This is a genomic window from Acinetobacter sp. YQ_14 (assembly GCF_043102985.1).
GTDB classification, from domain to species: Bacteria; Pseudomonadota; Gammaproteobacteria; order Pseudomonadales; family Moraxellaceae; genus Acinetobacter; species Acinetobacter venetianus.
The window spans coordinates 57,672-219,303 of the sequence record NZ_JBICJJ010000009.1; the positions used below are offsets into that span (position 1 = coordinate 57,672).

155 protein-coding genes, 2 tRNA genes, 2 pseudogenes and 1 riboswitch are annotated in these 161,632 nt (G+C 40.3%); of the genes and pseudogenes, 82 read left to right on the plus strand and 77 right to left on the minus strand.

The genetic code is table 11. The features are described from left to right. The 5 genes from rimP to ACF8D3_RS04330 all read left to right on the plus strand — a co-directional run bounded on the left by rimP (position 1) and on the right by ACF8D3_RS04330 (position 5,841). On the plus strand, positions 1–525 hold the full coding sequence (rimP, locus tag ACF8D3_RS04310) for a ribosome maturation factor RimP (RefSeq protein ID WP_392470366.1): 525 nt from the start codon (positions 1–3) through the stop codon (positions 523–525). A 37-nt stretch (positions 526–562) separates the two neighbouring features. After that, entirely contained in the window at positions 563–2,047 is a 1,485-nt protein-coding gene (nusA, locus tag ACF8D3_RS04315; protein ID WP_004876494.1) for a transcription termination factor NusA, read from the plus strand. A gap of 10 nt (positions 2,048–2,057) precedes the next feature. Next, positions 2,058–4,763, plus strand: a complete 2,706-nt coding sequence (gene infB / locus ACF8D3_RS04320; protein WP_004876496.1) for a translation initiation factor IF-2 — start codon at positions 2,058–2,060, stop codon at positions 4,761–4,763. Continuing rightward, complete coding sequence (locus ACF8D3_RS04325; RefSeq protein ID WP_004876497.1) at positions 4,763–5,164, plus strand: ribosome-binding factor A; 402 nt, start codon at positions 4,763–4,765, stop codon at positions 5,162–5,164. The genes infB and ACF8D3_RS04325 overlap by 1 nt, the downstream gene beginning before the upstream one ends. Positions 5,165–5,334: 170 nt before the next feature. Beyond that, on the plus strand, positions 5,335–5,841 hold the full coding sequence (locus tag ACF8D3_RS04330) for a hypothetical protein (protein ID WP_023013137.1): 507 nt from the start codon (positions 5,335–5,337) through the stop codon (positions 5,839–5,841). A gap of 52 nt (positions 5,842–5,893) precedes the next feature. On the opposite strand, the gene ACF8D3_RS04335 is transcribed toward ACF8D3_RS04330, so the two are convergent. The 16 genes from ACF8D3_RS04335 to ACF8D3_RS04410 form a co-directional block, all read right to left on the minus strand. Next, positions 5,894–6,274: a Na+/H+ antiporter subunit G gene (locus tag ACF8D3_RS04335; RefSeq protein ID WP_007480108.1), complete on the minus strand. Its 381-nt coding sequence runs from the start codon at positions 6,272–6,274 to the stop codon at positions 5,894–5,896. A gap of 11 nt (positions 6,275–6,285) precedes the next feature. After that, positions 6,286–6,561: a monovalent cation/H+ antiporter subunit F gene (locus ACF8D3_RS04340; RefSeq protein ID WP_392470371.1), complete on the minus strand. Its 276-nt coding sequence runs from the start codon at positions 6,559–6,561 to the stop codon at positions 6,286–6,288. Continuing rightward, a complete protein-coding gene (locus tag ACF8D3_RS04345; RefSeq protein WP_061397948.1) occupies positions 6,558–7,085 on the minus strand; it encodes a Na+/H+ antiporter subunit E in 528 nt (175 codons plus the stop codon). The genes ACF8D3_RS04340 and ACF8D3_RS04345 overlap by 4 nt, the downstream gene beginning before the upstream one ends. A 1-nt stretch (position 7,086) precedes the next feature. Continuing rightward, positions 7,087–8,898 carry a monovalent cation/H+ antiporter subunit D gene (locus ACF8D3_RS04350; protein ID WP_392470375.1) on the minus strand — a complete coding sequence of 604 codons (1,812 nt, stop codon included), beginning with the start codon at positions 8,896–8,898 and terminating at the stop codon, positions 7,087–7,089. Then, positions 8,898–9,266 (minus strand): Na+/H+ antiporter subunit C, encoded by a 369-nt coding sequence (locus tag ACF8D3_RS04355; RefSeq protein ID WP_004876507.1) that lies wholly within the window; start codon positions 9,264–9,266, stop codon positions 8,898–8,900. The genes ACF8D3_RS04350 and ACF8D3_RS04355 overlap by 1 nt, the downstream gene beginning before the upstream one ends. Continuing rightward, positions 9,266–12,109 carry a monovalent cation/H+ antiporter subunit A gene (locus ACF8D3_RS04360; protein WP_392470377.1) on the minus strand — a complete coding sequence of 948 codons (2,844 nt, stop codon included), beginning with the start codon at positions 12,107–12,109 and terminating at the stop codon, positions 9,266–9,268. The genes ACF8D3_RS04355 and ACF8D3_RS04360 overlap by 1 nt, the downstream gene beginning before the upstream one ends. Positions 12,110–12,364: 255 nt before the next feature. After that, on the minus strand, positions 12,365–13,744 hold the full coding sequence (locus tag ACF8D3_RS04365; RefSeq protein ID WP_392470378.1) for an ATP-binding protein: 1,380 nt from the start codon (positions 13,742–13,744) through the stop codon (positions 12,365–12,367). A 25-nt stretch (positions 13,745–13,769) separates the two neighbouring features. Continuing rightward, the gene (locus ACF8D3_RS04370) at positions 13,770–15,272 is read right to left on the minus strand and encodes a UvrD-helicase domain-containing protein (RefSeq protein ID WP_136457460.1); all 1,503 of its coding nucleotides are present in this window, start codon (positions 15,270–15,272) and stop codon (positions 13,770–13,772) included. Between the two features lie 9 nt (positions 15,273–15,281). Then, positions 15,282–16,049, minus strand: coding sequence for a bifunctional phosphoribosyl-AMP cyclohydrolase/phosphoribosyl-ATP diphosphatase HisIE (gene hisIE / locus ACF8D3_RS04375; protein WP_392470380.1), 768 nt, complete (start codon positions 16,047–16,049; stop codon positions 15,282–15,284). Positions 16,050–16,130: 81 nt separating this feature from the next. Continuing rightward, positions 16,131–16,553 carry a hypothetical protein gene (locus ACF8D3_RS04380; protein WP_392470382.1) on the minus strand — a complete coding sequence of 141 codons (423 nt, stop codon included), beginning with the start codon at positions 16,551–16,553 and terminating at the stop codon, positions 16,131–16,133. 35 nt (positions 16,554–16,588) lie between these two features. Continuing rightward, on the minus strand, positions 16,589–16,975 hold the full coding sequence (locus ACF8D3_RS04385) for a VOC family protein (RefSeq protein WP_392470384.1): 387 nt from the start codon (positions 16,973–16,975) through the stop codon (positions 16,589–16,591). A gap of 26 nt (positions 16,976–17,001) precedes the next feature. After that, the gene (locus tag ACF8D3_RS04390; RefSeq protein ID WP_392470385.1) at positions 17,002–18,318 is read right to left on the minus strand and encodes an FAD-dependent oxidoreductase; all 1,317 of its coding nucleotides are present in this window, start codon (positions 18,316–18,318) and stop codon (positions 17,002–17,004) included. Positions 18,319–18,431: 113 nt separating this feature from the next. Next, positions 18,432–20,051 carry an ABC1 kinase family protein gene (locus tag ACF8D3_RS04395; RefSeq protein ID WP_392470386.1) on the minus strand — a complete coding sequence of 540 codons (1,620 nt, stop codon included), beginning with the start codon at positions 20,049–20,051 and terminating at the stop codon, positions 18,432–18,434. A 12-nt stretch (positions 20,052–20,063) separates the two neighbouring features. Further along, positions 20,064–20,744, minus strand: coding sequence for a hypothetical protein (locus ACF8D3_RS04400; RefSeq protein ID WP_392470388.1), 681 nt, complete (start codon positions 20,742–20,744; stop codon positions 20,064–20,066). Positions 20,745–20,768: 24 nt separating this feature from the next. Beyond that, complete coding sequence (gene ubiE, locus ACF8D3_RS04405; RefSeq protein WP_312100301.1) at positions 20,769–21,710, minus strand: bifunctional demethylmenaquinone methyltransferase/2-methoxy-6-polyprenyl-1,4-benzoquinol methylase UbiE; 942 nt, start codon at positions 21,708–21,710, stop codon at positions 20,769–20,771. Positions 21,711–21,909: 199 nt separating this feature from the next. Beyond that, positions 21,910–22,617: an FFLEELY motif protein gene (locus tag ACF8D3_RS04410; protein ID WP_392470390.1), complete on the minus strand. Its 708-nt coding sequence runs from the start codon at positions 22,615–22,617 to the stop codon at positions 21,910–21,912. 204 nt (positions 22,618–22,821) lie between these two features. On the opposite strand from ACF8D3_RS04410, the gene ACF8D3_RS04415 reads away from it, so the two are divergent. Next, positions 22,822–24,240 (plus strand): polyphosphate--AMP phosphotransferase, encoded by a 1,419-nt coding sequence (locus ACF8D3_RS04415; protein ID WP_023013149.1) that lies wholly within the window; start codon positions 22,822–22,824, stop codon positions 24,238–24,240. Positions 24,241–24,282: 42 nt separating this feature from the next. Here the strand turns inward: ACF8D3_RS04415 and ACF8D3_RS04420 are convergent, their stop codons facing one another. Then, a complete protein-coding gene (locus tag ACF8D3_RS04420; RefSeq protein ID WP_392470391.1) occupies positions 24,283–24,789 on the minus strand; it encodes a hypothetical protein in 507 nt (168 codons plus the stop codon). 183 nt (positions 24,790–24,972) lie between these two features. On the opposite strand from ACF8D3_RS04420, the pseudogene ACF8D3_RS04425 reads away from it, so the two are divergent. The 4 genes and pseudogenes from ACF8D3_RS04425 to recD form a co-directional block, all read left to right on the plus strand. After that, positions 24,973–27,447 (plus strand): annotated as a pseudogene (locus tag ACF8D3_RS04425) (exodeoxyribonuclease V subunit gamma); the annotation flags it as partial. Between the two features lie 81 nt (positions 27,448–27,528). After that, a pseudogene (locus ACF8D3_RS04430) lies at positions 27,529–28,623 on the plus strand (exonuclease V subunit gamma); the annotation flags it as partial. Between the two features lie 3 nt (positions 28,624–28,626). Beyond that, positions 28,627–32,337 carry a UvrD-helicase domain-containing protein gene (locus tag ACF8D3_RS04435; RefSeq protein ID WP_392470392.1) on the plus strand — a complete coding sequence of 1,237 codons (3,711 nt, stop codon included), beginning with the start codon at positions 28,627–28,629 and terminating at the stop codon, positions 32,335–32,337. Between the two features lie 132 nt (positions 32,338–32,469). Further along, positions 32,470–34,188 (plus strand): exodeoxyribonuclease V subunit alpha, encoded by a 1,719-nt coding sequence (gene recD, locus ACF8D3_RS04440; RefSeq protein WP_392470512.1) that lies wholly within the window; start codon positions 32,470–32,472, stop codon positions 34,186–34,188. A gap of 725 nt (positions 34,189–34,913) precedes the next feature. Here recD and ACF8D3_RS04445 read toward each other — a convergent pair. Next, positions 34,914–36,212 (minus strand): serine hydrolase domain-containing protein, encoded by a 1,299-nt coding sequence (locus ACF8D3_RS04445; RefSeq protein ID WP_392470394.1) that lies wholly within the window; start codon positions 36,210–36,212, stop codon positions 34,914–34,916. Positions 36,213–36,453: 241 nt separating this feature from the next. Here ACF8D3_RS04445 and rpsO point away from each other — a divergent pair, with 241 nt between their 5' ends. The 3 genes from rpsO (at position 36,454) to ACF8D3_RS04460 (ending at position 40,413) form a co-directional block, all read left to right on the plus strand. Continuing rightward, positions 36,454–36,723 (plus strand): 30S ribosomal protein S15, encoded by a 270-nt coding sequence (rpsO, locus tag ACF8D3_RS04450; RefSeq protein ID WP_004876536.1) that lies wholly within the window; start codon positions 36,454–36,456, stop codon positions 36,721–36,723. Between the two features lie 264 nt (positions 36,724–36,987). Beyond that, positions 36,988–39,075 (plus strand): polyribonucleotide nucleotidyltransferase, encoded by a 2,088-nt coding sequence (gene pnp, locus ACF8D3_RS04455; protein WP_171054773.1) that lies wholly within the window; start codon positions 36,988–36,990, stop codon positions 39,073–39,075. Between the two features lie 114 nt (positions 39,076–39,189). Next, on the plus strand, positions 39,190–40,413 hold the full coding sequence (locus tag ACF8D3_RS04460) for a magnesium transporter CorA family protein (protein WP_007480085.1): 1,224 nt from the start codon (positions 39,190–39,192) through the stop codon (positions 40,411–40,413). Positions 40,414–40,438: 25 nt separating this feature from the next. Here ACF8D3_RS04460 and ACF8D3_RS04465 read toward each other — a convergent pair whose 3' ends face one another. From ACF8D3_RS04465 to ACF8D3_RS04480, 4 genes are all read right to left on the minus strand, one after another. Continuing rightward, a complete protein-coding gene (locus ACF8D3_RS04465) occupies positions 40,439–40,765 on the minus strand; it encodes a chaperone modulator CbpM (RefSeq protein ID WP_004876542.1) in 327 nt (108 codons plus the stop codon). 11 nt (positions 40,766–40,776) lie between these two features. Next, the gene (locus ACF8D3_RS04470) at positions 40,777–41,739 is read right to left on the minus strand and encodes a DnaJ C-terminal domain-containing protein (protein ID WP_392470396.1); all 963 of its coding nucleotides are present in this window, start codon (positions 41,737–41,739) and stop codon (positions 40,777–40,779) included. A gap of 88 nt (positions 41,740–41,827) precedes the next feature. Beyond that, positions 41,828–42,685, minus strand: coding sequence for a DMT family transporter (locus ACF8D3_RS04475; RefSeq protein ID WP_392470397.1), 858 nt, complete (start codon positions 42,683–42,685; stop codon positions 41,828–41,830). Further along, positions 42,682–43,293 carry a nitroreductase family protein gene (locus tag ACF8D3_RS04480; protein WP_392470398.1) on the minus strand — a complete coding sequence of 204 codons (612 nt, stop codon included), beginning with the start codon at positions 43,291–43,293 and terminating at the stop codon, positions 42,682–42,684. Before ACF8D3_RS04480 ends, ACF8D3_RS04475 begins: the two co-directional genes overlap by 4 nt. A 105-nt stretch (positions 43,294–43,398) precedes the next feature. Here ACF8D3_RS04480 and ACF8D3_RS04485 point away from each other — a divergent pair, with 105 nt between their 5' ends. After that, the gene (locus ACF8D3_RS04485; RefSeq protein ID WP_392470399.1) at positions 43,399–44,295 is read left to right on the plus strand and encodes a LysR family transcriptional regulator; all 897 of its coding nucleotides are present in this window, start codon (positions 43,399–43,401) and stop codon (positions 44,293–44,295) included. Between the two features lie 86 nt (positions 44,296–44,381). On the opposite strand, the gene hslO is transcribed toward ACF8D3_RS04485, so the two are convergent. The 3 genes from hslO to ACF8D3_RS04500 all read right to left on the minus strand — a co-directional run bounded on the left by hslO (position 44,382) and on the right by ACF8D3_RS04500 (position 49,457). After that, the gene (gene hslO / locus ACF8D3_RS04490; RefSeq protein ID WP_004876552.1) at positions 44,382–45,257 is read right to left on the minus strand and encodes an Hsp33 family molecular chaperone HslO; all 876 of its coding nucleotides are present in this window, start codon (positions 45,255–45,257) and stop codon (positions 44,382–44,384) included. Between the two features lie 119 nt (positions 45,258–45,376). Beyond that, a complete protein-coding gene (locus tag ACF8D3_RS04495) occupies positions 45,377–47,194 on the minus strand; it encodes a cation:proton antiporter (protein ID WP_392470401.1) in 1,818 nt (605 codons plus the stop codon). Positions 47,195–47,231: 37 nt separating this feature from the next. After that, a complete protein-coding gene (locus ACF8D3_RS04500) occupies positions 47,232–49,457 on the minus strand; it encodes a primosomal protein N' (RefSeq protein WP_392470515.1) in 2,226 nt (741 codons plus the stop codon). A 161-nt stretch (positions 49,458–49,618) separates the two neighbouring features. On the opposite strand from ACF8D3_RS04500, the gene gspF reads away from it, so the two are divergent. The 3 genes from gspF to ACF8D3_RS04515 all read left to right on the plus strand — a co-directional run bounded on the left by gspF (position 49,619) and on the right by ACF8D3_RS04515 (position 52,051). Further along, positions 49,619–50,824: a type II secretion system inner membrane protein GspF gene (gene gspF, locus ACF8D3_RS04505; protein ID WP_019385791.1), complete on the plus strand. Its 1,206-nt coding sequence runs from the start codon at positions 49,619–49,621 to the stop codon at positions 50,822–50,824. Positions 50,825–50,832: 8 nt separating this feature from the next. Next, the gene (gene gspG, locus ACF8D3_RS04510) at positions 50,833–51,444 is read left to right on the plus strand and encodes a type II secretion system major pseudopilin GspG (protein ID WP_392470404.1); all 612 of its coding nucleotides are present in this window, start codon (positions 50,833–50,835) and stop codon (positions 51,442–51,444) included. A gap of 262 nt (positions 51,445–51,706) precedes the next feature. Next, the gene (locus tag ACF8D3_RS04515) at positions 51,707–52,051 is read left to right on the plus strand and encodes a hypothetical protein (protein ID WP_004876561.1); all 345 of its coding nucleotides are present in this window, start codon (positions 51,707–51,709) and stop codon (positions 52,049–52,051) included. Between the two features lie 65 nt (positions 52,052–52,116). Here ACF8D3_RS04515 and lnt read toward each other — a convergent pair whose 3' ends face one another. Both lnt and ACF8D3_RS04525 read right to left on the minus strand, forming a co-directional pair. Then, positions 52,117–53,676 (minus strand): apolipoprotein N-acyltransferase, encoded by a 1,560-nt coding sequence (lnt, locus tag ACF8D3_RS04520; protein WP_392470406.1) that lies wholly within the window; start codon positions 53,674–53,676, stop codon positions 52,117–52,119. Then, the gene (locus tag ACF8D3_RS04525; RefSeq protein WP_007480070.1) at positions 53,673–54,512 is read right to left on the minus strand and encodes an HlyC/CorC family transporter; all 840 of its coding nucleotides are present in this window, start codon (positions 54,510–54,512) and stop codon (positions 53,673–53,675) included. The genes lnt and ACF8D3_RS04525 overlap by 4 nt, the downstream gene beginning before the upstream one ends. Before the next feature lie 175 nt (positions 54,513–54,687). Between ACF8D3_RS04525 and tusA the strand changes: the two genes are divergently transcribed. Further along, entirely contained in the window at positions 54,688–54,945 is a 258-nt protein-coding gene (tusA, locus tag ACF8D3_RS04530; protein ID WP_004876567.1) for a sulfurtransferase TusA, read from the plus strand. A gap of 68 nt (positions 54,946–55,013) precedes the next feature. Here the strand turns inward: tusA and ACF8D3_RS04535 are convergent, their stop codons facing one another. Next, positions 55,014–55,634: a DoxX family protein gene (locus tag ACF8D3_RS04535; RefSeq protein WP_392470410.1), complete on the minus strand. Its 621-nt coding sequence runs from the start codon at positions 55,632–55,634 to the stop codon at positions 55,014–55,016. 163 nt (positions 55,635–55,797) lie between these two features. Between ACF8D3_RS04535 and ACF8D3_RS04540 the strand changes: the two genes are divergently transcribed. From ACF8D3_RS04540 to ACF8D3_RS04560, 5 genes are all read left to right on the plus strand, one after another. After that, the gene (locus ACF8D3_RS04540; RefSeq protein ID WP_392470411.1) at positions 55,798–56,136 is read left to right on the plus strand and encodes a hypothetical protein; all 339 of its coding nucleotides are present in this window, start codon (positions 55,798–55,800) and stop codon (positions 56,134–56,136) included. 66 nt (positions 56,137–56,202) lie between these two features. Further along, positions 56,203–57,069, plus strand: a complete 867-nt coding sequence (locus tag ACF8D3_RS04545; protein ID WP_392470413.1) for a DUF692 domain-containing protein — start codon at positions 56,203–56,205, stop codon at positions 57,067–57,069. Further along, positions 57,066–57,797 carry a DUF2063 domain-containing protein gene (locus ACF8D3_RS04550; RefSeq protein WP_392470414.1) on the plus strand — a complete coding sequence of 244 codons (732 nt, stop codon included), beginning with the start codon at positions 57,066–57,068 and terminating at the stop codon, positions 57,795–57,797. Before ACF8D3_RS04545 ends, ACF8D3_RS04550 begins: the two co-directional genes overlap by 4 nt. 17 nt (positions 57,798–57,814) lie before the next feature. Further along, positions 57,815–58,432, plus strand: coding sequence for an RNA polymerase factor sigma-70 (locus ACF8D3_RS04555; protein WP_392470416.1), 618 nt, complete (start codon positions 57,815–57,817; stop codon positions 58,430–58,432). Beyond that, the gene (locus ACF8D3_RS04560) at positions 58,426–58,617 is read left to right on the plus strand and encodes a zf-HC2 domain-containing protein (protein WP_004876580.1); all 192 of its coding nucleotides are present in this window, start codon (positions 58,426–58,428) and stop codon (positions 58,615–58,617) included. The genes ACF8D3_RS04555 and ACF8D3_RS04560 overlap by 7 nt, the downstream gene beginning before the upstream one ends. A gap of 149 nt (positions 58,618–58,766) precedes the next feature. Here ACF8D3_RS04560 and ACF8D3_RS04565 read toward each other — a convergent pair whose 3' ends face one another. Next, a complete protein-coding gene (locus ACF8D3_RS04565; RefSeq protein WP_392470418.1) occupies positions 58,767–60,479 on the minus strand; it encodes a 4Fe-4S dicluster domain-containing protein in 1,713 nt (570 codons plus the stop codon). Positions 60,480–60,667: 188 nt separating this feature from the next. On the opposite strand from ACF8D3_RS04565, the gene ACF8D3_RS04570 reads away from it, so the two are divergent. The 5 genes from ACF8D3_RS04570 to ACF8D3_RS04590 all read left to right on the plus strand — a co-directional run bounded on the left by ACF8D3_RS04570 (position 60,668) and on the right by ACF8D3_RS04590 (position 65,097). After that, positions 60,668–61,279 (plus strand): DUF1285 domain-containing protein, encoded by a 612-nt coding sequence (locus ACF8D3_RS04570; RefSeq protein ID WP_392470420.1) that lies wholly within the window; start codon positions 60,668–60,670, stop codon positions 61,277–61,279. A gap of 47 nt (positions 61,280–61,326) precedes the next feature. After that, on the plus strand, positions 61,327–62,199 hold the full coding sequence (murI, locus tag ACF8D3_RS04575) for a glutamate racemase (RefSeq protein WP_061517273.1): 873 nt from the start codon (positions 61,327–61,329) through the stop codon (positions 62,197–62,199). Positions 62,200–62,309: 110 nt separating this feature from the next. Further along, on the plus strand, positions 62,310–63,338 hold the full coding sequence (locus ACF8D3_RS04580; protein ID WP_061524205.1) for a DUF4062 domain-containing protein: 1,029 nt from the start codon (positions 62,310–62,312) through the stop codon (positions 63,336–63,338). A 69-nt stretch (positions 63,339–63,407) separates the two neighbouring features. Further along, positions 63,408–64,424: a ferrochelatase gene (gene hemH, locus ACF8D3_RS04585; RefSeq protein WP_392470422.1), complete on the plus strand. Its 1,017-nt coding sequence runs from the start codon at positions 63,408–63,410 to the stop codon at positions 64,422–64,424. A 28-nt stretch (positions 64,425–64,452) separates the two neighbouring features. Beyond that, positions 64,453–65,097, plus strand: coding sequence for an MBL fold metallo-hydrolase (locus ACF8D3_RS04590; protein WP_392470424.1), 645 nt, complete (start codon positions 64,453–64,455; stop codon positions 65,095–65,097). On the opposite strand, the gene ACF8D3_RS04595 is transcribed toward ACF8D3_RS04590, so the two are convergent. Further along, positions 65,094–65,285: a DNA gyrase inhibitor YacG gene (locus ACF8D3_RS04595; RefSeq protein WP_007479167.1), complete on the minus strand. Its 192-nt coding sequence runs from the start codon at positions 65,283–65,285 to the stop codon at positions 65,094–65,096. The genes ACF8D3_RS04590 and ACF8D3_RS04595 overlap by 4 nt on opposite strands. Before the next feature lie 85 nt (positions 65,286–65,370). Here ACF8D3_RS04595 and ACF8D3_RS04600 point away from each other — a divergent pair, with 85 nt between their 5' ends. From ACF8D3_RS04600 to ACF8D3_RS04620, 5 genes are all read left to right on the plus strand, one after another. Next, entirely contained in the window at positions 65,371–66,024 is a 654-nt protein-coding gene (locus ACF8D3_RS04600; protein WP_392470426.1) for an SAM-dependent methyltransferase, read from the plus strand. Then, positions 66,014–67,207: a TIGR03862 family flavoprotein gene (locus ACF8D3_RS04605; protein WP_392470428.1), complete on the plus strand. Its 1,194-nt coding sequence runs from the start codon at positions 66,014–66,016 to the stop codon at positions 67,205–67,207. The genes ACF8D3_RS04600 and ACF8D3_RS04605 overlap by 11 nt, the downstream gene beginning before the upstream one ends. A gap of 71 nt (positions 67,208–67,278) precedes the next feature. Beyond that, positions 67,279–67,938, plus strand: a complete 660-nt coding sequence (locus ACF8D3_RS04610) for a hypothetical protein (protein WP_061517267.1) — start codon at positions 67,279–67,281, stop codon at positions 67,936–67,938. A gap of 131 nt (positions 67,939–68,069) precedes the next feature. Next, positions 68,070–68,480 carry a GFA family protein gene (locus tag ACF8D3_RS04615; protein WP_061392215.1) on the plus strand — a complete coding sequence of 137 codons (411 nt, stop codon included), beginning with the start codon at positions 68,070–68,072 and terminating at the stop codon, positions 68,478–68,480. 67 nt (positions 68,481–68,547) lie between these two features. Further along, the gene (locus ACF8D3_RS04620; protein WP_004876600.1) at positions 68,548–69,150 is read left to right on the plus strand and encodes a flavin reductase family protein; all 603 of its coding nucleotides are present in this window, start codon (positions 68,548–68,550) and stop codon (positions 69,148–69,150) included. Positions 69,151–69,198: 48 nt separating this feature from the next. Here ACF8D3_RS04620 and ACF8D3_RS04625 read toward each other — a convergent pair whose 3' ends face one another. Then, on the minus strand, positions 69,199–70,446 hold the full coding sequence (locus ACF8D3_RS04625) for a winged helix-turn-helix domain-containing protein (protein ID WP_061392216.1): 1,248 nt from the start codon (positions 70,444–70,446) through the stop codon (positions 69,199–69,201). 127 nt (positions 70,447–70,573) lie between these two features. Beyond that, the gene (locus ACF8D3_RS04630; protein WP_061392217.1) at positions 70,574–70,906 is read right to left on the minus strand and encodes a HopJ type III effector protein; all 333 of its coding nucleotides are present in this window, start codon (positions 70,904–70,906) and stop codon (positions 70,574–70,576) included. A gap of 137 nt (positions 70,907–71,043) precedes the next feature. Between ACF8D3_RS04630 and ACF8D3_RS04635 the strand changes: the two genes are divergently transcribed. From ACF8D3_RS04635 to ACF8D3_RS04645, 3 genes are all read left to right on the plus strand, one after another. Next, complete coding sequence (locus ACF8D3_RS04635) at positions 71,044–71,961, plus strand: DUF2071 domain-containing protein (protein ID WP_392470518.1); 918 nt, start codon at positions 71,044–71,046, stop codon at positions 71,959–71,961. Next, positions 71,959–72,037, plus strand: a riboswitch (Fluoride riboswitch). It overlaps the preceding gene by 3 nt. A 126-nt stretch (positions 72,038–72,163) precedes the next feature. Beyond that, positions 72,164–72,544 carry a fluoride efflux transporter CrcB gene (crcB, locus tag ACF8D3_RS04640; protein WP_007479149.1) on the plus strand — a complete coding sequence of 127 codons (381 nt, stop codon included), beginning with the start codon at positions 72,164–72,166 and terminating at the stop codon, positions 72,542–72,544. Between the two features lie 16 nt (positions 72,545–72,560). Beyond that, positions 72,561–72,884, plus strand: a complete 324-nt coding sequence (locus ACF8D3_RS04645; RefSeq protein ID WP_061392218.1) for a DUF190 domain-containing protein — start codon at positions 72,561–72,563, stop codon at positions 72,882–72,884. Positions 72,885–72,979: 95 nt separating this feature from the next. Here the strand turns inward: ACF8D3_RS04645 and ACF8D3_RS04650 are convergent, their stop codons facing one another. From ACF8D3_RS04650 to ACF8D3_RS04665, 4 genes are all read right to left on the minus strand, one after another. After that, positions 72,980–73,234: a type B 50S ribosomal protein L31 gene (locus tag ACF8D3_RS04650; RefSeq protein ID WP_004876612.1), complete on the minus strand. Its 255-nt coding sequence runs from the start codon at positions 73,232–73,234 to the stop codon at positions 72,980–72,982. A gap of 139 nt (positions 73,235–73,373) precedes the next feature. Next, entirely contained in the window at positions 73,374–74,669 is a 1,296-nt protein-coding gene (locus tag ACF8D3_RS04655; RefSeq protein ID WP_004876614.1) for an AarF/ABC1/UbiB kinase family protein, read from the minus strand. 249 nt (positions 74,670–74,918) lie between these two features. Continuing rightward, complete coding sequence (locus ACF8D3_RS04660; RefSeq protein WP_004876616.1) at positions 74,919–76,268, minus strand: MATE family efflux transporter; 1,350 nt, start codon at positions 76,266–76,268, stop codon at positions 74,919–74,921. A gap of 45 nt (positions 76,269–76,313) precedes the next feature. Further along, entirely contained in the window at positions 76,314–76,775 is a 462-nt protein-coding gene (locus ACF8D3_RS04665; protein WP_026094232.1) for a DMT family transporter, read from the minus strand. Positions 76,776–76,891: 116 nt separating this feature from the next. Here ACF8D3_RS04665 and hemW point away from each other — a divergent pair, with 116 nt between their 5' ends. After that, positions 76,892–78,046, plus strand: a complete 1,155-nt coding sequence (gene hemW / locus ACF8D3_RS04670; protein ID WP_392470434.1) for a radical SAM family heme chaperone HemW — start codon at positions 76,892–76,894, stop codon at positions 78,044–78,046. A gap of 124 nt (positions 78,047–78,170) precedes the next feature. Here hemW and ACF8D3_RS04675 read toward each other — a convergent pair. The 5 genes from ACF8D3_RS04675 to ACF8D3_RS04695 all read right to left on the minus strand — a co-directional run bounded on the left by ACF8D3_RS04675 (position 78,171) and on the right by ACF8D3_RS04695 (position 84,331). Continuing rightward, a tRNA-Lys gene (locus ACF8D3_RS04675) sits at positions 78,171–78,246 on the minus strand. A gap of 121 nt (positions 78,247–78,367) precedes the next feature. Continuing rightward, positions 78,368–78,443: transfer RNA gene (locus ACF8D3_RS04680), tRNA-Lys, on the minus strand. A 120-nt stretch (positions 78,444–78,563) separates the two neighbouring features. Then, positions 78,564–80,405 (minus strand): long-chain-acyl-CoA synthetase, encoded by a 1,842-nt coding sequence (locus tag ACF8D3_RS04685; protein ID WP_392470436.1) that lies wholly within the window; start codon positions 80,403–80,405, stop codon positions 78,564–78,566. 192 nt (positions 80,406–80,597) lie between these two features. Next, complete coding sequence (locus ACF8D3_RS04690; protein ID WP_392470438.1) at positions 80,598–83,951, minus strand: Rne/Rng family ribonuclease; 3,354 nt, start codon at positions 83,949–83,951, stop codon at positions 80,598–80,600. A 161-nt stretch (positions 83,952–84,112) separates the two neighbouring features. Continuing rightward, on the minus strand, positions 84,113–84,331 hold the full coding sequence (locus ACF8D3_RS04695; RefSeq protein ID WP_227500146.1) for a hypothetical protein: 219 nt from the start codon (positions 84,329–84,331) through the stop codon (positions 84,113–84,115). A 409-nt stretch (positions 84,332–84,740) separates the two neighbouring features. Between ACF8D3_RS04695 and ACF8D3_RS04700 the strand changes: the two genes are divergently transcribed. The 4 genes from ACF8D3_RS04700 (at position 84,741) to ACF8D3_RS04715 (ending at position 87,826) form a co-directional block, all read left to right on the plus strand. Then, positions 84,741–85,673, plus strand: a complete 933-nt coding sequence (locus ACF8D3_RS04700) for an RluA family pseudouridine synthase (RefSeq protein WP_392470440.1) — start codon at positions 84,741–84,743, stop codon at positions 85,671–85,673. Further along, a complete protein-coding gene (locus tag ACF8D3_RS04705; RefSeq protein WP_392470442.1) occupies positions 85,670–86,344 on the plus strand; it encodes an HAD-IA family hydrolase in 675 nt (224 codons plus the stop codon). The genes ACF8D3_RS04700 and ACF8D3_RS04705 overlap by 4 nt, the downstream gene beginning before the upstream one ends. 123 nt (positions 86,345–86,467) lie before the next feature. Beyond that, a complete protein-coding gene (locus ACF8D3_RS04710; protein ID WP_061392224.1) occupies positions 86,468–87,166 on the plus strand; it encodes a YafY family protein in 699 nt (232 codons plus the stop codon). A gap of 51 nt (positions 87,167–87,217) precedes the next feature. Continuing rightward, on the plus strand, positions 87,218–87,826 hold the full coding sequence (locus tag ACF8D3_RS04715; protein WP_392470445.1) for a glutathione S-transferase family protein: 609 nt from the start codon (positions 87,218–87,220) through the stop codon (positions 87,824–87,826). A gap of 37 nt (positions 87,827–87,863) precedes the next feature. Here ACF8D3_RS04715 and hcaR read toward each other — a convergent pair whose 3' ends face one another. Continuing rightward, the gene (hcaR, locus tag ACF8D3_RS04720) at positions 87,864–88,772 is read right to left on the minus strand and encodes a DNA-binding transcriptional regulator HcaR (RefSeq protein ID WP_278396548.1); all 909 of its coding nucleotides are present in this window, start codon (positions 88,770–88,772) and stop codon (positions 87,864–87,866) included. A gap of 389 nt (positions 88,773–89,161) precedes the next feature. Between hcaR and ACF8D3_RS04725 the strand changes: the two genes are divergently transcribed. Then, positions 89,162–90,214 (plus strand): MBL fold metallo-hydrolase, encoded by a 1,053-nt coding sequence (locus tag ACF8D3_RS04725; protein ID WP_392470448.1) that lies wholly within the window; start codon positions 89,162–89,164, stop codon positions 90,212–90,214. Here the strand turns inward: ACF8D3_RS04725 and ACF8D3_RS04730 are convergent. The 3 genes from ACF8D3_RS04730 to katG all read right to left on the minus strand — a co-directional run bounded on the left by ACF8D3_RS04730 (position 90,201) and on the right by katG (position 93,337). Further along, positions 90,201–90,605, minus strand: a complete 405-nt coding sequence (locus ACF8D3_RS04730) for a DoxX-like family protein (protein ID WP_004876638.1) — start codon at positions 90,603–90,605, stop codon at positions 90,201–90,203. The two genes, ACF8D3_RS04725 and ACF8D3_RS04730, sit on opposite strands and share 14 nt — an antisense overlap. Further along, positions 90,602–91,042 carry a thiol-disulfide oxidoreductase DCC family protein gene (locus tag ACF8D3_RS04735; RefSeq protein WP_392470450.1) on the minus strand — a complete coding sequence of 147 codons (441 nt, stop codon included), beginning with the start codon at positions 91,040–91,042 and terminating at the stop codon, positions 90,602–90,604. Before ACF8D3_RS04735 ends, ACF8D3_RS04730 begins: the two co-directional genes overlap by 4 nt. Positions 91,043–91,132: 90 nt before the next feature. Continuing rightward, positions 91,133–93,337, minus strand: coding sequence for a catalase/peroxidase HPI (gene katG / locus ACF8D3_RS04740; protein WP_061392228.1), 2,205 nt, complete (start codon positions 93,335–93,337; stop codon positions 91,133–91,135). 605 nt (positions 93,338–93,942) lie between these two features. On the opposite strand from katG, the gene ACF8D3_RS04745 reads away from it, so the two are divergent. Next, the gene (locus ACF8D3_RS04745; protein WP_278595933.1) at positions 93,943–94,401 is read left to right on the plus strand and encodes a hypothetical protein; all 459 of its coding nucleotides are present in this window, start codon (positions 93,943–93,945) and stop codon (positions 94,399–94,401) included. A 73-nt stretch (positions 94,402–94,474) separates the two neighbouring features. On the opposite strand, the gene ptsP is transcribed toward ACF8D3_RS04745, so the two are convergent. Continuing rightward, positions 94,475–96,769 (minus strand): phosphoenolpyruvate--protein phosphotransferase, encoded by a 2,295-nt coding sequence (gene ptsP, locus ACF8D3_RS04750; protein ID WP_392470454.1) that lies wholly within the window; start codon positions 96,767–96,769, stop codon positions 94,475–94,477. Positions 96,770–96,862: 93 nt separating this feature from the next. After that, complete coding sequence (locus ACF8D3_RS04755; protein ID WP_004876647.1) at positions 96,863–97,339, minus strand: RNA pyrophosphohydrolase; 477 nt, start codon at positions 97,337–97,339, stop codon at positions 96,863–96,865. Positions 97,340–97,522: 183 nt separating this feature from the next. On the opposite strand from ACF8D3_RS04755, the gene ACF8D3_RS04760 reads away from it, so the two are divergent. Together ACF8D3_RS04760 and ACF8D3_RS04765 are read left to right on the plus strand one after the other, a co-directional pair. After that, positions 97,523–98,173 (plus strand): HAD family hydrolase, encoded by a 651-nt coding sequence (locus ACF8D3_RS04760; RefSeq protein ID WP_392470457.1) that lies wholly within the window; start codon positions 97,523–97,525, stop codon positions 98,171–98,173. Between the two features lie 98 nt (positions 98,174–98,271). Further along, a complete protein-coding gene (locus tag ACF8D3_RS04765; RefSeq protein WP_061392231.1) occupies positions 98,272–99,021 on the plus strand; it encodes a hypothetical protein in 750 nt (249 codons plus the stop codon). On the opposite strand, the gene ACF8D3_RS04770 is transcribed toward ACF8D3_RS04765, so the two are convergent. Together ACF8D3_RS04770 and ACF8D3_RS04775 are read right to left on the minus strand one after the other, a co-directional pair. After that, positions 99,018–99,881, minus strand: a complete 864-nt coding sequence (locus ACF8D3_RS04770; protein WP_023013191.1) for a LysR family transcriptional regulator — start codon at positions 99,879–99,881, stop codon at positions 99,018–99,020. The two genes, ACF8D3_RS04765 and ACF8D3_RS04770, sit on opposite strands and share 4 nt — an antisense overlap. A 117-nt stretch (positions 99,882–99,998) precedes the next feature. Next, a complete protein-coding gene (locus tag ACF8D3_RS04775; protein WP_019385749.1) occupies positions 99,999–100,217 on the minus strand; it encodes a DUF2061 domain-containing protein in 219 nt (72 codons plus the stop codon). A 160-nt stretch (positions 100,218–100,377) separates the two neighbouring features. Here ACF8D3_RS04775 and ACF8D3_RS04780 point away from each other — a divergent pair, with 160 nt between their 5' ends. From ACF8D3_RS04780 to leuB, 5 genes are all read left to right on the plus strand, one after another. Further along, positions 100,378–101,076, plus strand: coding sequence for a hypothetical protein (locus tag ACF8D3_RS04780; RefSeq protein ID WP_392470459.1), 699 nt, complete (start codon positions 100,378–100,380; stop codon positions 101,074–101,076). A gap of 213 nt (positions 101,077–101,289) precedes the next feature. Further along, positions 101,290–102,708 (plus strand): 3-isopropylmalate dehydratase large subunit, encoded by a 1,419-nt coding sequence (gene leuC / locus ACF8D3_RS04785; protein WP_007479101.1) that lies wholly within the window; start codon positions 101,290–101,292, stop codon positions 102,706–102,708. Between the two features lie 12 nt (positions 102,709–102,720). Then, positions 102,721–103,368 (plus strand): 3-isopropylmalate dehydratase small subunit, encoded by a 648-nt coding sequence (gene leuD / locus ACF8D3_RS04790; RefSeq protein WP_278395779.1) that lies wholly within the window; start codon positions 102,721–102,723, stop codon positions 103,366–103,368. A gap of 149 nt (positions 103,369–103,517) precedes the next feature. Continuing rightward, on the plus strand, positions 103,518–104,093 hold the full coding sequence (locus ACF8D3_RS04795; RefSeq protein WP_023013195.1) for a hypothetical protein: 576 nt from the start codon (positions 103,518–103,520) through the stop codon (positions 104,091–104,093). Positions 104,094–104,138: 45 nt separating this feature from the next. Further along, a complete protein-coding gene (gene leuB, locus ACF8D3_RS04800) occupies positions 104,139–105,218 on the plus strand; it encodes a 3-isopropylmalate dehydrogenase (protein WP_007479096.1) in 1,080 nt (359 codons plus the stop codon). 49 nt (positions 105,219–105,267) lie between these two features. Here the strand turns inward: leuB and ACF8D3_RS04805 are convergent, their stop codons facing one another. Further along, on the minus strand, positions 105,268–105,675 hold the full coding sequence (locus ACF8D3_RS04805) for a hypothetical protein (protein ID WP_019385744.1): 408 nt from the start codon (positions 105,673–105,675) through the stop codon (positions 105,268–105,270). 162 nt (positions 105,676–105,837) lie between these two features. Here ACF8D3_RS04805 and ACF8D3_RS04810 point away from each other — a divergent pair, with 162 nt between their 5' ends. After that, positions 105,838–106,209, plus strand: coding sequence for a lysozyme inhibitor LprI family protein (locus tag ACF8D3_RS04810; RefSeq protein ID WP_007479094.1), 372 nt, complete (start codon positions 105,838–105,840; stop codon positions 106,207–106,209). A 61-nt stretch (positions 106,210–106,270) separates the two neighbouring features. Here the strand turns inward: ACF8D3_RS04810 and infA are convergent, their stop codons facing one another. After that, complete coding sequence (infA, locus tag ACF8D3_RS04815) at positions 106,271–106,492, minus strand: translation initiation factor IF-1 (protein ID WP_001284370.1); 222 nt, start codon at positions 106,490–106,492, stop codon at positions 106,271–106,273. 230 nt (positions 106,493–106,722) lie between these two features. Here infA and ACF8D3_RS04820 point away from each other — a divergent pair, with 230 nt between their 5' ends. Further along, positions 106,723–107,730, plus strand: a complete 1,008-nt coding sequence (locus tag ACF8D3_RS04820) for an AraC family transcriptional regulator (RefSeq protein WP_023013197.1) — start codon at positions 106,723–106,725, stop codon at positions 107,728–107,730. 46 nt (positions 107,731–107,776) lie between these two features. Here the strand turns inward: ACF8D3_RS04820 and truA are convergent, their stop codons facing one another. From truA to asd, 5 genes are all read right to left on the minus strand, one after another. Next, positions 107,777–108,574 carry a tRNA pseudouridine(38-40) synthase TruA gene (gene truA, locus ACF8D3_RS04825; RefSeq protein ID WP_392470463.1) on the minus strand — a complete coding sequence of 266 codons (798 nt, stop codon included), beginning with the start codon at positions 108,572–108,574 and terminating at the stop codon, positions 107,777–107,779. Between the two features lie 9 nt (positions 108,575–108,583). Continuing rightward, entirely contained in the window at positions 108,584–109,555 is a 972-nt protein-coding gene (locus ACF8D3_RS04830; RefSeq protein ID WP_392470520.1) for an asparaginase domain-containing protein, read from the minus strand. 47 nt (positions 109,556–109,602) lie between these two features. Then, entirely contained in the window at positions 109,603–110,889 is a 1,287-nt protein-coding gene (locus ACF8D3_RS04835; protein ID WP_392470465.1) for a FimV domain-containing protein, read from the minus strand. A gap of 59 nt (positions 110,890–110,948) precedes the next feature. After that, positions 110,949–112,433, minus strand: coding sequence for a FimV family protein (locus ACF8D3_RS04840; protein WP_392470467.1), 1,485 nt, complete (start codon positions 112,431–112,433; stop codon positions 110,949–110,951). A 142-nt stretch (positions 112,434–112,575) separates the two neighbouring features. Then, entirely contained in the window at positions 112,576–113,694 is a 1,119-nt protein-coding gene (asd, locus tag ACF8D3_RS04845; protein WP_004876674.1) for an aspartate-semialdehyde dehydrogenase, read from the minus strand. Between the two features lie 189 nt (positions 113,695–113,883). Between asd and ACF8D3_RS04850 the strand changes: the two genes are divergently transcribed. Continuing rightward, on the plus strand, positions 113,884–114,993 hold the full coding sequence (locus ACF8D3_RS04850; RefSeq protein WP_392470469.1) for an endonuclease/exonuclease/phosphatase family protein: 1,110 nt from the start codon (positions 113,884–113,886) through the stop codon (positions 114,991–114,993). A 265-nt stretch (positions 114,994–115,258) separates the two neighbouring features. Here ACF8D3_RS04850 and ACF8D3_RS04855 read toward each other — a convergent pair whose 3' ends face one another. Beyond that, complete coding sequence (locus ACF8D3_RS04855; protein ID WP_392470471.1) at positions 115,259–116,194, minus strand: lauroyl acyltransferase; 936 nt, start codon at positions 116,192–116,194, stop codon at positions 115,259–115,261. A 210-nt stretch (positions 116,195–116,404) separates the two neighbouring features. On the opposite strand from ACF8D3_RS04855, the gene ACF8D3_RS04860 reads away from it, so the two are divergent. Next, on the plus strand, positions 116,405–116,947 hold the full coding sequence (locus tag ACF8D3_RS04860) for a DUF4334 domain-containing protein (protein ID WP_392470473.1): 543 nt from the start codon (positions 116,405–116,407) through the stop codon (positions 116,945–116,947). A gap of 136 nt (positions 116,948–117,083) precedes the next feature. Beyond that, a complete protein-coding gene (locus ACF8D3_RS04865; RefSeq protein ID WP_392470475.1) occupies positions 117,084–117,629 on the plus strand; it encodes an O-acetyl-ADP-ribose deacetylase in 546 nt (181 codons plus the stop codon). A gap of 40 nt (positions 117,630–117,669) precedes the next feature. Here ACF8D3_RS04865 and ACF8D3_RS04870 read toward each other — a convergent pair whose 3' ends face one another. Next, positions 117,670–119,571, minus strand: a complete 1,902-nt coding sequence (locus ACF8D3_RS04870; RefSeq protein WP_392470478.1) for an ATP-binding cassette domain-containing protein — start codon at positions 119,569–119,571, stop codon at positions 117,670–117,672. Positions 119,572–119,603: 32 nt separating this feature from the next. Between ACF8D3_RS04870 and ACF8D3_RS04875 the strand changes: the two genes are divergently transcribed. Then, positions 119,604–119,849 carry a SlyX family protein gene (locus ACF8D3_RS04875; protein WP_007478968.1) on the plus strand — a complete coding sequence of 82 codons (246 nt, stop codon included), beginning with the start codon at positions 119,604–119,606 and terminating at the stop codon, positions 119,847–119,849. 54 nt (positions 119,850–119,903) lie between these two features. Here the strand turns inward: ACF8D3_RS04875 and ACF8D3_RS04880 are convergent, their stop codons facing one another. Continuing rightward, the gene (locus tag ACF8D3_RS04880; protein ID WP_392470481.1) at positions 119,904–120,914 is read right to left on the minus strand and encodes a zinc-binding alcohol dehydrogenase family protein; all 1,011 of its coding nucleotides are present in this window, start codon (positions 120,912–120,914) and stop codon (positions 119,904–119,906) included. 99 nt (positions 120,915–121,013) lie between these two features. Between ACF8D3_RS04880 and ACF8D3_RS04885 the strand changes: the two genes are divergently transcribed. The 11 genes from ACF8D3_RS04885 to ACF8D3_RS04935 all read left to right on the plus strand — a co-directional run bounded on the left by ACF8D3_RS04885 (position 121,014) and on the right by ACF8D3_RS04935 (position 130,895). Further along, positions 121,014–121,376 (plus strand): helix-turn-helix domain-containing protein, encoded by a 363-nt coding sequence (locus tag ACF8D3_RS04885; protein WP_004876693.1) that lies wholly within the window; start codon positions 121,014–121,016, stop codon positions 121,374–121,376. Between the two features lie 154 nt (positions 121,377–121,530). Continuing rightward, the gene (locus tag ACF8D3_RS04890) at positions 121,531–121,980 is read left to right on the plus strand and encodes a hypothetical protein (protein ID WP_061397881.1); all 450 of its coding nucleotides are present in this window, start codon (positions 121,531–121,533) and stop codon (positions 121,978–121,980) included. A 33-nt stretch (positions 121,981–122,013) separates the two neighbouring features. Then, positions 122,014–124,653: a type I DNA topoisomerase gene (gene topA / locus ACF8D3_RS04895; protein ID WP_004876697.1), complete on the plus strand. Its 2,640-nt coding sequence runs from the start codon at positions 122,014–122,016 to the stop codon at positions 124,651–124,653. Beyond that, complete coding sequence (locus ACF8D3_RS04900; RefSeq protein ID WP_061397880.1) at positions 124,654–125,616, plus strand: NYN domain-containing protein; 963 nt, start codon at positions 124,654–124,656, stop codon at positions 125,614–125,616. Between the two features lie 27 nt (positions 125,617–125,643). Continuing rightward, a complete protein-coding gene (locus ACF8D3_RS04905; RefSeq protein WP_278395712.1) occupies positions 125,644–126,402 on the plus strand; it encodes a hypothetical protein in 759 nt (252 codons plus the stop codon). Between the two features lie 180 nt (positions 126,403–126,582). Beyond that, complete coding sequence (locus tag ACF8D3_RS04910) at positions 126,583–127,155, plus strand: HdeD family acid-resistance protein (RefSeq protein WP_019385731.1); 573 nt, start codon at positions 126,583–126,585, stop codon at positions 127,153–127,155. A 117-nt stretch (positions 127,156–127,272) separates the two neighbouring features. After that, positions 127,273–129,252 carry an ATP-dependent helicase gene (locus ACF8D3_RS04915; RefSeq protein ID WP_392470485.1) on the plus strand — a complete coding sequence of 660 codons (1,980 nt, stop codon included), beginning with the start codon at positions 127,273–127,275 and terminating at the stop codon, positions 129,250–129,252. A 63-nt stretch (positions 129,253–129,315) separates the two neighbouring features. Next, positions 129,316–129,561, plus strand: coding sequence for an RNA-binding protein (locus tag ACF8D3_RS04920; RefSeq protein WP_004876705.1), 246 nt, complete (start codon positions 129,316–129,318; stop codon positions 129,559–129,561). Positions 129,562–129,567: 6 nt separating this feature from the next. After that, on the plus strand, positions 129,568–129,927 hold the full coding sequence (locus tag ACF8D3_RS04925) for an ASCH domain-containing protein (protein WP_007478956.1): 360 nt from the start codon (positions 129,568–129,570) through the stop codon (positions 129,925–129,927). 73 nt (positions 129,928–130,000) lie between these two features. Beyond that, positions 130,001–130,504 (plus strand): DUF6586 family protein, encoded by a 504-nt coding sequence (locus tag ACF8D3_RS04930; protein WP_392470488.1) that lies wholly within the window; start codon positions 130,001–130,003, stop codon positions 130,502–130,504. Between the two features lie 112 nt (positions 130,505–130,616). After that, positions 130,617–130,895, plus strand: a complete 279-nt coding sequence (locus tag ACF8D3_RS04935) for a hypothetical protein (protein WP_004876712.1) — start codon at positions 130,617–130,619, stop codon at positions 130,893–130,895. 52 nt (positions 130,896–130,947) lie between these two features. Here ACF8D3_RS04935 and ACF8D3_RS04940 read toward each other — a convergent pair whose 3' ends face one another. The 4 genes from ACF8D3_RS04940 to ACF8D3_RS04955 form a co-directional block, all read right to left on the minus strand. After that, a complete protein-coding gene (locus ACF8D3_RS04940) occupies positions 130,948–132,663 on the minus strand; it encodes a cation:proton antiporter (protein WP_019385728.1) in 1,716 nt (571 codons plus the stop codon). A 216-nt stretch (positions 132,664–132,879) separates the two neighbouring features. Further along, positions 132,880–133,035, minus strand: a complete 156-nt coding sequence (gene rpmG, locus ACF8D3_RS04945) for a 50S ribosomal protein L33 (RefSeq protein WP_003654787.1) — start codon at positions 133,033–133,035, stop codon at positions 132,880–132,882. 12 nt (positions 133,036–133,047) lie between these two features. After that, complete coding sequence (gene rpmB, locus ACF8D3_RS04950; protein ID WP_004649871.1) at positions 133,048–133,284, minus strand: 50S ribosomal protein L28; 237 nt, start codon at positions 133,282–133,284, stop codon at positions 133,048–133,050. A gap of 168 nt (positions 133,285–133,452) precedes the next feature. Then, complete coding sequence (locus tag ACF8D3_RS04955; RefSeq protein WP_004876716.1) at positions 133,453–134,907, minus strand: coniferyl aldehyde dehydrogenase; 1,455 nt, start codon at positions 134,905–134,907, stop codon at positions 133,453–133,455. 120 nt (positions 134,908–135,027) lie between these two features. Here ACF8D3_RS04955 and ACF8D3_RS04960 point away from each other — a divergent pair, with 120 nt between their 5' ends. The 5 genes from ACF8D3_RS04960 to ACF8D3_RS04980 all read left to right on the plus strand — a co-directional run bounded on the left by ACF8D3_RS04960 (position 135,028) and on the right by ACF8D3_RS04980 (position 138,731). Further along, entirely contained in the window at positions 135,028–135,726 is a 699-nt protein-coding gene (locus ACF8D3_RS04960; protein ID WP_004876718.1) for a TetR/AcrR family transcriptional regulator, read from the plus strand. An 84-nt stretch (positions 135,727–135,810) separates the two neighbouring features. Next, the gene (purU, locus tag ACF8D3_RS04965; protein WP_004876720.1) at positions 135,811–136,674 is read left to right on the plus strand and encodes a formyltetrahydrofolate deformylase; all 864 of its coding nucleotides are present in this window, start codon (positions 135,811–135,813) and stop codon (positions 136,672–136,674) included. A gap of 247 nt (positions 136,675–136,921) precedes the next feature. Then, entirely contained in the window at positions 136,922–137,665 is a 744-nt protein-coding gene (locus ACF8D3_RS04970) for an energy transducer TonB (RefSeq protein WP_061518574.1), read from the plus strand. Positions 137,666–137,704: 39 nt separating this feature from the next. Then, a complete protein-coding gene (locus ACF8D3_RS04975) occupies positions 137,705–138,325 on the plus strand; it encodes a MotA/TolQ/ExbB proton channel family protein (RefSeq protein ID WP_004876724.1) in 621 nt (206 codons plus the stop codon). 1 nt (position 138,326) lies between these two features. Then, positions 138,327–138,731, plus strand: coding sequence for a biopolymer transporter ExbD (locus ACF8D3_RS04980; RefSeq protein WP_004876726.1), 405 nt, complete (start codon positions 138,327–138,329; stop codon positions 138,729–138,731). 52 nt (positions 138,732–138,783) lie between these two features. Here the strand turns inward: ACF8D3_RS04980 and msrA are convergent, their stop codons facing one another. The 5 genes from msrA to thyA all read right to left on the minus strand — a co-directional run bounded on the left by msrA (position 138,784) and on the right by thyA (position 142,461). Next, a complete protein-coding gene (msrA, locus tag ACF8D3_RS04985; protein WP_004876728.1) occupies positions 138,784–139,308 on the minus strand; it encodes a peptide-methionine (S)-S-oxide reductase MsrA in 525 nt (174 codons plus the stop codon). 102 nt (positions 139,309–139,410) lie between these two features. After that, the gene (locus ACF8D3_RS04990; RefSeq protein ID WP_392470493.1) at positions 139,411–139,887 is read right to left on the minus strand and encodes an META domain-containing protein; all 477 of its coding nucleotides are present in this window, start codon (positions 139,885–139,887) and stop codon (positions 139,411–139,413) included. Between the two features lie 126 nt (positions 139,888–140,013). Then, the gene (locus ACF8D3_RS04995; RefSeq protein WP_392470495.1) at positions 140,014–141,069 is read right to left on the minus strand and encodes a DUF4105 domain-containing protein; all 1,056 of its coding nucleotides are present in this window, start codon (positions 141,067–141,069) and stop codon (positions 140,014–140,016) included. Positions 141,070–141,088: 19 nt separating this feature from the next. Next, positions 141,089–141,598 carry a dihydrofolate reductase gene (locus ACF8D3_RS05000; RefSeq protein WP_392470497.1) on the minus strand — a complete coding sequence of 170 codons (510 nt, stop codon included), beginning with the start codon at positions 141,596–141,598 and terminating at the stop codon, positions 141,089–141,091. 20 nt (positions 141,599–141,618) lie between these two features. After that, positions 141,619–142,461 carry a thymidylate synthase gene (gene thyA, locus ACF8D3_RS05005; RefSeq protein ID WP_312100153.1) on the minus strand — a complete coding sequence of 281 codons (843 nt, stop codon included), beginning with the start codon at positions 142,459–142,461 and terminating at the stop codon, positions 141,619–141,621. A gap of 172 nt (positions 142,462–142,633) precedes the next feature. On the opposite strand from thyA, the gene ACF8D3_RS05010 reads away from it, so the two are divergent. Beyond that, on the plus strand, positions 142,634–143,458 hold the full coding sequence (locus ACF8D3_RS05010; RefSeq protein WP_392470499.1) for a YwqG family protein: 825 nt from the start codon (positions 142,634–142,636) through the stop codon (positions 143,456–143,458). Positions 143,459–143,516: 58 nt separating this feature from the next. On the opposite strand, the gene ACF8D3_RS05015 is transcribed toward ACF8D3_RS05010, so the two are convergent. The 3 genes from ACF8D3_RS05015 to ACF8D3_RS05025 form a co-directional block, all read right to left on the minus strand. Beyond that, positions 143,517–144,092, minus strand: a complete 576-nt coding sequence (locus ACF8D3_RS05015; protein WP_004876738.1) for a xanthine phosphoribosyltransferase — start codon at positions 144,090–144,092, stop codon at positions 143,517–143,519. A gap of 88 nt (positions 144,093–144,180) precedes the next feature. Next, complete coding sequence (locus ACF8D3_RS05020) at positions 144,181–144,897, minus strand: DUF3108 domain-containing protein (RefSeq protein WP_392470501.1); 717 nt, start codon at positions 144,895–144,897, stop codon at positions 144,181–144,183. Between the two features lie 195 nt (positions 144,898–145,092). Then, positions 145,093–145,770: a hypothetical protein gene (locus ACF8D3_RS05025; protein ID WP_004876741.1), complete on the minus strand. Its 678-nt coding sequence runs from the start codon at positions 145,768–145,770 to the stop codon at positions 145,093–145,095. Positions 145,771–146,013: 243 nt separating this feature from the next. Here ACF8D3_RS05025 and ACF8D3_RS05030 point away from each other — a divergent pair, with 243 nt between their 5' ends. Together ACF8D3_RS05030 and fhuE are read left to right on the plus strand one after the other, a co-directional pair. Continuing rightward, positions 146,014–146,898, plus strand: coding sequence for an energy transducer TonB (locus tag ACF8D3_RS05030; protein WP_023013224.1), 885 nt, complete (start codon positions 146,014–146,016; stop codon positions 146,896–146,898). A gap of 286 nt (positions 146,899–147,184) precedes the next feature. After that, positions 147,185–149,344, plus strand: a complete 2,160-nt coding sequence (fhuE, locus tag ACF8D3_RS05035) for a ferric-rhodotorulic acid/ferric-coprogen receptor FhuE (RefSeq protein WP_392470502.1) — start codon at positions 147,185–147,187, stop codon at positions 149,342–149,344. Between the two features lie 81 nt (positions 149,345–149,425). Here the strand turns inward: fhuE and ACF8D3_RS05040 are convergent, their stop codons facing one another. The 4 genes from ACF8D3_RS05040 to miaB all read right to left on the minus strand — a co-directional run bounded on the left by ACF8D3_RS05040 (position 149,426) and on the right by miaB (position 152,855). Continuing rightward, the gene (locus tag ACF8D3_RS05040) at positions 149,426–149,713 is read right to left on the minus strand and encodes an antibiotic biosynthesis monooxygenase (RefSeq protein ID WP_061519407.1); all 288 of its coding nucleotides are present in this window, start codon (positions 149,711–149,713) and stop codon (positions 149,426–149,428) included. 10 nt (positions 149,714–149,723) lie between these two features. Beyond that, entirely contained in the window at positions 149,724–150,209 is a 486-nt protein-coding gene (gene ybeY / locus ACF8D3_RS05045; protein ID WP_007478879.1) for an rRNA maturation RNase YbeY, read from the minus strand. A gap of 72 nt (positions 150,210–150,281) precedes the next feature. Continuing rightward, entirely contained in the window at positions 150,282–151,364 is a 1,083-nt protein-coding gene (locus tag ACF8D3_RS05050) for a PhoH family protein (protein WP_004876747.1), read from the minus strand. 39 nt (positions 151,365–151,403) lie between these two features. After that, entirely contained in the window at positions 151,404–152,855 is a 1,452-nt protein-coding gene (gene miaB / locus ACF8D3_RS05055; RefSeq protein WP_312100137.1) for a tRNA (N6-isopentenyl adenosine(37)-C2)-methylthiotransferase MiaB, read from the minus strand. Between the two features lie 291 nt (positions 152,856–153,146). On the opposite strand from miaB, the gene ACF8D3_RS05060 reads away from it, so the two are divergent. The 4 genes from ACF8D3_RS05060 (at position 153,147) to ACF8D3_RS05075 (ending at position 157,330) form a co-directional block, all read left to right on the plus strand. Then, the gene (locus ACF8D3_RS05060) at positions 153,147–155,063 is read left to right on the plus strand and encodes a transglycosylase SLT domain-containing protein (RefSeq protein ID WP_392470522.1); all 1,917 of its coding nucleotides are present in this window, start codon (positions 153,147–153,149) and stop codon (positions 155,061–155,063) included. Between the two features lie 26 nt (positions 155,064–155,089). Then, positions 155,090–155,776 carry a ribonuclease I gene (locus ACF8D3_RS05065; protein WP_171253977.1) on the plus strand — a complete coding sequence of 229 codons (687 nt, stop codon included), beginning with the start codon at positions 155,090–155,092 and terminating at the stop codon, positions 155,774–155,776. A 167-nt stretch (positions 155,777–155,943) separates the two neighbouring features. Then, a complete protein-coding gene (locus ACF8D3_RS05070; RefSeq protein WP_004876757.1) occupies positions 155,944–156,930 on the plus strand; it encodes a malate dehydrogenase in 987 nt (328 codons plus the stop codon). Between the two features lie 157 nt (positions 156,931–157,087). Further along, complete coding sequence (locus tag ACF8D3_RS05075; protein WP_392470505.1) at positions 157,088–157,330, plus strand: DUF2789 family protein; 243 nt, start codon at positions 157,088–157,090, stop codon at positions 157,328–157,330. Between the two features lie 25 nt (positions 157,331–157,355). Here the strand turns inward: ACF8D3_RS05075 and ACF8D3_RS05080 are convergent, their stop codons facing one another. Then, entirely contained in the window at positions 157,356–157,883 is a 528-nt protein-coding gene (locus tag ACF8D3_RS05080) for a hypothetical protein (protein ID WP_061392255.1), read from the minus strand. A gap of 64 nt (positions 157,884–157,947) precedes the next feature. Next, positions 157,948–158,571 carry a 2OG-Fe(II) oxygenase gene (locus ACF8D3_RS05085; protein WP_061392256.1) on the minus strand — a complete coding sequence of 208 codons (624 nt, stop codon included), beginning with the start codon at positions 158,569–158,571 and terminating at the stop codon, positions 157,948–157,950. 120 nt (positions 158,572–158,691) lie between these two features. Here ACF8D3_RS05085 and ACF8D3_RS05090 point away from each other — a divergent pair, with 120 nt between their 5' ends. From ACF8D3_RS05090 to ACF8D3_RS05100, 3 genes are read left to right on the plus strand one after another with little or no spacing between them, the layout of a single operon-like run. Continuing rightward, on the plus strand, positions 158,692–159,549 hold the full coding sequence (locus ACF8D3_RS05090) for a 23S rRNA (adenine(2030)-N(6))-methyltransferase RlmJ (protein WP_019385705.1): 858 nt from the start codon (positions 158,692–158,694) through the stop codon (positions 159,547–159,549). Between the two features lie 38 nt (positions 159,550–159,587). Further along, a complete protein-coding gene (pssA, locus tag ACF8D3_RS05095; RefSeq protein ID WP_004876769.1) occupies positions 159,588–160,421 on the plus strand; it encodes a CDP-diacylglycerol--serine O-phosphatidyltransferase in 834 nt (277 codons plus the stop codon). Between the two features lie 17 nt (positions 160,422–160,438). After that, positions 160,439–161,500 (plus strand): DUF6670 family protein, encoded by a 1,062-nt coding sequence (locus ACF8D3_RS05100; RefSeq protein ID WP_392470508.1) that lies wholly within the window; start codon positions 160,439–160,441, stop codon positions 161,498–161,500. Positions 161,501–161,632: the final 132 nt, after the last annotated feature.

The following is a 161,632-nucleotide window of genomic DNA, read 5'->3' on the forward strand; positions in this document are numbered from 1 at the left end:
ATGAAATTATCAAATAAATCTCAAGCATTGCATGATCTTATCGCACCCGCTGTTGCGGCTTGTGGTGTAGATCTGTGGGGGATTGAATTCCTGCCACAAGGTAAACGTTCTTTACTGCGCATTTATATTGATAAAGCCGTTGATGAGAGCGCTGAACTTATTATTAATGAAGATGGTGAAGTTGAACAAGGGCGTGGTATTGGCGTTCAAGATTGTGTTCTAGTAACGCAACAAGTCGGTGCAATGTTGGATGTTCATGATCCTATTTCTGGTGAATATGCATTAGAAGTATCATCACCAGGCTGGGATCGTCCATTTTTCCAATTAGATCAATTGCCTGCATACATTGGGCAACAAGTAGCTTTACGATTAATTGCTGCTGTCGAAAATCGTCGAAAATTCCAAGCAAAATTACTTTCCGTAGACTTAGAAAATGAAATGATCCAAGTTGAAGTGGAAGGTAAGCATGTGCTTGAAATTGATAGTAATAATATTGATAAAGCAAATTTAATCTATCAAGACTAATATTAACTTAATTTTATAAGAAATCGGTAGGTGACTTATGGGCCGCGAAATTCTTACCGTTGCAGAAACGGTTAGTAATGAAAAAGGTGTTAGTCGTGAAGCGATCTTCGAAGCGTTAGAACAAGCCCTTGTTGCCGCGACGAAGAAAAAGTTTTACGAAGGTACACACTCTGAAGAAGCTCAACTGCGTGTTGAGATTGATCGTAAAACAGGTGATTACCGTACTTTCCGTCAATGGACTGTCGTTGCTGACGAAGATCACGAAATGCCAGCATGCCAAGATGCGATCTCTGATGTAGATCCATCACAATGGTCAATCGGCGATGTACGTGAGTTAGAAGTTGAGTCGATTGAGTTTGGTCGTATCGCTGCTCAAATCGCAAAACAAGTGATCGTACAAAAGATTCGTGAAGCTGAGCGTGCATTGGTTGCCGATGCTTATGAGTCTAAAGTCGGTGAGCTAATTTACGGTGAAGTGAAGAAGCAAACTAAAGATGGTTTCATCATTGATCTTGGTGATAATGCTGAAGCTTATTTGGCGCGTGAAGAAACGATTCACAAAGAAATGTTACGTCCGAAACAGCGTATCAATGCAATTTTATATAACGTAAACCGTGAAGGTCGTGGTGCACAATTGTTATTGTCTCGTGCCCGTCCTGAAATGCTGATTGCTTTGATGAAGAAAGAAATTCCAGAAATTTCTGAAGAAATCATTGAAATTAAAGCGGCAGCTCGTCAACCAGGTGTTCGTGCTAAAATTGCAGTGAAAACTAATGATCATCGCATTGACCCTGTTGGCGCTTGTATTGGTATGCGTGGTACACGTATTCAAGCAGTGCAACAAGAGTTAAATGGCGAGCGCATTGATGTTGTGGTGTGGTCTGATGACCCAGCACAGTATATCGCAAGTGCATTAGAGCCAGCTGATGTATCTGGAATTGTACTTGATGAAGATGCACGTAGTGCGGATATCATCTTTGCAACAAATGATCAGTTAGCGCGTGCAATTGGTTCGCAAGGTCAAAATGTTCGTTTAGCATCAGAATTAACGGGTTATAAACTCGACATGATGTTAGAAGAAGAGTATCGTGCTCGTCAGCAAAACGAAGCACAGCAATATTTGGATATGTTTATTACACGTCTTGATATTGAAGAAGATTTAGCAATGGCTTTGGTTGAAATGGGCTTCACTTCATTGGAAGAGATTGCTTACGTACCAGCTGAAACATTTGACGAAATTGAGCTTGAAGCAGATTTGGTTGAATTGCTACAAAGCCGTGCAAAAGAAGCTGCTTTAACAGATGCGTTGAAACAGCAAGAAAATATTCAAGAGCCAAGTGCAGAACTTCTCGGTATGGAAGGTATGACAACTGAGATTGCGTATGCATTGGCGGCGCGTGGTGTAATTACTGTTGATGATTTGGCTGATCAAGCAACTGATGATATCTCTGATATCGAAGGCTTAGATAATGACAAAGCTGGACAATTAATTATGAAAGCACGTGAATCATGGTTTAACTAGGAGATAATAGATGACGGACAAGTCGATTCAAGAGTTAGCACTCAGTGTAGAACGTCCTGTAGAGAAACTCCTAGAGCAGGTTCGTGATGCAGGTCTACCACAGCGTAAAGCAGATGACATTATTACCACTGAACAGCAAGATACTTTGATCAATCACTTGAAAAAAGTTCATGGTCAAGAAAGTGGTAACACAGGAAAAATTGCGTTGAAACGTAAAACAACGAGTACTGCAAAAGTAACAAGTACATCGGGTAAAGCAAAAAATATCAACGTAGAAGTACGTAAGAAACAAGTTTTTGCGAAACCGAATCCAGAGTTACTTGCTGCAGAAGCAAAAGCGCGTGCAGAAGCGGATGTGAAAGCACGTGTTGAGCAAAAAGTACGTGAAGAAGCTGAGCAAAAAGCACGGAACAGTGCGGAACAAAAAGCCAATGCGACGTTAGAAGCAATGCGTGCAGCGCATACTTCTGATAGTTCTGGTCAAACGACTGCGAAAGCAGCTGTTGTGGTGAAAAAGCGTAATAGCGATAAAGTAATCAAAGCACCTGTTATTCGTCCAACAGAAACACCTGAACAAAAGAAAGCACGTGAAGCTGAAGCTGCGAAGTTAAAAGCAACCGAAGAAGCAGTACGTCGTAAAGCGGCTGAAGAAGCTCAACAACGTACACTTGAGCAGATGCGTAAAATGGCATCTAAATACTCAAGTGATGATGCGACGACAACAATTCGTGTGATTGATGATTCTCCATTGGCTGCGGGTCTTGTTGGCCAAGCATATGAAGACTCATTTAATCAAGAAGACCGTGAAATTAAACGTGGTGGTGCAACTAACCCACGTGGTCAGAAGAAAGGTGGTCGTCATAATCAAGAAGAGCAAAACTTCAGCCGTCAACATCACAAACGTGGTTTGAAGACGAGCCAATCAAATAAGCATGGTTTTGAAAAACCTGTTAAGAAACAGATTTATGATGTAGAAATTGGTTCAACCATTGTTGTTGCTGATCTAGCGCAAAAAATGGCTGTAAAAGTTCGTGAAGTTATCAAGATGCTTATGAAAATGGGCGAGCTTGTTACTCAGAACCAATCAATTGATCAAGATACAGCGGTATTAGTAGTTGAAGAATTAGGTCATAACCCAATTCTTGTTTCTGATACACAAGCAGAAGATAACTTACTTGAAGCGGCTGAAGAAGCGCGTGGTGAGCAAACAACTCGTCCACCAGTTGTAACAATCATGGGTCACGTTGACCATGGTAAAACATCATTATTAGACCGTATCCGTCGTGCTAAAGTAGCAGCAGGCGAAGCGGGTGGTATTACCCAGCATATTGGTGCTTATCATGTTGAAACTGAGAAAGGTATTATTACTTTCTTAGATACACCTGGACATGCTGCGTTTACGTCTATGCGTGCTCGTGGTGCTAAGGCGACTGATATCGTTGTTCTTGTTGTTGCTGCTGATGATGGCGTGATGCCACAAACAGCTGAAGCGATTGATCATGCGCGTGCTGCAGGTACGCCAATCATCGTTGCGATTAACAAGATGGATAAAGAGTCAGCTGATCCAGATCGTGTGTTAAATGAATTAACAACTAAAGAAATCGTTCCTGAAGAGTGGGGCGGTGATGTTCCTGTGGCTAAAGTATCAGCACATACAGGTGCGGGTATTGATGAGTTGCTTGATCTGATCTTGATCCAATCAGAAATGTTGGAGCTTAAAGCATCTGCTGAAGGTGCAGCACAAGGTGTTGTCATCGAAGCACGTGTTGATAAAGGTCGCGGTGCAGTAACTTCTATTCTTGTACAAAATGGTACGTTGAATATTGGTGACTTAGTATTGGCTGGTTCATCTTATGGTCGTGTTCGTGCGATGTCTGATGAAAATGGTCAACGTATCACTTCAGCTGGCCCATCAATTCCAGTGGAAATTCTTGGTTTACCAGAAGCGCCAATGGCGGGTGATGAAGTTCTTGTTGTCAATGACGAGAAAAAAGCACGTGAAGTTGCTGATGCTCGTGCAGATCGCGAGCGTCAAAAACGTCTTGAGCGTGCAAGCTCGATGCGTCTTGAAAACATCATGGCTTCAATGGGCAAGAAAGACATTCCAACAGTTAACGTTGTGCTTAAAACAGACGTACGTGGTACGCTTGAAGCATTGCATGTTGCGCTTGATGAGCTTTCAACTGATGAAGTTAAAGTACGCGTAATTGGTTCTGGTGTTGGTGCAATCACAGAATCTGATGTAACTTTAGCAGAGTCTTCTGAAGCTGTATTATTGGGCTTTAACGTACGTGCGGATAACACAGCGCGTCAGAAATCTGATCAAGATGGCATTGATATTCGTTACTACAGCGTGATCTATCAATTAATTGATGACGTAAAAGCAGCAATGAGCGGTAAGCTTGCACCAGAACACCGTGAAACGATCTTAGGTGTTGCTGAAGTGCGTGAAGTGTTCCATTCAAGTAAGTTTGGTGCTGCAGCGGGCTGTATGGTTCTTGAAGGTGTATTACACCGTAACAAGCCTATTCGCGTTCTACGTGATGACGTGGTTGTGTTCCAAGGCGAGCTTGAATCTCTTCGTCGCTATAAAGAAGTGGTTGAAGAAGTTCGTGCTGGTATGGAATGTGGTCTTGCAGTCAAAGGTTATAAAGACATCAAAGCACAAGATAAGATCGAAGTGTATGATGTTCAGTTAATTAAACGGAGTCTTTAATGGCGGGTAGCCAACGCTTAAAGCGCATGGCGGATTCTGTACAACGTGAGTTGTCTGAGCTAATCCGTCAAGAGCTTAAAGATCCTCGCTTAGGTGGTCTAGTGACCATCTCAGCAGTGAAAGTCAGTGCTGACATGGGATATGCTGAAGTTTATGTCACAGTAATGGGGCGTGAGCTTGGTGATGAGCAAAGTGAAGCAGCGAATAAAGAAACTTTAGATGTATTGAATAAAGCTTCTGGTTTCTTGCGTCATGAATTGAGTCGTCGTATCAAGACACGTATTACGCCGAGATTGCGTTTTCATTACGATAAAACCAATGCATATGGTAACTACATGTTTGGTCTGATTGCTGAAGCCGTAAAGGATCTGCCTGAACAAGGGCAAGATGAGAAAGAATAAAGAAAAAAGCCACCTAAGGGTGGTTTTTTTTATGTAATAAATAAAAAATATTACGACAGATTAAGTCGCTAATATATTGTAAAAAAACATGATTTTTTGTTATTGTGAATCCATGTTCTAAAATTTAAGAATATAAAAATTATTTAAAAATATTGCATAGGGGAACTTAGGTGGAACTACATAGCCGTCTTTACTATAAGCATTCAGATGATCAGGTCATGAAACAACTAGAGGCTTTATTTACCACACATCATGGTGATGAAGAAAAGTTTATTCAGTCAAGTTTAGTGATTAATCCAGAAGCAGGTGATACAACGCAAGAGTTGCTTGATCAGATTGATTCTGTTGAGTATGACCTTGCACCAGAAAGTTTGGTTTATGTTGCAGGTTTTGCTGTACTTGATTTTACTCACGGCTCAAATGGTGACGAAAATATTGAGAATATTTTATTATTTTTAAAAGAATTATTACCTGATATTCATGTGCAAGCACGTGGTCAGGGCGATGATGATCCTTGGGAATTTTGGTTTAAATTTGATGGTGATGAATTGGTTCGTGAAGATGATGAACCATTCAATGATCCAGAAGATGATGAGGAAATTAAAGCCTCAATTTATCAATGGTGGCATGAAGGAATGCCAGAACAAATCAAAGAAGGCTTTTTGAATGAAGACTAAGATGAGAGTCTTGGCGAAGTGTAAAGCACAGCCATAGAAAGAAGAAGACCAACTATTGTTGGTCTTCTTTATTTGCGACACGACGATAACGCTGCCACGGTAATGGACGATTTAAAGCTTCGGGAACTTCGCCACTATTTGAACGTAGTCGTAAATGAATCGCAGCTTGTGCCATTAAATTTGCTGATACTGGTGCAGTAATAAAGACAAATAAAGTAATTAATAATTCAGCAAAACCAAAACGACCCTGTGTTGCGCCAAAGATCATTGCTGCAATTAGAAAACTTCCTAACCCTAACGTACTCGACTTCGTTGGGGCATGCAGACGCATAAATAAGTCTGGTAGTCGAACCATGCCGATCGATCCGACCAGCATGAAGAAAGCACCGAATATAAGGAAGAAAGAAATAATGATTTCAATGATTAACTGCATAGCTCATCTCCTTAGTCAATGACATGACCCGTTGTGAAATAACGAGCAAGCGCAGCTGTCGAAACAAAGCCAAGCATTGCAACCAATAGTGCTCCTTCAAAGACATTGGTACTTAGCCAATACACACCTAAAACAACAATAAGACATGTCGCATTTAGAAATAGTGTGTCTAAAGCAAGTAGGCGATCGATGACAGATGGGCCGATAATCAATCGGATCAGGCATAGAAACATTGAGATAGTAATGGCAATTAAGCTAATGCCAAGTGCATAAGGTAAAATTGTCATTTGCTTGCTCCTTCTTCAATCTTTACATCAAAGATTTCGAGTAAAGGTGTTTCGTAGCGTTTTTTGATTTCTTGAATATCGAGTTCAGTGTCATCTGAGCTGAGTGCGTGGACGAGAATATCGCCACGCTCTTGATCAATCCCTGCTGAAACCGTACCTGGTGTCGTGGTGATGATCATCGCGAGAAGAGTATTTACCTCTTCATGCTCAGTTTCTAGTGGAACGCGATACCATCTCGGATGGAGTTGATCCATTGGACCCAAAACCATTTTTGCCACGCGGAAGTTTGAAACGATAATATCCCAAAGCACGACAAAAAATAGTTTTACCGCTGGTGTCCAGTGAATGTGTGGCGTTCTAGAAATAAATGGCCCAACTAAACGTGGAATAATAATCGCCAATAGGATGGCCACTAATATATCCGTTAAGTCCAGACTATGCGACAGCATTAACCAGCTCAGAAAAACCAAAAATGACACGAAAGGGTGGGGGAACCAACGGTCAAGCAAAGTTACTTTTTGCATGTTAGTGTTCCTCCATTGGTTTTAACTGAGTGGTATTTGGAATCGTTGGCGCTTCTAACGTTTGTTCTGCAATTTGGCGTTGCTTATATTCAGAGATGTGCTCACCTTGCAGCGTTGGTTTAGAAATCACATCAGGAATAAGTAAAGCATTATGATCTTCTACTTCACCACCATATTTTGTTTCTGGCAAATAGCTTGGATCATAAGGTTGAACGCTGATCGCACGGCCTTGGCTATCCGTCTTTAAAATGGCTTGCTGATAGAGAGCATGATTTTGGATTTGCTGTGCAGTCAAAACCATATAATTCTGAATTGGAGCAGCAAATACCACATAAGCCATTAAAGTACCCAATAGAATATAAATCGCTTTATCATTTCGTTTTGGAGCTACTTCTGGTAAAGCCCGATAAACAGCATAAGCTTCTTGATTTGGATTTTCCTCTGGTGGTGTAGCACGCCAGAACAGAATGAAACCAACGCGGGTAAGTGCGATGATACTGAGCAAGCTGACAATTAAAATAACGGCAATTATCCAACCTTGATAAGCTGTTTCAGCAGTTGCTTGTAGGATAAATACTTTACCAAGGAATCCACTAAAAGGTGGTAAACCCGCAAGCATTAAGGCAATGGTAAAGTAGGTAAATGCTGCAGCCTTTTCCTGTTTCATTTTAGGAGAGACTTTGAGGTGATCTTTAAATGCACCACGTTGTGATGTAATCCAGCCACAGAATAAATAGAATGCTGCTGCAATTAATGTGCTGTGAACTAGATAGTAAAGACCTGCTGCCCATGCTGCTGTATTGAACATCGAGATTGCGATTAGCAATGTTCCGATAGATGACAGTACCATGAAACCTACAAAGCGACGTAAACGATCTACACCGAGTGCGCCAATAACACCGTAAATAGAAGTGACTAGACCGATGACTAATAGACAGTTTTTAAGAATGTCTTGTGCCATTGCATCATCAAACACAGTGCCATTCACACGTAAAATGGCGTAGATGCCAACTTTGGTCATGATGGTAAAAATTGCAGCAACAGGCGTACTTGCAACAGCATAGGTTTTAGGCAACCAAAAGCCTACAGGCAGCATCGCCGCTTTAATGCCAAACACGACAAATAATAGTAAGCCACCTGCAATCGCAAGTTTATGCTGATCATTGTCTAATGTTGAAATAAGGCGACTCACATCAGCCATATTTAAGCTACCGACACTACCGTAAATCATGCCTAAGCCGATTAGAAAGAGTGCAGATGCAAGCAAATTGATGGTGACGTAATGCACACCCAGCTGAAAACGTGGGCGCCCTTGTCCATGCAATAAAAGCACATAAGATGCCATCAATAGAATTTCAAAGAAGACAAATAAGTTAAATAAATCGCCTGTTAGGAATGCACCAGATAATCCCATCAACAGGAAATGGAACATGGCATGGAAATAGCGACCACGCGTATCCCAGTTTTCACTGGCATACCACATAACAGGTACAGCGAGTGCATAGGTCAATAGCAGCATGAAGGCTGAAAGACGATCAAGCACTAGTACAATACCAAATGGAGCAGACCATTCACTGAGTTGATAAACTGTGATTTGTCCTGTACTCGCAATTGAGAAGTAACTTATTGCCAGCCCTAAACCGATTAATGCTGAAACGAAACTAATGCCGCGACGCCAAGGTTGACGCCAGTCTTGCTTTAAAGAACCTGAACCTGGGTTTCCAAGTATCAATAGGATAAAGCTGGTAAAAGCTGGAACTAAGATACTAAGAATAGGAGTATGAGTAAGCCAAAAATTGTAAAAATCGAACATTATGGCTCATCCTCACGTGGGTCATAAGTCAAGGTGGGTTCTTCTTTAGAGTCTACATGATCTGTACCAGATTCATATCGGCTACGCAGTGCAAGCTGTACGATAAATGCAGTCGTTGCAAAGCCAATCACAATTGCAGTTAACACAAGTGCTTGAGGGAGGGGATCTGTGACTTTTGTTGCTTCAGTCAAGATAGCTGGAGCATTCACTTGTAAACGTCCCATTGCGAACAGGAATAGGTTGACAGCGTAGCCAATCATGGCCAAACCCAGAACGACAGGAAAAGTTCTCGCACGAAGAATCAAATAAATTCCTGTCGCGGTCAGCAAGCCAATCCCAGATGCAAGTAAGAATTCAATACTAACCATTATTTATCTCCACTTGGGATTGGGCCAGACATGCTTGAATGGCGTGAGTCACCTAAGACTGAAATCAATAGCATGGTTGCACCTACAACGGTGATATAGACACCTAGGTCAAAAGCTGCTGCTGAAGCTAGATGCATTTTTCCGAGTAGGGGCGGCTCGACATAGATATGTGCACTGGTTAAGAAGGGGCGTGCCCAATACCATGCCGCAATACCTGTTAAACCAGCAATTGTTAAACCTGAACCAATCCAAATCTCATATAAACGACCTGATTTGGCTTTTAGCATTTGCTCAGTTTTATCTTGTCCTAGAACAATATACTGAATGATCAGCGCCATCGATGTAATCAAACCTGCAATAAATCCACCACCTGGGTAGTTATGACCACGTAAGAAGATATAAACACTTACTACTAGCGTTAGTGGCAAGATCCAAGAAGCTGTCATACGTAACATCAGTGGCGATGGATTAAAGCGATAGGTAAGACCTTGAGTCATCGTTGTGCCATGTGCACGCATACCATCCATCAAGCAAAGTGCACCAATACCTGCAATCCCTAATACTGCAATTTCACCAAAGGTATCGAATCCACGGAAATCGACGAGGATCACGTTCACTGCATTTGAGCCACCACCGAGCGGAATGGCTTGCTGCATGAAGAACCAAGAAATTGAATTGTGATCTCGAGTTAACAATAACCACGCAATCCAACCAATACCTAAGCCACCTGCGATTGCTAAGCTTGCATCTCTCCAACGACGTGAACGGCTTGATTCATAAGGCGTAAGTTGTGGTAATAACGACAAACTCATCAATAATAAGACGGTAGTTACAATATCAACGGTGATTTGCGTTAAGGCTAGATCGGGTGCAGATAAGGTCACAAAAGTCATAGTGACAACCAAACCAACTGCACCACTAATCAACACTGCCTTAATACGTTCGTGGTGAAACCACAACATCATCCAGCAGCCAGAGAATAGTGTTAGCCAAAGTACAATCGCAACCCACGGTGCATGTGTCAGTTCACGAGTGCCTGTAGTGAGACCTTGATTGAACAGCGGTAAGCCAACCATCAAGATACTGAACAAAACGATCCATAACAGATAGCTTTGTAGTGAACCATTTTCTGTTGCTTGTTTAATCTTTCGGCTATTTAACAGTAAATGTTTTAAGAACAGCTCAAATATGATCTTGCCTTGAAATTTGCCGAGATACGGATCAAGGTCAATTTTGCGGATACGCCCATCTTTTGCCAATGCAAAATAGAAGATAGCACCGCCAATCAAAGCAATCACACTCATGAGTAGTGGTGCATTGATTCCATGCCAAATCGCGAGGTGAACGCCTTCAAATTCAGGTTGTGCCAAGCTTGAGCGAGTCACGCTATTGACCATCGTGCCTGCAAGAAGAGCTGGAAGAATCCCGACTAAAATACACAAAGTTGCCAAAATGATTGCTGGTAGACGCATTCCTAATGCAGGCTCATGTGCATCTTTATTTGGGACTTGTTTACCAACTTCACCATCAAAGAACACGCCGTGAACCAAGCGAATTGAGTAGCTAACCGCAAAGATCCCTGCCAAAGTTGCAACAATTGCCGAAATGACCATCACTGGACCAGACAAGTTTGCAAGCAGTTCAGTAAAGAACATTTCTTTGGAAATAAAACCGTTGGTTAATGGAACACCCGCCATTGAGGCTGCAGTGATCATGGTTAATGTGCCTGTGAAAGGCAGTAATTGCCAAACGCCACTGAGTTTGCGTAAGTCACGCGTACCCGTTTCATGGTCAATGATTCCAGCAATCATGAACAATGCAGCTTTAAAGGTTGCATGGTTGATGATGTGAAAAATCGCAGCAGCGACAGCAAGGGGAGAACCGATCCCCAGTAAACATACAATAAGACCTAAATGGCTGATTGTTGAATATGCTAACAGACCTTTGAGATCTTCTTTGAAAATTGCAAAACCTGCCGCCATACACAGTGTGAATAGACCGACAAAGGTGACGATATTGTGATACAGCGCAGCGCCAATAAAAATAGGTGCTAAACGTGCGAGCAGGAAAATACCTGCTTTAACCATGGTTGCTGAATGCAGATAAGCGGAAACAGGCGTTGGCGCAGCCATCGCATTGGGTAACCAAAAGTGAAATGGGAACTGCGCACTTTTAGTGAATGCACCCAATAAAATTAATAATAAGGTTGGTACAAAAAGGTAATGCTGTTGAATGGTATCTTTCATCAGCACAAGCTGATCGATTTGATAGGTTCCTGTGATTTGTCCGAGTAAGACAAAGCCACCGAGCATCGCAAGACCGCCCATTCCTGTAATGGTAAGTGCCATACGAGCGCCACGTTGCGCAGCATCATATTGACTCCAATAACCCACTAAAAGGAATGATGAAATACTGGTTAATTCCCAAAATACCAATAAGATAATGAGGTTATTGGAAAGTGAGATACCAAGCATTGCCGCCATGAACAGCATTAATAATTGATAAAGTTTACTAAGAGAGTTTTTCGGACTCAGATAATAATAGGCGTAAATATAAATGAGTGTACCGATACCGCTAATCAGCAGACCAAACAATAAACCTAATGCATCTAGGCGAAAACTTAAATTGATTCCAAGTTGAGGAAGCCAATCCCAGCTTTGTTGCAGAGTATTTCCCTGAAGAACAGTTTCTGCCTGAGTAAGAAGTAAAATGAAACAACTAAGGCTGATGCCAATTGCCCCTAGTGCCGTCATGCCCCGCGAAATACGTTGCAATTGTGCGACAAGGGTGGTGCCGAGTATGAGCGGTAATAAGATAATAATCGGTAGCACACTGGTATCCATGTCGATGATTTAGGTCGGGAGCGACCTAAGGGTGAATTTTCTTTTCGAGACTCACAGGCATTCAAAGAGAGCGCCAAAGTTTCAAATCTCGAAACCCAATCAAGTTAACGGAGGCAGCAAGTTGTATTGCACAACTTGAAAATAAAATGAGCTTTATCTTACTATAAAATATGAACAAAAACCCGATGTTATTACATGAAAATAACAACATCAGGCTGAGTTTGGTCGGGAAAATTCAGTCGATAAAACAAATGATTAAAGCGGTGTTTCTTCGGGGGTATCATCAATTTTTAATAAGCTTAATAAATCATTTTTTTCTTGAGGGTTAAGCTCCTGTATTTGATGAAATAATTCATCCACTCGGCTAATCAGTGTTTCTGTTTCCAGTAAATTGTGCGTTTGAGCGATGTTATTTCCTTCAGTCCAGACTAGTTCGTTATACAGTTGAGAGAGTTGTTGTTGTGACTTCTCTACATTGATTTCGTAGATTTCTTTGGCGTCTAAACGTAAACATTGATAATCAACCGCGTGTTCAAGTAGTTCATCTCGATTGCCTGAAGCGATAATTTGTAGTCTTGGGAATGCTTGATGAAGTCGTTGCAAAATCTCAGCACAATTATTTTGATCAAGCTGATGGTCGATCTGATCAATTAATAAAATGCCTTCGCCTTCTAAACAAGGATCAAAACAATGCGGGTTGAGTAAGCACATGCGACGAGTAATATCACCGACAAGTGCAATCCATGTTTTGAGTGAGGCTGAGAGCTGTTGAAATGGAATTAACTGATCACGATAACGTACGATCAATTGTAACTTTGGAACATATTGAATGTAGAGATCCGTCAGGTCAGGAAAAATGGTATGTAAGCTTTTTTTCAATGCATACAGATTTGGGGCAGATAGTTGCTTTGGATGATTAGCCAATTCTTGCTGTAATTGATTTAATATTTCCAATTGATTTTGTTGACTAAAATCATTTCCCATTAAGCGTCGAACAATATGAGCTGAGTGGGCATTTTCTACATCACTAATTTCACGTAACCATTCAAAAAAACGCGCAAAAGTGGTGTAGGGAATCGCCGTAAGATCATAAGCAGAGATTTCTTGTAAAATTCCCGGAACATTTTTGCTTTGTAAATTGATTTCATGGACAAAGCGTTCAGCGGGATAATAAGCAATCAGTGGTAAGCCAAATAAAGGATCTTGTAAGCTGGTTTTTTGATAAAGCGTAACCATTTGATCAAGCTGCTGTGTCTCGACTTGACTGATACCGATACCTTGACTATTAAATGTCTTAAATAATTTCCAAACACAGCTTTGAGTGTCCGTTTCAGCGGCTGAACTGCTCTCCGCCAAACTACCAGTCAGTTCAGTACTCATACGAACTTGCATTTGAATTTTTGCTTGGAGTCGAGTCAGCATAATGTCTTGATCAGAAATGACCACGCCCGCTGTACGTATATCTTTATAACGTGCCGAGAACCACGTTAATGCTTGGTAAATATTTTTTAATATCGTGGTCTTGCCTGTAGCTTGATCACCTAAAATAAGTGTTACAGGACGCTCAGCCTGAAATTCGACAGTTAAGTCTCGAAACATTCCAACATGCTTGAAGAGAACGGATTCAAGTTGCATAGGCTCTCACCTCAATCTAAGCGCTTTAACCTGCTGACTGACGAAGACTTGAGGGAGCGCACCGTTTTAATTGTTGTATTAAGTCAAAAAGATGGTGAATATTTAAACTTACTTTAGCACGAGTACAGGCAACGTAAAGTAATCTTAATTCTTCATCTGTAATTTTATGTTCTAGTCCATTCACTTTGAATTGGTAATCATCTTCGATATGAACACGATTCCATTCCAGTCCTTTGGCTTTATGAGCCGTTGAGATCACATAATCAGCTTGTTCAATCGGTGTGATTTTGGCAAGGGCTTTTTTAAGTGGTTCTGTGCCGTGATCATCGACCAATTTAACCAATGGTTTAATATCGCTGCCGTCATTGGTCTCACAATATTCATGTACATCATGCCATGAGTTAAACCAAGCCAGCTCAGGGACATCGGTAATACGTTTACCTTGTTTCAATAAGCTTGCCGCATCAACGAAACGACTGAGTTTTTGATGATCTGCTTGTAAGCTGACTTTGTCGCCATGCACCAGACCTGAAAGCAGTAACTCCATCGCGCGGGCATTGGTACGGCACAGGATGGCATCACGCATTTTGGTGTGCGGTTTATTCACCACACTTGATTTTACATTTGGATTGCCGAGTAGAGGGACAGTTTCATTGAGTGCACCAAGCAAACTATTTGCCACATCTGCGATTGCATCACCGAAACGGAACGAGGTGGTCAAACGGCTTTCAGGTAGTGGCATTTGTTGCATCGCATTGATTGCACCACGCCAAGCATAGATTTGCTGATGTGCGTCACCGACATAAATCACTTGGGTACTTTTCTGCCGCAACAAAATTCCTAACATCAAGGGATCGGCATCTTGTGCTTCGTCAAATAGCACATAATCCGCAGGAATATTCGGTTCAGACAATGCCCATAATTTCAGATAAATGTCATGCCCAATGCCTGCTTGATGATTAGGATCAATCGATTCTAACCAGCGGCGTTCAACAGCTGGATAAAGATGCTGTTGTAAAGATTCGATATCGTCCTGATGCAACCAGTTGGGTGCTTGGATATGACGAGGTGCGGGGTATTGTGAACTGGTTGAACAGAAATAGCTCACCGCATTGGCAACTAGGCTCGCTAAACGGCTTGGCATCAAAACGTATTTTTCATAACGTCCACCCATGAGTCGACGCAATGTAATCGGTTCTAGGCGATATTCTTTGGCCATAAAACTTGGACTAAGACGTGGTAAACGTAATTTATCCGTTACCCCACGTGGCACACTGCGAAAAGCGAGTGAGTGGAATGTTCGACAATTTACATTGCCGTGAAATTTACTCTGCGCTTCTGTTGCGATGGCTTTGTTAAATGCCAAATACATACCACGCCGTTCAGGCATGGCATCACTGATCATTTGTAAGGTTGTCGTTTTACCTGTGCCAGCATAGGCAATCACTTTAAAGGATTGTCCTAAACGAGCATTGTCTATGGCAACAGCTTGCTCATAAGTCGCTTTGGGTTTCTCGATACTCGACACAGGCGATGCTTACGCTTCTTTGCTACGATTGGCTTTTTCGACTAAACCTGATAAGCCTTGGCGACGTGCAAGTTCATCCAACACGACTTGAGGGTCGAGATCAAAGTAGCCAAGCATCACAATGCTGTGGAACCAAAGGTCAGCAACTTCATAGATCAGGTCATGTTTATTTTCAAGTGAAGCATGCACCGCATAATCTTTTGCTGCGATGATGCTTTCGACACTTTCTTCGCCGACTTTTTCTAAGATTTTATTGATACCTTTTTTATATAGACTAGCAACATAAGAGCTATCAGCTTCAGCATTTTTACGTTCTTGCATTAAGCGACCTAAATAGCCCAAAACATCGATTTGTTCGCTGTGGCTATGGTCATGCGCTTCTGTTTTTGCTGATGCACCATAAATTGCAGTTGGATCTTTCAGTTGGGCATCAACGATTTCCCAGCCTTGAAGTGTAAGTTTTCGATAAAAACAAGACTCTCGACCTGTATGACAAGCAATACCGCCATGTTGTTCTATTTGAAGAATAATAACATCAGCATCGCAATCGAGACGAATTTCATGCACCGTTTGAAAGTGTCCTGATTCTTCGCCTTTGTGCCACAATTTTTGACGTGAACGTGAGTAATACACCGCCTGATTTTTTTCAGCTGTCAGTTGTAAAGCCTCACGATTCATCCACGCAACCATTAACACTCGACCAGTTTGATGATGTTGCGCAATGGCAGGAACAAGACCATTGGAATCAAATTTAACTTCATCTAACCAGTTTGACATGAGTGAAAATCCATTGAGTGGAAAGTCGTTAGTGTAGCGTTTGTGACATGGGTTGGCTATGCTTGTTGGGTAAAAAATGATTTAGGGGCTGGGTTGAATATACGTTCCGATCAAATTAGTATTTTCTATTTTTAAAAAGGGCAATGCCCAAGCAACGATGAGTAGTGTCCCACTAGAATAACTTGACCAATACCACGCATCAATCAGGAAATAGATAGCAGTGATAGAGACCCAAATATTTAAACTGCGAGCTAAATATTTTTGATGAATCAATAACAGCAATAAGAAAGGGAGGCTATCCCATAAGATCACCCATGGAAATTGAGGACTAATAATCAATCTTCCTATTGTTGATTTAGGATTGACTTGCCAATCAATAAAATGATGGTGAAAATTTAGAAAACAAAACAAATTAACTAGGCTAGGGAGTAAGAACCAGCATCCTTTTCGAATCGCCTTGCCTTTATTCTGTCGATACAAAGCCCATAGAAAACTAAATTTCATGTTTTAACCTTATTTTTATTGATGAATTTATATTTTTAAGTATCGAGATAGTTCGAAATTTCAATCAAGTTTTGATCGGGGTCCCGTAAATAGACCGATAAAATTTTACCCATTGCGCCTGTTCTTTCGATTGGACCTTCAACGATGTCAATGTTCTGCGCTTGAAGATGGGCAATAACCTGATCTAATGGGGTTTCGGCAATAAAACATAAATCTGCTGAACCCGCTGTTGGCTTTAGAGCTTTGGGTTCAAACTCTTTACCGGCTTGATGCAGGTTAATTTTTTGAGTGCCAAATTGCAGTGTTTTACGGTTTTCAGCAAAAGTAATCACTTCAAAATTTAGGGCCGATTGGTAAAACTGACAAGTTGTCTCAATATCGGCAACGGTCAGAACTAAATGATCTAAATGGCTAATTTTCATATTTAATTCAAATCCTATTTTTACACTTAGTCATATTCAGGTAATGGTTGATTATTTGCAATCAAGACATTTTGATTGTGTTGGTATGCCGCAATCTGTTGATAGCTCATTTGTTGGAACATACCTGTTTTTAAACCTGAAATGGTGATTGCCATTTCTTTACGGAAATACGGGATTTGATACAGCCAAGGGAAAACAAGGTCGCGTAATCCACCTGCCCACCAATGATCTGATTGATAAAGAGGGGTGAGGAGTCGACTGAGAAATTGGTAGAATTGGGTCGAAGAACGACGGTGTTGGTGATAGTGTTGCCATAATATCGTCCAGTCGATCTGCTGGTTTTTTTGAGCAGTTTGCAAGGACTGAGAAAATGCCCATGCATCTAAAAGTGCCATATTCGCACCTTGTCCCAATTGTGGACTCATGGCATGTGCCGCATCACCAATGACCCCGATTCGACCTTGTCCATATTGAGACATCACCACATCACGATATTGGGCAGAAAGCCATTGAGGTTGATGTTGTTCACTCAATAAAAGCTGCTCTAGCCAATCAGCAACATCTGGCCAACGATTAGAAACCTGTTTCAACCAATGTTGCTTTGCCTGTTCATTTTGCAAGAACGTACTTAACTGCGAAGTCGGCAAACTCCAAAACACACTGGATAGCCGTTGTTGTGGTGCGGATGGAATTGCACCTGTAGGCAAGACGCCCATCATAATTTTGGAACGATCATAAAATTGATGCAGAATCTTAGGGTCTAATACGGCGCACTCAGGCACAATACTCCATGCTGCTCCCCAGGGATAAGCTTGATCTACTTTGACCCATGCTTTAGGGCGTAATTGACTCCGTGCACCATTGGCAATCAGTACAGCATCAAAACAAGTATCGAAACTTTGCTGTTGGTATGAGCCAACTAGACGAACTTCGTTATGGCGTTCTTCGACCTGATCAATGCTATGGCCCATACACCATGTGATTTGATTTGCGTACTCAGCCAGTTTTTCAGTTAATACGTGACATAAGGTCGCACGATGAATCCCGATACCGTAGAAATTTGAGCCAGCTTGATGATAGTGGCTGTTCACTAGCAGTCTTTTATTAGGAAGTTGCCCCTCTAAGCCTGTGACTTTTGCGCCAAGTTTGAGGGTATGGTCGAGTACACCAAGATGTTCAAAAACCGCTAAGCCTGCTGGTTGTAACAGTAAACCAGCACCTACAGGACAAAGCTCATCAACTTGTTCAAAAATCGTAATTTGATGACCTTGTCTAGCAAGTAAAATCGCAGTCGCCAATCCAGCTGTACCTGCACCAATCATTGCAAAATGGACTGTTTTCATTATTTATTCTTTTAAGGGCATTATAAATTGGTTGAATCGTGATTTTAACTGATCGTAATTAATTTTTGAAAATTGATATAAAAAATCCTCTGCGAAAACAGAGGATTTTTGCTTTATTTCGCCATACGCCATAGCGCTAAAAGACTACTTAACACAATAAGAATAATTGATACAAACCAAGGTGTAATAATCGCAATGGTAAGTAAAATCAACATGATGCTGCCAAAAATCCAACTGCGGCGTTGTTGATGTTGCATTTGCAGGCGCATTTGTTGAATTTCACGCAATTGTTTGTCATGCCATGCAGACTGATTTTTTAATCCATTTAAGCTGTCGATGATCAGGCTTGGTAAGTCTTGAGCACCGAGTAATAAATCAGGAATCTGTTGTCCGATTTCTTTAACATTTTTAACGGGGTTCATGTTGGCTTTAACCCATTCTGTCAGAATCGGTTTTGCCAGTTTCCAAATATCAAGCTGAGGATAAAGGTCTGTGCCTAAACCCTCAACATGAACCAATGTCTTGAGGAGTAACATCAATTGCGGTGGAATTTCCAAGTGGAAACGACGCGCAATATCCATGACTTGAATCAAGATGCCTGCAAAATCCAGTTGATCCATCGGTTTTGAAACCATAGGGCCGACCGTACGACGCATTTCACGAGCCAGTGTATCTTGATCTGTACCCGGTGGAATCCAGCCTGCTTGATGCACGATTTGAATCAATTGCATGAAGTTGCTATTCATCACAGCCAGCAACATGCGTGCAACGGTCATTTGATCATGTTTAGACAATTCACCCATGATGGCACAGTCCAGCGCGATAAAGCGTGGATTACTAGGGTTAATCGTTTCAACGAAAACATTCCCTGGATGCATATCTGCATGGAAAAAGTTGTCACGGAATACTTGGGTAAAGAAAATCGTCAGACCTTTTTCAGCGAGATCTGCACGATCCATACCTAAACGATCAAATGTTGCCGTATCAGAGATAGGAACACCCGTGATCCGTTCCGATACCATCACATCTTTACTATCCATATAAACTTCAGGCACATACATCATGCTTGAACCTGTAAAGTAATGGCGCATACGGCGGGTATTGTCTGCTTCTAAGCTCAGATCAAGTTCATTTAAAATGATTTGACGATAATCTTGGATGATCTCTGATAAATGTAAGGCACGTGCAGCTTCTACACGATTTTCTAACCAATCACCCAGCCATGCCAAGATTTCAAAATCTTGCAGAATCTGCCCCCGAATATCAGGGCGTGTGACTTTAACAACCACTTCACGACCATCATGCAAAGCCGCAGTATGTACTTGTGCAATAGATGCGGCAGCTAATGGTTGCTCATCGAAGCGTGAAAATAAGGTGCTGACATCTGCCTTAAGTGATTCTTGGATGCGTTGTTTAGCAAGTTGTGTATCGTAAGGTTTGACACGATCTTGTAATAATACCAACTGAGATAAGACTTCAGGTGGGATCAAATCTCGGCGTGTTGATAATAATTGACCCAACTTAATTGCAAGTGGGCCCATTTCTTCCAAAGCTTCCTTGAGCTTAAGTGGATTTTTCTTTTCTCGACTCGACCAAGCAGCGGGGTGCATTTTAATAATATTTAATGCATGACGCGCTTTAACAGGCAATTCTTCCGCGGGGAACAAGGTGTCAAGGCGATAATGTGCAGCAATACGCCAGAGTTCGTGTAACCGTTTAACATGCGGAATCATATAAAATCTTACCTAGTTTTGAGTGGTTTGCTTTTGTTGGTTGAATTGAGTTTGTAACTGTTGCAATTGAGCTTCGAGTCGATCTAATGATTGATTGAGTTGACGCGTCTCTCGATTGAGATCATCCATTTGCCAACGTGGAGCAAATAAACCGCTATCTTCTTTTAAGGCGTCTTCAACAAAAAAAAGCTGACTTTGCAAAGAACGTTTCAGTTGCTGTGGTGCAAGCTGAATTTTACCTAACTCATGTGCGAGTTGAGGGCCAATCCAAGGAGAGAGATGTGCGGCGAGATCAGGTTCAGCTTGCTGCATAATTCGCTGAATATCTTGTAATAAGTGATAATCGCCTTGTAGCGGAATATTACCAATTTGATCCATATCACTGAGTAATAATTTGACCAGTTCCACTACATTTTCAACATGTAATGTTGCTGTTGCATCTGTGATTGTCTGTTGAGGATCAAATGGACGCTGTTCAAAAATAGAGGGGCTTTGGCTTTGTCCTGTGACGGTTGGTTCTAAACGAACTTTATTTTCATCAAAAAATACATCAACTGAAAGTTGTGGACTGTCGATAACCACACGTAACAGTTGACCTTGTAATTGATTGAGTTGAATGCGGGTAATCGCATCCAAGTCAATCACATGATGAATGAGTCGTTCAACCGCACCGAGTGCTAAAATCGACCACATTGCAAATTCCTTAACGTCAAAACTTTAAAGTTTGAATCCGCGGTGAACCGCAACGATACCACCTGTTAAGTTGTGATAGTCACAGCTTTGGAAGCCTGCATTTTCCATCATGCCTTTTAAAGTACGTTGATCTGGGTGCATACGAATCGATTCAGCAAGGTATTTATAACTTTCAGAGTCATTTGCAACGAGTTTACCCATGATCGGAAGTGCAGTGAATGAGTAAAGATCATACAATTTAGAAAATGGTTCAAACACTGGTTTTGAAAATTCAAGTACCAATAAACGGCCACCTGGCTTTAGCACACGATACATCGCTTGCAGTGCCGCATCTTTATCCGTCACGTTACGAAGACCAAAACTAATGGTCACTAAATCAAAACTATTGTCTGCAAATGGTTCTAATGTTTCTGCGTTGGCAAGGACGAAATCGACGTTGGTGCAGCCCGCATCAATCAGGCGATCACGACCAACATTTAACATTGATTCATTAATGTCAGAAAGAACGACGTGTCCTTGTGGACCAACTTCACGGCTAAATACTTTGGCAAGGTCACCCGTACCGCCTGCAATATCAAGGACATGTTGCCCACGACGAACGCCAGACATGTTGATCGCAAAACGTTTCCAAAGGCGATGAATACCAAATGACATCAAATCATTCATGATGTCGTACTTGCTTGCAACTGAGTGGAAAACTTCTGCAACTTTCTGTGCTTTATCATCACTGCTTACAGTTTGATAGCCGAAGTGTGTAGTTTCTCCAACATTACCTGTATTCGCACCGCGAGGTAGGTTGTATTTTGGAATCGCACCTGTTGGTGTAGACGCAATATTTTGTTGTAAAGATTGTTGCTGACCTTGAGGTGTGCCTTGAGGAAGCGGTGCGCTTAGGAATGGGCTAACTTTGTCTGAACTTTGAGTTTGCTCAACTTCTGGGGTAGGCTGTTGGTTTTCGTTAGACATTGTGTTCTCCTAAACTTTTTGCTCTAGCGGCACGAATCAGCATGCATGATGACAGATTTTGTAATTTTTTACAGGGCTTAGCATATCATTGTTGTGAATAATATACAGAAAGTCACGATCTCAAAAGTATTTTCATTTTGGTTTTTTGAGTTCTTAAATAAAAATCCCTCTTAAGCGAAGAGGGATTTGAGTAATTGCGTTATGCACGAAAAGGATCAGGGTGTCCTGCATGTACTCTGTCGATAATCTCACGCTCTTTTTCGGTAAATGTGTTGATAAATACCGCGGCTGATTTCATCGGTTTCATTGCGGCAAAACCTTCTTGAATGAATTCATACATTTGATCGAATTGATATTTATGTGCAATACCTTTACACATTTTAAATGCCGCAAACATCATGGTTGAACGCATGTATTTATCAAGTGTTTGGCCAAGTTCATCCAGTAAATGAAGCTGTTCATAACGTGCCTCACCTTGATCAAGTTTCACAAGGGTTTGACGCATGATGTCATCAGTCAATGCCGTTTCTAATGGATAATCTTCCAAAAGTTGCATTGCAACTTGCTCATCCAGTTGAGTTGCGAGGACTGCAAGGCTGACAGACTTAGTACCCGTTTTAATTGCATTTTCAGGGAGTAAGCTTTCTGCTTTATGAGCATACTTTAATAGGCGTTCGATTTGCTGTGCCATAGCATCAAAATCAGGGCCGCCGTATAAACGATTGAGAAAATATTGCGCCATAAGTTGATTTTCTGGACGGGCAAAAAATTCTTCATGTGTTTGAGCAATACGCTCTTTCATCCATGCTTGTACTTCGTGCAGACGTTGGGCAATCGCTGGGTTTTGGTGATAGTTCAAAGATTGGTATTGTAATAAAAGTTGATCAAATGCAGCGAGTTTTGACATGTTTGAACTCAAAGAAAATAAAACCATAAAATCATAGGCTGCATAATAACGAAGAACCATGACAGCATAAACCGAAAATGTTTAACAATTGGTCACTGTTGTTATTCACTGATTTAACTCTACAGAAACTGTACAAGGGTTCTCTAAACCTCCAAATCGATTTCATTATACTTATTCTTAATAATTAGCCATTTAGAATTAAAGATGAGCGCACAACAACCAAAATTTGAAATACGAGATGAAGATGAACTGTCTTTGGATCTGATCGAAGCACAATACGCTTTAAAAGATAGTCGAGATAAGAAGAATGCCAAAAGTGTTCTGATTTTGGTCAGTGGCATTGAAATGGCGGGCAAGGGCGAGTCAGTCAAGCAATTGCGAGAATGGCTCGATCCACGATATTTAAAAGTGAAGGCGGATGCTCCAACGCTGCTTTCATCGAACCAAGTATTTTGGCAGCCGTATACCCGATTTATTCCTGCCGAAGGGCAGATCGTGGTGATGTTTGGTAATTGGTACAGCGACCTACTTTCAACCGCCATGCATGTGTCAAAACCTTTAAATGAAGAATTGTTTGATGCCTATGTTGAGCAGATGAGAGCTTTTGAGCATGACTTACAACACAACAATGTGCATGTGATTAAAGTCTGGTTTGACTTGTCATGGAAATCATTACAGAAACGTTTAGATCAAATTGATGCTTCAGAACAGCACTGGCATAAATTACATGGTTTGGATTGGCGCAATAAAAAACAATACGATACCTTGGCGAGTCTAAGTCAAAAATTTACAGATGATTGGTTTGTGATTGATGGTGAGGATGAAAAAGTAAGAGATCAATGCTTTGCACAATATGTGTTGCAAACGTTGCGTGAGCTACCTGATCACCAAACCAAAATTACAGAAAAGTGGCAACAAGCTAAAGTTCCGAAAACCTTACTTGAACCTTCCAAAGACAGTTTAGATAAAGATGAATATAAGGAAGAGCTAAACAAACTAACCAAAAAAGTAGCTGATGCGTTGCGTTATGACGAACGTAAAGTGGTGGTGGCTTTTGAGGGAATGGATGCGGCTGGAAAGGGTGGTGCGATTAAGCGCATCGTAAAAAAACTCGATCCTCGTGAATATGAAATTCATAGTATTGCTGCACCAGAGCGTTATGAGTTACGTCGTCCTTATTTATGGCGCTTTTGGAGTAAGTTAAATGATAGTGGCAAGATCACAATTTTCGATCGTACATGGTATGGACGTGTTTTAGTTGAAAGAATCGAGGGCTTTGCTAGTGCTGTCGAATGGCAGCGTGCTTATGATGAAATTAATCGTTTTGAACAAAGTGTTGTCGATAGCCAAACCGTACTTGTGAAAATTTGGCTCGCCATTAGTAAAGATGAGCAAGCAGCGCGTTTTAAAGCGCGTGAACAAACGCCACATAAACGCTTTAAAATTACTGAAGAAGATTGGCGCAACCGTGAAAAATGGGATGATTATTTAAATGCGGCTGCGGATATGTTTGAACGAACGAATACTGATTACGCGCCGTGGTATGTGATTGCGACTGATGATAAAAATACTGCAAGGATCGAAGTGCTGAAGGCAATTTTAAAACAGTTGAAAGCGGATTAAGCTTTCAACTGAAAGATATAAAAGCATTACGTTTAAAAGTGATTAAGCCACAATGGTATTACGGCTTTTCTGCTGAATACGTTTTGCCAAGTTATAGCAGTCTTGAATATGTGCTTCGGTAATTTTACGCATCATGAAATAACCGAGGCTTGCTGCCACAAGTTGACCACCGAGAGGAATAAACTTGGTCACTTGTTTGGTCGCAATCTTGGTAAAAAAACCATTAAACGATTTTTTCATCGCGGTACGTGCTACTACAAAACCTGAAAACTCAAAGCCACGTTTACGTAATTCATCCCAATGTACTTTCTTGGTTTCTGGGTCATAGACACTGATATGTTCAGGCGCTAAGCCAAAGCGAGCATTCACATAAGGAATGATCTGACTCAGCATGCCTAAATCGACTACAACATCAAAAAATGGAATAGGAACAATCGCTGCACCTGCTGACCAATACGCACGCTTTTTTGTAAGCTCTAAACACTCTTCGCGGATTTGATCCAAGTTTAAGCTCGGATCAATTGAGTCAGGAATTTTTTCAATTTTCATAAAGTTATACCTAAAGTCTATCCCTCGATAGTACATTCAATCGTACTGAGTGGTGAATTTCAAAACAATTTTTTTATTTCCTTGTGTGTTTAACGTGACATAGTTCGATGAAGTTGTATAGTGATGATTGTGTACGGTTTCGTGCAACACAATGCTGATTTATTGACGAGGTTGTATTTACGCATGGGGATTCATGTTATTCAAAGTCAACGCCTTGATGTGTTATTGCAAGGTGTGATGGCATCAATTACTCAGCCGAGCAACTCGCCATTTCAAGTCTTTAAAACGCAGCATTTTATTGTACCGAGTCCCGCGCAGGAGCAATGGCTCACGCAGAAAATTGCTGAACAACAAGGCATGACTGCCAATTATCAATTTCATCAACGTATTCGCGGTTTTCAGTGGTACGCTTATCAACAAGTCTTAGAAAATAAAGAAAAAGTACGTAAAGCCAATATTCCTCGATTGATTTTAAAATGGCGCATTCATCAAGCCTTACAACCCTTTATTCAAGCAGATCAAATCAGTCTAGCTGAAGATCATCCTTTATATTCAATCGTACAGCGTATTTACGATAGTGCTGATCAACTACAACATGGCAAAGAGAAACAGCTAAAAAAACAAAGTATGTTGTATTGGGTGGCTGAGCAAGTTTCACAACTATTTAACAACTACATGATTTATCGTGGGACTTGCCAACGTGCATGTGAGGGCGAATGTACCTGTTCAGGTAATTGGTTATCGGCTTGGGGCAGAAACCAAGCCTTGAATATCGAACAACTCATCTCAATCACAGATCAACAAACCTCGGCATTTAGCTTAGATCAAACAGAAAAGCTCGAGGCATGGCAACGTTGGCTATGGCAGAACTATTTCCATGATGACTTTGTCGAGATGCAGAGTATTGATGCTGACTTTTGGCATATTCTTGATCAACCGCACAAACGTGATCAAGCGTTAGCGCAACTGCCCAATCAGGTGATTGTATTTACCATTTTGGATTTACCACCGAGCCAATTGCAGTTTTTACGCCGCTTAGGACAATATTTAGATGTGGTTATTTTGCACTATAACCCGTCTCAAGAGTATTGGGCGGATAGTGTCGATCCATTGTGGAAACAACGCTACGATTTAGGGGTGAAAGAGCGCTTTATTGCCAAAAATCCCAAAGCAACAGATGAGGAAATTACGGCGTTTTTTGAACAGTTTACGCTGTTCTTTAATGCGCAAGCACGCGAGTCACGTCATCCTTTGCTGACTCGCTTAGGGAAACAGGCGCGTGACCATTTCTCTTTATTGTCCCAGCTTGCAACAGGTGAGGAAGGCAAGTGGGTGGATGCTTTTGTTGAGCAATTTCCTGAAACTTTATTGGGAAAAATCCAGTCTGATATTTTCTATCTCGCTGAACCTCAAGCTGCGCAATATGAACTTGCCATTGATGATCAATCGATTCAATTGCATGTTTGCCATTCGAGTCTCAGACAACTTGAGGTACTTAAAGAGCAATTGGTCAATTGGCTGTCTCAGTCTGATGTCATGCCGCGTCGTCCAAGTGATGTGTTGGTTTTAACGCCAAATCTCGCTGAGCTAGAACCATTGATTCGTAGTGTATTTTCTGCGGTTGCCAATGATCAGGAAGTTTTTTTACCTGTCAAAATTGCAGGTGTCGTCCAGCTTGATGCTTTGAATGCTTGGCGTGCTGTGCTTGGGCGCTTGCAATTAACACAAGGTCGCTTTACTCAAGATGATTTCGCTGACTGGTTAAATTTATCTGCAACCCAGCAGCGCTATGGTTTGGATTATAGCCAAGCGCAACGGATGTTGGATTTACTCAATGATGCGGGTTTTAAGCGTGGTTTGGATGCAGAGCATCTGCAACAAAGTTTGAGTGAAACCGATCAAGACTATCGTTATAGTTTTAAATTCGCCTTAGATCGTTTGTCGCTAGGTATTGCAGTACCTGCGCATGTGATGGTGCAACAGACGCTTAGTTATGCAATGGTTCAGTCTAGTGATTTTGAGCTGATTGGAATTTTGATTCAGATTTATCAAGATTTATCTGCAAGACGACATTGGCTGATGGCACATGAACACGGTCAGCGTTTGCCTGTTGAGGCATGGTTAAAACGACTGAAAGATGATGTGCAGGAGTTTGAGCAAACGGAGATTGTCGCGTTAAAAGCTGTACGTGAAATCATCCAAAAACAAGAGCGTATGCTGACTTTGGCCAGTTATTATGAAGATGCTGAAACTGAGCTGCGCCAAATTTCATTGCCATTGCCTTATATCATTGAAGAAATCCAACGAACTTTAGAAAGTCAGTCGGCACAGGTTGAGCCGACAGGACAAATCACCTTTAGTCAGATCGGGAAAATCCGTCCGATTCCTTATCGTTTGATTGTGCTATTAAATTTAGATACAGGTAAGTTCCCAAATCGAGACAGCCATATTCCTTTTGACTTAATGGATGCATTGCGTCAGCAATTGGGTGATCGCTCTCGTTTAGAGGATGATCAGGGCGCATTTTTAGATGCAGTATTGTTAGCGCAAGAGCAATTGTGGCTGTTCTATAATGGTTTTGATATCAATGATGGTGAAGTGAGAGAGCCTTCAAGTGTGTTGCAAGGCTTTCGAGATCATTTGGCGTTGATTGTTCAATCCTACCCAATGCCTCTGTATGAAAGGGGGGAGAGTGAGGAAGTTCCTATGTTTATCAAAGAGGGGTTAGGGGAGATTTGCCCACCTCAACTTTATCCTCTCTATCATGTACACCGTTTGCAACCTTTTGATCCGCTCGGCTTTACGACGGATCGACCTGTACGTTTCCAAGATCAATGGTTTAAGGTTGCTTCACAGATTCAGAAAGCGAAAGGTGAACGACAGGCATGGGTGAATGCAGCCTATCCAGTTGAACAGAGTGAAATGACCATTTTGGAGAGTCAGCAATGGATTCAAGATGTGACCTTTCCAGCTCGGTTATATTTAAAAACGCTAGGGGTGGAAAATTTAAGTGCTACTGAATTGGTCGATCTAGCCGAGCCTTTGTTATTAGATGGCCTAGGCAAATATGCGATTCGACATTTTTTACAGCAGCACGATGAAAAAGTTTCACCCAGCATCTTGCAAGATCAGTTGCCTGTCGGCAAGGTACAGCACAGTGCATGGCAGCAAAGCCGTTTAGAACAACAACGTTTAATGGAACGTTTACAGCAATATGCAGCCGCGCCGACGGAAACTACGCAACGTATTTGGCGAGTTTCTAAGCATTTGCAAATGAGTTGTATCACCCCCAAGCAAGATGTGCAGGATTGGGTCAGCTTAGATGCTTCTAGTGCGCGTGCCAAACGTTTGGCTAAAGTGTGGTTGGAATATTTGCTCTGGCTGGTTGTCTCAAATCAGGGTGAAGCCACTGAGAAACGCCGTATCGTGGTGTTCAGTAATCAAACGGTGATTTGTGAAGGCGTAAGTTCAACCCAAGCAAAAGATTATTTACAAGCATGGTTACAGCTTTGGCAAAATGGGCAACAACAACCCGTGGTTTTGCCAGCAGCACTATTATTAAAACCTTTGGAAAAAGCCAAATCCTATGAATGGATTGAGCAAGATACTCGACAGATTTTGGATGAAAATAGTCAAAAACAAGTATTAAAAGATTGGAATGATACAGGTGATTTTTCAGGTTTTGACATGACACAAAATGAAGCTTGTAAATTACATCGAGATTGGCAGTTTATTTTACAAGAGCAAGATGCCACTGCTTTATTGAACTATGCTTGTGATCAGTATTCATTTGCCTTGTATCAACCGATTTTTGAATTTTTGCGTGTGGAGTAAGGCATGAGCTCTCTATATCCAGTGTCTTATCAACCGATTCGTGATATTCAGTTTCAAGGGTTGCATTTGATTGAGGCATCGGCAGGAACAGGTAAAACCTATACCTTGTCCAGTTTGATGGTACGCATTTTTTTAGAAAAATATTTACCGAATCAGGTGATTGCAACCACATTTACTCGTGCAGCTGCTGCCGAGTTAAAAACGAGAATCCGACTACGTCTCGTTGAAACTTTAGATTATTTAGAACCTTTCCGAGATGTACTCGAGCGAGATATTCTAGTTCAGGCAGCACAAGAATCTGATCCTTTGAAACAGCATGTGCTACAGCATTTTGCGCCACGGATTGCCTATGCCTGTGAACGGCTCAAGTTGGTGATTGATCAACTCGATGAGTTATTTGTTGGGACACTGGATAGTTTTAGTCAAAAGTTATTGCGAGAGTTTGCTTTTGAAAGTGGCAAAATTGAAAGAGCGCAAATCACAGAAGATGCGAAAACTTACACACGACAATTGATTCATGATGTACTGCGTGAATGGATTCAAACGCAACCGCAGCAAGTGATTGATGCACTTTATAGTGTCGGCAGTTTAAAAAGTGTTGATCATTTTGTGGGGATGGTGGAAAGCTCGCTGAACTTTAGTTCTGCGCAATTTAAATTACCTGATCTACCTGAAATTGAGCTAACTCAATTGCAAGCTTGGCAGCAGCAGGCGCAACACATTGATTTGAGTACCTTGTCTGATTATTTCTCATTGGATGGCGCATATTATTCACATATTAATGGGACCTCTTTCCGTAATCATGCCTTTCACAAACTCTTTGTAGAATCTCTACCATTACTATTAGATGCATTATCAAGTGCTGAAAATGTGCAGGTATTTGATGCGTATTTTGCCAACGCGCGAGATTCGGTATTTAAGTTTTTAGATAAGCTTGAACAGCAAAAAATCTTTAAAAAATGCCCAGCAGACATTAGCGATACTTTTTATCAACATGCAACGGTATTGCAGATTCAGTCGTTATTTGAATCTGTGCTGCAAACACAACAACAGTTTGAACAGTTGGATGTGTATTTAAAAGCTTATTTGTGTATTGAAGTGAAAACGCGCTTGCCGCAAGTGTTACAGCAAAAAGGCGAAACCACCTTTGCCCAACAAATCAAAACATTATCTGATGCTTTAAAAGGGGAGCAAGGGCAACGTTTTGCTGTCTTTGTGCAAGCGCGTTATCCCTTAATTTTGGTCGATGAGTTTCAAGATACCAACCAAGATCAGGATGATATGCTTGCCAGTATTTGGCGGCATCCACAGCGTTACCAAAAAGGCTGCATGATTATGGTCGGTGATCGTAAACAGGCGATTTATGGCTTCCGTGGTGGCGATATGCTGACCTTCCTGAATGCCTACCAAGATATTATGGCGAAGCAAGGGCATGAATATAAACTGATTCATAATCATCGTTCGGTCAAAGAGCTGGTGGAAGTGGTCGATGTGTTATTTCAGCGGCAGACGGATTTTGGTGAGCAGGTCATGTATGACCCGATTCAAGCAGGTTCACGACCTCATCCTGCTTTGATTGAACAGCAGCAATCCAATCCAAAGCCTTTACGATGGTTGCAGTTGCAAGAGGGTAATGAACAAGCCACTCAAGTCGCCTGGAAAATTCAGCATCTATTGAATCAAGCGCATTTAAAACAACTGTATTTACACAATGATCAGCCGATAGCAATCGCTGAAGATGATATTGCGGTGTTGTCGCGGAGTCATCGTCAACTGGATGAAGTGCAATATGTGTTGCAACGGATGGGTATTCGCGTCAATCGACCCGCCAAGCGTAGTGTATTTGATTCAGCAATTGCGCAGGATGTGGGCGCATTACTCACTGCGTTACTGCACCCTTATGATGAGGCGAAGTTGAAACGTGCTTTACTGAGTCGTCTGTTTGGCTTCGATCTCACACGATTGATGACACTCGAACAAAGTCCTGAAGGGTTAAGCTACTATATTCAGCAGTTCGATGAGATTCGTGAAATTTGGCTCAATCAGGGTTTTTTATCTGCATGGCAACGGTGTCTCAATCAGTTTGGTATTTGGCAGCAATTGGTTGCGACACAAAGCCGAGACAATGAACGAACCGTAGTGAATCTACGTCATCTCACTGATGTTTTGAGTCAACATAGTGAGCACGTACAAGGTATTCAAAACATTTATCATTGGTATTTAAAACAACTGCACTCACCGAGTGATCGTGATTGGGAACTTGAACATAAGCTTTCCAGTGATGCAGGTGTGCAACTGATGACGATACATCAGTCCAAAGGTTTAGAGTTTAAAATTGTGTTTTTATTAGGCGCAAATAAGCCTTATTCGGAACAACAAAAGACCCTAAATTTTTCCACCACAGATGTTCAAATGCCTGAAACAGGTCAAATCCGAACTCAACGAGTTGTTGCGGTTGCGGATAAAAAATTTCTACAGCAAACTGAGATTGATCAGCATCAACAACGTGCTTTAGCAGAACAAAATCGCTTATGGTATGTGGCTTTGACCCGTGCCAGTCATCGTGTTTATGCAGTATTTGAGCCTGAAAAAGGGGAGAAAAATAAGTTCTCAGGTCTCGCTTTTTGGAAAAACCAAGGTGAGCATTTTCAACATGCCTATAGTGCTGATGAAGCTTTAATTTTAGAGCGACCTCTCGCAGTTCGAACACAGCAAGCGCAACAGCAAATCATATTGAATGCTCAACCCTTACCAGAACAACGTTTTTATGCACGTGGCAAAACCAGTTTTAGTTATTTGGCACAGCATTTAAAACATAAGGTCAATCGGACTGATGTATTGGCAAATATGGATGCAACGGTTGAGCAGGCTGAAGATGAATTGGATATTTTCGCTGTAGAACAGATAACCCAAACGGAATCAATCGCATGGATTAAGCAGCACTTCCCGAAAGGGACTTTAGCTGGTAATTTCCTACATGAAATCTTTGAGCAGATTGATTTTCAACAACCTCAAACTTGGGGTGAGGAAATTCGTCGTCGTTTTAAAAATACCTATCAAAGTTTATGGACAGCTTTGTTGGAAACCTATCAGCAACATTTTCCAGATCAGCAAAATAGTGAACCACTCTATCAGTGGATTGCGGACTGGATCGCTGAAGTTGTACAAACGCCATTGAATCAAGATTTTCAGTTGCAGCAACTCAGTACAGGGCAATACCTATCCGAGTGCCCATTCTATTTGGCACTCTCCGATCGTGTCCTCGCGATGCAACGGGTGCAAAAGCTATTTGAGGAATATGGAATCGAAATGCCTGAGTTACTTGAGGCAAAGTCTGCGCGTTATCTCAATGGCTCTATCGACTTAGTTTATTTTGACGGGCAGCGTTATCAGATTGCCGATTATAAAAGTAATTATCTAGGTGCATCGCAACTTGATTATCAATCAACACAGATTGCAGAAAGCATGTCGCTTTCGAGTTATTGGTTGCAGGCCGCTTTATATTTAGTTGCGTTGCATCGTTATCTCAGCATTAAGTTGCAAGATTATAAGATTGAGCAACATTTGGGTGGCGCATCTTATCTCTATTTACGTGGTATGAATGGTCAAGCCCAGCAAGGCTATTTTTACTGGAAACCTGAGGATGAGTTTATCCTGCGTTTGGACGCAATTCTTGGGTATTTCTCTGAAGATAAATCAGGAAAAGTGGTGTAGATAAAGTGGATGTTTTTAAATTAAACAAAAGCTTATCTTGTGAATAAGTGTGTTTATAACCTTGTGGACAAGCGTGTGGGTAAGTTTGAGGATAACTCTGTGGACAATAAAAGTAATGCTCAAGCGGAGCAAATGACTTGGTTAAATATGTGGAGTCACTACCTCACACAAGCACCATTTACTCAGTCTGCTCAACCAGAAACCGCTGCACAGGTGTTGCAACAATTGGTTGAAGCGAGCCTGCAAGGTAATAGTTGTATTGATGTTGATTCAACACAGCTCGAAGCGCTAGGTGATTTGGCGATTTCTAGTGATATCGCAACAACCCAAGTTGCTCCATGCGTCTATGATCAGCAGGGCTTGGCATTATACCGATATTGGCAGCTAGAACAACGCCTCGCTCATCAGATTTGTCGATTAAAGCGACAAATGGTGCCTCATATTGATGTTTCTATTTTTCGAACCTTACTTAGTGATCAACATCAACAAGCCGCTTTAACTATGGTCATGCAGCAGTGGCTTAGTATTATTACGGGCGGGCCTGGGACTGGAAAGACCTATACACTGGCAAGGATTATTGCTGCGCTCAACCAAACGATTCCAGATATCCGAATTGCAATGGCAGCACCGACAGGTAAAGCTGCACAACGAATGCAAGAAGCGCTGCAAAACTCATTCAATGATCCAAAGCTTTTGGAATCAGGTCTGATCACGGATGAACTTCGTCATCAAAATACGCAGACTTTGCATCGTTTATTGGGAATTGGGAATCGACCCATACCTCGTTTTAATCAAAAACAACCGTTGCCTTATGATGTGATCGTGGTTGATGAGGCTTCAATGCTCGATTTGAATCTAGCGACATTACTATTTGAAGCGGTTCCAGAACATTGTCGAATTATTTTATTGGGGGATGCTAATCAGTTAGCCTCTGTAGATGTGGGGTCTGTATTGGCAGATTTACAACACGTTGAGGCTTTGGCTGAAAACCGTGTCCAATTGATGACCAGCCGTCGATTTTCAGGGGATGCCAAGATTGGACAATTTGCAAGATTCATCCAAGATCAGCAAGATTCGGCTGAGCATCATACCGTGTTGGAAAAACTCGAACGCGACATCGTCAAGCCAACTGTACTCCAAGCCATCACATTAACGCTGGGGATGCCTGATCAGATTCAATTGGAATATTTACCTGAGCAGCTAGAGGGTGATGCTGAACAATATCAACAAAAGTTGATGCATGGTTTTCAGGGCTATGTAGATGCCTTGCTGACGTATCTAAAAGCCGATGATACTGAACAAGACATGATGACGGTGATACGGGCATTTGATGATTATCGAATCCTCACTGCTGTTCGACATGGGCCGTTAGGGCTAGAGCAACTGAATCGTTATGCTGAACAATGGCTGAATCAGCAACTCAAACAAATCGCCGTTGGGGATTGGTATATTGGCCGTCCTGTGATGATGACGTATAACGACTATCAGTTAGGGATTTCAAATGGTGACATTGGGATTTGTTTTAAGCACAGAACGCAAGCTCAACAATTTGAAGTTTTCTTTCCTAGTCTAAATAAATGGATTGCAGCACATCGTTTGCCACGTAATATGCAAACAGCTTTTGCACTAACAATTCATAAATCACAAGGTTCTGAATTTACGCATACTGCGATTGTGTTAGATGCACATGCGGAGAAATTATTGAGCCAAGAATTAATTTACACTGCGATTACGCGTGCGAAAAAAGTGGTTACACTTTTGGCTGATCAAAAGTCGTTACAACAAGCGCTGACAATTCGTACAGTACGTCGCAGTGGTTTAGTGCAAAAGATCAATTTGAACAGATTGTGAACTTATTCTTTAAAATTCACTGTTTTGTAAGTAAAAGCTTACATGGATTCGAGATATTGTCGCTAGAGTGAGACAGGTGTTTTTGAGATTATGTACACACAAAGAGCCTAGCAAGGAAAGTTAGGTAAATCGCAAAAATATAATAATAAAGTCAGTAGACAGCGAACTTACAGTGAAGTAAGTGATAAAAGAGGAAACTTACAGCCGCTAAGCCTTGTAGTTTTGGGAGAGACTACAGGGCTTTTTTATTTGTTATAAATTTTAATCACAACATGCTGATATTCATCGTATTAATTTTAACCATTTCAATCTGATTTCATTTTAAAAAATTGATCCATATTTCGACAAAGATTTACTGATATTAATCTGCTATTCAGTGGAAATGTATCAGAATCTACAAAAGTTATAAGGCTATTGTCAGACAGTTTTTTTTCATTATTAAGTTAAATGTTATACAGACCTGTACGTTTTTGCTTACACAGAGATAAGAAAAATGCTATTTTTCTCCACAATTGATTCTGACAGAATAGCAACTATAGAGAGGGGAACAAGCTCTATAACAACAGAACGTAAAAAGATGATGATGTGTGAGAAGCATCCAGAGGGTTCGATTGTTATTAAATAAAAAGACAAAAAATAAAAATAAACTAAAATTATAACGATAAAAACTAAGCGCAAAGGCCCAAGCGAAAACTTGGGCTTTTTTGTGCGCGTTTGAAAGTAGATTAAACTAAATCGGCTTCGGTACGGTCTGTTGCAAACAATGACCGACGTTGATTTTTTGGGATTTTCGGACAATTGGTGGAGATTTGATACAGCGTTTTGGCTAAAGCTGGTAAATGCGTACCGACGACTGATTTCCCTGTCGTCAGCAGTGATACACTGATGTCACGCTCAGGGTCAGCCCAACATAAAATATTCGAGAAACCAATATGACCAAATGCTTGCCCAGTCATTGGCCCGAATAAACCAACAGGATTACTCCCTAACATTGGGCCTAATGCGTATCGCATAGGTGCAAGGAGTGTGCGATCTAAGCTAATCCCAGAGGTCGGCAACGTGGAACGGAACACAGTTTTAGCACTCATGATTTGCTTACCTTGATATTCACCACCACTGAGCAGCATTTCAAAGAAACGACCAACTTGATCAGCACTGGTATAAATATTCCCTGCTGGGCAGATAGTATCCATAAAACGGCTGTCATTGGTCACATCAACAGCTAGTTGTAAGCCACCACCAAGCACATGATTAAGGTATTGATCTGTACCTAAACTTGGATGTACACCAGTTGCATAATTCATTGCAACATCTGCACGATATTCAGGTTTTAAACCATAGTTGAAATAATCCAATCCCATTGGTTTTTCAATTTGTTCTGCTAAAAACTCACGAACGCTTTGCCCTGTAACACGATGAACGATTTCACCTAAAATATATCCTGCTGTAACAGCATGGTAGGCAAGATGAGTACCTGAAGGAGAAACGGGTTTAGCTGCACAAAGACGTTTTAAAATTTCATTTTGATCGAATAAAAGTTCAGGCGTGACTTCGCCTTCTATACGTGGAATTCCACCACGATGAGAGAGTAAATGGAAAATAGTGGCGCGACGTTTACCATTTACACCGTATTCAGGAATGTAATAGCTAATCGGATCAAGTAAATTCAGATCACCGCGCTCATCCAGCATATGAATCAACATCGCCGTAACCATTTTTGATGCTGAAAATAGGCATACAGGCGTGTCGGGCGTTGCAATTTTGGCATCAGATGCTAAGCCATCAGGAGAGTTTCCTTGTGCATAGCCAATACTACGATTTAAAACGACTTGCCCCTGACGACGTAAACATAGTGTGATGAGTGGATAGTTTCCTGTTTTATATAAACATTCCACACTATTCCAGATTTTTTGAACTTGTCTTTCAGTCATCCCACCTAATGCTGCCGCAACTTCATCTTTTGAGCGAATCACTTGATTGAGGTCATGTGGTACATAACAGGTATTTGTTGATAAAATTTTCACGATTCCCTCGCAATATTTTTCGTTTTCTTTCGTCTCTGTCATAAATTGAAAACAGACTCATGATAGTGTGCCTATTTTGTTCAATGCTGTCAGCTGCCGAATTGCCAGCAAACACAAAACATTTTTGCAATATAACGATAGATCACTTAAAATAGGCGACTTGCTGTAGTGATGCACGGCAGTCAGTTGGCTTCAACTGATTATTATCATTTTTATTTTTTAAGCATCTCGGAGAAATCGAATGGCTTTAACTAACGCAGATCGCGCAGAGATCATCGCTAAATTTGCTCGTGCTGAAAACGACACTGGTTCACCAGAAGTACAAGTTGCTTTATTGACTGCTCAAATCAATGATTTACAAGGTCACTTTAAAGCTCACAAACACGACCACCACAGCCGTCGTGGTTTGATTCGTATGGTTAACCAACGTCGTAAATTACTTGACTACTTAAACGGTAAAGATCACGGTCGTTATGTTGCTTTGATCGGCGCATTAGGTTTACGTCGTTAATTCGATTTTACTTTGTTTTCGGTATTTCGCATGTTGTTATGCTTTATTGCTGAAAAGAGAGTCTCATCTAATTTACTTTAGATGACTTTAGAAGGGGCGCTTGTTCGCTCCTTCTTTGCGTTTAATATTTTTAAAATATTTGGTCTAGTGTGATGGCTTCTAAGCTTTGTCATTTATCTATATTGTTGTAGTCTGAATGCCAAACCTTAGGGGTCTCACTAGAATAACGTTTTAAAAGAAACTAGGAAAATACAATACATGTCAATGTTTAATATCGTTCGTAAAGAATTCCAATTTGGTCAACATCAAGTTGTTTTAGAAACGGGTCGCGTTGCACGTCAAGCAAATACAGTTTTAATCACAATGGGTGGTGTAACTGTTCTTGTTGCTGTTGTTGCACAACCAAAAGCAAAAGCGGGTCAAGATTTCTTCCCATTAACTGTTAACTATCAAGAAAAACAATATGCAGCTGGTCGTATCCCTGGTGGTTATGGCAAGCGTGAAGGTCGTGCATCTGAAGCTGAAACTTTAATTTCACGTTTGATTGACCGTCCAATCCGTCCATTATTCCCAGAAGGTTATTTCAACGAAATCCAAGTAACTGCAACTGTTGTTTCTTCTGACAAAACTATGGATGCTGATATTGCTGCAATGTTAGGTACATCTGCTGCATTGTCTATTGCAGGTACGCCGTTCCGTGGTCCAATTGGTGGCGCACGTGTTGGTTTGATCAATGGTGAATATGTTCTTAACCCAACACTTGAACAACTTGCACAATCTGACCTTGACCTTGTCGTTGCAGGTACAGAATCAGCAGTACTTATGGTTGAATCTGAGGCGAAAGAACTTTCAGAAGACCAAATGTTAGGTGCTGTACTTTTCGGTCATGACGAAATGCAAATTGCTGTACAAGCAATCAAAGAATTTGCTGCAGCTGTTGGTGCGAAAGAATCTGAGTGGGTTGCTCCAACACACAACGAAGAATTACGTGCAAAATTAAAAGAAGCTTTTGAAGCAAAAATTTCTGAAGCGTACACGATCGCAGTAAAACAAGATCGTTATGCAGCTTTAGATGCACTTTATACAGAAGCAAAAACTCAATTCGTTCCTGAAGAAGATGTTGATGGCATCGCAGACGAAGTTGATTTCTTATTCGAAGATCTTAAATACCGTACCGTACGTGACAACATTTTGTCTGGTAAGCCTCGTATCGATGGTCGTGATACTAAAACCGTTCGTGGTATTGACGTTCAAGTGGGTGTATTAGGTCGTGCTCATGGTTCAGCATTGTTTACACGTGGCGAAACACAAGCACTTGTAACTGCAACTTTAGGTAACACACGTGATGCCTTGATGGTTGATACCTTAGCTGGTACGAAAACTGATAACTTCATGTTGCACTATAACTTCCCAGCGTACTCAGTAGGTGAAACTGGTCGTGAATCAGGTCCTAAGCGTCGTGAAATCGGTCATGGTCGTTTAGCGCGTCGTGGTGTTCAAGCGGTTCTTCCACCAGTTGATCGTTTCCCTTACGTACTTCGTATCGTATCTGATATTACTGAATCAAATGGTTCATCTTCTATGGCGTCTGTTTGTGGTGCATCTCTTGCGCTTATGGATGCAGGTGTTCCACTTAAAGCACCAGTTGCTGGTATTGCAATGGGTCTAGTAAAAGAAGGCGAGCGTTTCGCAGTTCTTTCTGACATCTTAGGTGACGAAGACCATCTTGGTGATATGGACTTTAAAGTAGCAGGTTCTGCAAACGGTATTACTGCACTTCAAATGGACATCAAGATCGAAGGTATTACTGAAGAGATCATGGAAGTTGCATTAAACCAAGCATTTGCTGGTCGTATGCACATCTTAAATGAAATGAACAAAGTCATTTCACGTGCTCGTGCTGAAATCAGTGCTCACGCGCCAACATTCGAAGTAATCAACATCAATCCAGACAAGATCCGCGATGTAATTGGTAAAGGCGGTGCAACAATCCGTCAAATTACAGAAGAGACTAAAGCTGCGATTGACATCGAAGACAACGGTACAGTTCGCGTATTTGGTGAAACTAAAGCAGCGGCTAAAGCTGCAATTGCAAAAATCCAAGCGATTACTGCTGAAGTTGAGCCAGGAACGATTTATGCAGGTAAAGTAATTCGTATCGTCGAGTTCGGTGCATTTGTAAATATCCTACCAGGTACGGATGGCTTACTTCACATTTCGCAAATCTCAAATGAGCGTATTGCAAACGTGACTGACGTATTAAAAGAAGGTCAAGAAGTAAAAGTACAAGTTGCGGATGTCGACAACCGTGGTCGTATCAAGTTAACTATGAAAGATATCGAACAAGCTTAATCGTTTCGATATACAAAAAGCCCGCCTTGCGCATCGCCAAAGCAATTGCTTTGGCTTGCTCAGGGCTTTTTTTATGGCATTATTATTTTAATTAAAATATTGAATATTATCGTTATGCAGCTTTATTATTTTTATCGTCATAACAGTGAAAACACAATTTTTATTAGTGCAGAACAACAAACAGAGCATAGCCTTGAGTTTCTTTGGGTTGATAGTTTAAGGCAAGATCTTGTCAATCATACTGAGACTTGGCAGCAGAATATTTATGAACATACAGGTTTGACGTTAAATGAATTCCATATGCGCGATCTACTCAATATTGAACATCCATGCGCATTTGATACGGTAGAAGAATATGATCTATTGGTTTTTAGGAAACTGATCAGTCCTGATGACCAAATCTATGAAAATGATAATTCAGTAGAGTCGCATGAAAGTGTTTTTGGTTTAGCGACGACACCGATGAGTTTTGTACTCAGTCAAAATATTTTAATTAGTCTCAGAGAGCAAGGTAACAAAGCAGTCGAAAATTATATTCAACGAATCCAAACGATTATGGAGCGTCCGACAGCTGAGCAAAACAAACCAAGAAAGTTACCGAATACGCCCGCTGATCTGTGCCTACGGTTATTAAATAGCATGATTGATGGTTATTTGAATTTACGCACGCCATTGACGCGACGTGTTGAACATTGGCAACAACAATTATTGCAAGGAAATCGTCGTTTTAAACAATGGCATCAATTATTCCATGAGGATATGGCATTCCAACAAATTGAAAATTTATGCGAAGAGCAAATTGAAACCTTACAAGAGTTTCGGGATGAGTTGGTTGATAATTATCATCATGTCGTGGGTGAGCATAAGCACAAATCCCAAGACATTTTATTGGTACGTTTAAATGATTTAATGAGTCATGTGGAGCGTGTGCAAAAACATACTTTACGGCTGAGAAATGCGATTCAGTCTGCTATAGATTTACACTTTTCTGCCATCGCCAATCAAACCAATGAGAATATGCGTATCTTGGCGATTATTACGGCTGTGTTTGCACCGCTAACTTTACTCACAGGTATTTATGGAATGAACTTTGAGTTTATTCCCGGATTAAAATCACCTGTTGGGTTTTGGATTATGTTGGCTGTGATGCTCCTGAGTACGGTGTTATTGCTTTACTATTTTTATCAGCAACATCTGGTTGGACGAGGAGAGCGCAGTGTGATTGATCTGCTAGCGCAACAACATAAGCAGCGTAATTTAAACCTACTTTGGTTTTTAGATTATGAACCGATCAAGCAAACCTTAAAAGAAGTGGAGAAAATGACTAAGTTGAAATAGATATCACTTAGTCATGGATATGAGTTTAATGAAAATGCTTCAGTTGTTTACGGAGCTGCTGTACTTCATCAATTAAATCCAACATCACCGCGACAGCAGATAAACTCGCATCAAAGTCACGTTGTAAACGATAGGCACGTCTTGCGCGACTGACATCTTCACCAATGAATTGATAATTTTGTGGATCAACTTTGATCTGCAAAATATCATAATCAATTAACTTCAACACCCAGTCAGTACTTTGACCGCAAGCTTCTGCGAAGTGCTCAAGATCAAGTGCCAATTGTTCATCAATGATTTCAACTTGGCAGTGACCGTCATATTGAATTTCTTTGTATTGAATGGTTGTCATGATCTTACTCCTTATGAGGCACGTGGTCTAAATGAAGCAAATGCATCGGCAAATTGTTGATAAGCTTGCTGCTCTTGCTCACTGTGCGCTGGCGGTAAAACAATATTAATAATTAGATAGAGATGACCAGCAGTTTTATTCGGAATCCCTTTATCTTTTAAACGTAGTTGTTGTCCATTTTTGGCATTTTTCGGTAAATTCACTTTTAAATGCCCAGCAGGTGTATTTACTTCAATACTTTGTCCTAGTCCTGCTTCCCATGGACTTACATCAATGGTTTGATAAACATCAGCGCCTTCTACACGGATGCGATCGGTATCCTTATATTGGATTTCAATATAAAGATCACCGTTTTCACCGCCGTTGATTCCACTTTGACCTTGTCTATTTAAGCGGATTTGTTGACCTTCTTTCATTCCTTTTGGAATTTTAACTTCTAAAGTTTTACGTTGGACTTCAGGCTCGCCGTACACATTATAGGTTGGGATTTGTAAGGTGATTTGTTGAGTTGAACCATGATAGGCGATGTCTAAATCAACCTGAATACTGGCATGTTGGTCTTCACCCTTGTAACTACGTTGCTGGCGTTGAGAACGTTGTTGACCGCCACCAAAGCCAGAACCAAAACGGCCAAATAAATCTTCAAATCCACTGAAATCAGCACCATCACCAGAACTTTGGCGATAGAACTGAGAACCATCAAATCCACCTCCTCCTTGGTTGAATCCTCCTGCGCCTTGTCCAAAGCCACTAAAACCTTGTGGATGATCCAGCATTTGATCATATTCAGCCTTTTTAGTAGCATCGCTTAGCGTGCCATAGGCAACATTAATCGCTTGCATTTTTGCTTCAGCATCGGCTTCTTTACTCACGTCTGGATGATATTTACGGGCCAGTTTCCGATACGATTTTTTAATTTCATCTGCTGAGGCATCTCTGGAAACACCTAGCTCTTCATAATAATTTTTTGCCATGATATTTAATTAAGATAATTATGTGTTTCCTTCATTATGAAACGAATCCGAGCAATTTCAATAGCTACGATTGTATAAGACTTGTTGTTTAGCGATGCTGATTGTTGGCGTATTGGCTAAACCAAATACTCACTAAAACCAGTATGATTCCGATGATCTGTAATGTTGTAAGGGACTGGTCTAAGAACCACCAACCTAGTAAAACTGCTGTGAATGGGCTAAGCAGTGAGAGTGAGGAAATCACATTGGTATTTAAAAATTGAAGACCTCTAAACCATAGACTATAACTAAATGCAGCTCCCATGAGACTAAGCCATGCTAATCCTAGGAGATTGAGGGAAGAAGGTACAGGAATGGGTTGATCAAACAACCAAATCAGCGGTAATAGCAGTAGGCCGCCCGCAGTAAGTTGCCATGCGCTAAGGGTTAAGGCTGAAACGGGTGCTTGCCATTTCTGAGTTAAAATCATACCGAGAGCCATAGAGGTAGCCCCCGCAAGACCTGCAACAATACCGATTGGGTCAAGTGTAGTATCTGCTGTAAGAACGAGCATTGAAACACCACCCATTCCGATTAGTGCAGCAAAAATGGCTAAAGGTCGAATTTTGCTTGAGAGCAAAACAGCCGAGAGCATAATAATGATCAAGGGTTGTGATGAGAGCACTGTACCTGCGACACCACCAGGCAAACGATAAGTAGCAACAAATAACAAGCTAAGAAAAAGTGTGATATTTAAAGCACCGAGAATAAATGTATATAACCACCAACGACCTGTTGGAAGCTGTCGAGTCAGTAGTAGGAGCAACAATCCAGCAGGCAAAGCACGCAACATAGCAACGACCATTGGTGAGAAGTTAGCTAAACTCGCTGTCGTAACAATATAGGTGCTGCCCCATATCAATGGGGCAATTGCTGTGATTAAAAGATTGGCATGATGCGTTTTCATAGGATATCTAACACCTCACTGAGTGGGCGGCGTGGTTTTTGCGGCCAATTACCGTCTGCTGAGCGCCCGACTGGGAGCATCAGTACAGGAATTTCATCTGCTCCAAGTGAAAATAGGTTGCTGACTGCTTGGTGATCAAATCCAATCATAGGGCCTGAACTCCAGCCGATTGCTTCTGCTGCATACATCAGCGTTGCTGTTCCTAAAGTTGCTGAACGTATTGCTTCATCTCTTGCAGTTTCAGGATGACTGTAAAGTGCTTGTGCATTCTCTTGCCAATCATTTGCCATTGTTTTAGGCATGAGGCCCGTTTCTAGAAATGGCTCTAGGCGTTGAGATAGATGCTCCGCATTCGGAAGCTGACCACAAATGATAAAAGTGACAGCTGCATCCATGACTTTTCTTTGCCCATAACTCAAGGTAAATAGTTGTTGTTTGAGCGTTGTACTTTGAACTGCGATGAAACGCCAATTTTGTAGGTTAAATGCGGTCGGTGCTCGAGTCGCCAATCGAACAAGTTGTTCAATTTCTTGCTGCGATAAGGTGTGGTCTGGGTCAAAACGATTCACAGAAACACGTTGCTCAATGAGTTGGAGAGCTTGTTGCATAGTGATTTACTCAATTCAAAAGAATAAAAAAAGTATAGGTACTTGCTCATTAGTGAACAATTGGGTAGTTTTGAAATTCACTATTTACTCATTGGAAATAATAGGGTGGATCGATATACATTATTTCAAGTGTTTCGGCAGGTTGCGGAACAGGGAAGTTTTGCAGCAGCAGGTCGTCAGTTAGGCCTATCCGCTCCAACAATTAGTAAAAGCGTAGCCGAGTTAGAAGCACATTTGAGTGTTCGTTTAATTCATCGAACGACACGTCGCATGTCTTTAACGGAGGAAGGAAAAATCTATCTAGAACACTTGGTCCGTGGGCTTGATGCTTTGACTGAGGCTGAAGAGATGATTTTGAATGCCAAAGCATCACCGCATGGCGTGCTTAAAGTCAGTGCTCCCATGACTACAACTTTAATTTATCTTTCTGAAGCCATTCCTGATTTTTTATCTGCTTATCCTGACTTAAAGCTTGAGATGCATTTGGATGATCGGCGAGTTGATCTGGTACAGGAGGGTTTTGATCTTGCAATTCGAGGTTATGGTCAGTTGGATGACTCTCGTTTGGTTGCAAGAAAGCTGACGGTTATGCCATTGGTGTTATGTGCAACACCACAATTCTTCGAAATACACGGTACACCGCAAACGCCTGTTGATTTGCGAGGATTAGAACACATCCGTTTTCCCTATGGGCACCAAGCCGATGTATGGACATTTCGTAAAAATGAGCAAGTCGAAGAGGTTGCAGTGAAGGCGCGCTATTCTGTGACATCAAGTTTAGCGGTTCGAGATGCGTTAAGGGCGGGGTTTGGGGTCAGTTTAATTCCACGGCCGTATGTACAACAGGATTTACAGACTGGCGTTTTGCAGGAGGTATTACAAGACTGGTCAACAACGGAGGTCACACAATATGCAATTTATCCATCAAGACAACACTTAGCACCCAAGATCCGTGTTTTTATAGATTTTTTAGTTGAACAATTTAAAAAGATGGATAATTGATAATGCCATTGCGCACATTATTTTTAATATTGATAAAGGATTGAAGCGATGGAGAAAGCAAAATGTACTTTCTCCACCATAATTGATTAACTCAGATGTTCACCAAATAAACCCAATGCTTCTTCAGCAGTGAATTCATAACGGGTATTACAGAACTGACAGTCCATTTGAATTGGATTTTGTGCTTCTAAAGTTTCATGTACGGCATCGACACCAATTTGGATCAAGGCATTGGCACAACGCTCTTTAGAACAAGTACAGCCAAACTTTAATTGTTCAATCTCTGGGAGACGGACTTCTTCTTCATTATATAGACGGTACAAAATTTCATTCGCTGAAAGATCAGTCAGTTCTTCTGGTTTCAGCGTTTCAGTCAGCATGGTCAAACGCGGCCATAGATCTTCATCAACAAGTTTTTGCTCTTCTTCATCATTACGAGGCAATAGCTGAATCAGTAAACCACCTGAACGTTGAGCATTGGTTGCCAATACAATACGAGTCGGGATTTGTGCAGACAAATCATAATATTGCATCAAACAACCCGCCAATGTTGGTTGGTCAAGCGGTACGATCCCTTGATAGCGTTCGCCGTGCTCAGGTTCAATATTGATGAACAGTACAGGATTTGAAAGTGCAGCAAGTACAGTTCTGCTATCGCTACCCTCTAAAAACCGTGGGTCTTCTTCATAATCAGCAAGTGCACGAACTTCACCGAGATGATTACACTCAGCCATTGCCCACTTAAATGTGCCATTTGCCTGAATTTGTAAGCTAATTCGGCCACGAATTTTAAGCGTACTTGCGAGTAATGCGGTTGCACTGAGCATTTCACCTAACAGGCTTTGTACCGCAGGCATATAATCTCGTTGTGCAAGAATAGTTTGTAGTGTTTCTTCTAAATGAACCACTTCACCGCGAACAGGGCAGTCTTCGATATAAAAGCGTTGGCGTAAATCAGACATATTTTTCTCCAATACCCCGTATAGGGAAAACAAAGCAACGCTTTGCTTTGAAAAGCTCTTTCAGCTTTATAAGAAGGTGAATGGTTATGCAGTCAATAATGGTGTCTGTTTAGCAAAACTCAAGTTGTTTCATTGGATGAATTTGCATCACTTTGTTCGTTTTGGTTACTGTTCAAACGATCCTGAGACAAAGTTTTTGTATTTTCAAATAAATACTCAAGTTCAGCGATTGCATTTGGATAAGTCTCAACCGAATCATCATCTTGATGTGATCCATGTTGCTGCTCCAGTAACCTTTGATCTTCTACGCGGAAACATTCGATTTGCGTATGTGCATCAGTTGCAGATAAGCCGGTTTCAATTAAAGCTTGTGCTGCCATTTCAAGTGATGATGCATAAGTTTCACGCCATACGTGTTGAATACCTAAGCTATCTAATAGATGAGCATGATGGCGATCGCGTGCTCGTACAAAAAGATTCAGATCAGGGTAGTTAAGACGTAAATGTCTTGCCAGATTCATGCAATCTTCAACATCGTCGATTGCTAAAATCAGAAGCTTACAATATTCAATTCCAGCTGCGCGTAAGTTCTCAACTTGAGTGACATCAGCATCTAAAAAATAATGCCCATATTGCTCAATAAATTCGGCATCAGGTTGGTTACTGTCAATGACGCTAAATTTTAGACCTTGAGCATGCAGCGCCCGCCCGATCACTTGCCCAAATCGACCAAAACCAACAATGACTATAGGATGCTGAGGAACTTCTGCTGCTGTGATAGGCGCTTTTTTCTGAATGATGGGTAATATTTTGCTATGCATGAGCCAGTAAAGGAGTGGCGTTAGCAACATAGAACCTATCGCGATTAAGAATATAGGTTGTAGCAGATCTTTGGAGAGAAGCTGCTCATCTTCTGCAAGTTTGAACAAAATGAGTGATAGTTCACCGCATTGTGCCAAAGCGACGGCAGCAAGCAGACTGTTCTCTATTCGGCGATGTTGATAATAATGAATTGTACCAATGATGAGTGCTTTGACCAAAACCAGAACAAGGATTGCAACGAAGATAAAAATAGGTGATTGATACAATGGAACTAATGAAATACTTAAACCAATCGCAAGAAAAAATAAGCCAATGGCAATGTCTCTAAACGGTTCAATCATCCTTGCAACTTCAGCTTTAAACTCAGTTTCAGCCAAAAGTAATCCCGCAAGGAATGCACCAATCAACACATGGATATTTAAAACCTCCATGAGCAGAATCACCGACAAAACCACAAATAAGCCGAGTGCAGGAATCAATTCAACGCTTTTACGACGAACTAAATAACGAAATGCAGGACGAACAATGTAGCGACTAGCGAGAAATAAGCCCGAGATTGTGGCAATAATTGCTGCAAAATACGCGATTCCATGACGTGTTGAGGCTGTGTCTTCAAGCAGAGGAAACAGAGCGATCAAAACCACGGTCACAAATATTTGAAATTGTAGCGAAGCTAAAGATGCCTGCCCAAAGGATGTATTGAGTTGTTGTTTGTGCTGTAATAATTGTTGGACGATATTGGTGGAGGCAAATGCCAACATACATCCAATCAGAATACTGCTGAATAAATCATGAGTGAGCGCGAAACTTATACTGCTGAATAGGACGGATAAAACAGCAAGTGCTAAACCACTATTTTTAATGATACTACGACGCTCTATCCATAGTTTTTGTGGACGGAAAGCAAATCCAGCAAAAAACATCAGCATAATCATTCCAAGATGCATGATTGGCTGAATAAGCTGTTGGTCGTCGATGAACCCTAATCCTTGAGAACCAAGCAACAGCCCTGCGATTAGATAACCTAAAACGGTAGTTGAGCTATAGCGTTTTGCGAGCGGAACAAGAATTAAAGTCGCAATCAGTAAAAAAATGATTTGTAGCAGTAAAGACATTTATTGCCTCAAATTTTTATGTTTTTAAATAGAGAATTTAACTAAACTCTTGTGGATCAACGTCAATCGATAGCCTGAGCTGATGCTGACGAGGTAAATGTACCACTTGTTGCCACCATTGACGCAAATAAAAATGCAGTTTTGCTCGATCGGCAGATAAAATCACCATATGCGCACGATAACGTCCCGCTTTACGCTCCATTGGTGCAGGGATAGGGCCCCAAATATCGACAATTTCAGCGGCCATTGTTCTCAGCTGTTGTGCTGCTTCACTCAAGAATTGTTGGCTATATTCTCGATTTTTTGATTCGACTCGTACCAATGCTGCATATCGATAAGGTGGCAGCATAGCAATTTTACGTTCAGCCAGCATTTGCTTTGCCACAGTTCGATAATCATGCTCAATCAATGTGGTCAGCATCGGGTGATCGGGACGTAAGCTTTGTAGATAAACATTACCTTTATGTTCTCCACGACCTGCACGGCCTGAGACTTGGACAATTAACTGTGCTGTACGTTCAGGTGCGCGAGGGTCAACACTCAGTAAACCTGCATCAATATCTAAAATCGCAACTAAAGTGACATGTGGAAAATGATGTCCTTTTGCTAGCATTTGTGTGCCCAATAAAATGCTCGGCTTATTTTGTTGGATACGATCATAAATCTTCTGCCAACTGCCGACCCGACTGGTACTGTCTCGATCTACCCGAATCACATCATGATGCGGAAACAGTTCCTGCAAATGTTCTTCCAGTTTTGCTGTGCCTGCACCGATACTTTTTAAGGTTTGTTTTTGGCATTCAGGGCAATGATCAGGTAGGCGATGAATTGTACCGCAATGATGGCAATGCAAATAATGATAAGGCTGAGAATGCAATGTAAAATGCGCATCACAATGTGGACAGTTTGCTTGCCAACCACAACTTTCACACATCAAGATCGGCGCATAGCCACGTCGATTTAAAAAAATCAGCACTTGTTCTTTTTTTTCTAACGTCAGTTTGATTTGATCAATCAAGTTTTGGCTGATGCCGTGCTGCTTCTTTGCGATTTTTAAATCAATCACATGCATTTTGGGTAATACCGCAATACCTGCACGCTGATTCAGCTCAAGCAAATGTAATTTGCCTGATTCTACGAGATGATAGCTATCTAAGCTTGGGGTTGCTGAACCTAAAATCACAGGGCAACCTTGTAAATGTCCTCGATATAATGCGACATCTCGTGTGTGATAGCGGAAGCCCTCTTGCTGTTTAAAGGAGAGGTCATGTTCCTCATCCAAAATAATCAAGCCAAGATTTGGCATCGGTGTATAAATTGCGGAACGTGTACCGATCACAATCGATGCTTTGCCGGTCTGTGCATGTTGCCATGCTTGTAATCGTTTCGAGTCATTTAACCCTGAATGGAGTAAGGCCACATCACAATGAAATCGTGATTTAAATCGAGCAACAGTTTGTGGCGTCAGGCCGATTTCTGGAACGAGTACGAGAACTTGCTTGCCTTGTTTTAGTACCTCATGCATAACTTGTAAGTAGACTTCAGTTTTACCACTTCCCGTCAAACCATCGAGTAAAAAGGCTTGGTAATGATGCTGTGCTTTCACGACCTGTTGGATCGCTTTTTTCTGATCTTCATTTGGTGTCAACGGCATTTGAGCCAGTTGCACAGGCATCGGCGTAAAATCATGTGGTTCTAAACGACATTCAACCAGTTGCTTCTTTTCTAATGCTTTTAATGTAGCAGTTTCGACACCACTCAGGTTAAGTACATTCTCGGTTGTACCATGTGGGTGTAATTTTAGGACTTGATAAGCATCATATTGTTTTTGAGAGCGTTTCAACAATGCATTCGGGTCATCGTGGGGCAGGATTTGCCATTGATGAAATAAAATATCCAGTGCGCGACCTTGCCTCAGTAAACTGGGTAAGGCACTTTGCATGACTTCGCCAATTGGAAATTGATAATACTGTGCAGACCATGTCAATAAAGTTAAAACTTGTTGGTCTAAGATAGCTTCCTTATCGAGTAATTCAGTGATGGCTTTTAACTTGAACTGTCCTGTAAAAGCTTCGTTAGGATCGACCTTTTCGGTAATGATGCCAACTAGATTTTGTCTTCCGAAAGAGATCGCTACACGCGCGCCGATTTGCGCTTGGGCATATTGCTCCGCGTTGACTGTATAGTCAAAGGTGTCATAGACATATACGGGTATTGCAACTCGAATACGGTAGAGCGTCGCGTTAGAGTTTTCGGTAGGCATATAGGCTTCATTCATGTTTAAAATCGCATGACTTCATGTCATAGAATTATGCTAAAGTGCTGCTGGTTATGTCGATGAATTTCTTGTGGAACTCTCGTTCCTCATCCGCAATACGGATACAACGGTAACAACAACTATTTTGGGACAATTAGAACAGAACCATGCCTGCTTATCAATTTACTGCATTAGATGCTTCTGGAAAGCAACATAAAGGCGTACTCGAAGGGGATTCTGCACGCCAGATTCGCCAACAGTTGCGTGACAAAGAATGGACACCCATTTCAGTTGACGCCGTTGAGCAAAAAGATAAGCAACAACAACGTGCTTGGTTTAGAAAGAGTTTTAGTGCCTATGATCTTGCTTTAATGACTCGTCAGCTTTCAGTGCTTGTCGCAGCAGGTATTCCACTGGAAGAAGCCCTTAGAGCAGTAAGCAAGCAAAGTGAAAAATCCCATGTTCAAAATCTTCTCATTGCTGTGCGTTCGAAGGTATTGGAAGGTCATTCACTGGCACAAAGTATGCAACAATCAGGTCGTTTCCCCGAATTGTATATCGCAACGGTGGCAGCAGGGGAACGTTCGGGGCATTTGGATCTAATTCTAGACCAACTTTCTGACTATACTGAAAACCGTTTTGCCATGCAGAAGAAGATCCAAGGTGCAATGATCTATCCGATTATCTTAATGCTCATGTCATTTGGAATTGTGATGGGATTAATGACTTATGTTGTCCCTGAGATCGTCAAAACTTTTGAACAAAGCAAGGAAGCATTGCCGTGGATCACTGTAGTTTTAATGAAAGCAAGTGCATTCATTCGGCAGGCATGGATTGCGATGCTGATTCTTGCTGTGGTTGCGATGATTGTATTTACGCGATTTTTGAGAACAACAGCAGGACATTACGCATTTGACCGATTAACACTCAAATTGCCACTATTTGGTAAACTTTCGCGTGGTATAAACGCTGCACGTTTTGCTAGTACGCTCTCTATTTTGACGCGTTCAGGTGTTCCTTTAGTTGAAGCATTACGAATCGGTGCAGAGGTAAGTAATAACTGGGTAATTCGGGATTCCATCGAAGTTGCCATGGAGCGTGTAACAGAAGGTGGTAATTTGGCAACACAGTTAGAACGTTGCGGTTATTTCCCCCCAATGATGGTACAAATGATTCGAAGCGGTGAAGCATCGGGTGAGCTAGATCGGATGCTAGACCGAGCATCGACGATGCAAGATCGCGAAGTCACAGCTTTTATTTCGACATTGTTGGCGTTGCTAGAACCTTTGATGCTGATTTTTATGGCTGCAATTGTGTTGGTGATTGTGATTGCGGTAATGTTGCCAATTATTAATATGAACAATATGATCTAGGAAATTTGATGTTTGAGATGAAAATGAAGAATTCAATCAATGAACAGCATGCTGAGAATAATCTTAATCCTGCCACTCGAAACATAGCTTCTCGCCTTGCGGTATCTTGCCACTCGAAGCATAGCTTCTCATCTTGCGCTGATGATCCTCGCACTCACAACACAGTTGCTCGTCTTGCGACCCGACCGAGCAATACTCGGTTTTCTCGGGTCTCAGGATTCACCCTAATCGAGGTGATGGTGGTGATTGTGATTTTAGGCGTTTTAGCTGCACTGATCGTCCCGAATGTAATGGGACGTGGTGAAAAAGCAAAAGTAGATACCACAAGTATTACTTTAAAAGGTGTTGCTGGCGCATTAGATCAATATAAATTAGATAATGGACGTTACCCATCGATGCAAGATGGTGGTTTGGATGCATTGGTCAATCAACCTGCTTCTGCAAAGAATTGGTTGCCGGGTGGTTATGTCAAAGGTGGTTATCCTAAAGATAGTTGGGAAAACGATTTACAGTATGTCATCCCAGGTCGAGATGGGCGCTCATTTGATTTATATTCTTTTGGTGCTGATGGGAAAGAAGGTGGCGAAGGGAATGATGCTGATATTTATTATCAACCCTAATATTTGATTAAAACTATCACTTCATTTTTAATTAAATAAATTGAGAGTGAAGTGATAATGTTTCTTGATTCGATAAATGTGTTTAAGACCTTAAAAAATATATATTTATTATAATAATTGATATGTGAGATTTATAATAAGAATTATTCCCATATTTAATAGTTACAAGAAACAGAAAATAAGAAGAAAAATAGACTTTTTCTTTATATCAAAGCTTTGCATAATAAATTCAGATCATTTAAATCAGGTATGGGGGAGTCGGATGAAAGCATTTTTTGTGTTGAATGAACTGAATCAGTTTCATTGGGCAATGCTCAAATCTGTCGCTCTTATTCTCAGTTTATTACCAATGAGTCAAGCTGCATTAAGTTTATGGCAAGCGGCTGAAGGAAGTAGTCAGATTATGATAGGGTTCTTCGCGTTGACAATGTTAAGTGCATGGTTTGTACTTTGTTTCTTGAGTGCTTTAAAAACAAGTGTTTGGCATAACGAGGAAATGATCTCAAAATATGAGCAAATATTATTTAAAGCTTATGGTTATGTGCCAATGCTGTTTTTATCAAGTTTAGTGGCTTATTTATCAGTTCAATTATCACTTGCTTTATAGTCTAAACAACAAAAAATTTTCATTCATCAAAAAAGAGCGTTTTATTTAAAAACGCTCTTTTTATTTTATCGACGAGATTTGAAAGAAATATCTACTTTCTTCGGGCGATAAATCCAACCCATCATCAGCAATAATAGTGAGAAGATGAGAATCGGGTAATCACTGAGTCGGTTGTAGAGTGTTTGCCCTTGTATGGCAGGTAACTCACCGCGTAACACAAACTCTTCATCCATCGGTGCTTGTTTGACGATATGACCATTCTGATCAATAAACGCAGTCACACCTGTATTGGTGGCACGAATAAACCAACGACCATTCTCTTTCGCACGCATTTGTACCATCTGTAGATGCTGCCACGGTCCAGCTGTTCCTGTAAACCAAGCATCATTAGAAACCGTAATCAAGAAATCACTATCTGATGCATTACGACGAGTTAAATTAGGATAAGCAACTTCATAGCAAATCGCGGCTGCCAAGGCATGTCCTTTAACCATTAACGGTTTTTGATTGGCTTCACCGCGCGAAAAACCACTCATACTCACGTCATTTTGCATTGCTGGAAGCACCCATTTGAGTAAACCTGACAATGGAATGTACTCACCAAATGGAACTAAGCGTTGCTTTTTATATAAACCATAGGAATCACTGCCTGATGCCATGATACTGTTGTAATACAGTGGTTCACCAACTTGCTGTGATTTTGCCATATCCCAATAGGGAATACCTGTCACCCAAGCCGTATCTGACTTTTTCGCTTGAACATCCATTGCTTTTAAAAACTCTGGAATATCAGTTTGGAAGAGTGGAATAGACGATTCTGGCCATACAATCAGATCACGTCCCCATTCAGCTCGACTCAATCCGGCATAAATCTCTAAAGTCTTAACTTGATATTCCGTTAACCATTTAAGGTCTTGAGGAATATTGCCTTGAATCAACGAAACGCTGAGTGGTTTTGCTGCTTTGGGCTGCACGAATTGAATAAATCCAGATCCCCAAGCACCTAAAACTAGTAGAGCAGAGGGAATAGCCCAGAAGAAACGTTTATTTAAGATTTCAACTAAAGCACATGCAAGTACGATCACAACGAAGGAAACTGCATACACCCCAAATAAAGGCGCATAGCCGTCAAGTAATCGCTCAGTAAATGCATAACCTGCAAACAGCCAAGGGAAACCAGTAAATACCCATGTTTTCGCCCATTCAAAGAGTACCCAAAGTGGTGCAAAGGTCAAAGGTGTTTCTGGAAAGAACCGACGATAGAGCCATGTTTGAAACGCTGTAAATAAGCCCATTGCTGTTGCCATAAAGACAATCATCAAAATGCTTAAGAACGCATTGGTATCACCGTAGGTATGAATGGAGGTATAGAGCCAAAACGCGCCGACAAACCATAAACCAAAGCCATAAGCCCAACCTAAAACAAAGGCTTGTCTAGGCCCTCGCTGGCGTAAAACCGCATACAATAATGCTGGTGATAAAATCGCAAGCCACCAAAAATAATAAGGTGCGAGTGCCAAGCTAAAGATTGCACCCGAAATGAGTGCAATCAAAAGTGGAAAAATAAAAGGGAGCTGTTTTTGTGATTGGGATGGATTTAACAGCTTTTCAAAATAGCTTCTCATTGACGTACAGCTCGAATCAGATGAATAGTGCGTGCATCTGCTTCGATAATGGTGAATTGCCAATCGCCAAGTTCAATTGTTTGTCCTTGTAGATCGCTGACGAGACCAATTTCTTGTAGAAGCAGACCGCCCATAGTTTCAACTTCATCGTCAGAAAAATCTGCATCTAAAATAGTGTTGAAATGTTCGATTGGTGTAAGTGCTTGAACAATCCACGTATTTGCAGTCGTTGGGTCATTGTCTGGAACAATATAGAGCGCTTCTTCATCTGCAATATCATGTTCATCCTCGATTTCACCGACGATTTCTTCAAGAATATCTTCGAGTGTGACTAAACCAGAGGTTGACCCATATTCATCAATGACGATTGCGATATGTGTTTGCGTATTTTTAAGCATACGCAGCACTTGATCCGAACGCGCACTCTCGGGTACGAAAACAGGTTGGCGCATCAATGCACGAATATCAACATTGACATTACGTTCAGTGAGAAATGGTAAAAGGTCTTTTGCTAGTAGAATACCAACCACGTTGTCACTTTGATCAGCCGAAAACACAGGGAAGCGTGAATGTGCTGATTCAATTAAGACATCTAAAATATCAAAGAGTTGATCATCCTCTTGTAAGCTAATAATTGCTGTACGCGGGGTCATCACCTCTCGAATTTTTGTTGCTGGTAGATCTAGAACACCCTCAAGCATAGCAACAGTATCTGGCTCTAAAAAGCGACGCGAATTTTGAACTAACTTGAGTAATTCATCGCGGGTTTCAGGTGCGGTACCTAACCATTTTCTTAAGCCACGCATACCCCACGACGGACTGGATTCCTCGACCATGATCTTTCCTAAAGACTCTCTATATCAATTAGATGATTTTCATCATACCGAAGATAAAGCGGATATGCATCAATAAAACGATGCAAAAAACGTACAGTTTTTCAAAATATTGTTGGTGATTTTTATATAGTCACTTTATGTTAAAATATGAAAATTAGAATATTTGAGTTTAATGATGTCTGAAGCAGCAAAAGTTCCTAGTGTTCAGCTAAATACCAGAGGTTTACGTTGTCCTGAGCCTGTAATGATGTTGCATCAAGCAATCCGAAAAGCCAAAGCAGGTGACATTGTTGAAGTATTGGCAACTGACCCTTCTACATCTTGGGATATTCCAAAATTTTGTATGCATTTAGGGCATGAGCTTTTGCTCAAAGAAGAGAGCCTTGATGAAAATAGCAATACTGAATATCGTTATTTGGTGCAAAAAGGCTAATTCTTTTTTTTAATATTACTTACCTCCCGTATTGGGAGGTATATGCAAAATCATATTGCGAACAGCGGTTATTTTTCACCATGAAACTTTTCAATCCAGTGATTTAACCAATAATCCACACTCACATAACGACCACCACCCAGCACAATTAACGCAAGTAACATCACAAAATAGGTTGCTGCAAACTCAATTCCATTATTTAAAATAACAAATGAGCCGCTCGATGTGAGCCAGTCATAATTGCCATAAGTCATTAAAATTTCTCTTGCTTTCTCTAATTTTTCAGCGGACGCCATCACTTGCATATTGGCAAAAGGTGCTTGTGGATCGGCAATCGCTTGCCAACCATTCGGTAGGTGTACAGTAAATATCGCGACGAGCATTGTGATCATCAACGGAATACTGATCCACCGAGTTGCCAAACCCAGTGCTAATAAAATGGCACCACCCAGCTCAGCAGACGTTGCTAGTGTTGCCATCAGTGTTGGAAAGGGTAACCCTAAGCCCCAATCGGGATTGCCAAACCATTCAACGGTATCTGCAAAATGAGCAAGCTTATTCGAACCTGCCATCCAAAACACTGGGACAAGAAATAACCTTAACGAAAGTGCTGCAATTCCGTCGAAATGTTTTAAATGCGAACAAAAATTCTGATAGCGTAACAATAAAGGATAAATAAATTTATTCATGAGGATTTCACACCGACTCGTATTGAATAGTTATTAGTCGGTTGAGGATTTAGTTTCTTACAAGAAAAAAATTATTTTTTAACTGTAATAAATTGAGTGGTCGCTCGTCTAATAACATGTACCTAAGTACAAAACCCCAAATTGATTTAAAAGGAACTTCAAAATGAATAAGTTAAATTCGATGACTTCAGTCGCTGCTTTAGTTGCACTATCTATGGTTGGTGCAACAACACATGTCTCTGCGGCTTCAACGACAACTGAAACCCATGTGACCAAAGCTGCTGATGGTAAATGTGGTGAAGCAAAATGTGGTGCAAATAAAGCCAAACAACAGCATAAAACAACTGAAGCAAAATGTGGCGCTGACAAAAAAGCGGCTGATGCGAAATGTGGCGCTGACAAAAAAGCGGCTGATGCGAAATGTGGTGCTGACAAAAAAATGGCTGATGCGAAATGCGGCGCAGATAAAAAAATGGCTGATGCAAAATGCGGCGCACACTAATCAATTAAATGATCGGTGATGACAACAACTTTATAACGTTGTTGTCATCATTGAAAAGGAATGCAAATGGTTGCTTTCAATGGTGCTGGACTGGGTTTAAGACGTGATTTTATTGATACGTTTTTACAAGTAGACCAACATCCTGATTTTATAGAAGTTGCACCTGAGAACTGGATGGGTTTTGGTGGGCGACATGCAAAGTTATTGGCGCAATGTTTGGAAAAGTCGCCATTAGTTTGTCATGGGCTTTCCTTATCTATTGGTGGGCCGCATCCACTTAATCTTGAGTTTGTGCACCAAGTACGAGATTTTTTAAAACAACATCATGTACTGACTTATTCTGAGCATTTGAGTTATACCAATGATGGTGGTTATTTATATGATCTGTTGCCGATTCCGATGACAGAAGAAGCCGTGGACTATGTGGTTGAACGGGTCTTGCGTGTACAAGATATTTTAGGACAACGTTTAGTTCTGGAGAATGTTTCAACGTATCTCATGCCGAATGCAGAAATGAGCGAAAGTGATTTTGTTCATGAAGTGATTACACGCGCAGACTGTGAATTATTGCTTGATGTAAATAATGTCTATGTGAATAGTAAGAACCATCAAACAGATGCATATGCTTTTATTGATGCGATGCCGAAAGATCGGATTCGATATCTACATATTGCTGGTCATGAACAAGTGAGTGATGATTTGTTGATTGATACGCATGGGGAAAATGTCTGTGATCCTGTGTGGGAATTGTTGGCATATACCTACCAAACTGGTGGTGTAAAGCCGACCTTGTTAGAACGTGATTTTAATATTCCGACGTGGCAGCAACTTCAGCATGAGCTAAATATAATCAAGGATTTACAACATCAATTTAGCTATCCACAATCACTTAATACCAATACCTTAAATACCTCAAGTGAGGTAAAAGCATGAAGATGAATAAAAGTCCTCTGCAGCAAACTCAGCTGGCATTTTGTGCATGGGTTCGTGACCCTCGATCAGATCTTCCAGCAGAATTTGCAACAGAGCGAATGCAGGTTTATCGAACCTTCTTGTTCAATAATGTCAGTTCATTTATTAACTTGGTGTATCCGATTGCCCGAACGCTATTATCTGAGACGAAATGGCAGGCTTTGCTGCAAGATTTCTTTCAAAATGCTCAAAATCAATCACCATTTTATAATGATATTTCACTGCAATTCAGAGAATATCTGGATGAGCAACAACATCCAATCTTACAAGAATATCCGTGGTTAGCGGAGTTATTACAATTTGAATGGCTGGAACTCTATTTAGATACGGTTGAAATCGAAGAGAAAACTTTCTCATCAGCGTCAGCTTGGCAATTGAACACACACATTTGGATTTTGGTTTATCAATATCCAGTTTATCTTTGGACAATTGAACACCAAGACTTTGAGTATTCACCGAGCGCAGTGATGGTTTGGCGAAATCGACATGATCAGGTTTGTGTTGAACCATTATCTCCATTATTCGCTTGTTTGATTGAACAACTAAATCTTAAAGCACTGACAGAACAGGAACTTAAGCAGTTGATATACACCACAGTGCCAGATTTATCTGAACAAGAAGTAGAGCAACAGCTGAAGCTGTTATCTGAACGATTAAATGAGTTAGATTTATTGTATATCCCAGAATAATAGGATGAGGTCAGGAGATGGTTCAGGCTGCTACCAACAATGACGAGTTCATTCAACAACTACAAAATCCTGTTTTTTTGCATGATTTAAGGCAGCAAATGATGAAGTTTGCAGTATTGCAGCTTTCCTCATTTCATCAAGCGGAAGACGTGGTGCAAGAGGCTTTAGTGAGTGCTTTGCAGCATGTTGAATCATTTTCAGGGCGTGCAGCATTTAAAACGTGGGTGTTTGCGATTCTGAAAAATAAGATCGTTGATTCGATTCGACAAAAAACACGTCTGGTTAGCATGAGTGAGCTATTTCAGGATGATGACAGCGAGTTAAGTGTGGATGCGCTGTTTGATGCTGCTGGACATTGGCAAAAATCAGAGATGCCAAAAGCATGGCAAAATCCTGAAGAAATGATGGAGCAGCAAGATTTTTGGATGATTTTCGATGCATGTTTGAATCATTTACCTGCAAAGTATGCACAAGTTTTTATGTTGCGGGAAATGATAGAACTCAGCTCTGATGAAATATGTGAAAAGCTGGAGCTTACGGTTTCGAATCTCAATGTTTTAATGTATCGCAGCCGAGCACGATTACGTGAGTGTTTGGAAAATAAATGGTTACATCAGGAGGATTGCTCATGTTGACCTGTCGACAAGCAACGCAGTTACTTTCTGAACAACAAGATCGACAACTGTTGTTGAAAGAACAGAGTGGTTTGCAATTTCATTTGATGATGTGTCGTTCATGTCGACGTTTTGGTAAGCAAATGAAAACGCTGAGTGTATTGTCTAAAGCATATAAGCGATTTGATGAAGAGCAGAAAGACTAAAATAAAAAGCCTCAATGAATTGAGGCTTTTTATTTTATTATGTGGCAGGCATTCGGCATTACCACATGATCTAAAAATTACATGTTAGGGTATGAGAAGCGACTAAAGCTTCGCAAGAACTATCCGAATATTACATATTCGGATACTAATTACATGTTAGGGTAATTAGGACCACCACCGCCTTCAGGCGTTACCCAAGTGATATTTTGTGACGGATCTTTAATGTCACATGTCTTACAGTGAACACAGTTCGCAGCATTGATTTGGAAACGCTTAGAACCGTCATCATTTTCCATCACTTCATAAACACCAGCAGGGCAGTAGCGCTGAGCTGGTTCATCCCATTTTGGAAGGTTTACGTTGACAGGAATTGATGCATCAGTCAGTTTCAAATGCGCTGGCTGATTTTCTTCATGTACCGTATTTGAAATAAACACAGAAGATAAACGGTCAAAAGTTAACTTACCATCTGGTTTTGGATAGTTTGGCTTGAACGTTGAAGCATCAACTGTTTTAAGCGCTGCAAAGTCTTGTTTTAAGTCATGCAAAGTAAATGGCACTTTAAAGATGTTTTGGTCGATAAAGTTAAATGCGCCGCCAAACCAAGTACCAAACTTATGCATAGCAGGGCCAAAGTTACGTGCTTGATATAACTCTTCTTTTAACCAAGAATTGTTATATTTATCAGTATAAGCCGTTAACTCTTTAGCAAAGTGATCTTCACCTTCAAGTACACGAGCAATCGCAAGATCACCACCTTTGGCAACACCAGCAGCAATTGCTTCAAATACAGCTTCACCACACAACATGCCTGACTTCATTGCTGTATGAGAGCCTTTGATCTTCGAGAAGTTCAAGAAGCCAGCATCATCGCCAATTAAGCAACCGCCTGGGAAAGTCAGTTTTGGTAAAGAGTTGAAGCCACCTTTCACAACAGCACGAGCGCCGTAAGAAATACGCTTACCACCCTCTAGGAATTGCTTGATGGTTGGATGGGTTTTCCAACGTTGCATTTCCATGAATGGATACATATGTGGATTTTCATAAGATAAATCGACAATCATACCCAAAGTAACTTGGTTGTTTTCAGCGTGATATAACCACCAGCCGCCTGCAGAACCTGTTTCAGATAAAGGCCAACCTGCACCGTGCATCACTAAGCCTGGCTTATGTTTAGCAGGGTCGATTTCCCAAAGCTCTTTAATCCCGATACCGTAGTGTTGAGGATCAGCATCTTTATCTAAATTGAAGTTTGCAATTAAACGCTTACCGAGATGACCACGGCAACCTTCAGCAAATAAAGTGTATTTCGCGTGAAGTTCATAACCCGGCGTGAAGTTGTGTGTTGGCTCACCATTTTTACCAATACCCATGTCACCTGTTTGAATGCCTTTAACGGTACCATCTTCATGATAAAGCACTTCAGCAGCAGCAAAGCCCGGGAAGATAGAAACTTCTAATTCTTCAGCCTTTTGGCCTAACCAACGCACGACATTACCAAGGGAAATGACATAGTTCCCTTCGTTATGCATTGATTTAGGAACCATCCAATACGGCATCTTTTGTGAATTGGTTTCAGATGTAAGGAAATAAGTTTCGTCACCCGTAACAGGAACATTCAGCGGAGCGCCTTCTTCTTTCCAGTTTGGGAACAATTCATTCATGGCACGTGGTTCAAGTACAGCACCAGAGAGGATATGCGCACCAACTTCAGAGCCTTTTTCAACCACACAAACAGAAAGATCTGGTAGGTTGTTTTCAATCGCTAATTGACGAATTTTAATCGCAGCAGATAAACCCGCAGGTCCAGCGCCTACGATCACTACGTCAAACTCCATCGCTTCACGTTCGATGTGTTCCATGTAGGACTCCTCATATTTTAAGGGTGGCAACCGTAATCATTGCTATTCGGTGCTGCCATGAGTGTTCTTAATTGCCAAGCACAAAAACTAGCTATTGCGCTTGCAAACGTTTGGGATAGTATAGTTTTAAACCTTGATCTCGCCAATTGGCTGAGCGGTCATATTTTCTCGTCAGCAAGGCATAAACTATGATAAATGAAAATGATTCTCCACAAAATACAGGAAAAATCGTGTTGTCTGATGATAAAAACTTAATGAACATTGCACAATACTTAAAAGATGTACAGCAAAGTCACAAAAGGTCAATTCCACCTTTAGAGCAATGGCATCCAAAGCATTGTGGCAAAATGGATCTACGGGTAAAAGCCAACGGAGAATGGTGGCACGAAGGTCAATTGGTCAAACGCCAAGCACTGTTAGACTTATTTAGTAAGGTGCTCTGGAAAGAAGATGGAAAATTCTACTTAAAAACCCCTGTTGAGCAGATCGAAATTGAGGTTGAAGATGAACCTTTATTGATCAATCAGGCGGATCAAGTTGAGATTGAAGGCAAGCTTTATTTACAACTGACCACAACCAATCAAGATGTCGTGATCGTAGATGAAGAACATCCGATTTTTATGCGGGAATATCATGGTGAATTGCGTCCTTACATACATGTACGCTTTGGTATAAATGCATTAATTCAACGACAAAGTTTTTATCATCTCGTGAATTATGGCTGTCTGTCTGAAAATGAAAATGGCGAAGCTGTTTTAACATTAAAAAGTGGTGATTTGGTATTGCATTTGAGCACCTGAGGTTTAAGCTTAAAAGAGTGAATTAATCATTGTGTCTATGTATTTGTATGACTGCCGTTCAACCTATTACTGAAGTACTTCATCCTATGCCACATGCATCATCAGATGCACCAATAGGGGTTTTCGATTCAGGAATAGGTGGCCTTTCGATAGCACAGGAAATTGCACGACATCTACCAAATGAGCGCATCATTTATTATGCAGATACGGCACATGTCCCTTATGGCGCACGTTCCGATCAAGAGATTCGTGAATTAACGGCACGTGCAATTGAATGGTTATATCGACAAGGTTGTAAGATTGCTGTAGTTGCTTGTAATACTGCATCTGCGTTTAGTTTGGATTATTTGCGTGAACACTATGGGGAAAATTTCCCTATTGTTGGATTAGTACCAGCGCTAAAGCCAGCTGTATTGCAAACACAATCTAAGGTTGTCGCTGTGTTAGCAACCCCTGCAACGTTTCGTGGTCGATTGATCAAAGATGTGATGACGAAGTTTGCTGAACCTGCGGGGGTAAAGGTGTTAACCGTGACCAGTTTGGAGCTTGTTCCGTTTGTAGAAGCTGGGCAGCAGATGAGTGATGCTTGTCTAAGCGTATTACGACAGATATTACAACCTGTTGTAGACCAAGGTGCAGATTTTCTCGTACTTGGTTGTACGCACTATCCATTCTTGAAAGATGCTATTCATCAAATTTTTGCTGAAAAGCTGAAATTAATTGATTCAGGACAGGCAGTTGCGCGACAAACAGCATATATTTTGATAAAAAATAGGTTATTATGTGACAAAATAAGTCATAATATTACACGTATTGAATGTTTTGTTAGCGGTCAAAATGCGGTTGAGTTGGAGCCAGTACTCCAACATTTGATACCAGAACAACTGACATGGACGATTCAAGATCTGGTTGAAGTTTAGTTTTTGGATTCTGAATTTCTAACCATAATTAAGATTTTATGGGGTTATCTGTTCATAAATTACAGGCTCAAGGGCTTGGGTTTATAGATAAGTAAAATGAGGCTCAGCCTATGCAAGATACTCGTTATCAAGTTTTTATTTCTACGTCTGGCAATGAAATGCAACCAGAGCGGGCGGTATTAACTCAAACTTTGGTTGGAATGGGGTTCTTTTCGTGGGGCTTGGAACAGCGCACACCTTTAAGCACCTCGATTGCACGTCGTCAGATTGATGACTGTGATTATGTCGTGATCCTGTTGGGTAGTCAGTACGGTGAGCAGTCAGTCTCTGGTGTCGGTTATATGCATCTAGAATATATCTATGCAATGACCAAACAAAAACCAGTGATTGTTTTCATGCATGAAGATCCTGATTCACGTGAAACTAGTTTGCATGATAATAAACCTGAACTGAAAGAAAAATTTAAAGAGTTTAGAAAACAACTTCAGCATGAGGTTGATCAAGTTTTCTGTTATCGGACATTGAGAGATTTAGAGCTAGCTGTGCGTTCGAGCATGCCACAAATGTTGGAGCGCTATCCTGTTGTGGGCTGGGTTCGTCCTCAAAATACTCAAGTCTTACAAGATGAAATTGACGCATTACGTACCAAAGTAAAACAACTCGAAGCAGAGATGGGTGGACGTGAAGCTGATCCAATTGCTTCTGTACCAAAAGTTTCTATGCATGAGCTATATTCATTTGAATACCGTATGCATGCTTATCAAGATGGTAATTTCAAAGAAATAAAAACCTTTCGTAAAATAACTTGGGCACAATTACTTAATGTCTTAGGTGCATCATTTGTTATTCCAACACCGGAAGAGTATTTTTCAAAACGTATGAATGAATACTTAAATGAAACTGGTTTGGATGATGCTCGAAAAGAGATGCCACGAGCGCATGCCGTATCTCGTGCGCAGATTAATATCCGTGCTTTGCATGAGATCAAATTGCAGATGCGACAAAATGAGTGGATTGTTCCTGCTGGGCGTGATGATCGACAACGGATGTTATGGCAGTTGACCCATAAAGGTCAGAAGCTATTGGAAAGTAATATGTTGGATAGTAATCGGGTTTTTCAGTTTAAGACCATGCATTAAACCCATTTAAAAAAAAATCCTAAAACTGCTAAAGTAATGAGAGAAATTTACTTATAGCGGAAGCGGTTAATGTCAGCGATACAAAAACCAAAAGTCACTGTGGTTTTGGCTAATTTAGGTACGCCAGATGAAGCCACTGTGCCAGCAGTGCGTCGTTTCTTAAAACAATTCTTATCTGATACGCGAGTGATCGAAATTCCCAAACCAATTTGGTGGGTGATCTTGCATTTATTCGTTCTGACGTTTCGCCCAAAGCGAGTGGCCGAAGCCTACGTCTCAGTATGGTCAAAAGATTCACCGATGCGGGAAATTGTGCTTGAGCAAGCCCAGTTGGTCAAACAACGCTTACAAGATGAAAATCATCAGTTTGATTTAACGGTTGTACCTGCCATGACTTATGGTCAACCGAGTATTTATGACGTACTGAATCAATTAGAAAAAGACCCACAAGAACATGTCATTTTATTACCATTATTTCCGCAATATTCAGCAACGTCGACAGCACCACTTTATGATGCTTTTGCAAAATGGATTCCTAATCAACGCCATTTACCTGGTTTGACGTTGATTAAAGATTATTATCAGCATCCCCTATTTATTCAGGCACTTGCTGAAAGTGTGCTTGAATATCAAGCACAGCATGGCAAAGCGCAGAAACTGCTCATGTCTTTTCATGGTATTCCTCAGCCTTATGCTGATAAAGGTGACCCGTATGCGGATCGTTGTCGAACTACAGCGCGTTTAGTCGCTGAAGCGTTGCATTTAAATGATGATGAGTGGGCGATTAGCTTCCAATCGCGATTTGGTAAGCAAGAGTGGGTAAAACCTTATACAGATCAATTGCTGCAACAATGGGGTGAGCAAAAAGTAAAATCTGTACAGGTATTGAGTCCTGCATTCTCAGCAGATTGTTTGGAAACACTTGAAGAACTAGCTATGCAGAATAAAGAAACTTTTCAACATGCAGGCGGTGGAGAATATGCCTACATTCCTGCATTGAATGCGCAACAGTCGCATATAGATTTGCTTGCGAGTCTCGTTCAAGCTAATCTTGATGCTCTTACTCATACCTTAGCCCATCGTTAAATCGACGCTTATTCCGCCAGAGGTTTTTATGCTGCAAGTCAAAATTGTGCCCGTAACTGCATTTGCTCAAAACTGTTCCATTGTTTGGGATAGCGAGAGTAAAGAAGCTGTTTTGATTGATGCGGGTGGTGATGCAGCGGTACTCAAAAAAGAGGTGGAAGCATTAGGTTTAAAGGTCAAGGCACTTTGGCTAACACATGGGCACCTTGATCATGCAGGTGCGGTAGGTGAGTTGGCTGAGACATGGAAAATCCCTGTGATTGGGCCGCATAAAGAAGATCAGTTTTGGTTAGATATGATCCAAGAAGTGTCGGCACGTTATGGCTTCCCTATTCCTCAACCTGTCAAAGTTGATCAGTGGTTAGAGGGTGGAGAAGTCCTTAAACTGGGCGAAGATGAGTTTGAAGTTCGTTTTGCACCAGGGCATACCCCTGGTCATGTGATGTTCTATAACGCTCAACATGGTTTGCTTTGGACTGGAGATGTACTGTTTAAGGGTTCGATTGGACGTACAGACTTTCCGAAAGGCAATCATCAACAGTTACTTGATTCGATTCAACGTGAGTGCTTTAGCTTGCCTGATGAAACGCAGTTTATTTCAGGTCATGGCCCAATCAGTACCATCGGTTATGAAAAGCAATTTAATCCGTTTGTTGCGAGCAAAGCGGGCTAATCCTCATAGTCATCTTCGTGACGCTGTAAGCCTGCTTGAGGTGCATCTTGAGTAGGCAATTTATATTCTTCACTTGCCCAAGCACCTAGATCGATTAATTTGCAGCGCTCAGAACAAAATGGGCGAAATTCATTGCCTTCCCAAGTGCTAGCTTCACCACAACGTGGACATGGAAATGTACGAGGCATAGAAAATTCCTACAGCAAAACTAAATACATTAGGCAAAAGCAAAGTGACTTGTTAGACTTATGCCCGATTTATAGATAGTTTGATGTGATTATGTCGATTCGTCAATTTCAAGCGCATAGAATGCAAGCTCCACGAGATTTTCAGCAAATTCCAAATACACCAATTTGCGTTGAAATTGGTGCTGGTAAAGGTAAGCATGCCTTACTTTTTACAGGACAAAATCCTCAAACCACGTTATATGCAATTGAGCGTACTAAAGAAAAATTTTTGGCGATGCAAAAACAGCATCAACTGGAAGTGCGTGAATATTTAAACCCGATTCATGCAGATGCATTACCGTGGATCGTCCATGCTTTATTTCCAGCACAAGTTGAACATTTCTTTATTCTCTATCCCAACCCAGAACCTCATAATCCAGCACAACGCTGGTTAAATATGCCTTTTTTTGAGTTTCTAATTTCGCGCTTAAAGCCGAATGGTACGATTACGATTGCCAGTAACATTCCCGAATATATTGATGAAGCGGAACAGCAACTGATTGAATTGTGGAAGCTGCCGTATGAAAAACAAAAAATTGCTAGCGATTCGGTACGTACACATTTTGAAATTAAGTACTTAGAACGCGGTGAATTATGCCAGCAATTGCTAATGACTAAGCCTCAGGAATATGTCACGCGTTTTGATGATTTCATGCCATTACAAGGGCAGATCATGTCTGAGAGCAGTGATGCCGAATAAGCGCATTGCCATTATTGGCGCTGGCCCAGCAGGTTTAATGGCAGCTGAAGTACTCAGTCAATATGACTATACGATTGATGTGTTTGAGCAAAAACCATCTGCTGCACGCAAGTTTTTAATGGCAGGGAAAACAGGATTGAATATTTCCCACAATGAGCCTATCGCGGATTTTATTCAACGCTATGATCAAGCGGAATGGCTTGCGCCTTGGATCAAACAGTGGGATGCAGCGTGGATTCAAAATTGGATGCATGGTTTAGGCATTGAATCCTATATTGGCAGCTCTGGACGTGTTTTCCCCGTTGAAATGAAAGCAGCGCCTTTACTTCGTGCTTGGCTGAAACGTTTGATGACAGCGAAGGTAAAATTTCACTATCGCCATCGCTGTGTAGAATTATCTAAAAATCAACTCACGATTGAAAATCAGACTCAGCATTTTACTGCAAGTTATGATGCGATAGTTTTGGCATGTGGTGCGGTGTCTTGGGTGCAGTTGGGCAGTGATGGCTTATGGCAAGATTGGTTAGCACAAGGTGAAATTGAAACGTTTCAACCCAGCAATGTTGGGGTGCTGAAATCATGGTCGCTATTCATGCAAGATTGTTTTGGACAACCCCTTAAACGCGTTGATGCATGGGTGAATGCAAAAAACAAAACGCATGGCGATATTGTGATTACACACTACGGTTTGGAAAGTGGTGTGATCTATAAGTTAGGGCGTGATTTAAGAGCCTTAAATGCCAACCATCAAGTCTTACAACTTTATTTGGATTTGCTGCCCGATGTCAGTTTGGCGCAGTTAGAAAATAAGTTACAAGGCAATAAAAAGCAGTCTTTAACTAATATTTGGCGTAAAGCGGGCTTAGATCAAGTCAAAATCAATTTAATTCGTGAAGTCATTACTAAAGTACAGTGGTCTGATGCTAGACGAATGGCGCAACATATCAAACAGTTATGTATTCCTTTGGATGGATTCCGTCCTATTCAAGAAGCCATTAGTTGTGCAGGCGGCGTGAAGCAAGCGGCACTGTCTCCGCAGTTACAATTGCGATCTAATCCTTATATCTTTTGTTGTGGTGAAATGTTGGATTGGGATGCACCTACAGGTGGCTATTTGCTGACAGCCTGTTTTGCAACAGGACGAGCAGCAGGGCAAGGTGTTCATCAACTTTTGAGTGACTGAAGTAGCTCACTTTTTTACGCTATATCCGATATTATTTTGATTAAAAATATTCTAATTTATGACGAGCCGATATGAATACTGAACACACTTTAGAAGAGCAAAACATAGAAATTATTCAACCATTTCAACCAAAAAATTTATTCAATTTATTTTTTAAACCGAAGACATTTTTTTCTCAATCGAATCACTATCACCATAAAAGTATTATGCTGATGGCTTATTTGATTGGTGTTGTCGCTGTAATGGATCGCATTGATCAGAAGCTGTTAAGTTCTGAGCTTGGTCAATCTTCATCTTTTACAGATTCCCTGACAGAGACATGGTTCGCCTACTGGCTTTGGGTGCTGGGAATGGGCATTTTGTCGGCTGCATTGGCTTGGGTCATACAAGGCTGGTGGTATAAAAAGCGTTTGCAATTTTCTGGTGTTCAGAATGCTGACCCACAACTTGCTCGACATGTGTTTGTTTTGCAGGCATTAGTTTATGTATTGCCGATCATTGTTGTGACTTTGATTCAAACATTTCTCTATAAAAATTATGTCGATGCCTATAATAATTCGACGTTTTTAGCTGTGATAACAATTCCATTTTTATTGCTTTCATGTTGGGTAAGTTATCGTGGAGCGACACAGGTTTTTAACACCAATGCTTGGGCTAAGTTTTGGTTCTTGGGCATGCCTGTCGTTTTCTACATTACGATTGGTGGTTTATTTGCAGCATTAGTAAATTAATTTAAAACGTAATGCTTTTCAAAGTTCTAAGCATAGCATTCAAATTTTCAATACTTTTGTTTTTACCATTTGCTTGTTATTTCTATTTTATTAATGCTAATTTTTAGAAAACTTTGATTGGGATAATAACTATGTCTTTAGCTGCGCCGATTTTTCAAGGAAGCTGTTTGTGTGGTGGTATTCATTATGAAATCCACGGGGAGATTGGTGATGTTATACAGTGCCATTGTCAGCGCTGCCGTAAAGCTAATGGCACAGCTTTTGCGACCAATGCACCGATCAGCAGCACAGCATTTAAAATTACTCAAGGCGAAAATTTAGTTAAAAAATTTGCAGCATCAGGTGTATATCGTTGGTTTTGTGGTGAGTGTGGTTCACCCTTGATTAGTTCACGAGATGCACAACCTGAGTTATATCGTTTAAGAATAGGGACCTTGGATACACCTTTGCAGCAAAAGCCTCAGATGCATATTTTTGTTGGCTCTAAAGCAGAGTGGGACTGTATTGCAGATGATTTACCTCAGTTTGAGGAGCGTCCATAAAGCAAGCATTGCTTTTTGATGATTCGGCAATGTATTTGATTTCTTGGTCCGTGTTTTGGGTATAAATATGATTTTTGATACGGCATCACTTTCGCCAACAGAAGTTTATCGGTTATTGGTCGGAGGCATTACACCAAGACCCATTGCGTGGATTAGTACCTTATCTACTGAGGGTGTAGCCAATATTGCCCCTTATTCTTTTTTCAATGTTGCAAGCTGTAATCCTCCGATTCTGTGGTATTCACAAGTCAACCCACAAAGTGGTCAAGATAAAGATACCTTAAGAAATTTAATCGCAACGAAGCAATGTGTGATTCATATTGCCAATACTGAATTATTGGAAAAGATGAATTTATCCTGTGCACTGTTGCCGCCAGAACAGAGCGAATTTGAATTCGCTAAGATTGAATCTTGTGAGAGTCATTCTGTTCAGCCATTGGCTGTAAAAGATGCACCGATTCGATATGAATGCCAATTAAGAGAGGTTTTACAACTGAGTAGTTTAGCTTCTGGCGGTACAGTTGCATTGTTAGATGTAAAGGCAATTTATGTGGCTGATCATCTTTGGGATGGCACAATGATTGATCAACAGAATTTACACAGTGTTGGGAAAATGGGTGGGGATTTTTATAGCTTAACCAATGAATTGCGTAAGTTATCTAGACCATAAAACTCAATTTCAGAGTTAATAAAGCAGGAAAAAATCCCTGCTTAATGATTATTTTGCAGTGAAAGCATCACCTTTAAAGCTTACTTCTTCCCAGCCAATTTTCAGAAATTGACGAACTACACTGGATAATGCTGGCGGGCTAATCTGCGTGATTTCAATAGATTGGCACTGATTAAACTGAGCAAAGCGTTGTAAGGTATCAAAAAATGGCGGCAACCAAGATGACATGTCAATCTGTGTATTTTCGATATGCAAATGAATAAGTTCAAATCGACCATTTTTACGATGTGCTTTGCAATCTACTCGACCAATAAAAATATCGCCAAATAAGATCGGCAAACAAAAATATCCATACTTACGTTTGGCTTGTGGTGTGTAGCACTCAAGACGAAAATCAAAGTCAAAATGGGTTTTGATTCGTTCACGATGAATAATGGCATTGTCAAAAGGCGAGAGCAGTGACAGGTTGCTATGTGGTGTATTTTCGATTTGATCTTGCAAATCAGTCAGGACGTAGATTGGAGGAAATTCAGCAATATTTAATTTTTGGATTACACCTTCTTCAAGCATGTGTTGTATAACCAATACAATATTTTTCCGCAGGATCGGCTCGGTTTTTAAATGGGTGATTTGTTTGATCGTCGTAAAGCCATAAGCGCGTAAATAGGTCTTAACCAAGTATTCAGCATATTCAAGCGGGTCTGGACATGTAGTATTAATATGATTGGGCAACACTCTTTCGCTCAAATCATAGACTTTCTCGATGCCGTTTCGAGCACTAATCATCAAATCACCTTGCATAAAAAGCTGCTCAAGCGCCATTTTGGTTGGTTTCCAATTCCACCAGCTGCCTTGCTTTTTGCTTAAGCTTTCAAAGTCTCTCGCTTTTTGAGCGCCTTCAATGCGGATTCGATCATAAACATGACGCATGACTTGTGCGTCCGCTTGATAATAACGTGATTCTCGATTTTTGATGCTGTGCATTTTGGGCAGCGCGTATCTAAAATCTTGTATCGGCAAATAAGATGCTGCATGAAACCAATATTCAAAAATCTGACTCTCTGCAACCAATTGGTCGAGCCATTGCGGTTGATAGTCAGGAATACGTGTCCAAAAAGTGTGATGATGTGCTCTTGCCACCATGGATAAGGTATCAATTTGCACATAACCCAATTGTGTCAGTGTTTGAATGACGGCTGCCTTACCTGTTCCAAAGGCTGATTTTTGATGAAGGCCTTGTGCTGCTAAAGTGATGTTCCTGAGTTGTTGTAATATATGATTTTGATTGATTAGCATTATTTTTCTCAGATTATTTTTAAAATTATGCAGTCGACAATATAAATGCTCAAGGGAGCATCAAAGCAGAGCAGGCGAACAGCGTTCGCCCCCCTAGCGTCATGGCTATCTTGAGCCAATAAGATCATTATTTTGCAGTTAAAGCTTCGCCTTCAAACTTTACACCTTCCCAGCCATTTTGCATAAACTGACGAATGTTTTGATGGTCTGTTGCTTCTGGCGTCGCGAGAACAGATGCATAATGTTCTGCAAATAAGCTCAGCGTATCTTGTTGATTTAAACCTTCTAGCTTTGCAAAAGTGAGTACTTTAGCACTGCCTTGATTCTCGGTTGCTGCATTGAATAGTGCACCATTCTGAAAAGCCGTAGGGGTATGTTGGTAACGTGCTTCAATAAATGCCAATACATCTGCAAACTTTGCAGAACCATCTTTAAGTTGAGCCAATAAGCTTTGAGCCATTTTAAATTCCATGTTCACTTCACTGAATGCAAGAATCATAGCATTGAATGACTGAAATTGATGAGTCGATGTGACCAAACTGGACGTATTGATTGAAGATGATTATGCTCATCGCAATGATGAGTGATATGACAACAATGAATAGACATCGTTTTAAGCCACCTAAACAAAATACACTTTTTCAATTGCTTGCCAAATTTTTGAGTTGTCGTTTGATTTTGCAGTTTCGCCGACTGTTGATGCGTTGTATTCCATTTATGCGTTTAGAAAGTCAGGTCAAAGATATTGTCTATTTATCTTGGCTGGTAGATGTGGAGCAGGTACGTCAGCATTATCCTTCTGATGTACCACTTTGGGAGAAGCAAGGTAAAACAATTTTTACGATTTTAACCTATCAACATCAACATTTCGGTTTTCGCTTTTTAGGTGGGTTACGTCAATGGATGCCGTCGCCACAGCAAAGTAATTGGCGATTTTATCTAGATCATACTTATCCGAAGACTGTGATTTTTGAGCAAGTGCTTTTAGATCAGTATCTCTATGTGATTGGTGGACGCTTAGCCAGTGATGTGATGCCTGCACAATATGCACCTGTATTTCAGCATCAGTTTAATCCACAGCAGCAAAGTATTCAGACAGATGTTTTTGTTGATACAGACTATTCATTTAACAGTGATGTAAAAATGATACAGGAAAAAACACTCACACCAACATGGCAACAGATGTTTGATTCATGGGATGAGGCGGTACAGTTTTTGGTGGATCAAGATCACGCTTGGGCAGAATGGGTTGATCGACCTGAATGTATTTCACAGGGAGATATTGAGATGCCTGTTCAGTATGAAGATATACGAGCTGCTCAAATCTTGTCTCTTCACGCGCCAGCATTATTAAAGAAATTTGGCGTGGAAAGTGATACAAATGCTTTTGCATTCGTTGTCCCTGCTTTAGATTTTCATGTACTTGGTGAGCGGTTCTTAAAAAACCGAACTAAATTGTGGATAACTTTATGTTTATACACAGTATTGAGTTGTCTAAAAAATATGTTATTTTAGAGCAAAGGAGATGGTATTCCTCCTGTCACAAACCGCTCCATTCTGCAAGATGAGAGCTAATGATGCCTACGTTACCCTGAACAGGGGCGTAGGTTTGTGCGTGCTCTGTTCTTTATTTTGGAGTTCGCAGATGATCAGTCTTCAGAAAAATAAACCCATGTTGAATGTTTATTTATCTCCAAATCAGTGTTTGGAGTGAGTCATGTATTATCCTTTAATTTCGATTGCATTAGGTTCAATGTTTGGTGCTTGGTTGCGCTGGTTTATTGGACTCAAGCTCAATCCAATTTTTCCTAATATTCCACTGGGAACAGTCGCCGTAAATTTTGTTGGTGGTTTTATCATTGGATTTGCAATTTCATATTTTTCTCAAAGCTCACTCAGCCCGAATTACAAACTTTTTGTGATCACAGGCTTTTGTGGTGCGCTTACAACATTTTCAACCTTTTCAGCTGAGATCGTGACCTTATTACAAAGTGGTAAATTAGGTTATGCATGTGCCGCAATTGCGATTCATGTTTTAGGCTCATTGTTATTTACGATTTTAGGAATGAGCTTACATCAGTGGCTAAGCGCGGCCTAGTTGGGGAATAGTCAAAATGAATGGATTTTTAATTACTTTTTATACTGCCCAAAATCGAACTTATCAGGGGCAGCCAATGAATGAGTGGTTGTTTAGTGTCGCGAAGCAAATGAATCTAAGAGGTGCAACGATGTTAAGTGCTGTCGAAGGTTTAGACCATCACGGTCAATTGCATTCTGGACATTTCTTTGAACTTGCGGATCGCCCAGTACAAGTTCAGTTTGCTGTGACAGAGGATCAAGCAAAGGAATTGTTAGATTATTTGAATAGCAAAGAAATCTCTTTGTTTTATGTCAAAGCACCCATTGAGTTTGGTTTCGTTGGACAATCTGAAAACTAGATTTGAATTTTAGGCATAAAAAAAGAAGTCTAAGCGGAGGAGATTGCCTTAGACTTCGAATAATTACAGCCTAATCGGTGAAACTTAAAATAAGATTAACCCTTGCGGTTAAAACGTCCAAAGCGTTTATTAAAGCTTGCAACACGACCTTCATTGCTTGCCTGACGTTGCTCGCCTGTATAAAACGGGTGTGATGCACTTGAAATATCCAGCGTAACGTATGGATAAACTTTACCTTGATATTCTTTCGTTTGCTTGGTTTGAAGCGTACTCCCAATTAAGAAATAAGCATCCGCATTGGTGTCATGAAATAGAACTTGTTGGTATGTAGGGTGGATATTTTTACGCATTTTCAAATACTCCTAATTTATATGGAAATGTTATAACATAACAATATATGAAGTCAATTCATGAAACTTCAAGCTGTATTATTTACACATTTAAATAATACAGCTTCTTTTAAATTCGCCGATGAAAAGTAGGATGGGTTTAATAATTCGGTACCAGTTCTTCAAAAAGATCATTCAAATTGTCATGCACCTTCAGATGAATGAGATTCCAGTAATGTCCTGAAATCGTTCGATTGACCATCAGCGTATCAGGTGATGGTTTAAAGACATCCCAATATTTTAATGATTTCTTCACCAGTCTCATGCCATCGTGATGAGATGAATTTTCAGCAAAATCGTAATGTGTACTTAATGGACGCAGTAGGATTTCGATCCACTGGACATAAAGCTCGCTTGGAAATTTTTGCTTTTCAGCGATCGAATGTAGCTCAACCAGTAGATTTTCAACCTGATTAATATCTTCTTGACGAGCTGCATTCACCAATGCTTTAAAATGCTGAATGATTTCAGGTGAAAGGGTTTTTACACTGCCGTAGTCATAAATGATGATACTGCCATCTTCTCGGAATGCAAAATTCCCTGGATGGGGGTCACAGTGAAAACGTTTTAAGAAAAACATTTCTTGACCCAAAGCACGAATTAAACGTCGACCAATTTGATTGCGTGTTTCGACTGACCATGTACTCGCCGTTTCAATAGATTCGCCTTGCTCTAAGCTGAGTGTAAGAACGCGACGAGAAGAATATTCTTTATAGACCGTCGGTATAATGACTTGGTCATCGAGTTTTTCATGAAATGTTTTAAAGACTTCGAGGTTTTGTGCCTCAATTTCATAATTAAGTTCAGCAGATAAACTATCTTGAATTTCTTTAAAAAGTTGGTCTTGTAATTTTTTATCAATTTTTAAAACACCCATGAGACGAAGTGCAAGACGGACTTGTTTTAAATCACTTTCACATGCATCGTCGACCCCTGGATATTGCACTTTGACCACAACTGATTGACCATTCGGTAGCACTGCACGATGTACTTGTCCAATCGATGCAGCAGCAAAAGGCTCTGCTTCAAAAGAGCTAAATACTTCATTTAATGGTTTACCTAGCTCTTTTTCAACTTGCTGTTTAATTGCAGCGAAAGGCATTGCTGGTGCTTGGCGTTGTAGTTTGGCAATTGCTTTAGCGACTTCAGGTGGGAAAATATCTTTGTACTGTGAGGCGATTTGACCGACTTTCATTACCGCGCCTTTCATTTCACCTAAGGTATCAGCAATTTGTAATCCGATATCTTGAAAGAGTTGGCTTCGTGCTGCATTTTTTTGTTCTTCGTCTGCATTGAGATTGCGAATGGAGTTGGCGACGCTTTTGGTCGCAATACTTGCGGTCATACCAGCGAGTTTTAGAAAACGTTTACTGGGTGAACTTGCATGCTTCGCCATTTCGCTTGACCTCATACGATCCAGTTTTAAATTGATACTTTGATCATAGGCGACAAAACTTAAATTGCCTATAACAAAATGTTAAGTGATGTAATTTAAAAATCTCCCCTAAATTATATTTAAAAGAGGGGAGTGCTTGAGCATCTAAGGTGATTTTAGGTTGTTGAGTACATTTTATTTTTATTCTTCTTGATATTTAAATTCTCTTGAGAGCTGTGGTGAGACTCACAGCTTCACTAGAAAAAATATCTAAAGGAGGTTGGCTAAGCGTTTATTGTTTAAATACAATCGCCCAATAAGTAATACACATGCGATGGTTAAACCAATAATCAATCCTAACCAAACACCTGCGACACCCCAAACGGTATAGCGTGCTAAATACAGCCCGATTGGAAAGGCGATCACCCAATACGCCATCAACGTAATCCACATCGGTGCTTGTGTATCTTGCATACCACGCAAGCACCCTGCGGCACTGACTTGCCAAGCATCCATGAGTTGATATGCCATGGCAAACCAAAGTAAATACATAGCAACAGGAATCACTTGAAGGTCATCTGTGTAAATTGCCACGATGTATGGGCGTGCAACCGCGATCAATGTCATCGTACAGGCTGCAAAGAATGTTGCGCTCAATAACCCTACTTTTTGAACTTGTCGCATGGCAAGCCAGTTCTTTTCACCATAATACATTCCCACACGAATGGTGAGTGCAATAGCTAGAGACAATGGAATCATGAACAATTGAGAAGTCACGGAAATGGCAATTTGATGTGCAGCAATTGCATTTTCGCCTAATGGGCTGAGGACCAATGCGCCTGTACTGAAAATACTAACTTCGAAGAAAACTGCGAGTCCAATTGGAAAACCAAGCTTGAGTATTCTTTTGACCCAATACGGATCAATTTTTTCCCATTGAGTGAAAATAGGTGCTTGTTTATATGCTTTTGCTTTAGAGATGTAGATCGCCAAAGTGATGAACATTAACCATTGTAGAATTGCTGTAGCAAAACCGCATCCAGCACTCCCCAATGCAGGAATTGGCCCAAATCCATACATAAAGATAAAGTTCAGCGGGATGAGGACAAGTAACGCGATTAGGCTAATTGCCGTAACAGGACGTGGATGGCCTAAGGCCTCGGAGTAACTGCGTAATGCTGCATACATCATTACCGCGGGCATACCAAAGCCAATCGCATGCAAGAATAAGCTCGCTTTAGGTAATAAGGCTTCTGGTACGCCGAAAAGTGGCAGTAGCATTGGCATTGCTTGCAAGATCAGCATTGCCAAAATACCGAGGATGAAAGCGACCCACAAAGATTGGCGAGCAATCGTTGGAATTTTTTCAGGTGTCTTGGCACCACGCGCTTCCGCAACGAGCGGCGTAGCAGCAATCATAATTCCTGCAAACAACAACATAACAGGAATCCATAAGCCGACACCAACAGCAATCGCTGCAAGGTCAGCAGCGGAAAGATGCCCTGCCATAATGGTATCAATCAGGCCTAAACCAGCTTGAGCAAATTGAGTAATTAGAATAGGAAGCATCAAATGGAATAATTGCTTCAATTCATAGCGCGTCGTGGAAGTGTGAGACACAAAAAATACTCTTATAAAAATAAAGGAGAGTTAGGGGCTACAGCCCTAACGCTGTAAGGTGAGTAACACACCGATAAAAATGATAATACCGCCAAGCAAACGTTGCCAATTTATAGGCGTTTTGTCCGTACCTATCCAGCCAAAATGATCAAGTAACATTGAAATCACCAGTTGCCCAAAAATGACTAAACCAGAAAAAGTCAAAAAACCGAGCTTAGGTGCAGTATAAATGCTCATACTAATGGCATAAACCCCAAGACAACCGCCAATCCATAAATACCACGGAATATTTGAAAGTTCACTTAAATTTGGTTTAGATACATCCTGAAAATAGACTAAAAAAGCCAAAATAACTGTGCCAACAAGAAATGAAAGAAATGCGGCCTGAAGCGGAGAATGTAAATATTCTCGGAATTGAGCATTGATTGCTGTTTGAAATGCCATTGCAATTCCAACACCTAATGCAAGGGGGAGAATAAATAGCAATTGGCTAGAGATTTTCATCATATTATCAATCTAATTGTTCTTTGTAATCACAGTCTAACTGAATCGTGAAGTGATGATAATAAGCTGATTGAGAGAGTCATGTTAAAATAGAAAAGTTCTGTTATTGAGCTTTTACTTTGAGTCATTTAAATCCAGCAAATATTCCACTTTCTCTGTATATCCATATGCCTTGGTGTGTGCGTAAATGTCCTTATTGTGATTTCAATTCGCATGCTGTTCCTGATGGGCAGTTATCTATGGATTTGGAGCAACAATATCTTGCGGCTTTGGTGGCTGATTTTGAAACACAGATAGAAATGGCTCAAGGTCGTGCAATTCATAGTGTGTTTATTGGTGGTGGAACGCCGTCTTTAATCTCAGCACAAGGCTATCAGTGGTTATTCGATCAACTTAAAACTCGATTGGATTTTGAAGCCGATTGTGAGATTACACTGGAAGCCAATCCGGGAACAGTTGAGCATGATCCTTTTGCAGATTATCTTGCGACTGGAATTAATCGTTTATCGCTCGGTGTACAAAGTTTTGATGCTGATCACTTACAGCGCTTAGGGCGGATTCATTCAGCAGATAATGCTTTGGATGCAATTCAGCAGGCTCGTCAGGCAGGCTTCGAGCGTGTCAATGTCGATTTAATGCATGGTTTACCAGAGCAGACAGAAGAACAAGCGCTCACAGATCTAAAGTTAGCTGTAACGCATGGAGCGACGCATATTAGCTGGTATCAGTTAACCATTGAGCCAAATACTGTTTTCTTTAGAACTCAGCCTATATTGCCACAAGATGAAGTTTTAGAGCATATTCAGGAGAAAGGTGAGGCCTATCTTATTGCAAATGGCTACGTAAATTATGAAGTCTCTGCATGGCGAAAGGAAAAGCCATCTACACACAATCTAAATTATTGGCAGTTTGGAGACTATTTGGCGATTGGGGCTGGGGCACATGGTAAAGTGACGCGTCCTGATGGGATTTACCGCTTTCAGAAGACACGCTTGCCCAAAGATTACTTAGCAAAAGTTCCTGCTGATCATGTGCAAATGAAACGAATTGAAGCAGACGAATTACCCTTTGAGTTTATGATGAATGCACTACGCTTAAATGACGGTGTGCCAGCTGAACTTTATGAACAACGTACAGGCTTAGCGTTGAGTGATTTAGATGATGTTTTAACGCAATTACGCGACAAAAAATTATTGCTTGAAGACTCTGCTATCTTAGCTTGCACAGCTCAAGGGCATATATTCTTAAACTCAGTCTTAGAAGCATTTTTATAATGTAATGATATGAATGCTTTGAGCAAGGATGCTTAAAGCAATTTAAATTTATTTGTCATCATTTGGAAAAATAGTTTAGACAAAATAAAAAGCCTCATCATTTATGATGAGGCTTTTTAGAATATGGTGGGTCGTCCGCGACTCGAACGCGGGACCAACGGATTAAAAGTCCGCTGCTCTACCAACTGAGCTAACGACCCTGAACGAGGATAAGTAAAATATTTTTTACTTTGTCATAAAAGAAAATTTATGATTTTCTATGACGTTAAACCTCTTACAGGCATTTGTAAAATACATTTTACAAACTAACAAAATATTAAATGGTGGGTCGTCCGCGACTCGAACGCGGGACCAACGGATTAAAAGTCCGCTGCTCTACCAACTGAGCTAACGACCCATCTCGTTTTGATGTTGCGTATTCTAGCAACTTATTCAGCTAACACAAGAGGAAATTTAAAAACATGTGCATGATTGTTTATAAAAAGCACGATTTCCTCTTGTTTAGCTAAAAAATAAACTAGAAACGGTATTGATAACTTTGAATATTGTCAAAAATCTCAGTACTTACATCACAATAACTTGTTGCACCAGGTAATAAAACTAATAAACGTTCAGAAGTTTTGCTTGGATTAAACGCTTCTTCTTTGAGTTTATTCTTTTGGTATTTGAATGTACCTGTCGTTTCAACTTTTGCTTGTATGCGTAAGAAAATAGGAATTGCGTATGACGGTAAGCATTTTTTAAATACGTTCACCATCTCTGCTAGATCTGTTTCATTGAGCTCTACACCGTCAACAAGCGTGATTGCTGCCATACCAGCACGACCATTGGTATTTGGGATTTCTACACCGTATACGACAGCCTCAGCGATCTTGTCATATTCACAAACCATGTTTTCAACTTCGGTTGTAGAAACGTTTTCACCTTTCCAACGGAAAGTGTCGCCAAGACGATCTACAAATTGTGCATGGCGGAAACCGATATCACGAACCAAATCACCTGTATTGAAATATGAGTCACCTTTGGTGAATACATCTTTCAAAATCACAGATTTGTTTTTCTCAGGGTCTGTATAGCCATCAAAAGGAGAACGGCTAGTGATCTTACCGATAAGTAAACCAACTTCGCCTGTTTTTACTTTCTTGCAGTAACCTTTTTTGTCACGTACAAGTTCATTTTTCTCTTTATCAAATTCAACGATTGCATAAGGGGTTGGAGAAAAACCTACAGTATTATCAAAGTTGAAAATATTACTGAAGCCAACGTTACCTTCGCTTGATGCATAAAGTTCGAGGACTTCTTGAACACCAAAACGATCTTTGAATTTGCCCCAGATATTTGGACGCATACCGTTACCAATCATTTTGGTTACACGGTGAGCACGATCTAATTCTGTTTCTGGTGCATCAATTAAGTAACGGCAGAGTTCGCCTACATAACCAATCGCAGAAGCATTGAATTTTTGAACATCTTTCCAGAAGCCGCTAGTCGAATATTTACGACGTACCGCAAGTGTTGCGCTGCCTGCAATCACACCACACCAACACACAACAACACCTGTTGCATGATAAAGCGGTAGTGTTACATACATCACATCATCTTTACCTAGATTCAAGATATGGCCATAAGTTCCATATGCCAATGTCCAACGGCTGTGCGTAAAGATCACTGCTTTTGGTAAGCCTGTCGTACCAGAGGTGTAAATATAGAATAAGCCATCTTTACCCGTAACCGTACGCGTGGTTGATGGATTGAACTTTGGAAATTGATCAATTTGTTGAGCAAGGTTGATATAGCCTTGAGGGGCAGTACCCGCATTTTTACGGGTTTCTTGATCTGCAAACCAATGGAAACGATCCTGAGCAATATTTAAGTCTGCACGAGTTTCATCAATTGCTGCCCGAACTTCTTCACCCGCAATGACTGCAATTGGATTAACCAAGTTAATACTGTGAGCGAGTACTTTACCAACTTGTGATGTGTTGACTAATGCGATCGTGACGCCGATTTTGGCTAAAGCCACGATTGATGCAATTAGTTCAGGACGGTTCTCAACCATCACTGCAACAACATCACCTTTTTTAGCACCAATAGATAAATAGTAATGCGCAATTTGGTTTGCCCATTCATTTAACGCTTGATAGCTGTAGCTTTGATCTTCAAATAACAGTGCGATACCTTGTGGATTACGTTTTACAGCTTTTTCAAAGGCAATCCCCAAACCCGCTGGAGAAGTTGGTGTTCGCAAGTATGCTTGTTTAAGACCATTCAGGATATGAGGTACTTTAGTGATGAAGTTTGGAAGTCGAGTTGCGACATCACCAAGAGTAATAATATCGGTCTGCGTAGTTTGGCTCATATCAATCCTATTTATTTTTCGATCAATCCAAAAAATGGCTATCTGTATAGAACACAACCATTTAACATCATTGTTGTTGATGCTGTTTTTAATGGTAAGTCCCTAGAGCAATCAACCTAATTTGACAAAATAACAAAAAAGCCTAGTCATCGAAATGACTAGGCTTTTGCTTATTGTGTGCAATTTAGCAAATTACTCATTGCTAGCGGTGCTCTTTTTCGGTGGACGACCACGCGGGCGGCGAGGGCGGCTCGATTTTTCTTTCTCGATTTGAGCAGCTTCGTCTTCAGCATCCACCTTTTCAGTAACGGCTTCAGATTTCTCTTCAGCTTTTACTTTTTTGGGTGCTGCTTCCACAACCAAAGTTTCTTCAACGACAACGGCTTCTTTAGCCGTCTCTTCTTTCGTTGTTGCAACCTCAGTTTCTGGTGCTTTTTCAGCATCAGTTGTTGCTAACTCAAGAGGCTGTTGCTCTGGTGCTGCTGGCTCTGCAACTACTTCAGTTTCAGCTACTACTGGCGCAGGTGCTTCTTCCTTAGCCTCAGTGCTTTCGACTGTTGCAGGTGTAGCATTTGAAGCGATATGAGCTTCTTTGGCTTGTTCCGCAGCGAGTTTTGCCAAACGACGACGTTCGCGTGGATCATTCGCAACACGAGCAGCTGGCGCTTCAGGAGGTGTTAATGCAAGCACTGGTGCAGGTTCAACGTCCTCAGTCGGTTTTTGACTAGGAAGCTCAGCATCACGAGTTACAGGACGTTTTTCTTCAGCTACTGTTGTTTCAGCAACTAGCGTACTTGCATATTGTTCAGAGAACTTTTGTAAAGCACGGTTGAAGGTTGTAACAAGACCAAATTGCTCAATCAAAATTGTGCAATCTTCACCATAGACATGACGAATCAAGCTACCAAGTGTGTATTGACCCAGCGTAGGAATTTGCGACGGCGCAACTTTCGCAGCGGCTTTTTGCTCAGTTTGAGCGCCACGTTGACGGCGACGAGAGCGAGGATCGTTACTTGCACGTTTTGCAGGTGCTTGTGCTTCTTCAGGAGCAGGCGTTGTTTCAACGACAACTTGTTCTTCTTGAACAGGTGCAGTCTCAACGGTCTCGACTACGGCAGGAGCAACGGACTCAGCTTTTGGTGCAGCTTTTTCCACAGCTGGTTGTTGTGGGTTAATTGCCACAATTTCACTTTGACCTTGGTCAATATTCACGATCAAGGCAGTGTTCATTGACTCTGCACGTGGTGCATCAACAACATCAACTTTTACTTGTTGAGGATTGTTTGTTGATTCTGCTTGAGCAGGCGTCTCATTTAAGACACTTTGATCGCGATGACGGTGTGGACGATTTGGTCGTTGCTGATTATTGCGATCACGACGTGGCACTGGCGCAGTATCATTACCGTTTGCAGCTTCATGATGCTGTTGCTGGTTTTGCGGTTCGTGCTGCTGTTGGCGTTTTTGCTGACGTTTTAATTCACGTTGCTCTTGACGCTGTTCTTGGCGTGAAAGCTGAACAACTTCTTCATGAACTTGATTTTGTTGTTCATGTGCTTGTGAATGCTGTTCACGTTGCTCTTTGTGCTTACGTTTTTTCTGGTTTTGATTTGGACGATGCGGTTTTTCATCCTTTTCAAATTGCTCACGCGTTTCTTGTTTCGCTGGTGCTTGAGACATGTAAGCATTGTTGTTACCTATTTGAGCAGTAGTTTCTACTGTTGCAGGTGTGTTGACTTGACCAAATTGACCACGGCTTACTGCGCCGTTGTTGATCATTTGCTCAATCGCTGCTGCTGCATTTTGTGCAGAACGTGATTGGTCAGTCGTTTGAGCTTGTTTTTGAACAAACAAATTCTCTAACCATGCACAAGGGCTAGCTGATTTTTGAGCTGCCGCTTGGTTTTGTTTAGGCTGAGCTGTTTGCTGTTGTTGAGCAGCTTTCTTTTGTGGTGCTGCATTGTTTTGAGCAGATGCAGGGTGGTTATGCTCAGCATCTTCTAAATGCCATTCAGAAGATTCATATCCCAATTCTTTTTCGCTTGAACGAGTCGCTTCAGTACGTTCATAGCTAGATGGCGCAAAGCCTGCTGGGTTGTATTGAATTTCGTAGTGTGGCGTTTCTAAATGCGGATGAGGAAGTACCGTTACACGTACATTAGAAGTTTGTTCTAAGTAAACAAGGCTGTGACGCTTTTCATTCAATAAGAATGCAGCGATTTCAACAGGCACTTCAACTTGTACTTCACCTTGACGCTCACGTAGCGCGATTTCTTCTACTTTACGCATAATTGAAAGTGACAACGAACGTAAATCACGAACCATACCTGTACCATGGCAGCGTGGGCATACATAACCTGTTGCTTCTTCCAAAGATGGACGCAAACGTTGACGGCTCATTTCCATGAGACCAAAACGTGAAAGTTGACCAAACTGGATACGTGCACGATCACTTTGTGTTGCTTCACGAAGTTTCGCTTCAACCATACGCTGGTTACGATCTTTGGTCATATCGATGAAATCGATTACGACTAAACCGCCAATATCACGTAAACGAAGTTGACGTGCGATTTCTTCGGCTGCTTCTAAGTTGGTATTTAACGCAGTCTCTTCAACATCGTGTCCGCGTGTTGATTTCGCAGAGTTAATATCGATAGACACCAGTGCTTCTGTTTGGTCAATTACGATTGAACCACCAGAAGGAAGTTTTACTTCACGTTCATAAGCCGTTTGAATTTGACTTTCGATGCCAAAATGAGCAAATAAAGGCTCATTCAAGGTATAAGTTTTTAATTTGTCGAGCTGACGAGGCATCACTGCTTTTACAAAGTTATAAGCTTCGTTATAGGCTTGCTCGCTGTCAATTAAAATTTCTGTAACGTCATCACGTAAGTAATCACGAATAGCACGTGTCACTACACCTGCTTCTTGATGAACCAACATCGGAGAAGGGCCAGAACTTGCAGAACTTTGAATTTGAGCCCAAAGGTCTAACAAATGTTGTAAGTCGAGTTGTAACTCTTCTTGTGTACGACCGATACCAGCAGTACGAACGATCACACTCATGCCACGAGGAACATTGAGTGATGCTAAAATTTCTTTTAACTCTTCGCGTACTGAACCTGAAATTTGACGGCTGATACCGCCACCTTTCGGATTGTTTGGCATCAAAACGAGATAACGACCAGCAAGTGAAATGAACGTCGAAAGCGCAGCACCTTTGTTGCCACGTTCTTCTTTTTCAACTTGAACCAGTAGCTCAGTCCCTTCAGTGATCAATTCACGAATGTTTGATGTTTGACGAGGATCAGCTTTGAAATATGAGTTTGCGATTTCTCGCATTGATAAAAAGCCTTGACGCTGTGCGCCGTACTCAACGAAAACCGCTTCTAAAGATGGTTCAACGCGAGTGACATGGCCTTTATAGATATTTGATTTTTTTTGTTCACGAGTACGATTCTCTAAATCGAAATCGTAAAGACGATTACCAGTGATAAGTGCAACGCGAACTTCTTCGGCGTGAGTTGCATTAATCAACATACGTTTCATGGGTGTGACACCTAATAGTGATGCACACAAACAACGTGCTCATTACGTTTGAACAAACATCAAATTGGCGCGATCAAGACTCAGAAGCAACTTTATGTACGATGCTCTGAAACCACTGACTGTTAGTATCCAGTTTGGGCTTTGATACCGTTATTTCGATGTTAGCAATATTGCTTCAATCTTAGGGTAATTGATATTTCATCCATGTTTTGCATCTGTGAAATATCACTCAACCCGACATAACCAAAGTTTCCTGTACGCTTCACTGGCGGGTGAGCGGTGCATTGGATGGTGACTTTCACTGTCATTAAGCATTGAAGTCGATCCATCTGGAAGTCTCGATACGGAATGATCATCGTATCTCTGCCTGGCAGTTCCAATGCATCAACGCTTTAGCCTGAATGCGACATCAGGGAGCAAATTGTCTGATGTGGATCAGTTTACGTTTAATAACCAGCAAATTGCTGGCGACATATTTTTTCTGAACAAACTGTATGTGCAGATGCACAATTAAACGCAACAGTTTGCCATTTTGCCGATATAATAAGCCTTCGGCGTCGGCATAATTCTTTAGGACCTATCCGAGTTGTTGGTGAATATCTCTTCGATTTAAAATTTTATCTAAAATAAAATTTCCGATTTGATGCTCACTTACGGTGGTATCCGTGCGCTGAATATACCAAACCTTGCAGCATCTGCCTATGGGCTAAGTTTAGGTTTCTTGTGAAATAACTTAGCTAAATGATCATTTTTTAATCATATTTAGCAAATCTTGGATTAATCGAGCGTATGAATTCTACACAACAATGGCAAAGTGTCACTTGGTTTGACGTGGATGAGCATCAAGACGGGCAGCGAATAGATAACTTTTTATTTACCCGATTAAAAGGTGTTCCCAAAAGTCGAATCTATCGTTTGATTCGTGAAGGACAAGTACGTGTTAATAAAAAAAGAATAAAAGCAGAGACTCGTTTAAGTATTGGTGACCAAATTCGTGTCGCGCCAATTCGTTATGAACAAAAAGATGAAACAGCTGCACCTGTGAGTGATAGCGTGGCACAAAGCTTACTCAGTCGAGTCGTATATGAGGATGAAGGTCTATTAGTCGTGAACAAACCTTCAGGCATTGCTGTGCATGGTGGTAGTGGTGTGGCTTACGGTTTGATTGAAGCTTTACGCACTGCGACAGGGAAAAAGTATTTAGAATTGATCCATCGTATTGACCGTGATACTTCTGGTTTGGTGATGATCAGTAAAAAGCGTAGTACGCTGAAATTACTGCAAGATTTACTTCGTGAACATAAAATTAAGAAAACCTATGCTGCAATTGTTAAAGGTCAGGTCAGCTTAGATCAGCAGTTGATTGATGCACCTCTGTTGCGTTATGAGCTGGCCAATGGCGAACGTCGTGTGCGTGTCAGCAAAGAAGGTAAGCCAAGTAAAACGGAATGGAAAGTCATTGAACGTTATAAGGCAGCAACCTTAGTACATGCTTCACCATTATCAGGACGTACACATCAAATTCGTGTGCATGGTTTAAGTATTGGTCATCCACTGGTGGGTGACGATAAATATGGACATAACAGTGCCTATACAGGGGCAGAAGCAAGACGTTTATGCTTACATGCATTGCGTTTAGAAATCCCTAATTATCCTGTGATTGAAGCACCAATGCCTGATGATATGCAGCAAGTGGTCGATGAGTTGAGAAAGCAGAAATGAGTCAAAAAATCGAACTGGTGATTTTCGATTGGGATGGAACCTTATTCGATTCGGTTGGGCAAATTGTGGCAAGTCTGCAATATGCAGCACAACAATTTCAACAACCACTTACGGATGAAGCAGCTAAAAGTATTATTGGTCTAGGTTTACCTGAAGTAATGCAAACATTATTTCCGCAAGTACCACATTTGCAGCAAGAGATTTTGCAATGCTATGCCGATCATTATGTTGCCAATTCTAAAGGCGATGCTTGGTTTGCAGGTGTGGCTGAATTACTGACTGAGCTTAAGCAGCAGGGTTTAAAGCTTGCGGTTGCTACTGGGAAAAGTCGTAAAGGTTTAGATCGAGTGTTAAGTCAAACGGAGAGCCATGACATTTTTGACATTACTCGCGCTGCGAGTGAAACCAAGTCGAAACCTGATCCATTGATGTTACAGGAAATCTTAGCGGAATTAGATGTGGTTGTTGATCGTGCGATTATGGTGGGGGATACCAGTTATGACCTCGAAATGGCACAAAATCTAAATATGCCACGTATTGGCGTGAGCTATGGTGTGCATAGCATTGCAACCTTAGAGCAGTATCAACCCTTAACAATTGCAAATAATGTGTCTGAGTTACATCGTTATTTACAAACAAGCATACAAGCTACAGTGTTAACTGAGGCTTAGTAGATTATATATGAAGCTTGTTCCATCATTTTATAAGTCATTTATGATGGAACAAGCCTAAAAATAATAACGATGGAGAGGAACTTCCATTTTCAGCTTTTGAATAATAACAATAGGAATTTCATGTCACGTTCAATTCGTTTGCTCAATCTGCTGCAACTTTTAAGAGAATATCGTTATCCAGTCACAGCACAGGTGTTAGCAGAGCGATTGCAGATCAGTCAGCGCAGTGTGTACAGAGATATTGAGACCTTACGTGATCAAGGTGTGAATATTGATGCGGCGGCGGGTTTAGGCTTTCAGCTTAAAGAAGATTTTTTGTTGCCGCCAATGACCTTGAATGAAACCGAAATTGAGGCCATTTTCCTAGCATTAAATTGGCTAAATGATATTCCCGATCAAGCTTTAAAATCTGCTTCCAAAGCCGTTCTTGCGAAGTTAAATGCCGTGTTACCTGAACACTGCCAGCATTTATTAGAGCAAACCACATTGAGATCAATTACAGCATGGCTACCTGTCAATGAAATGCTGGTGGAACAAGTTCGTTTAGCGATTCGACAACAAGTTAAAATCACCGTGGATTACGCTGATGAACAGCAAAGAATCAGCTCTAGAGTTTTGTGGCCTTTTGCTTTAGGTTATTTTAATGATCGCATCGTGCTTGCAGCTTGGTGTGAACTGCGTGATGGTTTTAGGCACTTTCGAATTGATCGCATCCAGCAATTGAGCCTCAGCCAAGAACTTTACCCAGAATTTAAACAACAATTATTTCAACAATGGTGGACACAAGAAGTTTGTCGTGCGACTACTGACAAAAACTGACAATCACAGCCATTAAATTTAGATAAAACCAACAAACAAGGAAATATCAAAATGGCACTTAAACTTTATACCAATAATATGTCTCGCGGTGTGGTTGTAGACTGGTTACTGATTGAATTAGGTGTTGAGTGTGAACGCATTGAGGTGGCTTATCAGACAGAAATGAAGTCACCTGAGTATCTAAAAATCAATCCATTTGGCAAAGTCCCTGTTTTGGTCGATGGCGATGTGGTGGTGTATGAGCTTGATGCAATTTGTGCTTATTTAGCAGATAAATTTGCAGAGAAAGGCTTAGCACCGGCATTAAATGATCCCAAACGCGGGTTGTATTATCGTTGGTTATTCTTTATCTCTGGTCCTTGGGAGGCTGCATCTACCAATAAAATGCTGGGCATTGATGTGAAAGCAGAGCAAAAAATGTCTGTCGGTTATGGTGACTATGAAGATGCTTATAATGCTTTTGTGCAGGGGGTGGGTGAGGCGAGTCCTTATTTATGTGGTGAGCAATTTACCGCAGCAGATGTTTCGGTAGCGGCAATGTTATTTTGGCAGTTAAAAATGAATGAAGTGCAATCACATCCAGCGATTGAACGTTATTTAGAAAATATTTCCAAACGACCAGGTTTCCAAAAGTTTGCTGCGGTTTTTAGCAATGCTTAAGTGATCATCAATCAAAAGCCGACTAAGTCGGCTTTTTTTAACTGGCATAAAGTGGAAATTGATCCAAATCAAAAACGAGCCGAATTTCTTCTAAGAATTGTTCAGTCGTTTCGTTCGATGAGATTTTATTGAAGCTCATAAATACATCTAAGCAAGGCAATGCATGATTTAAGGCTTTCACTACGACCTTCTCGGTTGCCAATGCTTGCATATATGATGGCAAAATAGCACAACTTTGCCCTGAATCCACGGCTTCGATGCTTTCCGCAATACCGTTGGCTTCATGGATAGTTTTGAACTTAATTTGATGCTGATCGATAAACTGCAAAATCGTTTTTGCGAGTGGCTGAGATAGTTTGTGTGAAAGAATCGTAAGGTCTAAGCCGTTGAGTTGATCCGTTGTGATTTCATCTACATTCGCTAGAGGATGTCGTTTGGGGAGCATAAAAATCAAAGGCTCTTTCAGGACAAGCTGACTTGCAAAGGTATCATTTTGAAAGTCTTGATTTATAAAAATAATGTCTAAATCGCCTTTCTTTAATTCATTAATTTGATCGCTTTCTTTTAAGTTAAGTGTTCGGATTTGAAGCTTAGGAATTTTGACTCTCAAGCGAGGGATAATATAAGGAAAAATCCGTATTTCAGCCGATGGCACAAAACCGATGCGAAGAAACTGTACTTTTGCCGCTGCGACTTGGCGAGCCATTGTTACCGCTTTATCTGCTTGATTTAAGGTTAAGCGAGCTTGTTCCAAAAATACATGACCCTCTTCGGTCAGCTCTACTTTGCGTTTGGTACGATGAAACAACTGCACACCAACATCATCTTCCAGATCTTTGATTTGCTGGCTCAAAGATGGTTGAGCGGTGTGAAGTTTGATTGCAGCTTTGCTAAAATTAAGTTCTTCTGCAACGGTGATGAAATAGCGTAAATGTCGTAATTCCATAAGACTGATCCAAGTATGTCTTACTGTTATTTTTAAAAGTATGGGTATTCGAAAGTCGTTCTGTGTGGCGGATTATATAGTAGCTTCTTTTTTATACAATATGCTTCATTTTAAAATATAAAAAATGTATTAAAAAATTAAGCATTCGATAGGAGCAATCTAGATGATGAAGCTTAGCAATAACTTAAATTTGTGTTGACTCAAGTGAAGAAAATCAGCATAACTAAAAACGTTATGTTAGGATCAAATTTGATCGTTTGACTGTAATCAAACCCTCTCAAAAATCATACAATAGATTGATTTGAAAAAAGTTAGAGTGATAGTCCGTTATCATTTTAAGCTTATTCATTGATGCTAAAGATGATCAGATTTCATTATAGAAGAAGTACATGAAAGATAAGCCGACATTAACCTATCAATTGCCGACCCAATCTTGCTTGAGCCATACTTTTGGGAAACCTCCATTTCCACATGAAACATCTGATCATTGTGGGGTTGATCGCTTTTATAATTTGGAAAAGCGTCTAACGCCTTTTGATCGAAAAGGATTACTGACTTGGCTTGCGACACGTAAATCTTATACGTGGAATGTTGACCGTTCGCATGAATGGAACATGCGTAACCATATGTTGGAGCTTCCACAACATCGACCCGAAGCAGACCTCAATAACTGGCAAATCTGGTTTGTTGGTCATGCCACAGTCTTGATTCAAATTGGGCCATATAACTTTTTGACTGATCCAGTTTGGTGTGAATATGTGAGTCCTAAACAAGGGCAAGGGCCGCAGCGTGCTTGTCCTGCTGGAATCGCACTTGAGCATTTACCTACGATTCATGGCGTACTATTGAGCCACAATCACTACGATCATATGGATCTTGCGACTTTAGAATGGTTGCATGAAAAATTCGAGATGCCAATCTACACAGGTTTAGGCAATAGTCACTATATGCCCAAACATTTGCATGTGATTGAAATGGATTGGTGGCAGGAAATTCCGTTCCATGATGAGTTGAAGATTGCATACACACCAGCGCAACATGCCTCAGGACGTGGAATCCGAGATCAAAATCGAGCACTTTGGGGGGGATTTTCGTTATTGGCAAAAACTGGACACTGTTTCTTTGCAGGTGATACCGGTTATGCAGGCCACTTTAAACAGATCCACGAGCGTTATGGAGATGCACGAGTTGCGCTACTACCAATCGGGGCGTATGAGCCACGAAAATTGATGCGTTATGTACATATGAATCCACAAGATGCGTTCCATGCACATTTGGATTTACACGCACATCGTTCCTTGGCGATTCATTATCGAACTTTTCAGCTTACGGATGAAGAGCGCGATGCGCCAGAGCATGAGCTACAGCAAGCGATGAAGTCTTCTTCAAAATTGGTTAATCCTTTTTATTGTATTCGTGAAGGTCATTTTATTCGGGCTTAATTTTTTGAGCATCAATGCACCAAAGTGCGATGACTGAGAGACTACCTAACCCCAAATTCATCACGACAGGATTGAATGCTTGATAAATCCTGTCTGGATAAATCAATAGAACGCAGAGCAATAAGAGGGTCAAACCCAATAAATTCAGATAATGTAAATACTGATGTTTGATAAATAAGAATAGACTTCCAAAAATAATTTCTGCAATCCCTGATAAAACAATCATATCGGTGATATAGGATGTCGGGATATGTATGAACTGCCATAATACCTTTTCATCAGCGACTTGAAAGATGAATTTGGGAAATAACCCTTGATAAATCCAAAGTAGCGCAATCATCAACTGACAAAATTTTAAGATACGATGAAGCGCCATTTCAGCATTCTTCATTTTAATTTCTCATCTAATAAAAAGTGCGATTCCACATCTGAACCAACAACATAGCAGTGCTCAGTTTTGCCAAATAGCCGATAACGATTTAATGCGATGCGACGATAGGCAAAGTCGCGTAACTTTTTTGGAAGCAGTTTGCCGTATTTTAAAATGGAATAAGGGAAATCGAGACGCTGCATGATCCGCAAAAAAGCAGTTGATTCGGTATAAAGCTGACCTTTTTCTAGCAAAATCATGGTTTCAAAATGGTCAGTTGGAAATTGATATTTTCTAAGAATTTGTTGTCCTAGTTGAGACTGAACAGAGACTAATTTGAATTGAGTTTGATGGTTATGTTTGATCATGAAGTCAGCCCAAGTGGAGCAGAGCACACACTGCGCATCGAATAGGATCATGTTGTGTTCTTGAATCAATTGTTGGATTTGATTTGGCATGATTATTTTTCTACTAATATTTTGCGTTTTATATAAAAATAAAGAACCACGAGGGTTCTTTATTTTCTTTCATTTAAAATATCACATGGATTAGGCGAGATCAAAACGATCTGCATTCATCACTTTGACCCAAGCTTTAACAAAGTCTTTTACGAATTTCTCTTTGTTGTCATCTTGTGCATAGACTTCAGCATAAGCACGTAGAATGGAGTTTGAACCAAATACTAAGTCCACACGACTTGCTGTCCATTTTACTGTGCCGCTGTCACGCTCAACGATGTTGTAGCTGTTACGACCTGTTGGTTTCCAGTTGTACTGCATATCTGTCAAGTTCACGAAGAAGTCGTTGCTGAGCACACCAATACGATCTGTGAGTACACCTTGAGGGTTGTCGCCATAGTTCGCACCAAGTACACGTAAGCCACCAACTAAAACGGTCATTTCAGGTGCAGTTAATCCCAAAAGTTGAGCTTGATCTAGCAATAACTCTTCTGGTGTCGTTGCATAGTGTTGTTTCTGCCAGTTACGGAAACCATCATGTAACGGCTCTAAAGGTTCAAATGAATAAACATCTGTTTGTTCGGCAGTTGCATCGCCACGACCTGCTGCAAATGGCACGGTAATTTGAACTCCAGCTTTATGTGCTGCTTGTTCAACAGCCGCTGTACCACCAAGTACGATGAGATCAGCAATACTTACTTTCTTGCTTAAGCTGGCTTGGATTGACTCCAACACTGCCAAGACTTTTTGTAAGCGTTCAGGTTCATTAGCTACCCAGTCTTTCTGTGGCGCTAAGCGGATACGTGCACCATTTGCACCACCACGGAAATCCGAACCACGGTAAGTGCGTGCACTATCCCAAGCGGTTGTGATGAGGTCGCTAGCCGATAGACCACTTGCAAGTAACTTCGCTTTGAGTTCCGCGACTTCACCATCAGTTAAGGTGTAATCTACTGTTGGAATCGGATCTTGCCAAATTAAATCTTCTGCTGGTACATCCGCACCTAAATAACGACTTTTTGGTCCCATATCACGATGCGTCAGTTTGAACCAAGCGCGCGAGAAAACTTCTGCAAGATAGGCTGGGTCACGATAGAAACGTTCAGAAATCTTACGGTATTCTGGGTCAATTTTAAGTGCCATATCGGCATCAGTCATGATCGGGTTGCGGCGAACATTCGGATTGTGAGCATCAACTGGTTTATCTTCTTCTTTAATATTGATCGGTTCCCATTGATGCGCACCCGCAGGGCTTTTACGCAATTCCCAGTCGTAAGTGAAGAGTAAGTAGAAAAATTCATTATCCCATTTGGTTGGATGAGTCGTCCAAGCACCTTCGATACCACTGACCATGGTATTACCAGCATTGCCTGTGCCTTCTGAGTTATGCCAACCTAAGCCTTGGAATTCAACATCAGCACCTTCCACATCAGCGCCTAAATTTTCTGCTTTACCATTACCATGTGCTTTACCAACAGTATGACCACCCGCAGTTAAAGCAACGGTTTCTTCGTCATCCATCCCCATACGGTCAAATGTGGTACGCATATCTTGTGCAGTACGCAATGGATCAGGTACACCATCCACACCTTCTGGGTTGACATAGATTAGACCCATTTGTACTGCTGCGAGCGGATTTTCAAGGGATGCACGATCTTGATCGTTGTCATAACGGTTTTTAGTTGCATCTAACCATTTTTTCTCACTGCCCCAGTACACATCTTTTTCAGGTGCCCAAATATCGACACGGCCGCCCGCGAAACCAAAGGTTTTTAATCCAGCAACGTCATATGCCACTGTACCTGCGAGTACGATTAAATCGCCCCATGAAATTTTGTTGCCGTATTTTCTCTTGATTGGCCATAACAAACGGCGGCCTTTATCTGTATTGACGTTATCAGGCCAGCTGTTTAATGGCGCGAAACGTTGATTACCTGTATTTGCACCACCGCGACCATCTTGTTTACGATAGCTTCCTGCAAGGTGCCATGCGGTACGAACCATCATCCCGACATAACTGCCCCAATCCGCTGGCCACCAATCTTGGCTAGTATTGATCAATTCACGTAGGTCTTGTTTAACCGCTTCTAAGTCAAGCTCAGCAAATGCTTTGGCATAGTCAAAATCTGGATCCATTGGATCAGTTTTTTTATCGTGTTGATGTAAAATGTCGAGGTTTAAAGCATTCGGCCACCATGCCATTGGGCCACCGCTCATTTCCGTATTGCCGCCGTGGAGAACAGGGCATTGTCCTGAGGACGTTGTATTTGCTTGTACTTTATCGTCTTGGCTCATGATCTTTCTCCATCAAAATGACTTGTGAGCGAAGTCACTTCAACTATTTACCGTTCAAAATTATGAATGTTTTAGTGATTCATCCTGCAAATTGGGTATCGAGTTAAGAGATGCCTAAATTTGGTTTCACATGAATCAGTTCACATTCTTTGTACTTTTACTCTAGGTTTATGAAACCTTTTTTTCCAATGGATTAAAGTTGATGTCTTAAATGCTTTATTCGATTGAAGTTGCATAAATCTTAAACATGAACTGTGTTGTTGTGGATGTATAAATTGTTAAAAAAAGATAAAACATAATGAAAAATAAAGAATTATTGAATTATTTTACTTTCGTCGAGTATCCGTCGAAGCTAAGCCGAGAATGCTTTAAAAATATTTGTTTTTTTAAAATAATAATGGCTCCCATCTGTTGCTGTTATGTAAAAGTCAGCTATTTTCATCGGGCAAGGAACTTAATTCCATTATTTCAAGTGATTCGTTACAAATAGTCTGCTGAGTTGATATTTTAATTGTTGATGATGCTTTGAGTTGAAGATGTGTAAGTGGAGCAGTTTTTGGAGTTGGTTATGGTATTTTTGTTTGATTAATGAAGAGATTTCAAAAATGAAAAAAATAGCACTGAGTCTTGGTCTATCTTTGACAGCTTTAACGGGTTGTAGCTCTATGCCACAAACAGATCATATCAAAGCAAATCACTCTAGCGCCGTAACGGTAGAATTTGTTGGGCAGGGAAATTACAGCGTTCAACCACAACAGGGCACAGTAAGTCTATATGCTGTCGAAAGCCGTATGGCGGATGTCCCAGCAACCCTGATTCAACAAAAGAAAGTTCAAGTATCACAAGTCCCTTTTCGTGTTGAATTGAGCTTACCTACGGATCATCTGAAGTTGATTCGACCACCAGTAAGAAGTGATGCGGAAGTTACTTATTACGTGACATGGGAGTCTGATATGAAGAATCTCTCAGGTAAAGATGCAATTGTGATTGATTATGATCGTAAGTTTCCACGAGTGACATTGAATGGGAGTAAGCAGCAAATCTACTTACGTGAAACTAAGTAAAATTTAAATACTGATATAAAAAAGAGCGATATTCTAAGAATAATCGCTCTTTTTCTTTATTTTTAAAAATGCGTTAAGCGCCGACTAAACGGTTGGATTTGACCATATCGCCAAGCCCATGTGTCTTAAAGTAATGTTCTAACCAACTTTTTACGACCAGAGGATTATTCATTTGCAGAACATCATCTAATAATCTTTGAGCATCTGTCATAGGCACATGACAAATTGCTTTGCGTACACGCAAGATGTTACTCGAACTCATAGAGAGCGTATTAAAGCCCATCGCCATTAATAAAATTGCTGATAATGGATCACCAGCCATCTCACCGCAGACGCTTACAGGTTTTTCATGAATATGACATTCTTCAACTAAACGTTTTAAGGCACGTAACACAGAAGGGTGGAAGTGCGAATATACGTTAGCAACATGCGGATTATTACGATCTACAGCAAGTAAGTACTGAGTCAAATCATTTGAACCCACCGAGAAGAAATCAACCAGTTCGGCAAACTCACCAATTTGTAATAGTACGCTTGGTACTTCAACCATAATTCCGATTTTAGGACGTGTGATTTTGACTTGCTCTTCTTCTTGGACCGCAATCCAGTCACGCTCAAGTAAATACAACACTTCTTCTACTTCACTGACACTAGTCACCATCGGAAGAAGAATATGTAAATTATTCAAACCAATACTGGCTTTGAGCATCGCGCGAATTTGTGCTGAAAAAATCTCAGGATGATCGAGGGTGAAACGTAAACCACGCCAACCTAAAGCAGAATTTTCCTCTTCAATGCTGAAATAAGGAAGGTCTTTGTCCGCGCCAATATCCAGTGTACGCATAATCACAGGTTTATTGGCAAAATGGCTGAGTTGTTGGCGGTAAATGGCGCGTTGTTCTTCTTCACCTGGGAAGCGTTCACGTAGCATAAATGGAATTTCACTACGATATAAACCAACACCTTTTGCACCACGTTGTACGCCGCGCACAACATCGATCATTAAACCCGTATTGACGAATAACGGAATAGCAACACCATCAGGCGTTACAGCATCTTTAGTTTCGTACTGCTTTAAATCTTTTGCAATTTGTTCTTCTTCTTTTTGAACTTCTTTATAACGTTGACGTAAACGACGTGGTGGATTGACAAAGACACGTCCTTGATACGCATCCACAATCATTTCAATATCATCAAGCGTCGTGATTGGGAGCTCAGTCACACCAACAACCGTTGGAATACCGAGTGCGCGCGCCACGATCACCATATGTGAATTGGCAGCACCTTCAGAAGTTACAATTGCGGCAATATTATCGACAGGAAGCTCGACCAACGCAGCAGTACTGATTTCTTCGCCGATCAGGATACTATCTGGGCTCAGTTCTCGGTGACTAGAATCGGCTTCTTGTAAACATGCGAGAATGCGACGACCAAGATCTTTTAAGTCGGAAACACGCTCACGTAAATAGTCATCTTCCATTTGCGCAAATAGCGCAATATGTTTATCGATAACTTTACGCACAGCACCTTGCGCCCAACTTCCTACTCGAATGTGCTCTTTAATTTCACTTGGCAAGACATTTTCATCCAACATTCGTAAGAACACGCTAAACAATGCACGTTCTTCTGACATGAGTGAGTCTTGCATTTTTTCATCTAAAGATTGTATTTCAAGACGAACAGAAGCAATCGCTTGATCCAAAAGTTCTAATTCATCGCTGATATCTTCAGCTTCGCGATCAGGAATTGCAGTTAGATCGGCTGGGGGATATAGCACAATTGCTCGACCTAGCGCGATACCGCCAGCACCCGAAACCCCTTGGAATGTTTTATAGGTTGATCCGTTACTCGGTTTACGAAATACATCAATATTACCGACTGCATGAGCATGTGCGATCACACCAGATAGTTGTGCGCAAAGGGTAACAAGGAAGGATTCTGCGGCTTCGCTAAAGTCTTGTGATTCTTTATTTTGAACGACTAAAACGCCCATTACTTTACGGCGATACATTACAGGAACGCCAAGGAATGAGTTATATAGTTCTTCACCTGTCTCGGGTAAATAAGCAAAGCGTTCATGCTTTGGCGCATTGTCTAAGTTGACAATTTCTTCTCGTTGACCGACTAAGCCAACCAGACCTTCACCAACATTTAAGGAGACATTGCCGACCGCTTCTGGTTTTAAACCTTTCGAAGCCATAAGCACATAGCGGCGATTTCGTTCATCCAATAAATAAATAGAGCAGACATCAACATGCATTGCTTCAGCCACATGATTGACCATAATGTCCAAAGATTCATGCAAACTGACGGACGCATTTATTTCTTGTACGATGCGTCTAAGCGTGTCGAGTTGCATGTTTGACATGGATGTTTACTCCAATTTATTGAATCGTTATAGGCCTAGTTATAACAGCTCTAATGTCAAAAATCATTGCTTAAAATGATGATTCTACGACAATTAACGCTGAGGTAATTGTAAACACAACTCCATCATGGCTTTGCGGTAAACATCTCGTTTGAAATTGACCACTTGACCCAATGGGTACCAATAACTCACCCATTGCCATTCATCGAATTCGGGTGGGTCTGATAGGTTTAACTGAATATGATGAGGCGATGCCGTTAACTTCAGTAAAAACCACTTTTGCTTTTGTCCAATACATACCGGATCTGAATCTGACCGAATGTACCGATGTGGCAAACGATAACGCAGCCAACCTTTTGTTTGCGCTATAATTTGGACGTGTTCGGGCAATAAGCCGACTTCTTCTCTCAGTTCACGATAAAGTGCCTGTTCAGGGGTTTCTCCAAACTGGATACCTCCTTGTGGAAATTGCCAAGCATTGTGACCAATGCGCTTTGCCCATAAGACTTGTCCGTCATCGTTTGCCAAAATGATCCCGACGTTGGGTCGGAAACCTTCTGAGTCGATCATTTGGCTACCTAAATTTTGTCTATATCGTTGACTTTGATCTCGGGGACAGTCACTCTTCACGTCCAACTCGAAAAAGGTCAAAGTAAAATGTTTAAAATTGCTATGATCTTAACGAATTTCTATCGACTAGCGGAGATAGATTTACATTTTTTTTCTTAATTTTCAGTTTAAACGAGAAATTCTATGCAATTGGCTTTGTTTGATTTAGATCATACGCTGTTAAATACTGACTCTGACCATTCATGGGGTGAATTTTTGGTCAATGAGGGTTTGGTTGATCCAGTTCATCATCGTCAAATGAATGACAAGTTTTATGAAGATTATAAAGCAGGGCAACTTGACCCAATTGCGTATAATGAATTTGTTTTTGAGTTTTTAACCAAGCATGACAATCAGTACTTAACTGAGTTACATCAACTGTTTATGCAGAAAGTCATCCGCCCGAAAATGAGACCTAAAGGTTTTGATGCAATTAAAAAACATCAAGACTTAGGTCATGCGATTGTCGGTATTACAGCGACGAGTGATTTTATTACCGCACCTATTTTCCGTGAGTTTGGGATTACTGAAATTATTGCGACCAGTGCAGAAGTCATTGATGGACAATACACGGGGAAAGTCACAGGTGTTCCTTGCTATCAACAAGGTAAATTGACGCGCTTAGATCAATGGCTAGCTGGTCGTACCGTTGAGGAGTCTTGGGCTTATTCAGATTCAATCAATGATCGCTTTTTACTTGAATACGCGACCCATGCGATTGCGGTGAACCCAGATAACCGTTTGGAAAAACTCGCGCAAGAACAGGGCTGGGAAATTCAAGATTGGTCAATCTAACTGAGTCAGCATAATTTGAATGAATTATTAAAACCTCCCTTTCGTCAGGGAGGTTTTTTTGTCATATAAATGTCACTTTTAAATTTTAAGATGTCAGTATGAAAATAAAAATAAATCAAGAAGCACAAACTTCCAATCAACTCAGCGAATTGCTGAGATTAAAAAGACAACAGCCGATTATAAAAACACGTTGGATCATTTTACCTTTTATCATATTCGGATTGATGTATGCGTGGCAGCAGCAATTTTGGACAGCTTGGGTGATTATTCCAATACTTTGGTGTGTGCTTGTTATCAATATTTCATTGCTTACCCGATCTCAACGCGCTCGATTACAGACGATTGAACAACTAAAAATAGAGCCGATTTTTTGGAATAAACTTCGCCAGTCTCATCCTGAGCTGACTTTGAAACAACGACAATTAATAGAAGTGGGTTTTAAGGATTACTTGGCGCTGCATGTTATGCAAAAGCAAGCTTATGCAATGCCATCAAATGCGGTTGATGCACTTTGGCATGTCATGTTGGAATTCCCTCAGCAGTATCAGCAATTATGCCATGCAACACTTGGTCGAATTCTCAACCACAATCCATATCATTTAAATACTGAACCAGAACAACAGCAAAAACAGTTATTCGAATCATGGAAAATAAGCTGTAAATTACATGGATTCGAACCCAAGCATAGTACTGTCATACCTCGTTTGTTTGTGATAGATCAAGCCTTAGGTTGGGTTGATGGTCAATACTTTGACTTAGATGAAATGAGCAAAGACTATTCTAAATACCAACAAGCTCAGTCTTCTTCAAGTTGTGGAAGTAGTTGCAGCAGTTGCGGAGGCGATTAATCTTTTTGCATCATTTGAATGAGTTCTTCTGCTGCTTTAGATTGAATACGTGCAGGATGCCAAACCATACCCAGTTGGCGATTCATATTTAATTGTAAATCGAGCTGTTTCAAATCCTGATTGAGTAACGTCTTTGGTAGAACTGACCATCCCAGACCAATCGAAACCAACATGCGAATTGATTCTAAGGGATTGTTGCTCATGGTGATTTTAGGCTTTAGCCCTTTGTTTTCAAATTCAGCTAACGTAATTTGACTGGTATAAGTATGCGCTGATGGCAATAAGCTCGGATAAGCAATTAAGTCTTCTAATGTAAGGTTGCTTTGTTGCGAGAGTGGATGAAATGGTGATGCAACAAAAACTAAAGGGTCATTCCAAATGGTTAAATAATTAAGTCGATCATCTCCCGTCGGTGGAAGGGTTAGAAATGCAAGTTCTAATTCACCTGCAAGTACCTGTTCATGTGCTTGTTCTGAATCAACAAAATGTACATCTAAAGTGACTTGAGGAAAGAGCTGTACGAAAGCTTTTAGTGGCTCTGCGAGATGGTGCAAACCAATATGATGACTTGTACCAATCTTTAAACGACCTTGTACCTGTGTTTGTTCATGACTTAGTGTGTGGTGGATTTCACCGAGCTCATTGAGCCAAGTTTTTACTTTTGGAAGTAAAGAATGCGCTGCATGAGTTGGTTGAATACCGCGGCCTGCAGATTCAAATAATTTCACACCAAAATAATCTTCTAGGCTATGAATCCGTTTCGTTACCGCTGGCTGAGTAATGAATAGCTGTTCGGCAGCAATGGAAATTGAACCCGTTTCCATCACTTTAACAAATGCTTCAAAAGCGGCAAGATTCATAGTTTAGACTCGAAAATCATTAAAATTTAGATGTTTGTTCTGAGACATATATAGCTGACTATTTTAGGTAAAAGCGCTGAACAAATATAGTTTAAGCTGTATATGTATAATTAAAAGTTAGGCTTTTTGCTCAGTTCTATTCCAAATTTTTTCATGGAAGAAGAATGCAAAGGCTTGTACTGTAGGTTCAAGCAAGCTCAAAGTCACTGCCATGATCAGATTTCCTGTTACAACATAGGCAACCAGCATTGCTACTGTGATATGCATGAAGTAGTAACTTAACGTTTTTTTTAAAGTTCGTTGATTGTTAATCACGAATTGCTGAATATTTGCCATCGCTGTCACCATCTTAAATCTTATTTATATAAATAATAATCATTATCATTTAAAAAGTAAAAAAGAAATTTGTGATAAACCACATTGATTAAAACAATCGCTGACATAGAATGAAAAGTAGGGGATAAAGATGCTTATTTTTTGTAAATAAAATAGTTATATGGAAAATATTATAACCATAGAGGGATTGGTTGAAGATTTATCAATTCAACCAAGCCACTTAAAACTCGATATGATGAGCTATCGTGCACGTTATGTAAAAAGTAAAAAGTTCACTTGCAAGATAAATGGATACATTTTTCAGGGAAATTTTCAGGAATTATTTTTTGAAGAGGGAAGTCTTGTTCGAATTGTAACATATGCCTATGATGATGTTTCTTTACGGCATCATATTGATGCGTTATTAAATCTTAAAACGGCAATTCTTCATATTCCAGCTTGGATGGGCTATGGATTCAAGTATTCCTTATTAGATATAGCTATTATTTTTCCAATATTAATATGGTTAAGCATAGTCATCTCTTTTAGTTTACTTTTTGGAGGTTCATCAGTTGCCATTACTTTAGCTATGCTGTTAGCTAAGCTATTTTTGATCCTATATTTAATTATTCAACTGCTATGTATCCCTTTGTTTTGGGGATTGGTTCGTGCTGATAAGGAATTATTAGGTGATATCGGTTTTTCTCAAAATACTATTGCTTTGCAACGAATCTTCTTCTTCAGACGTGGAAAATTAAGATTTGAGCATTCATATGGTGAAGTTTATTTAAACGGGAAATACTGTCATGGAATTCATGACTGCTTTAAATTGCTGGAGGTTTATCCCGAATTTAAACTGTCAGATGTATATGTCGAATAATTTATTCTAATTAAAATTAACCTCTTCTATTGGTTAACTTGTTTTGTTGCTTTTTAATGAGTTGATAGCTAAATTTTTAAAACTGTTTTATGTATTCCTAAAAGTTTATTAATTTATAAAAATGATAAATTAGATTTATGTGAAACGATTGCTATAATCAATTTAAGATTAAGAATACCCAGTCCAATGACAAGCACGATGGAGAGCGATGACATGGCAGGCAAGACATTGTATGACAAATTATGGGATGACCATTTAGTAAAGCAGCGCGACGATGGTTCGAGCTTGATTTATATTGATCGTCACTTATTACATGAAGTCACAAGTCCTCAGGCATTTGAAGGCTTACAGCTTGCCAATCGCCAACCTTGGCGCTTAAACGCTAATGTCGCAACCCCAGATCATAACGTTCCAACCTCTAAAAAGGAACGTGAACAAGGTATTGCAGGGATTGAAGATGATACCTCGCGTATCCAAGTTCAAACTTTAGATGATAACTGTAAGACTTTTAATATCACCGAGTTTGGTATCAACGATATTCGTCAAGGGATTGCGCATGTAGTTGGGCCAGAGCAAGGTTTGACCTTACCTGGTATGACCGTTGTTTGCGGCGACTCACATACAGCAACACATGGCGCTTTTGGCTGTTTAGCACATGGTATCGGTACATCTGAAGTTGAGCATGTATTGGCAACACAATGCTTAGTACAAAAGAAATCTAAGAATATGTTAGTGCGTGTTGATGGTGTATTGGGTACAGGCGTCACGTCAAAAGATGTTGTTTTGGCAATCATTGGCAAGATTGGTACAGCGGGGGGTACTGGTTATGCGATTGAGTTCGGTGGTCAAGTCTTCCGTGATATGTCGATTGAAGGGCGTATGACAGTATGTAACATGGCAATCGAAGCGGGTGCACGTGTGGGCATGGTAGCTGTAGATGATAAAACGATTGCTTATGTCAAAGACCGCAACTATGCGCCACAAGGCGAAGAGTGGAATCAAGCAGTCGAGTATTGGAACACGTTGCATTCAGACGAAGATGCCGTATTTGATGCAGTTGTTGTGTTGAATGGTGCAGAGATCGAGCCACAAGTGTCTTGGGGAACTTCACCTGAAATGGTAATTCCTGTTTCTCAAGCTGTTCCGACCTTAGAACAAGCAAAAGATGATGTGCAGCGTAATGATTGGACGCGTGCTTACCAATACATGGGCTTAACTGCAGGTCAGGCATTGGCAGATATCCAATTAGATCGCGTGTTTATTGGTTCATGTACCAATTCTCGTATCGAAGACATTCGTGCTGCAGCTGAGGTTGTGAAAGGCCGTAAAGTCGCGTCAAGTATTAAACAAGCGATGATTGTGCCGGGTTCAGGGTTAGTAAAACAACAGGCTGAAAATGAAGGTTTAGACCAAATCTTCTTAGAGGCTGGTTTTGAATGGCGTGAACCAGGTTGTTCAATGTGTTTGGCGATGAATGCAGATAAATTACAACCGGGTGAGCATTGTGCATCGACTTCAAATCGTAACTTTGAAGGTCGTCAGGGTAATGGTGGGCGTACACATTTAGTGAGCCCAGCGATGGCGGCGGCGGCGGCGATTGCAGGTCATTTTGTTGATGTTCGTTCATTCTAAGGGAGCAAAGTCATGGAAAAATATACTGTAGAACAAGGTATTGTTGCGCCTTTAGATCGTGCTAATGTCGATACGGATTTAATTATTCCGAAGCAGTTTTTGAAATCGATCAAACGTACGGGATTTGGCGATAACTTATTTGATGAGTTACGTTATTTAGATGAGGGTTATTTAGGACAAGATATTAGTAAGCGTCCAAAGAATCCTGACTTTGTTTTGAATAAACCACGTTTTCAAGGCTCAACTATTTTGTTGGCACGTACCAACTTTGGTTGTGGTTCAAGTCGTGAACATGCACCTTGGGCACTCAATGAATACGGTTTCCGTACCGTGATCGCACCTAGCTTTGCTGATATTTTCTTTAACAACTGCTTTAAGAATGGCATGTTACCAGTGATCTTGTCAGAAGAGATCGTTGATCAGTTATTTAAAGAATGTGAAGAGGAAGGCTATCAGCTTACGATTGATTTAGATGCACAAGAAGTGCGTACACCGAAAGGCGAAGCATTTAAATTTGAAATTGATCCATTCCGTAAACACTGTTTGTTAAATGGGTTAGATGATATTGGTTTGACTTTACAAGCTGCGGATGACATTCGTGCTTTTGAGGAAAAAGCAAAACAAGCACGTCCTTGGGTATTTAAGGATATCAAAGCTTAAGTCTCACTTACATTTTTTAAATGTAAACATGACTAAATGTCGAGGGACATTTTAAACATAGCCGTAGCGCAGAGATTGAACTCTTGTTAACATGCTAGCGAAGAAGATTTGCTTGCATGTTTGCATGATATGAGGACTGGGCTTGAATAATGAAAACAAAACTCGCTCGCAGTATTTTGCTGTGTTTAAGTGTCGGTACAACGTTAACTGCGTGTCAAAACACAACCACTGTAGTTGACCAAGTTCGTATTGCACAAAATACATTAGAAGACAAAGCGAACAATGCGACTTTATATTGTTCAGGCGTGGATAATTGTGAATTCGAAAGAATTAATGATATTGGTGTGATTGATGCTAAATCGCATCGTGTAAGCCAACAAGCCATAGAAAAAGGCATTGTTCGATTACATGGTTCGATTTTAAGTCTAAATCAACAGGTTTACTTAAGTGTGCCTGCTAAGCAATATGAAGTTGTTATTCGTTTTTATCCAATTTCCCCAGATCGTGCTGAAACTTTTCATATCATCCATGCGTTTAAACCACGTACACGCTATACCTTTAAAATGTACCGAGATAGAGCAAATCGTGTAGAAAACTTGCTCAATGCATCAGCTCCAGATCCTTTGTGTGTTGATCTATTGCAAGAAGAGCGCATGATTCGTCGATTCTGCCGTCCGTATGATGTGAAGACAGGTTTGGGCGAATTTGTTGAAAAAAAGATTTAATCAAATAGCAGCTTGAATGCTGTGTGGATGAAATTGGAAAAGTAGATGTCAAAACATATTTTAATTTTAGCGGGTGATGGGATTGGTCCTGAAATTGTTGGTGCTGCTGAGAAAGTACTGACAAAGGTCAATGATAAATTTAATTTAGGTTTGACATGGGAACATGGCTTATTGGGTGGCTCAGCAATTGATGCCCATGGTGAACCATATCCAGCAGTGACAAGTGCACAAGCTCAAAAAGCAGATGCGATTTTGTTGGGTGCGGTAGGCGGGCCTAAATGGGACATGATTGAACGTTCAATTCGTCCAGAACGTGGATTGTTGAAAATCCGTAGTGAATTAAATTTATTCGCAAATTTACGCCCAGCGATTCTTTATCCTCAATTGGCAGATGCTTCGAGCTTAAAACCAGAAGTTGTTGCTGGTTTAGATATTTTGATTGTTCGTGAATTAACAGGTGGTATTTACTTTGGTCAACCACGTGGTATCCGAGAATTAGAAAACGGTGAGAAGCAAGGTTATAACACTGACGTTTATTCAGAAAGTGAAATTAAACGTATTGCCAAAGTTGCTTTTGAATTAGCTGGCTTACGTGGTGGAAAAGTTTGTTCTGTCGATAAAGCAAACGTATTGGAAGTTACTGAGCTTTGGAAGCAAACAGTGACTGATTTACAGCAAGCACAGTATTCAAATATTCAGCTTTCACATATGTATGTCGATAATGCAGCAATGCAACTTGTTCGTGCACCAAAACAATTTGATGTCATCGTAACAGGTAACTTATTTGGTGATATCTTGTCTGACGAAGCAGCAATGTTGACGGGTTCAATTGGCATGTTGCCTTCAGCATCTTTAGATGAAAATGGTAAAGGTATGTATGAACCTTGCCATGGGTCAGCACCAGATATCGCTGGAAAAAATGTTGCAAACCCACTTGCAACGATTTTATCTGTTGCGATGATGTTGCGTTATACCTTCCGTGAAGAAGCTGCGGCAAAAGCGATTGAAGATGCAGTAGGTCAAGTTTTAGACCAAGGTTTGCGTACAGCAGATATTATGTCAGAAGGAATGAGCAAAGTCGGTACAGATGCAATGGGCGATGCTGTTGTTGCGGTGTTAGGCTAAAAATCTGATCTATAAAAAATGCAGCGTGTGCTGCATTTTTTATTTGTCGTTAGCAGGCCTTTCCTTCATAACGGATAGAACGAGCAATTTGTTGTTGATCAAGATCAAAAATAATATGGCAATAAAAATTGACATCGTAAGACTGTTGGCTTGTTGTCGTAGCACCTAAACGTGTACCTATCATTGTTGGACCTGCTCCCGCATAAGTTTGTACGATAGGTACGGGTATATTAATTGGGCGAAGTACGGTAAAAACTAACTGCTGGTCAGTTTGGGTTGGTTGTTTTAGAGTTTGGAAGCCTAGGCTCTTGAGATTAAGATTTTGCTGAATATTATCTGCTGATTGACCGATATAAGGTTGTAAGTAGTCTTGTAGTTGAACCGAGCGCCAGCCAGGGGTTGCACAGCCTTGTAAAATGAGCGCTATAGATAATATGTAAAACTTATAATTCCGCATGAATATTCCTTTATTTCTAAAATAAATCTTTGAATTTATTATAATCGATCACTATTCTAATCGGGAAACAAAAATATACAAACTTGTCTATTTCTGAGTAATGTTCAAGCATAACAAAATGTGATTAGATATGTCGCATAATTAAGTTATCGAGAAAATTTGATGCATAAGATAGTGCTTGGTCTTTTGTGTTATGTCGTTGCGACATTAAGCTATGCCGATAATTGTGATAAAACACGCAATACTTATGATGATATTTACTGCACTAATAAGATTTATGCCAGTGCTGATGCTGACTTAAATAAGAATTATCAGCAGTTACGCAAACATCTCAATGAAACGCAACAAAAGATTCTAAAAAAGTCGCAGCTGGCTTGGATACGCCATCGGGATGCAAGTTGTACCGATTCGCAGCAAAACAGCGTTGATGTGGAATGTCGGTTGAGTACTACTCAGGAGCGTAACCATTGGCTATTAGAGCGCCTACGCGAGTGCCAAACTGTAGGGTGTAAAACCACACGTCTGAGCGAATAATTTAAGAATAAGCGTAAAAAAAGCCACAATCATGTGGCTTTTTTGCATTCACTAATCTGATTTAGCGCGCACGATAAGTGATACGACCCTTAGTTAAGTCATAAGGTGTCATTTCAACTTTAACACTGTCACCTGTCAAAATACGGATATAGTGTTTACGCATTTTACCAGAAATGTGTGCAATAACTTCGTGACCGTTTTCTAAACGTACACGGAACATCGTATTAGGAAGCGTTTCGGTGACAACGCCTTCGAACTCAATGAGTTCCTCTTTATTGGCCATAGCCTACCTGATGATCAAATTGGAAAGGCGCAAATTATAGTCAATTTATTTGAAATTTACAAGACGCTCTCTTAGCAAAGCTTGTACAGATGAATTGGAAAAAACTGTCAGACAATCCTCATTTTTTTTTAACAAAAGAAGCAGAATAGTGTTGTCAGTTTGGTCAATCAACGTTAATCTAAAATTATTGTTTATTGTCACAATAACGTATCTACAGGGAAGGGCACTGCGTGGGTCAGTTAACAGATGCATCGGTTGTATTGCGCTTTGGTTATCAGGCAATTCGTAAAGCAGGATTACCAACTGAAGAGATTCTAACAAAAGCAGGTGTAGCACTAAATCAAGTTGATACAAATGCAAGAACCCCACTGAGTGCACAAAATGCATTCTGGATTGCGGCACAGGAAGTGAGCAATGACCCAGATATCGGTTTGCATTTAGGTGAGCATTTACCACTGTATCGTGGTCAAGTGATCGAGCATTTGTTTATCAGTAGTGAGACTTTTGGTGAGGGGCTCAAGCGAGCTTTGGCTTATCAGCGTTTAATTAGTGATGCTTTTGACGCTAAGTTAGTGATCGAAGATGGGCGTTGTTACTTAAGTAACGGCGAACAGTATTGGTCTGACAATTTAGTGAATCGCCATTTTTCTGAATGTGCGATGTCAGGAATCTTACGTTTTTTTAAATTTATTACTGAAGGTCAGTTTCAACCAATTTTCATTGATTTTAATTTCAATGAGGGTGCGGATGATGACGAGTATTTTCGTGTTTATGGATGCCCAGTTAGTTTAGGTCAGAGAGAAACGCGCTTATATTTTGATATGGCAGTTTTGGACTATCCTTTATGGCAGGCTGAACCTGAATTACTACAATTACATGAGCAGCTTGCAATTGAAAAGCTGCAAGAACTTGCTCGTTATGATTTAGTCGGTGAAGTGCGCCGTGCAATCGGCTCAACACTTGAAAGTGGTGAGACAACGTTAGAAACAGTGGCTGCACAACTTAGTATTACGCCACGGCGTTTAAGAACACAGTTAAGCGAAGCAAATACAAGTTTTCAGCAAATTCTATCGGATTATCGTTGTCGTTTAGCGAAAAAGTTATTGGCAAATACCAATGAAAGCGTAGAGCGTATTGTATATTTAACGGGTTTCTCTGAACCAAGTACGTTCTATCGAGCATTTAAACGTTGGACCAATGAAACACCAGTTGAGTATCGGAAGCGTAAACAACGTTAATGGTGTGAGGAATTTTAAAGCCTTATCGTTATCGATAAGGCTTTTTTTATTCAGGTAGATTTAACCATTGTGGCCCAAGGGGTGGCTGAGGCAATTCAAATTGATCAGGGTAATAGCACTGGATGAAGTATAAGCCATCAGGTGGCGCAGTAACGCCAGCAGCTTTACGATCTTGCGCTGCAAACATGGTATCAATGTGTTCAATTTCATACATGCCTTGGCCAATTTCAAGCAAACATCCCATGATATTTCGAACCATGTGATGTAAGAAGCCATCTGCTTGTATGTCTAAGACCAAATAACGACCATGTTGGAATAAGCGGCAGTGCTTAACATGGCGAACGGGCTGATTTGATTGACATGCAGCAGCTCTGAATGACTCGAAGTTATGTGTACCTTCAAACTTAGATGCGGCTGCAATCATTTTATCAACATCAAGTTCAGAATAGATGTGTGTAACCTGTTTATGTAGCAGAGCAGGGCGATGAGGTGCGTTATAAACAATATATCGATAACGTCGAGCAGTCGCTTTAAATCGTGCATGGAAATTTTCATCCATGCATTTGATCCATTGGATTGAAATATCTTTCGGTAACTGACTGTTTGCCCCCATCATCCAGCCGCGCTCTGGTCGAATTGCCTCTGTATCAAAATGAGCAACCATGTTGGTCGCATGAACCCCAGCATCGGTACGTCCAGCAGCATGAACAATAATTGGTTCATTGGCAATTTTGCTGAGGACTTTCTCAATGGTTTCTTGGACACTTACAACGCCAGCTTGTTGAGTTTGCCAACCACGGTATTGAGTACCGCAAAATTCAATACCGATTGCATAACGTTGCATATTTGAACCTCAAGATAAATGCTGATTCCATTGATCAAAACGTTGATCAGGGGAGGGGTATTTTAAATACATTTGCAGCGCTTTTGCATATAAATCAGCATGGCTTAGACAATCATTGACCAAAACTTTCGCTGTATTTACCCAAGAACTAATAGCATAACGTTGATCTAATTGTCCAAAAGTGACTTGAGAACTAATGATACAAATACATCCCTTGCTAAATAGAGCTTCGAATAATGTAATGAGTTGATCATTGATTGCAATATTGCCTGTACCAAATCCTTGTAAGATTAAAAAGTGAGGAGGATTGGATAAGATATTTTCAAGTTGTTGTTGTAATTGGAGTTGTCCAATCGGTTGAAGCATTAGATTGAATACACTTAAATGGGCGGCTTTTTCAATATGTTCATTCTGTACAACGAGCGTTTTGGTCGCAGTCTTACAATCTAGGTTTGCATCAACTCCAGCAAATGCATTTAAATCGGTAGTATGAACTTTAAGCGTGGTTTGAGCATGGAAAACTTGGTTATTGAATCCAAGATATACTCCTACTGGAAGTACTTGCACCTGTTCTAACGCTAAATATAGGTTGCCAGTTGCATCTGTGAACTCTCTGGTATCGCTACCATCGATATTGAGTAGAGGATATTGGCTACCTGTGATGATGGCATGGCAAGATTGAGCTAAGAAGCGCGCAAGGGTCGCTGCTGCATAACTGAGCGTATCGGTACCGTGAATAATTACAAAATGTTGATAATCCTGCAATTGCAGTTGTTGTATTTGTTGTATAAGAGGAAGCCAATCTACAGCTGTACAAGCACTACTGTCTTTGATACTTGGTGCTGCAAAGCAGTCTACATTTAAATGTGGCGGAATAACCTTTTCGAGTAAAGGTAAAAAATGCTGTTCAGGCATTGGCATGAGTGGTTCGCCAACACAGCCAAAAGTTCCACCCATGTAGATTAAAGCGATTTTTTTCATCATAAAAAAAGCAGTCTTAGAGACTGCTTATATTAGACTGATCAAATTCAGGAAGCTATTTTATTCAGTAACTTTTCTGAGCTTTGTTGTTGATCAGCATCAAAAATAGACTGACTGTTTTGTAATAAAGTACGAGCAGATTCGTAAGCGCCTAATTCGATATATTGCTCAGCTAAATCCAAATTCAGTTGAGCTTCATTCAGTTGTTCCAAACCAGGGAATGATTGAACAAGCGGATCATTGCTAACAACAGATGAGACTTGTGTTGCGGTTTCTGATGTGGTGAATTCAGTAGTTTGTTCCGCAGCAACTGGCGTTGGTTCAGCAAGGTCAAACGAAAACTCTGTTTTCTCTGCAAGAGTTTCTGGTTGCTCTGCTGGTGTTTGAGTCGTTGGTTCAAAACTAAAGTCCAGACTAGGAGTTTCTTCTACTTTAGGTGCTTCAGTTGGCTCAGGTGCTACGTCTAAAGTAAAGTTGAAATCTGGTTCAGTCTTAGCTTCTTCTTCAACTTTGGTTTCTTCTGGAGTCGCTGTATTTGGCTCTAGACTGAAAGAAAATTCAAGAGGGGTTTGTTCTTTAACTTCTGTAGTTTCAGATTCTACAGGGGTATGAGATGCCTCAGGAACTTGCGTCTCTTTCTGTTCAAAAGAGAAATTAAAGTCTAAAGGTTGAACCTCTGGTGTAGGTTCAGCAGGTTTTTCTTCTTCGACTGGCGCGACGTATTCAGTTTGTAAGTCATCAAAAGATTGATTTGATGGTGCTTGAACTAAGGCATCAAAGTCTGCTGTATTATTTTGCGGTGCAGCTGCTTCCGTCGTTGTTGGACGTTGATTAAAGTTGCTGCTGTTCGAATGAAAATCAATTGAGTCTGGTTGTTTATTTTTTTCGTATTCACTTTTTTTAGCTTCAGCTGCATGAGCAATATCTTCAAGCTTTAAAGCATGAACATGCTTGATTAATTGATCAATCGCAAAATCATCTTTTTGGGCTAGATGGATATCTAAAAGAAATAAATATAATTCATGTTGAGAGTTATCTTGCTTTAACGCTTGATTAATTTGAGCCTCTGCAGCTTGAAAGTTTCGTTCTTGAATCTGTTGTTCAATTTTTTCACGTAAACTGTCAGATATTGCAGTTGTTACGAGTGGAGCGGCTTCTTGCTCTTCACGTGCTAAGGTTGTGCGTGATGTCTTTTTGGCAGTTGCTTTTTTCGTTGCTTTTCCAGCAGCAGTCCCTTTCTTAGGTGCTGCTGTATTCTGATTGTCACCACGTTTCTTTAAAACGATTGCGACTACCAATACGATGACGAGTAGTACAATTATTATAGTTGACATGATCTATACCCCTTAAAGATAGAGCCGCTTTTGCAAATTTATGAGAATCTTCTCGTAATTCAGTGTGTTGGCTTTTTAGTTTCCTGCTGCGCTTTCAACCGTTCTTGTAGCTCGGCAAGTCGAGCATTTAGGAGTTGAATTCGCTGTTCCTTCTGACGTAGTGCCAACTCTAACTGTGTTACGTTTCGTTGTAATGTAACGGTTTTTTCCCGAGCTGTCATAACTTTTAATGATAAGTCAGTACTGGTTTTTTGCTGTAATGTGTCTTTTTTCGCACTTCCTGTACTTGAATCTTGATTGCTTTCAGCAACAAGCGACATCTCAGCTTGTTGTAGGCGATATTTTGTTTTTCCAGATGCTGGTTGAGGTGTTTGCGCTGCAATCTGATTCACATTTTGATTTTGACGACTCGGGATATTACCTAGATTGAAATTTAATTGAGAACCTTGTCTAAGTCGGTTTGCATTTCCACCAATAAATGCATGTTCATTCTGTGCCTTAATTTGGTTCATCACTTGCGACACAGGTTTATGTGTTTGACTCGCAATACGATGAGCGATACTCCACAAAGATTCATTACGTGCTACGACATGCTGTTGTTGAGTATTTTCACCTGAAACTGAGGGTATAGTGTTTTGAGGTGCTTTTTGCTTAACAGGTTGCTCTTTATTTTTAGCACGATATGCAGCGATAGTATCTTCTTTATTCTCAATAAGTTTTTCTGGGTTATCTTGATCTTGGTTTTTACTAAGAAGACTTTCATTTACTGGTTCATTTTTTGCGGTCTGTGTAACAGCAGTTTCTTTAAGTTCTGTTTTGGTTGTTGGGATTGTAGAATTTTGTCCAGCTGTTGCTGTTTTAGCAGTTATTGGCTGTGTATCGTTGTTTGCAACTGGAGCGCTGACACTTTGTTCTACTTGAGAGGGTACAACTGAGATAGCTGCAGAAACAGATACTTTATCAGTTGCAATATCTAAAGCTGGCGGGAGTTCATACGGAGCATTTAAAAGTTTCTCTTGTTTTAGAGTTGGCTCTTTGGGTATAGATGCTGTGTTAAAGCGAGTACTTTCAGGTAAATCGAGAGCAATATCTTTTTCACTCACAATAAACTTAGGCGTTAACGTTTTTTCATTACTTACTGCCGCTGCTTGAACTTTTTGTATGTTTGATCGAATTGGTTGTCTAATGTGCTTTAAATGTGATGCACCATCTTCTTGTATTTTAATAATAATATTGAGTTCAGCATCTGTCATAGGACGAGAAGAGGTAATGACGATGACACCTTCGCCTCGGTTATTTCGACGGGTAAAGAAATTCAGTGCTGATGGTGGCTGGTGAGCTGCCCCAATCATAACGAGGTCTTCTGGTGTTGCTAGGCTGACTTCTAATTTTGCATTTGGATCTGCCTGATGAAAACTCATTTCAGCATAGAGTAATTCGCCAGGTGCAGACTGGATTTGTAAAGGATCGAGCGTAATTGCATAAAGATGTTGCGAAGATAAGATGGTTAAAATGGCAATTTTTAATTTGTTATAAACAGTCATCTCGATCCATGAAAAAGTGATGTTATAGTCAGTTCAAAAGTATACATTACCGTGATGTAAATGAATTGTAAATTATTCATGTTTGATTACATAAAAAAAGCCGATCAAATGTGATCGGCTTTTGATTTCTATCAATTTTTGCTTACGCGTTCTTGTATTCAACCAAAATACGTAGCATACGGCGTAAAGGTTCTGCAGCGCCCCAAAGCAGTTGGTCACCCACTGTGAATGCACCTAAATATTCTTTACCCATATTTAACTTGCGTAAACGGCCTACAGGTACAGTTAAAGTACCAGTAACGGCAACAGGAGTAAGATCGGTCATCGACGCTTCACGTGTATTCGGTACAACTTTAGCCCATTGGCTAGAGCTACGAATCATGTCTTCGATTTCATCAAGTGCTACATCTTTTTTCAATTTTAATGTAATTGCTTGAGAGTGACAGCGCATTGCACCGATTCGAACACAGTGACCATCAATAGGAACGATCTGTTGATTGCCCAAAATCTTATTGGTTTCAACTTGACCTTTCCATTCTTCCTTAGACTGACCACTTTCGAGTTGCTTGTCGATATAAGGAATTAACGAGCCAGCCAATGGCACGCCAAAGTTCGCTTTAGGGAAGCCTTCACCGCGTTGCAAATCTGCGATTTGACGGTCAATATCAAGAATTGCAGACTTTGGATCGTCTAGTAATTCTTTAGTATTATTGTACAAGTAACCCATGCCTGTGATGAGTTCACGCATATTTTGCGCACCTGCACCTGAAGCTGCTTGATATGTCATCGAAGTTGCCCATTCCACTAAATTGTTTTGGAATAGAGAACCTAAGCCCATCAGCATCAATGAAACTGTGCAGTTACCACCAACAAAAGTTTTAGTGCCATTCACTAAACCATCTTTGATGACATTTAGGTTGACAGGGTCAAGAACGATAATTGCTTCATCATCCATACGTAATGTAGATGCAGCATCGATCCAGTAACCATCCCAACCTTCTGCTTTAAGTTTTGGAAAAACTTCAGATGTGTAATCGCCACCTTGACAGGTTAAAATGACATCCATTTGCTTCAGACTTTTAATATCTGTTGCATCCATAAGTGCTGGGGCAGTCTTACCACCAAATGAAGGTGCCTCGCCACCTGCATTACTGGTAGAAAAATAGAATGGCTCAATATGAGCAAAATCATTCTCTTCAACCATACGTTGCATAAGGACAGAACCAACCATCCCACGCCAACCGACCAGACCTACTTTCATGTCATTGTGCCTCGGTATGTAAAAAACTTTAAAGGGGTTTGAGTGTATCAAAAGCGACCACAACTGCAAGCTTTACGTAAATAAAACGATAATTTAATTGAGTGGAATAACTTGTTTGTATTAGATACAAAATTGATAAAGCCATAACTTTATTAATAAATTCCCTCTATCCTCAAGAGTAAAATTAACATGATATGGATTGAGATTTGTGCAGTAGTAGTTATTTGGCTGAGTTTATGGTCACTGATTCCTCGAGATGAATGGTGGTTTCGAGGAGCTGATTTTCCAAGATTACAAATATTAGCAGTGGGTTTAGTCACATTACTTGGCTTGTTGTTGATTAAGTCCGAGTGGACATTATTCAGAGAGCTATTATTGGTTGGGATAATTGCGGCTGTTGCTTACCAATTAAAAATGGTTTTGCCTTATACGCCGATTTGGAAAAAACAAGTTAAACATGTTACTAAACAGCAGTTAAATGAATCACAGCAGATTTCATTGCTGGTTGCGAATGTGCTTACACCAAATGACAAGTATGAATTGCTGCTCCAGCATATTTACCAGTTACAACCAGATATTGTATTAACGCTTGAATCAGATGAGTTGTGGCAGAAAGCATTGCAGCCTATAGAACAAGAGTATCGCTATAAAGTTGCAGTCCCATTAAATAATTTATATGGAATGCATTTATATAGTCGGCTTCCTTTGTTGGAATCAGAAATTAAATTTATTTTAAGCGATGAAATTCCGTCAATACATGCCTGCTTAGAGTTGCGTTCAGGGATACAAGTTCAACTTTATTGTTTACATCCTAAACCACCGAGTCCCACTGAAGCGAAAGATTCAACTTTGCGAGATGCTGAATTATTAATCGTTGGGGATCAAATTAAAGATTTAGATGAAAGTTGTATCGTGATGGGGGATTTGAATGACGTGGCTTGGTCTAGGACAACGCGATTATTTCAACGCATCAGCGGCTTACTTGACCCACGTGTTGGTCGGTATTTTATGAATACCTTTCATGCTGATTATCCTTTACTAAGATGGTCTTTAGATCATATTTTTCATAGTACCGATTTTGGTTTAGTTGAAATGAAACGTTTGTCTCATATTGGTTCAGATCACTTTCCGATTTATGTGGTACTGCAAACAGGTCGGGTTTTTGAACAACAACAGCAATCACTAGACGAAACACCATCTGATGCTGAAGAAGCTGAAGATGCTATTCAGGAAGGGATTGAAAAGGCCGAAAAGGAAGAAAAAATGGTTGTTGATGAGCTAGCGCAACCTTATAAATAAGCTGGTTGATTAAACGGCCTTGATGTAAGCAATATCGTACATGGATTTAGTCCTACAGCGAATAGTCCAGTAAGACCAAAAGGTTTATTCTAAATACATCAGCACAGGGAAGCAGGAATGGAATTCCGATCTAAGGATAGCTAGCGCTGAGATGGAAAAGCATTATGGATATGATGCATGCGATGGATGCAAGATAATAAAAAATGTGAAAGCACAACCTCATTTGCCCGAGTTTCGTAGGATGCGAAACTCGGGTTTTAATTTTTTAATAGATCTTTTCATAACCCTCAGGTCGCGTTTTAAAACGACGATGGAACCACATCCATTGTGTTGGTGCGATACGTAACTGCGCTTCAATGATTTTATTGACGCGAATGGCATCTTCAACCTCATCTTCGCTTGGCATGTTCTCAACCATAGGCTCAATCAGTACTTTGTATTTTGGATTGCGAATATCACCGTAACGATAAAAATACAGTGGGATCGCAACGGCTTTTGAGATTTTTAATAAACGGCGATGTGCGGTAACGGTTGCCGCAGGGACACCAAAAAATGGTGCCATAACCCCTTGTTTCAAGCCAAAGTCTTGGTCAGGACTATACCAAATCGCGCCACCATCTTTTAAACGACGGACTAAGCCGCGCATGTCATCGTGATCAATTTGTTGTTGGTATATCGTGGCACGACAACGATAAATCAGCATATCCAACATCGGATTATTTTGAGGGCGATAAACCACATCAGGGTCAAAATATTGTGCGCATATATAACCCCCTGCATCGAGCAGCGTACTGTGTGTCCCTAACAGTAATATTCCTTTGCCTTGTGCTTTGGCTTCTGTAATGTGTTCTAAGCCTTCAATGCTATGTCGTCCTTTAAACCATTTTGGACAATACCAAGCATTTAAGGTTTCAAATACACCTAACATCATATCGACAAAGACTTGCTTTGCTTGTGCTTCAACTTCAGCAGTTGACCATTCAGGAAAGCAAAGCTCTAAATTTCGTAGTGTCGTTTTGCGGCGCGATTTAAGTAAATGCCAGCATAATGTTGCCAAACCATGTGCCAATCGCCATTGAATAGCCCATGGCAAAATTGCCAATAACATAAGAAAAGTAATGGCGATCCAAATTTTCCAATACTTAGGAAGTAAAAACTCCCATTGAAATTCGCCAGGAATATAAGGCTGTTTTTGACTCATAAACTTAGATGCGTGGATGATGTTAAATTTTGCAGCAGTGTAGCATGAAGTGAGCCTGAGAATATGCCAACAAGTTTTTGTTCGGTTGCTACTCCGCGGAAATTGAATGATAAGTTCTTTGCCTTTATTTTAGCTGTAATACAATGCAGATCACATCAGACTCAATCCAGATTGAGTTGAGGATCAATAAAACAAAAAAGGGAAGGGATGATGAATATTCAGGAAATATCACAAGGAAAGAAAGTCGACGTTCAGAAAATGATCGAGTTTTATGATCAATTAGATGGGGTTGACTGTTCATTTATGTATGGTCGCTGGAAAGGATTTGAGGTAGTAACAGGTCATCCGATGAATGGACTATTGGAGCTGGCAAGCTGGTATGGGAAGCTATTTATTGATCAGGAAACGGTATATCCGCTAGTGATACTTAATGCGAAGAAAACAGCATTATTTTTCCTTGATCCGAAATGGTTGCCTCTAAATATTGATTTTAGCCTTCTGAAAAATAACAGTAAGTATCTAGCTGGTGCTTTGAAACTATTAAAAACCAAAGACAGTAAAGCACGTTTAAGAATGACTGAGTTTCGAGGGACAAGATCGGCAACAATGATTTATGATGAAAAGCCCATTCACGATGTGTTTCGAAAAATAGATGAGAATACCGTATTAGGCTGGATGGATCTAAAACAGCAAGCTCAGCCCTATTTTTTTATTCTGCAACGCGATAATCAAAGTTCGCTTGGCTTTGAATAATCTAACTCTCTGTGAGGATTTATCTTTTGCAAATTGAATCTGAGATCAAGTTGTACTTACACTTTTTAAATCTAAAAAGATAAAGCATATGCTTTTTGTTGATATATATAAATGACTACAAAACGGGAGCAAATCGTTGAAAACGATAAAAATAATCAAAGGTGATATTACTCAAATTGCTACGGATGCGATTGTGAATGCAGCCAATACTTCTCTCTTAGGTGGAGGTGGTGTAGATGGTGCAATTCACCGAAAAGGCGGCGCAGCGATTTTGGCAGATTGTCAAAAAATAAGAGCAAAACAGGGTGGTTGTGCTGTTGGTGAAGCGGTGATGACGACAGCGGGAAATTTGCCTGCGAAATATGTCATTCATACCGTTGGACCCACTTGGGTCGATGGACAGCACGATGAGGTTTTATTATTGGAAAATGCTTATCTGAATAGCTTTAGATTGGCTGAAAGCTTGGAACTTAAATCTATCGCTTTTCCAAATATTTCAACAAGGATATATCGCTTTCCTAAACAGCTTGCCGCACAGATTGCATTTACAAGCATTGCTGATGAGCTTAGAAATGGGCGAAGTGTAGAAGAAGTTGTATTTGTCTGTTTTGATGATGAGAATTTTAATATTTATCAAGTAATCAAAAATGCACTGAAATTAGATGACATTGCAGTAATTTAAATCGAGCACCTATCTCGATGATAGGTGCCCGATGATTTAATTATCCTTTAGATGCGTTTTCTAACTCATCCCAACGCTCTAATTTTTCTAGCAATAATTCTTCAATTTCTGCTAAACGTTGACTTGCTACAGTTGCGGCATTGGCATCCGAAACAAACCATGAACCATCTGCTAATTTTTCTGATAGTTCAGTTTGTTCAGTTTCTAGTTTTTCAATCTCAGCAGGGAGTTGTTCGAGCTCACGCTGATCCTTATAACTGAGTTTTACTTTTTTCGGTGCAGCTGTTGCTGCCGCAGCTTCAGCTTTGGCTTGTGCTTTTTTTACATCACTTTTTTGATCTACGACTTTCTGATCTGGGCGTTGCTCCAAGTAATCTTGGTAACCACCGATGTACTCGTCAATGTTGCCTTTACCATCGAATACCCATGTTGAAGTCACGACATTATCCATAAATGCACGGTCATGCGAGATCAGTAATAGCGTACCTTTGTATTCTGAAAGTAATTCTTCAAGCAGCTCTAAAGTCACCATGTCGAGATCATTGGTTGGCTCATCCATCACGATTAAGTTTGATGGTTTAAGTAACAGTTTCGCCAATAAAATACGATTTCGTTCGCCACCTGAAAGTGCTTTAACAGGTGTACGCGCACGCTCAGGTGAGAATAGAAAGTCTTGTAAATAACTGTAAATATGGCGGCGGTTTCCATTCACATCAACGTAATCAGAACCTTCCGAAACGTTTGCCATGACACTTTTTTCAAGGTCAAGTGCATTACGGAGTTGATCGAAATAGGCGACTTCAAGTTGTGTACCTGTTTTTACTGATCCACCGTGCTCAATTTCACCTAAGATCGCTTTGATCAAGGTGGTTTTACCGACACCGTTATCACCAACTAAGCCAATACGATCGCCACGAAGTACAATTGCAGAGAAGTCTTTAATCAATGGTTTATGATCATAGCTGACACTTAAGTGCTCGATTTCAAAAACGAGTTTTCCTGAACGATTGGCTTCTTGTGCCGCCATCGTTACTTTGCCTTGCTGCGAACGACGTGCTTTAGATTGTTCACGTAGGTCTTTTAATGCGCGAACACGTCCCTCATTACGAGTACGGCGCGCTTTAATGCCTTGACGAATCCATGCTTCTTCTTCTGCTAGCTTTTTATCAAATAAAGCATTTTGTTTTTCTTCTGCTTCCATTTGTTGTGCTTTAAGTTCGAGATAGCGTGAATAGTTACCTTCGTAACCACGCAAAATACCTCGGTCAAGCTCCACAATACGTGTTGCGATGCTGTCAACAAATGAACGGTCATGCGAAATGAATAGTAATGTGAGATTGTTTTGATCGAGTAAGAATTTTTCTAACCATTCGATACTTTCAACGTCTAAATGGTTGGTTGGCTCATCGAGTAGTAATACATCTGGTTGAGTCAACAGGGCGCGTGCAAGTAGTACACGGCGCTTACGACCACCTGAAAGGTCTGCCAAATCGGCATTTGGGTCAAGTCCCATTTTACCTAAGATGGTATTCACTTTGTTTTCAAGCGCCCAACCATCAAGCTGATCGAGTTTATGTTGCAACATACCCATACGATCGCAGGCTTCCATATCGCCGAGTACGCAGGCATCACTTGCTTCATGGTATTCTTTGAGTACTGTTGCAGCTTCGCCTGCGCCGTCAGCAACAATATCAGCTACTTTGCCTGAATCCATTGGCACATCTTGGGTTAACATTGAAACAGTTAAGCCATTTTGAATCGAAACTTCACCCGTATCGGGCAATAAACTTCCCTCAATCAGTTTTAATAAAGTAGACTTACCTTCACCATTACGGCCAATCAAACAGACTCGCTCGCCACGTTCTAGATTAAAGTGCGCGCCGTCGAGTAGGGCAGGTCCGCCAAATGCGAGATGGACATCCCTTAAAGTAATATAGGCCATAATGTTTCCTAAAAGTTCAGATGAGGTCTGAAATGACTAAACAACATAATTTTGATGATCACGCGTCATTTTCCGCACCCATTGAAGATTTGCAAGTCCGAATTGCATTTTTAGATGATTTAGTTGAACAGTTAAATCAACAATTGGCAATTCAGACCAAAGAAATAGCTGATTTAAAAAAACAAATGCAAATTTTGTATCAACGTGTTGAAGCATCCGATTTATCTGAAGGAATTGCACCTTTTGATCCGATGAGTAATAAACCACCGCATTATTAATATATGGCAAGCGTGAAACTTGCCATATTTTGTCTTTTATTTGACAGTTTAATATTAAAAACCATGCAGTACGATTTTACCTTTCGTTGAGCCACTTTCGATTTGTAGATGTGCTTGTTTGAGGTTCTCTGCATTAATTGGAGATAAAACTTGGGTTACTGTGGTTTTAATTTTACCAGCATCTACAAGTGTTGAAATTTGATTAAGCAGCTCACTTTGTTTGATCATATCTTCAGTTTGATACATTGAGCGTGTGAACATAAATTCCCAATGAATCGACACTGACTTTGATTTAAAGGGCTTAATGTCTAATTGCTCAGGGTCATCAATCAAGCCGAAATGCCCTTGAGGGGCGATCAGTTGTGCAATATCAGGTAAATGTTGATCGGTTTGAGTGGTCGAAAATACATACGTTGGTGCATTTAGACCGAGCTTGGTTATTTGCTCTGCTAAGGGTTGACGGTGGTCTAAAACAAAATCTGCACCGAGCTGTTTGACCCATTCGGCTGTTTCAGGACGAGAGGCAGTACTTATAATTGTTAAATTAGTTAATTGCTTGAGCAGTTGGATAGCCATTGAACCTACACCACCAGCACCACCAATCACCAAGATAGTAGTATTTAAAGGTGATGAAGTCGGTACTTTTAAACGATCAAACAACATTTCCCATGCGGTGATTGCCGTTAAAGGTAAGGCCGCGGCTTCAATAGTATCGATCGACTTTGGTTTATGCCCCACTATGCGCTCATCTACTAAATGCAATTCGCTGTTGCTGCCTTGACGATTCAGTGCGCCTGCATACCAAACAATATCGCCAACTTTAAATAATGTTACCTCCTCGCCGATAGCTTCGACGATACCGACAGCATCCCACCCTAAAATTTTCCATTGATCTTGTTCAGGATTTACATTGTGACGAATTTTGGTATCAACTGGATTTACAGAAACTGCTTGAACGCGGATGAGTAAGTCATGACCTTGTGCGGTTGGTGCATCAATTTCAATATCAATGAGCGCACTTGTAGATGAGATAGGACTTGCTTTTTGATATGCCACAGCTTTCATGATGGTGATTCCTCTTGTTCGGAATTTGAGCTTAGCGTAAGCTTAGATTATGTGACTACACACAAATAACGCTCATAGTGTCAAAAAGGATACTGTTGTATGGCAAAAGCACGACATTCGAGTTTTGATTGCTCACCTGGTTGTTCTGTTGAAGCCGCCATTAGCTTGATTGATGGAAAGTGGAAATGCGTTATTCTCTGGCATTTATTAAATGAAGGTACATTACGGTTTAACGAAATTCGAAAACGTATTCCTTCTATTACACAGAGAATGTTGACCAATCAACTTCGTGAGTTAGAACAAGATGGCATTATTCACCGTGAGGTCTATCCTCAGGTTCCCCCTAAAGTTGAATATTGTTTAACTGATTTTGGCCATAGTTTAGAGCATATTTTATTGGCTCTAAAAAGTTGGGGAGATGCTCATATTGATCAGTTCGGTAAAATAACTTCAGTTGAATAAAATAAATCGAAGCAGTTATAGATGATGAAGTATCATTTTATATAAATAGATCGATTTCTAGTTTATAAATGAATTGAGTAATATTTTTAGGTTGTAACTTGCCTTTTTTATTCAACTTATGTAACGCTAATAAAAGGATGTTTTGGGCGACATTATGAGTAATATTGGAATTTGGATAACGGTTGCGATTGTACTTTTTGTACTGGGTTCAATTTTTGGCTTGCGTGTAAGTCCGAGAGAAAAGGCACTAGGATTAATGCGTGATCAAGCACGAAAAATGGGACTACATCCGCGTTTAATTGTTGCTCCAGAATGGACAAAAGTTCCAATGGCTTCAGAAAAACGTGCCAGCATGGTGGCTTATTATAGTGTGCTTATTCCAGATGCACGCTTAGCGCTGATGCGAGCAAGAGTAGTTGATGGCAAGCTAGAAGTGGTGCAAGGTGATCAGAAATTTAATGATTTACCCATTGCATTAACAGGAGTTTATGCTATTGATATGCAGGCTAACTGTGTCGGGCTTTATTGGGATGAAGAAACAGACCTGAGAGCGACACAGCTTGAAGATATGAAAGCTTATTTACATGAATTAGCGAAGCGCTAATTCTTTGATTGATCATAGGAATTTTTTTTAATTATGGCGAATACCCCACGCTCTGCTTCAAAAAGCACAGCAGCTTCAACATCTGCTGCAAATAAACGTGCCTTAGTGATTGTGGAGTCGCCTGCAAAAGCGAAAACCATTAATAAATATTTAGGCTCACAATTTGTTGTGAAGTCATCGGTCGGTCACGTACGTGATTTACCTACAGGTGGCGGTGCAAAATCAACAGAAAAGAAGCCAGCTACACGAACCAAGCTCACAGAAGAACAAAAAGCTGAGAAAGCTCAAAGTGCATTGATCAACCGTATGGGTGTTGATCCTGAACATGATTGGATTGCACATTATGAAGTGCTTCCAGGTAAAGAAAATGTTGTTGCTGAATTAAAAAAGCTCGCTAAAGATGCCGATGCCATCTATCTCGCAACGGATTTGGATAGAGAAGGGGAGGCAATCGCTTGGCATTTGCGTGAAGTGATTGGCGGTGATGACAGTCGTTACCATCGTGTTGTATTTAACGAAATTACCAAGAATGCGATTCAAGAAGCGTTTAAACAGCCAACACGCCTTGATTTAAACCGCGTCAATGCACAGCAAGCACGTCGATTCCTTGACCGTGTTGTTGGCTTTATGGTGTCACCACTTTTGTGGGAAAAAATTGCGCGTGGACTTTCTGCAGGGCGTGTTCAATCTGTTGCGGTAAAACTGGTTGTTGAGCGTGAACGTGAAATTCGTGCATTTATTCCAGAAGAATATTGGCAAGTCTTTGCAGACACCTTGTCTAAGAAAGATGACATTCGTTTAGAAGCCGTTCGACAAGCAGGTAAAACGCTTAAGCTTAAAAATAAAGCTGAAACTGATGCATTACTCAATGTATTAAAAGACGCAGAATATAAAGTTGCGTTACGCGAAGATAAGCCGACTAAGGTAAACCCAAGCGCACCTTATATCACTTCAACCTTACAACAAGCAGCCAGCACACGCTTAGGTTTCTCTGTAAAGAAAACCATGATGCTTGCGCAACGCTTGTATGAAGGTGGTTTTATTACTTATATGCGTACCGACTCAACCTTTTTGAGTGATGACGCTGTGAATATGGTACGTAACCATATTCAACAAAGCTTTGGTGACAAATACCTACCAGCGAAACCAAATCGTTATGGCAATAAAGCAGGCGCACAAGAAGCCCACGAAGCAATACGTCCATCAGATGTAGTTTTGACGGGTGACAAGCTTGCAGGCGTAGAACGTGATGCTCAGCGTTTATATGATTTAATTTGGCGTCAATTCGTTGCGTGTCAAATGACACCAGCTGAATATTTATCATCAACTTTAACGGTTGAAGCGGCAAATGTTGAATTGAAAGCCAAAGGTCGTACTTTGGTGTTTGATGGCTTCACCCGCGTTCGTGGTGCCAATAAATCTGATGATGATATTTTATTGCCTGCGGTAAAAGTAGGTGAAGTGCTTAAGCTAGAGAAGCTTGATCCGAGTCAACATTTTACTAAACCACCTGCGCGCTTTACTGAAGCATCTTTGGTAAAAGAATTAGAGAAAAAAGGCATTGGTCGTCCATCGACTTACGCTGCGATTATCTCGACGATTCAAGAACGTGGTTATGTAAAGCTTGAAAACCGTCGTCTGTTTGCAGAAAAGATGGGTGAGATCGTTACTGATCGTTTGGATGAAAGTTTTAACAACTTGATGAATTATGCTTTTACAGCAGATTTAGAAGGACAGTTAGACCGCGTTGCGACAGGTGAACGTAATTGGAAAGAGTTACTCGATACATTCTACGGTGATTTTAAAAAGCGTTTGACCAATGCACAGGGTGAAAACGGTATGCGCCGTAATCAGCCTGTTGAAGTTGCAGATGTGCCATGTCCTGAATGTTCGCGTCCAATGCAAGTCCGTACAGGAACGACAGGTGTGTTTTTAGGATGTTCTGGTTATAACTTGCCACCAAAAGAACGTTGTAAAGGTACGCTCAATTTAACCCCTGTAGAATCTTTAGCAGCATTATCAGATGATGATGGTGCAGAAACTGCAGACTTAATGTCCAAACATCGTTGTCCTAAGTGTGGGACGGCAATGGATAGCTATGTGGTTGATGGTGGTCGTAAACTTCATGTCTGTGGTAATAACCCTGATTGTGATGGCTACGAGCTTGAAGAAGGCGAATTCAAAATCAAGGGTTATGATGGCCCAACCATTCCATGTGATAAATGTGATGGTGAGATGCAGTTGAAAACAGGTCGTTTTGGTCCATACTTCGCTTGTTCTAGCTGTGATAACACACGTAAAGTATTAAAAAATGGTCAGCCTGCGCCACCACGTGTTGATCCAATCAAAATGGAACATCTACGCTCAACCAAGCATGATGATTTCTTCGTGTTACGTGATGGCGCAGCAGGTCTATTCTTGGCGGCAAGTAAATTCCCGAAAATTCGTGAGACACGCGCACCAAAAGTTGCGGAGTTACGAAGTGTTGCAGATCAGCTTGATCCTAAATATCAGTTCTTATTGCAAGCACCTGATGTTGACCCAGAAGGAAATGCAACTGTAGTGAAATTTAGTCGTAAGAACCAAGCGCAATATGTAGGTTCTGAAACAGCAGAAGGTAAGCAAACCAAGTGGAGCTTAGTTTTCCAAGATGGAAAATGGGTAGAAGGCTAAATGGAGGTAAAACCGAAGAAACTCGCGGTATTAATTGATGCTGATAACTCTTCGGTTAATTCTATTGAGTCTGTTTTAGAAGAAATTGCTAAATATGGTATTGCCAGTGTAAAGCGTGTATATGGTGATTGGAGTAGCGATAGCCTAAAAAATTGGCGTGAAGTTTTGCTACCCCATGCCATAACACCTGTACAGCAATTTGCCTATACAAAGGGTAAAGATGCGACAGATATGATTCTCATCATAGATGCCATGGATTTGCTTTACAGTGGCGCACTCGATGGTTTTTGTATTGTATCCAGTGACAGTGATTTTACCCCATTGGCATCAAGGATTCGTGAAAGTGGTTTGATAGTCTATGGTTTCGGGCGTAAGAAAACACCTGAAGCTTTTAGAAAAGCTTGTGATAAATTTATTTATGTCGAAAATCTTGAGATAGAAGAAAAAGATGATATAAAACAAGACAATTTATTGCAAAAAGAAATTAATAAAGAACCTGTTAAAACTGGAAAATTAGAAAATAAGCAACAGGTTGATCCTGCAACATTGAATTTAATTTATAAGGCGGTGAAAGATAATTCAGATGATGGTGGTTGGGCGTATTTAGGTGCCGTGGGAACTTATATTTCGACTGTAAAGCCTGATTTTGATACGCGAAATTATGGGCATGCCAAACTATCTGGTTTAATTCAAGCACTAGATTTGTTTGAAACTAAGCTGCAAGGTAGTCAAATGTATTTGAGGAAGCGTAGCTTTAGTACCTTTGTTAAATTTGTACAAAAAGCTATTCATCAACATTGTGATTCGAGTGGTTGGACAACAATTGAAAGTGTTGTCGAGGTTCTGAAAAAGTCAGACTTTAATATTAGAGATTATAAAGAAGCTATTAAGACTATTCATAGTGGTTGGCTTGAGTTTTCTGAAGATGGTGAAATGGTTAAAGTTGCTAGATTAATGCCATAGAAATATTAAATTATTGAGACAAAATTAATGTGGAAAAATATCCGAGTAGCATGTCTATTAGTTGTGCTTTTGATCGTTGCAGTAAATGCATATCGCGATCAAAATCAAAACTGGAATCAACCCATTAATATTCTTTTACACCCGATCAATGCAGATGGTTTGGCTTCAACACAACAATATATTGAACAATTACAGTCAGCTGACTTTGCTGATGTAAAACAATATTTAGAAGAAAATAGTCGACAGTATCGTGGGCAAAGTAGTTATTTCATGATTCAAATTGGTCGAGAGTTACACGCTGTGCCCCCACGAATGTCAGACCAACCAAGTATTTTGAAAAATATCATATGGAGTCTCAAGTTTCGCTATTATGCTTGGAAGCAACATCAATCTATTGATGGATCGCCGAGTTTAACCTTATATCTCAATTATTATGATCCAAAGCAAACAAGGGAATTAAAACACTCTACGGCATTAGAAAGAGGACGAATTGGATCAGTCAATTTATTCGCATCACGGAAACAAGTCGAGCAGAACAACGTCGTTTTGGTACATGAGCTGCTACATGGTTTTGGCGCAACGGATAAATATAATTTAAATACGGGTGAACCCGTTTTTCCAATTGGCTATGCTCAAGCGGATAAACAGCCTTTGTATCCGCAGACTGAAGCTGAAATCATGGGTGGGCGTATTCCATTATCGGCGCAAAAAAGCAAAATGCCGCAGAACTTAGAGCAGACCGTGATCAGCGTAATAACTGCACAAGAAGTAGGCTGGATTAAATGAACTGTGGATAAATCTGGACTTATCCATATTATTTAAAATGATTGCTACAAAATAAAAAAACTGAAATAAAACACAGATTTTTCTGACATTCCGTCATTAATTCTCAACATGCCTTATACAGAATTCACTGTAAAAGGCGCTCAATATATAAATATAACATTGATGATAAAAGAGTAAATAATGATGAAAACTGTGGGTAATGACCTCATTCGTAATCAGCTGCATGCTGATCGTAAGTGGTATTTGTTATTAGGTGTCTTATTGGTCGTTTTTGGTTTGGTTCTTTTAGCGGCGCTGCCATTTGCAACATTATCTGCCGTACTTTTATTCGGTGTACTGATGATGTTGGGTGGTATTTTACATTTTGTCGCTGCATTTATGGTGTTTAAAGGTGGTACACGTTGGTTGTGGGCCTTATTTGGTATTTTGTACTTGGTGGCGGGTTATTTTGCGTTTACTACGCCTGTGATTACCGCGGTCGTACTTACCAGCTTTTTGGCAGTTGCTTTGATTATTGCGGGTATCATTCGTACTGTTAATGCTTTTATTCTCAGACCGATTTCTGGATGGGGTTGGGTGTTATTTTCAGGTATCTTGACGCTACTAACAGGTATTTTAATTCTGTCATCGCCTGATTCACCTTTCTGGGTATTAGGTATGTTTCTTGCGATTGATATTTTATTCCAAGGGATTAATTATTTGACCTTTGCTAGTGCCATTAAGCAGCTTCCTCATAGTTCTACTACTATTTAAATATTTAGATTGCCTCAGAGCATGTGTTTACATGCTCTTTTTGTTTTTAAGTCATCAGAAACATATCAAGTGTCTGAGTCTGTTAAAATAACGTTTCGTTTATAACTGATCGATTTTATGACGCTTGCCAAGCTAATTGATGAACTGAATCCACAACAGAAACAGGTTGCAACAACCACTGTGCAAAACTGCTTAGTCTTAGCAGGAGCAGGTTGTGGTAAAACCAAAACGATTGTGGCAAGAGCAGCGTATTTAATTGATCAGGGACTACCTGCGCAACAGATTCAAATTCTGACATTTACCCGCCGTGCAGCGAGTGAAATCATTACGCGTGTTGAGCAACATATGGGTGAGCAGGCTAAGGGCTTACGTGCATCCACTTTTCATACTTTTTGTATGTATCTGCTACGCCGTAATCCACGCGCTTTTGGTCTTACACAATTTAGTATCATTGATCGTGATGATCAATTGCTGATGTTCCGATTATTACGTGGTAAAGATAAAGGTAATGTGCTGCCTAAAGCAGCAGAGCTATGTGATTTGTATTCGTATGCACGTAACACTAAAACCAAACTCTCGGATGCTTTAGTTGAACAACTGCCACAGGCAGTAGAGTATAAAGTGCAAATTACTGAACTGATGAAAGCTTATGAGCAGCGTAAGCAAGAGCGTAATTTTCTAGATTATGATGATATCTTAGCGATCGTTGCCGTACACCTACTAAATTCACCTGAGTTAGTGAAATGGGTCACTGGTTTCTGTTCAGCACTTTTAGTCGATGAAATGCAGGATACCAATCCGTTGCAATGGGCATTGTTACAGCCTTTAGTCGGGAAGGTTAAATTGTTTTGTGTAGGTGATGATGCACAGTCAATCTATGGGTTTCGTGGTGCTGACTTTGAAAATATTCATCATTTCAAAGAGCGTGTTCCTGATGCCGAAGTGCTTACATTGGAAATGAACTATCGCTCAACTCAAGGTATTTTAGACTTATCCAATTGGTTGCTTGATCAAAGCCAAATTGGTTATGACAAACATTTACAAGCCTATCGAGGCAAAGGCTTAAAACCTCAACTGCATATCTTGAGTAATGAGTTTGAAGAGGCAAATTGGATTATTCAAGATTTAAATCGTCGTCACCTACAAGGGGCAGCTTGGGCTGAACACATGGTGTTATTGCGTTCAGGCTTTAGTGGGCGATATTTGGAAGGTGCGCTGATTGCAGCAAATATTCCCTATCGCTTCATTGGTGGTGTGAAACTACTTGAGTCGGCGCATGTTAAAGATGTTTTGAGTTTATTACGCGTTAGTGTTAATCCACAGGATGATTTGGCTTGGATGCGTTTTCTCACGCTTTGGGATGGGGTAGGGGATGTCGGTGCAAGTAAGTTAGCACAAGAATTGATTCAGCTACCTGATATAGAGGAGCGTTGTCAGCGTTTAGAACGACATGGCAAAGTACCACAACAAGCCATTTTGATCTTGATGCAACTGGATGTGTTACAACAGCATGTCGAAGCTTGTATTGGCTTGGCCTTGGATGCATTGGCTGAGCAATTGGAAAATAATTATAAAACCAAAGATTGGTCTCGTCGTGTTAAAGACTTTGACTTGGTCAAACAATTGGCGCGTAAACATAGTGCTTTAGGTGAATTTTTAGAAGAGTATGTACTTGATCCAATTTCTATTTCGGAAATTGATAAAACACCTGATCAAGACCTTGTCACACTGATTACCATTCATTCAGCCAAAGGTGCGGAGCAGAAAGTTTGCTATGTTCCTCATGTCTCTCCAAATCAGTACCCACATGCCAGAGCGCAAGGTGATTTTGATGACGTAGAGGAGGAGCGGCGCGTCCTTTATGTTGCATTAACTCGCGCTGAAAATGAATTAATTTTGACCAAGCAGAATCTGAATTTATGGTCACAGGATCAATACGATGAGTTAGGGCGAAAAATAGAAAGTTATTTTTTAAATAATTTGCCTCAGCATTTGGTTGATGTTCAGATTCATCGAGATATTCCTCGAGCTTATGGACAAGCCAATCGTTCTCGTTCGATGACAATCAATTTAGGTTTTGGGATAGATTTCGATTAAACTAGCTCAATTCAATCGTTGTTGATTCACTGACGAGTTCGTGAATCCTTTTTAGGTTTTAGTATGAAAATTTTAGTTCGTAATTTAGATCGTAGCGTGACCGAAGCAGAAGTGCTCGACTTATTTAAGACCTATGGGAAAGTTGATTCTTGCGTTGTCGTAAAAGATGCTGATACGGGTAAGTCTAAAGGTTTTGGCTTTGTTGAAATGTCGAATCCGCGTGAGGCGGTTAAGGCTGTAAAAGGTTTAAATACTTTGAAAGTTAAAGGCGCTGGTATCCGTGTAAAAATTGCGGAAGATAAAGCCTAATTTTTTATGTTAAAGCAATATCAAGCTTTATCGATAGTTGCGCCAAATGGTGGGCGAATTGCACAAGGTTTAAAGACGCTTGAAATTCGCTCATGGCAACCTGAGTATCTGCCGCTTAAAAATCTTGTGATTGTAGAAAATCAGAGTTTCTTGCTCGCAGATGGTGAAGAGGAAATCGGTCGAGCTGTTGCTTTGGTGGATATTGAGTCCGTACATCTTTGGACAAAAGATGAAGTGAATGCAGCATGTGCTTCATCTTGGGCAGTGGGATATTTTGCTTGGGTGATCAGCAATGTACGACCATTTTCACAGCCAATCGAAACCATAGCGAAAAGAAAACTTTATCGTCTTGAATTGAAGCTCTAAGTGCTATTTGTTTCATCGTTAATTCGCTTTACAATCAATCATGATTTAAATGAAATGAAAAAAGGGATTTGTTATGTCTCGTGTTGCTCGCTACCATGCCGATCGTACCAATCAAAAACTCTATTTTGCTCGACTCGCATGTCAACAAGCCGAGCAGACTGAGCATATTCAACAGGCTCAAGCATACCGTGAAGCCTCTGTATTTCATTTGCATGGTGCAATCTTAGCGTTCTTGCAGGAGTTAGTTCGTTATTACCGCTTAAATGACTTACAACCGACGTTTAAATCGGTTGAAGAGCATATGGCAGATAAAGGACAGGTTTCGCCTGAAATCGTTGTTTTACAGCAGTTAGCGAAAGATGGATTTGTGGCAGAGTTGAAACGCGCTTATCGTATGTGTCAATATGCACCTGAGCCGACTGCACCTGAACCAGAAAGTGAAACTTCTTCAAATCTCATTATTAAGGTTACTCAGAGTCCACAAGCGTGGTTGCCAGATGCCAAAATTCTACGTGAATGGCATCGTGAATTGAGCCATCTGATTGATGGTTTCCGTAATGAAATGGTCGAGTTCTAAGTTGAACAATTCAACGACTTGAAATTTAAGCAAGCAGTACACATATAAATAAGACGTGAGATCGCAAAGTACAAACGTGCTTTGCCACCATGTTGAAACATGGAGAGAATATATGTCAATGCAACAGTTAAAAGAATTGTTTGGTAATCAAGAAGCCGTTTTGGAGCTTGTTCAACTCGAAGGTGGTGAGCTTGCTTTGCGTAATGCTGACTCTGAAAAAGAGCCATTGGTGAAAATTCAGTTTAGCGATGAAGTTAAAGAAATCTTAGGAGATCAAACTCCATCAGTTGCTCAGCATATGATTCAGGCTGCTTTATTTGGTTTGTTGGAAAAACAAATGAATCAATGGCAAGCAGAAGTGCTGGATGAGCAGCCAGCTCACTTAAGTTAATTGCATAAAAAAAGCGTACATAAGGTACGCTTTTTTATTATTCTGAAACTGTTTAATGTACTGGCGACTGGTGCGCAAGTTCGATCTGATTCAAAATATGATGACTCATATTCTTCGCCATTTCTTCTTTTGCATAGAACACTTCACCAATATTTTCTTCTCTGATGACAGCTGCTTCTTCCTTACTTTCAGCGCAAATCAGTACTTGGATTTCTGGATTTAGCTGTTTAGAAATATCGACAATACGATGAATATCCAAAATATCCATAGGTGAGATCACCAGTAAGCGGGCATGTTGAATATGTGCCTGAATCAAAACATTCGGTTCAGTCGCTTCACCGCTGACCGCAGCAATGCCTTGCGTACGTAATTTTTCAACAATCTCACGGTTTTCCTCAGCAATAACCACTTTGATGTTTTGTTCCATGAGGTTCTCGCTGATTCGTCGGCCAACACCGCCGTAACCAATAATGACCACTTGATCGCGTAGATATTCTTGATCAACTTCATCTGGAAGCATGGCAAGTGGGTCACCACTACGTTCCAGTAGGCGCGCCAAATGAGAGCGTTCGCGAATCCAGCGTTGAACAGGTTCGATTGCTGAGAAAATAAAAGAGTTAAGCGTAATAGAAAATAATGCGCCTGCGAGAATCAGATTTTGCGCTTCAGGTGTGAGTAATCCAAGAGCTAAACCTAGTGTCGCTAAAATGAAAGAGAATTCTCCGATTTGTGCCAAACTTGCACCAACAGTCAAGGCTGTATTGATTGGATAACGGAAGAATAAAACTAACGCCATGGCAGCTAATGTTTTACCAACCATGATGATTGCCACGACAGCTAAGATATGGAGTGGCTCTTCGACCAATATTCTTGGATCAAACAGCATACCGACTGAAACGAAGAATAAGATTGCAAAGATTTCACGTAACGGTAGGGTCTCCTCTTCGGCACGATGGCTAAAGTCAGACTCTTTTACCACCATTCCAGCAAAGAACGCGCCAAGCGCCATAGAAACGCCAAATACAGCGTATGAGCCATAGGCAATCGATACGGCGGCAGCAACGACTGTGAGTGTGAAAAGCTCACGAGAACCTAAACGAGCGACAAATTGCATGATCATTGGCACAAGTCGTTTACCAATAATGAGCATAAAGGCGATAAAGCCTGTTACTTTAAGTAGCGTCAGTCCAATGGTGATCCAGATACTTTGTGAGGTATCTGTGCCAGGGAGGGCATGACCACCGAGCAATACTGCGGTGGCAGGAAGTAAAACTAGCGCCAAGACCATGACAAGATCTTCAACCAGTAGCCAACCGACAGCAATTTTGCCGTTCACGGAGTCAAGTAAACCGCGATCGCCGAGCGCTTTAAGTAATACGACGGTACTGGCACATGACAGACTTAAACCAAAGATTAAGGCTGAACCAAAACTCCATCCCCAGAACATCGAAACGGCCATACCCAGTAGTGTCGCAACAGCAATTTGTAGAATCGCACCCGGTAAAGCAATACGGCGAACTTGGAGTAGGTCGCTCAGGGAGAAATGCATACCTACGCCAAACATCAAAAACATCACACCCAGTTCAGCAAGCTGATTGGCAAGTTGAATATCACCGACCACCCCCGGTGTGTTTGGGCTAATAATAATGCCCGCAATTAAATAGCCGATTAAAGGAGGTAAACGTAGACGTGCTGCGATATAGCCAAAAATGAGGGCCATACCAAAACCAACAGCAAGTAATATAATTAAATTAACATCATGTGGCATTGAAGCTCCTTAATCGTTGCGGTTAAGGTCAAAGTAAATAAGCATAAAAAATGCCAAAGTGGATAGATTAAAATTTTAACAACTAAAATCGGATTTGTTGATGATATTTTTTTTAATCATCAAAAAAAATTATGTAAATCTTTTATAGTGGGTTTGAGTTTTCTATCGGGCAAAAAAAACGACCTCAAAAGAAGTCGTTTTTTTAAAGAACTAAAATTATTTAATTTTAGCTTCTTTGAAAATTACGTGTTGACGGATTTTTGGATCAAATTTTTTGATTTCCATTTTTTCCGGCATAGTACGTTTGTTCTTAGTAGTGGTATAGAAGTAACCAGTACCAGCTGTAGAAACGAGGCGAATCTTATCACGCATTGTTCAGACTCCTTAGATCTTTTGACCTTGAGCACGGAGATCAGCAACAACTTTCTCGATACCCAATTTATCAATAATACGCATACCTTTAGTGGTTAAACGAAGACGTACAAAACGCTTTTCGCTTTCTAACCAAAAACGGTGGTGGTGCAGGTTCGGCTCGAACCGGCGTTTGGTTTTGTTGTTTGCGTGCGATACGTTGTTACCAACGATAGGACGCTTGCCGGTAACTTGGCAAACCTTAGACATGGTGAACTCCATTGCTAGTTCATATAGCACTGATTCGTGCAACTAGCCATTCAAGTAAACGGATGAAATCATTCAAGGGGCGTTTTATACCAAAAATACGATTAAAAGACAAGCGAATTTGGTAAAAACAGGGCATGATCTAGTGTGATAGATCATGCCTTGATCAGCTTAGCGGAATAGTGTTTTTAAAAGCACTTTATGCATCGCTTTATTATACGGCGGAAGGATGAATTTTAAACTGTAAAGTTTAGGACTTACAGGATTTGACATCATTGAGCGTTCGTGTGAGAAGCTAAAGAAACCTTCTTTGCCGTGATATTTACCCATTCCAGATGCACCGATACCGCCAAATGGAAGATCATCTTGCGCAACGTGGGTCAATGTTTGGTTAATCCCGAAGTGACCTGAATGAGTGCGGCTTGCAACATATTCTGCACGTGCGCTGTCGATATCAAAATAATAGAATGCTAATGGACGAGGACGACTATTGATGAATTGAATTGCATCTTCGATATGTTCGTATTCTAAAATTGGCAGAATAGGACCGAAGATTTCATTCTTCATGATTTCCATGTCAGTCGTTACATCTGTTAATAAGGTTGGGGCAATCTTACGAACGTCAGTCAATGACTCTTTTTTGTTATTTAGCTCAACAATATTTGCACCTTGAGCTTGAGCGTCCTCTAAATAACCTTGTAAGCGATTGTACTGCTTGTCATTAACAATAGAAGTGTAGTCTTTATTATCACGTAGCGTTGGGTACATCGTATTCACAAAGTCATTATAGTGCTTAGTGAACTCAGCAGTTTTACCTTTAGGTAGGAACATATAGTCAGGTGCAACGCATGTTTGACCTGCATTCCAGAGTTTACCTACAGCGATACGTTGTGCAACATCACGAATGTTCATTGCAGAATGAACGAGAGCAGGTGATTTTCCACCTAGTTCTAAAATGACAGGAACAAGGTTTTGAGCAGCAGCGGCCATCACTGTTTTACCAACAGAGGTAGAGCCTGTGAAAATCATTTTATCGAAAGCAAGATGGCTAAATGCGTCTGAAATTGCACCACCACCATTTACAACGGCAACGAGTTCTTGAGGAAATGCTTCAGAAAGTGCATTTTCAAGTACATAACCAAAGTTCGATGATGCACTTGAGATTTTAATCATGGCATGGTTACCTGCAGCCAATGCACAAATCAATGGGCCAACAGAAAGCAACAATGGATAATTCCAAGGTGCAATCACACCAATAACACCAAGTGGTTGATATTCTACCCAGCCTTTTGCTGGTTGGTGTAACATGCTGATATGGCGTTTAGATGGTTTCATCCATTCGGTTAAGTTCTTGCTATAGTATTTGATATGCTCTAAACAAGTAAGAACTTCACCAATTTTGGTTTCCATCACTGCACGATTGCCATAATCTTGACTAATTGCGTTAGCAAATTGATCTTGATACTTTACCAAGATATTTTTAAGTCGAGCTAAGCGTTCAATACGTTCTTTTGCGCTCGGTACAGGATGGCGTTGGTAAGCCGCTTTTTGCTGCTCAAGCAAATCATGTAGCCGTTTCACATCAACATGAGGTGTCATAGCGGTTGTTTTTGTTTGACTGTTCATAGGAGTGGACCAAAAGAAAGCTTATTATTTTTTAATTTTTAGAGTAAATACTCTAAAGTGTCAAGTCGCTTTATAGGTTTGTTTTATAACCTATTGATAATGTTATAGATGGTTAATTCAATGTCACAAGCTAAGCCAAACAAAACAAAAGATAGAATTTTGCAGATCAGTTTGCAGTTGTTTAATGAGCGAGGTGAACGCTCAGTCACGACAAATCATATTGCTGCTGAGTTAGGTATTAGCCCTGGCAATTTGTATTATCACTTTCGTAACAAGCAAGAAATTATTAAAGAGTTGGCGCAGCAGTATCAGGCGGAAACACTGGAAATGCTGGCATTACCTACTGATCGCCCATTGAATGCCAACGATAAAATTAGTTATTTCCAAGTATTGAGTAATCAATTATGGGCTTATCGTTTTATTCATCGTGATGTTTATCATCTAGTTGAAAATAATGAAGACTTTAGAAAAATTTACCCACGTTTTGCTGGGCAAGTGATGCAACAAGGTCAACGGATTTATCGTGCTTTCGTTGATGCGGGTTTGATGAAAATGACAGATTCTGAAATCGAAGCATTGATCATCAACTTGTGGATCGTCTTAACCAACTGGACTAACTTTTTGTATATGTCAGGTCATATTAGCGATAATAATCGCTTAGAGGAAAAGTGGGTTTGGCAGGCGTTGCGTCAAATGGTGTTCTTAGAGGGTCCATATTTGATGGGTGAAAGCCGTCAAACTTATGAGCAATTATTGAAGTCGCTTGGCCCATCAGAGTTATTTGCAAGCTTATCTAATCTTAAAAATGACGACGAGTAGTCCTTAGCTATTTAGTCTGAGGCAAAAAAGGGCTAGAATGCTCGGCTTGATTTTAATTTGATTTGAATAAGTGATATTAACCACATGAACACGACTACTGCCAATACAGCACGATTACTGATTACTTGTGAAGACAAGCCGGGGATCGTGCAAGCTGTATCGAGCTTTTTGTATCATCAGGGAGCAAACATTACCGCACTTGATCAATACGCGACAGAAGCTCAAGGCGGACGTTACTTCATGCGTGTTGAATTTGAACTTGATCATTTGCAGTCTCGTAAAGAAGCGTTGATGCAAACATTTGCCGCAAATGTTGCTGAACGTTATGAAATGCAGTGGAAATTGACTTTCGTCAATGAACTGAAAAAAGTCGGTATTTTGGTTTCTAAAGTCGATCATGCACTTTTAGAGCTGTTATGGCGTCACGCGCGTGGTTCATTGCCATGTGAGATTACACAGGTTGTTTCTAATCATCCTGATTTACGTGAAGCGGTTGAGAATTTTGGTATTCCGTTCCATGTTGTACCTGTGAATAAAGACAACAAAGTCGAAGCTTATGCACAAATCAATGACATGATGCAAGGTAATGATTTGTTGATCCTTGCGCGTTATATGCAAATTCTAAGTGAAGATTTTGTTTCGCAATGGGAAATGAAGATTATTAATATTCACCATTCATTCTTGCCTGCTTTTGTTGGTGCAAATCCTTATAAGCAAGCTTATGAAAAAGGTGTGAAGCTGATTGGTGCAACTGCACATTATGTCACTGCTGATCTAGATCAAGGCCCAATTATTGAGCAGGACGTTGAGCGCGTAAGCCATGATTATAACGTCGAGCAATTACGTGAGCTTGGTGAAGATGTTGAGCGTAATGTGTTAGCACGCGCTGTGAAATGGCATTTAGAAGACCGTATTATTGTTGATGGCAATAAAACAGTAGTTTTCTAACGAGTAAATACTCGATAAAAAAGCATGCTAAATCAGCATGCTTTTTTTATGCTATTATTGTTATGTTATAACATTTGTTTGTGCTGAGTGTGGTTTGAGCAATAAATTTAGTCACCATCACAAAAAATAGTTGCAAATGAAAACACTTCTCATTTATTATTACGGCACTTTCATTGTTCTATCCGATGAGTGAAATCGTTTTTTACTTTATAGGAACGTCACCATCTATATAGGTACTTAGATTCTTATGAGTCAATCTCCTGCGACATTCAACACACCACACTCGATGAAAAAGAAAATCATCACTGCCCTTGTTGCGGTTGTGATTGGACATGTAGGAGTTTTGTGGGCTGTTAGCCACATGAAGCCGATTGAGCTAAAACCAATCGAGAAAGAGCCGTTAAAGGTTAAATTCGTCAAGATTAAAGAACCACCTAAAGAAGCACCTCCAAAACCAAAGGAACAGCCTAAACCTGAGCCTAAAAAGGAAGTGAAAGAAGTTAAGGTGGTTGAGAAGCCATTGCCGCCACCTAAGAAAGTTGAAAAGGTGCAGCAAGTTAAAACTGAAATACCAAAGCAAGTGGTTCAAAAGACTGAGCCAAAGATTGAAACTAAGGTAACGACGACAGTTGTAACTGAAAAAGTTGTTGAAAAACCTCAGCCTGAACCAGTGGTTCAAAAGCCACAACCTGCTGCAGATCCATCACCTAAACGTGTTTCTATTGGTGGTTCTGGTATTCAATGGAGTCGTTCTCCAAAGTTATCGTTTACGCCAAAAGATTTAGAAAATCAAACACGCTTAATCACTGTTTATATTGAGGCAGATGAAAAGGGTCGGGTAACTATTGCACGTATTACGCGTAGTAGTGGTTTACCTACTTTAGATGAAAAAGCTTTACGTGCCGTAAAAGGTGCAAAATTTAAACCTTATAAGGAAGATGGTATTGCTTATCCGATTCGTACAGAGCAACCATTTGAGTTTAATCCTTGAATTTGAGTCCTTGAGACAGATTAGATCAGGAGTTCGTATATGAACTTTTCAGTTTATTGGCAACACGCAGATGCAGTAAGTAAAACGCTGTATTTCATCCTTCTAGCAATGTCGATTGCGACATGGACAATTTTTGTTCTGCGCTTATTAGGAACTCGCCAATTAAAACAACAGGCTTATGCTCAACTTGCTCAAGCTTTGGCTGGATTAAAAGCTAAGTTGCAGCCGTTGACTTTTGAGCAGCGTAAAGCAGTTGCTGAACAAGCACTTCTTCGTCAAATCTCTGCTGAAAAATCTCAAGCAGAAAAAGGTGTTTCGGTTCTTGGAACAATTGCCTCGCTTGCACCATTTGTCGGGTTGTTTGGTACAGTTTGGGGTATTTTCCATGCCCTTGTCGCTGTAGGTACGAGTGGTCAGGCAGGTTTAGCTCAAGTTGCAACACCTGTTGGTGAAGCATTGATCATGACGGGTTTAGGTTTGTCGGTTGCGATTCCAGCAGTATTGGCTTACAACATTTGTGTACGTTTCAATCGTGGTTTAGCGCATGACTTGCAAGACCAAGCACATAGCTTGTTAATTGATACTATGTTGCAGCAAGAAACAACGGCAAAGACAGAAACTAAAGCAACTCAACAAAGTTTAGTTGGAGGTCAAGCTTAAAATGGGCTTTCAATTGGGTGAAGACCACGACAGTGGCATGAATGAGATGAATCTCATTCCTCTGATCGACATTATGTTGGTATTGATGATTATCTTTTTAGTCACAGCAACGGTTGCTAACCCATCAATTCCATTAAGTTTGCCAAAAACCACTGCTGAAATTGTTGATCCACCACCAAAAGCGATTACGATTAGTATTAATCAAAATGGTGAGGTTGCTTGGGATGCGAAGATTATTAGCTTAGAAGAGCTAGAAAAGCGTTTTCAAGAAGCGGGTCAAGCAGAGAATAAGCCGACTGTGCAATTACGTGCAGATAAAGAATCAAAATATGATACGGTTGCACAAGTGATGTCTCGCGCCAGTGAAGCTGGTTTAAGTGATATTGCTTTTGTTAGTGAAAACTAACATTAAGAAATACAAAGGAAAAGCAACTCGATGCGAGTTGCTTTTTTTATGCTTAATCTGCTTTGAGTAGATCAAGGTATTTAGAGCGCAATTTTGAAAGCTTTGGTGGAATGCTGAAGTTACAGTAACCTTGTGAAGGATTCCGCGCATAAAAGTTTTGGTGATATTCTTCAGCAGGGTAGAAGGTTGGTACAGGGCTAAGTTCCGTTACGATATTGAGCCCTTCATCTTCTAAGCTGTGAATGATTTGCTCAGCTTGTTGCTTTTGTTCTTCATTGAAGTAATAAACAACTGATCGATATTGGGTACCAATATCATTGCCTTGGCGGTTTAGTGTTGTTGGATCATGTGTTGTAAAAAATACATTCAACAGTTGAGTGTAACTAATCTGCTGCTCATCAAAATCAATTAAGACAACCTCAGCATGTTGAGTGGTACCTTGGCAAACTTGTTCATAGGTCGGGTTTTGATTAATGCCACCAGCATAACCGCTTACGACTTTTTCAACGCCTTTAAGTTGTAGAAATACAGCCTCTACACACCAAAAACAACCACCACCAAATAATGCTTGTTGCATAAAACTCCCCAATTTTTAATTTTAAGAATACCAATAAAGTAAACGAAGTCCTCAAAAAGTAAAAGCCCGTGTTTGAAACGAGCTTTTACTTTTATGAAGAAATTAAGGCAAAGGCTGAATGACGGTCACAAAAGTGACTAAAACACGACCTGAAGCATCAAGGAATTTCAGTTCATGACCTTTAAGCTCATAATTTGTCGTACTTGCTAAAGCATTTGCATACTGGCGAGAAAGCGTACTGTTATCATTACCGATACATGCCATCATGGTTGATGCAATTGGCCCTAGACGTAAGATAGAGCCTTGACTTTCAAAGCTACCACGGATTTGGTTACAACCATCTGCACCAAAGAAACGTTTTTCTTTTGCATCAAATTGAATAGCAGGCCGTTTACTTGAAAGATCATTACTTTTTACTTCAACGCCATTAATCTGTGTTGCAATCCAAGTACGATTGTACAGATCAATACTTTCTTTTTGAGACGCTTGTGGTGAGGTCTGAAGGGAATCGGTTGTCGCACAACCTGTCATGACAACTGCAACCGCTAAAGTACAAGATGTTAATAATGTTTTTAACATAAGATTTAAAATCCAAATTGTTGTGTTTCTATGATTATTATTTAAATAAAAAAGCATGAACACGAGTAGAGCTTTCAGTATCCTTTTGTAAAATTTAAGATGATTTTAATAAAATTAGTTGAAAAATCACTCAGTTTTTGGCAATCCAACACGAATCGTTTTTGAAAAATATTCACTACTTTGATTGGACTGCTGATCATATTTTTCTGCACGGGGATTGATATGCGCTAAGCGATACCATTCTTTCATACTCACACTTTGATTAAGTGCCTGAAGGTCGTATAGATAATTAGGTAAATAACCCGAAGCAAGGAGGCGATAGTCTTTTGGTAGACGTTGAGGATTAATGGCTTGTACCATGTCGAAAACAAGCGTTGTACAGTTACTGGTTAGGGTGTTGTACCATTTCGCTTCTGCTCGTAACTCATCGGCTTGGTGTAAATACTCAATAAATAATGCTTTGCGTTCTGTTGCAGGCATTTTTATTGGAAATAAATAGACTTGTTCATGGCGAATATTGCTACGTGTATAGACGATATCTTTTTCGTCCGATGCAACTAAGCTAAGTTCATACTTTCGAAAAAAGCCACCGATTGCCGAAAACGCTTCACCTTTTTCTTTACGTATCTCAATAGAAAACACTAATGGTTTTTGATCCGAAAAATCAAAACTGACCAACGTGTGTGCAATTTGTGGTCCCATCCAGTAGGAGGTAATTACATTCACACCTGTGATTTTATTTAAATCAACAGTACGATCTTCCCAGCGGATGTCATAGCTGCCATCGGCATGCCAGTTAAAATTGCGGACATTGTGAAGTGTTACTGTATCGCCATGCTTTTCATAACTGAGTTGTTCTGCAACTTCTGGATCCCAGTCTCGATCTTGTCTTGCATCTAAAGAAAAATACCAAATCAATGCAAGAGCAAAAGCACAGCAATAAATAATGATATCAGTACGCCGGCTAATCAGGTGTCCACTGACGTAAACACCAATCAGGCTGAGTGCAAATAAGCTCCAAAGAATAATCGTAATACGGCTGAGAAGAGCGCCAAGAGGTTGTTGAATCCACAGAGCAAGACATAGCCAAAAGCTTGAAAGGACCACGAACAAGGTAAATAGACTATGTAAAAGCCCGATACCTAAAGCAATAAAAAACTCTCGTGATCCAATGTTATGCATGGTGTTACGCGATCCATTTTTATTTTTGGTAGGTCGCAAACTCAAAGCTTATATTCGATTTTTCATCAATCTGCTGTTCTGAGTTTACTTTCTTGAAATCCTCAGAGATTTGCGGGTAATGCGCATCGCCTTGTACATCTAGGTCAACATGCGTTAATTCAAGTCGATCTGCAATCGCAAGGGTTTGTGTGAAAATCTCTCCACCACCAATAATAAATAATGACGCTTTCTCTGCGTGTTGTGCGTCTGTAAGTGCACCATTCATTGCATCTTCGATTGTATGTGCAACTTTAACACCATCAAACTGCCATTCGGTGTCACGAGTAATCACCCAATTTACACGATTCGGCAGAGCACGTCCCATTGATTCGAGAGTTTTACGACCCATGATTACTACGCCACCTTGGGTAATGGCTTTGAAGTGTTTTAAGTCAGCAGAGATATGCCACGGCAATGCATTTCCCTTGCCGATACAGCGATTTTTATCCATTGCAACTACGTGAACAACTTCAGTGCCTTGCCATGTCATATGTTTTCTCTCTAATCTACTTAAACTGCAACAGGTGCTTTGATCGCTGGGTGTGATTCATATCCTACGATTTCAATATCTTCAAATTTAAAGTCGAAAATATCAGTGATCTCAGGATTTAATTTTAATTGACACAACGGTAGCGGCTCACGGCTAAGTTGTAATTGTGCCTGTTCAAAATGGTTGGCATATAAATGTGTATCGCCACCTGTCCAGACAAAGTCACCAACACCCAAACCACATACTTGCGCAATCATATGCGTAAGTAGGGCATAACTCGCAATATTAAATGGAACACCTAGGAATACATCAGCACTGCGTTGATACAATTGGCATGAGAGTTTATTGTCTTGTACGAAGAATTGGAACAACGTATGGCAAGGCGGTAATGCCACTTTACCTGCTTCATTTGGGTTCCAACCAGAAACGATTAGACGACGTGAATTGGGATTGGTCTTGATTTCATTGACAAGCCATTTGATTTGATCGAAGCCATTTTGTTGATAGCTGCCGTCTTCATTTTGTGTCGCGCCAAAATTACGCCATTGATGGCCATACACAGGTCCAAGTTCGCCTTCAGGGCGACCAAAGCGAGCAGTTTGTTCTGCTGTAGACCATTCATCCCAAATCGTCACTTTATTGTCTTTTAAGTATTGAACATTGGTATCACCTTTAAGAAACCAAAGTAGTTCAATGACGATTGAGCGGAAATGTACTTTTTTTGTGGTGAGTAGTGGGAAGCCGTTAGATAAATCAAAACGCATTTGATGACCAAATACTGAACGTGTTCCTGTACCAGTACGGTCGCCTTTGTTGCCGCCGTTGTCTAGGATATGTTGTAAAAGGTCTAAGTAAGTGCGCATCGTGATTCCTAATCGCAAATTTTTATCGGGCTAATCTTATCAGAATTTATGTGATAAATAATGTGGCAATTGAGCGACACTAACTGTCGTAGCACAGACTTTGTTCTCTATTTTAGTTTAGCTAGTTGTTTTATATTAAGTTCTATAAATAAGTACATGGACAACCAACAAAATGAATCTTCAACCTGAGAATTTACCGGCTACTTTACGTCCATATCTAGAAAAAATTACAGCCACAATTTTGCCAACGGTATCCCTACAGCTCAGTCCAAACGATGCTTTGACTGTATGGCAAAGTAAGATTGGGGGAAAACCGTATTTACCTTTGGATACTACTTATCCTATCGACTCGAATGGCAATCCACTGGCGTTATTGGCACAGTTTAATTTTGCTGAAATTCCGAACTTACCTAATTTCCCAAGTCAGGGCATTTTACAGTTTTATATTGCGACTGATGATTTGTATGGGATGAACTTTGATGATCAGCAACAGCAGTCTGGTTTTAAGGTTTTATATTTTGATCAGGTGATTGAAGATGTGAAACAATTAAAGCAAGATTTTTCTGATATCAAGTTGAGCGAAGCTGATTATTTGCCTTTTGCAGGACAATACTCGATTGAATTCCAGCGTACTGAGCAATTAATTAGTCTTGAGGATTTTGCTTTTGGAAAGAAAGTCTTGGGTGTTGATGAGCTTTACGATTTTGAAGAGCAATTTGAAGGTGGCGATTTCGAAGATGATTTTATTGAACCCTATAATGAGTTTGTTTCCGCAACTGGCCATCGTTTAGGGGGGTATCCTTATTTTACCCAAACAGATCCACGTCACTATAATGAAAAGGTGCAAGATTATATTTTACTTTTCCAATTGGATACGGATGATGCTGAAAACGAGATTATGTGGGGCGATTCGGGGGTAGGGAATTTCTTTATTCACCCAGAGGATCTAAAGAAGCGAGATTTTTCCAAAGTTTTATATAATTGGGATTGTTGTTAATTTTCAATAAAAAAGCGGATGAAATGATCATCCGCTTTTTGAGACTAAACTCAGATTTTTATTCAGTCACAAATGTTACTTTGCCATCAGTTAAAGATTTAACGCGTGCTAAAGATTCAACGCGGTAACCTTTTTCAAGTAATACATCGCGACCTGGTTGGAACGATTTTTCAATCACAATACCAACACCAACCACTTCAGCTTGAGCTTGATGAATCAAGTCAATTAAGCCTAAAGCAGCTTGACCATTTGCTAAGAAGTCATCAATCACAAGTGCTTTGTCGCTTGAGTTGATATGCTTGTTAGAAATTGCAATCGTACTTTCAGTTTGTTTAGTAAACGAGAACACTTTAGAACGGTAAAGATCATCTTTCAGTGTCAATGACTGATATTTACGAGCAAAAATTACAGGAACACCAAGCTCTAAACCAGCCATAATTGCTGGAGCGATGCCTGAAGCTTCGATTGTAATAATTTTAGTGATCCCTGCATCCTTAAAGCGAGCAGCAAATTCTTTGCCGATCTGTTGCATTAATACAGGGTCAATTTGGTGGTTTAGGAAAGCATCAACTTTTAAAACCTGATCTGATAGAACGATACCTTCATTTAAGATTTTCTGTTCTAAAGCGTACACGGGAGAATCCTCTAATCGGATGCTTGTTTAAGCAAAGGCATATTTTAAAAAGCATCCGAAAAATTGCAAGCCAAAATTGACCAGATGCTTAGTTTGTTTTGCCTGAATAGCCAGTCAATAATAAACCATATGAAGATTTACCATCATTATGTGTCACTTTGACGGGTAAATAATCAAGTTTTGGCGCTAACCAGAAAATTGTATTACGCTCAGGTTTGTCGTGTAAAAGAACAACTTTAATGGTGTTAAATGTCCCATAACTAGTTTTAACGTTCTCAGTGCCTTGTTTGACGAAACGACGCTCGTCTACTGCTTTCGCATCCGCAATAAAATAGCGGGTTTGCAGCGTATTTCCATTTTTCAAATCTTCACGAACTTGTAGCTCTGCATTAAGCTCATCCAAAACACCAGCTTGCCAAGCAAATGAACGTTTCTGATCATCTTTTTGCGTACTAATTGTTTTATTGCTTGGATTGAAGTTGATATTCATCGTGTTGTTGTGAATTAAGATTTTGCTACTACGTGTAAATTTCTGCGACGTAATTTTGTTATTGGCAAAATTAAATTGGCTGGTTTCTGTTGCCGAGGCAATACCACCTGCTTTTGCAGCAAACTTGTATGTCCAATTATTTCCTTGCTGAGAAAGCGTACGTGTCGCTGAACCTAGGTTTTTATTGTTATAGCTAAATTGGTAGCTCGCTTGGAACGGCGCCATTGCAAATGCATGACTAGATAAACTTGCACATAAAATTACAGCAGAAGTCGCTGTAGTAATACCTAGAGCTTTTGATAAATTCTTTGTCATAACACTATATCCTTTGAACGACCATTCAAATAAATCATTCATTTATCATTACGATTATTAGTTATTATGCCTGTAGATTATGAAGAAAAGATCAGGTTTTTTACTAAGCGCTTGTTAATTTTTCGTATAAATCATGAAGATGATGAGCTGAGTGGCATCAATTGGAAACTTAAAAGCCACTCAAAACTTGGAAAATTATTTTTTGGGGTCTTTTTGCTGAATTGGGGTGACAACGGTGTCATCTAATTCATCATCGTCATACTCATGATTTGAGGGGGACAAAATAGCCGCAAGGTTGACATTCCCCCAAACGATTAATTCAGCAGGGCGTACTCGGGCACGATTAACATGAACTTTGCTTAAAGTCTCAATAATGCTTGGTTTCTTGCTAAACCAGCGATTGAGATCAAGATAGAGCAATTCATCTTTTACTGTGACAACTTCAAAATGTTCTAGAATTTTGCCTAAAGGATCTTCATCTTTAAACTTTTGAAAATACCAAATCGCAATATAAAAGCCCCATTTTTGAAAAATGTTTTTGAATTCAGCTTCGATGACTTGGGTGTTGCTGATTTGTTCAAAGACCATCAATTGCACATCTTTGTTCATTTCCATCTGAAGAAGTTTTAAATCAACAGATAAAGTGGTGTGTAAACCTTTTACATCAATTGTAGCGTAAAGGCGTAGCCAGCCATCATAAAGGTCTGCATGTAGATCTTTGATGATCTCAACTTTCTCAACGACATAGCGTTCCATCGTTGCGTTCACAAAAACTTGTGAAAGCGAAAATTCTCTTTCTTCTTCGATGAATTCTTCTGCTTTTAGGTAAACTTTTCGTAGACGTTTAACAACAGATGAAATTAGCGTTTGCATAAAAGTTGTTCCAGAAAGTGAAGTGTTTTAGATAACGGCGTCACGATCTTTGTATTCACTAAAAAATAAAAATAAATTTCTGACTTGCAGTGTAGCAAAATTAATTGCTACATTTTCATAAAATGATGGTATGGACACACTGTAAATATAAGTGGATCACATTTTTGTAATTTTTTGAATATTGGTTTGGTTTTTATACGGTTGCCACCGTTGGGGAAGGGACATTTTTGTCGCTTAAATCGCATGTGGAATAAAATAAATTTTCGTTCTGAACTATCTCCTCATTGGTGGCAAGATCCAATCTTTGTAGGAGCTGTTACGGTTGCAATGCTGCTGCATGGAGCTGTGCTTGCGATTCAGTTTGGTATGCCATCGCCGTCTGATACCTCGACTAAAGAAATTGCAGTCACCGTCCGTACAAGTCAAGACAAAGTGAAAGATGCTGATTTTCTTGCACAAGCCGATCAAAAAGGTTCGGGTGATTTCCGTGAAGCACATCGGATGTCGAGTGATATGCCTTCACCGATGCAAGCAGATGCGACTACAGGTGAGACTGAACTAGAAAGTTTGGAAAAGATACAGCAGAAACGTGAATTAAAATTTGAAGAAAAAGTTTTAATGACTGTGCTCAGTTGGCAAAAGCAGTCAGAAGAAACTGAACGTAAAAAAGCTTTGGATGATTTACAAAGCCAGTTCCAAGCAAAAGCTGCGATGGTCGCAAGTTTAGAAGCGCAGTATTTACAACGTCAGCAAAATTTTAGCCGTAAGCAACGCATTAAAACAGTGGATGGCATTCAGGCTAAACAAGATGCTTCAGCGGCTTATCTTGATAAATTCCGCCAAAAAGTAGAACTATATGGTAACCGTTATTATCCAGATGAGGCGAAACAGCAACGACTCGCTGGTGAAGTTCGCTTAATGGTGATTCTAAATGCGCAAGGTGGAATTCGAGCGATTCGCTTAATTGAAAGTTCGGGTCATTCTATTTTAGATGAAGCAGCTAAAGCTTCTGTTCGTCGTGGTGCACCGTTTGGACATTTTGATGCCAATATGAAAGACATTTCTGAATTGCGAATTATTCGTACATGGCGTTTTGATCCTGTTGATGCTGAATTTGAAGTACATTAATTTGCTTATTGGAATTTGCTATTGTGAAATTTAGAAATAAAAAGCATTAAAAATCATAAATATAATTTTTAATATTAGTTAGATTAAATTTTAATAATTAAAAAACAATGAATTATTTTTAATTTTATTAACTTGAATTGATAATAAAAATAATTATCATTTGCAATACATTTTTTGTTCAATCTTCTTTGAAATCTGTACATCCTGCTTTTTAGAATTTTTCTTGTGGGGGAGCGAGGTGTGGTGGCTTTCAAATCTTTTGACCTTGCGATAAGGATCTATTGGCATGCATAAACTTCCATCGAGACAAGTATTTAAAACACATCCACTGGTATTGGCTATGGCTGTACTTTTACCGTCAGTTGCTTACGCTGAGTCAAGTACAGAAAGTACTGCTCAGTTGCCAACTATTAAAATACAAGCGGAAAGTGAAAATTTAAAACAAGCATATACAGTAGAAAAATCGTCGACTGCATTACCTTTAAATTTGACTTTAAAAGAAATTCCTCAATCTGTTTCGGTTGTAACCCAACAACGTATGCAAGATCAAGGGCTAACAACTTTAGTTGAGGTCGCTGAAAATGTAACGGGTATTACGGTAAACCGTTATGAAACAAATCGTGGTGGTTTGTATTCGCGTGGTTTTGTTGTTGATAACTATATTATTGATGGAATACCTACAACATATTCCTTACCTTGGTCTTCTGGAGAGATTTTTTCTAGTACGGCAATTTATGATCATATTGAGGTAGTACGTGGAGCAACAGGATTAACGACTGGTGCTGGGAATCCTTCTGCTGCGATAAATATGGCTCGTAAGCGCGCTACGAGTAAAGAGCCTGCTGCAAATATCGAAGTAAGTGGAGGGAGTTGGAATAATTATCGTGTTATGGGTGATATTGCGAATAGTTTGAATGATTCGGGATCACTACGTGGGCGTGCGGTTGCACAATATGAGCAAGGTGACAGTTTTACCGATTTATTGAGTAAAGAGCGTTTAACGCTGTTACTGACAGGAGAGGCTGACTTAACTGAGTCAACTTTACTTTCAGCAGGAGTCAGTTATCAAGAGGATGACCCTCGTGGTCCAATGTGGGGAGGCTTACCTGTTTTCTTTAGTGATGGTTCGCGAACTCATTTATCGAAAAGTGCAACAACAACGCAGGATTGGACACGTTGGAATGTGAAGTACACCAATTGGTTTGCAGATTTAACTCAAAAAATTAATGACGATTGGAATTTGAAGCTTTCTTATGCTCATGGCAAAAGAGAGGCTGAGTCAAAATTATTTTATGTTTCTGGCAATCCTGACAAAACCACAGGTTTAGGTTTATCTGGTTTTGCTGGTTCGTATAAGGTGAATGTCGATCAAGACAATATCACCTTGCAAACAGATGGGGTATTTAATTTGTTTGGTCGCGATCATAAAGCTGTAGTTGGTTATCAATATTCAAATCAAGAGTTTGAAGCATTAGGTCGATCTGGTACAACTGAAGCCGTGGGCAGTATTTATGATTGGAATGCTTCGCTTCCAGAGCCTATTTGGAGTGCATGGACACCTTCAGAAAGTTATACCGTAAAGCAAAATGCGATTTTTGCAGCAACTCAACTATCTTTACTCGATCCGCTAAAGTTAATTATTGGTGGTCGTGTTACAGATTATGAGAAAGATTTAGGTTCAACTGCGAGTAAGATTAAATATGAACACGAATTTATTCCTTATGCTGGATTGATTTATGACATTAATCAGAATTACTCAGCTTATGCTAGCTATACGAGTATTTTCCAGCCGCAAGATCAAAGAGATTTCAATAATAATTATCTTGATCCGATTAAGGGGAATAGTACCGAAATCGGTTTAAAGTCATCTTGGTTTGATAATCGTTTGAATGGCTCTTTAGCTTTATTCGATATTAAACAAGATAACCTCGCACAAGCAGTAGGGCAAATACAAAGACCAAATGGGACTTTAGAAACATATTATAAGGCTGCGAAAGGTGCTGAAAGTAAAGGCTTTGAGCTAGAAGTTAGTGGACAAGTGACTCCAAACTGGAATGTAACCGCTGGTTATAGTCAATATAAAGCAACAGATGTTAATGATGCTGATATTAATACTCAACTTCCTCGTAAATTGATTCAAACTTATACTTCCTATCAACTTCCAGGAAAGTGGAGTGATCTAAGTGTTGGTGGAGGGGTAAATTGGCAAAGTGATACTTATGTGATCGCTAGTAATGCACCAGCAGGAGCAAATCCTAGAATTGAGCAAGGTTCATATGCTTTAGTTAATTTGATGGCAAAATATAAAATTAATAAAGATTTTTCCGCGCAATTGAATGTCAATAATGTATTTGATAAAGGATATTATGGTGTTTTCCCTGCGTATGGACAGATCACCCAAGGTGCACCACGTAATGCAACACTCACTTTACGTTATCAATTTTAAGATCCTGTGAAATAAAAAACGGCTTAATACAAGCCGTTTTTTATTAAATTGTGGATAAGTTTGATCTTATTCACAATTAGATTAGCTATGATAAGCACGCTCTAATTTACAGATTTCAACGCTAAAGTTTTGGTACCATTTTTCTTTTCCCAAGCGCTGTGCGATTTGATGTTCAGTATCGAGATGCCAACGTTGTATATCATTAAGTTCTTTCCAATAAGAAAGCGCGATTTCAAAACCATTTTCACTACACGCTTCAAACTTTATACAATTGTATTCATTTAAAGCTTTATCTCTTAATTTCTGAGCCATCTCTGTGTAATCAGAATCTAATTTTTTGATTTCAGCTTTGAAAATAACGATATACATAGTATTCCTACTAGATCTCATCCGCTTGGTATGGATTTGCAACACCAAGTTTCTTTAAGATTTCGATTTCTAAAGCTTCCATTTCTTCTGCATCAGCTTCACTAGTTTCATGGTCATAACCTAAGAGATGCAAAATACCGTGAACCAATAAATGGGTAAAATGATCAGTTGCTGTTTTTTGCTGTTCAATTGCTTCTTGTAAGACAACAGGAATACAAATCACTAAATCACCCAGTGGTTCAGCATCAAGCAGAGATAACATTTCCTCAGGAATATCACTTGGAAAGGATAATACATTTGTTGGTTTATCTTTTTCACGATACTGCAAGTTGAGCTCATGACTTTCAGCAAGATCAACACAAGCAATGCCGATTTCACAATCCACATCGAAACCAACATGGCGTAATGCAGTTTCGATATTTTTTTTGATTTGACCACGTTTGAGTGGCAGTTCAGATGCTTGAAAGTCCTGTTGTAGACTTAAATTGATTTTCAAAATAGATCCTTAAAATCTTCCCCCTAAAATGCGACTAAAGCATCACCATAAAAGGGGGATTGAGGAGGTTTTCTAAGAGTGTTGAGCATCAGCAGCAGAATCATTTTCTGCAACCAATGCTTCTTGTTTTGCTTTGCGTTCAGCTCGTGCTTCAGCAGACATACGTTGCTGCTCGCTATCCCAGCCTTCATAAGCTTCAACAATTTTTTGAACCAGTTGATGACGTACAACATCTCGGGAATGGAAACGTGTGATATGAATTTCATGTACGTTTTCAAGTACACGTAGCGCATGGGCTAAACCCGATTGTTGTCCGCGAGGTAAATCGACTTGTGTTACATCTCCAGTAATGACCGCACGCGAGCCAAAGCCCAATCGAGTGAGGAACATTTTCATTTGTTCTGGTGTAGTATTTTGTGCTTCATCCAGAATAACGAAAGAATGATTCAACGTACGACCACGCATATAGGCAAGAGGTGCAACCTCGATCACTTGGCGTTCAATCAGTTTTGCAACTTTTTCAAAACCAAGCATTTCGTAGAGTGCATCGTAGAGAGGACGTAAATAAGGGTCAATTTTTTGAGTTAAGTCACCCGGCAAAAAGCCAAGCTTTTCACCCGCTTCAACTGCAGGGCGTACCAGTAGAATACGTTGGATTTCATTGCGTTCTAACATATCGACAGCTGCAGCAACAGCTAGATAAGTTTTACCTGTCCCAGCAGGGCCGACGCCAAAGGAAATATCACTTTGCAAAATACGCTGGACATAGCGCTTTTGATTTGCGCCGCGTGGATTGATGCGCCCTTTGCGCGTCTGAAAGTAGACATCAATTGGCGCATCATATTCATCCATTTCTTCGCCAACCAATTCGAAGTTACGTTCAGTTTGCGAAGACTGAATCATGAGGTGCAGTAAGTCCGCACTGATTTGTGACGAAATTTCTGATTCTTGATAGAGCCGCTGCAGCAAAGCTTCGGCTCTTTCGACCGCTTCCATATCACCGTCTAGATAAAAAGCATCGCCTCGGTGAGTAATTTTGACATCTAAACGTTGTTCGATTTGTTTTAAATGCCCGTTATACGCACCGAGCATGCTTTTTAAACGTTCCATTGAAATCTCAGGGAACGTTACTGTACGTCGAATCGCTGCAGTCAAGAGAAACCCTTTTTGTTGACTTGTAAGAATACCCTTACATTACGCCACGTCAGGTTCAAGATTCAAGAGTTCTCCATAAACTAAATTTAAAGTTTTGATTTCAGTAATCTCAATCTCTGCGAAACGTCCGACCCACGCTGCATCACCGATAAACGTAACTAAACGTGTATTGTCAGCTGTACCCATTAAAACGTTCGGATCTTTATCCGATACTTTCTCAATCAGTACACGTTCGATCTTACCGAGCATCGCATCAGTTTTATCAATACTTGACTGTTTAATGACTTGTTGTACTTGAGCCAAACGGTCTTTTTTGACTTGCTCAGGCGTGGCATCTGGAAGTTCAGAAGCAGGGGTACCCGGACGCTTTGAATAAACAAAACTGTAAGAATGATCGAAATCTAAATCTTTGATGAACTGTAATGTTTCAGCAAAATGTGCATCAGTTTCACCAGGGAAACCAATAATAAAGTCACTCGATAAATGCATATCTGGGCGTACTTTGCGTAACTTGGCAATTTTATCAATATAAACATCAATAGTATGGTTACGTTTCATTGCCTGTAACACATCGTTTGAACCACTTTGTACTGGTAAATGCAAGTGAGAAACCATTTGTGGCAAATCACGGTAGCATTGAATCAAGTCATCAGAAAATTCGAGCGGGTGAGACGTGGTGTAACGCAAGCGACCAATCCCCGGAATTTCCGCAACTAAACGTAATAATTCAGGGAATGTGCAGATACCACCTTCAAAAGTTTCGCCACGATAACCATTTACGTTTTGACCAAGTAAGCTGATTTCACGAACACCTTTTTCAGCAAGACCCGCGATTTCTGCCAATACATCATCTAATGGGCGAGAAACCTCTTCACCACGAGTGTAAGGAACAACACAGAATGAACAGTATTTAGAGCAACCTTCCATGATCGAAACGAATGCTTTAAAACCTTCAACACGAGGTTCAGGTAAGAAGTCAAACTTCTCAATATCAGGGAATGAAATATCAACTAATTTGATTTTTTCTTTCTTGGGCTTTTCAACCTGTGAATGATGTTGATCTAACATTTGCGGCAAGCGGTGCAAAGTCTGTGGGCCAAAAACCATATCCACGTAAGGCGCACGTTTTTGAATGTTGTCACCTTCTTGTGATGCAACACAGCCACCGACACCGATGACTAATTCTGGATTTTGTTCTTTTAATTTACGCCAGCGACCGAGTTCACTAAACACTTTCTCTTGTGCTTTCTCACGGATCGAGCAAGTGTTCATCAATAAAATGTCGGCCTCATTAGGATTCGTGGTAAGTACGTAACCATGAGAATCGCCTAATAAATCTGCCATACGATGACTGTCATACTCATTCATCTGACACCCTTGCGTTTCAATATATAGCTTTTTCATTGAAACATCAGTGGTGTGCGTTGGCTGGGTGACAGTGTTTTCTGAGGCAGCTTGTGTAGCACTTGGAATGAATGTTTGAACCGTCATGCAGGCTCCTAAACAAGGTGGGTTGAGACAAACCGCGGATTATAGCAGTATTTTTTGATGTGCGCAGAGAATAAAAAACTGACAAAAATGGACACTTTGTGGATGAAATTACGTGAATTTTAATGAATATGAATCAGCAAGTTACATAACACAACAATTGTAAGAAGCTAGACTTATTAAACTATAATCGCAGGGCGAAATTAGGCAAATGTATTGATGAAGATGAACAAGCAACATAATTTTATAAGTAGCGTTACCCGTAAATTGAATAATAAGAAAAGCTTCCGTCGTATGTTGGCGGCGAGTGGTGTGATTGCATGTTCATCTGTTTATGCCTTGGACGAACAATTCAATGATGCTCTGCGTGCAGCAAATTCAAGCAATATGGCATTGCTCGATCAATATCAATATGAAATGCAAAATGACGTGTTGGGATATTATCCAGAATATTGGAAACTGAATAGTAATCTTGGATTTCAACCTGCTGCTTCAATTATTAGTTTTGCACAACGTTACCCTCAATCAGCAATGGCAGAAAAATTATCGGCTGATTATGTTGAGGAAAAAGTAAAACAAGCAAATTTCAGTGAAGCAAAGCCCGTATTATCTTATGTCACTAATCCTGATCAGGCGGAAAGTTGTGCCGTTGCTCAAGTCCGCGCTCAAACAGGTGATGCTTTAGTTTATGCTGAATATAAAGATGTATGGTTAGCGACTGACTCACAGCCAGAATCTTGCACAGGTTTAGGTCGAATGATGTTGTCGAGTCCGTTGATGACAGCGCAAGATCGTCAACAGCGCTTGTGGGTTTTATTGCGTGCTGGGCAGTCTGGACAAGCAATTGCAACCGCACAAACTATGAGGTTGAGTTTATCTTTAGCTCAACTCAATCAGATTCAATCCAATCCATTGGAATATATTTGGAATGCACCTAAGTCCAATGATGCTGATTATGCGTATTTGATTTTTGCATTAGGTCGTATAGCTGATAACGACTTAACCAATGCGCTTGGCAATGTGCAGCGAGCGGCACAAGATACGCCACAAGCTGTTCAAAAATATTTATATCGTACCGTTGGTTATGTTGGTGGTACGACGGTAATGAAGAATAATTTTAATCGTGAAGTGCTGAATGCATTTGATCAAAGTTATGGTTATCCATTTAGTCCTGAAGAAGCTGAGATTTACGCTCGTCAATCCATTCGTTTTGGTGCATGGGAAAGTCTGATTCGAGCGATTGATGCGATGTCAGTGACACAAAAGCAAGAAGATCGTTGGCAATATTGGTTAGCACGTGCATCTGAGCAACGTTCTGACGCAGCATCTAAGCAAGCCGCGCAACAGATTTATCGCAAACTAGCGCAAAGTGGCGATGATTATCATAACTTACTTGCCAAAGATCGTATTGGTGAGCGTTATAACCATCAGCCTTACAATGAGCAGCCTTCTGCTCAGGATGCACAGCGCTTAAATCAAAATATTCATTTTAGACGTGCGTTTGCATTAAGAGATATTAATGCGCCTGCAAGTTATACCAATCGTGAATGGAACTGGGCAGTTCGTCAGGCGTATTTGCAACATGACGATGGTCTACTATTAGCAGCAGCCAAACGCGCGCATGATATGGGGTGGTATGATCGTGCTATTTATGCTGCGGATCGTACGACATCAAAGCATAACGATACTTATCGCTACGCTACACCGCATCGTAGTAATGTGACGAGTCATAGTTACAATGCTGGTATTGATCCCGCTTGGGCGTATGGTTTAATGCGCCAAGAAAGTCGATTTGTTACTTCTGCACGTTCGCATGTAGGTGCTGGTGGTTTGATGCAAATCATGCCAAATACGGCAAAACTTGTTGCGCGTCAGATGGGTGAAACTTATAACCCTGCGGCATTAAGTGAAATGAACACCAATATCCGTTATGGAACATATTATCTTTCAATGATTCAAAGTCAGTTAAATGGCAATGCTGTACTTGCAACAGCAGGTTATAACGCTGGCCCAAATCGAGCACGCCGTTGGCAGCCTGATTTTCAAACGATGGCTGCTGATCAGTACACAGAGTCTATTCCTTTGCTTGAAACGCGTGATTACGTTAAACATGTCATGACCAATGCAACACATTATGGAGTGCTACTTGGGCAGGGGCCGCAATCCCTTGAAAAACGTATGAGCACAATTCCTGTGCGTAATACACCTTAAGGCACAAAGATGTTGAATTTAAAACAATGAAGTTTTTGTATTTGATGAAAGCGATAAACACATTCAAGTTCCAAATGCGTAGCGTGTTACAGACATTGATCTGTTATCTCGCTCTCTCATTTGGTGCGCCATTATATGCAGCCGACAATGCCGATATAGCAGGTTATGTCATGCATATTCAAATGACGCCTGCGGTTTGTTCGTTTGATTCAACAAGACAAAAACAACGTAAGTGTTTAGAAGGTTACTCACTTACGATTTCGAGTTTGCTACCTGAAGTCCCAGTAGGGCGTGAGTGTGAAACTAAAAGTTCTGCGAAACTTTCACCGCTACAAGCCAAAGTCGTGGCGCGTGTGATGCCTGATGAAAATGCTCGCGTACAGCTTTGGCAGGGGGTTGGCGGATGTGTCCCCATGAATGCAAGTCAATATTTTAGAAAAATAATTAATTTTGCTGAGCGTTTAAAAGTTCCATCAGATTTAACAAGTCCCAATACGATTGATGTTCAAAAAGAAAATCTTAGACAACAATTTACAAAATTGAATCCTTCGTTACCACCAAATGGCATTCGTTTTACTTGCCAGTCTTCACGGTTTGAATCAGTTTTAACCGAAATTCGAGTGTGTTATCAGAAGAATGGTCAGTACAAGCAATGTTCAAGTCATATTGTGACGGGTTGCCCAAATGACTTTACAATTAAAGGTAGTTACTAGGCTTTTTTAGCCCTTTATTTGTATTTTCTATCAGACTTTTGTTGAAATCCATTCTCTTTTACATGCATCTGCGTTCGCTTTAGAGTACAATCTTTGCCGTTTATGATAATTCGATTGAATAACAATATGTTTCAATCGTGCTAACGCATCTCATTGGAGAATATCACATGAAGCAACCCGTTCGTGTTGCCGTTACAGGCGCTGCTGGTCAAATTGGTTATAGCTTATTATTCCGTATCGCAAGCGGTGAAATGTTAGGTAAAGATCAACCTGTAATTTTACAATTGCTTGAAGTTCCATTTGAGAAAGCTCAACAAGCGCTTAAGGGCGTGATGATGGAACTTGATGACTGTGCTTTCCCTTTATTGGCTGGCATGATCGGGACTGATGATCCTAAAGTTGCATTTAAAGATGCTGACTATGCTTTATTGGTAGGTTCTCGTCCACGTGGTCCAGGCATGGAACGTGCTGACTTATTAAAAGTAAATGGCGAAATCTTCATTGGTCAAGGTCAAGCATTAAACGAAGTTGCTAGCCGTGACGTTAAAGTATTGGTTGTAGGTAACCCTGCAAATACAAATGCTTACATCGCGATGAAATCTGCTCCAGATCTTCCATCGAAGAACTTTACAGCAATGTTACGTCTTGACCACAACCGTGCGTTAACTCAACTTGCTCAAAAAGCGGGTGTAGCTGTTTCTGATATCGAAAACATGACTGTTTGGGGCAACCACTCTCCAACAATGTATGCTGATTATCGCTTTGCAAATGTAAATGGCGAAAGCTTGAAAGACAAAATCAACGATGCTGCTTGGAACAAAGATGTATTCCTTCCAACAGTTGGTAAGCGTGGTGCTGCGATTATCGAAGCGCGTGGTCTTTCTTCTGCTGCTTCTGCTGCAAATGCTGCAATCGACCATATGCGTGACTGGGCGCTTGGTACAAACGGCAAATGGGTAACGATGGGTATTCCTTCAGACGGTTCTTATGGTATTCCTGAAGGCGTAATGTTCGGTTTCCCTGTAACAACTGAAAACGGTGAATACAAAATCGTTCAAGGTTTAGAAATTGACGAATTTAGCCGTGAGCGTATCAACTTCACTCTTAACGAGTTAGAAGAAGAGCGTGCAGCAGTTGCTGACATGGTGAACTAATTTATCTTTTTTGATAAATTGAAAAAGCGCCCGAATTCGGGCGCTTTTTTATGTATGTGCACATAAAAACTACAAGAAAATATAGGCATACAGATGTATTGAATAACTGTTTATGTTTAGATTAATTTAATTAAAGCATGAGTTTGGAGAATAAAAAATGTTTGAGCAACAACCTACACTAGAACTTTTATTTGAACAGTTAGGTCTTGATTCTAATGAGGCGAGTATTGAAACTTTTGTCAAAGCACATCAACTTAGTGCAGATCAAAAATTACATGAAGCAGCGTTTTGGAGTGCGGGACAACGTGATTTTCTTAAAAGCCATTTAGATAAAGATGATGAATGGGCGATTGTAGTTGATGAGCTAAATCAACAACTACATTTAGATAGCACCAAATAATAATTTATAAAAAATAAAGCTCACATTAGTGAGCTTTATTTTGAATCAGGGCTTTAAACCAGTCTTCCGTCCGTACTGACTTGAAAGCAGGGTGAACCTGTAATAGTTCTAGATCATATTCAAAACATGACACATATTTCTGTAACCAATGGCGTGTCATTGCTTGTTCTTGCTTAGCTGCTGACGCATACGCAAGGAAAAAATAAATGTCTAAATGGTTATGGTGCGCCAAAGGTTTTAGGATTTGTTGCGTAATCAAAGCAAAGCGCTGTTCTTTGGTCAGCTCAAAATAGATCATATATGCTTTGGCTAGATACAACGATAAGTTTAAATATAAACTTAGCGGCATCTCGTCATATTCAATACGCGCTTGTTCTAGCAATACAATTGCTTCTTGTAAGAAGTGGAGCTGTTCCTGACGAACATGACTCAACATGACCAATTGCAAGCGCAAGTCAGCTCGCTCTAAAGCAAGTTCAGGCGTATTATTTTCTAAATACAGTTGGTCAGTTTCACCAATCCGAGCAATCACTTGTTTAGTTTCATTCGACATGTATTGATCCAAAATCATCAGTTATGCCTAACTATATAAGGCTATTTTTAGTGATTTAAAGGGTTTAAGGGTTCCAAATCGAGTTGCCACTGCGTAACCAAGCCGTAATCGATAAGCGCTGTTGTTTTGAAAGCAAGACTTCATGTAATACATCACTTTGAAAAATCGCAAGACGATTTGGCAAAGGTTGAATGATGTGCCAGTTTCCTTTTTTATCTTGTAGGCGAAGTTCACCACCCAAATTGTCTTCCCAGCTTTCATGTAAATAAAATACAGTTGAAATCATACGATCATTTTTTTGCTGTGGATTATCGCGGTGTAAAGCATAAAATTCGCCTGCGTTATAACAAGCAAAATGTGCTTCAACCTCTTTAATGCCAAGATAAAATGCTTGATTTAATGCTTGAGATAGATTGTGTAGCGTTTGGATGTGCTGCTGAGCGATAGGAAGCTGTCCATCAATCCATAAAATATGATCGCTACGAATATGACTTACAACGCCATTTTGTATGCCCGCTGCTCTAAACTCGGCAAGATGCGATATGCACTCATCAGCTAAGGCTGTGACATATTCGGGTAAATAGACATGATCAATAAAAGCAAAGCCAAACTCATTTAAATCATCTAGGACGCAATCTAAATTCCATGAGGTTGCATTTAAGGCTTGGGAGAAAGAAGTTTGTTGCATATAGCTCCTATCAAACAGCTGTTTGATTAACATTACTATTTTAGACGATCACATCAACGCTAAAGAATACTTTTTTCTTTCATGTTAAACTATCTTCTGAATTGAGGAATAATTGTCAACATGAATTACCGTCACCATTTCCATGCGGGTAACTTTGCCGATGTTATGAAGCATGTACTTTTGCTTCAACTGCTCGCTCGTTTAAATGCTAAAGATAAACCTTATCGATATATTGATACCCATGGTGGTGCAGGTAAATATGATTTATCTACGTCTCAAGCACAAAAATCAGGTGAATTTTTAACGGGTATCCATCGTTTGGTCAAGCTTGACGATTCGATTAAGCGTAATGCGCCTGATGGTGTAAAACAATATCTTAAAATAGTTGAAGATATGCGTGCAGTTTCAGGTAAAGGTGCTTATCCAGGTTCACCTTGGTTTGCACTCGAAGGTATGCGTGATATTGATAAAGCGACTATTTTTGAAATGCAGCGTGATGTGTTTCAGCAATTGTATTTTAACATTCGTGATAAACGTGCGGGTTTACACGAACGTGATGCATATGAAGGATTACTTGGTGTAATTCCTCCCAAAGAAAAACGTGGCTTAGTCATGATTGACCCGCCATATGAAATTGAACGTAAAGATTTTCCTCAGCTCGTAGAGTTGTTGCAAGCTGCTTATAAAAAATGGCCGACTGGCGTTTTTGCAGTTTGGTATCCAATTAAAGACCGTGCCATGATTGAACGTTTTGAAAAGAAAATGTTTAAAACAGGTATTCGCCGTCAGCTTATTTGTGAAATTTGCGTATGGCCAGATGATACTCCAGTTGGTTTAAATGGTTGTGGTTTACTCGTGATTAACCCACCTTGGAAATTTTCAGAAGATGCAGATCAAGCCTTACAATGGCTTTTCCCTCATTTACGCATGAGTGAAAATGGTGGTCATGCTGCTGTGCGTTGGTTGGTGGGTGAGTAACCCATCTACCTCAAGATATTCTCGAGGAATTGAAAATAATGACAAATTCTCCAAAAACAGATTCTGATTTGAATACAAAGGATCATTCTTTTGATGGAATCACATTTGAAGTAGAAGAAGAAGAGCACACGCACGAAGGGCAAAAAGTTAAACGCCGTGGTATTTATCTATGGCCGAACCTGATTACAACAGCTGCGCTTTTATCTGGTTTTTACTCAATTATTGCCAGTATGAATGGTAATTTTAATCAGGCAATTTATGCGATTTTCTTGGCTGCATTATTGGATGGTTTAGATGGTCGTGTAGCTCGTGCAATTGGTGCTCAAAGTGCATTTGGTGAGCAATATGATTCATTGTCTGATTTATTGGCATTTGGTGTTGCGCCAGCAATATTGATGTACAGCTGGAGCTTGCACGATTTAGGTCGTATCGGACTAGCTTGTAGCTTCATTTACACGGCTTGTGCTGCATTCCGTTTGGCTCGCTTTAATGTCCAAATTGGTGTTGTTGATAAGCGCTACTTTATTGGTATTGCAAGTCCACTTGCTGCAGTCACTGTGATTTCAATTGTTTGGGTTGGACGTGATTTTCCATTCATTTTTGATTTGCAAGATATTACGATTCAGATAATCAATGCTGCGATTATGGTAGGTGTTGGTTTATTAATGATTTCCAATATCAAATACTATTCATTTAAACAGATGGACCGCAAACGTGTACCTTTTGTTGTGATGTTACCAGTGGTCTTGATTTTTGCTGCAATCACGTACAACATTCCAGTAGGAATACTGACAGTTTGTATTCTCTATGTGCTTTCAGGTTTCGTAACAACACTGCTTGCCCACAAAAATGATTCTAAAATAATAAGTTAAAAAATCGGAGGTTCAGTATGCCAATATTGATGAGTAACAATCAATTAAAGCAACTGAACCTCGATAAATCAGATGCTTTAACCTTTTATCCACCTAAAGGCTTATTTAAAATCGTTTATCAGGCACTGATTCTGCCAAACCTACCTGAACCCTTTCATTATCTTAATTTCATCAGCCTTATCGGGCAGCCTCGTATTCCAATTTGTTATAACGCGAGTGCAATAACGACGACAGCAATTGATACTGCGACAGTGCTTGTTACAAGTAGTCTGTCTACGATTGGGCATCTCAAAAGTTATAGTGCCAAAGAACAATGTCAATTAGATATTGACCATTATCAGTTTCTAGATGTGGATCATATTCAAGTTGATTTTCCGAATTATTATTTTAATCGTAAAGATGATGAACTCAGTTGTCAGCTTAAAGTCACAACTTCTACCGAAATTGAAAATCATTCTGCTTTACAGTGGGGAGTAGCGGATTATTGGTATGTGAATTGTCATTGTGAGGGGGAGGTTACCTATAAAAAACAAAAGTATGAAATAAATGCTTCAGGTATTTTGAAGCATGCGAGAGCAATCTACTTACCTTTTATTGCATTTCATTTTTTTACTTATCAAATCATTCAAATTAATAATGATTTGCAAATCATTCTCTCTGAGTTGAGAAACCAATGGAACAATATTGTTTTTTCAAGAATTGAAATTCAGTCAAAAGAGAAAGAAACACGACTTTATCAAGATAAAGTGATTTTTGATGTAACTCGAGTTTATCCAAAAATACAAACACCTAATGGACGTGAAATGTATTTACCTCGCGTATTTGTCTGGCAATATCAGGAAGATGATCAAATCATTTTCCAACTTCAAGCACAGAGTAGAGGTGATTATAAATTTGGATTGGCAGCAGGGTATGTGGGAAGTTTTACTTATGAGTTGCTTCTGAATAATGAAACATATCAAGGCACGGGGTACTGTGAATATGTCGATTGTCGTCCTTTGCATTGGCAAGAAAAAGATAAAACAGATCAAATTATAGACCAAACTCCACATTTACAGCCTTTTTTGTGTAAAAAATAGACGCTCGTCACATTGTTTTTGGAAAAGGTATTGCAAGCGTTGAGGAATACTGTAGAATGCACATCCATCGGCGGTGATGCAGATAAAAACTTGTTGAGAAACAAGGATTTGGCTAGATTGGTTAGATTCTTG

Bases quoted from the DNA above. Each gene is read 5' to 3' on its own strand.
- ACF8D3_RS04960 (WP_004876718.1), top strand. From the start codon at position 135,028: ATGTCACAAGCTAAGCCAAACAAAACAAAAGATAGAATTTTGCAGATC.
- ACF8D3_RS04770 (WP_023013191.1), bottom strand. From the start codon at position 99,881: ATGAATCTTGCCGCTTTTGAAGCATTTGTTAAAGTGATGGAAACGGGT.
- murI (WP_061517273.1), top strand. From the start codon at position 61,327: ATGACTGCCGTTCAACCTATTACTGAAGTACTTCATCCTATGCCACAT.
- hcaR (WP_278396548.1), bottom strand. From the start codon at position 88,772: ATGGAATTACGACATTTACGCTATTTCATCACCGTTGCAGAAGAACTT.
- ACF8D3_RS04890 (WP_061397881.1), top strand. From the start codon at position 121,531: ATGAGTAATATTGGAATTTGGATAACGGTTGCGATTGTACTTTTTGTA.
- ACF8D3_RS04970 (WP_061518574.1), top strand. From the start codon at position 136,922: ATGAGTCAATCTCCTGCGACATTCAACACACCACACTCGATGAAAAAG.
- ACF8D3_RS04650 (WP_004876612.1), bottom strand. From the start codon at position 73,234: ATGCGTAAAAATATCCACCCTACATACCAACAAGTTCTATTTCATGAC.
- ACF8D3_RS04625 (WP_061392216.1), bottom strand. From the start codon at position 70,446: ATGCTAATCAATCAAAATCATATATTACAACAACTCAGGAACATCACT.
- ACF8D3_RS04550 (WP_392470414.1), top strand. From the start codon at position 57,066: ATGAAGATGAATAAAAGTCCTCTGCAGCAAACTCAGCTGGCATTTTGT.
- ACF8D3_RS05090 (WP_019385705.1), top strand. From the start codon at position 158,692: ATGAATTACCGTCACCATTTCCATGCGGGTAACTTTGCCGATGTTATG.
- ACF8D3_RS05010 (WP_392470499.1), top strand. From the start codon at position 142,634: ATGAATCTTCAACCTGAGAATTTACCGGCTACTTTACGTCCATATCTA.
- ACF8D3_RS05025 (WP_004876741.1), bottom strand. From the start codon at position 145,770: ATGCAAACGCTAATTTCATCTGTTGTTAAACGTCTACGAAAAGTTTAC.
- rpsO (WP_004876536.1), top strand. From the start codon at position 36,454: ATGGCTTTAACTAACGCAGATCGCGCAGAGATCATCGCTAAATTTGCT.
- nusA (WP_004876494.1), top strand. From the start codon at position 563: ATGGGCCGCGAAATTCTTACCGTTGCAGAAACGGTTAGTAATGAAAAA.
- ACF8D3_RS04860 (WP_392470473.1), top strand. From the start codon at position 116,405: ATGAATATTCAGGAAATATCACAAGGAAAGAAAGTCGACGTTCAGAAA.
- ACF8D3_RS04420 (WP_392470391.1), bottom strand. From the start codon at position 24,789: ATGAAAATTGAAAAAATTCCTGACTCAATTGATCCGAGCTTAAACTTG.
- ACF8D3_RS04940 (WP_019385728.1), bottom strand. From the start codon at position 132,663: ATGCCACATGATGTTAATTTAATTATATTACTTGCTGTTGGTTTTGGT.
- msrA (WP_004876728.1), bottom strand. From the start codon at position 139,308: ATGCAACAAGCATTATTTGGTGGTGGTTGTTTTTGGTGTGTAGAGGCT.
- ACF8D3_RS04830 (WP_392470520.1), bottom strand. From the start codon at position 109,555: ATGAAAAAAATCGCTTTAATCTACATGGGTGGAACTTTTGGCTGTGTT.
- ACF8D3_RS04745 (WP_278595933.1), top strand. From the start codon at position 93,943: ATGAAAAAAATAGCACTGAGTCTTGGTCTATCTTTGACAGCTTTAACG.
- ACF8D3_RS04855 (WP_392470471.1), bottom strand. From the start codon at position 116,194: ATGAGTCAAAAACAGCCTTATATTCCTGGCGAATTTCAATGGGAGTTT.
- ACF8D3_RS04335 (WP_007480108.1), bottom strand. From the start codon at position 6,274: ATGCAGTTAATCATTGAAATCATTATTTCTTTCTTCCTTATATTCGGT.
- ACF8D3_RS04735 (WP_392470450.1), bottom strand. From the start codon at position 91,042: ATGCCAAATCAAATCCAACAATTGATTCAAGAACACAACATGATCCTA.
- ACF8D3_RS04435 (WP_392470392.1), top strand. From the start codon at position 28,627: ATGAGCTCTCTATATCCAGTGTCTTATCAACCGATTCGTGATATTCAG.
- ACF8D3_RS04540 (WP_392470411.1), top strand. From the start codon at position 55,798: ATGAATAAGTTAAATTCGATGACTTCAGTCGCTGCTTTAGTTGCACTA.
- ACF8D3_RS04345 (WP_061397948.1), bottom strand. From the start codon at position 7,085: ATGCAAAAAGTAACTTTGCTTGACCGTTGGTTCCCCCACCCTTTCGTG.
- ACF8D3_RS04710 (WP_061392224.1), top strand. From the start codon at position 86,468: ATGTCACGTTCAATTCGTTTGCTCAATCTGCTGCAACTTTTAAGAGAA.
- ACF8D3_RS04615 (WP_061392215.1), top strand. From the start codon at position 68,070: ATGTCTTTAGCTGCGCCGATTTTTCAAGGAAGCTGTTTGTGTGGTGGT.
- ACF8D3_RS05070 (WP_004876757.1), top strand. From the start codon at position 155,944: ATGAAGCAACCCGTTCGTGTTGCCGTTACAGGCGCTGCTGGTCAAATT.
- ACF8D3_RS05030 (WP_023013224.1), top strand. From the start codon at position 146,014: ATGTGGAATAAAATAAATTTTCGTTCTGAACTATCTCCTCATTGGTGG.
- ACF8D3_RS04690 (WP_392470438.1), bottom strand. From the start codon at position 83,951: ATGAAACGTATGTTGATTAATGCAACTCACGCCGAAGAAGTTCGCGTT.
- thyA (WP_312100153.1), bottom strand. From the start codon at position 142,461: ATGCGCACTTACTTAGACCTTTTACAACATATCCTAGACAACGGCGGC.
- katG (WP_061392228.1), bottom strand. From the start codon at position 93,337: ATGAGCCAAGACGATAAAGTACAAGCAAATACAACGTCCTCAGGACAA.
- ACF8D3_RS04990 (WP_392470493.1), bottom strand. From the start codon at position 139,887: ATGTTAAAAACATTATTAACATCTTGTACTTTAGCGGTTGCAGTTGTC.
- ACF8D3_RS04350 (WP_392470375.1), bottom strand. From the start codon at position 8,898: ATGTTCGATTTTTACAATTTTTGGCTTACTCATACTCCTATTCTTAGT.
- purU (WP_004876720.1), top strand. From the start codon at position 135,811: ATGAACACGACTACTGCCAATACAGCACGATTACTGATTACTTGTGAA.
- ACF8D3_RS04765 (WP_061392231.1), top strand. From the start codon at position 98,272: ATGAAAATAAAAATAAATCAAGAAGCACAAACTTCCAATCAACTCAGC.
- ACF8D3_RS04610 (WP_061517267.1), top strand. From the start codon at position 67,279: ATGAATACTGAACACACTTTAGAAGAGCAAAACATAGAAATTATTCAA.
- ACF8D3_RS04925 (WP_007478956.1), top strand. From the start codon at position 129,568: ATGTTAAAGCAATATCAAGCTTTATCGATAGTTGCGCCAAATGGTGGG.
- ACF8D3_RS04915 (WP_392470485.1), top strand. From the start codon at position 127,273: ATGACGCTTGCCAAGCTAATTGATGAACTGAATCCACAACAGAAACAG.
- rpmG (WP_003654787.1), bottom strand. From the start codon at position 133,035: ATGCGTGATAAGATTCGCCTCGTTTCTACAGCTGGTACTGGTTACTTC.
- ACF8D3_RS04905 (WP_278395712.1), top strand. From the start codon at position 125,644: ATGTGGAAAAATATCCGAGTAGCATGTCTATTAGTTGTGCTTTTGATC.
- ACF8D3_RS04495 (WP_392470401.1), bottom strand. From the start codon at position 47,194: ATGTCTTTACTGCTACAAATCATTTTTTTACTGATTGCGACTTTAATT.
- ACF8D3_RS05075 (WP_392470505.1), top strand. From the start codon at position 157,088: ATGTTTGAGCAACAACCTACACTAGAACTTTTATTTGAACAGTTAGGT.
- ACF8D3_RS04570 (WP_392470420.1), top strand. From the start codon at position 60,668: ATGATAAATGAAAATGATTCTCCACAAAATACAGGAAAAATCGTGTTG.
- ACF8D3_RS04590 (WP_392470424.1), top strand. From the start codon at position 64,453: ATGCTGCAAGTCAAAATTGTGCCCGTAACTGCATTTGCTCAAAACTGT.
- ACF8D3_RS04715 (WP_392470445.1), top strand. From the start codon at position 87,218: ATGGCACTTAAACTTTATACCAATAATATGTCTCGCGGTGTGGTTGTA.
- ACF8D3_RS04560 (WP_004876580.1), top strand. From the start codon at position 58,426: ATGTTGACCTGTCGACAAGCAACGCAGTTACTTTCTGAACAACAAGAT.
- topA (WP_004876697.1), top strand. From the start codon at position 122,014: ATGGCGAATACCCCACGCTCTGCTTCAAAAAGCACAGCAGCTTCAACA.
- hslO (WP_004876552.1), bottom strand. From the start codon at position 45,257: ATGTCTGATTTACGCCAACGCTTTTATATCGAAGACTGCCCTGTTCGC.
- ACF8D3_RS04700 (WP_392470440.1), top strand. From the start codon at position 84,741: ATGAATTCTACACAACAATGGCAAAGTGTCACTTGGTTTGACGTGGAT.
- ACF8D3_RS04385 (WP_392470384.1), bottom strand. From the start codon at position 16,975: ATGAAAATTAGCCATTTAGATCATTTAGTTCTGACCGTTGCCGATATT.
- infB (WP_004876496.1), top strand. From the start codon at position 2,058: ATGACGGACAAGTCGATTCAAGAGTTAGCACTCAGTGTAGAACGTCCT.
- ACF8D3_RS04995 (WP_392470495.1), bottom strand. From the start codon at position 141,069: ATGCATAACATTGGATCACGAGAGTTTTTTATTGCTTTAGGTATCGGG.
- ACF8D3_RS04460 (WP_007480085.1), top strand. From the start codon at position 39,190: ATGCAGCTTTATTATTTTTATCGTCATAACAGTGAAAACACAATTTTT.
- leuC (WP_007479101.1), top strand. From the start codon at position 101,290: ATGGCAGGCAAGACATTGTATGACAAATTATGGGATGACCATTTAGTA.
- miaB (WP_312100137.1), bottom strand. From the start codon at position 152,855: ATGACGGTTCAAACATTCATTCCAAGTGCTACACAAGCTGCCTCAGAA.
- ACF8D3_RS04840 (WP_392470467.1), bottom strand. From the start codon at position 112,433: ATGACTGTTTATAACAAATTAAAAATTGCCATTTTAACCATCTTATCT.
- ACF8D3_RS04885 (WP_004876693.1), top strand. From the start codon at position 121,014: ATGGCAAAAGCACGACATTCGAGTTTTGATTGCTCACCTGGTTGTTCT.
- ACF8D3_RS04655 (WP_004876614.1), bottom strand. From the start codon at position 74,669: ATGGCGAAGCATGCAAGTTCACCCAGTAAACGTTTTCTAAAACTCGCT.
- infA (WP_001284370.1), bottom strand. From the start codon at position 106,492: ATGGCCAATAAAGAGGAACTCATTGAGTTCGAAGGCGTTGTCACCGAA.
- ACF8D3_RS05060 (WP_392470522.1), top strand. From the start codon at position 153,147: ATGTTGGCGGCGAGTGGTGTGATTGCATGTTCATCTGTTTATGCCTTG.
- ACF8D3_RS04880 (WP_392470481.1), bottom strand. From the start codon at position 120,914: ATGAAAGCTGTGGCATATCAAAAAGCAAGTCCTATCTCATCTACAAGT.
- gspG (WP_392470404.1), top strand. From the start codon at position 50,833: ATGTTTGAGATGAAAATGAAGAATTCAATCAATGAACAGCATGCTGAG.
- leuD (WP_278395779.1), top strand. From the start codon at position 102,721: ATGGAAAAATATACTGTAGAACAAGGTATTGTTGCGCCTTTAGATCGT.
- pnp (WP_171054773.1), top strand. From the start codon at position 36,988: ATGTTTAATATCGTTCGTAAAGAATTCCAATTTGGTCAACATCAAGTT.
- ACF8D3_RS04980 (WP_004876726.1), top strand. From the start codon at position 138,327: ATGGGCTTTCAATTGGGTGAAGACCACGACAGTGGCATGAATGAGATG.
- ACF8D3_RS05085 (WP_061392256.1), bottom strand. From the start codon at position 158,571: ATGCAACAAACTTCTTTCTCCCAAGCCTTAAATGCAACCTCATGGAAT.
- ACF8D3_RS04470 (WP_392470396.1), bottom strand. From the start codon at position 41,739: ATGGCAAAAAATTATTATGAAGAGCTAGGTGTTTCCAGAGATGCCTCA.
- ACF8D3_RS04545 (WP_392470413.1), top strand. From the start codon at position 56,203: ATGGTTGCTTTCAATGGTGCTGGACTGGGTTTAAGACGTGATTTTATT.
- ACF8D3_RS04365 (WP_392470378.1), bottom strand. From the start codon at position 13,744: ATGCAACTTGAATCCGTTCTCTTCAAGCATGTTGGAATGTTTCGAGAC.
- ACF8D3_RS04630 (WP_061392217.1), bottom strand. From the start codon at position 70,906: ATGGCTCAAAGCTTATTGGCTCAACTTAAAGATGGTTCTGCAAAGTTT.
- ACF8D3_RS04390 (WP_392470385.1), bottom strand. From the start codon at position 18,318: ATGAAAACAGTCCATTTTGCAATGATTGGTGCAGGTACAGCTGGATTG.
- ACF8D3_RS04500 (WP_392470515.1), bottom strand. From the start codon at position 49,457: ATGCCTACCGAAAACTCTAACGCGACGCTCTACCGTATTCGAGTTGCA.
- ACF8D3_RS04930 (WP_392470488.1), top strand. From the start codon at position 130,001: ATGTCTCGTGTTGCTCGCTACCATGCCGATCGTACCAATCAAAAACTC.
- recD (WP_392470512.1), top strand. From the start codon at position 32,470: ATGACTTGGTTAAATATGTGGAGTCACTACCTCACACAAGCACCATTT.
- ACF8D3_RS04465 (WP_004876542.1), bottom strand. From the start codon at position 40,765: ATGACAACCATTCAATACAAAGAAATTCAATATGACGGTCACTGCCAA.
- ACF8D3_RS04705 (WP_392470442.1), top strand. From the start codon at position 85,670: ATGAGTCAAAAAATCGAACTGGTGATTTTCGATTGGGATGGAACCTTA.
- ACF8D3_RS05000 (WP_392470497.1), bottom strand. From the start codon at position 141,598: ATGACATGGCAAGGCACTGAAGTTGTTCACGTAGTTGCAATGGATAAA.
- ACF8D3_RS04835 (WP_392470465.1), bottom strand. From the start codon at position 110,889: ATGTCAACTATAATAATTGTACTACTCGTCATCGTATTGGTAGTCGCA.
- ACF8D3_RS04475 (WP_392470397.1), bottom strand. From the start codon at position 42,685: ATGAAAACGCATCATGCCAATCTTTTAATCACAGCAATTGCCCCATTG.
- ACF8D3_RS04325 (WP_004876497.1), top strand. From the start codon at position 4,763: ATGGCGGGTAGCCAACGCTTAAAGCGCATGGCGGATTCTGTACAACGT.
- ACF8D3_RS05020 (WP_392470501.1), bottom strand. From the start codon at position 144,897: ATGACAAAGAATTTATCAAAAGCTCTAGGTATTACTACAGCGACTTCT.
- ACF8D3_RS04920 (WP_004876705.1), top strand. From the start codon at position 129,316: ATGAAAATTTTAGTTCGTAATTTAGATCGTAGCGTGACCGAAGCAGAA.
- tusA (WP_004876567.1), top strand. From the start codon at position 54,688: ATGTCTGAAGCAGCAAAAGTTCCTAGTGTTCAGCTAAATACCAGAGGT.
- gspF (WP_019385791.1), top strand. From the start codon at position 49,619: ATGCCTGCTTATCAATTTACTGCATTAGATGCTTCTGGAAAGCAACAT.
- ACF8D3_RS04565 (WP_392470418.1), bottom strand. From the start codon at position 60,479: ATGGAACACATCGAACGTGAAGCGATGGAGTTTGACGTAGTGATCGTA.
- leuB (WP_007479096.1), top strand. From the start codon at position 104,139: ATGTCAAAACATATTTTAATTTTAGCGGGTGATGGGATTGGTCCTGAA.
- ACF8D3_RS04775 (WP_019385749.1), bottom strand. From the start codon at position 100,217: ATGGCAAATATTCAGCAATTCGTGATTAACAATCAACGAACTTTAAAA.
- ACF8D3_RS04605 (WP_392470428.1), top strand. From the start codon at position 66,014: ATGCCGAATAAGCGCATTGCCATTATTGGCGCTGGCCCAGCAGGTTTA.
- ACF8D3_RS04360 (WP_392470377.1), bottom strand. From the start codon at position 12,109: ATGGATACCAGTGTGCTACCGATTATTATCTTATTACCGCTCATACTC.
- ACF8D3_RS04515 (WP_004876561.1), top strand. From the start codon at position 51,707: ATGAAAGCATTTTTTGTGTTGAATGAACTGAATCAGTTTCATTGGGCA.
- pssA (WP_004876769.1), top strand. From the start codon at position 159,588: ATGACAAATTCTCCAAAAACAGATTCTGATTTGAATACAAAGGATCAT.
- ACF8D3_RS05065 (WP_171253977.1), top strand. From the start codon at position 155,090: ATGAAGTTTTTGTATTTGATGAAAGCGATAAACACATTCAAGTTCCAA.
- ACF8D3_RS04875 (WP_007478968.1), top strand. From the start codon at position 119,604: ATGACTAAACAACATAATTTTGATGATCACGCGTCATTTTCCGCACCC.
- ACF8D3_RS04410 (WP_392470390.1), bottom strand. From the start codon at position 22,617: ATGTCAAAACTCGCTGCATTTGATCAACTTTTATTACAATACCAATCT.
- asd (WP_004876674.1), bottom strand. From the start codon at position 113,694: ATGAAAGTAGGTCTGGTCGGTTGGCGTGGGATGGTTGGTTCTGTCCTT.
- ACF8D3_RS04805 (WP_019385744.1), bottom strand. From the start codon at position 105,675: ATGCGGAATTATAAGTTTTACATATTATCTATAGCGCTCATTTTACAA.
- ACF8D3_RS04780 (WP_392470459.1), top strand. From the start codon at position 100,378: ATGGAAAATATTATAACCATAGAGGGATTGGTTGAAGATTTATCAATT.
- ACF8D3_RS04850 (WP_392470469.1), top strand. From the start codon at position 113,884: ATGATATGGATTGAGATTTGTGCAGTAGTAGTTATTTGGCTGAGTTTA.
- ACF8D3_RS04535 (WP_392470410.1), bottom strand. From the start codon at position 55,634: ATGAATAAATTTATTTATCCTTTATTGTTACGCTATCAGAATTTTTGT.
- ACF8D3_RS04340 (WP_392470371.1), bottom strand. From the start codon at position 6,561: ATGACAATTTTACCTTATGCACTTGGCATTAGCTTAATTGCCATTACT.
- ACF8D3_RS04645 (WP_061392218.1), top strand. From the start codon at position 72,561: ATGAATGGATTTTTAATTACTTTTTATACTGCCCAAAATCGAACTTAT.
- ACF8D3_RS05080 (WP_061392255.1), bottom strand. From the start codon at position 157,883: ATGTCGAATGAAACTAAACAAGTGATTGCTCGGATTGGTGAAACTGAC.
- ACF8D3_RS04380 (WP_392470382.1), bottom strand. From the start codon at position 16,553: ATGAAATTTAGTTTTCTATGGGCTTTGTATCGACAGAATAAAGGCAAG.
- ACF8D3_RS04400 (WP_392470388.1), bottom strand. From the start codon at position 20,744: ATGTGGTCGATTTTAGCACTCGGTGCGGTTGAACGACTCATTCATCAT.
- ACF8D3_RS04685 (WP_392470436.1), bottom strand. From the start codon at position 80,405: ATGAGCCAAACTACGCAGACCGATATTATTACTCTTGGTGATGTCGCA.
- ubiE (WP_312100301.1), bottom strand. From the start codon at position 21,710: ATGTCTAACGAAAACCAACAGCCTACCCCAGAAGTTGAGCAAACTCAA.
- rimP (WP_392470366.1), top strand. From the start codon at position 1: ATGAAATTATCAAATAAATCTCAAGCATTGCATGATCTTATCGCACCC.
- ACF8D3_RS04725 (WP_392470448.1), top strand. From the start codon at position 89,162: ATGAAAGATAAGCCGACATTAACCTATCAATTGCCGACCCAATCTTGC.
- ACF8D3_RS04620 (WP_004876600.1), top strand. From the start codon at position 68,548: ATGATTTTTGATACGGCATCACTTTCGCCAACAGAAGTTTATCGGTTA.
- ACF8D3_RS04580 (WP_061524205.1), top strand. From the start codon at position 62,310: ATGCAAGATACTCGTTATCAAGTTTTTATTTCTACGTCTGGCAATGAA.
- ACF8D3_RS04415 (WP_023013149.1), top strand. From the start codon at position 22,822: ATGAGCGCACAACAACCAAAATTTGAAATACGAGATGAAGATGAACTG.
- ACF8D3_RS04910 (WP_019385731.1), top strand. From the start codon at position 126,583: ATGATGAAAACTGTGGGTAATGACCTCATTCGTAATCAGCTGCATGCT.
- hisIE (WP_392470380.1), bottom strand. From the start codon at position 16,049: ATGTCAAACTGGTTAGATGAAGTTAAATTTGATTCCAATGGTCTTGTT.
- ACF8D3_RS04755 (WP_004876647.1), bottom strand. From the start codon at position 97,339: ATGATCGACTCAGAAGGTTTCCGACCCAACGTCGGGATCATTTTGGCA.
- ACF8D3_RS04975 (WP_004876724.1), top strand. From the start codon at position 137,705: ATGAACTTTTCAGTTTATTGGCAACACGCAGATGCAGTAAGTAAAACG.
- ACF8D3_RS04795 (WP_023013195.1), top strand. From the start codon at position 103,518: ATGAAAACAAAACTCGCTCGCAGTATTTTGCTGTGTTTAAGTGTCGGT.
- ACF8D3_RS04480 (WP_392470398.1), bottom strand. From the start codon at position 43,293: ATGCAACAAGCTCTCCAACTCATTGAGCAACGTGTTTCTGTGAATCGT.
- fhuE (WP_392470502.1), top strand. From the start codon at position 147,185: ATGCATAAACTTCCATCGAGACAAGTATTTAAAACACATCCACTGGTA.
- hemH (WP_392470422.1), top strand. From the start codon at position 63,408: ATGTCAGCGATACAAAAACCAAAAGTCACTGTGGTTTTGGCTAATTTA.
- rpmB (WP_004649871.1), bottom strand. From the start codon at position 133,284: ATGTCTAAGGTTTGCCAAGTTACCGGCAAGCGTCCTATCGTTGGTAAC.
- ACF8D3_RS04730 (WP_004876638.1), bottom strand. From the start codon at position 90,605: ATGAAGAATGCTGAAATGGCGCTTCATCGTATCTTAAAATTTTGTCAG.
- lnt (WP_392470406.1), bottom strand. From the start codon at position 53,676: ATGAGAAGCTATTTTGAAAAGCTGTTAAATCCATCCCAATCACAAAAA.
- ACF8D3_RS04900 (WP_061397880.1), top strand. From the start codon at position 124,654: ATGGAGGTAAAACCGAAGAAACTCGCGGTATTAATTGATGCTGATAAC.
- ACF8D3_RS04525 (WP_007480070.1), bottom strand. From the start codon at position 54,512: ATGGTCGAGGAATCCAGTCCGTCGTGGGGTATGCGTGGCTTAAGAAAA.
- ACF8D3_RS04955 (WP_004876716.1), bottom strand. From the start codon at position 134,907: ATGAACAGTCAAACAAAAACAACCGCTATGACACCTCATGTTGATGTG.
- ACF8D3_RS04935 (WP_004876712.1), top strand. From the start codon at position 130,617: ATGTCAATGCAACAGTTAAAAGAATTGTTTGGTAATCAAGAAGCCGTT.
- ACF8D3_RS04635 (WP_392470518.1), top strand. From the start codon at position 71,044: ATGAATAGACATCGTTTTAAGCCACCTAAACAAAATACACTTTTTCAA.
- ACF8D3_RS04555 (WP_392470416.1), top strand. From the start codon at position 57,815: ATGGTTCAGGCTGCTACCAACAATGACGAGTTCATTCAACAACTACAA.
- truA (WP_392470463.1), bottom strand. From the start codon at position 108,574: ATGCAACGTTATGCAATCGGTATTGAATTTTGCGGTACTCAATACCGT.
- ACF8D3_RS04810 (WP_007479094.1), top strand. From the start codon at position 105,838: ATGCATAAGATAGTGCTTGGTCTTTTGTGTTATGTCGTTGCGACATTA.
- ACF8D3_RS04665 (WP_026094232.1), bottom strand. From the start codon at position 76,775: ATGATGAAAATCTCTAGCCAATTGCTATTTATTCTCCCCCTTGCATTA.
- ACF8D3_RS04395 (WP_392470386.1), bottom strand. From the start codon at position 20,051: ATGATTCCGCATGTTAAACGGTTACACGAACTCTGGCGTATTGCTGCA.
- ACF8D3_RS04595 (WP_007479167.1), bottom strand. From the start codon at position 65,285: ATGCCTCGTACATTTCCATGTCCACGTTGTGGTGAAGCTAGCACTTGG.
- crcB (WP_007479149.1), top strand. From the start codon at position 72,164: ATGTATTATCCTTTAATTTCGATTGCATTAGGTTCAATGTTTGGTGCT.
- ACF8D3_RS05040 (WP_061519407.1), bottom strand. From the start codon at position 149,713: ATGTATATCGTTATTTTCAAAGCTGAAATCAAAAAATTAGATTCTGAT.
- ACF8D3_RS04355 (WP_004876507.1), bottom strand. From the start codon at position 9,266: ATGGTTAGTATTGAATTCTTACTTGCATCTGGGATTGGCTTGCTGACC.
- ACF8D3_RS04870 (WP_392470478.1), bottom strand. From the start codon at position 119,571: ATGGCCTATATTACTTTAAGGGATGTCCATCTCGCATTTGGCGGACCT.
- ACF8D3_RS04760 (WP_392470457.1), top strand. From the start codon at position 97,523: ATGCAATTGGCTTTGTTTGATTTAGATCATACGCTGTTAAATACTGAC.
- ptsP (WP_392470454.1), bottom strand. From the start codon at position 96,769: ATGTCAAACATGCAACTCGACACGCTTAGACGCATCGTACAAGAAATA.
- ACF8D3_RS05100 (WP_392470508.1), top strand. From the start codon at position 160,439: ATGCCAATATTGATGAGTAACAATCAATTAAAGCAACTGAACCTCGAT.